The sequence below is a fragment of the Borrelia turicatae 91E135 genome (assembly GCF_000012085.2).
Taxonomy (GTDB): domain Bacteria; phylum Spirochaetota; class Spirochaetia; order Borreliales; family Borreliaceae; genus Borrelia; species Borrelia turicatae.
Genome location: NC_008710.1, coordinates 749,580 through 917,330, shown reverse-complemented (window position 1 = coordinate 917,330; position 167,751 = coordinate 749,580). Strand labels below are relative to the sequence as shown.

The window sequence follows — 167,751 nt, the reverse complement described above, 5'->3', positions numbered from 1 at the left end:
AAATAAGCTAGCATTAACATTATACTCATCAAAAAGTACCTGTTGCATATTACCATAAATTAAAGTGTCATCAAAATCAAATATCAAAGCTATAATCTTTTCTTTTTTACCCATAAACAAAAAATAAATTTAAATTAACATTAACTTGTATTACAATATATATATATATATATAACTATGAATATATTCAATATATTTATATATGGTATTATTTTAACATATATGAATATATTGAATAAAAATGATTATGATAGATATAAGTAGTATAAATCAAATAAAAGATATTTTCTCTAAAGTATTAGATGTAAGTTTAATCAGCATTTTAGTTTATTATATCTATAAAAATGTTATTAATTCTTATTCTGTAAATTTACTCAAAGGAATGATCATCATTACATCCATTGGTATCGTGTCTTATTATTTCAACTTATACACAATAAATTGGCAATATATTTGCTATGTTTTATTAGTAGTTTTTTGTGATTTAATTCTCCTAAGCTCATAGAAAACAAATTTTTCCGTAGCATTGGGTTGCCAGCCAGTCCATTTATCATTTCTAAATAGATAATTTTTTGCATATCTATTCTATAATTGGAACAATAGGCAACCCTCTCTCTGTTATTATTTCTTTCAGATTTTATTAAAACATCTTATCTCTTAATTAAGTCTTGTTCAAGATCAAATTAAGCAATAAGATTATTATATACCTCATTAAAGTATTTATATGAGCTAAAGTATGAAAAATTTTTCTGTAATAAACTCAAAAAAGCTACTAGATCTGCATAAGGCCCGTTCCCTTTATTTACTAAACAGGTTATCCATTCTTCATTTTCAAGTTTCACATTAATATTTAAAATCTTTGACCTAAAGTTTTGGATTACTCAAAGCTACCTCTTAGAGCCTATCTAGTTATCATCGTGCCTCCTACACCATTTATTCCTTCAATAACTTTATTCAGTGATGTAATAATTGCCTCCCTATTTCCTTTAGACTTTACAAATCCAATACTTGCCTCTACTTTAGGCAACATAGACCCTGCTGCAAAATGTCCTTCTCCTATATATCTCTCTAAATCAACAATATTTACCTTGTCAAGTAAAATTTCGTCTTTTTTGCCAAAATTTAATGCTACCTGATCAACAGCAGTAACTATCAATAACTTATCTGCTCCAATATCTTGTCCTAATCTAGATGACGCAAAGTCCTTATCAATTACGCCACTTACTCCTTTAATAATTCCTATGTCATCTCTTATAACAGGAATACCACCTCCTCCACACGCAATCACTATAAATCCTTTGTTCATTAATTCACTTATCTCTCCAATTTCTATAATCTCAATTGGCTTAGGCGATGCTACCACTCGCCTATAACCTCTTCCACTATCTTCTCTTAAAATATATCCCTTACTTTCAAGCTCTTCCGCTCTTACCTTATCATAAAATGGTCCAATAGGTTTACTAGGATTCTTAAAACACTCATCTTCTTTATCTACCAAAACTTGCGTAAGCACTACTACTACTCCCCGTCTAATTCCTCGCTTACACATCTCATTCCGCAGTGCCTGCTCAATATAATACCCTATCATCCCTTGACTCATACCAACACACACATCAAGCGGTGCCAATGGTGTTTCTTTACACATCTCATTCTCTAGCAAAATCCTTCCTACTTGCGGGCCATTACCATGACTGATAATTACTTCATAACCATACTCTATCAAATCTACTATCTCACATACACTGCTCTCTATTCTTGCCAATTGATCACAAAATGTTCCTTCTCCACCTTCTAATGCATTCCCCCCAAGACTTATTACAATTCTTTTACTCATACATACTCCCTCATTTTTTATAAATATACATTTGCCATTATAACTAAAATACATATTACAAATTCAATCACAAATATTGGCATTACAAATTTAAACCAACTACCATAACTAATCCTTGCTATACCCAATACAGCCATTATAACTCCACTTGTTGGGGTTAATAAATTAACTAGACCTGATGCTGTTTGCATACCCAACACAACTGATGACCTTGGCATGTCTAAAAAATCAGCCAATGGTGCCATCATTGACATCGTCAAACTTGCATGTCCTGATGATGAAGGCACAATAAACCCTATACACATCTGTACAAGTTCGTTTAACACTACAAATAGACCTTTAGGTACTCCATATAAAAATTCTGATGCTGCATTTAATATAGTTCCTGTAATCATTCCCTCATCAGCTACTATCATCACTCCTCGAGCCATGCCTATAATAAGCGCTGCTGTCATCATATCTTTAGCTCCCTCTACAAATGTTTCCCACATCTTTAATTCGCTCATTTTACATATAAACGCTGATAAAATTGCTGTACCAAGATATAACATCGTCATCTCTTGCATCCACCAACCAAGCTCCAAAATACTATATATTAAAAATACAATCATCACTCCATATAATACCAATACCATCTTTCGTCTATTTGTAAATTCAGGCATACCATTTTCCTTATCACCCATCTTACCTTTAACAAATAGATTATAATGTTCTTCCCTTTGTTCATACACTATAGACCTCTTAGGATCATTCTTTATCCTAATCGCATATATCAACACATACACTATAGCTACAGACACAGAAACTATATACAAAATAATACGGAAATAAAAACCATCCTTTATTTCAATACCAGCTATAGCTGATGCTATACCTGTAGCAAATGGATTAATAGTAGATGCCATGGTTCCAACACCAGCTCCCAATCCAATAATTGCAACAGCTACAATATTATCATAGCCCAAGGCTATTACTAATGGAATCATAATAAGATAAAATGGAAGTGTCTCTTCATACATACCCGTTGTAGTTCCTCCTATGGAGAAAATAAACATCATAAATGGTATCAAAAGTTTATCCTTATTTCCCATTTTTTTAATTGCTGCAGCTATCCCTGCATCAACCGCACCTGTTCCTAAAATCACTCCATAAGCTCCACCAACAATCAAAACAAATACAATAACTTCAACAGCATGCTCCATTCCTTTAGCCATTGCTGTTAAAATAGTAAAAATACCATCTAAGAATCCCCGAGAAGCCCTTTCTACTGTATGATAAGTCCCCGCCACAACAACTTCTTGTAAATTTCCATTAACTTCCCTCGTTTCCTTAGAAAATTCACCAGCAGGAACTATATAAGTTAATATAGTCATAAACACTATTAAAGAAAATACTATCGTAAAACTACTTGGCATTTTATTCTTCTTAACCATCTTATCTCTCCTAATAAATTTACATTTTTCTAATCTAAATTTATAACTAATTATCCCAAAGTTCCAACCATTACAGCCTTAATAGTATGTAACCTATTCTCAGCCTCATCAAACACAACAGACTGACCACTTTCAAAAACATCATGTGTAACCTCAATACCTTCAAGCCCATATTTATCAAATATTTCATTACCAAGGACCGTATTCAAATCATGAAAAGCTGGTAAACAATGCATAAATATTGCATCTTCCTTTGCCAATTTCATAAGCTTACTATTAACTTGATATGGTCTTAACAGTTTAATTCTCTCATTCCAATTAGTCTCACCCATAGACACCCAAACATCAGTATAAACAATATCAGCATCTTTCACTGCTTCCTCAAGAGAACTAGAAATAGTAATATTACCACCACTCTCAGCGGCTATCAATCTTGTTTTGCTTACCAATTCTGGATCTGGGAAGAGTTCTCTTGGCGCAAATATTCTAAAATCCATCCCCATAATAGCACACCCTTCCATTAAAGAATTAGCAACATTATTTCTACCATCGCCACAAAAGACCATCTTCAAATTTTTTAAACATCCCTTATGTTCTTCAATAGTCATAAAGTCAGCAAGTACTTGTGTTGGATGGGCAACATCTGTTAACCCATTATAAACCGGAACATTAGCATACTTAGCTAAATCCTCAACTGCTTTTTGAGAAAACCCTCTAAATTCAATAGCATCATACATTCTTCCTAATACCCTTGCGGTATCAGCTATCGACTCCTTTTTACCTATCTGACTACCGGTTGGCCCCAAATAAGTAACATGGGCTCCTTGATCATAAGCAGCAACCTCAAACGCACATCTTGTTCTTGTTGAGTCCTTCTCAAAAATTATAGCTATATTTTTTCCTTTAAGTTTTTGTTCTTCAAATCTTGCATACTTAGATTTCTTCAAACTATGAGACAAATCAAGTAAATATCTCACATCTTTTTGAGTAAAATCTAAAAGCCTTAAAAAACTTCTCTTTCGTAAATCGTCTCGTAAATCATACATAAATATTTCCTCCATTAAACTAAATATCTTCCCTTATTAAAGGCATAGACATACATCTAGGGCCTCCTCTTCCTCGTGAAAGCTCACTAGAAGGCATTTTATAAACTTTAATCCCAAATTCCTCAAGCAATCTATTAGTTACATGATTCCTAAAATAAACTATTACTTCTCCAGGTGCTATTGCTAAAGTGTTAGCACCATCATTCCATTGTTCCCTTGCTCCATGAATTAAATCCCCTCCAGCACACTTTATCATATTAACCTTACTCCCAAGATAGAAGCCTAAAATATCCTCCAATTTAGCCTTTTCACTTTTAACTTTAATACTGCCAGAACCCAAATCATAAGTCAAAGCATAAATGGTAAATTTCATATCATCACTAATAAAACTTGTAAAAGTAGTATGATCTATTTGAGTAAAAACCGTATCTAGATGCATATAAGCCCTACTTTGTGGGATTTGAAAAGCTAAAATAGTACTAAAAGATGTTTTTTGTTGAAAAAGTTTGCGCGCTACTTTTTCAACAGATTCAGATTCGGTTCTCTCAGAAATACCAATAGCCAAAACATCACGACTTAGAACTAACTCATCTCCACCTTCCAACGTAGTATCTTCATCCCTAGTATACCATATAGGAACATTGTCTCTATAAATAGGATGGTATTTAAAAATATACTCTGCAAATATTGTTTCCCTACGTCTAACCCTAGTTTGCATCCTATTTATTGTTACACCATGACCAATACTCGCAAAAGGATCCCTCGTAAAGAGTATATTGGGCATAGGATCAACAATTAAAGGATATTCACTGTTTACTAAAAAGTTCAGAGAATCAGATTTATAATTTTTAAGATCATCCCTTGTAACCCCAGCTATCATTTTTGAAATCATGTCATTAACAGACATATTATAAAAATAATCCTTCAAAGCTTGAGTCTTATTCTCAGTTCTGATCCCTGCTTCAAAAATAAATTGTGATATAAATTGATCTTTGACACTATCACACTGAGAAATAGTTTCACTAATTAAATCCTCAATATAGACAACTTCAACTCCATTATTTCTTAAAATATCCGCAAAAGCATTGTGTTCTTGCCTTGCCACTTCAAGATAAGGAATATCATCAAACAATAACCTTTGCATTATTGAAGGAGTCAGATTTTCCAATTCTTCTCCTGGTCTATGTAGCAACACTCTCTTTAAACGACCTATTTCTGAGAATACACTTATTGGTTTTAAATACTGCATAACAAAAACCTCTGTTTTTATAAAAAAGTTTAAAAATTTTTAATTTATTACACTTAGTTAATATATTAAAACTTAAACGACAAAAAATCAACATAATTAAAACCTATAAAAAACAAACAAGCTTAATACTTAACTAAATATGATAAAATATTGATATGCAACATCTTACATATATATTCAATTTAATAAGTCTCTACCTAATATGTTCGTGTTCTTTATTTAGCAAAAGTGATCAAAAAAATTACGGTTCAAATACTATCCTGTTAACCCATCACTATCCACCCAATCATGCCCTCGTAACTAATATGACATATACTACATATCACATACCATCACATCTAATAGACACAATATTAGAGCATACAAGATCTCCCAATTTATTAAAAACATTAGCAATAGACTTAAAAATAAGTCCCCAAAAAATAGAAGAAATACAAAACTATCTACTGGCCTATCAAAGACACCTAAATAATTCACAAGAATGGAAAAAATTTATTGAACAAAGCAATATAAATGGATATTTAATCATTAAAGTTGATACAAGTTTTAGAAAAAAATCTGACGAAATTAAACCAAATTCACTTAATAAAAAGTTTACAGAGCTAACAGAAGCACAAATGTATTTAGACAAGGAAATTTTAGCATCATTAGAACAAATATTTTACGAAAAAAATATGGGATATATACCCATTGAAAACACTAACTCTTTTTTCCCTCAAGACAGCATAACCAATTATGCTGTCAATAAAGATATAATAAACGGAATAGAATACATATCTCCTCACATAATAGCAAATCAATTATTAAAAATTAATGATAAACAATATTTCAAGAGATTCATGCTTCATTTAAAAATTGAAAATAACAAAATAACAGAAATACTGCAAAAACAAACAATTGCTGATGAATACAATAATTCATACTATTCAACAAAATCACAACAAAAACTAAACTCAACAAGTAATTACAAATTAATTCCTAATATAATAGATCCAGAAACAGGAATAGAAATAACACCGCAAAAACTAAGATCCATTTTGTCAAATGGAGACATACTGCTAATAAAACCAAAAATAGATTGGACTGACTTTTTCTATTTTTGGCAACACACAGGAATATTTGACGCTGATAAGTATGACAATACAAAAAAAATTGTATTTAAAGGAGAAGACAGCTTCGATATAAAATCAGTAATCACAAGCAATCAAATCAAATTTGACACAGCATCTGTTCAGGGTTCAGGCTATGAAAAACTCACAACTTATATACAATCAAGGATACTAAAAATATTCTCACCCATAACAGACAAAAGAACTATTCAAAAAGCAATAAATTTTGCTAAAAACAGATATGTTGACAATAATTTTGGATATATGGTTCCCCTATTGTCTTCTAATATGTGGACTGACTCAATTAATCTTGAAGAGATCCACCATAAAACTTATTGTTCATTAGTAGTTGACAGAACATACAGAATAGCTGGTCTTGATGTCTCAAGAAATTATGAAGTATCTGGTGTAGTGACTCCTGGAGAGATAAATGCAGCTGCTTACGATTTTTATATGTCATACACAATATCAGGAATATTTCCCAGTATGTTACCAAAAAGAGTTATCAAACCAACTCTTAGAGAAAAATTTATTGGGTATAATAGAGAAATAAAAGATTCAATAGAAATAAAAAGTTCAAAAGAAAAAAGGTTTGGCAAATCTTGCAATATAATTAATTCTTGGTGCTTAGGGAGTTAATTCAACATGAAAAAATACTACGCATGCATATTAAACGACAAAAATGAAAAAATGATCTTCACATCTTGGGAAGAATGCAAAAACAAAATTATAGGACAAAAAAATAAAATAAAGAGCTTCAAAACAAAAGAAGAAGCAAAAAATTGGCTCTCAAGAGATGGAAAGAACGATATCTACCCAACAGGAATATACTTTGACTCTGGAACTGGAAGAGGCAAAGGAGTAGAAATTAGAGTTGTTAATGAAAAAGGAGTATCCATACTAAACAAAATAATAGATCAAAGTCTAATTAATGATTATAATAATTACTACGTTAAAGATTTTGATGGAATTAGCAACAATTACGGCGAACTTTTAGGATTATATATTGCACTCAAAATAGCATTACAAGAAAACACAAAGAACATATTTGGAGATAGCAAACTAGTAATTGATTATTGGTCTAAAGGATTTTACAATAAAAACTTAAATAAAAATACTATCAAATTAATTCAAAATGTGACCAAATTAAGACATACTTTTGAAGAAAAAGGAGGAACGATATTATTGATATCAGGAGACAATAATATTGCGGATCTTGGCTTCCATAAAAGGTAAAATAATATTTATATAAAGCAAAACACATGCAAACACAAAATATTTTTAAAATATGCATAAGCATACCGATCATAATCTCCTGTACTACAATAAGGTTTAAACAAGAATGTAAAACAAATTTTAAGATAATAAAATCCAATGCCCAATATATTAGTGTAGACAATATTGAGGCAACAGACGAATACATATATATTGAATTCACAAATACAAGTGACGAAATCGTAAAAATAAACTGGCAACATACAAATTTAAATTCCAAAAATATCGTTACAAAAAAAAATGATACTAAACTAATAAATAACCTCAAAATTTATAAAAATAAATATAAAGAATTATTAATTGGACCAAAAACTTCTCAAACATTTAAAATTTATTTATTAGGGCAACCCGAGCAAAACACCAAGCTCGCAATCAATAACTCAAAAACACAAAAGCATATATTTAACAAAATCAAATATCCAGCTACTTTAAAACTGAGCATAACAAAACCTAACATTAATCCAAAACAAACCATTGATATTGTAATATCAAGAATCCCAAAAATCTAAAAAAGTTCAAATCTATAAAAAGAATTATTTTACATAGATAATCAACTAGTACCATTTATTTCTTAGTTTTACGGTTAATTAAAAGTTCATAATTAGTACTTGCATTACTTTCCAACGATGATTTAATAGGTTCAAAGAAATTCCAAGAAATATAAATTGAAAAATTATTTCTCCAAATAGAAGAATACCTACCGCTATTATCCTTTAAAATATCTGGACTTAAACTATACTCCCCGACAAATTGCCAATCATAAAAATTAAATTTAAAGCTTGTACTAATTTTCTTGATTTTAAATAATGAATCCTTTCTATCCTGAATATTAAAGAAATTAAATGACTTAAACAGATCTGCAAACAGATTAACCGTTTCAAGCTCAACCTGTTCCATATATCCTCCAAAATATCTAAAAGTTTTAGTATTAATAGAACGAGTTGAAAAATTCAACTCAAAAAACTTAGTATACCTAAACTTAAAAGTAAACTCAGCCCAAAATTCATTATCAACAAATTTTTGCAAATTCATTTTCCATCCAACATCTGTTCCCAGTCCAATTTTAAATTTTTCATCAAAAAACTTAAAATCATATAAATCTTTTTTATACTGAAAACTTAAAGAATACGGAATAAGCTTAGTTGTGGATCCTACCTTCGCAAAATCGCTAATCAATTTATCATACTTATACTCAAAATCATTTTTCATAGCAAATTCAAATCTAAAATCATAAGCACTAAACTTAAACGAAAGTTCAGATACCCCATTAATCAAAGGATCATAAGCAACCAGAAAGATAAGCTTTAAATAATCTAAATATCTTGGCTCTATCTTATAATACAAAGCAGGATGCATCTCTAAATTCTTATAAGGAGAAATGGGTTTTAAAGGTTTTAAATTAATAGAAGTATTTTTAAAAACAGACTTTTTCTCATCTTCCTTAAATTTCTTATCATATTTAATTCCAATACCTACTTCTTGTAATAAATAAGGAAATTCCATCGCAAACTTAAGCTCAGAAGAAGCATATATATTTTCAAAAGTATTTTTCAGCACACCTGAAAGACTAGTAGTAAAAAATCTATAGTCATAAATCAAGCCAAAATTCAATTCTTGATGCAAAGTTTCAGGACTTTTCAAAAAAACGGAATTGCTCTTGCCATCCAACATTTTAGAATCTCTATCATATTTTTTATCAAATGAATAAAGAGTAATTTTGTTCTCAAACCTAATACTACTCCGAGAAAAAGCAGGATACAGCATAAAAGGCAATAAATTTAAATTAAATTTATTAATAAGTGAATGTTCGCCCTTCTTGTCTTTATCCACCAAATTATAATCTTTGTCTAAGGGATTATACTCTATAGTATTAAGATAAAAAATATCTTCAAAAGTAACAAGCCGATTATAAAAATCAGCATGAAATTTTAAATCTATTTTATTTTTAATCTCAAACAAATAGGTTTTCACATCATATTTAAACTCCTGGGGAGACTTAAATTTAGAATTATCAAAAAATATATTATTTTTAAAATAAGGATTCATGCCCAATCTTATATAAAAAGAATCTTGCTTACTCAGATCATTAGAAACAATTGGTTTGGGAGATAAATAAAAATCTTTGGTTAAATCTTTTTTCTCCTTAAGTTTTTTGGCATTACTTTTATCTTTGTCATCCTCAACATTATCTCCAATATTTTTGACCTTGGGTACCATAATTATTTCTTTAACCTTAGAATCAGAAAGAGAAGTCCAACTGTTATTATAAAGCTCTTTCTGAAAATTTAAATCGATATAAGGCAGATAAATTCTCTCTAAATAAAACCATTTCCTAGTTGGATCTTTAATACTTTTAGGATTTTTACCAAAAATATTCTCATAATTTGCCAATTTAAAAGTAAATCCAAGATTATTTAATCTATAATCAATAAGGGTATTATTATCAAAAGTTTGATTATAAAAAGAAGATAAATTCCAATCAAATGTCCTTATCATCTTTTCTGTTTCTGATGAATCTTTTAGAGGACTTAAAACGGAAAAAAATGTTGCACTCTCTAATCTATCTTTAAAGTCAATCATCACATAAGGATCTGAATAATGCTCAAAAATCAATGAAAAAAGCGCATCACTGATTAAAAATTCAGACTTAGATTTAAGCAAATACCTAAAGGGAACCTCAAATCCAAATATGTCACCCTTATTTATATTATCAAAACTAAAAAGGGAGTAATTGATACTATTACCTTCAAAAGGGCGATAGTCACCAGAAATATTATGCTTATATAGAGTTCTTGTCAAGCCTATGCCAAAACTACCTTCAAAAGTTTTAAAAAGATCTAAAGTCTCACCTAAATTAAAATCAATACCTGAATAAAACCCCAAATTAGAATAAATATCAAAAATCAATTTAACATGGTCTTGATTAACTTTAGAAACAATATCTTCTGCAAAGAAATAAGTTAAATAACCATTTCTAATATAAGATTTTTTATCTGAATTGTATACTGAATGAAAATCAAAATCTAAAAAAGAAACATCATCAATATTAGCAGATTTTTTCCCCAATAAATATACAGTATTAAAAAGAGTAAGTCCTTTCCTTGAAGAATATCCTAAAGATGGATTAAAAAACAAACTATCACCTGGTTTAAAAAAGAATGGAATATAGAATATAGGTACTCTTCCTATATAAAACACAGCATTTAAAATACCAAGGTCCCCAGATGGCAAAATCCATATCTTAGAGGCTCTAATAGAATAATAAGGTTCTGGAATCTTACTAGTTGTAATAAAAGCCTCTTCTAATATGTTTGAATCATTATCCAATCTCCTTAAAACTTTTCCCCCAAATGAAACAATATGGTCAATTAAATTTTTATTCACTTTTTTTTGAACAATTCCATTTTTGAGAAGAAAATTCTGAGAATCAAAATCAATAAATAATTCACCGCCATAAAAATATAACTTCTCATCAGTACTCAAATCAAATTTATATTCGACATTTCCACTAGAAAAAAGCTTTTTGGAATTTTTATTAAAAATAATTTTATCACCCTTAATGTTATGCTTTTTATTATCTTTAACGTCTTCAATAACAAGATTTACTTTCCCTTTAAATATGATAGTTTCATCCCCAGTAATCTCATAAGTAAAATTTTCAAGATTATCTGTACTCTCAATGATTATTTTATATCTACCCACATCGTTGCTATCTTTTGAAAAAAGTTCAGGGGATATACCAAATTTTTCCAAAAGTAATGACTTTATCTTAGAAACATCTTTCTCTTCAATACCTTCTCTTAATGCCCATTTTTTTAAATCTTCATCACTAGAAAATTCAAGTTCTTTCAAATTAGCTTTTTGCATTAAAGTTAGATTTTTTTTATCTTTTAAACTCTTTTTATCATTAACATCTTGAGCAAACAAGATAGAATAATTAAAAATATTTACCAAAAATAATATTACAAAAGAGCTTTTAAAAACATTCCCGTATAGGAACTCTTGCATTTTGAAACCTCTTCAGGAGTTCCAGATACAATAATATTTCCTCCAGATACTCCACCCTCAGGACCTAAGTCTATTATATAATCTGCCTGTTTAATCACATCTAAATTATGTTCTATAAGGACTACAGTATTTCCATTTTGAACAAGCAATTGCAATACCTCTAACAATTTTCTTATATCATCAAAATGCAAACCTGTTGTTGGTTCATCAATAATATAAAAAGTCTTTCCTGTACTCTTTTTGCCAAGCTCAAAAGCCAATTTGATCCGCTGAGCCTCTCCTCCTGAAAGGGTTGTTGATGCTTGACCTAATTTAATATATTCAAGCCCCACTTCTTTTAAAATCTCTAAATAATGATTAACTTTTGGAATATTTTCAAAAAAATTTTTAGCCTCAAGAACACTCATTTCTAAAACATCATAAATATTCTTTCCCTTATACCTAATCTCCAAAGTTTCCTCATTAAATTTTTTTCCCTTGCACAAATCACAGGGAACAAAAACATCAGGCAAAAAATGCATCTGAATATTTAAATATCCATCACCTTGACATTTTTCACAACGCCCACCCTTAACATTAAAAGAAAACCTACCAGCCTTAAATCCTCTTGCTCTAGACTCTGGAAGCTTTGCAAAAAGTTCCCTAATCTCCGTAAAAAATCCAACATAAGTTGCAGGATTTGATCTTGGTGTTTTACCTATTGGTTTTTGATTTACTTGAATAACTTTATCAATTTGCTCATACCCAATGACATCCCCAAAACCATCAAAATAACTTGTATTTGATTTTAACCTACTATCAAGAGCAGGATATAATATCTCATTAAGAAGGGTACTCTTTCCACTACCAGAAACTCCTGTTATTACAGTAAAAACTCCCAAAGGAATACGCACATTAATATTTTTTAAATTATTTTTACTAGCATTTAAGAGTACAATTTCAGCTTTTCCTACTTTACGTCTTATTTTTGGAACTTCTATTTTAAGTTGACCACTTAAATACTTTCCAGTCACACTATAATCATTATTTAAAATATCAGATAAAGATCCCTTAGCAACTATTTCTCCACCATAAATCCCAGCTCCAGGTCCAACATCAATAATATAATCAGCAGTACGCAAAGTCTGCTCATCATGCTCTACAACAATTACCGTATTACCAAGCTCTTTCAAATTAACAAGAGTACTTATTAATTTTTCATTATCCCTTTGATGTAATCCGATACTAGGCTCATCAAGTACATAAAGAACACCAGCAAGAGCCGAGCCTATTTGAGTAGCAAGTCTAATTCGTTGAGCCTCACCCCCTGAAAGAGTTCCAGACATCCTATCTAAATATAAATAAGAAAGTCCAACATCAATCAAAAATTTAAGCCTACTTTTAATTTCTTTTAAAATTTCCCTAGAAATTTTAACATCAAGCTCATCAAGCTCAATCTTATCAAAAAAAGAATAAGAATCTATAACAGAAAGATTACTAAGTTCTTGAATATCTTTGCCGCTCAATTTAACAGACAAAGCCCCAAGACTTAATCGCTTACCTTTGCAAGAATTACAAGTTTTGCGAGACATTAAACCTTCATAAAATAATCTAGCACTCTCAGATTCAGTTGCAAGATAACGCCTCTTTAAAAGAGGAATAAGGCCCTCAAATTCCTTAGAATAATAAAAACCACCTTTTATTTCTTTACTCTCCATTTCTTTAGATTTATAGATAAAATCTATCTTTTCATTGGCGCCATACAAAATCTTTTTAAGAATATCTTCAGAAATATCTTTTATAGGAGTATCTAAACTAAAACCATAATGTTTAGCAAGTCCCTTAAAAATTGATAAAGCCCAAGACGAACTGGGTTTAAAGGTAATAAATGCATCATCATTAAAAGAAAGCTTCACATTAGGACAAATCTTCTCAAAATCAAAATCAAGTGTAATGCCAAGACCCGAACATTCACTACAAGCTCCAAATGGACTATTAAACGAAAAAAGCCTTGGTTCTATGACAGGAAGAGAAAACCCACACAGAGGACAACTATTATGTTCTGTAAAGATTTTATCTATTTTTTCTAAATCATTTTCAATTTCTACACGTAAATATCCATTAGAAATCGATAAAGCAGTCTCAATAGATTCTGAAAGTCTAATTCTTATATTACTACTCAATTTTATTCTGTCTACTATAATTTCAATATTATGTTTCTTATTTTTATCTAAGCTCAAATTAACAGCGTCTTCTATCAAATAATCTTGAGAATCTACTCTTACCCTACTAAACCCTTGATTTAATATCTTTTCAAGCTCTTTTTTATGAGCACCCTTTGCGCCCATAACAACAGGCGCAAATAATATAACTTTAGACCCTTCAGCATAACTTAAAATAGTATTAATCATATTATCTAAAGATTGTTCCTCTATTAAACTTCCATCATTTGGACAATATGGCTTACCAATTTTAGCAAATAGCAATCTATAATAATCATAAATTTCAGTAATTGTACCAACAGTTGACCTTGGATTACTGCTTATTGTCTTCTGCTCAATTGAAATAGCAGGAGAGAGTCCGCCTATATACTCAACATTGGGTTTTTTCATTACTCCCAAAAACTGCCTTGCATAAGATGACACAGACTCCATATATCTTCTCTGCCCTTCTGCAAAAATTGTATCAAAAGCCAAAGAGGACTTACCAGAACCACTCTTTCCAGATATCACTACCAAACTATTCCTTGGAATATCAACATTAACATTTTTTAAATTATGCTCTCTTGCACCTCTGACAGTAATTTTTTCTCTCAAGGTATAAACTCCTCACCTTAAAAATTTTCACCCCTTACTTAACAAGCTCTCTTATTTTATCTCGCAAAAAGATAGCATCCTCAAATCTTTCATCACAAACTGCCTCTTCAAGTTTAAACTTAAGCTTAATGATAAGATCCTTTTTAGATAATTTGTCATCAGAAATAATTTTTCCAATGTCATAATCAACGGTTTCATTTTTTAATTCTTTTTCTAAAATATTTTGTACTTTTTTAATAATAGTCCTTGGAACAATATTATTTTTTTTATTGTATTCAATTTGAATATTCCGTCTTCTATTAGTTTCGTCAATAGCCTCTCTCATTGCACAACTTACGTGATCGTAGTACATTATAACACAACCATTTGAGTTTCTAGCAGCTCTACCAATCATTTGGATCAAAGAAGTAGTAGATCTTAAAAATCCTACTTTATCAGCATCCAGTATGATAACAAGAGAAACCTCAGGAATATCTAAACCTTCCCTTAATAAATTAATGCCCACAATAACATCAATTTCTGATTTTCTAAGAGATGTAATAATATCTACTCTCTCAATAGCATTAAACTCTGCATGCAAATATCTAGCCTTTATATCAAGACTTAATAAATAATCTGTTAAATCTTCAGCCATTTTTTTTGTCAAAGTTGTAATTAAAACCTTTTCATTTAAAGCCACCCTTTTTTGAATTTCATTATAAAGATCTTCCATCTGTCCATCTGAAACTCTAAGAATAATCTCTGGATCAATCAGACCCGTTGGACGTATTATTTGTTCAGCAATAACACTACTTTTTTCGCACTCTTCAAGGCCAGGAGTTGCTGAAACAAAAACAACCTGATTAATCAAAGATTCAAATTCATGATACTTAAGGGGTCTATTTGCAAGTGCTGATGGAAGTCTAAATCCAAAATTTACAAGATTTAATTTTCTTGAATAATCTCCATTATACATTCCTCTAAATTGAGGCAAAGTAACATGGGATTCATCAATAAATAACAAATAATCTTTGGGAAAAAAATCAAAAAGACAGTAAGGTCTATCCATCTCGCTATCACTAAAGTACTTAGAATAATTTTCTATGCCCTGACAAGACCCGGTTTCTCTTAACATTTCAATATCATATTCTACTCTCTGCTTAAGTCTTTCAGCCTCAACAAACTTACCATTTTCTTTAAAAGAATGATATTGTATTTCTAAATCAACTTGTATTTTAGAAAGAGCATCCAATATGTTTTCATAAGGAATAACAAAATAAGACTTAGCAAAAAGAGTAAATTCATCAGTAACTCCCAAAATCTTTTTTGTAAGTGGATTAATCCTGCTTATCCTAACAATCTCATCAAAATCTAAATAAATCTTATATGCAAAATCACCATGCTCATTACTAGGCCATACTTCAATGACATCACCTTTAATAGAAAACTTATCATGTTCAAGATTCATAAGAGTTCTTTCATACTGAAGCTTAACAAAAATATCTGCTATCTCTTTAATAGAAATCTTTTGCCCTACAAAAAAAGCATGGGCAGCATTCTTAAAAAATTCTGGAGAACCTAATGCATAAATCGAAGAAACTGTAGCAACAACAATAACATCTCGCCTCCTAGAAAGAGATGTTACTGTCCTTATCCTCTTTATTTCAATATCTTCATTAATAGTGGCTTCTTTTTCTATATACAAATCTTTTGATGGAACATAAGATTCAGGCTGATAATAATCATAATAAGAAACAAAATACTCAACTGCATTATCTGGAAAAAAATCCTTAAATTCCCTATAAAGCTGTGCAGCTAAAGTTTTATTATGACTAATTATCAAAGCAGGTCTCTCTAAATTTCTAATAATATTAGCGATTGTAAAAGTTTTACCGCTACCTGTAACACCCTTTAAAGTCTGATATTTATTATCAAGTAAAATAGATTCCTCAATTTCTCTAATTGCTTTTGATTGATCACCAGCAGGAGAATAATCAGACCTTAAACAAAATTGCATGAAGACCTCAAAGAAAAAAAATTGTAACTCAAAATATAATAACTAATTCTATACTTAATACTTTATTATTCTATAATTTAATTATAGATTCTCAAATAATAAAATAAAGGAAAATAGTATGAAAAATAATAAACTTAAAAAAAAAGTAGAAAAATACATTCAACTTGAAAAAAACAAATATTTTAAAGATGAAGCAATAAGATTACTTAATGAAAATAATGAGAGAGAACTGTACAATAGATTTTATAAAGATCTAGAATTTGGCACCGCTGGAATGAGAGGCATCATTGGAGCTGGAACATACTATATCAACACCTACAATATTACAAAAGCAAGTCAAGGAATTGCCAATTACATCCTTGAAATCACACAAAATCCTAAAGTTGTAATAAGTTATGATTCAAGATACTTCTCAAAAAATTTTGCATATGACGCTGCAGAAATTTTTGCATCAAATGGCCTTAAAGTTTATATATACAAAAATCTAAGGCCAACACCCCAGTTATCATATACAGTTAGAAAATTAGATTGCGATCTTGGAATAATGATAACAGCAAGTCATAATACAAAAGAATACAATGGATATAAAGTATATTGGAAAGGGGGTGCTCAAATAATACCTCCTCATGATACACGAATAATATCAGAAATCAAAAAAGTATCTAATGTTAAAAATACACTTACAAAAGAAGAAGGTATAAATAAGCAAGCAATAATAGAACTTAATGATGAGATTGATATAGCATACATAGAAAAAATAAATGAAGAATTTCCTGATTTCAATAAAAAAAGCAAAAACACAAATTTAAAAATAGCATATACTCCTTTGCACGGGACAGGAGGAACAATAATAAAGGAGTTATTTAAAGGCAGTAAAGTAGAACTTTTAATTGAACAAAGTCAAATAATCCCTGACCCAGAATTTCCGTCAGTCAATTATCCTAATCCTGAAGAACATACTACCCTGTCCAAAGTAATAGAACTTGCAAAAAGAGAAAACTGTGATATTGCATTTGCAACCGACCCAGATGCTGATAGGATGGGTATAGCCTTTAATGAGGATAAAAAATGGAAAACTCTAAATGGCAATCAAATTGCATGCATTTTAATGAATTACTTATTATCTAGAGAAAAAAATCCTAAAAATGTATTTGTGATAGCTTCTTTCACTACAACACCAATGCTAAATAAGATAGCAAAAAAATATAACTCAACATTATATAGAACATATACAGGATTTAAATGGATAGGGCACTTAATAGATGAGATAAAAACAAAAGAACCAAACAAAAAATTTACTTTTGGATGTGAAGAAAGTTATGGATACTTAATTGGAACTGGAACTAGAGATAAAGACGCATTTTCAGCCATAAAAGGATTTTGCGACTTAATGTTGACATTAAAAAAGAATCAAATAACAATAGGAAAATATCTTCAAGAAATGTACAAAGAGTTTGGATATTATGAAGACTTTATAATTAATAAAAGTTTTCAAGGAAGTAATGGGGACTTTTTAAGAGAAGAATTAATGTCAAATTTTAGGAACGAAATTAAAAAAAATTTTGCAGGAATTAACATAATCAAAAAATTAGACTACAAAAAGTTAACAGAAACCGATATGAATGGCAATGTATATAAAATAACAAAATACAAGCATACTACAAATGCAATAAAATTTTTATTAGAAAACGAAATAGAAATAACCATCAGGCCATCTGGAACAGAGTCAAAAATTAAATTTTATGTATCCATATATTCAAGATACGAACAAAAAAACAATATTTTTGATATAATAAATAGTATAAAAATGGAGATAGAAAAGTATTAATATAGCAGAGAACCTAATAAACCTAGTCGAAGTAGCCGCTAGAGAAGTTGCTAGAAAAAATAAAAATAGAGAAGTTTCAATTTGGCATTTATTAATGTCTATATTAGTTTGTCCAAAAAAATCTGAAATAAAAAAAATAGATACCAAAACTTTAAAAAATATCAAACAAGATACATTATGTGAAATAGAAAAGTTAGAAAAAGTTTTAATTGGTACTAATGAAATTATAATTCCAAAGATAAACAGAGAAATTTTCATTCTTATTGAACAAACAAAAAAAGAGTTTAAGTCTAAACCTTCAATAGGTATAAAAGAGATTTTTTATCAAATCTTAAAAACGAAAAAACTTCTCAAGAAATATAAACTTAATAAGTTAAGCTTCAACTTTAATGAAGAAAATATGATAGCAAGTATAGACAAAATAAGGTTAATTGAAACATACAAAGAATTCGAAGATGAAATAAGACTTACAAATGACTATTTTGAAATTGATAAATACGTTAAAAACTTGACAACACTTGCAAAAGAAAAAAAACTCAATCCTTTAATCGGTCGTGAAAAAGAAATTCAATCACTAATAAACATACTTGAGAGACGAAACAAAAATAGCACAATTTTAATAGGAGAACCTGGTGTTGGCAAAACGGCAATTGTTGAAGGCCTTGCCATCAAAATTGCAAATAAAGAAATAAAGAACCAACTACAAAACAAAGTAATACTACAAATTGACACTTCTGACTTAGTCTCAGGAACAAAATATAGAGGAGAATTCGAAGAAAGATTAAATAACATAATTAAATCCATTAAAAACAATAAAGACATAATAATATTTATAGATGAAATACACACTCTAATAGGAGCTGGAAACTCTGAAGGCTCTATTGACGCAGCAAATATTTTAAAACCCGTTTTGTCTCGCTCTGCAATACAAATAATAGGTGCAACAACTTATGATGAATATAGAAAACATATTTCTAAAGATAAAGCATTTACTAGAAGATTTCAAACAATATCGATCAAAGAACCCGATGAAAAAGAAACTCTCAATATAATCAATAACATAATAAAAAACTTTGAAGATTATCACGGTGTCACTTATGAAAAAGAAGCCATAGAAAATGTTATTAAGATATCATCACAATATCTAATTAACAAAAGATTTCCCGATAAAGCAATTGATCTAATTGATATTGCCGGGGCTCAAAAAAAGCAAAAAGAAACAAATAAAAAAATAATCAATGTAGAAGATATTAAAAGCGCAACAGATGAACTATTAAATATTAAGATAAAATCTAACATCAAAGAAGAAATTGATACGCTTAAAACAGAAGCAAGACACATAAAAGAAAAAATAATTGGGCAAGAATGTGCTATAAATGAAATAATTATAGAAATGGTCAAAACAAAACTCGAAATCAATAATAATACGCAACCTTTAACATCAATATTGCTAATAGGTTCAAGCGGAAGCGGAAAGACAATGATAGCAAAAACAATATCAAGCATCATTATTGAAGATCAAAACTCAATACTAAAGCTAGACATGTCAGACTATAGAGAAGAAACTTCCATATCAAAATTAATAGGAACGAATCCAGGATATACAGGCTATGCTGACGGTGGCATTTTAACAAACAGATTAAAACATAATCCTAGAGCCTTCATTATACTTGAAAATATCGAACATGCTCATAATTCTGTGCTTACTATCATAGAACAAATACTTGAGCACGGAGAACTAATTAGTAGTAAAGAAGACAAAATATCCTTTAAAAACACCATTATTGTTTTAAGTACATCTATTGGTACCAAAACACTACTTGGAAAGGGAAGTATTGGATTTAATAAAACAGACAATAATATAAATATCAAAAACGAAATCAACAATGAGCTTAAAACAAGATTCAAATCATCACTACTAGACAAAATACAAAAAAAAATAATTCTTAATATCTTAAAAGAAGAAGACCTCAGCCTAATTTATAACAACTATTGCAAAGAACTCACTAAAAAATTTAGACTAAAGAATATTCAAATAGAGATTGATGACAATCTTAAAAATCATATAATCAACAAATATTATGACAAAAATTCCGGAGCAAGAAGCATTTTAAATGCAATAAAAGAACAAATAGAAGAAAAAATTATCAATCAAATATTCAAAAATCCCAATATTAATCTAATAAAAATATATTTAGACCAAAATAATATAAAAATTAAACAAAAGGAAATCTTATGTTCAAGAAAGTAGAAAGCAAAGTAAATTTCCCTAAGATAGAAGAGAGAATATTAAAATTTTGGAATGACAATAAAATTTTCGAAAAATCAATACAACAAAGAGAAGGTTGTGAAGAATTTACATTCTATGATGGACCGCCATTTGCAACAGGACTTCCACATTTTGGACACTTCGTTCCAAATACAATTAAAGATATCATTCCAAGATATAAAACAATGAAAGGCAAACAGGTTAAGAGATATTTTGGATGGGATACTCATGGCTTACCCGTAGAATATGAAGTAGAAAAATCCTTAAAAATCTCTGGCAGATACGAAATAGAAAAATATGGAATTGATAAATTTAATGAAGAATGTAGGAAAATAGTTCTTAGATACACAAAAGAATGGCAAAAAACAATTTCAAGATTAGGCAGATGGATCGACTTTGAAAACAATTACAAAACAATGGATACAACCTTCATGGAATCTGTATGGTGGGTATTCCAAACACTTTACAATAAAGGTTTAATTTATGAAAGCTACTATGTACTACCATATTCTCCGAAACTTGCAACTCCTCTCTCAAACTTTGAGGTTAATCTCGGTGAATATAAGGAAATTCATGATCCATCACTAACTATAAAATTTAAAATCAAAGATAAAAATGAATACTTACTCGCATGGACAACAACTCCTTGGACACTACCTACAAATCTTGGAATTGCTGTCGGCAAAGATATAGATTACTCTAAAATATTTGATAAGGAAAAAGATGAAACATTTATAATCGGCACAAAAAGGTTAAATCACTACTATAAAGATGAAAAAGCATATACAGTAATAGAACAATTTAAAGGTGAGTATATTAAAGGAATAGAATATGAACCCATATTTAACTATTTCCTAAACCAACGGGATAAAGGGGCTTTCAAGATTCATACAGCAGAATATGTCACAACTGATGATGGAACCGGAATAGTACATATCGCACCCTTTGGAGAAGAAGACTATAACATACTTAAAAATAATACAAAAACCGACATGATAACACCTATAGATGCCGAGTGCAGATTTACAAACGAAGTAAAAGATTTTGAAGGACTATTTGTTAAAGATGCAGATAATAAAATAATAGAAAAATTAAAATCAATGAACCTTTTATTCAAACGAGAAAACTTTCTACACAGATATCCATTTTGCTACAGAACAAATTCACCTCTAATTTACAGACCCATAAGCTCATGGTTTGTAAATATTGAAGCAATAAAAGAAAAACTCATAAAATCAAATGAGCAAATAAACTGGATGCCCTCACACTTAAAAAAAGGACGATTTGGCAAATGGCTAGAAAATGCACGAGATTGGGCAATAAGCAGAAACAGATTTTGGGGAAATCCAATACCAGTTTGGATATGTTCAAAGACAGGAAACAAAATATGTATAGGATCCAAAGAAGAACTTGAGAGACTTTCAGGACAAAAGGTGAATGACTTACATAAAGATAAAGTTGATAAAATTACTTGGCCCAGTGAATATGGTGGTGTATATGTTCGAACAAGTGAAGTTTTAGACTGCTGGTTTGAATCTGGTTCCATGCCCTACGCAAGTAAGCATTATCCATTTAAAGATAAAGATAACTTCCATAATATTTTCCCTGCTGATTTCATTGCAGAAGGTCTAGACCAAACAAGAGGATGGTTTTATACATTAACAATCCTAGGAACTGCACTTTTTGAAAACACAGCGTTTAAGAATGTAATAGTTAATGGACTAGTATTATCTAGTGATGGAAGAAAAATGTCAAAATCACTTAGAAATTACACAGATCCAATGGAAGTAATAAACACATTTGGAGCTGATGCTCTAAGGCTTTACCTAGTAATGAGTCCCGTGATAAGAGCTGATGATTTAAAGTATAGCGATGACGGGGTTAAAGATGTTTTAAAAAATATTATAATCCCTATCTGGAATGCTTACTCATTTTTCATAACTTATGCAATAATTGACAAATTTGAACCTAATAATAATATAAATCTACACAAAACTAATATCCTTGATAAATGGATAGTTAGCGAAATCGAAAGTCTAAAAAAAATATTAAATGAAGAAATAGATAAATATAATTTAACAAAATCAATAGAAGAACTTCTTGCATTTATCGACAAACTAAATAATTGGTATATCAGAAGATCAAGAAGAAGGTTTTGGAAATCTGAGAATGATAATGATAAAATCGATGCCCATGAAACGCTATATTATGTAATAAAAAACTTAATGTTGATGCTTGCACCATTTATCCCGTTCTTAACAGAAGAAATTTATCAAAATCTAAAGACCAAAGATGAAAAAGAATCAATCCATCTAAACAAATATCCACAAGCAATTGAAAAACTTATTAACATAGATCTTGAAGAAAAAATGAACTTTATAAGAAAAGTTGTTTCAATTGCAAGAGCACTCAGAGCATCACATAATATCAAAATACGGAAACCCATAAGTACAATCTATGTTGTTACCAAGGATCAAAAAGAACAACAAATACTAAATGAAATGAAAGAAATAATACTTGAAGAAATTAACGCAAAAGAAATAAAAATCAAATCCAATGAAGAAGAACTTGTAACTTACAAAGCAAAAGCAAACTTTAGAGAACTTGGAAGTAAACTTGGAGTAAATATGAAAGTAGGATCATTAGAAATAATGAAACTAACAAACGAAGATATATTAAAAATAATAAATGGTAACAAACATATAATTAAAATCAATGAAAATACATATAATATTACGCTAAAAGATATAATCTTAGAAAGACATGAAAGAGAAAATTTAAAAATAATAAATGAAGATTCTGTCACAATTGGATTAGATGCACTAATAACAGAAGAATTATATTTAGAAGGACTCTCAAGAGAACTTATAAGAAAAGTACAAAATTTAAGAAAAGAAAATAATTTCAATGTTAGTGACAGAATAATACTATACATAGATAACAGTGATATATTGAAGAAAATAACAAATCAATTTGAAAGCTATATTAAAACGGAAACCTTAACACTCAAAATAGAAATTAATAAAGAAAAGGCATTAACAAACGTAGAACTTGACGATGCAATATTCATAAAGATAGGTATCAAAAGATGGTCAAACTAATTATCAAAATTTTCATGGCTATCCTTTTTATAGGATGTGAAACTTTAAATTACTGTCCACCTAAGAACAACATCTCTTCAATTATGTTGTTAGACCCATCATCAGACATATACGCTTACATAAATCTATCTAAAAACAGATTCATCTACAATGAACTCAAATTCAAATACAAAATCGGACTTAACACTGTTGGTAACTTATACTTAAGTTACACAAAAGATCCAGAAACTTTCTCAGTAATAATAACAGGAAATTTCCCCAAAAATATCTTTTGGGGAATACAAAATAACTCAAATTTTGAATCCTATGGAAACATATTTATAAAACCAAAATGGAAAATAAAAAATTCAAATATATATATCACTCCCACTAAAAATAAAAAAGGAATTCTAATAAATCAAAAAGAAATAACTCAGGAAAGTGAAAACATACTAACAACAAAATATATTGACATACTTGATCAAAATGAAATATTCTTTTGGATAAAGGATATAGCTAAACTAATGCCAAATAACATAAAGAAAATAAATCGTATTCCCTTCAACAAGGGAATATTCATTGCAAACAGTGAAAATGACCAGGATTATAATTTACAAGCTTACTTACATACTGATAATCCAGCAATACTATCTATTTTATCAAAGAAACTAATACCAATCCTATTAGCAAGCACGACAAAAATAATAATCTCAAGTCCTATAAAAACTAGAATAAAAGATCAAAATACCGTAGAACTTAAATTTAATGTTAACAAGATAAGCATCAAAGAATTTATAACAAGTTTAATACTAACTAAAGACGAAAAATCCCAAGTATCTGAATCAAATAGACCATACTATTAATAAAATAAAAGGCAAAATCAGCATATGCAAATTGTTTATTCAAACTTTACTTTAAAACCCCTTCTTATATTAAAATATTCACTTAATTTGACCTTAAATTCATACAAAACGATAAGCCTTAAGATGAACTTAAATTACCAACAATCAACCTCCCATGATAAGCTTTCGCACCTAGAATAGTATCAATAGCATCAACATTATCCTTACTAACTTTACCTGCAACAACAATTTCTAATTTTTCTCCAGCCATCAATATTAAATCCTGAATGATCATAAGTGAATCTTCCGCTTTAAATCCTCCTCCTGAAGTCAATATTCTATGAACACCAATATCTAAAAGATTAGCCACAGAAGATCTAATATCACAAGTCTCATCAACTGCTTTATGAAAAGTAACTTTTAAAGGGTAAGATAAACTTAGCAAGTCTTTAGTTCTATCTATGTCAATTTCACAATCATCCTTTAAAATTCCAAAAACTACACCTTCCACTCCAAGACTCTTGCAAAGCTCAATATCTTCCTTCATAGCTTGAAATTCTAAATTAGAATACACAAATCCCCCACATCTTGGTCTAATCATTACAACAATAGGAACGTCCAACCTTTCCTTTAAAACTTTTATGGTGCCATAAGAAGGCGTAGTTCCTCCACAAGTCGTATTTTCACAAAGCTCAATTCTATCAGCACCAAGCTTAACAGCATTTAAAGCCTCTAATATATTAAAAACACATGCTTCTCTTATCATCTAAACACTTAAATTACATAACAATTTATTTTCAACAAAATAATGATATAATGCTCCGATTTTACCAGAATCATTATTAAATTTAGTTGTTTCCACTCTAACAAGTTTCTTGATATCATTATTATAAATATGAGCCAATTCTAAAGACCATAAATTTTCTAATTTATCATATATTCTACTTATTAAATCCGATCGTGAACTTATTCCGCCTCCAATTAAGATTTTTTCAGGATTTAAAATAAAAGTTAAATTAAAAATTCCAAATGATAAAGTTTCAAAAAAATGCTCGATTTCATTCCTAGCATGTATATTGCCACTATCGGCAAGCTCAAAAACATATTCTCCAGAAACTTCTTCAAATTTCATTTCCAAACGCTCAGCAACCCTTCTCCTTAAGGCCGCAACAGAAGCCATAGATTCCCATCTACAATTAAAAGGAATATTATTTCCAAGCCCTCTGGTTATCATAAACCCAATTTCACCAGACATAAAAGAATATCCCCTCAAAAGTTTTCCATTCATAAATATTCCAGCACCAATGCCTGTTCCAAGAGTCAACGCAACAAAATCATCAGAATGAATAGCATTACCTTTAAATTTTTCTGCTAAAGCCACACAATTAGCATCATTTTCAATCTCAACATTCACCCCTGTTAAGGCTTCAAGCCTTTCTTTTAAAGGATAATTAGTAAATCCTTTAATAGCATTCACTCTAATTACAATGCCCTTAGGATCAACAAACCCAGGCATGCAAATTGCAACACCTTTAATATTTTCTTCTCTTTTATAAGAATTAATTACATTGACTAAAATACCAACTTGCTCATCAGGAGTAGTACCTGATTTAACTTCATGTTTATCAAGAAAATTACCGCCACTATCTACAAGAGAATATTTAGTATTAGTACCTCCAACATCAATTGAAACATAACGTTCCATACAAATCTCCATATTTTAAAATATTCAGGTAATTATACAATAAAAAATTAAAAACTCTCTATAGTAATCTTAGAAACTGTTGAAATTTTACTTATAACTATCTGGGTCTTAATCTCTTCCTTCAAATAAGAAACATGAGATATTATACCAATTTGACGCCCATCAACACGCTGCAAATCAGAAATCTTTGGAATAACCATTTTTAAAGTATCCTCATCAAGACTCCCAAAGCCCTCATCAAGAAAAAATGCTTCTATTTTAAGATCACTATCTCTTATCATGTCTGAGAGAGCTAGAGAAAGCGATAAAGATACAAGAAACTTCTCACCACCAGATAAAGTTTTAACACTACGAGTCATATTTCCATCTTTTTTGCTTTTAACTAGAAAATTAAAATCTTTACTATTTATATCAATTTCAAGCTCAAAATCAGGCAGAATAATATTTAAATACTTTTTATTTGATATACTTAAAATCTCATCAATCAAAAAACTCTGAACATAATACTTTAAACTAGGAGAAGTAGTAACAACTTTTTTCAAAATTTCCAATTTATCATTACGCTCATTTACACTACTTAATTCATTCTTAATATTCTCTAAATTAATCTCATGTGCATTAAGTTCTGCTTTAAGAACCTGCAAGCTTGAAAAATTTGCCTCATACTTACTAATATCCTTAGAGAGAACCTCAATCTGAGATATAAAATTGGATTTCAACTTTATAAAATGCTCTAAACTATTCTTACTAGGGTTTAAAGAATCAAATGAAAAAATAGGATCCTTAGCACAAAAAACACCTTTAATTGATCTTTTCAAATCAACAAAACTAGAAGTAAACTTAGCAAGTTCATCTTTAAGCTCCATTTTAAAACCTAATATGGTTTGTTTCATAATCTCAATTTGACTCTCAAGTTTAAGTTTTTCATTACTTATATTATCAAGACACAAATTCAATTTAATATGATCATTTTCTATGTCTCTTTTAGACCTTAAAAATTTTTCAAACTCTCTCTCAATTAAAGCAGACTCACTTAGACTTATCTTTAAATTAACATTAAATAATAAATTTTTTATCTTACCTAAATTTTCTTTAATTTCTATTTCCTTTAAAGAAATTTTGGAATTTAAATCATTGAACATTAATTTTAAAGCTGCAATTTCCTTAAGTTTACCTTCAAAAATCAAAATCTTATCCTTATTAGAATAATCTATATATTTTCGAAATAAATTTTGACCAATTCTTTTTAAAATTTCTGCATTATTTTTCTTAAAATTTAAGACACAACCCTCCCATTTAATTTTACTTTCTTTATTATGCAAGATAGCAACTTTAAGAATATCTAACTCAGATTGCAAAACTTGAAGCTTTGAATTCAATTTCAATAGTTCATTTAAACTACTGATTTTTAATTTTTCTTTTCCTTGATATACCTTATATGCATCTTCATGATGTTTAAGATCCTCTATATCTTTCTCAACAGACTGTCTATTGTTATTAAGATGTTCTAAAAAATTTCTATATAAATCAATTTTAATATTTATCTCAATAGCTTGTGATAAACCACTATCATTTGACTTTAACAACAAGTCTAATCCATTTTTATATCTCAATATTAATTCTTCATAAAACCCCTTTAATAACTTTAATGCCTCATAATAAACATACTTATCAAAATCAAATGATATTTTTTCTGAATTAATACTTTTGATTTCGACGTTTTTTCTCTTCTGTTCTACTGATAATTTTTTTCTTTGAGTTTCCAATTGCTTCTCTTTTATAAGTAATCTATCATAAGCTTCCTCATCAAAATTCATCTCACATAAAATAACATTCTCATAATATAATTCTTTTACATAATCAAAATTAAAATTGTCTAAATCCAAATATTTCAATTCTTCTAAGTCCCTTTGAATACTTAAAAGCTCTAACGAGAACCGATTTTTATCATTTAATAGTTCGCTTTGCCTTTGTACAAAATTTTTTAAATCCAAAAAATCATTAGAATTATAAAACTTAAGCTTTTCATCTAATTCTGATTTAATCTTTTTCTGCAAAAAATACTCACGATTTAACTTATTTCTGAACACAACTTTAGAAGATAATTCCAATTTTAAATCATCTATCCTATGTCGAATATCTAAATAATTTTGATTGAACTTTATTATTTTTTCACAAATAACTATCAACTTATAAACATTGTCAAGATTTTCTCTTAAAATTTCTACATTAATTAAATTCAAAGATTCAGTCAATTCATTTATTTTTTTTTTATTAATATTCAGTCTGTTTCTTTCTTCCGTATCTAAAAATACTAATCTTTCTTTATTGAATTTTGTAAGTTCTAATTCTTTCTTTAAAAAAATTTCTATATCATCATACTTTTTTAAATTAAAAATATTGTCAATTATTGCTGTTTTATTTTTTGGCTTTAAAGTTAAAAACTCCTGAAAATTACCTTGAGGCAAAATAACAGTTTGACAAAACTGTTCAAAATCCAACCTACAAAGACTCTTTATATAAGACAAAACATCATCTTTATTCTCAATCAAACTCCCATCACTAAAACAAGTAAGTACCATATTTTTTGGTGTTTCTTTTTGTCTTGTATTAAGTTCAATAAATGACTCATAAACTTTTCCAGAAACAGTGAAAGTAAGTTTAACATAAGCACTATCAAAACCTTTTGAAATTGAATCTGAAATATTTTTATCAAGTCTATAAACTCGTGCATAAAGAGCAAGAGTAATACAATCCAAAATTGTACTCTTGCCAGCTCCAGTATTTCCAGAAATCAAAAAAATTCCCGACTTTTTTAAAACAGAAACATCGAAATTTATCTCATATTCACCTTTATAAGAAGCAATGTTCTTAAATACTAACTTATTTATCCTCATATTCGCCTGCTCTTCCCTTAAGTAATACTTCTTCAAAAAGAGCAATAAGTTCTTCTTCCCTAAATTTATTTCCTCTCCTAAAACCATTCTTAATATCTTTTTTTAATTTTTCCTGGAAAAAATACTTCTCATCCCTACTTAGTACTTCATCTCTACTAAGCAACATTCGTCCTTCTTTTAAGGACTCTTCTTCTGAATCTATGCAATGATAATAAATATCAAATATATTGATTAAACTTGACTTTGCAAAGTCATAAATCTGTTCTTCAAATTCCGCAGCCGCTTTCTCATTAAGCTCGATTTTTAAGTAACACAGATAAGAAATCTCATTCTTAATCTTATGCAAATCACTCATAATCTCATTAAAAGAGCCTTGTAAAAAGTACAATTTACCAAATACAGGAAGTAAAACCTTATTTTGTTCAACTAATTTACTTTCACTAAAAAACAAGACATTCACATATTTTTTAATATCTTCATCAAATGAATACTGAATTGGTGAACCTGAATAAACTACATTATCTTTTAACTTTTTAAAATTATGAATATGTCCAAGTGCAACATAAGAAAAATTATTGCCAAAAACACTCACAGGTAAAATAGGACTATTTCCAATACTACCAACTACACTACTACTAGAAAAAAAAGAATGTGCAATCAATATTCTAGGGATATGAAGATACTGCTCATCAAGGGCCCCAATAACATTTGATATTTGATCTTTATAAGCTTTTTCAAGGTTTTTAAGAAAGACATCGTTATGTAGTTCTATATTTTTACAATCTTGATCCACAATAAGTCTTTCATTAATATAAGGCATGCAGACAATAATAAACTTAATATCACCACGGTCTTCTAAAAACACCACTTGACTAGAAAGTTCATTTCCAGTAACTAAAAAAAAATTAAACTTTGAGAGTATTTTTTTATTAATATTAAAATAAGCTCTTTTATCATGATTTCCAGTAATAACTACACACCATTTACAAGGGGTAAAAGATAATTCGTAAAAAAAATCATTTATTAATTTTTGTTCTTCAAGTCCAGGCCTCTTTGAATCATAAACATCACCAGCAATAAGTAAAAGATCAATTTTTTCATTTTTAATAAATCCCAATAAAAAACTTAAAAACTTCTGTTGCTCACCAATCCTAGAAAAATATCCAATTTTTTTACCAATATGCCAATCAGACGTATGTAAAACTCTATAAGTACTCATAAATACCGCACTATTTTTATTGAAAAATTACAACAATTTATACATTATGTTATATTATATATATATAAGGGTTTTATGCAACAAAGAAAATTAATAATAGTAGAATCACCAACAAAAGCAATAACGATAAAGAAATATCTTGATAACTCATTCTTAGTAGAAGCCTGCATAGGACATATAAGAGATTTGCCAAACAGTGCTAAAGAAATACCTGAAGAGTACAAAAAATTTGAATGGGCAACACTCTCTATAGATCATCAAAATGACTTTAAACCACTCTACATTATCCCAAACAACAAAAAAACAGTAATTGAAAAACTCAAAAACCTCATCAAAGAGAAAGATGAAATCTATCTTGCCACTGACCAAGATAGAGAAGGTGAAACAATAGCATTCCATTTAAAGGAAGTATTACAAATTAAAAATTATAAAAGAATGGTATTTCATGAAATTACAAAAAGCGCAATAATCGATTCACTAAATAATACAAGAGAAATTAATATGAATCTCGTTAATGCCGGGGAGACAAGAAGAATACTAGATAGACTTTATGGATATACTATCTCTCCTCTACTTTGGAAAAAAATTGCTTACGGACTCTCTGCCGGCAGAGTACAATCCGTTGGACTTCAATTAATCATAGAAAAAGAAATGACAAGAATAAATTTTAAGAAAGCCAATTATTATTCCATTACACTTGAATGCAAACACAACAAAAATGATATACAGATTAAAACAATACTTGAAAAGATTAAGAACAAAAATGTAGCTGAAAGCAAAGACTTTGTAAACGATACAGGGGCTTTACACGATCCTGACAAAACAATTGTAATAGACAAAACATTAATGAATATGCTCACAAAGAAGTTAAATAACACAAAAGAGATCGAGGTAATTTCAATTGAAACAAAAGAAATAAAACAAGCTCCTCCTAAACCATTCATCACATCTTCTCTTCAACAAGAAGTAAACAGACGATTAAAAATAGGAACCAAACAAATTATGAATTACGCACAAAAACTGTATGAAAACGGATACATAACTTATATAAGAACAGATTCTTATCACATTGCCAAGACCGCAAGAGAAAAAATAAAAACTATTATAAAACAAAAATATGGTGAAGAATATATAGAAACAAATGACAGATTATATGCCAAAGCTAAAATGGCTCAAGATGCACATGAAGCTATAAGACCTTCTGAACTCTTTACTTCTCCTGAACAAATACAAATAGAAAGCGAAACTGCCAGAGAAATATATAAAATAATATGGGATAGAACTATTGAATCCGTAATGAAAGACGCAAGAAAAAAAATTATTAAAATAACATTGAAGTATGAAAATTTAACCTTTAAAACAAGTTTCACAACAATCATTTTTGATGGCTTTCTAAAAAACAGTAAAGAGCCTTATGAAAACAGTATCATAGATTTTTCCCTCATAAAAGAAGGTGATAAATTTGTAATCTTAGACGTAAATCCAGAAGAGCATGAAACAAAACCCCCACTCAGATATACAGAAGCATCACTTGTACAAAAGCTTGAAAAGGAAGGTATAGGACGTCCTTCAACTTATTCTACTATTATCTCAACACTCTTTGAAAGAGAATATATCTTTAAACACAATAACACACTAATTCCAACAATAAAAGGAGCTGCTGTCATAAATCTATTAAAAAAATATTTCCCAGTACTAATTGAACTAAAATTTACATCCCACATGGAAGAAAACCTAGATAAGATCGCAATAGGCACGCTAGACAAAATAAAATATCTAAATAAATTTTATAATGGAGAAGAAGGTCTTAAGAATACAATAAATAAAATAGAACCCATTATTAGCCCTGAAGAATTTAGAATAGTCTATGAATACACTAATAACGAAAAATTTAGTTATAAAGTTAATCTTGGCAAGTTTGGTCCTTATTTAATTTTTAATGGAAATAATTACGCGATTAATGTAACAACACCATTAGAAAACTTATACAAAGAAGATGAAATAAAAAAAATAATATCAGAAAAAGAAATACAACCCAATATATTAGGAATTGATCCTGAAACAGGACTTAATGTAATATATAAAAACTCAAAATATGGAGGAATTGTCCAACTTGGAGAGGACATTTATGCTCCACAAGAATTCACAAAAACAGGTAAACCCAAAAAACCTAAAATAATAAAAGCTAAAAAAATGTCAACAAAAAACATAGAACATGAAAATATAACCCTAGAACTTGCTCTCAAATTACTCTCACTTCCAAAAATAATTGGCGAATATCCAAAAACTCATGAAAAAATAATCGCTACAACAGGGGTTTTTGGAGATTATATTAAAACTGAAAACAACAGTATAATATGCCCATTAAAAAAAGACATAAAAGCATACGAAATAACACTAGAAGAATCAATTAAACTGTTAGACGCAAAACTAGAAAAAAACGGAATTATTGTAAAAATAATACCACTAGCAAAAAATAAAGTTGGAAATAAAATTTATGTTTACAAACAAAATGATAGATTTTATGCTAAAATTAAGAGGAAAAAGGTTGATTTGCCTACTGATATTGACCTTAATCAAATAGATGCAACTTATATTTTTGGACTAATGTAGGATATGAATGATTTTGAGCTTCCCATTTACAAATATAAAGATGAATTAATTAAAAATCTAAAAACAAACAACGTTTTAATAATAGAGAGTCCAACAGGAAGTGGAAAAACAACACAAATACCAAGGATAATATATGAATCAGGACTAACAAAACTTGGGAAAATTGGTGTAACACAACCAAGAAGAATAGCCACAATATCAATAGCAGAATATATTGCAAAACACATTGGGGTCAAACTTGGAGAAGAGGTGGGCTATAAAATAAGATTTCAAGAAGTCACAAGCTCTAAAACAAAGATAAAATTAATGACAGATGGGGTTTTATTACAAGAACTCAAAAAAGACACCCTACTTTATGAATATGACGTAATAATAATAGATGAGGCTCATGAGAGAAGTTTAAACATAGACTTTATACTAGGACTTATTAAAGATATATTAAACAAAAGAGATGATTTTAAAGTTATCATTTCATCTGCCACAATAAATACACAAGTATTTTCAAAATACTTTAACAACGCTCCAATACTTAGCATAGAAACAATTACTTATCCTGTACAAATAATCTATAATCCACCACTACTCAATACATCAAAATCAATGATATTAAAAATAAAAGAAATAATTAGTGGTATAATCAAAGAAAAAAAAGAAGGTGATATCCTTATATTCCTATCTGGAGAGAAAGAAATAAAAGAAACGATAAAAGAAATTTATGAACTGAATTCCAAACAAGAATTAATAATATTACCTTTATATGGTCGGATGGCAAAAGAAGCACAAGAACAAATATTTATGCCTACACCAAAGAATAAAAGAAAAATTATAGTATCAACAAACATTGCAGAAACTTCAATTACAATTGAAAATATCAAGATAGTAATTGATAGCGGAAAAGTCAAAACAAATAGATTTCAGATGAAAACACACACTTACTCACTTCAAGAAGTACCAATTTCAAAATCATCTGCAACACAAAGAGCAGGAAGAGCAGGAAGACTTGCAAAGGGAACATGTTACAGATTATATAAAAGAGATGAATATCAATTAAGAGACGAATATCAAAAGGAAGAAATATACAGAACAGATCTCTCTGAAGTAATCTTAAGAATGGCGGATATTGGAATTAGAAATTTTACAAAATTTGACTTCATTTCAAAACCATCAATTAAATCCATTCAAACAGCAAGTGACATATTAAAATCCTTAGATGCAATAAATGAAAAAAATGAACTTACGGAAATTGGAAAATATATGATCATATTTCCTCTAATACCAATACATTCAAGGGCTTTAGTTGAAGCAATGATAAACTATCAACAAGCAATATACCCAACCACAATTGGACTATCATTTTTATCCACAAGTGGAATTTTCTTACTACCTCAAAACGAAGAAATAGAAGCCAGACAAGCCCATCTAAAATACAAAAATCCACTAGGTGACTTAATAGGATTTATTAACATATTTGAAGATTATAAAAAAGCCACTAATAAAGAAGCTTTTGCTAAAGAGAATTATTTAGACTTACAAGGTCTTGAAGAAATTACTAATGTACAAAGACAACTTGAAAATATTGTAAGTAGCTTCAACATACCAATAGTACACAAACATGAAATTGATCACGAAGGCTACTTAAAATCCATAATGAGAGGTATGAAAGATTATATTTGCTTTAAAACTTCAAAAAATAAATACAAAACAATAAAAGCCCAAAATATAGTAACCCATCCGGGCTCACTTATTAACACAGATTCTGTAAAATATTTCGTAGCAGGAGAAATAATAGAGACAAGTAAAAGATATGCCAGATCAATTGGGGTACTTAAAAAAGAATGGATCAATGATATTCAATTTGAAGAAAATGAACAAAAAAACACTCAACAAGAAAAGAAAAAATTAAATAACACCCACAAAAACATAGTAAAAAAAGATAAAAAACATTTATTAGAAAATGAAATAACTATTGGGGGAAAGAAATTTAATACTCACAATGAAAATAAAAATCAATTAACAATTAGCTTAAAGGAAGTTCAAGAATTAATTTCAAAAAGATTAAAAAACTCAGAAGAGAAAGCAATAAGAAATGTACTTGCAAAATTAACACATGAAAACTTAATAATATTCAAAAATAAGCAATTAATAGAAATAATGCGTATAGTAAATGGTATGGAATCAGACTGGTCGCTCATTAAAAAATATGAAAGCGCAAATATCAACATTAATGAAATTGATAAGATGCAAAATATTTTAGAATGCACTATGAATTTCATTAAACATCCCAATAAAAAATCGGTTCTTTTCCTATCACTTAGAAATGACTACTCGAACAATTTTTGGCTCAAACCTCAAAAAAGCTTTATCGTAGCAATCGAGGAATCAATGGATAGCATAAAAATCCTGATCGATAATCAAGACAATATTAAAAAACTTGATCCTATTAAAAAAACAGTAAATAAAGTTTATAAAAAACTAAACTTCTTTTTTTAAAAATTCATAAATCACATTTAAGATTGTAAAAATAAACATTAACAAATAAAAAAATAAATAAATTAACGTTATTTAAACTAGAATCATATTTAAAGTTAATATAAACTGTAACTAATAAAAAACATATAAATTAATGGGGGGTAAATATGAATAATTTAATGAAAAATATACAAAATCTAGGAAAAGCTGTACAAACTCCTGCAGCCGTTTTACCAATTGCTGGTCTTTTACTTGGTTTTGGATACCTCATAATAGAAACTACAGAACCTTCTAACATGCTTAGACAAATTGGCAAATTAATGGAACAATCAGGCAGTGCCATTTTTGGGAATTTACCCATACTATTTGCAATCGGAACTGGAATGGGACTATCTAAAAATAATAAAGCAGCCGCAGCACTTGGAGGGGCCGTAGGATACCTAATTTTAAATGCAGGACTATCGACATTTACAATAATGATTAATGGAAAATCAGAACCTGTTAACATGTCCGTTTTGGGGGGTATTATTACAGGTATAAGTTCAGCCATGCTCAGCGATAGAATAGTAAACTATAAAATACCACAATTTTTAGGTTTTTTTTCAGGGCAAAGACTAGTACCAATAGCTAATGGATTATTGTCTGCAATACTTGCTATAATATTTGCTTTCCTATGGGCACCTCTACAAATAACTATTAATCAAATTGGAAACTGGATGATAGAAGCTGGTAATTTAGGAGTATTTGTATTTGGATTCTTAAATAGACTTCTCATAATAACAGGCCTACATCAGCTTTTAAACACTTTAGTATATTTTGTATTCGGAGAATATACCACAAATGACGGCAACATAATCCAAGGAGAAATCACAAGATATTTAAATGGAGATCCAAATGCTGGCGCATTTACATCAGGGATGTATCCAGTAATGCTGTTTGGACTACCAGGTGCTGCTCTTGCAATGTACTTAACATCAAAAAAAGAAAGAAGAAAAGAAGTAGGTGGTATTTTACTCTCTGCATCACTCACCTCATTTTTAACAGGAATTACAGAACCAATAGAATACACATTCATGTTAATAGCACCTTTCCTTTATCTAATACATGCGATCTTAACTGGAATATCATTAGTAATTACTAATATACTTGAAATACGCATAGCATTTTCACTCTCCGCAGGAATAATAGATTACTTCTTAATGTTTCCAAAATCAACAAATGCTTTACTAATACTACCAATAGGACTTGTAATTGGAACTGTATACTTCACCATTTTCATAACACTAATCAAAACATTTAAAATTAAAACACCTGGTCGTGAAGACAATACTAAACAGCAAACAATTTCTAATAATGATTCTAAGCGATCTCAAAACGAAAATTTTGAGAAAATTATTCAAGCTCTCGGAGGAATCGATAATATAACAAATATTGATTCATGTTTTACACGATTAAGAGTAGATGTCAAGTCTTCCTTATTAGTAAATAAAGATTTAATGAACCAGCTTGGAGCTACTGGAACAATCATTACATTAGGAAATCAAGTGCAAGTAATATTCGGTGCAAAATCTGAACAAATTTCAAATTATATAAAATCTAAAACTTAAATCATAAAGAATAAGAAGAAAGAAATAAAATTTTTTCTTCTTATTTTCACTAAAAAAGTGTATAATATCTTAAATAAAATTACATGAACCTAACACAATCTAAAATATTGTTGATCTTGTCATTAATAATTCCTTTTGTTCTAACATATGGTACAGACAAAGAAAATTTGGAAAAATTAAATAAATTATACATGCTATACGACTTAAATAACAATTTACCAAAAGAACTCGAAACAATAAATGCAATCAAGAATCTAAATTCAGAGTACTATTATCTACTTATGGCCAAATATTTACTTAAAATAAAGAAATATGAAGAAGCTAATAATTTTTTAAAAAAAATACAAGAGCCTAAAGATAAAAACATAAAAAACGAAATTTTGTTACTAAAACTTAGAATCAATGAAGAAAACATAAGCAAGGACGAAATCAATGATATCTTAAATGATATCTTACATAAACATAAAGAGTTAGATATTAAAATAATTTATCAATTATATAATATTGCAAGAATAAAAAATGACAAAATTTCTTTAAAGATAAAAAATATAATCTTAAACAACTATCCTAAGAGCATTTATTCTTATAAAATAAAGAGAAATGAATAAAAAATTTTTAAGCGTAATAATATTAATTTTGACAGTAAGCGTCTTATCAGCACAAAAACCACTCAATCCAAAAGACGTGGAAATGAGATATGAAATCATTAAAGGTTCTTTTAAAGAAAGTAATTACGTAATTATCAAGATTAAAAACAAAAATTTAAAGTTCATAATCTCAAAGCCTATTTATGATACAAAAACTAATAATTATTACTTTAATGGCCAAACAACAAGTCAATTTTTACTTTCTAACAAGGTAGATATTGCTATTAACACTAGTCCATATGAGATTAAAGACAATATATTCTACCCTAACGGGTTATACATATATGATAAAAAAATAATCTTCAATGCAAAAAAAAATCAAGGAATAATTATAATCAAGAACAATCAAATAATATTAAATCCCAAGCAAGATGAAATCAAAAATTCTGACTATGGTTTTAGCGGCTTCTTTCCTTTAATCAAAAATGGAAAATACACCAAAAATTTTAAAGAAAATAAACATCCAAGAACAATAATAGGTAGTGATAAAGGAAACAAACACCTATATCTAATAACGGTAGAAGGAAGAGGTGCTAATAATAGCAAAGGGATCTCGTTAAATGAAGCAATAGATCTATCATTAAGTTATGGTATTAACAACTCTATTAATCTAGATGGAGGTGGTTCAAGCACACTTGTAACAAAATCCAACAACTCTGCTTATAAACTTAATGCTACATCTAACCTTTTTGGACAAGAGAGAATAGTCCCTTTTCACTTAGGAATAAAACTGCCTAACTGAGAAATTTCCAACCAATATTAATTCCAATAGTAACCTCCGTTGTGAGAGAAGAAAAATTCTTTACAGCAAGAGAAGTAGGTGAAATTGAAAGCATAAATAAAGGTCTAATATAGAGTCCTTTAACTTCGGGAACGAAAAAATCCGTAGCAAATCCCAAAGACAAAAACACCAAATTTTGTCTCTTAGCACTTAAATCAAGTGTATATTTAATCCCAAGAAGGGGAAATAATGTTCTAACATATTCCTTAAAAACAATCGGATAAATTCCATAAAGCCCAAAAGCAAAATACCTACTATGATGACTAGATAAAAAAGCATCTTTATAAGAGATATCCAAAATAACATAATTAGCATCAAAGAATAAACTTAGATTTACTCCATTATCCACTCTACTATAATTTTTTATAGACTTACTTATATCACTTTTGCTAGTATAATTAGTAAATTGATAAGCAAATCCCCCTCCAAAAGATAATGGATACGCGAATATTAAAGCACTTGAAGGAAAAAATAAAAATAATAAAAAAATATATTTTTTCATTGATAATCCTTACACTTTCTAAAGAAACATTATATTATTATATATAACTGTATATCAAGTAACATATATAATAAAATTATGAAAATAAAATTACTATATTTAATCTCCATAATGTTTTTAACATGCAGCAAAAAATTAGAAACTCCTTTAATAAACGAATTCAACTTACCCAAAAGCAGTATCTTAGGATTTTCAAGAAAAGTAGGAATCATAACAAAAAATTATGCTATTTTAAACAATGTAACTAAAACGGATAATACTAACTATAATTATCTAACAATAATTAGAAAAGACGAAATAGTAAAAATTGAAAAAATAATGCAAAACACAGAACAACATGGAATTAAAGGCAAATGGATACTAGCAACCTACAAAGGAAAAAAAGGGTATATCTTTAGTAAAGACATAAATATAATAGATAATATAATTATTGAATAAACTAAATTAAGTGAACTAATAATATAAAAATGTTAGCTAGCAAAAAACCAACTAACATTTTTATTACTTGTTTTTCTTTTTATGTCTATTCTTTCTTCTCTTTTTTTTTCGCTTATGAGTAGATATTTTTTGTAATTTTCTTTTTCTTCCGCAAGGCACTCCTCATATCTCCTTATTAAACAAAAATTAAATCCAAAATGTCTCTTAAATCATCATCTGGATGAAACCACAAAACATTAGGAATTTTATCAAAAAAAGTCATCTGCCTTTTTACATATAAAAATGAATTTTTAACTATTAGATCTATTATATCATTTAACATAGAATAAGGTCTACTCTTCCACAACAAAAATTCACGATACCCTATTCCTTTAAAAGCCGGTGTTGTCTCATCGTATCCTTTCCCTAATAAACTCTTAATCTCTTCAAGCAATCCACAATCAATCATATTCCCTACCCTAGATATTATTCTAGACCTCATCTCTTCCATAGGCCTTTTCAGACCAATAGCTAAAACATCCTCAATCATCTGACCTTTTTTTAAAAATTGACTAATCGGAATACCTGTTTGATAATAAACTTCAAGCGATCTTCTAATTCTATAAATATCATTTTCACTGATTGACTCATATCTTTCAAAGTCCACTCTCTTAAGTTCCTCTAAGAGATAATCCTTCCCCCTTGTAGTAAAAAGACTATTTACATAAAATCTTATTTCAGAAGAAACAGGCGGTGTGCTGGGCAATCCATATTGTAAATGCTTAAAATAAAAAGCCGACCCACCTACAAATACAGGAAGTTTGTCTTGATCTCTTAAATTCTTTATTATCTTGCTTGCTTCTTTATAAAAAACTCCAAGATTATATTCTTCAATCGGTTCCAAAAAATCCACTAAATGATGTTTTATATGAGACCTCAATTCAACACTAGGCTTACAAGAAGCAATATCAAACTCTTTATAAACTTGAATAGAATCAACATTAATTACTTCAGCTATACCTTTTGGGAAATTGAATAAAATATCACTTTTACCTACAGCCGTAGGACCAAAAATAAAAACTATTTTATTTTTCTTCAATTGAATACGTAAATCGACCTGTTACAATATCATTAAAAGCCTGACTCACTACTCTCTCATCAGAAATAACATGTTCTGCTAAAGAAATTTGATCAATAATCTGATCTGTACGAACTATCACTGCCATAACAAGTTCATAATAATTGCCATCAAAATCTTGTATCTCTTTTAAAGGTATTTTCATTTCTCTAAAACCTCCTTAATTTATTTACTTAATATATAAGCCCCTCTTCTCTATCTCATCCTTTATCAATTCAAAAACTTTATTTGCAGATTTATCAGTTGTATCAACTATAAAATCAGCTACATCTAAATAATTATCAATATCTATATTATATACAGATAAATATCTCTTTGAATCATTAGAATCTCTATTGAAAGTGCTCCTCAAAATATCGGAATACATACCACCTTCTCTGTTTATTATTCTCTCTGCCCGAATTTCTATCTTAGCATAAAGATATATCTTTAAATCGGCATTTTTTGCAAGCCAAATTGCAAGACGAGATGCAAGCACTGTATTATCCTCTTTTGAAAGCTCCAATAATTTACTATCAAGATATTCATCCCAATAATGATCATTTCTACCAATGATTTCTTTCTCATAAAACGTATCAAAGGACATATTCTTCTCTCTAGCAATATCATGAAAAGTATAATTAATAAGCTTTAGACCATAATGCTTTGCAAGCATTCCACTAATAGTTGTATTACCACAACCACTCTTGCTAGAAACAGCTATTCTCATTCAACATTCCTTAGATGTTCTTTTATTTTCTCTAAATTTAATTTCATGTTTAAAACTAAATTTCTAATATCAAGATCAATGGCTTTGTTGCTCATTGTTGTAACCTCTCTATGCATTTCCTGAACAATAAACTCTAAAATCTTGCCACATACTTCATTTTCAAGATTTTGATAAAAACTATCTATATGTGAATATAATCTTACTATTTCCTCATTAATATCTAATCGAATTGACATTTTAGCAGCCTCTTCTGCAATATTAATATCACTAAAATCATCCATTAACTTTAACAAATTTTCCTTAAGATTTAAGAAAAGTTTATTATTTATACTACTCTGAGATCCCTTTAACAATTCTAAATCATTCCGTATTAACATAAGAATTGAAATTATATCTTGTTTAGTATTCTCACCCTCAAAAGTTCTACTTTTATCATAATTTAATAAAGTCTCTTCTAAAACTTCCTTAAAAGCATGATAAATCATTTCTTGATTAACATCACCCTCATCAACAATTAAAGCCCCTCTTAAAGATAAAAAATCACTAAGACTCAATTCATCCTTAATGTTTAAATTACTATGTAATAATCTATCTCTAAGATTAGCAATAGCTTCAATATAATGAGGATTTAAACTAAAATTAATATTGGGAACCATTTCCTTATACCCTACATTTAAAAAAACATTTCCCCTTTTAACATAATTTGAAATTAAATTCCTTATCTCAAGCTCATAAGCATATAAAACTTCAGGTAATTTAAATTTAAATTCTAAAAACCTACCATTATAAGACTTTAAGTTAACACTAAACATATAATTTGAAACAACTCTTTCTAAGTGAAAAAATCCAGTCATACTTTTCATTCAAAATACCCTTACAAAAAATCATGTAAAATAAAATTATTACCAGCTCCCATTGTAACAAATAAATCATTTCTCTTTAATAAACCCTTTATAAAATCAACAGCATCGACTACTTCCTTAAAAAAATAAACATTCTGATTTAAATCTTTAAGAGCCAGAAACAGTTCTTTAGAAAGTTTATTAGGATTAAAATCTTCTCTAACCGAAAGATATATATTATGCAAAATCAACACATCAACATTACTTAAAACTTTAACGAACTCACCAAAAAGAACTTTTGTCCTTGTAAAGGTATGTGGCATAAAATCTAAAATAATACGCCTACCTTTATAAAAAGTCTTCAATCCCAAAAGAGTACTTTCAATTTCCTTTGGATGATGAGCATAATCATCAAGATATATAACTCCATCCTTTTCCATGATAAATTCCATCCTTCTTTTTATGCCCATGTACTCTTTAGCCATCATCTTTATCCGATCATCAAAGCTCCAAACCAATTTTTTATGTTCCTCAAAAAATAACTTTACCGCCAAAAGTGATAATGCAAAATTTAAAACATTATGCATCAAAGGAGACCTTAGTCTAATATCAATACCCCCCAAGAAATCAAACTTTAAAAACTCGTCTATCAACTCAAAACGTTCAATCTTAAAATCAGCTAAAGAATTAAATCCAACACTAAACACTTTAATATCTTTTCTTAAAATTCTATTTTTAATTTTAAGCAAATTAACTTCATCGGCATTTATTATTAATATTCCATTTTTCTTTAAATTATTAATATACTGCAAGAAAACATTCTCAACTGCTTCATAATTTTCAAAAAAATCAACATGCTCATAATCGATATTAGTTAAAACAATCATATTCGGTGAAAAGTGTAAAAAATGATTCCTATACTCACAGGTCTCTGCAATAAATATGTTGCTTTGACCAACAAGACTAGATTTATCTCCAAAATCTTTAACACTAGCACCTAATATTACATTAGGCTGTAATCCCAGACTATTAAACAATAGACCCAAGAATGCTGCTGTAGTAGTTTTGCCATGAGAACCTGCAACTCCAATACTATAATACTTTTTAGAAATCTTTCCAATAAATTCAGGATAAGATAAAATAGGAATGCCAAGTTCACGCGCTTCTAACAAAACAGATAAATTATCCTTATCATAAGCCGGTGAATATATTAAAATATCATATGATTTATTATGAACTTTGAGTGAAAACTCATAAATATTTTCATAATAAGTTATATTATTGCTAATTAATATATCTTCTGTATGAAATTTTAAAGGAACATCGACACCTTCTACAAAATACCCCTTAGCATTAAAAAAACAAGCAAGTGAACAAAGTCCAGAGCCCTTAATGCCTACAAAAAAAATATTACTTAAATTATCCAAGTCAACATTCATCATTCTTTTCCAAATCACCTTTTTGATCATAGAATTTATGTATAATAACATCAATACCAGATATATTAATTACCGTATATTTTAGTACGTTTTCAATAATATAATTTCTAAGCATTTCAGCATCATTAAGTAAATTATTTTCAAGTGGAATATCTAAAAAAAGCTTAAAAGAATAACTGCCCTGATTTTTTTTAATCTTCAAATTATAGACAATATAATTTTCATTATATTCAGAAACACAATGTTCAATAATTTGTCTTACAGCATTTTTGGAAACAGATAAAATGCCACCTTCTTCATGAAAATGAGGCTTTACAATAGAACGAATATAGTTTCTTTTTTTTGATAAAAATCCTTTACTTTTAAAAAAAACTCGTATTGAATCTAATAATAAATTAGGCTTAATAGACGTTATCTCAAAGGCAGCTGCTGGAACAACATGTTCGCCCATTTGTCTTGAAATTCTTGCCTTTTCTATTTCCCTTTTAGTAGAAATATCTGTTATATAAATAATTTTAGAAGAACTAGGCAATAAAAGTCTAGAAGTTATTTTATCTATCATTCGAATACTTGTTCCCAATATTAATATTTTATTGAAATTTTCTCTACGCAAAGCTTCAACAATTTCGTTTCTATGAGCATCATCTTCAAAAATAGAACGTCTTATTGCATCAAACATATTATTCTCGAACTTAGCAGAACTCCCAGCAATAATTTTCATATTTTTTATTAAAACACCATCATCAATTATCAAAGGAATAGAATATTTATCTGCTATCAAATGGGATCTAAAACTTTTTCCAGTACCAGCAACACCCACTAAAGAATAAACCTTAATTTTTACAAACTTATGTTTAATAGCAATTGAAATGCCCTTAACTGTACCTAAGACATTTTTAAATGTGCTCTTATTAAATAAATCCCTTAAAATCATATACACCAAAAATATTACTTATCTGTTTTAAAAAATCTGAACTAGGTTCAACAAAAAATTCATTTCTTAAAAATAATGACTGGTTAAATTTTATCAAAAAAGAATGTAAAAAGTAATTGGTTTTTACAAATTGAGAATCATATTTCTTATCATTAATCAAGGCATGTTTATTAAACGCACATTGTGCTCTTATTTGATGTGTAAATCCTGTCTTAATTGACACCTCCGCAAGTGTTGAAGACTTAGACACTAAAATTGGTTTAATATCAGTTACAGCATTACATTTATCTATATCATTGATAACAAAAGTTTTTCTTGCAATCTTATCTCGATATAAAAAATTTTTATAAGTCAAAGGTTTTGTAATCACACCATCAAGTAAAGCCAGATACTTTTTAATAACAACACCACTACTAAATGCCTGACTTAAAATCCTTGCAGAATTTATATTCTTTGCAAAAATAATAAGTCCTGAGGTATTTCTATCTAATCTATGCACAGCTGAAGGTTTAAAACTAAGAGATCCAAGACTTTCATCTAAAAGATAAGCATTAATCAAAGTATCAAGTGAATATTTATCCCCATGAACCAAAATTCCTCTCCTCTTATTAATTACAAGCAAATCCGCATCCTCATATACTATTCTTTTCTTTATATCTCTTAATATAGCAACCTCATCTTTGACTGTTACCCTGTTTAAACTCAAACCCTGCAGTAAAGGTTTATACAAATAAATTTTATCATCCTTAAAAATTCTATGCGAAAAAGAAACCTTTAAATTATTTAAAAGAACATCTCCATTTCTAATATGCCTGATTATTTTAGATTTAGGGAATTTTAAAAACTTTATCAACACTGCATCAAGTCTTTTACCATCGTCATTCTTTAGAACATCAATAACACTATATTTACCAACATTCCTAACATTTAAAGACAACATACAACTAAATTTTACTACATTTTTGACAAACAAAATTAACTATCAAAAATGAACATACAGAGATAAAAAGCGAAGGAACAATAGGATGAAAATAATAACTACCTAATTCACCATAAAAAATTATGATCAAATAACTTAAAAGTCCAAAAACCTGAGAAATAAAAGCCGATATTTTACTTACAAAATTAAAATAAAGTCCAAAAACAATAATAGAAAAGAATGAAACTTCCAAAGCTCCAATTGCGAAAATATTTAAAAAAAGCAAAAAATCAGGTGGTTTTAAAGATAAAAAAACTATTATTAACATAAAACAAATATTAGAAATAATAATAATTTTATTAATCCCAATATTAGCACTAATATTTTTACTTAATGACAATATTGACTTTACCCAAATCGAAGACAGCAAAAGAAGACCTGAATCTATTGTAGACATTATTGCTGATAAGAGTCCTACAAAAAATAATATAAATATTTTAGGATTTAAAACCTTTAATGCTACATTTAAGATAACTTTATCATTTAGTTCTAATTCAGGAAAAATAATAAGAGAAAAAAAACCTATTAAATGCATAATAACAACTAAAAATCCTATTACAAAAGTAACAATAGGAAGAGAAAATCTAATAGCTTTCACATCTTTAAATGCTATAAAATTATTAACAAATTGTGGTAGCCCCAATACCCCAATTCCTATTAGTATCCAAAAAGAAATTATATATTCAATTTTCAAATCCAAATTTGATGGCAAAAATAGATCATCTCTAAGATTCAACCGAGCCATCTTAAAAAGATTACTAATTCCACCACCCAAATCAACTAACCTTGAAAATAATAGTACAGACGCTATGATCATCAAAATACCTTGTATTAAATCCATATATGCTATCATCTTAAACCCTCCCAAGCAAACATATAAAAAAACAAATAGAGAGAAAAAAATAAGAGCATCAGTATAATTAATTTGAAAAAAAACCTCTAAAAGTTTAGCACCTCCCATAAGCTGAGCTGAGATTAAAAACAAAGAGAAAAAAATTATTATCAAACTACTAACAAAAACTAAAGATCGACTAAGATATCTATATCCAATATAATCAACAATATTTATTGCATTAACTTTTTTAGCTTCCAAATTCAATTTCTCACCAATAATAACAAATGAAATTAAACTTGTAGGAATTTGAATAACTGCTAAAAATATAAAAGACAATCCATATCTATAAACAGCCGAAGGCCCTGAAATAAAACTACTAGCACTAACATAGGTAGAAGCAACAACTAATGACATTACAAAAAAATTTAGCCCCTTATTTGCAAGAAAATAATTATGTAAAAATGACGCTCCTCCCCTTTTTTTTCCAGCAAAGATGCCAAAAACACAATATGAAATCAAAAAGATAAAAAATAAAAAAAACGCTTTAGTCATTCTTAAAAAAAATCACAAAAAAACACACTAATAACAAACTGAAAATAGGAAACAAGATACACGATAGAAAAAACCAAAGAGGAATATTAAATACATCAATAGGAAAGTAAGATAAATAAGCTGATAAAAGCCACCAAATAAACAGAAATAAATATATAATACTTGCAAAAAATACTTTATTTATCAATTAAAAATCCTTTTAAAAATATTAAATATAATTATATTATAATGTATAAAATAAACATGAAGAAACATAAAAATATATTAATCGGTGTATGCGGGGGAATCGCAGCCTATAAGTCAACCTATATTATCTCAAGTCTAGTAAAGATGGGATATAATATCAAAGTTATAATGACAAGAAACGCGACTAAATTTATTACTCCCTTAACATTAGAGACGGTCTCTAAAAATAGAGTGGTTCAAAGCCTATGGAATACAAGCCATGAAGAAGTAGAACACATAAATTTGGCAAGATGGGCAAATTTAATATTAATTATTCCAGCAACATACAACATCATTTCTAAAATTGCATCAGGAATTGCTGATGATACTTTAACTACAGTCATATCTGCAAGTACTGTTCCAACCTATTTTGCAATAGCAATGAACAACATAATGTATCAAAACCCCATTCTAGAAGAAAACATTAAAAAACTAAAAAAATATAATTATAAATTTATTGAACCTGATGAAGGATTCCTGGCATGTTCTTTAAATGCTATTGGACGACTTAAAAATGAAAATGATATTTTAAAAATAATATTAAACGCATTAGATCCAAAATTACCATTAAAAAACAAAAAAATACTAATAACCGCATCCAGAACTGAAGAAGAATTAGATCCAATTCGTTACTTCTCAAATAAATCAACAGGACAAATGGGATTCAGTTTAGGCATTGAGGCACGAAATCTTGGAGCCCATGTAACAATAATTACAGGTCCCAGCAATGAAAAAACACCTTATGGAATAAACGTTATTAGAATAAAAACAGCATCAGAAATGTACAAAGAAGCAATAAACATATACCAAGAATTCGACGTTATAATTGGCGCTGCTGCTGTTGCAGACTTTAGACCCGATAAAATTTATAAGACTAAAATCAAAAAAGATACTATTGAAGACCTTCATATTAAATTTATCAAAAATCCGGACATAATAAAATATATAGGTAAAAACAAAACTAAAAACCAAATTGTTATTGGATTTTGTGCTCAAAAAGATGAAATCTTAATAGAAAAAGCCAAAGAAAAACTAAAAACTAAAAATTTAGACTATATTATTGCAAACGACTTAAAATATTTTGGATCAAGCCTAAACAAAACTTATATAATAGACAAAAATAGTGTTAAAGAACTTCCTGAAATATCAAAAAAAGAAACGGCAACAGAAATTTTAAAAATTTTATATCAATAATTCGTTAAAAGTTTCCTTAAATACTCTGAACGAGTTGTTCTCTTGATCTCTTTAAGCTTACCTGAGAGTAATGCAGATTTATTATAAACAGCGCCCTTAATTGCAAGATTCATTAAATCAACATTTTTACTCTCAATGATCTTAGAATAAAAATTATCAAAATTACCCTTCCTAGCTGCAAGACACATAGCAATATTTGTAAGCAACTTTGAAGGTTTATTAATATTTTCCTTTTCCAAGAGATTTAAAGCGATTAAACCTGCAGAATTTATATCTTTATCCAAAAGATAACTAAACATAGTAAGTTTAAAGTTATTCTCAACACTAAAATCAAGCATTATATTTTGTATCTCTTCATAACCAGACCCCATATCTACTAAAGCTTTACCTGATGCTTCTCGGACTTTTAAAGAAGGATCACTTTTGATCTTATAAATTAATACCTCTTTTGAAGCAATATCGCCATGACTCTTAATAGCCTCAACGGCACTAATCCTAATGTTAGCATCAGAATCTCTTAAAAAATCATGCAAAATCTCTTTTGATTTCAAAGATACATCCCTTGAGAGTGCCTCCACAATGGCAATTTTAATATTATAATTGTTATTATTATTTTGAAGATACAAATCGGCGCTCTCTGTTATTTTTTCAGGCAAAAGATATGATAAAGCCTTAATAGCTGAGGCCTTAATTGATGGATTTTCATAACTATCAACAGAAATTTCATAAAATCTATCTGCATAATCAACAGCATCAGATTTTCCAAGAGCAATGAGTATTGCCGATTTAACTCCATCATTACCAGAATATTTATCATAAACATTCATCATATCTTTTGAGTATTCAGGAGAAGAAAGCTCACCAAGATAATAAGCAGCAGTAGCCACAATATTCCCTTCCTTATTCTCAAGGATATCAATAAGAGTCTTTTTTAAAGAATCCTTACTGCCAAATTCCTTAAGATACAAAATTGCCAAATTAATCAAATTGTTAGGATATCTATTACTCTCATAATTATCAAGAATATAATTAGCAGCATCAACACTGCCTGCATATTTAAGTGATAAAAACAAATCAAGAATTGCTAATTTAAGATCAATATTAAAAGTTTTCTGCAACCTCTTTTCAAGCAACGCATTATATTCACCATCACCTGATTTTTTAAGACTATTAATAATTTCAATAACTTGGGCATCAAGTCCATAAGAAATAGCATCATTTACCCGCTTCACATCTAAGTTAACATTTTTAAGAACAGGATTTTGAGTATCATCTCTCTTTAAATCATTTTCTGTAATATCCTTACCGATCTTATGTTCCTGAGACGCTAAAGGTTTAATTGATAATATTGTCCCTTTAATAGCAAAAATATCAAGCATAATACAAAAGAAAAAAACAAGCTCTAAATACTTCATAAAATCTCCCTACTAATAAACTTAAAAAGTTTATTAACACCAAGTAAATAATAACACAGTATTAAAATAACAATACTAATTACGCCTGCAACACTTAATAAGTAAAAATTACTGAAACTAAATCCTACATCCCATTTAACATTCTTAAAAAGAGTATAAAATAAATATAAGGGAATAAGGGAAATAAATGCCTTAATAAGAGCTACTAAAGACCTAACAAATTCAAGCTTCATCCCCCCCTTAAGTCCAATGAAATAAAAAATAACTACACATAAAGCAAAAGAAATTGATTGTGCAATAGGCAAAATGTCTACCACTTTATAAAATCTAATACCAAAAATTGAGATTGTAATATCAATAGCAGCAAAAAGAAGATTAAAGTAAAGCGGAATTTTTGAGTTACGTATCGAAAAATAATATTTTTGAAACAATCCAAAAATCGAAGAAAATGGTAATCCAATTAAAAAATATTGTAATACGTTAACGGTTCTTTGAGTGTCATATACGGAAAACTTACCTCCTGTAAGCAATAAATTTAGAATAGGACCAGCCCAAATATACATTAAAAATGACATTGGAATCAAAATAAAAATCAAAATATCAATTCCATGATTCAAAATCAAATTTAATCCTTTATTATTGCCTAAAGAAGCATATTCTGCCATCTTAGGAAAAATAACTGTAGAAATAGAGACATAAAAAATTCCAACAGGAAGCTGATAATAAACAATTGCATTACTTAAAATAGAAACACTCCCAATATCCAGGATTGATGCCAAAGCAAATGAAATTTGCTGAGTAGTAATTGCTACTAAAGCTGATATAATCATATGCGCCCATCTTTTTAAAAATCTCAAAAATGAAGAATCATTAAAGTTAAACATTGGTCTATATGTAAGACCAATATAAATACAATTTATCATCTGAACTAAAAATTGCAAAATCCCACCAACAATTACTCCAATAACAGCACTATATATTCCATATTGCTTATAAAATAAATATATGCTTAATATAATGCTAAAAGAGAGCATAACGGGAGAAAAAGATGGAATAAAAAAAAACTTATAAGAATTTAAAACCGATGAAAATATCGATGATAAGCTTATAAGTAACACATAAAGTATTAAGTAGTTAAATATATAACTAGCCAATTCCAAATGACTACCTCTATAAGAAGATACAAAATACATAATTTGTCGAGAAAAAAGAATCATAACAGAAATAAGAAGACTAATACTTATAATATTAAAAGTGATAACTCGTCTGAAAAAATCAATAGCATGTTTACTAGATTTTTTCCTCTCATGAGTGAATTCCGGCATAAAAGCTGAAGTCATTGCACCTTCTGAAATAATCTTCCTTAAATTATTCGGAATATTAAAAACATAATTAAAAATATCTGACTCAAGACTTGCCCCAAAATAGTAAGAAAATACCTTAATTTTAATAAAACCCATTATACGTGAAAAAAAAATCGAAACCATAACAATAACTGTTGAGAGAATATCTTTATTCATCAAAATTACCTTCATCATATTTGCTCAAATAAAGCTTTCTAAATTTTGTAAAATCACCATTCATAATTGCATTGCGAGCCTTTTTAATAAGTCTAAACATATAATGAATGTTATGCTCACTGGCCAACATCACTCCAAGAGTTTCTTCTGATTTGATTAAATGTCTTAAATACCCTCTTGAATACCTTGTACATAAAGTACAAGAACAATCTCGCTCAACAGGACAAGTATCAAAATTAAACTCAGCCCTCTTAATACGCAATATTCCATTATCAGTTAAAAGTGAACCATGCCTAGCAATTCTTGTAGGATTAACACAATCAAAAATATCAATACCATAATATATTGCATCCAATATATAGTGAGGAGTACCAATTCCCATTACATACTTTGGCTTAACCTTAGGTATTAATGAAGAATTATATTCAAGAATTTCTAAGTATTTATCTCGTGGTTCTCCAACAGAAATTCCACCAATTGCGATACCAGGACTATCTAATTCTAAAATCGCCTCGGTACTTCTTTTTCTCAAATCTTTAAAAAAATTACCCTGAGTTATTAAAAATAAAAGACCATCATACCCTTCTTTTCTATTCTCATAAGCACGCAGTGTACGACGAGCCCAAGAGGTTGTAATATTTGTATACAAACTCGCCTCACTGTAATCAATCCCATAAGAACTACAAATATCAAGCGCCATAATAATATCACTCTCAAAAATTTCTTGCATCTTAAATACACTCTCAGGTGTAAAATAGTGCCTAGAACCATCAATATGCGATTTAAAATCTACTCCCTCAGTCTCAATCTTTCTAAAATTAGCTAAAGAAAATACTTGAAATCCTCCAGAATCTGTCAAAAAATTTTTATCCCAGGCTGTAAAATTATGTAAACTTCCATATTTTTTTATCACATCAATACCGGGTCTTAAATAAAGATGATAAGTATTTGCAAGCATGAGATCACATCCCAATTTTTCAAGCACATCATGCTTTAAAGCTTTCATTGCACCCAAAGTACCAACTGGCATGAAACACGGTGTTTCAACCTTCCCATGAGGAAGTTCAAGAACACCAAGTCTTGCATTAGAATTTTTGTCATTTTTAATAATACTAAACATAAAATTTAAAAAAACCTACTACTTACACACAAGATTATAAATGATAAAATTAATAACAATAAACAAAATAGTGGGTAACGAACTTGCAACTGCTATAGGCAAATATCCAAGATCTGCTAAAAAGCTAAAAACCATAATTGACATAACATACACAACTGCAAATGCAATACTATTTAACAAACTCCATATAAAAATATTTTTTTTCAAAGCAAGACTTACAAAACTCACAGTAAAACTAAGAAGTATTAATCTAAATGAAAAAAAGATTCTGCTTAACAAATCAAATAAAGCTTCAGAATAATCTAATTTTTCTCTCCTAAGAGCCTTAATCCAGCTAATAAGCTTTGAAAAATTCAACGTTTTTGACGACAGCATAACTATTTTAATATATTCAGGCTCTAAATTAATAATCCCCCTACCATCAAGAACTTCATGAAATTTTTCTATCACATCTCGTTCGATCTTAGAAAATTCCCTAACACCATAAAGCCTCCATCTGGAATCAATCCACTCAGCCTTACTTATATCATACCTTTTTTTAAAATTATCATTTTGATCTTTTAAAATAATCATCAAGTTAGCAATAGTATCATTCTCGATATCATAATGCTTAATATTGTAAATTTCTCTCGCAAAATCCCTAATGATTATATTTCTATCATTTGCACCTTGATTGCCAACACTATTCTTAAGAAAAGCATCCCTTTTAGCAATAGTATCTATAACCAAATAATTATCAAAAAAAAAGAGCATTACTGAGATAAAAACACTAAGCATAATTATTGATCTTAATATTCTAGAAATAGAAATACCACAACTAAAAAGTCCTATTATTTCGTTTCTCATAGAAAGATTACCAATAAGATTAGAAACGGCAAAAAGAAAAGATAAAGCCAAACCATCTGAAAAACACTTTGGCAAATAAAGATAATAAATATAAACAATATCACTAATACTAAGATTATGATCAAGATAATTAAAAAGATTGGTAAATAAATCGATAAGCACAATTAAGATCACAAAAAGAAAATTCATAAACAAAAAAGTTAATGATATATTATTCACGAAAAGCTTATCTACTTTCATTTCTTTAAAAGTCTCAAAAAAAGTATCAAACCTGCAAAAATTAACATCACATTTGGTAAGACAGTAATAAGAAAAGGATTTGGGGAATACTGAACAGTATAAACTTTTCCACCAATAAACATTACCCAATAGAAAACACAAATAAGAATTGAAATCACAAGTTCAAGAATAATAGAATATTTTTTATTTGAGTACATGCCCATACCAAAAGCCAAAAAGATAAAAAATAAAACAGACAATGGTAAACTAATTTTTTGATAAAATTCCAAACAATAAAGAGCATAACTTCTCTTAACAATTAGATCTTCATAAGGGCTATAATTTAAAATTAAATTATGCATATAACTTAAGTTTTCAAGAACAGATTCTTCATCTAAAAAACTATTCTTATCATACAAATAATTCAAATAAATATTTGAAAAATTTAAATACAAAAGATCTTCCTCTAAATCATTTTTCATATTTAATTCTTTAACTAACTTATCTTGCTTAACAATAAGTTTCATAACATCTCTAATACTCATCTGCGATGGTGCCACATAACTTAATAACCAACTATCACTAAACGTTACTTGATCAATTGAATATTTCATCCGATCAGCATAAAAATAGTCATAAAACCCACTCTCATCCTCTGTTAAGGCAATTGATAAAACATCATTCAAAATAAAATATACCTGATAATTTTCTTTTTGAATATTAAGTTCCCTTGCCATCAATATTCTGTCATAACCTTTAAGTCTAGTATTATCAAAAAAAGTAACATTTTTATACCCCGTTTCAGATTTTTCTCCTGATACAAATATTAAATCTCCATACTGTTTGCTTGAATAAGGCTTTAATATCAAATGAGGTATTTCTTCTTTGATTTCATTAAAAATTTTCAATCTACCAATAGAACCAAGGGGAAGTAAAAAATCATTAGTAATAAACGAAATTAATGCAATAACTACACCTAATTTAAAAAATGGAACTAATAAATTAAAAATAGATATTCCAATTGACCTAAAAGCCAATATTTCATTATTAAGTTTAAATCTATAAATGGTAAGTATTACAGAGAGTAAAGCCGCAAAGGGAGGTGAAAGAGCAATTATCATAGGAAGTGAATATATAACAAAAATAAAAGCCTTTAAAAACGGAACATAGTTTTGAAGAAGTATTCTCATAAAAAAAAGTATTTGGTTTATGAAAAATACAAAGAAAAAAAACAAAAAAGTAATTAAAAAATACTTAAAAAATTCAATAATTATGTAAGATTCATAATTGTTTTTTAATACTCTCATTTACAAAAACCAAACCATTATTTAAAGTCCCAAGTACAACATAATCATTAAAATTTAAAATTTTTACTAAATTTAAACTAATAAGTCCATCACTAGGGCCTAAATAATCCCAACTATCATTTACTGTATCATAAATTAATAAACCATGTTCAAAAGTTGCAAATAATAATTTATTATCCCTAATCTCCATATCAAGAAAATATCCAATGCTAGGATCATTGTTAACATTATATTTTACATATGTATTATTATCTAAACTTAATCTAAAAAGACCTCCTCCATAAGTTCCAACGTAATAACCACCATCATGCTTCTTTATAAAATTAACATTTCTCTCACTCTCTATTTTGCTAAAAAAATTTAAATGTTTAATTTTATTAAAATTAGTTAGATCAATGCTATAAATAGCCTTATCCATTGTTCCTACCAATAACAAATTTTTCCGCTCATCTAAATACAGTGATGAAATCTTATTAGAACCAAGTTTGATATAAGTCCAATCACCTACATCGGAGTAAAACCAGAGTCCAGCATCTAGAGTACCAACAAAAATGCCATCTTTAGCACCCAGTAAAACTTGTATACTATTTAAGTTAACATTTAAAGGTATTTTAACTTTTTTAATAGCCCCTTCCAAATCATCAATATAATAAAGAGCATTATTCCCACCAACGTATATAACTCCTTTATGCTCTGCAAATCCTTTAAGTCCATTTAAAACGATACTTTTTTTATCTTTAATATAAACCTTATATTTATTACTCTTAACATCATATCTTAAAAGACCACCAAATATGTTTGAAACAAAAATATTACTCCCTAAAACAAACATATCAAAAATACTATTATCTAAAAATCCTAAAGCTTCTAGATTTAAATAATTTATTCCAAATTTATTATTCAAGAAATTATAAATTCCTAGATCATAGCCTGACTTAAGAGAAGTTTTATCAATATCCTTTAATGCAGAGATTGCACCCACTTTATCCTTAACAAAATATTTTAATTCAGCAATCCTAAGACTAGCATGAGAATTTTGATAATCTTTTAAAAAATTATCAAAATGATATTCAGCTAGATCATAAGCGCCTATGTTATAATTCATATAACCAAAAAATAAATTGGCTTTAGCAATTAATTCTTTATCATAATTTTTCTCATCAGTCACTATTTTATTTAAGTAGTAACTGGTCATGCCAAAATTTTTTTGGGCATAACTCTCTCTAGCACTTTTAAAATAAGAATTATCCTCTTTTAAAAAAGCATCACTTAAGAAAAAAGATTCATCATCTCTAAGACCCAATAAATGACTTCTTTTATTAAGATCTAACTCATCAATATCAAATTCATCGACATTCAATTTTTGAATATCATCGAGAAAATTAGGAGATAAATCAACATCTTTACTAGTCAAACATGAAAAAAAGAAAAATAAGCTCACGAAAATAAGCTTATTTTTAAAAATATTATTTATATGATCTACAAATCTCATAACATTTACTAATCTCTAACTAATTCAAGTTCAATCTTACCAAACTTATCAATATCAGATATTCTAACCTTAACCATTTGTCCTTCCTCTAATCTTGGAGGACGCATAGCAAATGTATTCCTACTATCTCTACCATATCTAGAATGTCTACCACTGCCATATCTGGAATGCCTCATATCACCATATCTATCATCCCTTGATTTTGGTCGATTACTTAAAAATCCTTCTTTGGTAGGAGTAAGTTCAATAAAGGCCCCAAAACTGTTAATCTTTTTAACAACCCCTTCATAAATCTCACCAATTTTAGGTTCTCTTACAATACTCTCTATCCTTGCCTTAGCTTTTTGCATCTTTAAGCTATCAGTCCCAAAAAGAGTAATTCTACCATCTTGCTCAATTTGCACCCTAACCTCAAACTCATCTGTAATCGCTTTAACTGTCTTACCAGTAGACCCAATAACAAGAGAAATTTTATCAATATCAATTTGTAACTGAATAATCTTAGGAGCATTAACAGATATATCATCTCTTGACCTTGAAATTACAGAATCCATAATAGATAAAATATGCATTCTTCCAATTCGTGCCTGTGCAAGAGCATCTTTCATCAACTGCTTTGTAACATTTGAAATCTTAATATCCATCTGAAAACCAGTAATTCCATTCTTAGTTCCTGCAACCTTAAAGTCCATATCGCCCAAATGATCTTCTTCTCCAAGAATATCACTTAAGATAACATACTTATCCCCCTCACTAACAAGTCCCATAGCTATTCCTGCGACTTGTTCCTTAACAGGAACACCAGCTGCCATTAAAGACATACTCCCAGAACATACTGTAGCCATCGATGAGGATCCATTTGATTCTAATATCTCAGATACTACTCTAATAGTATATGGAAAATCATCTTTCTTAGGTAACATAGCTTCCAGAGACCTTTGAGCTAAATGACCATGCCCAATCTCACGTCTGCCAGTCATAAGTCTACCTGTCTCACCAACAGAAAATGGAGGAAAATTATAATGAAGCATAAAATTAAGACGCTTATCGCCATCAATATCATCCATTATCTGCTCATCAATACTTGTACCTAAAGTCGTTACAGCCAATGCCTGGGTCTCACCCCTTGTAAAAAGAGCAGAACCATGCGTTCTTCTTAAAAGATCAACTTCGGCAACAATATCTCTTATCTGTGTAGGATTACGCCCATCAGTCCTAAGATTATTTTCCAGGATTGATCTCCTAACAATTTCTTGCTCAAAATCATCAAGAGCTTTATAAAAAAGAGTTTCATTCTCTTCATCTACCTGACTTACAGAAGAAAAATGTTCATAGGCTTTTTGCTTAACTAATTTTATAGCCTTATCTCTATTAAGTTTCCCCTTTACAAAACAAGCATCTTTAAGTTCAGAGTAAATAAAATCTTTAAGTTCAGCCTTAAATTCAAATACTCTTTCTTCATAAGCAAGTGGTAATTTTTCTCTCTCACCTACTATAAGTATAAATTCCTTTTGAAGATTACAAATTTGTTTAATATATTCATAAGCTTGATCTATTGCAGCAAGCAACACTTCCTCGCTAACCTCATTAGCACCACCTTCAACCATTGTAATACCATCCAAACTACCCGCAACAACAATATCTAGAATAGAATCTTGTATCTCATCAAAAGAAGGATTTACTATAAACTCACTATTTAAATAAGCTATTCTAACAGCCGCAATGGGACCATTAAACGGAATATCTGACAAAAAAACTGCCGCAAAAGCAGCATTCATCCCAACAATATCAGGGGGATTCATCTGATCTGTAGACAATGTCGTTGGAACAACCTGAATTTCTCTACCAAACCTCTTATCAAAAAGCGGTCTCATAGGTCTATCTATTAATCTAGAAACAAGTACTTCCTTGTCTTTTGGTTTACCTTCTCTTTTAATAAATCCTCCAGGAATTTTTCCAGCAGCATAATATTTTTCATTATATTCAACAGATAAAGGAACAAAATCCAAATTCTCACGAGCTGAATCTGAACAACATACCGTAGCAAGAACAGTAGAACCACCATAAGTAGCAAGAACCGCACCATTTGCTTGCTTAGCCAATAAGCCTGTTTCTAAAATTAAATCTTCCCTTCCTACTTTCAACTTCAAAATTTTTCTCAAAATTAACCCCTTATTACTTTCTAAGTCCAAGTTTAGCTATTAAGGTTCTATAAGCTTCCAAATTTTTCTTCTGATAATATCTTAACAAATTTCTTCTCTGCCCAACCAACTTTAATAAACCTCTCTTAGAGCTATGATCTTTTTTATTGCTCCTTAAATGCTCTGTTAAATACCTTATTCTATCTGTAATTAACGCTATTTGCACTTCAACCGAACCTGTATCATTTGGATTTTTACCAAACTCTGTAATTATTTTTTGTTTTTGTTCTTTACTAATCATAAAAGTGACTCCTATACCATCATAGCAAAGCCTAAAATAGACCTTTTTGCTATAATTAAATCTTCAAAGTAAATTATAATATTTTTTCATTCAAATAACAAAAACAAACCGAAGACTTTTTTACCAAGTTGCATAAAATACCAATCAAATCAATTAAGCTAATTCTCAATCGTGACTTCAGCATACTCAACCCTCTCTTTAAAAGATTTTCTATTTTACTGTTACTTGTAAAAAGTACTGCAATAAAAACTAATAGTCTTATTCTTAAAAAGATTTATACTACTAATTATTTTTCGAAAATCAACTATCAAAAAATAATAACATATTTATATTTATTCAAACCAATGCCACAAACTACTGCTAATATCTCTTCATTGCTAGACTTCAAAATCTTAAACTCACCAACACTAATCATAACATTGATATAAACACCATTCTTGACAAGCTTAATCATACTATTATCAACATAAAATTTTTCAAAAAGCCCTAAAGATTCTAAATTCATTAAAGAATTGCTAGTGAAATCTTCACAAAAACAAGCATTATCTAATCTAAAATCCCCAATCTTAATTCTCTCAAGGCTCTTAACATAAGCATATGACCCTAAAGACAATGCCAAATCTCTTGCTATACTTCTAACATAAGTTCCCTTAGAGCATTTTATTTGTAGCTTTAAAATACGAGAATCAACATTATAATTCAAGATCTGAATATCATATATATTAACTTTCCTAGACTTAAGATTGAAAGACTCTCCACTAAGAGCTAACTTATAAGCTCTTTTTCCTTTAACATGTACTGAAGAAAACTTAGGTGGAATTTGATAAATCTCACCTACTAAAGACTTAATACCAAGGATTAATTCCTCTAAACTTGGAATATAATTTGTAGTATTTACTACTCTACCATTAGGATCAAGAGTATCGGTTTCAATTCCAAACTCAAACTCTGATATATATTCTTTATCTAAAGATATAATATAATTTGAAAGTTTAGTGTATTTGCCAACTAAAACGACCAACAGACCACTTGCAAACTTATCAAGAGTACCTGTATGTCCAACTCGACTTGTAGAAAAATATCTCTTTAAAGGACAGAGGGTATTACAAGACGTTATTCCAATTCTTTTATTTAGTAAAATAATCCCATTCATTTAATTTTATTGTTCTTCACTAAAACTTAAATTTTCAATTATTTTATTAACATAAAAAGCCTTAGAAATAGTATCATCTCTTAAAAAATTCAATTTTGGAGTATTCCTAACTCTAATACGTTTAACAATTTCTCTTTGAATAAATCCCTTAGCATTATTTAATGCTTTAATAGCATTATCAAGTGATGCACCTTCTTTGATAGAACCAATAAATACTTTGGCATTTATTAAATCGTTTGAAATTTCAACTCTCACAACAGTTAAAAATGCATGAACCCTAGGATCTTTAATTCCTTTTGATACTATTAAATTACTAATCTCTTGAACTAATAAACTCTCAAGTTTTGATTTTCTTATCTCTTTTTCCATACATAAAAACAATAAAGCAGATGCTTAAGATTCAAAGCGTCTCTTCACTTTCTTAATCTCAAATGCCTCAATTATATCTCCTTCCCTAATATCAAAATAATTATCAATCATAATTCCACATTCATATTGCGCATTAACTTCTTTAACATCTTCTTTAGCTCGCCTTAATGAAGAAATTTTACCAGAATGCACCTGAAATCCTTCTCTCATAACATTAGTTACGGCATCCCGTTTTATGCATCCTTGTGAAACATAACATCCAGCCACTACTCCAACCTTAGAAATATTAAAAACAGCACGAACTTCAGCAAATCCAATAAATTTTTGTTCAATGTCTGGTTCTAACATGCCTTCAAGAACTGATTTAATATCATTAATTGCATCATAAATTATATTATATTTTCTAATTTCAACTTTTTCTTGATCGGCTAACAATTGTGCTTTTGCTGCAGGGCGTACGTGAAAACCAATAATAATTGCTTCACTTGCTGATGCAAAACTAATATCAGTCTCAGTTATTGCTCCTACTGATGAATGGATAACTTTTACTCTAATTTCATTATTAGTTAATTTTTCAAGAGAATGCTTTAAAGCCTCAACAGAGCCCTGCACATCCGCTTTTAAAATTATCTTAAGTTCCTTAAGTGCTCCATCCTTAATTGAATCATAAAGATTTGATACAGTAACTTTTTTTACATTCTTAGCATCTTCATATTTTTTAAGATCTTGTCTTTTAGAACTAATTAATTTGGATTCTTTTTCTGTCTTTGTAACCTGGAATGGATCACCAGCCTGAGGAATTGATGAAAAACCCAAAACATTAACAGCTTTTGCAGGACCAACGCTCTTAACAGCTACTCCTCTCTCATTAATTAATGCTCTCACCTTACCATGATAGACTCCTCCAACAAAAGAATCTCCTATAGAAAGGGTTCCATCCTCAATTATCACAGAACAAACTACTCCTCTACCTAAGTCAACTCTAGCATCAAGTACTCTACCAATAGCCCTTTTAGTTGGGTTTGCCTTCAATAACATTACTTCAGATTGCAGAATAATCATATCAAGAAGTTCAGTAATACCAATATTTTTAAGAGCCGAAATTGCAACAAAAATTGTACTTCCACCCCAATCTTCAGGAACCAAATCATACTCTGAAAGCTGATGTTTAACTCTATCTAGATTTGAATCTGGCAAATCAATCTTATTGATTGCAACAATAATGGGCACTTCTGCGTCCTTTGCATGATTAATAGCCTCAACAGTCTGCGGCATTACTCCATCCACAGCAGAAACAACAAGCACAACAATATCTGTAACCTGTGCCCCCCGACTCCTCATCATAGTAAAAGCTTCATGTCCTGGAGTATCTAAAAATGTTATTTCATGATCATTATAATTAATAGTATAAGCACCAATATGTTGTGTAATTCCTCCAAACTCTGTTTGATTTATATCAATATTTTGCAACACTGATAGAAGTTTGGTTTTTCCATGATCAACATGTCCCATTATTGTAATAATAGGGGGTTTTGCAACCCTCTTGCTCTCATCATCTTCTTCTGCTTCGATAACTGTTTCATCATAGATTGACACAACATTAACTTTAGAGCCATATTCTTCAACCAAAATAGTAGCAGTATCAGAATCAATCTTCTCATTAATAGTTACCATTACACCTAAAGTCATTAACTTAGCAATTAAATCTGAGGATTTTAAATTCATTTTCCTTGCAAGTTCAGCAACAGTAATAGTTCCCATAATATCAATTGACTTAGGAATTGGATTTGCTAGATTTTCTTTCTTCTTTTTTTGAAGCTGCTCAAACACTTTTTGTTCTATTGTTTTGCTCTCAATTTCTTCCTTTTTCCTCTTGTAACCTTTTTGACTTTCTTGTTGCTGCTTCTTCTTCTCACCAAGTTTCCTATTAAGACCCTTATTATCAGAATCAGAAGGTGAAATTGCAACACTAGAGATAACCTTAGTTCTTATTACTCGTCTAAATGTCTGAGGACTACTACTACCATGAGTATTAGTTCTATTGAAATATCCTCTATTACCTTGTTGCTGGCTACTAGTATTATCCTTATCTACATTTAAAGAAGAAGTCCTAACTCCCCTATCTTTACCGCCATAAGAATATCCTCTATTATCTCTATTATAAGCATTGTTCCTATTGAAATAGCCCCTATTACCTTGTTGCTGGCTACTAGTATTACCCTTATCTACATTTAAAGAAGAAGTCCTAACTCCCTTATCTTTACCGCCATAAGAATATCCTCTATTATCTCTATTATAAGCATTGTTCCTATTGAAATAGCCCCTATTACCTTGTTGCTGGCTAGTAGTATTATCCTTATCTACATTTAAAGAAGAAGTCCTAACTCCCCTATCTTTATTGCCATAAGAATATCCTCTATTAGAATCCTGATTTCCTCTTGAATTTGAGAGGTCCACAAAATTATCTTTGGATTTATTCAAACTTTTATCAGTATGGGCTACAACCTTTACTACTTTCTTTCGTAATTTAACAACTTTAATTTTTTTTTCATCTTCACTGCGATCATCATCAATATTTTCTGACAAACTATTACTCCTCTTCAAATTCAAAGCTAAGCCCTATCTTACAACCTGGACAAAAAGTCATATTTTCATTAATAACAGCCCCACACTCAGGACAAAGCAACTCTTCTTCATCTTTCATACCTTCAATAGATCCATCATCATTAGAAATTATTACCATCCCTTCCTTTAGTATCTTATTTATTTCTTCTTGCTTTTCATAACCTATTCCCAACTCAAAAAGCTTTTCCTCACTAGCATCCAAAAAACTATCAATATCATCAAAACCTGCTTCAACCAATTTATCAACAATATCATTATCAAGAATTTTAAGCTCACTAATTTTATTTATTTCCTCAAATTCATCTTCCTGAACATTATCCTGAATAATTTTATCAAACATTTCAAAAGTCTCTTGTTTAAACTCTCCACTTGCTTTCATTTCAGCAAATTGACTACTAGTTTTAACATCAATTGCCCAATCAAGCAGTCTATTTGCAAGTCTAACATTCTGTCCCATTTTACCTATTGCAAGCGAGAGCTGTTCATCGCTAACAACCACCAAAGCTTTATGCAAATCCTCATCAACAATATATACATTATCTATTTTAGCAGGGGTTAAGGCATCTCTAATAAATTCTTTAATATCCTTAGAATAAGGAATAATATCTATTTTTTCACCTTCAAGTTCCTTAATTATTGATTGAATCCTAACACCTTTTTGCCCAATACAAGGACCTACAGGATCAATCTCTTCTTTCTCAGAATAAACAGCAACCTTAGTTCTATAACCTGGATCTCTTACTATCTTATGAATCTTAATAAGACCTTCCTCAATCTCAGGAATCTCAAGAGTAAGAAGTTCCTCAATAAATTTAGGATGAGTCCTTGATAAGACTACCTCTATTCCATTTTTTCCCTTCTTTACACTGTAAACAAGAACTCGAACTTTATCATTAAGCCCATAAACTTCCCTTGGAGATTGATATTTCTTAGGAATAACACCATCTGTACTCCCAAGATTCACATAAAGATCTCCATTCCTATTTTGCTGAACATACCCAATAACAATTTTATGCAATTTGTGTTTAAATTCTAAATAAAGTTCATTATCTTCGATTCCCTGCAAATCGCTCTTAGTTCTCTGCTTAGCAACTTGAATTGAAAGCCTATCAAAAATCTTTGGATCAATCTCAATATATGCATATCCATCTTCCATGACTTCAAATTCTTGAGAATCGTCTTTCAATATTTCAAGTATATCGTCTTGAACTTCCTCTACAATCTTTTTTTTAGAATAAACTATCAAATCCCCAGTATCCTCATCAAACTTAATTAAAGCATTCTCACTCGTTCCAAAATACTTCTTATAAGCTATCATTATAGATTCCCTAACCGTCTTTCGAATAGCATCTATGCTCATTCCTCGCTCATTAGCAATATTGGCAATCATTTGACCAGTGCCCTTTATCATATCCAAGACTCCTTCACGATAATTTAGCCTTCTTAACATCACTATAAAGAATTCTTATCTCTTTAGTATCTGTTTTAAAAATAAAACCGTCTGCCTCTGCTTTTAAGATAAGACCTTCTTCAAAATCATTATCTAACATTAACTTAATCTTCCTGCCCTCAAAAATTTTAAACTCTCTATCACTCTTAATTTTCCTATTTATCCCAGGCGTAGAGATTTCTAAACTAAAATTATATTTAAGAACCACTTCTAAACTCAATAAAATCATTTTATGTAAATCACAAAGAGTATCAACTCCAAAATCATTACCCTTATAAAGAACTATTTGAATTCTCCCTTCATCTCTTTTCTTGAAAGTGTTAATTTCTATAATTTCAATTCCTAATTGATCTGTTACATTCTTTATTAAATTGTAAACTTCACTATTATCAATAATTTTAACCAATCATATTCCTAAAAAGAATAAGGCTCTCTTAAAAGAACCTTATTAAATAAAATAATCAATACAACCTAAGAATAACATTAACGACAATAAATGTCAAGAAAACAATAATCAACTAAACTCTCGCAATTGATAGTTTTATTACACTTAAAGCCCCATGTCTTATAAGAATATCTTTACAAAAAGTCATAGATGCTCCTGTTGTTACAATATCATCAATAAGTACAACCCTTTTAAACTTAATATTCCTATACCTCAACTTTAATTTAACTTTATTCTCCAAATTACTATGCCTTAAATCTCCACGCAATAGCTTTTGACTTTTGCCTAATCTTCGCTTAAAAACATTAATATAATTTATTTCACTATGACTTAACAAATTTCCAATATATTCCATGTGATCAAAACCATAAAAAATTTTTCTTTTAAAACTACAAGGAATACTAACAACAAGGTCAAAATCAATACTCATCAAAAAATGTAAAATCCCATTTGCAAAAAACCGACCAAGCAATCTTTGTCCATCTCTCTTGTAAGTAAGAACCAAGTTCTTATATTCATTTTTATAGTCAAAAAAATACCAAACATCATCTCTCAACTTAACATCGAAATGAAAAAACTCAATACAATCCTTGCAAAGAGCATTTAAGTAAACATAATCTTTATGACAACAAGAACAAAAGGGAAGAAATATGCTTTTTAAAACACCCCAATTCCACACTTATATGCCCCTATGTCTTAGTCTTTAAAATTATTTCACTTAGTAAATTCATTGCTTGAAAAGGAGTAATATTATTGACATCTATTTTAGAAATAAAATTTTTAAGTTCTAAGTAATCATTAAGTTCTAACTCATAACTTAAATCTTCTTTCATTGCTTCTTCACCATCATTAATAACCAAAGTGGCTGAAGTAAAAAATTCCGGCACATACAAATGCTCTCGACTAGTCAAACTTTTAAGAATAACATTAGCCCTCTCAATAACTTTTAAAGGTATTCCTGCTATGCGAGCAACATAAATCCCATAAGAATTAAGAGAAGGTTTTTCTTCAACCTCTCTTAAAAAAATAAGTTCATCACCTTGTCTTTCAATTTTCATTGAAAGATTAACAAAAGAATCATGCTTAATAGCTGAAAGCTCATGAAAATGAGTTGCAAATAAACTTCTAGCTTGAATATGTTCTAAAATATATTCAACAATTGAATACGCAATAGCAAGTCCATCATTAGTACTAGTACCCCTCCCAACTTCATCCATAATTATCAAGCTATTCTGAGTTGCATTTCTTAAAATATTAGCCGTTTCATTCATCTCTACTAAAAATGTAGACTCACCTTTGGAAATATTATCACTTGCCCCGATTCGACAAAAAATCTTATCTGTAATTCCTATGATGGCCTGATTAGCAGGCACAAAAGAACCAATATGTCCCATTAAAACAACTAAAGCAGTCTGACGTAAATAAGTTGATTTGCCTGCCATATTAGGACCAGTAATTAAACAAAAATACTTATCATTGTCAATTTTTACAGAATTTTTAGTAAAAGCCTCAACTCCCTTCATATAATGCTCAACAACAGGATGTCTAGAACACTCAAGAATAATTTCTTTATTGTTAGTTAGAGTGGGTCTTACATATTCATTTTTTTTAGCCAAATACGCAAAATCAGAGACTACATCAACATACGCAAAAAAATTAGCAATTTTTTTAATAACCACACTATGCTTAACAATTTTTGAAGCTATGTCATCAAACACTTCTTGCTCAAGAGCCAATAAATTATCCTCAGCATCATTAATATCCCTTTCAAGTTCAATAAGTTTGTTAGTTTTATATCTCTTAACAGAATTTAAAGTCTGACTTTCTATAAAATGAGATGGAACTTGTCCATAATAACTCTTTGTAACCTCAAAAAACAAACCTCGAACATTAATTCTCCTAATTTTAAGGCTACTAATTTTGCTAAAATTCCTCTCAAAATTAAGATAATCATCAACATACTTGCTTGCATTATTTTTAATCTCTCTTAAACGATCAATCTCAAAATTATACCCATGTTGAATAAGCTCATCTGGCTCCTTTGAAATGGAACAATCAATTAAAGAATAAATTTCTCTTATATTATTTTCATCATTAACATCAAATATCCAATAACTAAAAGAATGTTCATTAAGAAGCCTTTTTGCTAAAAAAAATGCTGTCAAAGATTCCTTAATCAATAAAAAATCTTTTTTAACATATTTTTTCATTTGAAGTCTTGAGATTATTCTCTCAATATCCCAAACATTACTAAGAATATCTCTCAATTTCATACTTAAGTTAATATTATTGTTTAAAAATTCTACATGATCTAATCTATTGTTAATTGCAACAATATCTAAAAGCGGATTTAATATATATTCTCTTAAAAGTCTCTTCCCCATGGGAGTTTTACAATCATTTAATACTGAATAAAGAGAATAGCAGGATGTTAAATCATTATTGTTTTTAACAAGTTCAAGGTTTATTTGAGTAACATCATCAAGAAACATATATTCAGAATCATTATTAATATGAATTGTGTCAATATTAATTAATAAATTTTTCAAGTTATTCTTTATATAATCTATTATTAAAAAAGATGAAACATAATAAGGCTCATCCTCTTTAAACCCAAGAGCACTCAAACTAAGAACATTAAAATGCTCTTTTAGTGATTTCATGGCAATCTCTTTGTCAAAATGCCAATGGGGAATCTTATTAACTAAAAATCGATCAAGAGCAAGTTTTTCTAAATATTCATAATAAAAATCCTCTGAAACTATTATTTCCTTTGGAGAATACTTCTCAATATCCCGTCTCAACTTTTCTAAAAAATTTCCCTCATAAAGGATTATTCCAAGTCTAGATGTCGACAAATCTATATAAGAAAATGAATAATAATCCTTATAATCACTAATAGCTATCAAATAATTATTAATATCATCTTGCAAAAAATCTTCATCGATAACAACTCCAGGACTTATAACTTCAACAACTTCTCTTTCTAAAGGCCCTTTAGGATCAGTTTGCAATCCTTGCTCACAAATTGCAACCTTTTTATCAAGCAAAATCAATTTTTTTATATAATCTTTACTTGTATGACAAGGCACTCCACACATAGGAACATTTTCTCTTTTAGTCAAAGTTAATCCTAAAAGCTTGCTTCCCTCAAGAGCATCATCAAAAAACATTTCATAAAAACTACCTACTCTAAAAAACAGAATAGCATCTTTATGTTTATCTTTAATATTCAAATATTGCCTCATCATCGGCGTAACATCTTTTCTCATATAAGCAATACTAAAATTATAATTGATATTATTAAAACTTTACAATATACTTAAAACTATCAAAAAGAATTAACAATGGAAAAAGATACTTCTCAAAGCAATGTCTTTTATGTATGTAAAGACGATTTTGTTTTCATAAAATTAATTAACAGACTTACTGCATTATATTCTGTCAATTTTAAAACATTTATCAAAAATATATTCATAAATAATAACGATAAAATCAACAAATTATACATAGATTTATCGGAAACAAAATATTTAGATTCAACTTTTATGGGAGTACTAATATACATTGATAATAAGAGCAATGAACACAAAAAAACCTTTAAAATAATAAACTCTAGCAAAGAAGCACTTAAAAATTTACAATCTCTTGGTCTTGAAAAAATATTAAAAATAGAAAATAGAGAAGAAAAATTACAAAAAAGTGACATGAAAGAGTATTTTTGTTTCAGTGCACATAAAAATACAATATTTAAATCAATGTTAAAATCACATATTTTACTCTCAAGCCTCAATAAAGACAACAAAAAAGAATTCTGCACCCTAATTAGAAGACTAAAAAAAGAAAACAACAATTAAAAAGCAATTTTAGTAATATACTACTGTTCACTCAAATACTTAATAATATCATCTGTTATATCAACTGTACTATTATAATAAAGAATATATGGATTATCTTTTTTCATAACCAAAGAAATACCATTAGTCTCTGCAATATATTGAATACCATTAAGTATTTTGCCCCAAAGTAATCCATCACTATTTAAACTGTTTATATTAATCTGTTTCTGTTGCTCAAGATTACTCTTAGCCAAGCTCTTAAGCTTCTTAAGTTCATCAATCTTCAAGTTATATTGATTACCATACAATTTAGCACTCTCTAAATCATGAACACTAACAGATTCATCATATATTTTCCTCAAATCTTTAATCTCAGAATTCAAGATATCTATTTTTTCTTGATAATGATTTTTCAATTGCTCAAGATTAGACTTTAATTGCGGACTTAAAAACTCAATTACAACCTTCTCAAAATCTACAATACCCACTTTTGTAACATTAACTGAAAAAAGATTTAATGGAAAAAAACATGCAAACAAAAACACTATAAAAGCCATAAAAATCCTCCCTACAAAAAGCTAACTAAATTATATCAGTATCTCATATCAATGGCTAAGAAAAATTTAAATCCTCCAAAATAATTATAATATCTATTAACACCTTCATTATTAAAATGAAATGGATAAGCTATTACAAAAGACAAAGGCATTTGAGGTAATACACTTCTAATTCCAAAACCCCAACTAAAAATAAAATTACTCAAAGGAACAAACAAAGAATTTTCTTGACCTTCTAGAGAATATGAAGCCATATCTAAAAACAAAACATCCCAAACCAAAATATTCTTAATCAAAGGCATTGATAACTGAAGAGTATTTACAAACGAACTATAAATATTACTCAAAGTGCCCCATCCTCTTGCAATCATAAAGTTTTCACTAATAACTATAAGGTGATGTGGTTGAACTTCTATCTCAAAACCATTCCCAAGTGGTGGTAAAATATTTGAATAAACACTCCGCAAAGTTAAAATTAAATCAAAAAATGGGGTGAAAACATCCTGATAGCCTAAAAGAGAGAAATATCTCTCAAAAGTTGTTGTGGATTTTGAAAAATGACTCTGTCCAAACAAAAATCCACCAAAAAGATCAAATTGCTGCTTAAGCAAAAAACCATTATTAGATAAAGACTGAGAATTTCTTGTATCCCATGCAACGCTAATACCAAAAGAATTTTCAAATCTAATAGTATTATAATTATCCCTCAAATAATAATTTGAAGGTCTGTTAACATTATCATCATAATACACATATTTCAAGGCAGTTTGTGCAGTTCCAACAACTGATTGCTTTCCAAGATAATTAGAAAAAGTATAACCAGTAAACCCACTAATACTAAATTTCGCTAAAGAATAATTCATAACATTAAAATCCGAAAAATTTTTAGAATTATTATATGCTTCCCAACTTACAAAAGGATCTGGAACTTCTTTCTTATCCGTAAATATAGGTCCATTAATATCCTGATACGCTGTATTTATAGAATGTGAAAAATCAAAAAATCCTCCAATAGTCCATCTAGTCTGCATAAACCAATTATCTTCAAACATTAACCTAAAACTTTGCTCTGAAAAAGCAAGATTAAGCCTTGCGGAAAGAGAATACCCTTCACCTAAAAAATTAGATTGCTCCCACTGTCCAAAAACTGAAAATGGAAGCCAAGAATTACTCACCGCACCAAAATTCATACCAAATCTAAAACTTGCTGTCTCTCGCTCTTCAACAACAAAATTTATCTTCATTAAACCCTCAATATCACTTGGAACAACATCGGGTACAACATTTCCAAAATAGCCAAGTCTTTGTAAATTAAGCATTCCCATCCGAAGATTTTCCAAACTAAAAATATCACCCTCAATTAGCGGAATTTCTCTAAGAATTACATGAGAAGCTGTTTTTTTATTACCTGAAACAGTAATAGATTCAATATGTGCTTTCTCTTTTTCTAATATCTTAATAGAATAATCGACAAATTCATCTCTTATCGTCCGAGAAGGCACAATCTCTGTAAAGATATAACCATCGGAATAATACTTTTCCCTAATTTTTGCAAAATCTTGCTCAAATCTTGAATCATCAAAAATATCTCCTTCCTTAAAAGTAATCAAGGATTGCAATTCTTCTAATTTAAAAACTAAATTACCAGTAATTTCAAATTTACCAAATTTAAAAACATTACCCTCTGAAATAAAATATTTTAAGAAAACTTCTCTTTCCAATTTTTTAGCATCACTGGGAATTCGTATATCTACAATGCTATCTACAACTTTTGCATTAATATATCCATTATTCTTATAATAAGACTCAAGTTTCACTTTATCTTTATCAACATTTGATTTTAAATACTTACCATCAAAAAATAAAGATGCGGGTTTTGATACTAAATATTTTCTAAGAATACGACTCTTAAAGTTCAAATTTCCCTCAAAAGAAACCTCTTTAACAACATACTTAGGACCAGCATTAATTTTAAACACAATATCTACTAAACTATTTTTCTCTTTAATATCAAATTCAACAGTAACATCAAGATATCCAGCATCTTTGTACATTTCTTCAAATTTAAGAACACTTTTTTTAATTTTTGCAAGATTTAAAGCCTCTTTTGCATTAACATTTGATTTATCACGCAGTTCACTATTCCAAAAAACTCCACTATCATCAATAAAAGTAACAGTCTGTATTAAGGATTTTTCCTTCACAAAAAATGTAATTACAAGTTTATCATTTTCTACTCTAAACTCAGGTCTAATAAGTCCCTCAAAATAATCAAGAGCATAAAGGTCAACTTGCAATCTATCAAAAAGTTCATCAGAATAAGCTTGTCCCAAATAAACATTTAAAATAGAGCCAAAGTCATTTTCTCTTATATTCTTAAGCCCATTAAAATCAATACTTTTTATCACCTTACCCTTATAGTTCTCTTGAGAATACACTAAATTAAATACAAAAAAGAACAAAAAGATTCTAAATAACTTCACCCCACATCCCTCACATAACTCAGTATTTAAATTTCCAAAAAATAGATATTTGATTTCCTATTCCGTGACCATATTTCATAAAATTATAATCAAAAATATAATCAACAAAGAAAAACGGTGAATCAAGTTCAAGACCAAAATTAATACTAAAATTTAAATTCTGAGACAATGGTGTTACTTCCTCTTTTAAAAATCCAAATCCCGCCTTAGCAAAAACACCATCAATAATATATTTACCCACTTTAACATTTGTTTTATCAAGAACACCTGCAAAAGTTGTTGTACTACCCAAGATACCAATAGCGTTCCTTAATATATCTGTTTTTATACTCAATAGGTCTAATTTTAATACAGAACGTATATAATCTTCAATAGGTTGTACTATCAGATCAACAAGAATATCACTAGCTAACCCAAGTGCCATTTCAGCTGTATTTGTGCCCGCCGATTGTAGCCCATGTTCACCCCCAATTATTGCACTTGATAAAAGATATTTGATCTCTTGCTCCGTTCGCACAGGATAAGATGAAAAACTAAGATTCCACAAACTCAAAGGACCATCTATGCTCATTGTTATTAACAAATTTTCATTACCATCTTTAATCACATTTGTAGCCTCTGCCTTGACCCACGGATCAAATTTGTTCTTATTTTCATTAAAAGATATATATGACCCTCCTCTGAAAACAAATTGTTTATTATGATAATTGAAAGAACCACTTGCAACATTTAAATCTCCCTTAAGGATAAAATCATCCGTTTTAGTATCAGATTTAACCTCAAGTTTATTCCCTCTTGCAATAATAGCATTCAAGAAGGAAATTTTATTATCTGGCCAATGAAAAGCAACATTACTATCAAAATTAATTTTAAGATCTGTAACAACATCTAACCCCTTAGAGCTAACATCAGATGCTCCAACTTTTTTTGATCTCTTATAAGGATCTATTAATAGATCGACAATCGAATTTTCAAGTAAATAAATCCAAGCATTTGAAACATTTAGCTCTCCTCTAAACATAATCTCTTCAGAATTACCTTCAATAAAAAAATCACCTGAAGCATGTCCAACAAAATTTATAGTTACTTTATCAAATTTAATAGGTACTCCAGAGCTACCAGAAACACCAATATCTATCTTATAATAATCAACAATACTATCACTTAAAAAGTTTAGATTCAGATGTGCAGCGACATTGACATCAGAATAATAGTCTAAATTAAATTTGTTCTCAATAATTATATTATTATCTTTAATAATAACTGGTACATTAATTAATTCTAAAATTCTACTCTTTCCATATTGTCTAGACATTTTTAAATATTCACTGCTTACTAAACCATGTACTACTTCAAACTCTCCATTAAGATTTGGATTATATAAATCACCATCAACATCCAACCTGCCAATCACATTAAGATCATACAGAACAAAATGATCTTTAATATTAAAAAAAGTTTTTGAACCTAATAAATCTTTTGTAATTAACTTTGAGTCAAATTTAATATCTTGAATATTACTAGTAATTTTATCCCCAAAAATGTTACCTGAGGCAACAAAACTAAAAGGCAAATAATCATTTAACCTAATATCAAAATTACCATCATTATATTCATATAAACAACTAAAAAGATCATATTCAATTGATGACATGATAAATCTTTCAGGGTTACTTTTAAATTCAATTGTAAGATCAGAAAGATCTTTGTCTTTATATCTTAAACCTCTTAAAGCAATCTCTCCATCAGTTTCACTCTTTAAAATACCAAATTCTTCCTCTGTTTTATTTTCAAATTTTTGAAAACTCGCATTCACACTTGAAGAAAAAAGCTTGCTATTAACATTCAAATTAGAAATCCCAATAGAATTCTTAATATCATATCTAAAATTACCTGTCAGAATTTCTCTTTCATTCTGACTCGCCTTTATATTATAAATATTAAGATTATTATCAACCAATCCCAAATTCAAAGAGCAATATGTAGGAACACCTACTAAAGACAGGTCATTTGTTTCAAGATACGCACTAAGAGAATAATTAAATAAATCACTATCTTTAAAACTCAATATAAAGTTACCATTAATATTTCCATTTAAGAACGAAAAGAATTTTAAATTATTGAAATTGAATCCCTGAAATCTACCAACAAAATAACTGCCATCTTCATTAGAATCAACACCAAAAAAATAACGCTCTGAATTTACATGCGAAAACAAGTTCAAATTACCACTAAGTTTATCATTTAAATTAAAATGTCCTTGCCCTTGTAAATTTGAAACCCCATTTATAAATCTAATATTTGAAAGACTAACTTGTTTATCTTTATATAAACCTTCAAAGCTAAAATTAAAATTATAAGCAGGATTACCAGCAATCTTACCTAATTTAAACTTAGTAATTTTGACATTTAAATCATCATTCATTCTTTGGTAATTTCCTAAAGAATTAACATTTAACAAAATCTCAGAATCTCCATTATAAAGACAAAAATCATTAATATCAAAAAAATAAACTATAGACGAATCAGAATAAGTTAAACTGACTTTCGACCTAGGTGACAATTTCAAGTTGGCATACCTATCTTTAAAATTCAACTCAAAATACAAAGGATAATTTCTATTCAAATAATTAAACTCGGTATTTATCTTAAAACTATCATCAAACAACTGTATCAAAAAATTAGAATTTACATTATAATCCCCATTACTATAATTAAAGTAATTTACCGTATAAATATTCTTCTCTCCACTTGCATTAAACATTAAATTAAAATCATCTAATTTTGATAAGACAACAAAATTAAGACTATTCAACTTACTTTTAGTATAATCAACGGTATTTAAATCAAAATCTGAAGTCAAATTTAAATACTTACCCGACAAAAAATATTCAGGAATAACTTTAGTAATAAAAGTTTCTGGAAGAACATCTTTCAAAAAAAGCATAGGAAACTCTTTAACACCTAAATTAAGATTAAAATTTTCCTTATTAAAATCACCCTTTAATGAAATTTCAGAATTATTGTTAGCAAAACTTAATAAATAATTAACATAGATACGATCCTGAGCAAAACTCGTTTTCATATTCAAATCTCGAATTTTAAGCCTGCCAACCCTAAAATCATCAGATTTTACGCAAAATTTTTGATTTCTTTTACTAAAATTTAAATGCCCATTAATATCCTTAAAATTAAAAATCTTTGCAGACCTAAAATCAAGCCTTCCTATTGGTACTAAATCTTTTAAAGAATAATAGCCCTTATAACCAATAAATCCTCTCTTAAGTTTTACAAAAGCATTTTGTACATCTACAACTGCTTCATTCCCTTTAATTTGGACTTTTAATCCCTGAATCTCCTTATTTACCATATTAGCATTTGAAGATGAATTTAATAAAAATGCATACCGTAAATCTTTATCTTTAAAATCATAAGAAAATGCTAATTGACCATTTAAATTCGTATCAAGGTAATCCTTATAATCACTCAAATTTTCATTAAAGCTTATCCAATTTACAAGATTTACATCAAAGAACAAAGCATCCAATCTTAAAAATTTTTTATTAAAATCATATTTTAAATTAAAATCCAAATTCTCTCGGAGAATATTAAAAATTTCAATATTTCCCTTAGAATAATTTATTTGAAAGCCTTGCTCAAGCAAATCAAAATAACTTGTATGTAATTTTAAAAAACTAAAGTTAATATATCCATCTTCAAGCTCTTTTTTAAACTTACCTTCAAAATAAAAAGTCGAATCAAGAATATTTTTATGACTAACATTGGGATTTAAAACTGCAAGAGAACTAAAATCAACAATAAAACTAAATAAAAAATCATCGTCAATAGTCTTTAATGCAAAACTCTTAATCTGAAATTTCAGAAACTTATCAGAAGATAGTTTAAAATTCATATTAATATCTTCTAAATGCATATGAAGACTATCAAAAAAATTAAACATTTTACCAAATATTGCATGATTAGTACTATCATCATCTAATTTCAATGTACGAGAATGTGCACTCTGGGGGTCAAGAAATTTAAAATCATTTAAATCAAAATTTAAAGTACTTCCCCTTACAAAAATATCTAAAATAATGTTCTTATCTCCTAATAAGAGTTTAAACAAATCCAAATTGACTTTAACAGTATTCATCAATATTGTATCTTTATCATTTAAGCTCAACTCCAGATTATCTATTTTTATTGAAGATAAAAAATAAGGAGCAATTTTATCATATTTGATTTTAAAGCCTGTTTTCGATTCAAGGTAATTCATAATAAAAAATCTAGCAGAATAAACTTGGGCTTGAATAAATAAAATAAAGATTACAAGAATTGATACAAAAACTATCATTGAAAAAATAAAAGATAGAGCAATCTTATTTCTTATAAAAAACAAATTCATATATATATTTATATATATTATATAATACTTAAGTAAGTATCTAATTACTCAAAACATTTAAGGGGACAATTTTTGTGAATAAAATCCTAAAAAATTTCTATTGCATAGAAGGAATCGATGGAAGTGGAAAAACAAGTATAATTCAAAAACTACAAAAACTCTGTAATAACAAACTTAAATATTATTTTACAAAAGAACCATCACAAGGAGTCATTGGAGAATTCATAAGACAGCAACTAACTAATTTTAAAAATCCCTTAAGAAAGGTATCACTAGCATACTTGTATGTAGCAGACAGATATGAACATTTATACAACACAAAGAATGGAATAATAGAAATATTAAATAAAGGTAAAACAAAAGTAATAACCGACAGATATTTATTTTCATCTATAGCATATCAAGGGGAATTGGGATATAAACTAAACAAAGACTTCCCACTTCCTGAAAAACTTTTCTTCATAAAAACAGATCCCGGTATTGCATACAAACGCATTCAAGAAAACAGAATACAAGCTGATCTCTTTGAGTTTGAAGCAGCAAAATTTAAAGAAATTAACTCTAGATATACAGAAATGCTCAAAATTTTTGACGACCTAATTGATATTGTATACATTGAAAACTCAAATGAAGAAGACCTAGAAACAAGTACAAGAAAAATTTTTGATTTAATAAAATTTTAATATAATTAAAACAAAGGCAAGGATACAGAGCATGTTCCATAAAAATTTTTTCATATTATGTCTAATAATATTTTCAATTCTACTCATAACCAATATAAATGCATCATCAAAATTTTTCTATGCTGAACAATGGTATATCATTTTCAACGAACAAATGAAAAAAAATCCCAATAGCTATAAAAGAAATATATTTTTTTTACAAAATGCATTAAAATATCCATTTGGAAATCCAAATTATTCCTTATCAAAAGTAGAAACACGAGAAGAATGGAATAAATATAAACTTCTCTTTAAAATGCATGTAAATTTACTTCTTGTTAAGCAACATCTGTATTTAGGCGATTTATTTGACACAAGACATACATATTTTTATAAAACCCCAAAAAAGAAGGGGATTCTTGAAAACTTAAATAAGTCTACAAATTTTTATAAAATAGCTGCTGAATACTATACAGAAGCTTTAAAGTATCACAAACAATTGCAAAAATATAAATTTACTAAAATGCAAAGCGATGGAATAACAAACTGGGAAGATGAATATCATAGAATTGAGACCAAAGAACTTAACTACTATGATATAATTAAAAGAGAATTAACACGTATTGAACAAACAAAGAAATTCTTTCAAAAAAGACCAAATTATTATTAATATTTTTCTAAAAAATCCACTGATACTCTTTTGAAACAATTACTTTTTGAATATAGTCCTTACTAAGAGAAAATTTATCAATAAGCTCTTTAAGATCTCCCTTACTAAGAATATTACATTCCAATGACAGTGTAATTAAAGCTCTTTCTGCTAAAAAAGGCAATCCTAACAAATTCTCTAAAACTGCAATATCACATTTTCCTCTAGATTCAATCAAAAGAGAATTTTCAAAATTTGAATTCCTCACATTACTGCTCAAATCCATTATTTCTCTCTCAAACAATTTTCTATCACCTTGCGTATACAACAATGCAAAAGGTTTAAGAATGGTAAAAAAATACTCCCTACCAACAAGATAATGATGCCTAGAACATCTTGTAGCATAATTTGGATAAATAGCAGACTCAACAATCTCATCACCACCAACAATTAACAAAGGATCAAAATAAGGTGCAGCTATTTCTTCTCCCTTGTAAAAATAATATCTGTATGTTAAAAAAGATTCATCCATACAATTAACATGCTCACAATAAGCACCAAGACGACAAATCTTATCTGAATATTCTATTAAGAGTTTAGCAGTATTATTAAATATTTCTTTCCTAAAATTATAAAGTAAAGTAGGAAGTATAAATAATACATTTGAATCTAATGCGATTTTATTTAAAATAAAAACCAAGCGTTCATCGTAAAAACAAGTTTCATCAATAATAAAAGTTCCATATTCAGGATTATCATCTATTAATTGGCCTACATCAAAAGAATCACCTGCAAAATCAACTCCATCAATCCTATCACTTCCACCGCCTCTATAAGGAATAACATTTTTAGGATAATCTTTAAACCTTTTCTTATCAAGAATATTTCTAATAAAAAATATATTGGCTCTGTTTCTACGTCCCTTGGTAATGGGATCTAACACTTTAGAAGATTTATTCTTGATAATAAGAGAATCTTTATAAATTTTAGCAGCATATTCTGTCTTACCACTACCCATAGGACCAATTATAAGCATTAAATTTAAATTAGCTTTAAAATCAAAATGACTAATAGACACAATATCATCTAGTTTGGATTTAGTATCTCCACTAACTAAATTAAAATAAAAGCTCATAAAAATAAACTCCAAACACGTTAAAGATTTTTTATACAAATACAAGAGAATCAAAAGGAATAACAAGTTGTAAAGGAGCTCCTAAATACCCTGAAAACAGTCTTTTAACATAAAGCAATAAGACAAACACTCTCTTATCCTTAATATAATTAGAAGCATAAACAAAAATTTCATCATTATCCCTAAAATTAAGTTCATCACCAAGACCATTTGCAAAGACCTTAGCAACTCTATATTCCCTTCCAGAAACTAAACTCAAATTCAAACCCAAAAAAGCTCCCATCAAATTCTTAAAAGAATCACCCTCTATAATACTCTCAATAATATTGTCCGGCCGGTCTTGTGGATACAAATAACTCTCATACTCTTTATTATCTCTTCTATACTTAAATTTAACCATAGATTTTTTTTGCAAAATATAATATTGAAGATCTCTTAAGCTATTAAATTTCAAAGAATCAACACTAAGAATAGAATCCCCACTCCTTAAGCCCCCAATATCTGCAGGAGAATTAGGAGCTACATATGATATCTCTAAATCTTTCAAACTTTCAGAAAAAGTAAATCCCAACCACTTATTTCTTAAAATTCCACCTCCATACATAAATGGTAAAACCTTTAAAACCCATTTTGAAGGTATAACGAAATTAAGACCTTGAGAATGTAAAATTCCAGCAAATGTAAGTCCAACTAACTCACCACTTTCATTTACCACAGGTCCACCGGAATTTCCCTGATTAATGGCAGCATCAATTTGATAAGAATCGCCAACAGATAATAAATTTCTATTCTGCCCAGAAATTATTCCTGATGTAATAGTTTTCTCAAAACCCATAGGAGAACCCATGGCATAAATTCTATCTCCAATATTAATATTCGAAGAATAATGCAAATTAAATTGATGCTCTAATTTAAAAGATACCTTAATTAAAGCAAGATCCATTTCCTTTGAATAAGAAATGACTGTTGCGGGGAGTTTTTCACCCTTGCCTCTTGGAAGTCTTACATAAAGATTGGAAATCCCATTATAATTATTATCAACTTGAGAACTAATTACATGATAATTGGTCAAAGCATATCCTTTAAGACTATCAACAACAAAAGCAGAGCCTAATGCAATATTTGGCAACCTATGACCGTTTAAAATTTTAGTACCCATATCCACCCAAACTGTTAAAACAGCCGTATCAAGCAAAACATTTCTCAGAGGAGATTTTTCATTAATAACAAAATCTTGCAAAGAATCAAAAGTATTATCCAATGAATAATATTTTGCAAAGAAACTCGCAAGCATTGGGTCCTTGCGTTTTACACTCTCAAGATGCTTTAAAATTAATTGTTCTCTACTCTCAGCAAGCATCATACCAAACAAATTTAAAGTTTCAAGCTTAAAGAGTGCTTTATCATAATTTCCTTCCTTACAAAATTTAATATATTCATTTTGAATCCCGGTTAAAGCTTTATTTCTTAAGCCTAGAATACCTTGATCCATTTCAAAACCATTATTTCTTAGATTATAATAACTTGAAAGAGCAATCTCAAAATTATTATCTTCAATATGTTTATTTATGCTTTTAGATGGTATATAATAAATTTGTTTGTCATCTATGTCTTTTATTGTGTTGCATGAAAAAATTAACATAAAAATAATAAAAATTTTTCTATGCATCAATAACTCTCAAAAGCTAATTAATGTTATGATAGACATCAAAACTATCATCTAAAATAACTTTCTTAACTTTCAAAACTCCTTTATCATAAATTTCAATATAATTGAATTTCTCAGACCCATTAATTTTTCTATAAATTGAAACCAAATTCCCAGAAGAGTAATTCTTCACTTCAATAATATCAGAATTATTAAAAGTTTTTTTCTCTATTAAATTTTTTTGAATATCTAAAACAGAAACTCGTTTTGGATTTAAACTTAACATACTGGGAAGAAAAATTTCTGGAACATTAGCTATTAAAAACTCATTAATACCTACATAATCAAAGTTGTAATTAAAATAATTATCAAAAATTTCATACCGAAAAGAATCTAAAGCAAAAGTATATACATGTTTTTTATCTGAATAATCAATCTCAATCATATTGACATAAGGATAAACAGAATAATTAACCTTATAACCAAGCAAAGCATTTTCATAACGAACAGGGACTTTATCTTTGAAATAAACTTTATTAAAATACTTTTCACCTAAGTTTAAATCCATAGAATAGTCCACTATTTTTGAAAAAAAACTTACCAAAACTCCATTCTCAAATACTGCGGCATTATTTTTGTCATCTACAAAATACATACCGGTCAAATCCTTATAATGACTTAAAAATTCATCTCGTATACTAGGATCTCTTAAGAGATCATAAAACATTTTATATTCACCTATCATTTTTGGAGGGGCTTTTTTAAAAAACATATAAGCTTCATCAGGTGTCAAGAGTCTATATTTAAGCAAATACGTACTCTGAAGACCGTTTAATTTTTCGCTCTTATTTTTTAAAAAAGTAAATAAAGCAACAGAATTAACCTCATTTAATGTTGTATTTCTAAAAATAAAATCAATATTATCACTACTAAAAAAAGAATCTTCTTTTAATTTAAGTTTACCAAAAAGACTTGGAAAAAATTTATCTTCTTTTAAAAACCATTTAAAAAACCTCAAATCATCACTATACATAGCAAAAGAGTCGGCTAACACTTTACTAAAACTTCCCTTAAAATCCCCAAGTTTACTGGAAGCTTCAAGTCTCATGTAAATCAAGTCTTTATCACTTTGCAGATCCCCATACAACTTATCATAAATAGTAATAATTTCCCTGTTTTTATCAATATCCTCATTTTGACGTAGAATCAATGAAAAATATTGATAATACAAATCTCTAGGCTTTACAAACGTAAAATTATTAATATCTATTGCTGATCTCAACAAATAAATTTTATCCAACAGAGAAATATCATTTCTCAATGAAAGTTCATAAAGAGAATCTGAGTTTCTTAAATTAAACTCAAGAGAACCATAAAGCATATCAAGCCCCCTTTGAGTACCATCAAAATCTTTAGCCTCAATAAAAAGAATGTCTGATATATCTTTGTCTCTATGATTTAAACTAGCATTTAAATCATTCAAGCTTACTAAAAAGAAAAACAGAAACATAATTTTCAAGATAACCATAAGACCCCTTCAAAATTTTATTTACCCATTGACTGTCTCCAGTTTAGACTCTCTTAAACTTTTCTCATGCTCACTCTCAACAATTTCAAATCCTAAAAGCTCTCTTACTTCATTATCTGTCAAAGTTTCTCTTGCAACCAAAGCTTCTGCAAGCTTAACTAACTGATCTTTATGGTTCATCAAAATATCTGAAGCTTCTTTTAAACATCCTTCAAGAATCCTCTTAACTTCCCTGTCTACTCTATCAGCAGTATGCTCAGAATATGCTCTTGACTTAGAAAATTCTTTTGGAAGAAAAATTGGAGCTTCATCATCCACTAAAAATATTGGACCTACATCTTCCCCCATACCCCATTCTGTAACCATTTTTTTTGCCAAATTAGTAGCTTGCATCAAATCATTTTGCACACCAGCTGTAGTAAAACCCAAATTAATCTGCTCACTAGCATAACCACCATAACATATCTTAATCTTATCAAGAATCTGATTTTTATTTATTGAAAGCCTATCCTCCTTAGGAAGAGAAAAAGCAACTCCAAGAGCTCTACCTCTAGGAATAATAGTAACCTTATGTAAAGGATCAGCATATTCAAGATAATAATGAAGCAATGCATGTCCTGCTTCATGATAAGCTGTTTCAAGTTTCTGTCTATCAGTAATAGTCATAGACTTTTTAGCAACACCCATTAATATTTTATCCCTAGCTTCTTCCAAATCATGCATAAGAATCTCAGATTGATCATTCCTTGCAGCAATTAAAGCACCCTCATTAATCAAATTTGCAAGATCAGCACCACTAACACCAGGAGTAGCTCTTGCTATTACATGCAAATCAATTTCTTTTGAAAGTTTAGTCTTTTGAGCATGTATATTCAGTATTGCTTCTCTCTCCTTAATATCAGGAAGCGTCACGGTTACTTGCCTGTCAAACCTCCCAGGTCTAAGCAAAGCAGAATCAAGAACGTCAGGCCTATTTGTTGCTGCCATCACAATTACATTAGTATATGTCCCAAAACCATCCATCTCGACTAATAACTGATTAAGAGTTTGTTCTCTCTCATCATGACCACCACCAAGGCCAGCTCCACGACTTCTTCCAACAGCATCAAGTTCATCAATAAAAATTATGCAAGGAGCATTTTTTCTTGCATTGTCAAACAAATCTCTAACACGACTTGCTCCAACCCCTACAAACATCTCAACAAAATCAGAACCTGACATATGAAAAAAATTTACACCCGCTTCACCTGCAACTGCTTTGGCAAGCAAGGTCTTTCCTGTCCCAGGGGATCCTACTAAAAGAACACCTTTTGGAATCCTTGCACCTATCTTTTCAAATTTCTTAGGGTTTTTAAGAAATTCAACTACTTCCCTAAGTTCCTGCTTAGCTTCTTCTTGCCCAGCAACATCTTTAAAGGTAACTTTATTCTTTCCTGCCTCATACTTTTGAGCATTGCTCTTTCCAAATGAAAAAACCTTGCCTCCACCACCCTGAGTTTGACGAAATATAAAGAAAAAGAAAATAAAAAATAATATCCATGGCAAAGTTTGAAGAATAACACCAATTAAAGATGACTGACTCTTTCCAGAACTTACCTCAACTCTCTTTGCTTTAAGCTCAGAAAGCAGATTGATATCAAAATAAGGAATACTAGTAGAGAAATAAGATTTTCCTAAATTTGAATTTTTGACAATAAATTGAATTTGACTTTTATCAATTATTATAGCTGATTCAATTAAACCACTATCTAAATAAGTTTGAAATGTACTATAAGGCACGTTTTTATAATTTTCTCCGCCACGTATAAAATAAGACATGAATATTGCTAAAACTAAAAAGACTATAACAAGAACCAAAATCCAATTCTTATTTTTCTTTTTGTTATTAGATTTACCATTATTATTCAAATTATTATTGTTAATATTCATTCCTTTAAAAATCCTCCGAACAAAGATATATTAATTTTTTTAAGAATACTCTTATCACTCCACATTAAGTTTAAAGTATTTAAATCAATAATGCCAATTACCTTATCATCTAACACTAACAACATTAAATAAAGTGGATTATATCTTACAAACTTAGAAAAGAACTTCTTTGATTGTAACTTACTTTTAAAAAATCTATGCCTAAACTCATAAGAACAACATCTCAATGTTAGTATAGAATTATCTTCACACTCCAAATATTCTAACAAAATCTTACCTAAAGATAAACTATGATATTCATTAAGTCTTAAGAAAAAATCAAAAGGCTCATGCATCTCTTCAGATTTTCTAAAGATAAGGTTAATCTTATCTTGACGTTTTTCCAAAAAAAAATCATTGGTTTTAAGTAATATTTTACTTTTTTTATTAACAAGATTTACCCTAAAAATCTCACCTAAAGTGCCATATGACAAATTTGACACAATGCCTTCTGAATTTAAAATCTTAAAAATACTCCTAAAAACCAAATACTTTGGCAGCCTGAAAAAAGTCATAGCATCAAAAGAATAATAATAATTACCCTTACTAGGAGGAAGATAATCTTCTTTATCAAAATAATCTACAAGCTCACCTGAAAAATCAGATATTCTTTTCAAACCCCTTTCATATCCCTTAAAAATCTTCTTAATAACTGGCATAAGATTATTTCTAATTCTATTTCTTAAATACAAATCTTCACGGTTAGTACTATCAACAGAATAAACAATATTATTCAAAGAAAGAAATTTTTCAATATCCTCTCTTGATACCTCAATTAAAGGTCTAATAATATTGCCATTGATAACTGGAATACCAGACAATCCATCCAAAAACGAGCCTTGAAAAAATCTCATTACCAAAGTTTCAAATTGATCATTTTGATTATGAGCAAGAGCAATATAACTTGCCCCATTTTCTATAAAAGATTCTAACAAAGCATCATAGCGATATTTTCTAGCCAACTCCTCAACTGACATACCAAGCTGCCTAGACTTTCTCTTTATATCAACACTACATCTCTTTATTTGAAAAGTAATACTATAAAAATTACAAAACTTTTTTATATGTTCTATTTCCAGATTTTGCTCGAAATCTGATCTTATATAATGCGCAAAATAAAGTGCAACAATATTATTATTTAAATATTCCTTTAAACTCAATAACAAGGTAGTAGAATCTGCCCCCCCAGAAAAAGCAACGATTACTTTTTCTTTGGTTAAAGAATTTTTAAAGTAAAAACTTTCTATTTTTGTTAAAATATTATTCCAAAACATCAAAAACTACTAGAATTAATAGTCGCAATTTTATTCTCAAAATTACACTCATCAATACTTAATATCTCTTCACTTAAAAAATTAAATACATTTTTAATACGCTTAAGCTCACTATCGCTAAACTTTGCAAGAACAAAATCTCTAAGACTAGATTCATTATTATTTCCAACTCCAATATAAAGTCTACTATATTTAGTACTTCCAAGGCTCCCAGAAATAGAACGAAGTCCATTATGCGTAGAAGTACCCCCTACCTTTCTAAGTTTACACTTTCCCAAAGGTAAATCAACATTATCAACTACAATCAACAGATTAGTCATTTTCATATAAAATCTAGCAAAAACAGAAGGAAAAATATTACCACTCAAATTCATATAAGTTAAAGGTTTAATTAAAACTATCCGTTTATTCTCAAAATTAAAATCAGAGTATTCATAATTTTTTACCTTTTTCAAAGAGAGACCATGCTTTACAACCAATTTATCTATAAGCCCAAAACCAACATTATGTCTAGTATGAAAAAAATTAGACCCGGGATTACCCAGGCCAACTATTAACAAATCCATATTTTTTTATTTTACAAGCAAAATAGACAAATTTTCATCCTCTTCAGCAAGTTTCACATTCTCAGGAAGTACAATATCCTTAAAAGTTATTTGATGTCCCTTCTTAACAGGCGTTAAATCTACTTCAACAAATTCTGGCAAATCTAAAGGCAATGCCTTAACTTTGATTTTAGTCCGAAGCACACTTAAAGTACCACCTTCCTTAACACCAATAGAAGCCCCTACAAATTTAATTGCAATATATCTTTCAATATCTCTATTCCTATCAACCTCATAAAAATCAACATGATAAATAAGTCCCTTAGTAATATTTTCGCTCACATCCTTAATAAAAACACATCTCTCGACTTTTCCGTCACTTAAAATTAAAACAGTATTATCTGTAAATTTTGCAAATCTCTTATTAAATTCATTACTTGCAATTTTGATATGCAGGACATCACTTTCTTTTCCATACACAACAGCTGGTATCTCAGATTTTGCGCGTATTCTACGAGCACACAAAGAACCAAAATTTAATCGACTTTCATATTTTAAAATCCTACTACTATCCACAATGCAACTCCTAACCTAATATAAAATACTGGGACGGAAGGATTCGAACCCTCGAATGCCTGGACCAAAACCAGGTGACTTACCACTTGTCCACGTCCCAAATACTTAATTATCCATAAGTCAAAAGGATACAAAATACAATACACTTTGTCAATAATATTTATTAGCCTAATTCAAGTTCAAGACTTGAAGGATTTTCCTTCACATATTCTTTAAAAATAGCACTTTGCAAAATCTCTCTAAAATTTTGATTAATAGGATGTACAATGTCTTTATACTCTCCGACCTTAGTTCTTCTATTAGGCATAACAATAAAAACACCTTTTTGCCCCCTAATAACCCTGATATTATGCAAAACTAAACAATCATCAAAAGTAACTGTCACATATGCCAATAGCTTCGAACCGGGATTTTTATTATCAACTCTCCTAATTCTTACGTCTGTAATATTCACTCCTAGGCCTCCCTAAAATACATGTTTTAAATCTAGAATATTTTTAATTTTTTGTAAATAATTCTTGCGATATTTTTATTTTTTTTAATTAAATAACTCTCAAGGATAAATAATTTTTCCCTGATCCCATATCTTTTCAAGTTCATAATATTCTCTGGCCTTTTCACTCATTAAATGTACAACTAACCCTTCACATGAAATAATTGTCCAATCATGAACAAAACCTTTACCCTGAATACAATAATTAAAATCCTTTTCCTTAAAAAATGTTATTAATCTTTCGGCATACAAAGCTTCCATTTGCTTAAATGATGAACATGAAACAATAATAAAAAAATCAGCCCAATTACAAACAGAACCAACATTAATACCTAAAACATCAATTCCGCCAAAATCAGATATAATCTTACATAATTTCTTAACATCATCTATTTTTAACATATCTTCCATCAAAATCATCTCCCAAAATGATTATTACATCAGGACTCATATCAGGCACATCAAGTCCTAAAGTATCTACACGAAACTCAGAAATTGGTTTAATGTTTCTTGCTCCAATTACATCCCCAACCTTAATGGCGATCTCTAAATTATCTGAATTATTTATTATCAAAGTATGAGAATAATTATGCCTATCTGCATTACCAAACCTTACAACCTTAAATTTTAAAGATTTAAAAATATCCGCCGCATTCCTTGCAAGTCCAGCAGTCTTAGTGCCATTTAAAACAATAACTTTAATCACCTCTTCATTTCTAGTTTCACCCATTAAATCTCTATTTAAATTTTCTATCGATTCCTTAAGAACCGCTCCCCCATAATAAGGAAAAACAACTTTTATTAAATTATCATTATTATCCTTAAATGTTTCCTCTTGCCCTTTAATATTGATAAAAATAAATTTCTCATTATTTATTTTATAATTAGCAAGAATATATTTAAACACAGTTTCAGAAAGATCCGTATCTAACATGAAATACATTTTAGAAAAATAATCATACTCTTCTTTAAAATCAGAAAATTGTGTCAAGATTTTCTTAAAAAATTCCTTAAAAAACTCAAATCTTTCATCGTAAGAAGAAATATCTCTGAAATAACTTAAATAATCATAAGATTTATCCCCATCAAAAACAGAATTACCAGAAGGTATTAATATAGGACGTACTAAACTGTATATTTTAACAGGATTTTTAACAAGAAGACGAACTCCACCAATATAGTCAACAAATTTCACAAAATTACTCTTTTTAAAACAAATATAATAATCGGGTTCATGATTCAACTGTCTAGATACTTTAGACAAAAATTCATTAAAGCTATTCTTTTTATATAAATCTTCAAACCAAGATACATTTCCCTTTAAATCCTCATAACCTGTATAAACAGGAATATCTAAAAATCCAACATTTCCTGTTTTTATATTAATAAAAATCTCTTGCATACTTAAAAGATTGTCATTATCATCTTCTATAAGAAATAAAAAACTAATATTACTCTTAGTATTCAATTCAAAATATATTTGCTCTCTTTTAGAACTATCAACAAAAAAAATCACAATACCAAGAACTATTAAAATAATTAAAACTAAAAAAAATAATTCTTTTCTCAATTATTTACCTTTAACATATAAATTATTACTCTTAATATATTGCAAAACATCAAAGGGAAGCAAATAATCGACAGGTAATCCTTGCTCAATTCTACTTCTAATTTCTGAAGAAGAAATAGAAAATATTCTATTATCAATATAGGTATGTTTAAACCGACTAACTAATCTTTCACTGTAAATTCTGTGAACCACCACAAGATTAACAGAGTCGATTATTTTTTCTGGATTTTTCCATGAATCAAAACTCTCAAAAAGATCATCTCCAATTACCAAATAAATATCATCATGAACATATTTATTCCTAATACAAGCAATGGTATCAACAGTATAAGTTATTCCGCCATTTATAATATCGCATTCATCGATAAACATATTATTTTCATGTTGTACGGCCAACTTAAGCATCGCAATTCTATCTTTAACACTAATATTTTCAACACACTTATGAACAGGTTTATGAGTAGGAATGAATAGTATTTTATCAACATTTAAAAAATGCTCTATCTCTTTTGCTAAAAACATATGCCCAACATGAACAGGATTATAAGTACCACCCAATATTGCTATTCGCATAAATCTCCCATGTTATACATTTAATTTACTACATTAATTAATGTCTGAACAATATTAATTTTGAACTTCTAAAAAAACAATAACTTTAAATCCTCGATAAAGCAAAAAGTTCATTAACAAGCTCATCTATTCCCCTATTATCATAAATAGAAATTCCTAAAACTTTTTCGCCATCCAAAGCTCTTTTTAACTGATTAAAATTTTCAATAGCACCTTCTAAATCAAGTTTATTAGCAACAATTATTCTCTTCTTACTTGAAAGGCCAACATCATACACACTAAGCTCATTAACAAGAATGCTATAAGTACTCATAAAGTCATTACTGGCAACATCAATCAAAAAGACCAAAATTTTGGTCTTTGAAATATGTCTTAAAAATTCAAAACCAAGACCCATCCCTCGACTTGCACCCTCAATTATCCCAGGCACATCAGCAATTACCAAATCCTCATAAGAGGACTTCAAAACACCAAGATGCGGAACTTTAGTAGTAAAAGGATAATTTCCAACCTTTGACCTTGAAGCAGTTATCGTAGAAATAAGAGAAGATTTACCTGCATTAGGCAGCCCAACAAGTCCAATATCAGCTATCAATACTAATTCAAGACGTAAATCCAAAGTAGTACCAGATTCTCCAGGTTGAGCAAACCTTGGTGTCCGTTTTGTAGAACTTTTAAAATTTACATTTCCAAGGCCACCTCTTCCACCCTTTAAAGCAATAACTTCATCATCAAAGTTCTGAAGCTCAAACAACATAGAATCAGTAAAAACATCATAAACACGGGTATTGGGGGGAACAAAAATAACTAAATCTTCACCAGAAGCCCCACTTTTCCTAGAACCCATCCCAGGCTTACCATTATTAGCAGCAAGCTTTTGACCATTTTTATAAAAAGATAAGGTTTTAAGATCTGGCTTAACCTTAAAGACTACATTTCCACCCCGACCTCCATCACCACCATCAGGACCTCCTTTGGCTTTAAATCTTTCACGCAAAAAAGAAACACATCCTGCACCCCCACTACCTGAAGACACAGTTATGTTTAAAGAATCCTTAAATGTATGCAAATCAACCTCAACTATAACAATATTAAATAATATTTATATATTTTCGGCCCTTAGAAGTTTTAAACTCTACTACACCATCCTTTAATGCAAATATTGTATGATCTCTGCCAAGTCCAGAATTTTTGCCTTTATGAAATTTTGTACCTCTTTGACGTACAATTATTTCTCCAGATCTCACAAATTGCCCACCACTTCTCTTAACACCAAGCCTCTTAGATATAGAATCTCTTCCATTCTTAGAACTACCACCACTTTTACTTGTTGCCACTAGTTTCCTCCAAAATCAATTTAATATCACAAGGATATTCAAAGCACAAATCCTTTACACCTTGTATTAAAAATTTACTATAATAAAAAAGATTCTGTCTATCCAAATCTTCAAAAAAAGCCTCAAATTCTAAACAACCTCTTAAAGAATTGTCCACAGTAAAATCTTCTTTCTCACAATCAAGAACACTTAAAAAAGTCCTTAAAATAAAAGAAAAGGAAGAACAAACTATATTAATATGATTATTCCCTTTAGCATGTCCATTGGCTAAAATATAAATAATTATATCATTACGGGTCTTTATTAAAACATTAATCACTAACTAACAACTATATCATCAACCAAAACATAAGAATAGGATTGACGATGGCCGACCTTTCGCTCACTTGACTTTCTTCTTCTATATCTGTAAGAGATAACTTTTTTATCTTTTTTATTTTCTATATAAGTACATTTTACACAAGAACCTAAAACATAAGGTTTTCCTATCTTTACATCTCCATCCTTGTTTACAAGCATTACACTGCTAAATTCTATTTTATCACCTTCACTAGCTCTAATTTTATCTATCTTTAACATCTCTCCCATAATAGCCTTGTACTGCTTACCCTTTATTTCCAACAACGCATACATCACAATCACCTCTCAATGTTCAGCTAAGTATTATAAATTTAATGAACTTTAAAGTCAATTATTTAAGCTCAATTAACTTATTTAATCTCTCTCAATTAATAACACAAATTATTTATTAAATAACTATCAAAAATACTTAACAAGAGAATTCAAACTATATTCCCGTAAAGCATCTTTACCATTCATACTCACAAGTTCAATAAAACAAAAGATATCAGATACCACCCCACCCGACTTTTTAAGCAACATAGCGGCTGCTTTCAAAGTGCCTCCGGTAGCTAAAATATCATCAACTAACAAAATATTTGAATGTTGTTTAACATCATCTTTATGTATTTCAATACTGCTAAATCCATATTCAAGATTATATTCCTCTCTTAAGACTTGCCTTGGAAGTTTACCTTCTTTTCGAATTAACAAAAGAGGCAATCCCATTTTTAAAGCCAAAGGCGCACCAATAAGATAACCTCTTGATTCAATAGCAGCAATGTAATCGATGTTTCTTGATAAATAAAAAGCATGTGCATCTTCAATTAAAGATTTATATGCTTCTGCTTTGAGTAAAACATTAGTAATATCATAAAAAAGTATACCTTCCTTTGGAAAGTTAGGTACTTTCATAATAAACTTATCATAATATTCCGTTTTATCTTTCATTAAGATTTCCCACAAAAAATTAAATATTTATTCTTTTATTTTTCCGCTACAGGGGGGTTTGGCACTATGCCTTCTACATCTAATTTTGGAATCTCATCTTCATTAGCTCTTGTCCAAATCTTACTTCTACCAAAAATCCATACCTTACCCTTGGTAATAAGATTACCCGTTTTTGGATCTACCCTCATTTCAGAAGTATAAATTTTACCATTCTTAGGATCAATAATCTTACCCTTATCCCACTTGCCAGAAGACTTAATATATTTAAGCCCCCACATAAAATCAAGACCTTCGGTACTTAAATGTTCAAAACCTACAACCCTATAACCAGAAGGATCATTAATATCATGCACCTTCCCATCTTTTATTACATTTAAAATTCTACCATAGACTTTATCATTATACTTATAAACATAAATTACAGAATTTTTAACATTCGTAGTACCATCATATCCAACCCAATATCCTAAAACCTCACTACCGTCTTTTTTATTGTCTGTTTTTTCAGACTCTGCAAATGCAAAAAACGAAAAATAAAATAAAAGAATAATTCTCAATACATTCTTATCCATATAAACTCCTAAAATTAACATCTGAGCCAACAATTTAAATAGATCATGACAAAGAAAGATTATACATTTATTTCATACTTTTTGCAAAAGGAATAATTTACTTACATAATTTAAATTACTCAATACAAATTGATAGTTCAATCTTAGAAAATCAAAATACACAAAACAATAAAGAAATCAAAATTGATATATACTAATTTTAGTGATAATATATAGTATATATCGATGATAAATAATGAGGTTTTATGTGGTAAGAGGTATTTATACTGCTGCCAGCGGAATGATGGCACAAAGACACAGATTAGATGTTATTGCGAATAATTTAGCAAATATTGACCTTACGGGATACAAAAAAGATTTATCTGTTCAAAAGGCATTTCCCGAAATGTTAATTAGGCGAATTAATGATGATGGTCTTTACAAATTTCCCAAAGGATACCTGGAGACAGCACCTGTTATTGGCAAGCTTGGTACAGGAGTTGAAGAAAATGAAATCTATACTTCTTTTGAACAAGGACCACTAAAAATAACTGGGAATCCTCTTGACTTAGCATTAACTGATGAGGGCTTTTTTGTTGTTCAAACACCAGAAGGAGAGAGATATACAAGAAACGGTTCTTTCATACTCGGAGCAGAAGGCATACTTATGACAAAAGATGGATATCCTGTAATTGGAGAGAAGGGATACATATATCTAAAAGATAATAACTTTAAAATAACAGCTCAAGGACAAATATTTCATAATTCAACATTTGAAAGAAATCCCAAAAAACTTGTAAGTGAATATGAAAATTCATGGGAAAACTATGAACTCCTTGACAACTTAAAGATTGTAAATTTTGAAAAAACAAGATTTCTACAAAAACAAGGAAGTTCACTCTGGAATAGTACAGAAATATCTGGACAAGCTAGAAATATCGAAATAAATTCAAGACCTAAAATTGAAACTGGTACTTTAGAAGGCTCAAATGTAAATGCCATCAATGAAATGGTATCAATGATTACAGTTAACAGGGCCTATGAAGCAAATCAAAAAACAATACAAACCGAGGATTCACTTCTTGGTAAATTAATTAACGAAATTGGAAAATTTTAAGGGGATTAGCTTATGATGAGAGCACTCTGGACAGCAGCCAGCGGAATGAAAGCACAACAATATAACGTGGATACAATTGCCAATAATCTTTCAAATGTAAACACTACAGGATTTAAAAAAATAAGAGCCGAATTTGAAGATCTAATATATCAAACACAAAAAAGAGCAGGTACTCCTGCAACTGAGGATACAGTAAGTCCCCTTGGCAATCAAGTTGGACACGGAACAAAAGTATCAGCAACACACAGAATCTTTGAACAAGGCAATCTGCAAGCCACTAATTTGAAAACTGATGTTGCAATTGAAGGTGATGGATTTTACAAGATTCTCTTACCAGACGGCACTTACGGATACACCAGAGATGGTTCATTCAAAATCGACGCAAACGGAGATCTTGTAACAAGTCAAGGATACAAATTATTGCCTGAAATATCCTTTCCTGAAGAATATATAAAAGATTCTATTATAATATCTCAAGAAGGAATAATATCTGTAAAAGTTGATGGAAGCCCTGATCCAATTGAACTTGGTCAAATGGAAATTGCAAGATTTGTAAACCCAGCAGGTCTCAATGCAATTGGAAACAATATATTTAAAGAAACCATTGGTTCTGGAGAAGAAATATCAGGAACACCAGGAAGTAGTGGAATGGGTAGGCTAAGACAAGGCATCCTTGAAATGTCAAACGTATCAATTGCAGAAGAAATGGTAACAATGATCGTTGCGCAAAGAGCTTATGAGATAAACTCAAAAGCAATTCAAACCTCAGATAATATGCTAGGAATTGCAAACAACTTAAAAAGGTAGTGAAAACACTCAAAAATAAATTTATATTCTATCTATTTACAATAAATTTATCACAAATAATGCCTTATGATACCTGTTTTACAATATCTCCTAGTAAAACATATTTTTTCTCAAAAGAATACTCAAAAATGTGCAATGATAATAACTTATCACAAATTTACATAAGCCCACATCTTAAGCAAAAGCAAATAATATTTGAAATGATTAGCCATATCACAAAGAATCTAGCAAGCAAAAACATTTACATATTACAATTCAGTTTTGATGAATCAGAGATCAATATAGAAGATAAATTTTCCACCGATATAAAATTTAAGGCAATAAAAAGTATATCATATAAAAATATACCAATACAAAAAACTTTGGTTTATTATACAAAAAAATTTGAAGACTATAAGAAACATAATAAAGTAAATATGTATATTGACATAATAGAACCAATCGTATTTGCAAAAACAGATTTAAAGACGGGCCAAAGCTTAAATGAATATAATGTTTATTTTAAATATCAAATAAACACAACTAAAAACAACGAAACGCTAAGCCTAAACGAATTAAACCAAAGTAACTATATGGTATTACAAGATATAATCAAAAATGAAGAGCTTAGGCTAAATAAAATACAAAAACAACAATAATACCATATTCAAACATATAAATTCCCAATTCTGTTATTAGCTTTACTAATCGATTATAATGACAAAAAAATTATAGGAAATTTTCTCTTTATTTTATAATTAAGCTTTAAATTGTCAAGTAAACCCAAAGAAAAAATGAATAAACTAAAAGCAATTGCAATAATATTAAAATAAAGGTAAACTATATTGCCATACAAAAGGAACAAAATCATGAAACTATTGATAATGCTAACCATCTTAAACTTAAAAATAGTCCTAAGCTCATTCGCACAAGAAAATCAACCTTTAAAAAATTTTGCTAATGAAAATAGCACTATAAATCAAATAAGTGAGCAAATAAAATTAAAAAATATCGCTGAAATTAAATCTACAGGTTCATATACGTTAACAGGAATTGGAATAGTAGCAGGCCTTGCTGATAAAGGAGATTCTCTAAAGAGAAAAGACATTTTAAATAAGGCTTTAAATAAAATTGGCATAAATGAAATAGATCTAACAAACATAGGAAGCAAAAACATCGCATTAGTAAGCACAACAGTCAAAATAAATGGAAACATAATTAAAGGTGTAAATCACAATGTTTACATAGCATCAATGCTAGATTCAAAAGACTTAACAAATGGTATACTTTTAAGAACAGAACTGAAAGATAAAGAAGGGAAAGTACTAGCAACAGCCTCAGGTCCAATAATAACTAACGAAAAATCAAAAGGTACAGGATATATACTAAACGGAGCAACAATACATGAGAATAAAAACTATACAAATTACAATATAATTCTTAAAAAAGAGGATTATATCTTAGCAGATTCAATAAGTAAAAAACTAACAAGTAAAAACATAAAAAATAATATAAAATCAGGAAATATCATAGAAATTGAGATCAACGAAATTGGATTGCTAGGCGAAATTGAAGAAATAGAAATAAAAACTATGCCTAAAGTTCTAATAAGTGAACAAAACAAAATCATTATAGCAAGTACAAATGCAGAAATAGGACCCCTTATATTTTTAATTGAAAGAAACGGGGAAAACTTATTTAGTAACAGAAGCAATGAAAAAATAAAAATAGAAATACAAAAGATGAAAATAAATGAATTTATATCAAAAAATTCAAATATGCTTAGCAATGAAGAATTAATAAAAGTAATTAAGGCAGCTAAAAAAATTAATAAATTACATGGGGAATTAATTCTGGAGGAATAGATATGACAAGTAAAATCAATTTACAATGCTTAGAAACAAAAAATCAAACAAAACAGGTAAAAATTCTAAAAGACAAAATAGAAAAAACAAATCAGCACAAAAATGACAACAAACTCTATGAAGCTGCACTAGAATTTGAGTCAATCTTTATAAATCAAATGCTCAAGAGCATGAAAAATTCTTTAAAAAAAGAAAATAATCTAATTAATGGGGGTCAAACAGAAGAAATTTTTGAAGATATGCTCTATTCAGAAAGAGCAAAACAAATAGCCAAATCTAAAAGTTTTAGACTTGCTGATTTAATTTATAACCAAATAGCAGAAGTAAATAACTTTAGAAAATAGTTCATATTTAATAAAAAATATTAATTATTTTCTAAGTTGGCATGATTTTTGCATCACATCAAAAAGAGAGAGGAATGTTGATACGCAAATTTCAAAAATGGGAGAAGTATTGTGAATATATTTAGCAATGAAGATTTAAACATATACTTAAAATCCGTAAGAGAACACAGACTGATAACTCACGAAGAAGAAATTGAACTTGCAAAACAAATTAAACTAGGAGACCTGAAAGCCAAAAACAAAATGATAAATGCCAATTTACGTCTCGTCTTAAAAATAATTAAAAGATATGCTGGCAAAGGATTAAAAGTTGAAGACTTAATACAAGAAGGAAATCTAGGTTTAATTAGAGCAGCTGAAAAATATGATCCAAGTAAGAACACCAAATTTTCAACTTACGCCTCATTTTGGATTAAACAATCGCTTCAAAGAGCATTAAATACCAAAACCAGACTTGTAAAGGTACCATACAGAAAAGAAAATTTAATACTCCAAATAAATAAATATCTCATGGAAGAAGAAAAATCACCAAAAAAAGAAGACATAATGGAAAGATTTAACTTAACAACTGCTCAATATATAAAAATCATTCCCTATCTTGAAAAAGAATATTCCCTTGATAAAAAGATCGAAGGTTCAGAAAATTCTACGCTACTAAACCTCTATGAAGACAATTCTTTTAATCCTGAGAGTACCCTTGAACAAAATTCAACATTAAAACATCTCAATCACATACTAGAGACCAAACTAAATGAAAAGGAAAGATACATCATAATAAAAAGATATAACTTAGACAACAGTGATAAAAAAAGCACCTTAAAAGACATTTCCAATGAACTTGGAATCTCCTCAGAAACCGTTAGACAAATTGAAAAAAGAGTACTAAAAAAACTCAAAGAAGAACTTTATCAATAAACGTTGACTTAATACCAGATTTTGATATAATGAGAAGCTACTGGACATGAGTATTCACAATGTTTCTATTTTTCTAAAGAAACATAAATTAAAAATCACAATATCATTTGTTATTATTACATCTTTTGTCTCAATAATCATGCTATTTTCTAGCCTTGTATATATAAAATCAAATGCAAAAAAATTCAATCTAAACTTTAAGAACAAATTAGCAAAAATTAAAAAAGAAAATTTAATAAAAATACAAAAAAATTTAAAACCTACATTTTATCTCATAATTGATGATGTTGGCTATGACGAATTTATGTTAGACGAATTTATAAAAATTGACTTAAACATCAATTTTTCAATTATTCCCTTTTTACCAAAATCAATGGATTTTTATAACAAACTAGCAAGTAAAAATAAAATTATAATGATTCATTTACCAATGCAATCAAAATATAAAAATTCAATAGAAAAATTTCACATAAACATTAACGATAATGAATTTGCAATACGAACAAAAATTGAAAAAACATTTCAAACATACTCCAATGCAAAGATCATGAATAATCATATGGGAAGTCTTATTACTGCAAATGAAAATATAATGCAAATTATTCTAATCAAACTTAAAGAAGAAAATAGATACTTTTTCGATAGCCTAACTACGCAAAAAAGCATATCCGCAAAAATTGGTAAAAAAATTGGGATTATAGTAGAGCAAAGAGACATATTTCTTGATAACAAAGATAACGAAAAAGCCGTAATTAAAGCACTTGAGAGAGCAAAACAAATAGCTAGAACAAAAGGAATTGTTAAAGTAATAGGACATATTTGGTCAAAAAATACTCTTAAAATACTCAAACAAGAAGCAGTAAACCTAAATAAAGAATTTGAATTTAAAAATTTAATCAACCTTTATAAAAGAGAGGAAAACAATGAGAGTGCTTGGAATAGAGACTTCATGCGATGATTGCTGTGCAGCTATAGTAGAAGATGGTGTTAAGATTTTAAGTAATATCAAGCTTAGTCAAAAAGAACACAAAAAATATTATGGTGTAGTTCCAGAGATTGCCTCAAGGCTACACACGGAATTTATCATGTCTGTTTGTCAACAGGCCATAACAAATGCTCAAATACATGCATCAGAAATTGATTTAATAGCAGTCACATCTAAACCTGGTCTTATTGGCTCCTTAATTGTTGGTGTAAACTTTGCTAAAGGTTTATCAATTGCCCTCAAAAAGCCTCTAATTTGCATTGACCATATTTTAGGTCATCTTTATGCTCCTCTAATGATTAAAAAGATAGAATATCCATTTCTATCTTTAATATTAAGTGGAGGACACACAATACTTGCAAAACAAAATAACTTCGATGACATTGAAATACTTGGACGAACGCTTGACGATGCTTGTGGAGAAGCATTTGACAAGGTAGCAAAATACTATAAAATGGGATTCCCAGGTGGGCCAAACATAGAAAAATTAGCCAAAAACGGTAACCAATATGCATTTAATTTTCCAATTACAATTTTTGACAAAAAAGAAAATAGGTATGATTTTTCATATTCAGGCCTCAAAACAGCATGTATACATCAACTTGAAAAGTTTAAAGACAAAAATGAAAACATAACAAAAAATAATATTGCTGCAAGCTTCCAAAGAGTAGCTTTTGAAAATTTAATTATTCCAATTAAAAGAGCAATAAAGGATACCAATATAAAAAAATTAATAATATCTGGAGGAGTTGCAAGCAATCTTTATTTAAGAGAAAAGATCAAAAACCTTGAAATAGAAACATACTATCCCCCAATCGACCTTTGCACAGATAACGGAGCAATGATTGCAGGGATTGGTTACCTTATGTATTTAAAATACGGGGCAAGTCCAATTGAAATTGATGCAAATTCAAGAATAGAAAACTATAAACATACAAAAGGAAAGACAGTATGAAACGAGTATTAGCCATGCATGACATTTCAACTATAGGTAGAGCATCACTTACAATATGCATACCAGTCATATCATCATTTAATATGCAAGTTTGTCCATTTGTAACTGCAGTTCTCTCAGCAACAACAGATTACAAAGAATTTGAAATAATAGATTTAACAAATAAATTAAAAAAGTTTATTTTATCTTGGAAAAATCAAAATGAAAACTTTGACATATTCTATAGTGGATTTCTTGGAAGCAACACCCAGCAAAAAATAATAAAAAATATGTTCAAACTACTCAATTTTGAAAAAATAATAATTGATCCTGTATTTGCAGACAATGGTGTACTCTACCCTACTTTTGATGAAAAAATAGTGAATGGATTTAGAAGCCTAATAAAACATGCAAACATCATAACACCTAATATCACAGAATTGAAAATGTTAGCTAAAACGGAAAAGATAAACAATAAGGATGAAATAATAAAAGCAATATTAAATCTTGAAATAAACGGAATAATCGTAGTTACAAGTGTAGAAAAGGAAAATCTTATAGGAAATGTTGTTTATAACACGCACACAAAAGAATATTCAGAAATCTTTTTAGAAAAACTAGAACAAAACTTCGGTGGAACAGGGGATTTATTTGCAAGTCTACTAATAGGATATCTGGAAAAATCGGAGATAGAATATGCTTTAGAAAAAGCAACTAAAGTAATTCACTCAATAATCAAATTTTCTATTGAAAATAATACTATTAAAAATAAAGGTATTCAAATTGAGCAATTTTTAAAAAATATTTTCTAACCTATTTTAATATAAGATTCTCTCTTAGCAGAGTCAAAACGTGGGTTTAGAGACAAACATAATTTGATATAAATGGACTACTGACATTTTTTTAAATTCAATAAAATTTAGAATAGTCACTGTAAAAGTAAAAAAATGTATAATATTTGCATTAAAATGCATTGTTAAATTACAATGTATATAAAAGAGGTATATGAAAGCTAAGAAAAGAATATTTTTTACAGGGGGAGGTACAGGGGGGCATGTTTTCCCAGGAATAGCAATAATTTCAAAATTAAGAGAACTTGATACAAATATCGAATTTTTTTGGTTAGGACAAAAAGACTCAATGGAAGACAAGATCATAAAAGAGCACGCGTATATCAAATTTATCGCAATTCCATCAGGAAAACTTAGAAGATATTTTTCACTGCAAAATTTTACTGACTTTTTTAAGGTCATATTTGGAATAATCAAAAGCTTTTTCATAATAAAAAAGTATAAACCCCAAATTATATACGCAACTGGCGGTTTTGTATCAAGTCCACCAATTATTGCAGCAAGTTTACTTAAGGTAAAAAGCATAACCCACGAAATGGATCTTGATCCTGGGCTTGCAACAAAAATCAATTCAAAATTTGCAAACAAAATACATATCAGCTTTAAAGAAAGCACAAAATATTTTAAAAACAAAAATGTCTTATATACAGGCTCACCAATCAGAAAAGAATTCTCAAATCCAAATCCAAATATAATAAAAAATTTAACTCAAGATACAAAAAAACCCATAATTAGCATACTTGGAGGCTCTCTTGGAGCAGAAATTCTAAATAAATTAACACTCAATATCAAAAACAAAATTGATGCATATTTTATCCATCAATGTGGAAGGAATCTAGATGCAACTAGAGAAAATAATTATTTAAGAAGTCAATTTTTTAATGCAGAAGAAATGGCAAGCATAATAAAATTTTCAAATATAATAATAAGCAGAGCAGGATCAGGTGCTATTAAAGAATTTGCCAATGCTGGTGCATGCGTAATATTTATTCCATTTGTAAAAGGCTCAAGAGGGGATCAAATCAGAAATGCAAAACTATTAGAAGAACAAAATGCGTGTTTCAAAATAGATGAAGAGAATTTAAGTGAAAGCAAAATCATAAATATCATAAAAGAGATCCTAGAAAATAAAGAAAAGTCCAATATACTAAGAAATAATATAAAAGAATTTCACAATCAAGACTCATCAAACCTAATAGCTAATCTATTGTTAAAAGAATTTGGGAAAATAAATGCTGGTTAACGATCCTTTCAAAATAACTGGTATAGTAGACATACTAATAATAATAATTTTTATATCACTAGGATTTAGAGGATTTTTACGGGGGTTCATCAAAGAAATTGCTGGATTTGTTGAAATTTTTACTTTAATATTTTTGATCTACAATAAAACCAATGATTTTAAAATATTAATATCACCTATTCTCGATTTATCATATGTTCAAGCACTACTAGTATTTTTTTTAATAATACACATAGGATTTTTAATCTTACAAGCATTAATCGAATCAATAATAAATCATCTTAAGTTATTATTTTTCAACAGGTTACTTGGACTAATACTTGGTTTATTTGAAGCCTTTGGAATAATTGCAATTGTAGTATATATAATATACTCTCAACAACTCTTTAATCCCAGCTACTTCTTAGAAGAAAGCAAATTGCTTAAATATCTAAATCCTAGCATAAACTATTTGTTTAAAATATCAAAAACACAGTAAAGAGAATCACATGGAAAGCTTATCCGAAATAACTTACGAAATAATTAAGGAGTATGAAAAAGGAAGCCTACCAAATGCAATACTTTTTTGGGGAGAGAGATTTTCTTCTAAAAAAACAACTGCAATTGAACTTGCAAAAAGAATCTTAAATACACAAACTTTAACAAACCCAAATTTAATAATTTTTTCAAATCTTAATATAATAGAGGCAAAGGCATATCTTAATGTAAACTCAAATAAAGTTATAAATAAATATCTAGAATATGTTAAGAATATCATTTTTACTAAATACAATTTCAGCAGTGATAAAAACCTTAAAAAAATAGAAACAGACGTCAATTTTATTAATAATACCTATTACAAAAACGAATATAATGAGACAATCACAAAAGAACTTATTAAAAAAATTGAGGAAATAATTAAAAACATAAACTTTAACATTACCATTAATGATGTTAGAAAAATTAAATCCTGGGTATTATCAGAGAAGCATAAGATAAAGGTAATTTACATTAATGAAATTGAAAATCTAAATTTTAATGTCTATAATGCACTACTAAAAATACTAGAAGAACCACCTTTAAACATTTATTTTATTTTAGCTACAAGAAACAAAAACAAGATTCCAAAAACAATCCTTTCAAGACTAAGACTATACAAATTCAGAAAGGAAAATAGAGATTTTGAGATCAAACAATTCAAAGCAATCTTTAATAAAAATGATGAACTAACAACAGAAGAATATTTCGACTCATTTCATAGTGAAGAACACACAAAATTAAAAGAAGAAGTCAAGCGAATTTTAAATATAATAAAAGAAAAACAGGGTATATTTAATCTTGACACATTTAATTTCCTAAAAGATGAAAATATATTTAAATTATTTTTACAAGAACTTACAAACCAACTTAGACATGAATTTTTAAGCCAAAATTTAGACACTAATACATATCTGAAAAGATTAGAATATCTAAAATACATCTCAAAATACAGTCCATACAACCAGAACAAAAAATTAATAATCGAAAATTTAATGCTAAATTACGAGGATTAATGAGCAAATTTTTAAAGAAAACCTTGACCAAATTAAATAAATTATCAAGTGATCAAAAACTTAAATTTATTCAAGATATCTATAAAAAAATAGAAATATACGATGGCATTTTTGCATCCATTAATGAAGGGATCCTAGTTCTTGATAAACTTAATAACATAATTTACCTAAACAAAATGCTATTTCAAATTTTAGTTATAAGTCCTAAATACAAACTAGAAACCCTTAAAGATATTCAAATTCCAACTCTAACAAACTTAATAGAAGAACTAGTAACAAACGAAGATAAAATAATAGGATTTGAGGTACAAATTTCAACAAACATATACATTAAAATATCATTTATGCCATACGTCAGAGATCAAAAGCTTGAAGGAAATATTATTTTAATTGAAGATATTAAAGATAAAAAACATAAAGAAGAACTTTTTAGAAGAGCTGAGGCTTTAGCTGCTTTTACAAGACATGCAAGAAATATTGCTCATGAGATTAAAAATCCGCTAGGAGCAATTGACATAAACTTACAACTACTCAAAAAAGAAATAGATAGACAAAGTATCAAAAGCACAAAAGCAAATAATTACTTCAAAATAATAAAAGAAGAAATAAATAGAATGGATAAAACTGTAACAGATTTTTTATTAACAGTGAGACCAATAAAAATAGTACCAGAAAAAAGAAATATTACTGACGTTATAAAAAGTGTCTATAACCTATTAAATCCAGAATTAAACAATAAAGATATTAAATTCCTACTCAATCTAAAAAAAGTAAGCCCTGCATTAATTGACGAAAAACTCATACGGCAAGTAATAATCAATATAGTAAAAAATGCAGAAGAAGCACTACTTGAATCAAATAAAAAGACAAAAAAAATAGAAATTTCTATTCACGAAAATACAGAAAAAATATACATTGGTATTAAAGATAATGGACATGGAATAAAAAATGAAACAAAAGATGATATATTCAAACCTCAATTTAGCACAAAAGAAAGTGGAAGTGGCATAGGACTAACTATTTCTTATAAAATAATTAAAGAACATGGGGGTGAAATTTTTGTGGAAAGTAAAGAGACAAAGGGAACATCTTTTACAATTACACTTCCAAAATTAAATACAGGCAAAATTCTAATTGAAGGATGTTTAGAGAATGAGTAAACTACTGGTAGCAGATGATGAAAAAAATATACGAGAAGGAATAGCAACTTATCTAGAAGAGGAAGGTTATTTTGTATTTACTGCTAGTGATGGAAAAGAAGCACTTGAAACAATTAAAAATGAAAAGATCGATGCTATAATATCTGATCTTAGAATGCCCCAAATATCAGGAGAAGAACTACTTAAAATAGTAAAAGATAAAAACCCAAATATTCCCTTCATTATTCTTACAGCTCATGGAACTGTCGATTCAGCAGTCGATGCTATGCGAGAAGGTGCTTATGATTTTTTAACAAAACCTGTTGATCTTGAAAGACTGTTACTCATAATAAAGCGAGCCTTAAATGGTAAAAATGACAAAAGGCATGAAAACATATCCCAAGATAATGTCATAATTCGAAAAGATTTAAATTATTATGAACGTATATTTGGAAAATCACTTATAATGCAAAAAACTCTAGAACTTGTAAAAAAAATCGCAAAATCAAAAGCATCTGTCTTAATAACTGGAGAGAGTGGAGTTGGAAAAGAAGTAATAGCAGATGCCATATTTGACTTATCAAATAGAAATGACAAACCCTTCATCAAAGTCAATTGCGCTGCACTCTCTGAGAGCACACTTGAGAGTGAACTCTTTGGACATGAAAAAGGAGCATTCACAGGTGCAATATCTCAAAAAAAAGGCAGATTCGAATTAGCAGATAAAGGAACGATATTTTTAGACGAAATAGTAGAAACATCACCTGAAGTTCAAGTAAAACTACTAAGAGTGCTTCAAAATAGAACATTCGAACGAGTAGGTGGAGAAACTACTATGCAAGTTGATATTAGATTATTAACAGCAACAAACAAAAATATTGAAGAAGAAATTAAAAAAGGAAGGTTTAGAGAAGACTTGTTTTATAGGCTTAACATAATAAATATCAATATTCCTCCCTTAAGAGAGAGAAAAGACGACATACCAAAGTTAACAAAAATACTAATTAAAGATGTTGCAAGTGAAAATAATAGAGAAGAGAAAAGTCTCTCCAATGATGCGCTAAAAGCCCTTTATGCATATGATTGGCCAGGAAATATTAGAGAACTCAAAAATGTACTAGAGAGCGCCTTAATATTATCTAAAGAAAAGCAAATTGTAAAAGATGATTTACCTCCCAAAATTAGAAATAACACAAACCAAATAGTTAAAATTATACTACCAATAGGTATAAGCTTAAAAGAAGCAGAAAAAGAAATCATTAAACAAACACTTTTACACTCTAAGAATAATAAAAGCAAATGTGCCGAAATACTTAAAATAGGAAGAAAAACCTTACACAATAAAATAACAGAGTATGATATAGATTCAATAAAGCACAATTAATTAATAATTAGTATAAAAAATATACATTATGACAATATATACATCAAATTAAAATAATTTTAAACAAAGTATGGCAAAAAACTATATCCTTATATTTAAAATCGACCTATCACATACTGATAAAATAAATATCTATCTACTTCAAAATCTTAATAGGATTCACAGGTGCATCTTTTTTCAATATTTCAAAATGCAAATGGGGACCTGTTGAACGACCAGTTCGACCTACCCTACCAATAATATCCCCTGTTCTTAAAACATCTCCTTTCCTTACAATATAAGAACTAAGATGGCCATAAAGGGATTTAATATTGTTTTTATGTTCAACCACAACAAAATTGCCATAAATATCATTATAGTCAACTACAACTACAACACCATAAGATGAGCAAAAAACCAAAGAATTCATTGGAACTGCAAGATCTATACCTCTATGAAAATCTTTAATACCAGTAAACGGATCTGCTCTAAATCCAAAATCAGAGCTAATAATAAAGCTCTTTAAAGGCAAAATAAAATCAGAATTTAAAAAGAAAAGCATTTCTGTACTTGAGAGGTAACTTAACTCTGGTTGTATCAAAGAATCAAAAAAATAAAACTCACAAATCTTATTATTTTGTCTAACCTTTATCTTTTCTGCTTTTGTTAAATCCCTTGTTGCTAAAAGTAAACTATTAAATCTATGTTCCTTATTATCAATAATAAAAATGCCTTTTTTACTAGGAATTAAGATCTCTTCTCCTGCCTTTAGAAAAGGAGAATCTAATAAATTAATTGTTGAAATGCTAGTTTGCCAACCATTTACTTTATTTGCAATCTTAAAAAAAGTATCACCTTCTTTAACTTTATATGAATAAATAAATAAAGGAATTTGTACTCTTTTATTATATTTAGCAATTTTTGACTTAAGATCATAAAAAATAGGATCTTTATTTGAAAAATTCTTTATCACAGGATAAGAATAGGCACAATCAAACTGCAAAAAGAAAAAGACAAATTCTAATAAAAGAGCAAATTTACTCAAAGATAAACTCCACTTAATATATGGGGTTAATATAATAAAAATTTAAAAAAAAGGAAATAATAAATAAACTTGTAAATAAATAAAAACTATATTAAACTAATCTTAATTATGAAATTAAATGAATATCAAATAAAGGCTAAACAAACTGCTAAATATAAAAATAAAAAGGAAGAACTAATTTTAACAACCCTTGGGCTTGCTGGCGAGACAGGTGAAGTTGTAGAAAAAATAAAAAAACTAGGTCGTGATAAAGAATATATCCTTGATGATGAATATTTATTGGCAATTAAGAAAGAACTTGGTGATGTGTTATGGTACATTTCAAATTTAAGTAATAATCTTGGAATAACACTTGAAGATGTTGCTATTACAAATTTAGAAAAATTAAAAAAAAGACATGAAAACGGCACAATTAATGGCGAAGGCGATGAAAGATAAAAGACATTAAGTTATACGTTTAAATATATAAGAAATAATGATAAGCATTTATATAAAAGGTTTACTAATTGGTATTGCAAGCATAATACCAGGAGTTTCAGGGGGTACTCTAGCCTTAATGCTAGGGATCTACTACAATATAATAAATTCATCTGCAAATTTAATAAAATTAAAAAAGGTAAAAGAAAATACAATTTTTCTTGGAATATTATCACTTGGCATATTAACTTCAACAACCATACTTGCAAAAATATTTAAAAGCTATATTTTAGATGGAGCAATAAGAGAAACATACTTAAATGTGTTTTTTATAGGATTAATCACAGGAAGCATATTCACATTAAAAAAAGAAATAGATATAAAAACAAAAATTAACAAGCATAAAGAAAGTACAAAATATTTATTATTTTTAATTGGATTGCTCACTATAATATATTTATTGATATTAAAAACTTACGATATATCACTAAACATATCAGCATATCAAGATAAAAGCTCGATTAAATATTACTTACTCATTGCCAGCTCAGGAATAATAGGTGGCAGTGCAATGATTCTACCGGGCCTTTCAGGTTCACTCATATTGTTAAGCCTTGGAACTTATAAAGAAATTATCAACATCATTTCACAACTCAATATAAAACTATGCATAATATTTGGAATATCCACAATAATAGGAACAGGAACTACAATACTAATAATAAAAAAAACAATAAACAAGCATATTGTAAAATTTCTCTACTTATCTACAGGTTTAATCTTGGGATCAATCATAAATATGCTATTTATTATAACAAAACTCAACGTACAACCTAATTTAATGCTTAATCTATCTTTAAGTAGCCTATTTATCACAGGAATCTATATAAATAAACTACTTAAGGATAGATTAAACAATTTGAAAACTTTAAATACCGAAAACCGGACTTGAACCGGTACGGAGTTTCCTCCTCAGGATTTTAAGTCCTGTGTGTCTACCATTTCCACCATTTCGGCATCGCTAGTAATGATATAATAATGCAATAATGATGTCAAGAACTAAATAGCTTTCCAAAATTTATTTAATCAAAATACTTTTTGGAAAGCTATTTATATAAAAATCATCATATAAATAACTTAAAACAACATAAATCAAAGAACGAAGGGATATTTGAGCTGAAAAATTAGAATAAACTCGATCATCAATGGTATTAATTATATGCAAAGGATTAATTGAATTATAAATCAAACTAAAATAACCATTCCTAATAATGATATCTAACATACCAAACTCACGCTTACCCAAAATAAAAAGTAAATTTTCATACCTATAATTTAAATAGGTTATCTGATCATCAAGAATAAAAATATCTAAATTATTAGCTATTTCTTCATCAAAATTAAAAACAACAATCCCATAATGATGATCTTTAAACATAAAATCAACAACCACACCTAACCTGCACTCATAAAGTCCTTCGATAAAATCTAAAATTTGAATCTTAATCTTTTCTTTAGCAAGAATACCAATAGAAGAGCTATTATTTTGCCTAATAAAATAGGCATTTTTAAAACTTCCAAATGAAACTCTGTTATTAACTAGATCCAACTCCTCTTTATTACCTAAATTTTTAATAATGACTAAATCAAAATCTGACAAAAACATATTATAAGCAATATCTACTAATGTATCCAAAGAAGTAAAATTCTTTGAAAAACTAGTAATACCAAATTCCAAAATGCTAAAGTTTCTCCTTGGAAAGCTACAAGATAATACTAAAAGACTAAGAAATAAATTCTTCAAGCTCAAGTCTAGTTGTAACAATTTTAAAGACAAGACCATATTTCATTGCAGATTCACTACCTAACCAAAAATCTCTATCGGTATCTTTTTCAACCTTATCAAGTTCCTGACCCGTCTCTTTTGCAATAATATCATTAAGTTCACTCTTAACTTTATTAAGTTCATTTGTATAAATTTCAATATCTGTAGCAACCCCTTTAAAACCACTTAAAGGTTGATGCAATAAATATCTCGCATGAGGCAAAGAAAATCTACTCTTTGAATCTGCAGCCAAAAAAATTAAAGCACCAGCACTTGCCACAAGTCCAACTCCAATTGTAAAAACTTTAGGCTTTACAAAACGTATCATGTTAAAAATAGCAAACCCAGCATCAATATCACCACCTTCCGAGTCAATATAAACAAATATCGGTTTATTACAATCCGATGCTTCTAAAAATAATATTCTTTCCTGAAATAACTTAGAAGTATCTTTATTAATCTCGCCTGTAATAACTATTGATCTACTCTTTAATGCAAACTCCAATGATTGCTGTATTTCTGTTTGCATCTTCATATCTTTAAAATCCATAAACTTACCTTTTCAACAAATATAATGTGATATATATTATTGATATATATTATAATTAAAAACAAAAGGTTTTTAAATGTCCACATCAAAATAAGAAAGACACACCACTAAAGATGACCAATATTTGAAAAAAAACAAGCTGAAATTTTTAATAATGAAAGGTTTGGGAATAAATTACAAATAAATTGCTTACTCAAAAGTAATTCTTTAAAATTACAAAGAAAACAGAACTAAAAAAAAGGAATATTTAAATGGAATATGAATTTGCAGTCATTGGTGGTGGCATTGCTGGGAGTACTCTAACTTATGAAATACTTCAAAGAAAAAAAAGTGTGATTCTCTTTGACAATGGAGCTGAGAAAGCAACAACCGTAGCAGGAGGGCTTATTAACCCTATTATGGGAAGAAAAATGAACATTGCTTGGAGAGAACCTGAAATTTTCACATTTGCGATTCAATACTACAAAGAAATGGAAAAAAATATTAACTGTGATTTCTTAAAAGAAAATCCCATTTTTAGACCATTTACCACAAAAACACAAAAAGACGAACTGATTTCAAAAATCAAAAGTGATGAGAATATAAAAGACTTCATCATGGAAATAAAAAATGGAAAAATACACGATTTTTCCAATGACAATGATGGGGGCATACTAATAAAGGGTGCAATAATGAACACAAATTTATATATACAAACCCTTAAAAAGTACTTTATAAAGTATAACGCATACATAGAAGCAGAAATCAATGAAGATGAAATTAAAACAAATGACAAATCTTTTATAATCAATGAATTTAAATTCAAAAAATTAATATTGACAAGAGGATACAAAGAAAAAATTGCAAGGCTTTTTTCATATCTTCCATTTAAACTAGCAAAAGGAGAAATACTTATAATAGAAATGCAAGGATTAAATCTTAAAGAAATTTATAATAGGCATGTATCCTTAATACCTCTACAAGATAACAAGTTTTACCTTGGCGGAACTTACGAATGGAAAACGTTAGATACAAGCACAAATGAATGGGCAAAAAAAGAATTAATAAACAAGCTTAAAAAGATTACAAACCTAAATTACAAAGTAATACAACACAAAGCGCACATTAGACCCTCTACACTTGACCGAGAACCCTTTCTTGGTGAACATCCAAAATACAAAAACATATTTATATTAAATGGATTTGGAACAAGGGGAATATCAATGGCAGCATATTTATCTAAAAAGATTTTAGATTATATTGAAAACAAGTCTAATCTTCCAACTCATTATGATATTAAAAGATATGAAAATTTATATAATTCCTTAAAATAGACAAAATATCCTACAACTTCATCTTCTCTAAATTTTTATTTCAATAAATAATTTTCACTTGAAATATTTCTAAATTTACAAAAAAATAATATAATATCCAAGTGTACGAAAAATTAAAATCTAATAATCAAAATAATATTTACCTACCCTTTATCAAGACAGAGATTCTACATAAAATATCAAGGAGCATGTATTATTAAATTAAAAAATAATTTTAAAAAAATAAAAGGTACCAATATAAATTCCATGCTCACTTTCAAAACCAGTTTTGGAACGTATCTTTACACATTGCTAACAAAAAAAATTTGGGAGATTATTTTTGAACTTTAATATCAATATTCTTGGCACAGGAGGAACAAGACCACTACACAATAGATACTTAACTTCTGTTTTAATAGAATACCATGGAGAAAGCTTTCTCTTTGACTGCGGAGAAGCTACTCAAATGTCTCTTAGAAAACAAAAAATATCATGGCAAAAAATAAAAATGATTTGTATTACACATTTACATGCCGATCACATCACAGGTTTACTTGGAATAGTAATGTTGATGGCACAAAGTGGCAATACAAGGAAAGAACCTTTAACCATCATTGGACCTATTGGCATCAAAAAATATCTAGAAACAAATATAGAACTTTTACGAGTACATAAAAATTATGACATAATATACAAAGAAATAATAATCAATAAAACAGAATCAATTTTATATGAAGATAAAAAGAAAAGAATAGAATATATAAAACTTAAACATTCAATAGACTGTGTCGGATATCTATTTATAGAAAAAAATAAGCCTGGAAAATTTGATACCCAAAAGGCAGAAAGTTTAAACATACCAAAAGGACCTATTAGAAAAAAATTACAGGAAGGACATGAAGTAATACTTAATGAAAAAAAAATATTACCTTCTGACATACTAGGAGAGCCTCAAAAAGGCCTAAAATTTGCATATATTACAGACACGGCTTACTCTGAAGAACTAAGCACACATATCAAAAACTTCAATCTAGTAATTATTGAGAGTACATTCAAAAACGAATTAAAAGAGGAGGCTAAAAAAAAATTACACTTAACAGCAAAATTAGCAGCAAAAATTACAAAAAAAGCAAAGGTACATCAAACAGGACTGATCCATTTTAGTGAAAGATATACACTAAATAAAGATCTATTCGAGTTACTAGACGAAGCAAAACAAGAATATCCAAATGGAGAGATATTTTTAACAAAAGATGGAATGAGACTTAAAGCAAATAAAGATAAATTTATTATAAAATAATAGTACTTAAGGAGACATCATATGATAAATGCAAAGAATATCACTAAAACATATGGCTCATTTACAGCTCTCTTTAATGTTAGCTTCAAAGTTAACGAAGGAGAGGTTCTTGGAATACTTGGTCCAAATGGAGCAGGAAAATCGACATTAATCAAAATTCTAACATCATTTCATTATCCAAATAAGGGCAATGTAAAAATCTTTGGAAAAGATATTACAGAAAATTCAAAAGAAATATTGCAAAATGTAGGTTACATACCTGAAAAACTGGCTCTTTATCCCGAATTATCTGTTAAAGAGTATTTAAATTTTATATCAGAAATTAAAGGTGTTAAAAATCCAAAAAAAGAAATAGATAAGGCAATAGGTATTTTTAAGCTTGAAGGTGTCCAAAACAAACTAATATCTGCACTATCAAAAGGATTTAAGCAAAGAGTAGGCATAGCTGGTGCTATAATCAATAATCCCAAACTTGTAATACTTGATGAACCTACAAATGGGCTTGATCCAAACCAAATTATAGAATTTAAAGAATTTTTAAAAGAGCTTACAAAAACTAGTACAATACTGTTTTCCTCTCACATTTTAAGCGAAGTTGAATCAATTTGTAAAAGAATAATTATTATTAATAATGGAGAAATTATTGCTGATGATACTAAGGAAAATATAGTTAAAAACAGACTTAAAGAAACTGAGCTAGATCTAATTATTTATAAAGATTCTGGAACAACAAAAGAACATTTCAGTAATAATGACATATTTACCTCAATTAAAGTAAAAGAGTATGAGACAGAAATAAATGTTTCATTAAGACTTGCACCTGATAAAACTGAAAAAGAACTTTTTAATTATGTTGTAAGTAAAGGAATGATAATAAAAGCAATGATTCCAAAACATGAAAGTTTAGAAAAAATATTTAGTAAACTAACAAAGGAGAAAAAACAATGAAAATAGATCTAAGACAATCCCTAGCTTTGTCAAAAAAAGAATTAAAAGTTTTATTTGGCACACTAACTGCATATGTTGTAATGTTATTTTTCCTAATATTTGTAAATTTTTCTTTTATTTTCTTATCAGGATTTTTTATTAAAGACAATGCATCATTAATGTCTTATTTCTCATCAATGCCTATCATTTTAATGTTAGTGCTTCCAGCTCTTAGTATGGGGGTATTCTCAGAAGAGCATAAAACAGGAAGCATTGAATTACTTTATGCACTACCAATCAGTCCACAAGAGATAGTACTTGGCAAATTTATCACACTTAAGATATTCACATTAATACTTTTTGCTCTCACACTACCACTAACAATAATGACAATTTTTATGGGCGAATTTGACCTTGGTATAATATTTCTTCAATATTTAGGAATAATCCTTTATTCTTACTCAGTGCTTAGCATGGGGGTATTTATATCATCTATTACTAGAAGTCAAATAGTATCTTACATACTAAGTGTATTTATCTTAATCATAATAGTCTTTTCAGGAAAGTTAGTAATGATATTTGGAAAAGACAATATATTTGGACAAATACTCAACTTTATCTCAATTACTAATCATTTTAGTTACTTTAATATGGGAATATTAAACTTATCAGACTTTATCTACTTCATTATATTTTCAGTTACATTTTTGATGTTAAGTTCATATAGCATAAGATTAAAAAAATGGAGATAATTATTTTATGAAAAATAAACATAAAGAGATTCTAAATTTAACTTTAAATCTTACAATAATATTTTTGCTCTTTTGCAACATATCTATTTTTATTTTTAAAATAGATTTTACTAAAAACAGAGCTTTTACAATTTCTAAAGTTACAAAAGATTTGATTTCAAATGCAAATGAAAACATATATATTACTTACTATAATTCTGCAAGTCTCGGAAATTATTTTGCATTTCCAGAACAAATAAAAAACTTTCTAACAAGCTTTGCCGATTCTTCAAGCGGAAAAGTAATTTATAGAGAAATAGATGCAGACAAATTAACCACTCCTTTAGAACAAATTGGAATTCCATCCCAACAAATCGATCTAAGAGAAATCAATCAACTTTCAATACTCAAAATATATTCAGGAATTGAAATAATTTATGAAGGCAAACGTGAGGTACTCCCAATAGTAACAGAAATTAGCAACTTAGAATATGATCTTGCAAGCAGCCTGGATAAGCTAATAAATAATACAAAAAAAGTATTAGGACTTATGTTTGGAGATGCCAAATTAAAAGCAACACACAAAAATTTCATAGAAATAATGCAGAAAGCTTTCAAAACCGAAGTTAAAGAAATAAACCCCAATAATGAAGCACTAAAAGACATAAATGGATTATTTATAATTGGCTCTAAAGAAATAAATGGGGAAACCTTGAGAAAGATTGACGAATTTATTGTCAATAACGGAAGAGTTTTACTTACTACAAGTAAGATTGATTATAATCCTCAAAGCCCATATACCACAACTTCAATCAAATCCGAACTTTTTAATCTAATTGAAAGCTACGGCATCAAATATAATGATAATATTATACTTGATAAAAGAGCACCAAGTCTTTTTTTAGGGGGCAATTTTCAAACTTACTACCCATGGATCTTGATTGATAAAAGTAATATCATAGATCCCGGTAATCCCTTACTTAAAAATTTCTATGATGCCATAATTCCTTGGAGTAATTCAATAGATCTGATAGAAGCTAAAGACAATAGCGATATAAAATATTTACCCCTATTTACAAGCTCTAAAGAATCTTGGCAAGTTAATGATGAAGAAGTTGCAAGCATAGCTATGCATTCATTTAACGTTCCAAAAACCTTTAACAAAGAAGATAAGCAAAAAATTCTTGGATATTCGATTGAAGGACAAATTAAAAGTTTCTATAAAGATAAAAAATCTGAAAATTCAAAAATAATTTTATTAGGTTCAAGCATGATATTTAGTGATTATATGTATAATGGTTCGCCCTCAAACTTTGAACTTGCCGGAAGAATTTCTGATTACTTGATGCAAAAGGAAGCATTTTTTAGCATTAAATCAAGAGAAGTACGTTCAAAACTAAAATTTATAAATTCATCAAAAGAAATGTTAAATGCAAAATTTTCATTAATAATCATAAATTTAATTATATTGCCTATAGCAATAATAATATTTGGACTTATTAGATTTACCAAAAAAAGAAGAATCAACTAATCAAGGAGAGTTTATGGAAAATAAAAAAATGTTGCTAGGAATGAAAGAAAACATAAAAATAGTAATAATTGTAATATTAATATCCTCATTTTTGTTAGGAATAATATTCTCCAATCAAAATCAAGTTGCAAGGCTTCTAGAAGAAAAGTTTTTTGCAGTCGATTTCAATCAAACTGCAAAAATCGAGACAGAACTTGACGGAATAATTACAAAATCGGGAAAAGGTTGGGAACTTCAATATAACGACATAAAACTTCCAACTGATGACAAAAAAGTCAACTCTATGATCCAAGATCTAGAAAAACTTCAAAAAAATCAACTTGTAAGTAGAGATCCAAAAAAACATAAAGAACTAGGAATAAAAGAAAATCCAGATTTTAAATTCTTCGACGATAAAAATAATTTGCTAACAGAAATATTTATTGGAAATTCAGACGAAGGGGATTCAAGATTATCTTACATAAAAAGCAGTGATTCAAACGTATATTTAACAAACAATATCTTCTTATCTTACAAAGGCAACTCTTACAATACATTCGCAAATACTAAACTTTTTGATGAACAAAACACAAAAATAGAACGTTTATCTCTTAAAGTATTAAATAAGCCAAAAAAAACTGAAGAAGATACAATACACAATGATTATAATATATCTATTCAAGACGGTCTTTACTTTTTCAATAAAGAAGTATTACGCAAAGAAAAGCTCTTACAAATGATCCAAGAATTCACAACAGATGGTCTTGAAATAGATAAAACCAAAATTAACGACTATGATCTCCAATATAATATTGAAATACAATGGAATAACAAAGGTGTTAATAATATTGATGTTTATTTCAATAAAGATGAAAAAAACAAAGACATCCTACTAAAAAAAGATAATGATGTATATTACCATATCACTAACAAGTGGACTTTCTTCGACATATTCAACTTAGAGAAAAAGATAAAAATCAAAGATAATGATCCTAATGAAGCTAATCTAAAAGATAACAACGAGCATCATGATCCCCATCATTAATATCTCGATATATGCAATATAAAACAAAAACAGAAAAACAAAAATAAGCAAGAGATATTACAAAGAGATAAAAATGTAAAATGTAGAGTATCCTGCTCTTTGGCAGGATATTATAATATACAACTAAACTAACAAGAGCATTATTCAATTCAAAATTAACTTTAATTTTCTTTACAAAAACACTATTTGTAAGAAAAGTCGGTTCTAATTTATCAGTCAGTTTATAAATTGAATCATCTTTTGATTTATAAATCAACATTCCATTAACCGATGAGAGTAAATAATAAGAATTAACCAAATCATTATCAAATAAAGTTTTATCGAAATAATTTTCTAAATCTAAATCCCTAAAAAAATTTATATTATATGATTTTACATCATCTATTAAATCATCAAAATCAAAATCAATCTGATTTAAAAATTCATTAATGAAATAAAAAAAAGTTAAAAATAAAAATAAAACTGAAGCAACAAAAAACAAAAAATAATATCTAATTAAATAAATAGCCCTACTCTCTTACTAGTAAACGCTTAATTTTTTGTAAAATCTCATATTCTTTTTTAATTTTAAAACTATTACCCTTAGGACTAGAATCAAGATCGCTTTCCAATTTACTAATAAAACTAACTAATGCAACCCGTTCTTCATCACTCAACTTAATCTTACTCAAATACTCATTGTCATTAAACTTATTTATTATAGTCTCAACATCAGAAAAACTAAAATCGGAAGCATAATTATCATCTCTGATCTCTTGCCTCTTTAAAGAATATGAATCCAATGCTTCATCCTGCTCCAACTTTTCTTCCAAATCACTTACCTCAGCATCATAAAGATTTTCTTCTTCAAAATCTTCAATACAACATTGCAAGTCTACACAATTTAAATCTGCCTTTAACACATCTTCAAAATTATCAAGCTTTTTTAAACCAGAAGAAATATTATCAATTTCTTGATTGTGTCTCACAACACCATTATCAACAACAGCCTCTCTTTTACACAAAGATGCATCATCACTCAAATTTACATCCACACTATCAATTGTATGAACAGCAATATCATTAAAATTACTTAATTCTTCATCTCCTTCCTTAAATTTTTCGCTATTTAAATCTTCTAAGCTTTTGTCTAAATATTCAATTTTATTTAAACTATCACCCAAAGAATAATCTTGATCTCTCAAATTATCTTGCTCATAAGATGAAACATTCTCTTCCCCTACACTTTCTATATTGGAAAGTTCTTCATCAAGGACAAAATTACCTAAATGAGCACTATTTTTTACCTCCAAGTCAACATTAACAGAACTTTGATCAACTATAGGTTCTCTTAAAATTTTATCATCTCCATCTAAGTTTGTCACCAAATCCTGAACCTTACTATCATCTCTATTAACAACATTAGCTAAACCAAGAGAAGAAGACTCACTCAACGAATCATTATCCTGGGATGTAGTAAAATCAATACCCACAGGCTCTATATCTTCTTTATCTTTTTTATTAGATAACGAATCAACAACATTATGAGTATTACTCTCTGCGTTCGAAGACAAAGTATGATCGATATTCACACTACTAGATTCATCTCTAAGAGCTTTGTCAAAAGAAATACCTATATCTGCATCATTATCTGATTTATTGCTACTACTAAAACTTCTTTTGTTATCCCTTGAAATTTCATTAAGCCCTTCAAGCAGAGCATCTAGCTCTTCTTGATCAAGTGAAACATTTGGTAAATTATTTTCTTTTCTTACTAATTCACCAAACTCATTATCTTTAACATTAGTCTCATTCTGAAAATTCGTAAGATTCATTGTTTTCAAATTAGAATTATCAACTTCCTCAAGAGCACTCAAACTACGCCCAAGTATTTCGTCTTCAACCCTTGAAATACGACCTTCAACTTTTTTTAAATAATCAACTAACTCACCATGTCTTTGTTTTAAAGAATAATCAAGTTTTAATAATTTTTCATCTAAAAGATCTTTAATCTCCTCAGAAGGCAGAGAAATAATTTTACCATTAACTGAGTGCTGTAAAAACGCACCATCCATATCGAAATCAACTTCTCTAGGGCCCTCCTTGATAAAAAAAGAATTTTTATGATTTGTCATATTAAAAAGTTCTTCTCCAAATCTATTCAAACAAAGATTATACAAACCTATAGTCAACGACCATATACTTGTAAATATAATATATTAAAGATATAATTACAAGGTAATATGTCTTTAACAAAAAAAATTATGCTATCTATTTATACAGGAGTAATAAGTTATTTCATGATTACACCAATCTTTGGAGAAACAGGGATTATTAATTACAACAAATTAAATAGTAATCTAATTTTAATGAAAAACCATACTGAAAAATTAAAAGAAATACAAAAAAACTTAACAACAAAGTATATTAACTTGCAAATATCTAAACCAACAATTCTAAAAGAAGCTAGTAAATTAGGATATTATCCCAAAAATTCCATAATCATAAAGAATCTTGATGAAGATGAAAATTACTATCAAGGCAATTTCTTAAATATCAAACACACATCAGAAAACAAAAACATAGGCAAAAATTTTTACTTAATATCAATAGTAATTTCACTGATATTTTACTTTTTATTAAGTTATCTAGACAAAATAAAATTCTTAAATAAAATAAGATAAAAGGAGATAGAGTTACAGCTGCATTTATTCTAAAAAATATATTATATATGTTGCTTAATGCTATTATATCAACATTTTTTTGCATATCACTGCTAAACATATTTTCGAATAATAATAATTCAAACATCCCATTTATACAAAAGAACATATTTAAAGATTATTTGGAATACATTGGAATACTTAAGAGCATCGAAAGCTATAAATTAATATACGACTTTGACCCAAATATTCCCCTAAGCAAAGATCATTTTGTTAAACATATTGTAAATAACTTATACATAGTTTATGAAACAAAGTATAAAGGAATAATATGGGGAACACCTCACAATTCCCCTCTTACAAACGGTAAATCGCCAATAAGCACAATTTTTAGCAAAATGAAAAACACATTAAAAATATCAATACCAGGTATCGTGCTGTCTTATGTTATATCCATTTTTTTTATTATCATTTGGACTTTATTTATAAAAAATAAAATTTTAAATAATATTTTAGAATATATAATGTTATTCTTGCATTCACTACCAAGAAATCTGACTGTAATATTAATCGTTTCTCTACTCTACTATCTAAAAGTAAATCCAAAAAATTTAATAATAGGTGGATTTGCATGGTTTTTTTCATTTTTCATATTTAATGCTGTCATTTTTAAACAATCCCTAGACAAAAATTTATCCGAATTTTATATAATATCTGCAAAATCAAGGGGAATAAAAATTTTTAAAATAATAACAGTCCATGCATTAATTCCCTCTTTAGTTCCATTAATTACCAATCTTAGACCTACTCTCGCAACAGCTTTCTTTGGTTCATCTTTCATTGAAATAATGTTTGGAATTGATGGAATTGGGGCTCTAACAATTAATGCAATAAAAAATAATGATTATATTGTCTACAGAGATTTGCTATTCGTTGGTGTATTTATTATGCTCATACCAAATTTAATAACAGATATTGTAACATATAATATTAATCCTTATAAGGACGTATTAGAATAATGTATAAATTCAAAAAACTATATGTTATAGCATTAGGAATCTTCATCTCATTTTTAATGATAACTCCTAAGTTAATTAATGAGGGTTCAAAATTTGCAATATACAAAAAAGATCCAAATAAAACATACATTCAGACAATAAACAAACTACCTCAAACACCAACAGCCTCACATCCTCTAGGAACGGATAAAATGGGCAGAGATATATTGGCAAGACTAATACTTGCCACTAGAAACTCTATTTTACTTGCTTTTAGTTATGCAGCAATTTCTGCAATAATTGGAATTTTTATAGGAATAATAATAGGAAACTTAAAATTTAAAACTTGTTTGATAATTTCAAAACCAATAGAAGCACTACAAACAATACCATTTTCTTACATATTAATGCTAATTTTTTACTACTTTGCAAAACAAAAAAATTATAACATATTGGAAGTTTCATTTACTTTAGCCTTAATACACGGATGGATCAAATTTTCATTCATAACAAGAAATAACACACTACTAATTAAAAACCTTGATTATGTGCATGCAAGCAAGATTATGGGTGCAAATCAATTTAGAATAATCATACATCACATATTTCCAGAAGTTTTAGCATCAATATCATCAATAATTCCCCTACAAATCTCAAAAAGTCTAACTACCTTTGAAGTAATAAATTTTTTACAACACAAAGATAAAAGCTCCTATCCAAGCCTTGGGGAACTTTTAGGATATATAGAAATGGGAAGGGAATACTTTTGGATATGGGCAAAACCCCTAATCATATTACTCATCATTAACATTATACTAACATCAATAAGTTTAAAACTTAAAAAACATATGAAATATTTTATTTCATCATAAAACTATAATCAAACAAGTCTTGGTGAAAATTTCTCTAAAAAACAATTCTTGCAAGTCTTACTACGTGAAGTACAAATATCTCTCCCATGCTTATTAATAGCCATAGAAAATTTATATTGCTTATCATAAGGTATTTTACTCTTTAAATCTAATTCAATTTTTAAAGGTGTTCTTTCAAATGTAATTCCATGTCTGATAACAACCCTACTAAAATGAGTATCTACAATTATAGCCGGCTTATCATAAACAACTCCAAGAATAACATTAGCGGTTTTCCTACCTACTCCTGGCAAAGACACAAGATCAAAAATATTATTTGGAATAATACCTTTAAAACTTTCTAAAACCATTTGTGCACAGTTTATAATATTCTTAGATTTATTTGAATAAAATCCTAATTTATAAATTAAGTTTTCAACATTTATCAAATCAGCATTCGCCAAACTCTCAAAATCCCCATATCTTTTAAAAAGCTCAGGTGCAATCTTATTGACCATATTATCAGTTGTCCTTGCACTCAAAATTACCATTATCAAAAGCTCATAACTATTTCTGAAATTTAAAAAAGGTTTAACATCTGGATATCTGGATAGAGTTTCATCTACAATTAAATCAATATCAAGCATAAAATAATTATAAAACATCCACAATTTTAACAAAATATAAAGTAATAATATTTTTATTGACAAGAGGTTTTTAACATGATATACTCAATTTTAGGCTCAAAAGCGCTAATAGCTCAACTGGACAGAGCAACAGACTTCTAATCTGTAGGTTTTAGGTTCGAGTCCTAATTGGCGCGTAACTTTTTCGGGACATGGCCTAGCGGCTAAGGCACCTGCTTTGGGAGCAGGGGATCGTGAGTTCGAATCTCACTGTCCCGACTGTTTCTATAATAATATAAAGGAAGAACAAAATTTTGTTCTTCCTTTCTCAATTACTTAAACAATGTTTAATCAAAAAAATAATTCAAGATACTCTTTTTAAAGTATTTAGATCCAAAATAATAATCTTTTTAGATGCATCTTGCAAATAAACATGCCCTGCATTAACAGTAAAACTTGTAAATGGCAAAACTTCATCCTCTGATAAAATAAACTCACTCAAATCCCTTGAAGAAAATTTTGCTAATTTCCAAACATTATTATCCTTAACAACTACCAAAATCATTTTTGAATCAACAAAAAGAGAAGAATCTCTACTTAACTCAAAGTCTGCTTCAGATTCAACTTTTAAATTTTTTGACTTATTAAGCAACTGAAGCTTTGCAATACCTGAACAAAGTTTTATAGCTACAAAATCATCTTCTCTCTCATAAATTCCATACCTTCTAATACCATACTGAAAAGTTTTCTTATCCAATTGGTCTTTATCTGAGTCAATTAACCTAAGAACTCCTAAATTCGTATTGGGATTTAAAACCTCTAAAAACACAGGTTTATGATTTTTATTTTCATTTTCAAGAGACAATTTATCCACAACTTTTTGTTGACCCAACTGATCTTTAGAATTTAAAGACTTATTGGACAAGGGATTAGATCGATTATTTGAAACACTAGAAGTACTCTTAGGAGTACCAGCAGTAGCTTGCTTAAGTTGTTTTTTCAAATCTTCAGCTGACTCCAATTTTTTATCTTTTGCCGATGAGCTTACTTCCCCGGATTTTGGCAAATTCCTATCTTTTTTAACTATATTTCTTTGTTTACCTAATTTTTTCTGTGACTTATTAAGCCCTTCTGTCTTATCCTTTAAAACATTCCTCTCGACTATCTTATCATCATTAATTTGATTCTCAATACCTGTCTTTTCAACATCATCAGTAGCCTTCTCAAGTTGCTTTTTCAACTCTTCAGCTGACTTTAATCTTTCATCTTTTTTTGATGAACTTACTTCCCCGGGTTTTGGCAAATCCTTATCTTTAACCGCCTCTCTTTCAATTATCTTATCATCAATCTGCCTCTTAATTTCTTCCTTCTCAGCATCATCAGTAACCTTATCAAATTGTTCTTTCAAATCTTCAATAGTTTCAGTTAATTGCAATTTTTCATCTACTTTTGGCGAAATTATGTCTCCAGGCTTTGGCAAATTCTTATCTTTGTTCTCCTTATCAATACTTTCTTGTATTTTATCTTTCACTATATCCCTTTGCCTATCCAATCTTTCCTGAGAACTATCTAATTTTTTCTGTGACTTATTAAGCCCTTCTGTCTTATCCTTTAAAATATTCCTCTCGACTATTTTATCATCAATTTGCTTCTTAATACCTGTCTTTTCAACATCATCAGTAGCCTTCTCAAGTTGCTCCCTTAAATTATCAATAGTCTCGGTTAATTCATCATCAATGCTTCTCAAAGTAACAGACTCAATATCAATCTTCTCCTGATCAACATCACGAATTTCATCCTGCACATCGGTTAAATCTCTTGCAAAGTCAGTACCAACTTCTTCATTTTCACTTAAAAGAGATATTACCACCTTCTCTGTAACTATTTTGTCAAGATCAACATCTGATTCAATGTTGCCTGATAAAATATTTCTCTTAAGAGGAATAAAAATATGAGTCTTCCCAGCCCATTGGCTATAAACTCTTGAGAGTCCTACATTATGCTTACTTAAATCTTTAAGGGCAGGCTGAATATAAGAATCACTATAATAGTCCAAATCACCTCGGTAAGTAGCATTATATATTGTAATAGCTTTAGCAAGTAATTCTGCACTCTCTTTACTGTAACTAAAACCTTCCATTAAATACCCTATGAGTATTTTTCTAAGATTTAAAATACTATCAAGAGAAGATCTCTCACCAATAATAAAAACATCTGAACTACTCTTTTCATCCTCACTGTCAATATACCTATTAACATAATATTTATTGTAATAATTAGATTTGTTATTGATTAAATTCCTAGCTAAAAACTCACCAATACCTATTATTTGCTGATAAGTATCTGTAGAATCATAAGGACCCCGATAATTAACAAATTCAAGATCCATATTAACAAAATCTTTCAACTTTTTCTTATCAACTTCTCTAGCATGAAAAGTAAAAACATTTAAAAAGATGAATAAAAAAATAAAAAGTACCCGTATTCTTTTCATAATAAAATTCTCCCATAGTCAATTATAAACCCTATTATTAACTAAATCAGCATAAATTAAACATCAATTCTAACACACTATAATAAGATGTATTTAACAAATGATAACATAAAACTAGCAACAAAATGAATCAAAGCGCTACAATAATTTCATTAACGCACTGATTAATTTTGTCAGAAAAATTTTGTCGCTTTATAAATTTCAAAAGAGTTAAATATTTATTTCTATACTTTTTAAGATTATCCTCTGTAGAATTCAAAATTATCTTGCGCAAGCTTAGAAGAACTGCATAAGCTATCTCTAAACTGCCCTGATAATTCAATATTACATACTGAATATAATTATACACAAGTTCATCTTGCCCATAATAATATTCAAACTTAGCAATACTTTTAACCAATTGAATTACATTGCTAATATCCTTTTCTTCAATCGCCATATTAATAAAATTCTTAACTGAAGCTGCATCATCAACATATATGAAATACCTATAAAGTCGCCCTCTTTGAGCTATTCTATCAATTCCATTTTTTGGAGCAAGCCAATTATTAATAGCTTTTTTATATAAATTCAAATATTTTTTAGGAAAACTACCATATTTAATTACCAGAGAATCTAGAGTACCTAAAAAAGTATCATAAACCCTCCTATTGTAGGGAGAATTCAACATTTCATCAAGAGCCAAATAAATATCTTCATGATCTATTAAATATTTTTCGATAAAATCTATCCTATTTTGATGATACCTATTACCTAATGTATGATTCCAAACAATAACATCAAGCTCATCTTTATATTCATAATAGTAAGCAGTCAATATCCAATTAAGCCCACCAGTAGCAATTATTCCAACATTAGCTACAAGCCCTGATATTTCCTTCATACCATCATATCTATCAACCGGGTTGAAATATTCATCAAGAGCTAAAACACCATTTGATTTCATAACAATAAAAAGATTTTTGTTATCATAAAGCACAGCTTCCTTAAGTTTTAAAGACAAATTTTTAGAAAACATAAGTTCAAAGTTTTTACTTAAATTAAAAAAAAACCCATTATCGGACACTGCAACATATTCTCCATTAAACTTTTCAAATAAAAAATTAATAGGATAGTTCAAATTAATAGAATTTAACATATCACCAAAATCACTATCATATACAACTACATCTCCAGATTGATATCCAATAATTATCTCATTATTAGTACTTATCATTAATACATTGGGAAAAGACATAAGAGAAGCACTCCATATTTTCTCTCCCTCAGGATTAAAAGCAAACATTCTATAATTTTCATTTGCAATATAAAAATTACCATTTTCAAGAACAACAGAAGAAGTCACTGCCTTTCCTTCTATATTCACCTCAAAAATTTTCTGACCATCACCAAGTCTTAAAGCAATAACTCTCTTATCAGCCTGAGGAATTAAAATATAACCGTTCCCCATTGAAGGAGCTTTTATAGGAGAAGCATCTAAACTATATCTCCATATAAGCTTTCCTCTTCTAATCTTTTGAACTTCATTACGTCCTGTAATAACATAATATCCACTACCAAAATCCTTTAAGAGGAAGGGATACGGTACTCGATCTAACCTATAAGAATATTTTTTATCTAAAGACATAGTATAAGTTATCAACCACCTATCCTTTGTTAACACCGTAATAGTATTACGTAACTCATCAAGAATAGGACTTCCTAAAATCTGCCCTGTTAAAGCTTTCTGGAAATAAAGGTTAACATTTGCTGCAAGGGAAAAACAAGCACCTAAAAATATAAAAATACAAATATTTAACTTCAAAACCATAAACATCCTGTAATGGTTAAACATATAACTAAAGTTTCAAGCTGGCATGTCCTTCATAAAACTTATCCCTTAACTCCTTAACTTTAGGATCATCAATATACTCTGAAAAAGTCATAAAACGATCAATTATACCATTAGGCGTAAATTCAATAATCCTATTAGCAACGGTATCAATAAATTGATGGTCATGAGACGTAAATAATACAACTCCTTTAAAATCTCGAAGACCGGTATTTAAAGATGTAATTGCTTCAAGATCTAAATGATTGGTCGGTTGATCTAATAACAATACATTAGCTCCACTAAGCATTATCTTTGAAAGCATACACCTTACCTTTTCACCCCCTGAAAGGATATTAACTTTTTTTAAAGCCTCATCTTGACTAAAAAGCATTCGTCCCAAAAATCCTCTAATATAAGTTTCATCCTGATCCTTTGAATACTTCCTTAGCCAATCCACCAAACTTAAATCCACACTAAAATATTTTTCATTATCCTTCTTAAAGTACGCAAAATTAACAGTAGCACCCCATTCATAATGCCCCTTATAATCTCTATCTTCATTGGTAATTACATCAAAAAGAAAACTTGCTGAGATTGGACTGCCTAAAAAAACAATCTTTTGCCCAGGTTCTACAACAATGCTAAACTTGTTTAAAATATATTGTCCTTCAAATTCCTTAGTCAGATTTTTAATTGTAATAACATTTTTTCCAAGCTCTCTCTCACTCTTAAAGTTAACATAAGGAAATTTCCTTGAAGATGGTTTTAGATCTTCAACTTTAATCTTATCAATTAACTTCTTTCTTGAAGTTGCTTGTCTAGATTTTGATGCATTACTTGAAAACCTTTGAATAAAGGTCTTAAGTTCTGCTATTTTCTCTTCAGATCTTTTCTTAGCATCTTTTAGTTGCTTATTAAGAATTTGACTGGTTTCATACCAAAAATCATAGTTACCAAAATAAACTTGAACTTTTCCATAATCAATATCAACAATATGAGTACAAACTTGATTTAAAAAGTGCCTATCATGTGACACAACAATAACTGTATTTTCAAAATTAATCAAAAATTCTTCTAGCCACTTAATCGATTGAATATCAAGATTATTAGTAGGTTCATCAAGAAGTAATATATCAGGCTCTCCAAACAGAGCTTGCGCTAAGAGTACCCTTACTTTCAAAGCCCCCTCAATATCTCTCATTAAACTAGAATGAACCGACTCATCTATGCCTAGCCCTTTAAGAAGTACCGCAGCATTAGACTCAGCCTCATAACCTCCAAGTTCGGCAAATTCAGCTTCAAGTTCTCCAGCCCTAATTCCATCTTCATCGCTAAAGTCAGGCTTTTCATAAATTTCATCTTTTTCTCTTTGAACAGCATAAAGCTTCTTGTGACCCATGATCACAGTATCAATAACCCTAAAATCATCATAAGCAAACTGATTTTGCTCAAGCACAGCCATTCTTTGATTTTTTGCAATTGACACTTCACCTTTGCTAGGTTCAATCGTTCCACCTAAAACTTTCAAAAACGTACTCTTACCCGCACCATTAGCTCCAATGATCCCATAACAATTTCCAGAAGAAAACTTAATATTAACATCTTTAAATAAAATTCTCTCTCCAAATGCAACTTCTAAATTACTTACTGTTATCAAAGTATTTTTCCACCTAAATTTGACATTTTATTAAAAGAATTATCTTTAAAATTAGATGAAGTTTCAAGTATTATCTAAATATATTGACTTAATACCTCAATTTTTCGTATATTTATATTATCAAATTAAGGAGATGTTTGAAAATGAAAAATATTAAACCTTTAGCTGATAGAGTTTTAATAAAAATAAAAGAAGCCGAAAGTAAAACAATTTCAGGACTATATATACCAGAAAATGCAAAAGAAAAAACAAACATTGGAACAGTTATAGCTATTGGCTCTAACAAGGAAGACATTACTGTTAAAGTCGGAGATACAGTGCTTTATGAAAAGTATGCTGGAGCTGCTGTCAAGATTGAAGACAAGGAACACTTAATTCTAAAAGCAAAAGAGATAATAGCTATTATAGAAGAATAAAAGAACAGAGAAACTAAACTTAAGTTTTAGTTTCTCTTAAAAAAGGCAAAACCTTAAAATGAACGGTTTACATCCTATTATCCTAGTCAAACAAATCACATTCAGGTTGATATATGACAATAACAATGTTACTTTTAAAAGTAGTAACTTTTTTTAAAGTGAATTTTTATAAATGAGTAAATCACAGAGCGGTTTACTCATTTGTTATTTTACTCATGAATAAATTAATATTTAAAGATAAAACTATATATTCAAGTAAATTTGAAGATATTTATTATAATCCACAATACGGACTTGAAGAGAGTATTTATGTATTCATCAAAGGCTGTGAACTAGATATAGACTTAGCAGCACTACAAAGTGCAACAATTGCAGAATTAGGATTTGGAACTGGTCTTAATTTCATAGCACTTTTAAAATATTTAAAAGAAAATAACCTAAAAACAAAAATTAATTATTACTCAATTGAAAAATTTCCACTGAAAAAGGAACAAATCAAAAAAGTATCACAATCTTTTAGCAAAGATATAAGTTATTTTAAGACATTGCTTAAAAAATATCCTAACACCCCAACAAAGAACATAAAGTACAAAATAACAAACAATATTAATTTAAAAATCTTAGTTGGAGAAGCTAGGGAAAAGCTTAAAGAACTACCAAAATACATAGACTACTGGTTTTTAGATGGGTTTAGTCCAAGCAAAAATCCCAAAATGTGGAATAAGGAAATATTCACCATAATTGCAAAAAAGAGCAAAATTGGAGCAAAACTTTCAACATTTTCTGCAGCAAGAATTGTAAAAGATGGACTAAAACTCGCTAATTTTAATTACTCTAGAATAAAAGGATTTAACAATAAAAAACATATGATAAAAGCACAAAAGAAACAATAAGAAGGCAAAATGTAAATTTTAAAAACACATTTTATAATTATAAACAAAAACTGTTTCAATAAACTAAATACTAAAAATACTGACCGTAAACGCAACGTAATTACAAGTAACATCACAATTCAAAAAGTCATCATTATTTTTTTAAATTATGAATATAATTGTTAATTTTTGCAATGAAAGAATCAAATTCTTCTAATTTTGACTTCTCAAGATCAATAATCTCCCCAGGAGCATTTGACAAGAAGTCTTGATTTTGAAGCTTTGCCAAAACTAAATGCTTAAGTCTCTCATATTTCTCTAGTTGTTTACCAAGCTTTACAAGCTCTTTATCAATATCTATTAGACTCTTAATATCTGCAAAACTCTCAAAATTAACATTAGGAACCCCTATCATACCAACATAATTTTCATTGTAAAAGATACAATCAAAGTTAATCAGTTTCTTTGCAATATGCTCATGCTCCTTAAAATATCTCTCGTATTTAAAAGTATCACCAAATCGCAAAGCAACATTAATCTTAATATTAGGAACTATACTAAATTCACTCCTAAGAGTTCTAATTGACACAATAAATTCTTTCAATAAATTAAACCGATAATACTCTTCCTTAAAATCTCTTTGACTAACATACTCAGGATACTTTTCTAAAGCTAATACATCTTGCAAAGACGTAAGCTTAGAATAAATCTCTTCGGTAATAAAAGGTATAAAGGGATGCATAATGAGTAAAGATTCTTTCAAGAAAAATATCAGTTTAGAAATAGTCATATTTTGAAGATTAATATCATCACTATTTAAATTAATTTTACTAATTTCAATGTACCAATCACAAAAATCATTCCAAAAAAATTCATATACTGCTTTAGTAGCCTCATTATACTTATAATTTTTAAAAGCCCAATCTATAACGGCAACAGTTGAATTTAAACTCGTAAGTAACCATTTATCGATATCATCTAACTCAAAATTGTCTAATATTAGCCTACCTTCTAAATTTGATAAAATAAATTTAGACGCATTAAATACTTTATTTAAAAACTTAGCTCCAAACATAAAATCTTTAGTGTCAATATTCAAATCCTGACCTTGCACAGATAAAAATGCAAGAGTAAAACGTAAAGCATCACTTCCATACTGATCGATAATTTCAAGAGGATCTATGCCATTCCCTAAAGATTTTGACATTTTTCTACCCTTTTTATCTCTTAAAAGGGGTGTTATATATATATCTTTAAAAGGAACTTGTCCTGTAAACTCAAGTCCTGCCATTACCATTCTTGCTACCCAGAAAAATATTATGTCATAAGCGGTAACCAAAGTATTTGTAGGATAATAATTTTTAAAATCAAGAGTAACTTTTGGCCAGCCAAGAGAAGAAAATGGCCATAACCAAGAAGAAAACCAAGTATCAAGTACATCTGGATCTCTAAAGAAACTTCTGCCCTTATTCTCTTCACTTAGAGAAGGATCAAATTCACTAACAATAATCTCTCCTGTTTTAACATCATACCAGGCAGGAATTCTGTGTCCCCAAACCAACTGTCTAGATATACACCAATCTCTAATATTTAATAACCAATGTTTATATGTATTTTCCCATTTTTTAGGATAAAATCTAATCTCATCGTTTATTAAAGCTTGTAAAGCAGCATCAGCTAATGGTTTCATTCTCACGAACCATTGATTTGATAAATAAGGCTCAATGATCTCTCCAGATCTATGACAATGCCCAACCTGATGTTTATGATTCTTAACATCTATTAAAAATCCTCTGTCTCTTAAATCTCTTTCTATCTTGTCTCTTGCAACACTAACACTTAAACCTTGATACTCAATTGGAACACTTTCATTAAGTTTTGCATCCTTAGTTAAAATATTTATCTTAGCAAGATCATGCCTTTTTGCAATTTCAAAGTCATTAGGATCATGGGCAGGTGTTATCTTTAAAGCACCACTACCAAATTCCATATCAACATAACTATCTGCTATTATTTTAACCTTTCTATTTGCAATAGGAATTGTAACGTCTCTACCAATCAAAGATTTATACCGATCATCGTTAGGATTAACAGCAACAGCCATATCTCCAAACATTGTTTCAGGTCGAGTGGTTGCAACTTCAATAAAATTACCATCATCTAATAAATACTTAATAAAATAAATCTTCCCAATAACCTCTCTGTACTCAACTTCTTCATCACTAACAACACTTCCAGACCCAGGATCAAGGTTGACAAGATATTCTCCCTTATAAATAAATCCCTTATTATATAAATCAATAAAAGCCTTATTAACAGCCTGACAAAGCCCAGCATCAAGAGTAAATCTCTCTCTGGAATGATCATAGGAAGCCCCGAGCCTTTTTATTTGATTAACAATTATTTCTCTATGTTTATCCTTTAATTTAAAAATTTCTTCAACAAATTCTTCACGACTAAAATCATCCTTACTTTTTCCAAGCTCTCCAAGCTGTTTTTCAAAAACCGCTTGAGTTGCAATTCCAGCATGATCTGTCCCAAAAAGCCAAAGAGTATTAGCTCCCTGCATTCTCTTGTAACGAACAAGAATATCTTGCAAAGTAAAATTAAGGGCATGTCCCATATGAAGAATGCCTGTAACATTTGGCGGCGGTGCTACTATACTAAATTTAGGCTCAATCCCATCATTAGGAATAAATACCCCATTATCTAGCCATTTCTTATAAATTCTATCTTCAAAAACCTTAGGATTATAATTTTTTGAAAGCTCATCACTCATTACTTAAGATTATCTCCTATAATATCCATTCGACTTAGATTTTTAAAAAGCTCCTCATAATTACTTGAATTCATAATATTATGAAAATACTCGCTACATCTTTCATCTTCATTAAAATAAATTTTAAAGTACTTCTTAAGTTTATTAAAATCCTTAGTAAGACTCCAAGTAGAATGAAAATCTGTTATATGCAATTTTAATATATTTAATCTAAAATTTAAATTATTACTCAAAAAGTTAGGCAAACCTTTTCTAAATAAGTTTAAATTTCTAAAAATTCCACGACCAAACATTACTCCATCAATAGAATGTTTCTCTACAATCTGATGAGCTTGCTCTAAACTCAAAATATCTCCATTACCAATAATTAATGCAGAAGGATTGATTTGATCCCTCAGATTAACAAGTTTATCAAACACAGAAATATCTATAGACCCTTCACTTTGATTAATAGCAAGCCTGGGATGCACGGTCAACATATCAATACCTAACTTAAGTAAAAACCCCAACCAATCTTCAACCTCAGAATAGAAAAAACCATGTCTTGTTTTAACACTAAGAGACAATCCAAATTTTAAACACGCCTCTTTACTTGCCATAATTATTTCACGAGCCAAGGATTTATTATTAATCAAAGCAGAACAAACTCCCTTTTTAACTATTTTCTTCTTAGGACAGCCCATATTAAGATCAATGCCCCAAAATCCCAAATTACTTAAGATTTCTATTGCTTTAAAAAATTCATCAGGCTCATTGCCCCAAATTTGAGCAATCAAAGGTCTATTCAGTTCATCATTTTTTGTCAAAATATGTTGCATTGACTGCTTTGATTTATTTAAAAGCCCTTTTACAGAAATAAATTCGGTAAAATAAATATCAGGACCATCCTTTCCATTGCCTATCAAATGAATCAAATTTCTAAAAACAGTATCTGTAACATCTTCCATTGGAGCCAAAATCATAATTGGACGACTCATATTGCTTAAAAAATTCATAAAATAAATATATAATAAGACAACACCATGGTAAAGAAGTGCACAAAATGAATTTTAAAGAAACTAATATACCTTGCAAAAGAATAAAAAAATTCTCAATATCAACTTCAGATGGATTTAAGAATATATTAAAAATTAACAAAGGCATAATAATTCTTTTCTATATCAATTTTCACTATTACAAAAATGTTCAAATTGCAATAAACAATCACATAAACTTTATGGAAAAATCCCTTGAATAGAAACAATAATGATAATTTGGAGCAATATTTCAAGAAATGAGCTCAATTTATAACAACTCAAAATTAAATAATTTCACAAATAATATTTATAAAAATATTTTTAAAGAATCAATAAAAAGGATACTTAGTAAAATTGAACTTAATTGAATATATATTCAAAAAAGCAGAGTTAAACATCAAAGGCTTTGTAAAAAGAAATACACAATTAAAGATGATCGAAAAAATAAGCAAAGCCCTTGAAAATGAAAATTTTTTAGTTATTGAAGCACCCACAGGAACTGGAAAAAGTTTTGCATACTTAATTGCTGCTATTGACTTCATTCAAAAAACACAAGAAAAAATAATAATCTCAACAGCATCTATTAACCTTCAGGAACAATTAATAAAAAAAGATATCGAATCTCTAGAAAAAATCATTCCTTTTAAAATGAAGTTTGGAATAATTAAAGGAATGAAAAACTATCTCTGCCTTCGCCGGCTTAAAGAATTTGAAAGGAATCTTTTAACATATACATTTAATAAAAAAAATTTACAAACATTAATCTACTGGTCACAAAATACACAAACAGGTGATAAAGACGAACTTAATTTTATTGACGAGCAAATCTGGGAAGAAGTATCGGCAAGCCCTGAGACATGTTCAGGTATTACCTGTCCTGATGACAATAAATGTTTTTTTAAAAAGGCAAGAAAACAAATATTAGAATGTGATATTATCATAACCAATCATCATTTACTTCTAAATGATCTCTACATAAAAAATGAAATATTAACAGAAAAAGAAAATTATGAAAACGGTTCTGAAAAAAATGATGATGAGATTAATTTAATATTGCCTAATACAAAAAATATAATAATTGATGAAGCTCATTACCTAGAAGAAGCTGCAAGAACATTATTTAGCAGAAGTTTTTCAAGAATTGGAATAAAAAAAATTTTTACCAAAATAGATAAAATAATAAAAAAACAGAACATAAATAATAAATATAAAAAAAATTTTGAAACTTCAACAATGCGATGCTTTGAAAATATTGAATATATAATACAAACACAAAAAGATTTTCCATCAATTTATAGAGTTACTAATGATACACATAAAACAAATTTTTATATAAGAATTAAAACACATTTACAAAATGTCATATATAACTTAGGAAATTACAAAGAAACCATAACATCTTTAACACAAGAGATAGAAAATAAAACAGCAAAAATAGAACTAAACAGACTAATTAAAAATATAGAATATAAAGAATCATTAATTAAAATTTTAATCTCTGAAAATCAATATGACAATCTTTGTTTTTGGATAGAAAATAAAAAAAATGTGCTTATATTTAAAATATCAGAGATTTATTTAGGCCCTGGTCTAAATAAAATTATGTATAAACGAGTAAAAAGGATAATTTTCACATCAGCTACTCTAATGACAAATCAATCATTTTCATATTTTTTAAATCAAACAGGATTGAACTTAAGTGATCAAAATATCAAAATAGAAAAGTTGCCATATTCTTTTCCTTACAGGCAAAGATCAATACTTACCGTTATATCAGATATTGAATACCCTAATAAAGAAGAAAAATTTTTAAATCAGTCAACACAGTATATTAAAGAACTTGTAATGTTAAACAAAGGCGGTACCTTAATTCTTTTAACCTCACTTAAAAGCCTAGAATATATAAGCAAAAACATTAAAGACTTTTTATTTACAAATGATATAAACCTCTTCATACAAGGGAAATTGCCAAAACATGAATTAATAAATTCTTTCAAAGAATCACAAAAAAAAAGCGTACTCATAGGAATAAAAAATTTTTGGGAAGGAATTGATATTAAAGGGGATAAATTAACAATGGTAATAATTCCCAAACTGCCATTTCAAACTCCTTCTGATCCAATTTTAATAGCAAAAAACGAATTGGCTACAAAATCGAATAAAAATTTTTTCACACAAGAAACACTGCCACAAGCAATAATGAAATTCAAACAAGGATTCGGAAGATTAATTAGAGATCCAAAAGACTATGGGATCATAGTATGTTTTGATAAAAGACTTGTTGAAAAAAATTACGGTACATTATTCCTACAATCCTTACCTAATATCAAAACTTATTACTCAAACTTTGAAAATATCAAACACATAATAGACACATTCTTTAAAAAGATAGATCAAAATACTAATCCATAGAAATACTATCTCCTGGAATTTTAGTCTTTCTTACCAAAATATCCCTATAGCCTGTAGATTTAATAAGTTCAACATTTTTATGAATATCATCAGCATAAGTAGGAATGAACACTGTAAAAAAAGGTCCATGAGAATTCACTAAAACATTAAGCCCAACTTTTTGAAGTATTCTATAAGCTCTTTGAGCATAATCTTTAGTCTTATAAGAACCAACTTGTATATAAAAATCTGGTTCTTTAGTCGAATTATCTAAAATTTTTTCTGCAACCTCAGAATGATCTTTATCTAAGTCAGCATTACTGTTTAATTTTGAACCTGAAACAACTGAATCATCCTTAGAAAAATCTTCAGTATTAACAGTTTTTTTAGCTTCCTGCGTCACAACTTTATTTTCATCCAATTGTTCCAATATCTCAATTTTTACAGGAGCAACACCTATTCCTAGAAAATCTAACTTTTCAGCAGCAGATTTTGATAAATCAATTATTCTATCCTTCCTAAAAGGACCCCTATCATTAATTCTTACAACAACTGTCCTATTATTAAGTAAATTAGTAACTCTTACAATAGTATTAAATGGAAGTTCCTTGTGAGCAGCCGTAAGAGCTGTCATATCAAATTTTTCACCATTAGCAGTAGATTTGCCATGAAAAGCCTCGCCATACCATGAAGCAAGTCCAACAGTAGCACTGTTTAATTGAGTAAAAGCAAAAAACAAAAATAAGAACCCAAATCTAATATCCATAAGATTAAATAAATTTACCATGACATGTATTATATCATATTGCATATTACAATAAAAAGCTTAAAACCTATAACATAAAATCAACAAGTTAATCTAAATTGTTTATTTGCAATTTTTTTGCTTTAATAAATAAGTAAGTAAAATTAATAGGAAATGACATTAATGAAAACAGAGATCATAGAACAACTCGAGATAAAAAAAGCAGCAAAACTGATAAGAGCAGGAGAATTAGTAGTATTTCCTACAGAAACAGTATATGGCATTGGGGCTAATGCATACAATGACGATGCAATACGAATGATCTTTTTAGTAAAGAGGCGTCCTATCACAAACCCTTTAATAGTACATGTTGAATCAATAGAAAAAATAAAAGAACTTGTAGAATATATACCAAAAAGTGCACTGATTCTAATGCAAAAATTCACCCCAGGCCCTCTAACATTTATACTAAAAAATGCGGGTAAAATATCTAACTTCATAAGCGGGGGACTTGACAGCATAGCAGTAAGAATACCATCAGAACCTGTAGCCCTCAAGTTAATAAAGATGAGCGGAGTTCCAATAGCAGCCCCATCAGCAAACTTATCAAGACGTCCCAGTGCCACTAATTTTGAAATGGCAATCAGGGAACTTGATGGTCTAGTTAAGGGAATTATCAAAAAAAATGAAGAATCAAAAATTGGTATAGAATCAACCGTTATAGGATTTGACTCTAAAGGAAATATATCAATACTAAGACCAGGTTCAATCACAAAAGAGATGATAGAAAAAGAACTTAAAGGAAAATTTAGAGTAGAATACTCAGTAGGAAAAGAAATGCTATCTAAATCACCTGGAAACTTACTAGAACATTACAAACCACGCATACCTGTTTATCTATTTAAGCAAAAAGATAATATAAGGCAGTATGCATCAAGGCAAGATACAAAAGTGCTCATCATGAAAGCTACTCTTAATTCATATTGGTTTAACAAATCTTGGAATATGAATAATATCTGTGTTTTTAATACATTAGAAGAATATGCAAAAAATATCTACAAAGTATTTGTAGAATCTGAGAAAACATACAAACAAATACTTGCTGAATTTGTAGATAACAGTCAACTTGGATACTCAATTAATAATAGACTTAAGAAAGCAAGTCTTAATAAATTTATTCCCTAAAAGCAATACAACATAAGTTAAAATTCACTACTCAATAGTCCCAAATATTTAAGGGCAAGAGGATCACTCGAATCATATTCAAGAACTATCTCAAAATACTCTCTAGCCTCTTTCCTACGTTCCATCTTTAGATAAAGAATTCCAAGATTTGAAACAATTTTGATATTATCAGGTTCAAGCTTCAAAGCTCTAAGTAAATATTTAAGACCATCATCAAACTTAAGGAGTTCCATAAAACAGATTGCAAGCTCGTTCATAGCATCGACATTCTTAGAATCAAGAGATAATACCTTAAGAAAAGCGTCTTTTGCCTCAGAGTAAAAACCCTTTCTTCTATATCCCCAGCCAAGCAAGAACCAAGCATTCCAAGAATCTTGATGATATTCTAAAAGTTTAACAAGTTTAGAAATAGCCTCATCTTCCTTCGATAAAATTATCAGATCATATATTCTCTCAAGATTTAAAGCTAAACTTTTATGAACTCCTATGGCATTTAATACGTCACTTACCTTATTTTTTAATCTTAAATTATTAGAAATTTTTAAATAATGCTTAAGTAACTCTTGAGCCCTGTCCAATTTGTATTGCTTAACAAAAAAAAAGCCAGCATTTGCAAACACATTTTCATTTGGACTCTCAAATTCTAAAAGTTTTTCATAAATCTCTAAAGCATTTTGATTACTAGTCATAGCATTCATGTTTTGATCAACCCTTAAAAAGTTTTCAGCCATCTTCTCATACAATAATGCCAAATTAAAAAGAAGAACTTCATTTTCATTATCAATACCTTTTAATGCCAAAAAAATCTCAAGAGCCAAATTATAATCTCCCTCATCAACCTTAGTAAGTCCAACATGAATAAGCGTATTGACAATATTAGGATTTAAAGCTAAGAGAAGCTTTTTATAATAAGAAAAATTCACATTATCTTGATCATAAGCCGAAATCTTAAGAATCGCAGACATAACAGCCTCAAAATTAAGTTCATCTTGAGAAAAATGCTTAACATCATCAACCTCAACGGGTAAAAGTACCTTAGGATCAAATATAAAATCTTTAATTTGACTTGTAAAATCTTCTGGAAGAGAAATATAAACAATATTTTTAAGCATAAATCCTCTAATTAAAATAATCATGAATTAACATAGTATAGTCAAGGGGAATCTTTTCCTCGCAGAATGCAATACCTAAAGCTAAAACCTTCCCATTAGGAGTTTGAATAACACTCAAATTTTTTGCCTTGCCCACAATAGAAACTCCCTTGTCTGCAATATCAAAACTTAAAGTTAAATCAGCATTACTTTCATCCATTCCCTCATAATCAAAAGAAGATATTAAAAGTGCACCTCCATAAGAGAGGTCTTTAATCAAGCATTTATGCTTAACACCCTTAACTTCAATAAAAGCTTTATCAGAACTAAGATTAAGCTTTCTAAGCGAATCTTTATCAATAATAATACGCTCATGTATTCTTTGATTCTGTCCAAGCTTTAAATCAAGCAGTTTGCCAATCTTAACTGCAACCTCTTCTGGCATAGGAGATAAAAAATCTAAAGTCAGCAAATTATACTCCTTCTCTTGAACAGAACAAGAAGATGTATTTACCAACTTCACAACTAAAGAGGGAATAAAAAAAGAATCATCTCCAACATTATCAAAACTCTTAAACTGAATATTGCCTGAATTTCCATTTTGTGCTAAAACAGGTAAAACTTTATCTTCTTGCAAAATAATCTTAATAGCATTCATAGAAATAGAATAAATTACACCATAGGCCAAATAATTACCAACTCTAATTTCAACAGAATTTTTAATATTAAGGAAACTGTTGATTTCAGTGCTCATCTTAATTTCTTTACCTCTATATTTAGCTTCATAATCTTTTATTTTCCTAGACAAAAACATAAACCTCTCCTTTAAAATCTAACAAACATGTTAAAATCGACATTCAGGAACTTTAAAGTAATAACATTCAAAATTTTTAAGTTATGCATACACTTTAAAATAATTTTATCCCAAAATATTAGATACAACCAATAGTTAATAACTTATTCAACATATCTACGAAAATCACATTAATATCCAAATAAAATCAAAATGTAAAATCAATTGTATAAACAAAAACAGCAAAAAAAGCCTTAACAAAAGATAAGCCACCCTTACTTTAATCCATATTCTCATTTCTTGCCAATTTGCATTACAGAATCCATATAGTATATATAAGAAGGAATTATAACAATAATTTCACATTAATAACAACTCATGTAAATATACTAATTTTAACATATTTATAGTATAATTATATTGGAAGGATATAACTTGAAAAATCTTAACTTTAGTAAAAAAGCTAACTTACTCATTTATATAACATATTTTACTATTAGTTTCTCTATTATCTTACTATCAATTGCAATAGTTGAGACTGTAAACATTCAAAGAGACAAAAATTTTGGCGACGTAAATCCTGCCATACCTTCAAAGCTTTTTGATACAAATGGCAGAATAATAACACAATTTATATCCGACGAGAATAGAGAATTACTCTCTTTAAGAGAAATACCTAATAACTTAATAAGTACACTTTTAATACGCGAAGATCTTAGTTTTTTCTTTCACAGAGGCTTCTCACTCATGGGAATCCTCAGAGCTGCTTTTAATATTGCTATTGGAAGATACTTTTCAGGAGGAAGTACTTTAACACAACAATTGGCAAAACTCCTTTACACCAATCAAGCAAGACGATCAATCTTAAGAAAGCTAAATGAAATTTGGTGGGCCATACAACTTGAAAAGAAACTATCAAAATATGAAATACTTGAAAAATATTTAAATAAAGTGTATTTTGGAAACGGAAATTACGGAGTAGTAGCAGCATCAAAATTCTTTTTCAATAAAAGCGTAAAAGATATTAACACTGCAGAAGCGGTTTTAATGATTATACAACTACCAAACGCAAAACTCTATTCACCATTTTACAATCCAGAATTCGCTAAAAAAATACAAAAGGCAGTATTGCATCAAGTAGTATCTAATGGAATTATAAGTACTGAACTAGCTGAGAGAGAGTTTAATGAATACTGGAAAAACTACGATTGGACTCGTATGGCAGACACATCAGCTATCTCTGATAAAGAAGATCATGCACCTTATTTCTCAGAATACATAAGGCAAAGAATAATTAAACATCTTCCATCCGGAGCAAACATATACAAAGACGGGTACTCAATATACACAACACTTGATCTTGATGCACAAAAGTATGCAGATGAAATTACACAAGAAATGATCATAAAAACAAGAAAAATGTATAATTCTACTAAATCATCTGAGACGCTGGTAATTAACTCAGAAATAGTTCCCATAATTGACACAATATCTGATCTATTTGGAATAAGAAGCACTAGAGTAAATGGAAGACAATACAAAAAATTAAGAACAAGAAAATTTTACGAAGACAATATTGATTTAATTGCAAGTTTCGCAGCAATATTAGGCATTGACAAAATAGACAAAGCAACAAAAGAATACACAATAAACAATAAAACAAATCCAAACTTCATTGTACAACCAGAAGGCGCATTCATAGCACTAGATACCACAACAGGAGCAATAAAAGCAATGGTTGGGGGAAGCGGATATAGAAAAGGAAGCGAATTTAATAGAGCAACCCAAGCAAAAATACAACCTGGAAGTGCATTTAAAGCCTTATACTTTTCAGCAGCTATTGATCTTAAAAAAATCACAGCTGCAACAATGTTTTCAGACTCTCCAGTAGCATTTTTCAATCAAGAAGGAGAAGTCTATGCACCTGAAAACTACGGAGGAAAATGGAGAGGCAATGTACTAACACGTAAAGTACTAGCTTTATCACTAAATATTCCTTCTCTTAGAATACTCGATACATTAGGATTTGAAAACGCAATTAAATATTCTGCTAAATTATTAGGAATAAAAGATCAAAATGAAATAAACAAAACATTTCCTAAAGTATATCCTCTTGCACTCGGTGTCATATCAACATCTCCAATACAAATGGCAAGAGCATTCGCAATTTTGGGCAATAATGGCAAAGAAGTGGAACCATATGGAATTAAATATATTGAAGATAGAAATGGAAAAGTAATAGCAAATGTAGAATCCGAAACACTAACAGCAATTAAAAACAAAGGAGCCAATGCACAAATAGTATCTCCTCAAACTGCCTATATTATGACAGACATGATGAAATCAACAATTCAATATGGCACCTTAGCAAATCAAAGACATACAAATCTTAAAGACTTTAAATCTGACATTGCAGGAAAATCAGGAACTACTCAAAACTGGGCTGATGGATGGGCAATAGGATACTCACCCTATATAACAACGGCTTTATGGGTTGGTTTTGATAAAAAGGGATATTCATTAGGAATTGCTGGAACAGGTACAGGACTTGCCGGTCCTAGTTGGGGAAAATTTATGGCAGAATACCATAAAAATTTACCTAGAAAAGTTTTCATAAGACCTAAAGGCATAATTAATGTACAAGTACAATCAGAAACAGGACTATTACCAGAAGGGGTACCTAACGAAACAACAATAAATGAAATATTCATTGCAGGAACTCAGCCATTTGAAAAGTCAAAATACTATGAAAATAAATCTGAATTTTTAAATAAAATGGAATTTAATGTTTATGGAATCGATAAAATCGATGACAACAATGAGTTAAACATTGAGGTTAATGAATTTGAATATCTTATAGATGATTTTAATCCATTAAATAAAATAGACAACAAAACAGAACTTGAAAATGATATCAATGAAACTAATAATAGTAGTTTGGATAATAGTTTAGAAAATGAACATAATCAAGAAAACGTGAATCATGACATACCAGATATAAATCTAGATAATAACATCAACAATACAAAGACAAATGATAATGATGACAACATTAATATAGATGATACTAATATAGACAAAAAAGACAAAGGAAACAATGAAGAAAGTAAAGCGAATCCTCTCATTGATGAAAATGAACAAATTGACGAAAATGGGCACAAAGATGTAAATGGAGAAAATATTCAATTGGATTAATAAAAATGTTAATAGATTTAGAACAAATAAAAATAAAAAAACGAATCAGACAAAATATAGGAGACACCTCAACTCTTAAAGAAAGCATTAAAAAACATGGTTTAATCTACCCAATAATAATAGATAAAAACAAAAATCTAGTAGCGGGTTTTAGAAGATATCAGGTATTAAAAGAACTTGGATATAAAGAAGTCGATGTCAAGGTAATTCCCACAGAAGATAAAAAAATTTTACTTGAAATTGAACTTGATGAGAATAATGCCAGAAAATCATTTACAAAAAGTGAATCAGAGTCAGGAGAAGAACAATTAAAATATTATTCAGAAAAAAACATAATAATCAGGTTTTTAAAATTTATAATACTTAAAATAAAAAAAATACTAAAAAGAAAAAAACAAAATAAAACTTAAATATATAAGAACTATTGGAGGAGGCTTCATGCTTAAGTATATAAACCTTAATAAACTTAAAAATTTTCAAGAATTAAGACAAACCAATCCCGAAGAACTAAAAAAGACTTTAAGTGAGGATAGAATAAAAAAATATGACATCAAAATAGAAGGACATCAAGTACATTATAACTATGCTACAAAACAAATTAACGAAACTCACTTAAACATATTTCAAAATTTAAGCGATGAAGCAAATTTAATAGAAAAATATAAAGAAATCATCGATGGAAAACATATTAATATCAGCGAAAATAGAAAAGTTCTGCACCATTTGACAAGAAAGCAACTTGGAACAGAAGTCATAGAAAATAATGAAAATATGAGGGAATTTTTTGAAAGAGAACTTAAAAGAATTTTTGAATTTGCAAAACAAGTTCAAAATGGATCGATTAAGAGCACAAGTGGAAAAGTCTTTAAAAATGTGGTACAAATCGGAATTGGCGGTTCAAGTCTTGGTCCAAAAGCACTATATACTGCGATCAAAAATTACGCTAAGCAGAAAAATTTACACATGATGAAAGCCTATTTTATTTCAAATGTTGATCCAGATGAGACAGAAGAAGTATTAAGTGAAATAGACCTTCAAGAAACCTTATTTATTATAGTATCAAAAAGCGGAAACACACTAGAGACAGCAGCTAATATGCAATTTTTAATTAAAAAATTAGAAAATAATGGTATCAAAGAATACCAAAAACAAATCATAATCATTACATCAAAGGGAAGTATGCTAGCACTTGAACAGGGATATCTTGAATACTTCTTTATGCACGATTCAATTGGTGGAAGATTTTCACCAACATCAGCTGTTGGACTTACCTTAATTACACTTTGCTTCACAGAAAACGTTACAAAAGAAATATTAAAAGGAGCTTGTGAGGTTGACAAAAAAGCATTAAATAAAAACGTAAGAGAAAATGCACCTCTCTTAGCAGCACTAATTAGTGTATATGAGAGTAATATTCTTAACTACAGTAGCAACTGCATTATTGCATATTCAAAAGCAATGGAAAATTTTTATCTTCATCTGCAGCAACTTGAAATGGAAAGCAATGGGAAAAGTGTAAACAGATTTGGAGAAAAAATTGATTATAAAACAGTAAGAATAATTTGGGGAGGAATTGGAACGGATGTTCAACATTCATTCTTTCAAATGCTTCATCAAGGAACAGATATAGTTCCAATGGATCTAATAGGTTTTAGTGAATCTCAACTAAAACAGGATAGCACCCTAGAGGGAACATCAAACAATGATAAGTTAAAAGCAAATCTAATAGCCCAAATAATTGCATTCTCTTATGGCAAAAAAGATACAAACAAAAATAAAAACTTTGAAGGTGAGCGACCTTCTGCATTAATATATTCAAAAGAACTTACACCTTATACAGTAGGTGCAATACTATCCCACTACGAGAACAAAGTAATGTTTGAAGGATTCTTACTAAATATAAATTCATTCGACCAAGAAGGAGTTCAACTTGGGAAAGTCATTGCGACTAAGATTTTAAAGGACAATAACTTAAAAGATGAAATAATAAAATCCTATGATAGACTACTTCAAGAATAAAAAAGTAACAAAACTAATTCAAAAATTTATGATTAAAATCATGCTCATTACATTAAAATTTATAAATCAGAGGCAAAAAAAATGAACACAACAATAATATATACACTACTAAATATCACAATCATGTTTACATTAATAGGACTTCTATATTTTCTACACAAAAAACACATCTCATTTACAAAAAGACTACTAGTAGCCTTAGGATTAGGAATAGCCTTTGGGATAACTATGAAACATTGTTATGAATCAGAATCAATAATACTAAAAGAAACTATTGAGTGGATTAATATCCTAGGCATAGGATATATAAGACTCATTAAAATGATGGTAATACCACTTATACTTGTTTCAATAATATCTGCAATAGTAAAACTAACAAATAGCCAAGATATTTGGAAAATGAGCTTATCCGTAATACTTATGCTTATATTTACAGCAGGAATTGCTGCAATAATTGGAATTGGTACCTCTCTCTTCTTTAATTTAACAGCAGAAGGACTCCAATCTGGAGTAGATGAAATTACACAAGGAAAAAAACTAAATCAAGGTCTTGAACGCCTACAAAAAACTCCAATTACACAAAAATTATCAGAACTGATCCCTGAGAATATATTTGCAGATATGGCAGGAACAAGATCAAACTCAACAATTGGAATAGTAATATTTGCTGCCTTAGTAGGAATCGTTGCTCTTAAAGTTGCAAAAAAAAAACCAGAATCAATAGAATTTTTTAAACAAATAATATCCACAGCACAAGATTTGACCTCTGGAATGATAATTTTAATTTTAAAATCAACACCTTATGCCATATTAGCAATGATTACAAAAATATCGGCAACAAGTGATATTTCAAGCATAATGAAACTTGGAAAATTTGCACTTGCTTCATATATTGCCATTGGCATTACAATTTTAATGCACATGACACTAATTGCACTTAATAGGCTAAATCCAATTATCTTCATTAAAAAAGCATGGCCGGTTTTGACATTTGCATTCATATCTCGTTCTAGCGCAGCAACAATACCTGTTAATGTAGAAGTACAAACCAAACAATTAGGAGTCAGTGAGGGAACTGCAAACCTTGCAAGTGCATTTGGGGTATCCATTGGACAAAATGGTTGTGCAGCACTCCATCCTGCAATGTTAGCAATAATGATTGCTCCTACCCAAGGAATAAACCCAACAGATCCTTTATTCTTACTCCAACTTATAGGAATAATAATAATAACCTCATTTGGAGCAGCTGGAGCTGGAGGAGGCGCAACAATAGCTTCTTTAATGGTTCTCTCATCAATGAACCTACCCGTTGAACTTGTTGGACTTGTAATATCTATTGAACCTTTAATTGACATGGGTAGAACATCTGTCAATGTCAGCGGTTCAATGGTTGCAGGAATAATAACAGCCAAGAACCTTAATCAATTAGACAGAAATATTTATAATAATCAAAATGAAATAGAAAAATAAGGAATTTTTATGAAAATAATAATTATTGGAGGAACTGCTGCAGGAACTAGTGCTGCTGCAAAAGCAAAACGAACAAATAAAGAATTAAACATCACCATTTATGAGAAAACAAATACTACATCTTTTGGAGCTTGTGGATTACCATATTTCATTGGAGGATTTTTTGATGAACCAAACAACATGATAGCCAGAACACCTGATGAATTTGAACAAAATGGAATATCAGTATTCACTGAACATGAGGTTATGAGAGTAGATATCAAAAATAATACCCTTCAAGTAAAAAACCTTCAAACAAAACAGATATTCAATGATACTTATGATAAATTAATGATTGCAACTGGGGGCAATCCCATCATCCCACCAATTAGCAACATCCAACTAAGTAACTTTTATACTCTAAGAAATATGCAAGATGGAAAAGAAATAAAAAAACTTTTTAAGAAGAAAGATATAAAAGACATAGTAATAATTGGAGCTGGATATATTGGAATTGAAATGGTAGAAGCTGCTAAAGCTTTAGAAAAAAATGTAAGAATAATTCAACTAGATAAACGAATACTAACCGAATCGTTTGACAGAGAAATTACTAATATCATGGAAGAAGAATTAATAAAAAACAATGTTCTACTCCACACAGATGAATTTGCAAAAAGCTTAATAGGAAAAGAAAAAGTTAAGGGAATCATTACAAATAAATCCGAATATAAAGCGGATCTTGTAATTCTTTCCACCGGTATCAAACCTGCTACTGAATTCTTAGAAGGTCAACTTGAGACCCTAAAAAATGGTGCAATCATTGTCAATGAATATGGAGAAACCAGCGTAAAAAACATTTTTTCTGCTGGGGATTGCGCCACAATTTATAATCTTGTAAGTAAAAAAAATGATTATATCCCCCTTGCAACAACAGCTAACAAACTAGGAAAAGTAATTGGTGAAAATCTAGCAGGAAGACACGTTGCTTTTAAAGGAACACTAGGCTCTGCATCAATTAAAGTCTTATCGCTTGAAGCAGCCAGGGCTGGTCTTACAGAAGAAACTGCTTTAAAGCTTGGAATTAAATATAAAACAGTATTTATAAAAGACAAAAACCATACAAATTATTACCCAAATCAAGAAGATTTGTATATTAAACTGATATACAATGAAGAAACAAAAGAAATCATTGGGGCACAAACAATTGGCAAAAATGGAGCTGCAATAAGAATGCATGCATTATCCTTAGCGATCTATTCAAAACTTACAACAAATGAAATTGGAATGATGGATTTTGCATATTCTCCACCATTCTCAAAAACTTGGGATGCATTAAATGTTGCAGGCAATGCAGCAAAATAAATCATAAGAACACTTTTATTTCTCGTTCTTCATACTAAATGGCTGACCGGTACTTGCAAGAACATCCCTCCAGAAAGAACCATTTATATTGACTTTATTTCTGGCAATTACTGCCATTTTTATTGGAATATGTACAAATTTTGTACTCCACAAGCTAATTAATAATTTTGTCTTACCTGCCATAGCAGCATGAACAGCATTGGAACCAAGACGAGCACAATAAAGAGAATCACTAGCATTAGCTGGAGAACTTCTCACAAGATAACTAGGATCAATATACTTAAGATTAATTGAAATATTTTTGGACTTAAAATACGTATTAATCTTATCTTTAATATAAAGTCCAATATCTTCATAAAGCAAGTTACCAGAATCGTCTTTTTTACGACTACTAGGATCAAAATACTTTTGTCCTGCGCCCTCTGCTATTAATATTACTGCATGGGGCATCTCATCCAAATTCTCTTTTGCCAAAAGTCGTCTTTCAAGATGTTCAAGAAGCCCATTAGGCCCCTCAATATCAAAATCTAGTTCTGGAATCAGACAAAAATTAACATCATTAGAAGATAAAGCGGTATGAGCAGCAATAAACCCAGAATCTCTACCCATAACTTTAACAAGACCAATTCCATTATAAGCACTATTTGCCTCAAAGTGAGCACCAGCAACTGCAGCAACTGATTGCTCTACAGCTGTTTCAAATCCAAAAGATTTTTGAACAAACATAAAATCATTATCTATTGTCTTTGGAATACCTACAACAGCAATCTTCAAATTTCTCCTCTCTATTTCCTCAGCAATTAGAACAGAACCTTTTTGTGTTCCATCTCCACCGATATTAAAGAGCATATTAATGCCCATTCTCTCCAAAGTATCAACTATTTCAACAGGTTTAATTCCTCCTCTTGATGAACCAAGTATTGTACCACCAAGTTGATTAATATCATCTACTACATCAGGATTTAGCTCAACAAAACTTAAATTAGAATCTGGCAAAAGTCCCTGATATCCGAATTTAACTCCATAAATATTATGCACTCCATATACTTTCCATAAAGTTCTAACAATGGAACGAATAACATCATTAAAACCTGGACAAAGACCTCCACAAGTAGTAATTGCCGCTTTAACATGCTTTGGAATAAAATAAATTTTATGTCTAGGTCCGGCTTTTTCTAAAAAAATATTCTCATATTGATCCCAAGCCTCGTCATTTTTATAAACATTAAATCTAATCTTATTAGCCTCACCAGTAAAATGAATATGACTCTCATCAGCATAAAAATTAATCAAAGGATTATCTTGCTTACATTCTCCTAAATTTTCTATTTTAAAATCTAAATTCTTATTCCTAAGTCTATGCATTAAGTTGCTCCTCCATAACTAAGTATTATTATAATTCAATTAATTCCTAATAAATTGACTTTGATCCTTAATCATATCGTATATATCATCATAAATATAAGGTGAACCTTCAACAGGAGACTTAATCAAATTACCTGCAATAAACTCAAAATATTTATTGAGCTTTGAATTTTTATCAAAATCAATAAATGGAATTCTATTATTAACAGATTCTCTAAAACTCTTTGCAAACGGAATAAAACCAATAAATTCTACTGGTATATTAATATTATTTTTAACAACATTGATTAAATTTTCACACATAGCTATTTCTTCGCTAGATTCTATCCTATTTAGTACAACTCTAGGATAAAAACTGTTCATCATCTTTTTTATCTTAAGTGATGAACTTAAAGATATGACTTCAATTCCTGTAACTAAATCTTTAAACTTAACGTTTGTACCTTCTATTTTATTTTTAAAAAAATTACTAATATATTCACGTTCAGCACTCTTTGGGGGAAACCCCAGATATAAAAGCCGATACAGTGCATTTTTCAAAAAAGAATAAGCGTTAAGTATGGAAGGGGTTTCTGGAACAGTAACGATTATACCACTGTAAGCTGATAAATAAAAATCCACTGTATTATAAGATGTACCTGAACCTAAATCTATAAAAACAAAATCAGCAACAAGATCTCTTTGAATCGAGTCTATTATTCTTTTTTTAATAGAAAAAGGAATATTGGCTGTTCCCGTATAAAGAGCATCTCCTGGAATCAGATAAAGCTTTTTATAAGGTGTTTTAATAATTAAACTTGAAAAATCTTTTTCACGCTTATTAATAAAGGAACCTATTCCAACACCAGTATTCTTAACCCCTAAACATGTATGCAGATTAGACCCACCAAGGTCAAGATCAACAAGTATTACAGTTTTACCTAAACATGCAAGTTTATAACCAATATTAGCAACAAAAGATGTTTTTCCAACACCTCCCTTTCCACTTGCAACAGGAATAATCTTAGTCATCTCAAAATCCTATTAATCGTTTTTCCTATCTTTACTAAACTTTTTCATGAAATTAAAAAACCTTAAAAATCCTAATTTTTTGGAATTTTCCGTGTAAGAAGCATCCTCTGATTTAGAAACTGATATTAAGTCTTTAATCAAATCCTTATTATTTGTAAAATTCTCAATTTTATCAGGCTTCCCACAAATTACAATTTTATCATCCTTTAAGAAAAAATAATCACCATCTACAAACTCATACCTAGAATTGCTTAAATTTCTAACAGCAATAACAGTAATGCCCTTCTCCCTTCTCAAGTCAGCCTCAAGAAGAGTTTTTCCTACATACTCTTTAGGAATAATAGTCTCAGCAACAATGATATCATGACCAACAATACTGTACGTTGAAAGATTAGGCGATACTAATAGTGGGGTTAACCTTCTTGCAGCATCCTTACTTGGAAATATAATTTTTGTAGCACCAAGAGTTTTTAATATCTCAGCATCATCCCTATCTTCAGTTTTAACACATATCTCTTTAACACCTAAAAGATTACAATAATGAGTAACAAGAGCACTCTTCCCAAGATCATTATCAAAATCAATAATAACAGCATCAGTATCTACAGGTATAACTTTTTTTAAAGTATTTTTAGTAAATTGGTCTAAAATAAAGCTTTCTGTAGAAATAACATCATATTCCTCAACCAATTCCTTTGAAGTATCAACAATAATAATTTGGCAATCAAGTTTACTTAAATTTTCAAGAACATGAATCCCTAAATTGCTAAGACCAATAATAACAAACGTTTTCACTCTTTCCTAACCCACTAAAATGTCTTGTCTTGGCCTTGTAAATTCTTCAAAACGAGATCTTCGTGAAACAAAAATTGCCATAGAAAAAAGTCCTATCCGACCTGCAAACATAGTAAAAATTATAATTACTTTACCTAAAAATGACAAATCCTGTGTAACACCAACTGACAAACCAACAGTACCAAAGGCAGAAAAAACTTCATATCCCAAATCAATAACTCTCCACTTTCCACCACTCTCAGCAGCAAGAAGAACAAAAAATGAAAAACACAAAATAAACACAGCCCTTACAAAAAATAAAAGTGCAAATCTTATGCTATCAATTGAAACTTTATAAGAACCAATAATATAACCATTACCATCTTGTGATTTTATTACCGCAAGAATAATTAAAAAAAAGGTAGTAATCTTAATTCCACCAGCAGTTGAACCTGGAGCACCACCAATGAACATGAATGGCAACGAAAGCATTTGGGTTCTACTTGTGATAAGAGCATTGTCAAGATAATTAAAACCAGCGGTCCTTGTGCTTATTGAATAAAATATTGAATTAAATATGAGAGTTCCAAGTGAATAACCTTCCTTAAGTTTATGCATTTCTGAGAAAAAAAATAAAATTGTACCTAAAATAATCAAAAAGAAACTCAGTAAAAAAACAATTTTAGCATGAAGAGACAACTTTTTCCGATATTTAATAGTATTCGTAATATCACGATATACCATAAACCCAAGTCCTCCACAAATAATCAAAATAGCAATAACAACTATTGCCTCAGGAACATCACGCCAAGCATAAATACTCTCAGAATGCATAGAAAATCCTGCATTACAAAAAGCTGAAATCGTTGTAAATAAAGCTTCAAGCAATGAAATATTAACACCTCGAAGTCTAAAACACACTAATATTAACAATACTCCAATTAATTCAATTAAAAAAGTTACAAAAAGTATACTTTTCAAAATCTTGACGGGATTATACTCAATATTTGAAAGAGAATATTGTTTAATTATCCGAGCATCGGTTAAATTCAACTTACGCTTAGGAATAAGCAAATAAAAAGTAGCAATTGTTATAAAACCAAGCCCCCCAAATTGAATCAATAACATTATAATGATAAACCCAAAAGTAGAAAAATTTTCCATCTTAACAGTAACAAGACCCGTAATACTAACAGCAGATACAGATGTAAACAAAACATCTATGTACTCTAATTTTTTCTCACCATTCCAAGCAATAGGCAATGACAACAATAGAGAGCCTAGGAACATAATCAAAATAAAATAACTGAAAAGAAAAAACCTATCACTAAACTCAAATTTCAACATAAACAAATAAAATATAACAAAATATATAAGTTATCATCATCAAAATTACAGGCCATTGAAATATTACCATAATTTTATTATTTTTAATACATGTTTGAAATTGAATTGAAAGCTTTTATTCCCAAAAATAAACTTAAAGAAATTTTAAAGTTGGCCAATCAAAAATTCAAATTTATCAAAGAAGAAATCAAAGATGATACTTATTACTGTAACACAGAAAAAATAATTAGAATAAGAAAATTTAACACTTTAGAAAAGATTGTAACCTTTAAAATTAAATCTTTAGAAAATGACATAGAAATAAACAAGGAAATCGAATTTAAAGTAGACCAAGTCAACAATTTTATATCTTTTCTAGAAGAAATGAATTTTAAATTTTTATACAAAAAAATCAAAAAAAGTCTAATTTATAAAAAAGAAAATTTAAACATAGAAATTAATGAAATTGAAAATCTTGGTTTTTTTTTAGAAATCGAAAAAATAATCTATGATAAGAATGAATTAAGTTTTGCCAAGACAGAAATTTACAAAACAATAAAAGAATTCAAATTACAAAATAATATTGAAAAAAAATCCTATTTTGAACTAATACTAGCTAATCAATCTAAAGTATAAAATCTTAAAATCTAAACTCAGATATGACAATATAAATCCTTTATCCTGATATTTTGCAAACTGGGGCTTACAAACAGATTTTTGAAAAATTTCAGATTCATTAAAAAAATACCAAGTATTATCATCAAAATAAATAAGCCTGATATCATTACCATCTTCAAAAGTTAAAAACAAATCATTCCTATAACTTAAAATATCACTAGTGACTCCATCAATCTTAATATTTGGACTTATATTTTGCCACTTATCATATTGCAATGTAAATACACTCACAACAGGTCTATCCTTTGTTATATAACTTAAAACAACTTGGTCAGATTTAGAATTAGAAATAATTTTGACAGAATTTGCTACATTTGCAGACTGAATATTTGCATTTCCCCAAGTTTTACCACTATCAATAATAAACTCAGAATTAACATAATTATTTACCTTATAATTATAAAAAATCCCCAGAAAAGGCTCAGAAATAATACCAATACTTGAAACATCATCAACATTGGCATTGCCTTTAGACATATAAGAATCCATGACACTATTCCAAATATTACTATATCCTTTATTTGCAACAAAGTTTACTTTATATTCACTACCAATTTTCCTTAAATAAGCTACATACAAATTATCTCTCTTATCAATGCCAATATTTACCAAAAATCCAATATTATCCCTAAATTTAGGACTAATATCAATCCACTTTCGACTATTAAATTTCTTGACTATAAGTTCGCTAGAAAAATCACTGGTATTCTTAGTCGTAAATACAACATATAATTCTCCTTTAGAATTAATTGCAAAATCAAAACACGCAATATCAGTAATATTATCATTAACAGCAGTACTTATATCAAACCAACCAATATTCTCAATAAATGAAGAAACCTTAATATCATCATTACCTTCTATCTGATAAGCAAGATAAATACTGCGATTATAAGTCCTTAAAATATATCTTTTAAGCTTCAAGCCTAATTGAAAGTTTGGCAAATCTTTTAATAAAAAAGTTTTATCTTTTTTCTTTATACCAGATATTTTAGCTTTTAAAGAGCTATCACTTATTATCGATAAATCTAAATCAGTAAGGATAAAATCAATATTTACATTCTCAGATGTGACATAGATCACAGCATAAAGAATATCTTTATTCAATTTAAGCTTGACATCTTTTTTTCTTATCTTATCTGTTATATATTTTTTATTAAAAATATCATATACCATATAGACAAAATCTGAATCTGAAGAAACATCAAAAGTTAAGATATAGTTAGAAGACTTGCTAACCTTTAGATAAACACTTCCCTTTCCACTTTCACTTGAAATACTTAAAGGCTTAACTTCCGTTAACATTTGCTTTAACTGAGCATGAGAATAAAAACCAATTAGTAACCAAATAAATATTAATAATACATTACTTCTCATACTTGCTAAGATACAAAAATATCACAACATAATCAATTAATGATATGATAGTTAGAAAGGCAGACATAGCATATATCATTCCAACAATAAAAGAAAAATTAAAATCTAGATTTAAAATTGAACTAATAAAATTCTCAATCAATGTAGTAATTCTCAACTTGTTTAAACTATAAAAAAAAAGACTAGCAAATGTTGCAATAGCATAAAATAACGACTTTATTTTACCCAAAAATTTAGCTTGTTGAACTATATCAAACTGAATAATTAAATTCCTAACAACACCAACAGAAAGTTCACGGTATATAAATATCATAAAAAAATAATATGGTGTAATCCCTTTATAAAAGAAAAAGGCAAAATATGTTAAATGTTGCAACACATCTGCATAAGGATCTAAAATCTTACCTACATTACTAACTAAATTATATTTTCTAGCAATATATCCATCAATAACATCTGTTATTTCATTAAAAATAATTAAAAACCAAATCAGAATTAAAAATAAATAAGAATTCCAAAGATCTTCAAGACATAATATAAATAAGATAACAAAAGATAATATAATTCTAAAAAAAGTTATTTTATTCGGACTCATTATAATTTCGCTATTCAAACTATAAAATCTCCTTATTAGAAACCTTTAATTTCACAAATTCAAGTGCTTCTTTCAGCTCAAGTCCATTAATCTGCTCATTTGTCCTGGTTCTAATCGAAATCTTTCCCTCTACTACCTCTTTTTCTCCCACAATAAACATATAAGGAACTTTTTGGGATTGATATTGTCTAATCTTTGCATTCATTCTCATATTGCAATCATTATCAAGTTTTATTCTAATTCCTTCCTTTTTAAAACGAGACAATACCTCCAACGCATACTCTTCTACAATATTGTTTACAGGAATAATTACAACTTGAAGAGGTGCCAACCATACAGGAAATGCACCACCATAATGTTCTACCAAAATTCCAAAAAACCTTTCAATAGAACCAAGAAGAGCCCTATGAATCATAAAAGGTTGCCTCTCCTTACCATCTTCTGCTGTATAAGTCATTTTAAATCTCGCAGGAAGATTAAAATCAAATTGAATTGTACTCATTTGCCATTCTCTCCCAAGAGAATCTATTATTTTAAGATCAATCTTAGGTCCATAAAAAGCCCCACCTCCCTCATCAATATCATAATCAATACCTAAATTAATCAAAGCTTCTTTTAAGACTTTTACAGACATTATCCAATCATCCTCATCCCCTACAGATTTTTCTGGCTTTGTCGAGAGATATGCTTTTAAAGCAGTAAATCCAAATTTATTCCACATATAAAGAGCAAATCTTAAAACCTCTTGGACCTCAAACTTAACTTGATCATAAGTACATATAATGTGTGCATCATCTTGAGTAAATCCTCTAACACGCATAGTACCATGAAGAGCACCTACCTTTTCATAACGATACACCGTACCAAGTTCAGCCCACCTAAACGGCAAATCTCTATAAGAATGCCTACCGGTATTATAAATAGCAATATGAAATGGACAATTCATAGGCTTAACATAATAATTACTCTTATCCATCTCCATTTTCTCAAACATGCTTTCTTTATAAAAATCTAAATGCCCAGAAGTTTCCCAAAGCCAAGATTTGCCAACATGAGGCGTAAAAAGTATGTCATAACCATTCTTAAAATGCTCCTCTCTCCAAAAATCTTCTATTAAAGCTCTTATTCTAGCACCACTTGGATGAAAAAATATAAGACCAGGTCCTATTTCTTCATGAACAGAAAACAAATCAAGTTCTCGACCAAGTTTTCTATGATCTCGCCTTTTTATCTCTTCTCGCAATTTAAGATATGCTTTTAAATCCTTTTCATTGTTCCATAAAGTCCCATAAATACGAGTAAGCATCTTATTTTTCTCATCACCACGCCAATAAGCACCTGCAATACTAATTAACTTAAATGCCTTTGGATCAATTTTTCCCATATTATCAATATGGGGGCCTTTACAAAGGTCAGTAAAATTATGACTTTTATATATTGAAATCTCATCTGCAATATCAAGCTCGTGAATTAAATCAATCTTATAAGGTTCATCTTTGAAAAGCATTAAAGCCTGTTCTTTAGTTATCACTTCCTTTACAAAAGAACTCCCTGTCTTTAGAATCTCTCTCATCTTTTGTTCTATTAACAAAAGATCATCTTCTATAATATGTTTTTCAAAATCAAAATCATAATAAAACCCATCTTTAATCGGGGGACCTATAGCAATCTTAGTATTTGGAAATAACTCAATTACAGCTTCTGCCATAACATGCGCAATCGAATGTCTTTTTTTATAAAGAACATCCTCTTTATCTAATTTCTCACTCATAATAACACCTTACAAACTCTAAGATTCTAAATTATAATATCATAATAAATTTAAGCACTAACCACAGTTATAGATAAACAATAAATCTTCTCAATACAATATACAAAAAAATTTAGTAAAAAAACAGACAAAACAAAAAATGCAATAAAATTTTCTAATCCATAGTGACTATAGACTCAATATTAAAATAAAGAGCCATAGCCAAAAAGAAAGTAATAGTAGATGAACCACCATAAGATAAAAAAGGCAAAGGAATACCTGTAATTGGCAAGAGCCCTAAAGACATACCAATATTAAAAGAGGTATGAAAAAACAAAAGACCCAATACACCAGCAAGTACCAAAGACATATATCTATCTTTACTTTTATTCATTATTATTAAAATCCTAAAAAAAATAAGAAAAAATAATATCAAAACTACACTAACTCCTAAAAAGCCAAATTCTTCAGCAAGAATTGAAAAAATAAAATCTGTACTCTGAGATGGAACATAATTTGCATGAGTGTAAGGACCTTTTAAAAATCCCTTACCGAACATACCTCCAGAACCAATAGCAATTTTTACTTGATTTAAATTCCAACCAGCCCCTTTAAGATCAATATTTGGATCTAAAAAAACCAAAAATCTTTTAATTTGGTAAGGTTTCATGAACTTTGACAAAAATTTAGAAAAAAAAGCCGCAATTAGTAAAATTGAACTCATAAATAATATATAAAAATAAATAAGTCTAATACTGAAATTATACTTTGAAACAAAAAAACCTATAGCAGAAGACAAAAACACCAAAATTAATACTAAAAAAGCTAATTGAAAATAAAAATTATTAGAAAAAATCAAATACAATATATTTCCCATATCTGCCTTGTATTCATACCAAACAGGCAATACCACAAAAAAAAATGAAAAAAATCCCGTTAATGCAAAATACAAAATATAGTGTATATCTATACCAGCAAAAAAGGAAATAAATATAAACATATTCAAGTAAACTACAGCAGTACCAAAATCAGGCTGTAAAAACACAAATAAAATAACAGGAACAATTAAAATAAAAGCAAAAATAAAAACAAAAAAATTATGATATTCATTCCTACTACTATAGAACTTAGCAAGGGTCAAAATACTAATAATCTTACCAAACTCTGAAGGTTGTCCACCTAATTTCCAAATTCCAATCCAAGATCTAGCTCCATTAACAGTAACACCAAAAATCGCAGTAAAAACCAAAGAAGCAACCAATAAAAAATATAAAGGATAAATCATGCCATGTATAATCTTAAGATCATATTTCCCTATTATAAAAATTACACAAAATCCACCAAGAACCCATACAATTTGTTTGATATATTCAATCTTCATCAAAGAACCATTAGAAGTATAATCACTAGAATATATAAGCAAGACTCCAATAAAAGATATCATTACCAAACTAAATAATGTTAAACTATCATAACTTTTTCTAAAAACAGCCATTTACTTTACCTAATATACCATGGTCTATACTCTTTAAGAATATCCTCATAACTCTGATTAGCAAAAATCCCTTGCATCATTAAATCTACAGATTTAGCAGACCACATATTATCTGTATTACTTCTTCCTTCAACCAAACTAAAAATAACAACTTGTTCACTAGGTGAAGCATTATAAGGAGCAAGAGCAACAAAAGAACTATTCTCAAGTCCAGTAACACCAGTTTGACCTGTACCGGTCTTTCCTCCAACCTCAACAGCCTTTGTAAGAACTGAATTTCTAGCAGTACCATAAGTTATAACATTTCTCATATATTTTTTCAAAAACTTAAAAGTATTTTGACTAATAATATCTGTTTTCTTAAGGACTTCGGGAACATTTTCAAGAATAACTTCATTAGTACTCCCATTTAAAATCCTATTAACAATTCTTGGTTTATAAATAACACCTTCATTTGCAATCATAGCTATCATATTGGCAATCTGCATAGGGGTAGCATTTAAAAACCCTTGACCTATTGAAAAATTGACAGTATCGCCACCTACCCAAGGTTGATTAAAAAATTTTTCCTTCCACTCAGGACTTGGAATAAGTCCTGAAACCTCATTTGGCAAATCAATCCCGGTTTTTTCACCAAATCCATACTCTTTTGCATACTTAAAAATTTTCTCAACACCAAGATACTTAAGTCCCAATATATAAAAATAAACATTACATGAATGAGCAACAGCATGTTCCAAATCGACATAACCATGACCACCTCGTTGCCAACAATGAAACACTCTATTGCCTACTCTAAAATATCCCGGACAATAAATTTTTCTAGCCCTATCAAGGACCTTTTCTTCTAATAACGCTGTGGTCAAAACCAATTTAAAAACAGATGCAGGGGGATAAACTGATTGTATTGCCCTATTTAGAAAAGAATAATCTTCTTTAGAATACTTATTATAAACATCATTCATTGAATAATAAGGATAATTATGCAGTGCTAACACACCACCTGTTGAAGGTTTTAACACTACCACAGTTCCATACCTTTTACCTAAAGTGTTCTTAGCAAGCAGTTGAATATCCTTATTAATATTTAAAACAATATTATTACCAGGCGTCATATGCTCTATAATAGAACCACTATCCATTTTTCTTTCTCTAGAATCTACCCTATATTTAATTAAACCTTCCTTCCCTCTGATATAACTATCATAAATTTGTTCAATGCCTAATTTTCCTATTGTAGAATTATTATCATACCCTTTAACATTATAAAAAGAACGAAGTTCCCTTTGATTAATCCTACCAACATACCCAATAGGATGAGAACAAGAATCATCTACTAAATAATTCCTTTTAAAAGAATATGTCCATAAAAATGCAGGATAATAACTTCTCTTCTCAGCAACTCTAAACAACATTTCTGGACTAAGTTCAACTATTTCTACATCCTTCAAATATCCTCTAGGAGCCTCAATTTTAGAGAGAATAAGTTCTCTTTCAATACCTAAAATACTTGATAAAAAATCTAACATCTCGTCCCTATCCTCAAGAGACATGCCATAATATTGTTCCAAACTAACCTTTAAAACAAATGCTGTAAGATTATTTGCAAGAACATTAAAGTTTGAATCTAAAATTTCACCCCGTGAAGCCTTGATTTTTTCAACTCTAGATAAAAGAACTGTTGCTTCTCTATCATAAAACAAGTGTTTTCCAATCTGCATTTTAAATAAAGTAAAAAGATAAGAAAAAAAAACGAAAAATAGAAGCAACAGGCCAAACATATATCGACCCTTCAAAATAACCTTCATTTTAATATTCCTCTTTAATAGTATAAAGATTTCTCGTACAATAATTTAAAATTGGATACAAAAAATTTAAAAACACTATATTTATAACAATATTAAAATCAAATATCGAATAATTGAATCCTTTAAGATCAATAAAATCTGCAAAAGTCATTGCTACAAACCAAATAACAAATTTTGAAAAAATAAAAAATATTGTTATACTAAACATGCTCTTTGGAACAATCAATTTAACTTTTTCAAGAAGATAAAATATCAAAACATAACTAAAAACAAAAAATCCAAGTGGCAAACCATTGAAATATTCCATAATAAAACCATGTAAAATACTTGAAATTAAACCTATATTAAAAACAAAGTTTAGAGAATTAAAAATTAAAATAATTAAAAATATATCTATTGAAAAAGAAAAATTAATATCACAATAATATTGAAAAACTTGTCCTAAAAATATACTAACGATATAATAGAGTATAAAAGATATCACTTTTCTATCCTCTGATTACCCTTAATTAAAAAAACATATTCTAACTTATCTAAAACTATGACAGGTTCTATTTTAATACTTAAAAGAGAGTTATATTCAAGAACATCAAAATGAGTAATTTTTCCTATATAAATTCCACTAGGATAATCACTAAATCCAGCAGTAACAACTGAGTCTCCAATCTTTAAAGTATTTTCGGCTAATTTATTAACATAATTCATCTCAAGAACTTCACCATATCCCTTACCCTCAACTAGACCAATGAATTTGCTATTTTGAATTCTTGCAGAGACAAAATTTTCATAACTGGTTAAAGGCAAAACTCTCGCAGTATCCGCATAAACCTTAACAACTTTGCCAACAAGACCACTAAACCCATCTTGATAAGCAACAGCTATCATATCTTTTTGCACACCATCATTATAGCCTTTATTAATAGCCATTAAAGATGAAACATTTGCATAGTTTAAGTAAATTATTTCAGCTGAAATAAAATCATTAGAATGTACCGAATAAAATCCAAGCTGTTCTTTAAGCCTGGCATTTTCCTGTCTTAACACTTGCACATTCTGAATTACTATTTCAAGTTGCTGTATTCTTTTCTTATAAGCTTCTATTGTCTCACCATAATCTTTATATTCATTTATCGCCTTAAAAATACTAGAAATAAAATTAAAAAACTCATGCACATTTCGTTGAATATATGAATTTAAAGTAAAAATAAAAAAATCGTCTCTTTTATTAATCTTAGAAGCACTTGAATCATAGAGCATAAGAATGATAGCAAATATTAATACACTAAGTACCTTAATAAAATTCTTGAAATTAACAAGAAACTTCATATCTATTCATTAATAAAACTATATATATTTTTACTAATATCTATTCTATTAGCATAATCATAAAATAAACCAGCCCCAACAGCTACAGATAAAAGAGGATTATCTGCAACGTAAACTGGAACTCCCGTCTCTTTTGATAAAAGCCTACTGAGTCCTTTAAGAAGAGCTCCACCTCCCGTCAATATGATTCCACGCTCAACAATATCTGTTGCAAGCTCTGGGGGAGTTGCTCCAAGCGTTCTTTTAACCTCATCAACAACAATACCTATAGGTTCTTGCAAAGATTCTCGGACTTCCATAGAATCAATAATTTGCTTTCTAGGAAGACCCGTAACAGCATCTGTTCCTTTAATATCTATTGTCTCTACCTTCAAATTATGAGTATCTGGATAAACATTACCTATCTTAATTTTCAATTTTTCTGCTGTTTGTTGCCCAATAATAATGTTATGAGCATTTCTCATATACTTGATGATACTCTCATCAAACTCATCCCCACCCGTTCTAATAGCTCTACTTACCACCATACCACCAAGAGAAATCACCGATATTTCAGTAGTTCCCCCTCCAATATCACACACCATATGACCTGTTGGTTCAAAAATGGGAATATCAGAGCCAATAGCAGCTGCAAGAGATTCTTCAATAACCTTAACTTCACGAGCACCAGCATTCATTGCACTCTCTTTTACAGCTCTTCTCTCAACTTCCGTAATGCAAGTTGGTACTCCTATTACCATTCTAGGCTTAAAAAACAATTTTTTCCGAGAAAAAATTTGGCTTATAAAATATTTAATCATTTTCTCTGTATTTTCAATGTCAGCAATAACACCATCACGAAGAGGTCTTACGGCCTTAATATTTTCCGGTGTTTTCCAAAGCATCTTCTTTGCATTGCGCCCAACAGCTACAACCCTATTATTTTTATTAACGTCAATAGCAACTACCGAAGGCTCACTCATCACCACACCATAATCTTTAATGTAAACTAAAGTGTTGCATGTACCAAGATCAATACCAATATCTATCAAAAAAGATTTAAAAAAATTCAAATCAAGCTCCCCCTAAAAATCCTCTAAGCTAATTTTAAGTCTCTCCCTTGCTTCTTCTAAATAAGGATTAATGCTTAACGCTTCTCTCCAATATTTTCTAGCCTTAGGATAATCTTTATCTCTTTTTCTATATATGTCTCCTATTTTAACATAAACATTAGGATTTAAACTATTAATTTTCAAGACTTTATCATAGCAATTTAAAGCATCCTCATAGGCCTCTCTCTCCAAATAGATATCTCCGTACAATAAATATACCTTTTGCATTAAATTATCATCACTTTTTTCATTTTTTAATGATTTATTCTCTTCCTGTAAAAATTTATTTATATATTCAACACTTTTATCAATATTGCCTGTCTTATAATTTACATATGCCAAACTCCAAAGCACAAGATCAGATTTATTCTCTTTATAAGCTTTTTCAAAAAACTTTAAGCTAGAATTATAGTCTTTTAAAATCTGATAAGAATATCCCAGATATTCAAAAATATCCTCCTTTACACTCATAAAGTCAAAACTACTTGAATATAAAGCTTTACTTAAATACTTAACAGAAAGATCACTATAATACTCACCCTTATGAGAATAAGCTTTACCCAAAATATAATAAAGCGAATTCATAGGGACATCATCATTAATTGACATTAAGAACCGTAATCTTTCTATTGAATTGTCTAAAAATTGATTTTTTAAGTAACTATCATTCAACATTAATGAATAATAAAAATATGAAAACCCAAGAAGCAAATTTAGATTAAAATCAAATTTATTTTCTTTAAGACCATTTTCAGCATAATCTATTATTTCTTTATATTCTCTATTATCCCAAAGAACAAGTAAATTTACCTCAGTAGGACCTGCCTTTAAATAAGAATTGGAAAAAGTCTTAAAATAAGATAAAACATAAAAAATAAAGAATAAAAGTGACAAACTTATAATCAAATAAAAAGTACATTTTAGATAATTGATTCCCATAAAAACTCTCTACAAAAAATAGAAGTTGACATCCATAAGCCGAGTTCTGTATTATGTCATCATCTATCTTGCTTTTCCATCACTGGAAAAATCATGCAATCTACCCACAAGCATACCCTCAAGAGCTAAGGAAGCTTGCTTACTTGATTTTGCTCCTAATGAGGTTTATCTTGACCTTATTTATCACTAAATAAGCGGTGAGCTCTTACCTCACCTTTTCACCCTTACCCTAAGGCGGTAATTTTCTGTGACACTCTCTTAAGTTTCAAACTCCTAGGCATTACCTAGCATCATGCTCTTATTGGAGCTCGGACTTTCCTCTTAACATACTTCAACATAGCATATTAAGCGATGACTGGATATCAACTTATTAAAATAAAATACAAAATTAAAAACCTTATTCTATAAGATCTGCTAAACCACCAGGAACCATTTCTAAACCAACTTCAAATTTATCTTGATAATAGAGTATTCTACTACAATAAGGACAAAATTTAACATCATCGGGTTCACGCCTCACCTTATTTGCAAACTCAACAGGAAGTATCATATGACAACCTTTACAAACATTTTCAATCAAAGGCACAACCCCATTGGATTTATTTCTAATAATTCTTTGAAATTTAAACAAAAAGTCCTCGTCCATTCGAAAAGCATATTTTTCCTCTTCACCTTTTATAGAATCAAGCTTTTTTATAATCTCTAAAAGCTCATTTTCAAGATCATTACTCTCAGTAGCATACATATCCTGCTCAACTTCAAGTCTACTCTTAACATCTGCTATTTCCCTATCTACTTTTGTCTTAAGTCCAGTAATATGTGTCATTTTTTTTCTAATAGCAACTTCATCATCTATAATAGTCTGCAATTCTTTCTCAAGAGCCTCATATTCCCTCTGAGTTTTAATGCTATCAATTTTCTCTTCTGCCTTGCCCTTCCTTACATTAATGTCTTGAATATCTAATTTCAAAGATGAATCTTCTTTTTGATATTCTTTAAATTTGAACTGCAATTCAGCAAGAGCTTCAATAAGTCCATCAATTTGAGCCTTTTTAGTTTGCAAATATTTAGGAATATTTTTTTGCCTTTCCTCAAGCTCAAACTTAGCTTTATATATGCCTTCAAGATTCTTTAATACATCAATATTACTTTCCATAAAGCCTCCTATTCAATTTAAATCTTCTAAATAATCTTTAAGTTTTTGGGTTTTCTTAGGATTTTTAAGTCGCCTTAAAGCCTTAGACTCAATCTGTCTAATTCTCTCTCTTGTAACATTAAAATGCAGTCCAACTTCTTCCAGAGTTAAAGAATATCCATCTTCAAGACCAAATCTCATCTTAACAACTTCCTGCTCTCTTTCTGGAAGAGTTCCAAGAACTGCTCTTATTTGATCTTGCAATACCACAAAAGAAGTGTGTTTTGCTGGATTTTTTATAGCCTTATCTTCAATAAAATCACTAAGAACAGAATCTTCTTCTTCTCCAATTGGTGTTTCAAGTGAAACGGGCTCTCTTGAAACATTCTTTACAGTCTTTACTTTTTTAAGATCCCACCCAAGTCTAGATGACAACTCCTCGTCTGTTGGATCTTTACCTAACACTTGAACCAAATATCTTGTTTCTCTATTCAACCTATTTATCTGCTCAATCATATGAACAGGAACACGAATGGTACGCGCCTGATCTGAGATTGATCTTGTTATTGCTTGACGAATCCACCATGTAGCATAAGTAGAAAACTTAAAGCCTCGCTTATACTCAAATTTTTCAACCGCCTTAATTAAACCAATATTGCCCTCTTGAACAAGATCAAAGAAATGTAACCCTCTATTAGCATACTTTTTAGCAATACTTACCACAAGTCTTAAGTTAGCCTTAATTAACTGATCTTTTGCATGCTGCATCATCTGCTTGCCCTTAAGGATTTCCTCCGACATGCTTATTATCTTATCCATTGGATATTCATAATACATCTCAATTCTCTCAAGCTCTTTTTGAGCAAGTTGAGCTTCTGTAATTTGCTCTTTAATTAGATCTTCTCGAATATTTAAAGATTTTTCTATCCTCTCCCGTCTCTCAGGAATAGCTAAGTCTCTCCCCAAAATTCTCAGATTGCGTACCTTATCTATCTTTAATCTATCCAATATGGACTTTTGTTGCCTCTTCAAATCCTTTATTTTACTAGCAGAATCAATGTAATCATCTGAAAAAATACGCAACTCTTCTTGATATAAAGGTACCGACTTAAGCATTTCTTTTATATGAAGTCTCTCACTAGTAATACTCTCTTCAAAAATATCTTCCCCAAGCTCATATAAGCTATGTTTTCTTTCAATATATTTTATTAAACGATCCTGAAATGGTTTCAATGAAGCTTTATAAAAAGAAGTGATCCTTTTTTTTTTGTTATAATAATCGAAATTATTATCTTTTTCTCTTTCCTTTTCTTTCTTAAAAAACTCTTCTTTATCTACTCTTGAATAAATAGCATTAACTAAATTATAATAATTCTCTATGACCAGTCCTTCATTTTTAAGAATATTCTCAATTATGCTCTCACCAGAATCCATCTGTTTTGCAAGTTCAACCTCTTGATTCCCAGTCAATAAAAATTCTTTCCCTATTTCCTTTAAGTAAAGCCTTATAGGATCTTCAGAATTACTATCTTTTAATAAACCACTCTTAATATATCCTGAACTAAAATCTTCTTTGTCCAAAACCTCATCATCAAATTCATCCAATTTATCATCAATTTCATCATCACTCTGAATAGAATCGTCTAACATCATACACTGACTATCAAGTTTATCTGCTTCATCAAATTCATCAATATCACAAATATCTGACTCCATCTTTTCATTAACCAAGCTTATTCCCTCATTCTCAAGGACTCCATAAATATAATCAATATTGTCAGGATCCAACATATCTCCTGATAAAAAGGTAGATAAATCCTCAAAAGTAATTGCCTTTTTGTCTCCCAAATGACTCAAGATGGCCTTTATTATTTTTGAATTCTTCTTCTTAAAAATCTGCAAGTCTTTATTTTCTACACTATTCATTCAAATATATCCTCAGGTTTTCTCTCTGCATATTTAAAAACATCAATTCCCTTATTTGGGCCTTAGCATCTATTGAAACATTATCCTTGCTCATATCTTTAAATACTAAAATTCGATTCTCCACTTTCCTTTTTTTAATTGCAAACAAAATTTGTTTAACCATCTCATCATCCACTTCAAACTCTACTCGTAGCATATTCTCAAAAAAAACTTCGCTAACGCTATACTTATTATCTTTTAGCAATTCTTTTAAATTAAGCAATGAAAAACTTTCATTATTCTCAAATAGGTATTCAAAGCACATAAAAATTTTTTTTACATCAACATCATACAAGTCACTATCACTAATATTACGCCTTATTATAGTAAAATAATTAAAGTCTTTCAATAAGGCAACTAATAAATATCTCTCATAGGTATTTATCTCATAAGAATATGCATTCCTCTTATAACTCGCAATTGCACTCCTCTCTCTCATACTATAATAATCTTCTCTTAAGGTTTCTAACTTAATACCCATCTTACTCTCAAGCTTTTTTAAAAGAAGATCCCTTTGCGTATTAGTACTTGACAAACTTATCAAATTTATAAACATGCCAACCATACTATTTAAATCTGTTGTTTTACTTAAATCATATTTACCTGAATATTTTTCCAAAAGATACTCAAAAGCATCACAGCCATCGTTAATCATATCCTTTAAGACAAAAGCACCTTTATTCTTTAAAACATCTGCAGGATCAACTCCATACTTCATTCTAATTACACTTACATCAATATCAAACGGTAAACAAATCTGATAAGCCTTAAAGGTAGCTAAAAGCCCAGCAGCATCATCATCAAAACACATGATTATTTTATTTGCATATCTCTTAATTAAAGCAAAATGCTCCCTTGAAAAAGAAGTACCAAGTGTAGAAACGGCAATTTTTACACCCGCTGTAAAAAAGGAAAGAACATCTATATACCCTTCTGTTAAGATTACAGATTTACTTTCTTTAATTACAGAAAAGCCTTCATAAAATCCATAAAGCAATTCTCTCTTTTTAAAAACCTCTGTTTCACTTAAATTAATATATTTAGGCCCATTATTTCTACCTAAATATCTACCTCCAAATCCTACTACATTTCCTTTAAAATCTCTGATTGGAAAAATCAATCTTCCAGATAAAATTGAAAATATTCCCTTCCTTTTTGAAAACAAACCACTTTTACTCAAAATTTCATCAGAATATCCTTTTGAAATCAAAAAATTATAAAAATTAAACTTACCTGGAATATCGAATCGCAAATAACCAATATTAAATAAATCAATAACATCTTTAGATATCCCTCTCATTTGCAAAATATAATTTAAAACTTTTTGATTATTATTTAAAAAAAATTCAAAAGTCTTAATCAACTTAGCATTTAAATCATATATTTTTGAAATTATTGATTTATCCTGAGTTTTATTCTTAACTACAGTGGTTTTCTTAATATCATCATATACAATACCTATCCTACTGCACAAAGACTTAACAGCACCATTATAATCAAGTTTTTCAATATCCATCAAAAATTTGATAACATCTCCGCCCTTCCTACATCCAAAACAATAAAAAAGTCCCTGAGCAGGAGTTATAGAAAAAGAAGGGGTCCTTTCAGCATGAAAAGGACAAAGCCCCTTATAAGATGATCCTGATTTAACTAATCTAACACGTTCACTTATTAAAGCTACAATATCTACTCTCTGTTTAATTAAATCTATAACCTTAGCATACTCCATACTTACTTAATCCTTAGTAATAAAATTACGAATATAACTATTAACAGCTAAGAGATGATCATTATAAGCTGAAGAAAATTTATGAGTTCCAACTTTAGGATCTTTTATAACAAAAAATAAATACTCTGTGTTAGCTGGAAAAAACGCGGCCTTTAAAGATACAATCCCAGCGTTAGAAATTGGACCTGGGGGATAACCTTTATTAATATAGGTATTATATGCAGAAGTAATCTCTAAATCTGAAAAATAAATTCTTGTAGGATGAGTTTTTCTTAACTCTTCGGTAATAATATATTCAATTGTAGCACAAGATTGTAATGCCATATTAGACTTTATCCTATTATAAAAAACAGATGCCATTACTGGCGCTTCACTCTTAACTCGATACTCACGCTCAACAATAGAAGCAACGATCACTTTATTATAAAACTCTCCACTAGAATAAGATTTATGCTCTATCCCAATAGAACCAAGTTTGCTAAAAAAATTACCAACAAAAATTCGAATTATTTCCTTCATATCCATACCCTTATAAAATTTATAAGTATCTGGAAATAAAAACCCTTCAAGAGAATCATAACTAAGTCCAAGGTCATTGATAAATTTAACATCATTTATTAAATCAACAAAACTTTGCGCATCACTAATAATGCCTGATTCAGAAAGCTTCAAAGCTATTCTTCTACCAGTATACCCCTCCGGGATGGTGATATTAATAGGAAGTATAGGTCTGCCTTTCAAAAATTCTCTATATACATCAAAAGTTGAACAATGACCATTGATTAAATATTTGCCTTCCCTAAAATTTTTATCACTACCAAAAAGATAGGAAATAGCTATCAATAATTTGTCAGATCTGATCAACCCTTTTTTCTTAAGTTCCCAAGCAATTTTTTTTACTCCCCATCCCTTTTGAACTTCAAACTCATATATTAAATCAGATTTAAAAGGAGAAGAATTTAAAAAATACAAAAAAAATGCTAAGAAAGAAAAAATAACAAATAACACAAAAAGGGAAATGAAAAATTTTTTTATTGTCATAAAAACTTAAAATCTCTTTTTAAAAAAAGAAAATCACGCCTTCATGCTCTCAATTAAATAAGAAACAACAAAGCACATTATCCCTGAAAAACATAACTTACAAATATTAATTAAAATTTTATTATAATAAATGCGAAAATATTTAAAAAACACAACATTAAAACTATATCTCAAATAATCAAACAAAAAAAATTAAACCTCACAAAATACCTGGTTAAATTTCAATTTCAAATTGGGGAGGGTGGGATTCGAACCCACGTAGGCAATGCCAACAGATTT

General features: G+C 28.9%; 139 protein-coding genes, 5 tRNA genes, 1 other RNA gene and 1 pseudogene (1 of these 146 cut by a window edge). 55 read left to right on the top strand and 91 right to left on the bottom strand.

What is annotated here, in order from left to right; genetic code table 11:
- Positions 1-247 precede the first annotated feature (247 nt).
- Positions 248-466, top strand: a pseudogene (locus BT0_RS04325) (TIGR00159 family protein); the annotation flags it as partial.
- Positions 467-901: 435 nt separating this feature from the next.
- Here BT0_RS04325 and arcC read toward each other — a convergent pair.
- Genes arcC through arcA form a run of 4 tightly spaced genes read right to left on the bottom strand, consistent with a single transcriptional unit; the run spans position 902 to position 5,562 of the window.
- Positions 902-1,834: a carbamate kinase gene (gene arcC, locus BT0_RS04320; protein ID WP_041178597.1), complete on the bottom strand. Its 933-nt coding sequence runs from the start codon at positions 1,832-1,834 to the stop codon at positions 902-904.
- Between the two features lie 17 nt (positions 1,835-1,851).
- Entirely contained in the window at positions 1,852-3,267 is a 1,416-nt protein-coding gene (locus BT0_RS04315) for a YfcC family protein (RefSeq protein WP_011772779.1), read from the bottom strand.
- A 50-nt stretch (positions 3,268-3,317) separates the two neighbouring features.
- Positions 3,318-4,313 carry an ornithine carbamoyltransferase gene (gene argF, locus BT0_RS04310; protein WP_041178543.1) on the bottom strand — a complete coding sequence of 332 codons (996 nt, stop codon included), beginning with the start codon at positions 4,311-4,313 and terminating at the stop codon, positions 3,318-3,320.
- A 19-nt stretch (positions 4,314-4,332) separates the two neighbouring features.
- Entirely contained in the window at positions 4,333-5,562 is a 1,230-nt protein-coding gene (gene arcA / locus BT0_RS04305) for an arginine deiminase (protein ID WP_011772777.1), read from the bottom strand.
- A 155-nt stretch (positions 5,563-5,717) separates the two neighbouring features.
- Between arcA and BT0_RS04300 the strand changes: the two genes are divergently transcribed.
- Genes BT0_RS04300 through BT0_RS04290 form a run of 3 tightly spaced genes read left to right on the top strand, consistent with a single transcriptional unit; the run spans position 5,718 to position 8,455 of the window.
- Positions 5,718-7,310: a hypothetical protein gene (locus tag BT0_RS04300; protein ID WP_011772776.1), complete on the top strand. Its 1,593-nt coding sequence runs from the start codon at positions 5,718-5,720 to the stop codon at positions 7,308-7,310.
- A gap of 6 nt (positions 7,311-7,316) precedes the next feature.
- On the top strand, positions 7,317-7,907 hold the full coding sequence (locus BT0_RS04295; RefSeq protein WP_011772775.1) for a ribonuclease H family protein: 591 nt from the start codon (positions 7,317-7,319) through the stop codon (positions 7,905-7,907).
- A 26-nt stretch (positions 7,908-7,933) separates the two neighbouring features.
- Entirely contained in the window at positions 7,934-8,455 is a 522-nt protein-coding gene (locus BT0_RS04290) for a hypothetical protein (protein ID WP_011772774.1), read from the top strand.
- 55 nt (positions 8,456-8,510) lie between these two features.
- Here the strand turns inward: BT0_RS04290 and BT0_RS04285 are convergent, their stop codons facing one another.
- From BT0_RS04285 to uvrB, 3 genes are read right to left on the bottom strand one after another with little or no spacing between them, the layout of a single operon-like run.
- Entirely contained in the window at positions 8,511-11,954 is a 3,444-nt protein-coding gene (locus BT0_RS04285; RefSeq protein WP_011772773.1) for an LPS-assembly protein LptD, read from the bottom strand.
- The gene (uvrA, locus tag BT0_RS04280) at positions 11,909-14,749 is read right to left on the bottom strand and encodes an excinuclease ABC subunit UvrA (protein ID WP_011772772.1); all 2,841 of its coding nucleotides are present in this window, start codon (positions 14,747-14,749) and stop codon (positions 11,909-11,911) included. The genes BT0_RS04285 and uvrA overlap by 46 nt, the downstream gene beginning before the upstream one ends.
- 34 nt (positions 14,750-14,783) lie before the next feature.
- Entirely contained in the window at positions 14,784-16,745 is a 1,962-nt protein-coding gene (gene uvrB / locus BT0_RS04275) for an excinuclease ABC subunit UvrB (protein ID WP_011772771.1), read from the bottom strand.
- A gap of 118 nt (positions 16,746-16,863) precedes the next feature.
- On the opposite strand from uvrB, the gene BT0_RS04270 reads away from it, so the two are divergent.
- From BT0_RS04270 to BT0_RS04255, 4 genes are all read left to right on the top strand, one after another.
- Complete coding sequence (locus BT0_RS04270; RefSeq protein ID WP_011772770.1) at positions 16,864-18,573, top strand: phospho-sugar mutase; 1,710 nt, start codon at positions 16,864-16,866, stop codon at positions 18,571-18,573.
- A 94-nt stretch (positions 18,574-18,667) separates the two neighbouring features.
- The gene (locus tag BT0_RS04265; protein WP_011772769.1) at positions 18,668-20,824 is read left to right on the top strand and encodes an AAA family ATPase; all 2,157 of its coding nucleotides are present in this window, start codon (positions 18,668-18,670) and stop codon (positions 20,822-20,824) included.
- Positions 20,809-23,943: an isoleucine--tRNA ligase gene (ileS, locus tag BT0_RS04260; protein ID WP_011772768.1), complete on the top strand. Its 3,135-nt coding sequence runs from the start codon at positions 20,809-20,811 to the stop codon at positions 23,941-23,943. The genes BT0_RS04265 and ileS overlap by 16 nt, the downstream gene beginning before the upstream one ends.
- Positions 23,931-24,785, top strand: a complete 855-nt coding sequence (locus tag BT0_RS04255; protein ID WP_011772767.1) for a hypothetical protein — start codon at positions 23,931-23,933, stop codon at positions 24,783-24,785. Before ileS ends, BT0_RS04255 begins: the two co-directional genes overlap by 13 nt.
- Before the next feature lie 118 nt (positions 24,786-24,903).
- Here the strand turns inward: BT0_RS04255 and BT0_RS04250 are convergent, their stop codons facing one another.
- Genes BT0_RS04250 through sbcD form a run of 4 tightly spaced genes read right to left on the bottom strand, consistent with a single transcriptional unit; the run spans position 24,904 to position 30,585 of the window.
- The gene (locus BT0_RS04250) at positions 24,904-25,530 is read right to left on the bottom strand and encodes a copper homeostasis protein CutC (protein ID WP_011772766.1); all 627 of its coding nucleotides are present in this window, start codon (positions 25,528-25,530) and stop codon (positions 24,904-24,906) included.
- A complete protein-coding gene (locus BT0_RS04245) occupies positions 25,531-26,469 on the bottom strand; it encodes an ROK family protein (protein WP_041178541.1) in 939 nt (312 codons plus the stop codon).
- Between the two features lie 47 nt (positions 26,470-26,516).
- The gene (locus BT0_RS04240) at positions 26,517-29,366 is read right to left on the bottom strand and encodes an SbcC/MukB-like Walker B domain-containing protein (RefSeq protein ID WP_041178540.1); all 2,850 of its coding nucleotides are present in this window, start codon (positions 29,364-29,366) and stop codon (positions 26,517-26,519) included.
- On the bottom strand, positions 29,353-30,585 hold the full coding sequence (sbcD, locus tag BT0_RS04235) for an exonuclease subunit SbcD (RefSeq protein ID WP_011772763.1): 1,233 nt from the start codon (positions 30,583-30,585) through the stop codon (positions 29,353-29,355). The genes BT0_RS04240 and sbcD overlap by 14 nt, the downstream gene beginning before the upstream one ends.
- Positions 30,586-30,660: 75 nt before the next feature.
- Between sbcD and topA the strand changes: the two genes are divergently transcribed.
- From topA to BT0_RS04210, 5 genes are all read left to right on the top strand, one after another.
- Positions 30,661-33,198, top strand: a complete 2,538-nt coding sequence (topA, locus tag BT0_RS04230; RefSeq protein WP_011772762.1) for a type I DNA topoisomerase — start codon at positions 30,661-30,663, stop codon at positions 33,196-33,198.
- Between the two features lie 3 nt (positions 33,199-33,201).
- Complete coding sequence (locus BT0_RS04225) at positions 33,202-35,688, top strand: ATP-dependent RNA helicase (protein WP_011772761.1); 2,487 nt, start codon at positions 33,202-33,204, stop codon at positions 35,686-35,688.
- Positions 35,689-35,834: 146 nt separating this feature from the next.
- Positions 35,835-37,274: a PTS transporter subunit EIIC gene (locus tag BT0_RS04220; protein WP_011772760.1), complete on the top strand. Its 1,440-nt coding sequence runs from the start codon at positions 35,835-35,837 to the stop codon at positions 37,272-37,274.
- Positions 37,275-37,357: 83 nt separating this feature from the next.
- Entirely contained in the window at positions 37,358-37,882 is a 525-nt protein-coding gene (locus BT0_RS04215) for a hypothetical protein (protein ID WP_011772759.1), read from the top strand.
- 133 nt (positions 37,883-38,015) lie between these two features.
- Complete coding sequence (locus BT0_RS04210) at positions 38,016-38,663, top strand: phosphodiester glycosidase family protein (RefSeq protein WP_418214859.1); 648 nt, start codon at positions 38,016-38,018, stop codon at positions 38,661-38,663.
- Here BT0_RS04210 and BT0_RS04205 read toward each other — a convergent pair.
- Positions 38,656-39,204, bottom strand: coding sequence for a TDE1717 family outer membrane beta-barrel protein (locus BT0_RS04205; RefSeq protein WP_011772757.1), 549 nt, complete (start codon positions 39,202-39,204; stop codon positions 38,656-38,658). The two genes, BT0_RS04210 and BT0_RS04205, sit on opposite strands and share 8 nt — an antisense overlap.
- 78 nt (positions 39,205-39,282) lie before the next feature.
- On the opposite strand from BT0_RS04205, the gene BT0_RS04200 reads away from it, so the two are divergent.
- Positions 39,283-39,642, top strand: coding sequence for a hypothetical protein (locus BT0_RS04200; RefSeq protein ID WP_011772756.1), 360 nt, complete (start codon positions 39,283-39,285; stop codon positions 39,640-39,642).
- 175 nt (positions 39,643-39,817) lie between these two features.
- Here BT0_RS04200 and miaA read toward each other — a convergent pair whose 3' ends face one another.
- The 9 genes from miaA to BT0_RS04155 are packed head-to-tail and all read right to left on the bottom strand — an operon-like array spanning position 39,818 to position 47,236.
- Complete coding sequence (gene miaA, locus BT0_RS04195) at positions 39,818-40,720, bottom strand: tRNA (adenosine(37)-N6)-dimethylallyltransferase MiaA (RefSeq protein ID WP_011772755.1); 903 nt, start codon at positions 40,718-40,720, stop codon at positions 39,818-39,820.
- The gene (locus BT0_RS04190; protein ID WP_011772754.1) at positions 40,707-40,904 is read right to left on the bottom strand and encodes a DNA-directed RNA polymerase subunit omega; all 198 of its coding nucleotides are present in this window, start codon (positions 40,902-40,904) and stop codon (positions 40,707-40,709) included. Before BT0_RS04190 ends, miaA begins: the two co-directional genes overlap by 14 nt.
- Positions 40,905-40,928: 24 nt before the next feature.
- Complete coding sequence (gene cmk, locus BT0_RS04185; RefSeq protein ID WP_011772753.1) at positions 40,929-41,468, bottom strand: (d)CMP kinase; 540 nt, start codon at positions 41,466-41,468, stop codon at positions 40,929-40,931.
- Positions 41,465-42,331, bottom strand: coding sequence for a YicC/YloC family endoribonuclease (locus tag BT0_RS04180; protein WP_011772752.1), 867 nt, complete (start codon positions 42,329-42,331; stop codon positions 41,465-41,467). The genes cmk and BT0_RS04180 overlap by 4 nt, the downstream gene beginning before the upstream one ends.
- A gap of 11 nt (positions 42,332-42,342) precedes the next feature.
- Positions 42,343-43,749 (bottom strand): UDP-N-acetylmuramate--L-alanine ligase, encoded by a 1,407-nt coding sequence (gene murC, locus BT0_RS04175; RefSeq protein ID WP_041178596.1) that lies wholly within the window; start codon positions 43,747-43,749, stop codon positions 42,343-42,345.
- On the bottom strand, positions 43,739-44,683 hold the full coding sequence (locus BT0_RS04170) for a hypothetical protein (protein WP_041178539.1): 945 nt from the start codon (positions 44,681-44,683) through the stop codon (positions 43,739-43,741). Before BT0_RS04170 ends, murC begins: the two co-directional genes overlap by 11 nt.
- Positions 44,661-45,623 (bottom strand): RluA family pseudouridine synthase, encoded by a 963-nt coding sequence (locus BT0_RS04165; RefSeq protein ID WP_041178595.1) that lies wholly within the window; start codon positions 45,621-45,623, stop codon positions 44,661-44,663. Before BT0_RS04165 ends, BT0_RS04170 begins: the two co-directional genes overlap by 23 nt.
- A 4-nt stretch (positions 45,624-45,627) precedes the next feature.
- Positions 45,628-47,049, bottom strand: a complete 1,422-nt coding sequence (gene panF / locus BT0_RS04160) for a sodium/pantothenate symporter (protein WP_011772748.1) — start codon at positions 47,047-47,049, stop codon at positions 45,628-45,630.
- Positions 47,042-47,236: a DUF997 family protein gene (locus BT0_RS04155; RefSeq protein WP_011772746.1), complete on the bottom strand. Its 195-nt coding sequence runs from the start codon at positions 47,234-47,236 to the stop codon at positions 47,042-47,044. The genes panF and BT0_RS04155 overlap by 8 nt, the downstream gene beginning before the upstream one ends.
- 56 nt (positions 47,237-47,292) lie before the next feature.
- Between BT0_RS04155 and coaBC the strand changes: the two genes are divergently transcribed.
- Positions 47,293-48,468, top strand: coding sequence for a bifunctional phosphopantothenoylcysteine decarboxylase/phosphopantothenate--cysteine ligase CoaBC (gene coaBC, locus BT0_RS04150; RefSeq protein ID WP_041178594.1), 1,176 nt, complete (start codon positions 47,293-47,295; stop codon positions 48,466-48,468).
- Here the strand turns inward: coaBC and BT0_RS04145 are convergent.
- The 15 genes from BT0_RS04145 to mutS form a co-directional block, all read right to left on the bottom strand.
- The gene (locus tag BT0_RS04145) at positions 48,462-49,883 is read right to left on the bottom strand and encodes a HEAT repeat domain-containing protein (protein WP_011772745.1); all 1,422 of its coding nucleotides are present in this window, start codon (positions 49,881-49,883) and stop codon (positions 48,462-48,464) included. The genes coaBC and BT0_RS04145 overlap by 7 nt on opposite strands.
- Positions 49,880-51,403 carry a murein biosynthesis integral membrane protein MurJ gene (gene murJ, locus BT0_RS04140; RefSeq protein ID WP_041178538.1) on the bottom strand — a complete coding sequence of 508 codons (1,524 nt, stop codon included), beginning with the start codon at positions 51,401-51,403 and terminating at the stop codon, positions 49,880-49,882. The genes BT0_RS04145 and murJ overlap by 4 nt, the downstream gene beginning before the upstream one ends.
- A complete protein-coding gene (gene tgt / locus BT0_RS04135; RefSeq protein WP_011772743.1) occupies positions 51,396-52,523 on the bottom strand; it encodes a tRNA guanosine(34) transglycosylase Tgt in 1,128 nt (375 codons plus the stop codon). The genes murJ and tgt overlap by 8 nt, the downstream gene beginning before the upstream one ends.
- Positions 52,524-52,541: 18 nt before the next feature.
- The gene (locus BT0_RS04130; RefSeq protein WP_011772742.1) at positions 52,542-53,609 is read right to left on the bottom strand and encodes an LptF/LptG family permease; all 1,068 of its coding nucleotides are present in this window, start codon (positions 53,607-53,609) and stop codon (positions 52,542-52,544) included.
- A complete protein-coding gene (locus BT0_RS04125) occupies positions 53,606-54,895 on the bottom strand; it encodes an LptF/LptG family permease (protein ID WP_011772741.1) in 1,290 nt (429 codons plus the stop codon). Before BT0_RS04125 ends, BT0_RS04130 begins: the two co-directional genes overlap by 4 nt.
- Positions 54,870-56,387 (bottom strand): hypothetical protein, encoded by a 1,518-nt coding sequence (locus BT0_RS04120; protein ID WP_011772740.1) that lies wholly within the window; start codon positions 56,385-56,387, stop codon positions 54,870-54,872. Before BT0_RS04120 ends, BT0_RS04125 begins: the two co-directional genes overlap by 26 nt.
- 8 nt (positions 56,388-56,395) lie before the next feature.
- Positions 56,396-58,549: a polyribonucleotide nucleotidyltransferase gene (gene pnp / locus BT0_RS04115; protein WP_041178593.1), complete on the bottom strand. Its 2,154-nt coding sequence runs from the start codon at positions 58,547-58,549 to the stop codon at positions 56,396-56,398.
- A gap of 13 nt (positions 58,550-58,562) precedes the next feature.
- Positions 58,563-58,829, bottom strand: coding sequence for a 30S ribosomal protein S15 (rpsO, locus tag BT0_RS04110; protein ID WP_011772738.1), 267 nt, complete (start codon positions 58,827-58,829; stop codon positions 58,563-58,565).
- Between the two features lie 307 nt (positions 58,830-59,136).
- Positions 59,137-59,982 carry a tRNA pseudouridine(55) synthase TruB gene (truB, locus tag BT0_RS04105; RefSeq protein ID WP_011772737.1) on the bottom strand — a complete coding sequence of 282 codons (846 nt, stop codon included), beginning with the start codon at positions 59,980-59,982 and terminating at the stop codon, positions 59,137-59,139.
- A 6-nt stretch (positions 59,983-59,988) separates the two neighbouring features.
- Positions 59,989-60,351 (bottom strand): 30S ribosome-binding factor RbfA, encoded by a 363-nt coding sequence (rbfA, locus tag BT0_RS04100; RefSeq protein WP_041178592.1) that lies wholly within the window; start codon positions 60,349-60,351, stop codon positions 59,989-59,991.
- 24 nt (positions 60,352-60,375) lie between these two features.
- Positions 60,376-62,937 (bottom strand): translation initiation factor IF-2, encoded by a 2,562-nt coding sequence (gene infB, locus BT0_RS04095; RefSeq protein WP_041178537.1) that lies wholly within the window; start codon positions 62,935-62,937, stop codon positions 60,376-60,378.
- A gap of 4 nt (positions 62,938-62,941) precedes the next feature.
- Positions 62,942-64,387: a transcription termination factor NusA gene (gene nusA / locus BT0_RS04090; RefSeq protein WP_041178591.1), complete on the bottom strand. Its 1,446-nt coding sequence runs from the start codon at positions 64,385-64,387 to the stop codon at positions 62,942-62,944.
- 13 nt (positions 64,388-64,400) lie between these two features.
- Entirely contained in the window at positions 64,401-64,832 is a 432-nt protein-coding gene (gene rimP / locus BT0_RS04085; protein ID WP_011772733.1) for a ribosome maturation factor RimP, read from the bottom strand.
- 112 nt (positions 64,833-64,944) lie between these two features.
- Complete coding sequence (locus BT0_RS04080) at positions 64,945-65,550, bottom strand: amidophosphoribosyltransferase (protein ID WP_011772732.1); 606 nt, start codon at positions 65,548-65,550, stop codon at positions 64,945-64,947.
- 10 nt (positions 65,551-65,560) lie between these two features.
- Positions 65,561-68,143, bottom strand: a complete 2,583-nt coding sequence (mutS, locus tag BT0_RS04075) for a DNA mismatch repair protein MutS (RefSeq protein WP_011772731.1) — start codon at positions 68,141-68,143, stop codon at positions 65,561-65,563.
- A 75-nt stretch (positions 68,144-68,218) separates the two neighbouring features.
- Between mutS and BT0_RS04070 the strand changes: the two genes are divergently transcribed.
- Positions 68,219-68,728 (top strand): STAS domain-containing protein, encoded by a 510-nt coding sequence (locus tag BT0_RS04070; protein ID WP_011772730.1) that lies wholly within the window; start codon positions 68,219-68,221, stop codon positions 68,726-68,728.
- Between the two features lie 20 nt (positions 68,729-68,748).
- Here the strand turns inward: BT0_RS04070 and BT0_RS04065 are convergent, their stop codons facing one another.
- Genes BT0_RS04065 through BT0_RS04055 form a run of 3 tightly spaced genes read right to left on the bottom strand, consistent with a single transcriptional unit; the run spans position 68,749 to position 76,158 of the window.
- Complete coding sequence (locus BT0_RS04065) at positions 68,749-69,267, bottom strand: OmpH family outer membrane protein (protein ID WP_011772729.1); 519 nt, start codon at positions 69,265-69,267, stop codon at positions 68,749-68,751.
- A gap of 35 nt (positions 69,268-69,302) precedes the next feature.
- Positions 69,303-71,750, bottom strand: a complete 2,448-nt coding sequence (bamA, locus tag BT0_RS04060; RefSeq protein ID WP_011772728.1) for an outer membrane protein assembly factor BamA — start codon at positions 71,748-71,750, stop codon at positions 69,303-69,305.
- A 19-nt stretch (positions 71,751-71,769) separates the two neighbouring features.
- The gene (locus BT0_RS04055) at positions 71,770-76,158 is read right to left on the bottom strand and encodes a translocation/assembly module TamB domain-containing protein (RefSeq protein ID WP_011772727.1); all 4,389 of its coding nucleotides are present in this window, start codon (positions 76,156-76,158) and stop codon (positions 71,770-71,772) included.
- Positions 76,159-76,232: 74 nt separating this feature from the next.
- Here BT0_RS04055 and tmk point away from each other — a divergent pair, with 74 nt between their 5' ends.
- Both tmk and BT0_RS04045 read left to right on the top strand, forming a co-directional pair.
- A complete protein-coding gene (gene tmk, locus BT0_RS04050; protein WP_011772726.1) occupies positions 76,233-76,841 on the top strand; it encodes a dTMP kinase in 609 nt (202 codons plus the stop codon).
- Between the two features lie 31 nt (positions 76,842-76,872).
- Positions 76,873-77,490, top strand: coding sequence for a hypothetical protein (locus BT0_RS04045; RefSeq protein WP_011772725.1), 618 nt, complete (start codon positions 76,873-76,875; stop codon positions 77,488-77,490).
- A gap of 7 nt (positions 77,491-77,497) precedes the next feature.
- Here the strand turns inward: BT0_RS04045 and BT0_RS04040 are convergent, their stop codons facing one another.
- From BT0_RS04040 to BT0_RS03955, 18 genes are all read right to left on the bottom strand, one after another.
- Complete coding sequence (locus BT0_RS04040) at positions 77,498-78,604, bottom strand: thymidine kinase (protein WP_041178590.1); 1,107 nt, start codon at positions 78,602-78,604, stop codon at positions 77,498-77,500.
- 31 nt (positions 78,605-78,635) lie between these two features.
- Positions 78,636-80,273 (bottom strand): S1C family serine protease, encoded by a 1,638-nt coding sequence (locus BT0_RS04035; protein ID WP_236842852.1) that lies wholly within the window; start codon positions 80,271-80,273, stop codon positions 78,636-78,638.
- Between the two features lie 16 nt (positions 80,274-80,289).
- The gene (locus tag BT0_RS04030) at positions 80,290-81,780 is read right to left on the bottom strand and encodes a hypothetical protein (protein WP_011772722.1); all 1,491 of its coding nucleotides are present in this window, start codon (positions 81,778-81,780) and stop codon (positions 80,290-80,292) included.
- A 21-nt stretch (positions 81,781-81,801) separates the two neighbouring features.
- Complete coding sequence (gene ftsH, locus BT0_RS04025; protein WP_011772721.1) at positions 81,802-83,709, bottom strand: ATP-dependent zinc metalloprotease FtsH; 1,908 nt, start codon at positions 83,707-83,709, stop codon at positions 81,802-81,804.
- Positions 83,706-85,022 (bottom strand): tRNA lysidine(34) synthetase TilS, encoded by a 1,317-nt coding sequence (gene tilS / locus BT0_RS04020; protein WP_041178536.1) that lies wholly within the window; start codon positions 85,020-85,022, stop codon positions 83,706-83,708. The genes ftsH and tilS overlap by 4 nt, the downstream gene beginning before the upstream one ends.
- Complete coding sequence (gene pth, locus BT0_RS04015; RefSeq protein WP_011772719.1) at positions 85,022-85,588, bottom strand: aminoacyl-tRNA hydrolase; 567 nt, start codon at positions 85,586-85,588, stop codon at positions 85,022-85,024. The genes tilS and pth overlap by 1 nt, the downstream gene beginning before the upstream one ends.
- 6 nt (positions 85,589-85,594) lie before the next feature.
- On the bottom strand, positions 85,595-86,143 hold the full coding sequence (locus BT0_RS04010) for a 50S ribosomal protein L25/general stress protein Ctc (RefSeq protein WP_011772718.1): 549 nt from the start codon (positions 86,141-86,143) through the stop codon (positions 85,595-85,597).
- Between the two features lie 28 nt (positions 86,144-86,171).
- Positions 86,172-86,243: transfer RNA gene (locus tag BT0_RS04005), tRNA-Gln, on the bottom strand.
- 63 nt (positions 86,244-86,306) lie between these two features.
- Positions 86,307-86,597: a septation regulator SpoVG gene (spoVG, locus tag BT0_RS04000; RefSeq protein WP_011772717.1), complete on the bottom strand. Its 291-nt coding sequence runs from the start codon at positions 86,595-86,597 to the stop codon at positions 86,307-86,309.
- Positions 86,598-86,696: 99 nt separating this feature from the next.
- Positions 86,697-87,047, bottom strand: a complete 351-nt coding sequence (gene rsfS, locus BT0_RS03995; RefSeq protein ID WP_041178535.1) for a ribosome silencing factor — start codon at positions 87,045-87,047, stop codon at positions 86,697-86,699.
- On the bottom strand, positions 87,022-88,206 hold the full coding sequence (locus BT0_RS03990) for an LCP family protein (protein WP_011772715.1): 1,185 nt from the start codon (positions 88,204-88,206) through the stop codon (positions 87,022-87,024). The genes rsfS and BT0_RS03990 overlap by 26 nt, the downstream gene beginning before the upstream one ends.
- Positions 88,207-88,779, bottom strand: a complete 573-nt coding sequence (gene nadD, locus BT0_RS03985) for a nicotinate (nicotinamide) nucleotide adenylyltransferase (protein WP_011772714.1) — start codon at positions 88,777-88,779, stop codon at positions 88,207-88,209. It lies immediately after the preceding gene.
- 85 nt (positions 88,780-88,864) lie between these two features.
- Positions 88,865-89,848, bottom strand: a complete 984-nt coding sequence (gene obgE / locus BT0_RS03980; RefSeq protein WP_011772713.1) for a GTPase ObgE — start codon at positions 89,846-89,848, stop codon at positions 88,865-88,867.
- Between the two features lie 22 nt (positions 89,849-89,870).
- Positions 89,871-90,116 (bottom strand): 50S ribosomal protein L27, encoded by a 246-nt coding sequence (gene rpmA / locus BT0_RS03975; RefSeq protein WP_011772712.1) that lies wholly within the window; start codon positions 90,114-90,116, stop codon positions 89,871-89,873.
- Positions 90,103-90,435, bottom strand: coding sequence for a ribosomal-processing cysteine protease Prp (locus BT0_RS03970; RefSeq protein WP_011772711.1), 333 nt, complete (start codon positions 90,433-90,435; stop codon positions 90,103-90,105). Before BT0_RS03970 ends, rpmA begins: the two co-directional genes overlap by 14 nt.
- Positions 90,435-90,749, bottom strand: a complete 315-nt coding sequence (gene rplU, locus BT0_RS03965) for a 50S ribosomal protein L21 (protein WP_041178534.1) — start codon at positions 90,747-90,749, stop codon at positions 90,435-90,437. The genes BT0_RS03970 and rplU overlap by 1 nt, the downstream gene beginning before the upstream one ends.
- A gap of 126 nt (positions 90,750-90,875) precedes the next feature.
- Positions 90,876-91,406, bottom strand: coding sequence for an adenine phosphoribosyltransferase (locus BT0_RS03960; RefSeq protein ID WP_041178533.1), 531 nt, complete (start codon positions 91,404-91,406; stop codon positions 90,876-90,878).
- Between the two features lie 35 nt (positions 91,407-91,441).
- Complete coding sequence (locus BT0_RS03955; RefSeq protein ID WP_041178532.1) at positions 91,442-91,978, bottom strand: DUF2147 domain-containing protein; 537 nt, start codon at positions 91,976-91,978, stop codon at positions 91,442-91,444.
- A 247-nt stretch (positions 91,979-92,225) separates the two neighbouring features.
- Here BT0_RS03955 and flgF point away from each other — a divergent pair, with 247 nt between their 5' ends.
- The 14 genes from flgF to BT0_RS03885 all read left to right on the top strand — a co-directional run bounded on the left by flgF (position 92,226) and on the right by BT0_RS03885 (position 105,052).
- On the top strand, positions 92,226-93,074 hold the full coding sequence (gene flgF / locus BT0_RS03950) for a flagellar basal-body rod protein FlgF (protein ID WP_041178531.1): 849 nt from the start codon (positions 92,226-92,228) through the stop codon (positions 93,072-93,074).
- A gap of 12 nt (positions 93,075-93,086) precedes the next feature.
- Positions 93,087-93,881 carry a flagellar basal-body rod protein FlgG gene (gene flgG, locus BT0_RS03945; RefSeq protein WP_011772706.1) on the top strand — a complete coding sequence of 265 codons (795 nt, stop codon included), beginning with the start codon at positions 93,087-93,089 and terminating at the stop codon, positions 93,879-93,881.
- Positions 93,881-94,519 (top strand): hypothetical protein, encoded by a 639-nt coding sequence (locus BT0_RS03940; protein WP_011772705.1) that lies wholly within the window; start codon positions 93,881-93,883, stop codon positions 94,517-94,519. Before flgG ends, BT0_RS03940 begins: the two co-directional genes overlap by 1 nt.
- A 210-nt stretch (positions 94,520-94,729) precedes the next feature.
- Positions 94,730-95,725: a flagellar basal body P-ring protein FlgI gene (locus tag BT0_RS03935; RefSeq protein WP_049752274.1), complete on the top strand. Its 996-nt coding sequence runs from the start codon at positions 94,730-94,732 to the stop codon at positions 95,723-95,725.
- A 2-nt stretch (positions 95,726-95,727) separates the two neighbouring features.
- Complete coding sequence (locus BT0_RS03930) at positions 95,728-96,069, top strand: rod-binding protein (RefSeq protein ID WP_011772703.1); 342 nt, start codon at positions 95,728-95,730, stop codon at positions 96,067-96,069.
- A 111-nt stretch (positions 96,070-96,180) separates the two neighbouring features.
- On the top strand, positions 96,181-96,984 hold the full coding sequence (locus BT0_RS03925) for a sigma-70 family RNA polymerase sigma factor (protein WP_011772702.1): 804 nt from the start codon (positions 96,181-96,183) through the stop codon (positions 96,982-96,984).
- Between the two features lie 46 nt (positions 96,985-97,030).
- On the top strand, positions 97,031-97,942 hold the full coding sequence (locus tag BT0_RS03920) for a divergent polysaccharide deacetylase family protein (protein ID WP_011772701.1): 912 nt from the start codon (positions 97,031-97,033) through the stop codon (positions 97,940-97,942).
- Positions 97,908-98,924: a tRNA (adenosine(37)-N6)-threonylcarbamoyltransferase complex transferase subunit TsaD gene (gene tsaD / locus BT0_RS03915; RefSeq protein WP_011772700.1), complete on the top strand. Its 1,017-nt coding sequence runs from the start codon at positions 97,908-97,910 to the stop codon at positions 98,922-98,924. The genes BT0_RS03920 and tsaD overlap by 35 nt, the downstream gene beginning before the upstream one ends.
- Positions 98,921-99,715, top strand: a complete 795-nt coding sequence (locus BT0_RS03910; RefSeq protein WP_011772699.1) for a PfkB family carbohydrate kinase — start codon at positions 98,921-98,923, stop codon at positions 99,713-99,715. The genes tsaD and BT0_RS03910 overlap by 4 nt, the downstream gene beginning before the upstream one ends.
- Positions 99,716-99,908: 193 nt before the next feature.
- Complete coding sequence (gene murG / locus BT0_RS03905; RefSeq protein WP_011772698.1) at positions 99,909-100,997, top strand: undecaprenyldiphospho-muramoylpentapeptide beta-N-acetylglucosaminyltransferase; 1,089 nt, start codon at positions 99,909-99,911, stop codon at positions 100,995-100,997.
- Positions 100,987-101,475, top strand: a complete 489-nt coding sequence (locus BT0_RS03900) for a CvpA family protein (RefSeq protein ID WP_011772697.1) — start codon at positions 100,987-100,989, stop codon at positions 101,473-101,475. Before murG ends, BT0_RS03900 begins: the two co-directional genes overlap by 11 nt.
- A gap of 10 nt (positions 101,476-101,485) precedes the next feature.
- On the top strand, positions 101,486-102,529 hold the full coding sequence (locus tag BT0_RS03895; RefSeq protein WP_011772696.1) for a hypothetical protein: 1,044 nt from the start codon (positions 101,486-101,488) through the stop codon (positions 102,527-102,529).
- Positions 102,529-103,689, top strand: a complete 1,161-nt coding sequence (locus tag BT0_RS03890) for a two-component system sensor histidine kinase NtrB (RefSeq protein WP_011772695.1) — start codon at positions 102,529-102,531, stop codon at positions 103,687-103,689. The genes BT0_RS03895 and BT0_RS03890 overlap by 1 nt, the downstream gene beginning before the upstream one ends.
- Complete coding sequence (locus tag BT0_RS03885; protein ID WP_011772694.1) at positions 103,682-105,052, top strand: sigma-54-dependent transcriptional regulator; 1,371 nt, start codon at positions 103,682-103,684, stop codon at positions 105,050-105,052. Before BT0_RS03890 ends, BT0_RS03885 begins: the two co-directional genes overlap by 8 nt.
- A gap of 136 nt (positions 105,053-105,188) precedes the next feature.
- Here BT0_RS03885 and BT0_RS03880 read toward each other — a convergent pair whose 3' ends face one another.
- Positions 105,189-106,076 carry a LysM peptidoglycan-binding domain-containing M23 family metallopeptidase gene (locus BT0_RS03880; RefSeq protein ID WP_011772693.1) on the bottom strand — a complete coding sequence of 296 codons (888 nt, stop codon included), beginning with the start codon at positions 106,074-106,076 and terminating at the stop codon, positions 105,189-105,191.
- A 108-nt stretch (positions 106,077-106,184) separates the two neighbouring features.
- Here BT0_RS03880 and BT0_RS03875 point away from each other — a divergent pair, with 108 nt between their 5' ends.
- Positions 106,185-106,514, top strand: a complete 330-nt coding sequence (locus BT0_RS03875; RefSeq protein ID WP_011772692.1) for a nucleoside triphosphate pyrophosphohydrolase family protein — start codon at positions 106,185-106,187, stop codon at positions 106,512-106,514.
- 37 nt (positions 106,515-106,551) lie between these two features.
- A complete protein-coding gene (locus tag BT0_RS03870; RefSeq protein WP_011772781.1) occupies positions 106,552-107,445 on the top strand; it encodes an undecaprenyl phosphate translocase family protein in 894 nt (297 codons plus the stop codon).
- Here the strand turns inward: BT0_RS03870 and BT0_RS03865 are convergent.
- The 3 genes from BT0_RS03865 to BT0_RS03855 form a co-directional block, all read right to left on the bottom strand.
- Positions 107,427-107,510: transfer RNA gene (locus BT0_RS03865), tRNA-Leu, on the bottom strand. The genes BT0_RS03870 and BT0_RS03865 overlap by 19 nt on opposite strands.
- 61 nt (positions 107,511-107,571) lie before the next feature.
- Positions 107,572-108,231 (bottom strand): hypothetical protein, encoded by a 660-nt coding sequence (locus BT0_RS03860; RefSeq protein ID WP_041178530.1) that lies wholly within the window; start codon positions 108,229-108,231, stop codon positions 107,572-107,574.
- 46 nt (positions 108,232-108,277) lie between these two features.
- Entirely contained in the window at positions 108,278-108,868 is a 591-nt protein-coding gene (locus BT0_RS03855) for an ATP-dependent Clp protease proteolytic subunit (RefSeq protein WP_011772690.1), read from the bottom strand.
- A 251-nt stretch (positions 108,869-109,119) separates the two neighbouring features.
- Between BT0_RS03855 and BT0_RS03850 the strand changes: the two genes are divergently transcribed.
- The 6 genes from BT0_RS03850 (at position 109,120) to BT0_RS03825 (ending at position 115,673) form a co-directional block, all read left to right on the top strand.
- Entirely contained in the window at positions 109,120-110,181 is a 1,062-nt protein-coding gene (locus BT0_RS03850; RefSeq protein WP_011772689.1) for an NAD(P)/FAD-dependent oxidoreductase, read from the top strand.
- Positions 110,182-110,500: 319 nt separating this feature from the next.
- Complete coding sequence (locus BT0_RS03845) at positions 110,501-111,460, top strand: ribonuclease Z (RefSeq protein WP_011772688.1); 960 nt, start codon at positions 110,501-110,503, stop codon at positions 111,458-111,460.
- Between the two features lie 21 nt (positions 111,461-111,481).
- Positions 111,482-112,408 carry an ABC transporter ATP-binding protein gene (locus BT0_RS03840; RefSeq protein ID WP_011772687.1) on the top strand — a complete coding sequence of 309 codons (927 nt, stop codon included), beginning with the start codon at positions 111,482-111,484 and terminating at the stop codon, positions 112,406-112,408.
- Entirely contained in the window at positions 112,405-113,139 is a 735-nt protein-coding gene (locus tag BT0_RS03835; protein ID WP_011772686.1) for an ABC transporter permease, read from the top strand. The genes BT0_RS03840 and BT0_RS03835 overlap by 4 nt, the downstream gene beginning before the upstream one ends.
- A 7-nt stretch (positions 113,140-113,146) precedes the next feature.
- Complete coding sequence (locus BT0_RS03830; RefSeq protein WP_011772685.1) at positions 113,147-114,649, top strand: Gldg family protein; 1,503 nt, start codon at positions 113,147-113,149, stop codon at positions 114,647-114,649.
- A 13-nt stretch (positions 114,650-114,662) separates the two neighbouring features.
- On the top strand, positions 114,663-115,673 hold the full coding sequence (locus tag BT0_RS03825) for a DUF4340 domain-containing protein (RefSeq protein WP_041178588.1): 1,011 nt from the start codon (positions 114,663-114,665) through the stop codon (positions 115,671-115,673).
- Here the strand turns inward: BT0_RS03825 and BT0_RS03820 are convergent.
- Positions 115,630-116,154: a hypothetical protein gene (locus tag BT0_RS03820; protein ID WP_041178529.1), complete on the bottom strand. Its 525-nt coding sequence runs from the start codon at positions 116,152-116,154 to the stop codon at positions 115,630-115,632. The two genes, BT0_RS03825 and BT0_RS03820, sit on opposite strands and share 44 nt — an antisense overlap.
- 28 nt (positions 116,155-116,182) lie before the next feature.
- Positions 116,183-117,787 carry a hypothetical protein gene (locus tag BT0_RS03815; RefSeq protein ID WP_041178528.1) on the bottom strand — a complete coding sequence of 535 codons (1,605 nt, stop codon included), beginning with the start codon at positions 117,785-117,787 and terminating at the stop codon, positions 116,183-116,185.
- Between the two features lie 108 nt (positions 117,788-117,895).
- Between BT0_RS03815 and BT0_RS03810 the strand changes: the two genes are divergently transcribed.
- Genes BT0_RS03810 through BT0_RS03800 form a run of 3 tightly spaced genes read left to right on the top strand, consistent with a single transcriptional unit; the run spans position 117,896 to position 120,185 of the window.
- Positions 117,896-118,336, top strand: coding sequence for a septum formation initiator family protein (locus BT0_RS03810; RefSeq protein ID WP_011772682.1), 441 nt, complete (start codon positions 117,896-117,898; stop codon positions 118,334-118,336).
- Between the two features lie 47 nt (positions 118,337-118,383).
- The gene (locus BT0_RS03805; protein ID WP_011772681.1) at positions 118,384-119,334 is read left to right on the top strand and encodes an ABC transporter permease subunit; all 951 of its coding nucleotides are present in this window, start codon (positions 118,384-118,386) and stop codon (positions 119,332-119,334) included.
- Positions 119,334-120,185 (top strand): ABC transporter permease subunit, encoded by an 852-nt coding sequence (locus BT0_RS03800; RefSeq protein WP_011772680.1) that lies wholly within the window; start codon positions 119,334-119,336, stop codon positions 120,183-120,185. The genes BT0_RS03805 and BT0_RS03800 overlap by 1 nt, the downstream gene beginning before the upstream one ends.
- An 8-nt stretch (positions 120,186-120,193) precedes the next feature.
- Here BT0_RS03800 and BT0_RS03795 read toward each other — a convergent pair whose 3' ends face one another.
- Positions 120,194-120,829 carry an endonuclease III domain-containing protein gene (locus BT0_RS03795; protein WP_041178587.1) on the bottom strand — a complete coding sequence of 212 codons (636 nt, stop codon included), beginning with the start codon at positions 120,827-120,829 and terminating at the stop codon, positions 120,194-120,196.
- A gap of 84 nt (positions 120,830-120,913) precedes the next feature.
- On the opposite strand from BT0_RS03795, the gene BT0_RS03790 reads away from it, so the two are divergent.
- Positions 120,914-120,987: transfer RNA gene (locus tag BT0_RS03790), tRNA-Arg, on the top strand.
- 9 nt (positions 120,988-120,996) lie between these two features.
- Positions 120,997-121,069 (top strand) — tRNA-Pro (locus tag BT0_RS03785).
- An 85-nt stretch (positions 121,070-121,154) separates the two neighbouring features.
- On the opposite strand, the gene BT0_RS03780 is transcribed toward BT0_RS03785, so the two are convergent.
- The 3 genes from BT0_RS03780 to BT0_RS03770 form a co-directional block, all read right to left on the bottom strand.
- Positions 121,155-123,284: a P83/100 family protein gene (locus BT0_RS03780; RefSeq protein WP_011772678.1), complete on the bottom strand. Its 2,130-nt coding sequence runs from the start codon at positions 123,282-123,284 to the stop codon at positions 121,155-121,157.
- A 130-nt stretch (positions 123,285-123,414) separates the two neighbouring features.
- Complete coding sequence (locus BT0_RS03775) at positions 123,415-125,094, bottom strand: PQQ-binding-like beta-propeller repeat protein (protein WP_236842851.1); 1,680 nt, start codon at positions 125,092-125,094, stop codon at positions 123,415-123,417.
- A gap of 28 nt (positions 125,095-125,122) precedes the next feature.
- Positions 125,123-126,754 (bottom strand): ABC-F family ATP-binding cassette domain-containing protein, encoded by a 1,632-nt coding sequence (locus tag BT0_RS03770; RefSeq protein WP_011772676.1) that lies wholly within the window; start codon positions 126,752-126,754, stop codon positions 125,123-125,125.
- A 143-nt stretch (positions 126,755-126,897) separates the two neighbouring features.
- Here BT0_RS03770 and groES point away from each other — a divergent pair, with 143 nt between their 5' ends.
- Both groES and mnmD read left to right on the top strand, forming a co-directional pair.
- Positions 126,898-127,170: a co-chaperone GroES gene (gene groES / locus BT0_RS03765; protein WP_041178527.1), complete on the top strand. Its 273-nt coding sequence runs from the start codon at positions 126,898-126,900 to the stop codon at positions 127,168-127,170.
- A 215-nt stretch (positions 127,171-127,385) separates the two neighbouring features.
- Positions 127,386-128,063 carry a tRNA (5-methylaminomethyl-2-thiouridine)(34)-methyltransferase MnmD gene (gene mnmD / locus BT0_RS03760; protein ID WP_011772674.1) on the top strand — a complete coding sequence of 226 codons (678 nt, stop codon included), beginning with the start codon at positions 127,386-127,388 and terminating at the stop codon, positions 128,061-128,063.
- A gap of 133 nt (positions 128,064-128,196) precedes the next feature.
- On the opposite strand, the gene valS is transcribed toward mnmD, so the two are convergent.
- Both valS and BT0_RS03750 read right to left on the bottom strand, forming a co-directional pair.
- Positions 128,197-130,821 carry a valine--tRNA ligase gene (valS, locus tag BT0_RS03755; protein WP_011772673.1) on the bottom strand — a complete coding sequence of 875 codons (2,625 nt, stop codon included), beginning with the start codon at positions 130,819-130,821 and terminating at the stop codon, positions 128,197-128,199.
- Positions 130,821-131,816, bottom strand: coding sequence for a tRNA dihydrouridine synthase (locus tag BT0_RS03750; protein WP_011772672.1), 996 nt, complete (start codon positions 131,814-131,816; stop codon positions 130,821-130,823). Before BT0_RS03750 ends, valS begins: the two co-directional genes overlap by 1 nt.
- A 375-nt stretch (positions 131,817-132,191) precedes the next feature.
- Here BT0_RS03750 and BT0_RS03740 point away from each other — a divergent pair, with 375 nt between their 5' ends.
- Entirely contained in the window at positions 132,192-134,249 is a 2,058-nt protein-coding gene (locus tag BT0_RS03740; RefSeq protein ID WP_011772671.1) for an ATP-dependent DNA helicase, read from the top strand.
- Here the strand turns inward: BT0_RS03740 and BT0_RS03735 are convergent.
- Complete coding sequence (locus tag BT0_RS03735) at positions 134,239-135,015, bottom strand: septal ring lytic transglycosylase RlpA family protein (RefSeq protein WP_041178585.1); 777 nt, start codon at positions 135,013-135,015, stop codon at positions 134,239-134,241. The two genes, BT0_RS03740 and BT0_RS03735, sit on opposite strands and share 11 nt — an antisense overlap.
- Before the next feature lie 141 nt (positions 135,016-135,156).
- Here BT0_RS03735 and BT0_RS03730 point away from each other — a divergent pair, with 141 nt between their 5' ends.
- Complete coding sequence (locus tag BT0_RS03730; RefSeq protein ID WP_025375716.1) at positions 135,157-136,158, top strand: L-threonylcarbamoyladenylate synthase; 1,002 nt, start codon at positions 135,157-135,159, stop codon at positions 136,156-136,158.
- Positions 136,159-136,175: 17 nt separating this feature from the next.
- Here BT0_RS03730 and BT0_RS03725 read toward each other — a convergent pair whose 3' ends face one another.
- Both BT0_RS03725 and plzA read right to left on the bottom strand, forming a co-directional pair.
- Positions 136,176-137,270: a tetratricopeptide repeat protein gene (locus tag BT0_RS03725; RefSeq protein WP_236842849.1), complete on the bottom strand. Its 1,095-nt coding sequence runs from the start codon at positions 137,268-137,270 to the stop codon at positions 136,176-136,178.
- Positions 137,271-137,277: 7 nt separating this feature from the next.
- Positions 137,278-138,063: a c-di-GMP-binding receptor PlzA gene (plzA, locus tag BT0_RS03720; RefSeq protein ID WP_011772667.1), complete on the bottom strand. Its 786-nt coding sequence runs from the start codon at positions 138,061-138,063 to the stop codon at positions 137,278-137,280.
- A gap of 414 nt (positions 138,064-138,477) precedes the next feature.
- Between plzA and BT0_RS03715 the strand changes: the two genes are divergently transcribed.
- The 5 genes from BT0_RS03715 (at position 138,478) to BT0_RS03695 (ending at position 146,067) form a co-directional block, all read left to right on the top strand.
- Positions 138,478-141,237, top strand: coding sequence for a penicillin-binding protein 1A (locus tag BT0_RS03715; protein ID WP_041178525.1), 2,760 nt, complete (start codon positions 138,478-138,480; stop codon positions 141,235-141,237).
- A 5-nt stretch (positions 141,238-141,242) separates the two neighbouring features.
- Entirely contained in the window at positions 141,243-141,647 is a 405-nt protein-coding gene (locus BT0_RS03710) for a ParB N-terminal domain-containing protein (RefSeq protein ID WP_011772665.1), read from the top strand.
- A gap of 28 nt (positions 141,648-141,675) precedes the next feature.
- Complete coding sequence (locus tag BT0_RS03705) at positions 141,676-143,256, top strand: glucose-6-phosphate isomerase (RefSeq protein ID WP_011772664.1); 1,581 nt, start codon at positions 141,676-141,678, stop codon at positions 143,254-143,256.
- 81 nt (positions 143,257-143,337) lie between these two features.
- Positions 143,338-144,726: an L-cystine transporter gene (locus BT0_RS03700; protein WP_011772663.1), complete on the top strand. Its 1,389-nt coding sequence runs from the start codon at positions 143,338-143,340 to the stop codon at positions 144,724-144,726.
- A gap of 9 nt (positions 144,727-144,735) precedes the next feature.
- Positions 144,736-146,067 carry a CoA-disulfide reductase gene (locus BT0_RS03695; RefSeq protein ID WP_011772662.1) on the top strand — a complete coding sequence of 444 codons (1,332 nt, stop codon included), beginning with the start codon at positions 144,736-144,738 and terminating at the stop codon, positions 146,065-146,067.
- A gap of 15 nt (positions 146,068-146,082) precedes the next feature.
- Here the strand turns inward: BT0_RS03695 and BT0_RS03690 are convergent, their stop codons facing one another.
- Genes BT0_RS03690 through BT0_RS03675 form a run of 4 tightly spaced genes read right to left on the bottom strand, consistent with a single transcriptional unit; the run spans position 146,083 to position 150,564 of the window.
- Positions 146,083-147,432, bottom strand: coding sequence for an ATP-dependent 6-phosphofructokinase (locus BT0_RS03690; RefSeq protein ID WP_011772661.1), 1,350 nt, complete (start codon positions 147,430-147,432; stop codon positions 146,083-146,085).
- 39 nt (positions 147,433-147,471) lie between these two features.
- The gene (locus BT0_RS03685; RefSeq protein ID WP_011772660.1) at positions 147,472-148,443 is read right to left on the bottom strand and encodes a P-loop NTPase; all 972 of its coding nucleotides are present in this window, start codon (positions 148,441-148,443) and stop codon (positions 147,472-147,474) included.
- Between the two features lie 12 nt (positions 148,444-148,455).
- The gene (locus BT0_RS03680) at positions 148,456-149,238 is read right to left on the bottom strand and encodes a potassium channel family protein (RefSeq protein ID WP_011772659.1); all 783 of its coding nucleotides are present in this window, start codon (positions 149,236-149,238) and stop codon (positions 148,456-148,458) included.
- A 6-nt stretch (positions 149,239-149,244) separates the two neighbouring features.
- Entirely contained in the window at positions 149,245-150,564 is a 1,320-nt protein-coding gene (locus BT0_RS03675; protein ID WP_041178524.1) for a TrkH family potassium uptake protein, read from the bottom strand.
- 90 nt (positions 150,565-150,654) lie between these two features.
- Here BT0_RS03675 and cyaB point away from each other — a divergent pair, with 90 nt between their 5' ends.
- Complete coding sequence (gene cyaB / locus BT0_RS03670) at positions 150,655-151,179, top strand: class IV adenylate cyclase (RefSeq protein WP_011772657.1); 525 nt, start codon at positions 150,655-150,657, stop codon at positions 151,177-151,179.
- On the opposite strand, the gene BT0_RS03665 is transcribed toward cyaB, so the two are convergent.
- The 15 genes from BT0_RS03665 to BT0_RS03595 form a co-directional block, all read right to left on the bottom strand.
- On the bottom strand, positions 151,156-152,598 hold the full coding sequence (locus tag BT0_RS03665) for a hypothetical protein (protein ID WP_011772656.1): 1,443 nt from the start codon (positions 152,596-152,598) through the stop codon (positions 151,156-151,158). The two genes, cyaB and BT0_RS03665, sit on opposite strands and share 24 nt — an antisense overlap.
- Positions 152,588-153,211, bottom strand: coding sequence for a CDP-diacylglycerol--glycerol-3-phosphate 3-phosphatidyltransferase (pgsA, locus tag BT0_RS03660; protein WP_011772655.1), 624 nt, complete (start codon positions 153,209-153,211; stop codon positions 152,588-152,590). Before pgsA ends, BT0_RS03665 begins: the two co-directional genes overlap by 11 nt.
- A gap of 1 nt (position 153,212) precedes the next feature.
- Positions 153,213-154,964: a threonine--tRNA ligase gene (thrS, locus tag BT0_RS03655; protein ID WP_011772654.1), complete on the bottom strand. Its 1,752-nt coding sequence runs from the start codon at positions 154,962-154,964 to the stop codon at positions 153,213-153,215.
- 154 nt (positions 154,965-155,118) lie between these two features.
- The gene (rodA, locus tag BT0_RS03650) at positions 155,119-156,438 is read right to left on the bottom strand and encodes a rod shape-determining protein RodA (RefSeq protein ID WP_011772653.1); all 1,320 of its coding nucleotides are present in this window, start codon (positions 156,436-156,438) and stop codon (positions 155,119-155,121) included.
- Between the two features lie 5 nt (positions 156,439-156,443).
- On the bottom strand, positions 156,444-158,246 hold the full coding sequence (mrdA, locus tag BT0_RS03645) for a penicillin-binding protein 2 (protein ID WP_011772652.1): 1,803 nt from the start codon (positions 158,244-158,246) through the stop codon (positions 156,444-156,446).
- Between the two features lies 1 nt (position 158,247).
- Entirely contained in the window at positions 158,248-158,730 is a 483-nt protein-coding gene (locus tag BT0_RS03640) for a hypothetical protein (RefSeq protein ID WP_011772651.1), read from the bottom strand.
- A complete protein-coding gene (gene mreC, locus BT0_RS03635; protein ID WP_011772650.1) occupies positions 158,727-159,572 on the bottom strand; it encodes a rod shape-determining protein MreC in 846 nt (281 codons plus the stop codon). Before mreC ends, BT0_RS03640 begins: the two co-directional genes overlap by 4 nt.
- Positions 159,573-159,574: 2 nt before the next feature.
- Positions 159,575-160,624 (bottom strand): rod shape-determining protein, encoded by a 1,050-nt coding sequence (locus BT0_RS03630; protein ID WP_011772649.1) that lies wholly within the window; start codon positions 160,622-160,624, stop codon positions 159,575-159,577.
- 12 nt (positions 160,625-160,636) lie between these two features.
- Positions 160,637-161,602: a tetratricopeptide repeat protein gene (locus tag BT0_RS03625; RefSeq protein WP_011772648.1), complete on the bottom strand. Its 966-nt coding sequence runs from the start codon at positions 161,600-161,602 to the stop codon at positions 160,637-160,639.
- A 19-nt stretch (positions 161,603-161,621) separates the two neighbouring features.
- An RNA gene (gene rnpB / locus BT0_RS03620) (RNase P RNA component class A) lies at positions 161,622-161,970 on the bottom strand.
- Between the two features lie 29 nt (positions 161,971-161,999).
- Complete coding sequence (locus tag BT0_RS03615) at positions 162,000-162,758, bottom strand: zinc ribbon domain-containing protein (RefSeq protein ID WP_011772647.1); 759 nt, start codon at positions 162,756-162,758, stop codon at positions 162,000-162,002.
- A gap of 12 nt (positions 162,759-162,770) precedes the next feature.
- On the bottom strand, positions 162,771-164,663 hold the full coding sequence (rpoD, locus tag BT0_RS03610) for an RNA polymerase sigma factor RpoD (protein WP_011772646.1): 1,893 nt from the start codon (positions 164,661-164,663) through the stop codon (positions 162,771-162,773).
- A complete protein-coding gene (gene dnaG / locus BT0_RS03605; RefSeq protein WP_011772645.1) occupies positions 164,656-166,431 on the bottom strand; it encodes a DNA primase in 1,776 nt (591 codons plus the stop codon). The genes rpoD and dnaG overlap by 8 nt, the downstream gene beginning before the upstream one ends.
- Positions 166,432-166,437: 6 nt before the next feature.
- Positions 166,438-167,472 carry an endolytic transglycosylase MltG gene (gene mltG / locus BT0_RS03600; RefSeq protein ID WP_011772644.1) on the bottom strand — a complete coding sequence of 345 codons (1,035 nt, stop codon included), beginning with the start codon at positions 167,470-167,472 and terminating at the stop codon, positions 166,438-166,440.
- 233 nt (positions 167,473-167,705) lie between these two features.
- Positions 167,706-167,751 (bottom strand) — tRNA-Tyr (locus tag BT0_RS03595); it runs 36 nt beyond the window's last position.

Coding starts and splice junctions, on each gene's coding strand:
- murG (WP_011772698.1), top strand. CDS start 99,909: ATGAAAGCTAAGAAAAGAATATTTTTTACAGGGGGAGGTACAGGGGGG.
- mutS (WP_011772731.1), bottom strand. CDS start 68,143: ATGAGAAAAGATGTTACGCCGATGATGAGGCAATATTTGAATATTAAA.
- BT0_RS03665 (WP_011772656.1), bottom strand. CDS start 152,598: ATGAGAAGTAATGTATTATTAATATTTATTTGGTTACTAATTGGTTTT.
- BT0_RS03675 (WP_041178524.1), bottom strand. CDS start 150,564: ATGTTGAAATTTGAGTTTAGTGATAGGTTTTTTCTTTTCAGTTATTTT.
- BT0_RS03960 (WP_041178533.1), bottom strand. CDS start 91,406: ATGAAAGATAAAACGGAATATTATGATAAGTTTATTATGAAAGTACCT.
- ftsH (WP_011772721.1), bottom strand. CDS start 83,709: ATGAATATTAACAATAATAATTTGAATAATAATGGTAAATCTAATAAC.
- BT0_RS03930 (WP_011772703.1), top strand. CDS start 95,728: ATGACAAGTAAAATCAATTTACAATGCTTAGAAACAAAAAATCAAACA.
- flgG (WP_011772706.1), top strand. CDS start 93,087: ATGATGAGAGCACTCTGGACAGCAGCCAGCGGAATGAAAGCACAACAA.
- uvrB (WP_011772771.1), bottom strand. CDS start 16,745: ATGCAATTTTGTTTAAGGTCTGATTATTCTCCTGCTGGTGATCAATCA.
- murC (WP_041178596.1), bottom strand. CDS start 43,749: ATGAATGTTGACTTGGATAATTTAAGTAATATTTTTTTTGTAGGCATT.
- dnaG (WP_011772645.1), bottom strand. CDS start 166,431: ATGGAGTATGCTAAGGTTATAGATTTAATTAAACAGAGAGTAGATATT.
- murJ (WP_041178538.1), bottom strand. CDS start 51,403: ATGAATAAAGATATTCTCTCAACAGTTATTGTTATGGTTTCGATTTTT.
- BT0_RS04270 (WP_011772770.1), top strand. CDS start 16,864: ATGAAAAATAATAAACTTAAAAAAAAAGTAGAAAAATACATTCAACTT.
- BT0_RS03920 (WP_011772701.1), top strand. CDS start 97,031: ATGAGTATTCACAATGTTTCTATTTTTCTAAAGAAACATAAATTAAAA.
- rodA (WP_011772653.1), bottom strand. CDS start 156,438: ATGGCTGTTTTTAGAAAAAGTTATGATAGTTTAACATTATTTAGTTTG.
- BT0_RS03815 (WP_041178528.1), bottom strand. CDS start 117,787: ATGACAAATCATAAAAATTCTTTTTTTATCAAGGAGGGCCCTAGAGAA.
- mltG (WP_011772644.1), bottom strand. CDS start 167,472: ATGACAATAAAAAAATTTTTCATTTCCCTTTTTGTGTTATTTGTTATT.
- argF (WP_041178543.1), bottom strand. CDS start 4,313: ATGTATGATTTACGAGACGATTTACGAAAGAGAAGTTTTTTAAGGCTT.
- BT0_RS03875 (WP_011772692.1), top strand. CDS start 106,185: ATGAAATTAAATGAATATCAAATAAAGGCTAAACAAACTGCTAAATAT.
- BT0_RS03695 (WP_011772662.1), top strand. CDS start 144,736: ATGAAAATAATAATTATTGGAGGAACTGCTGCAGGAACTAGTGCTGCT.
- BT0_RS03910 (WP_011772699.1), top strand. CDS start 98,921: ATGAAACGAGTATTAGCCATGCATGACATTTCAACTATAGGTAGAGCA.
- BT0_RS03705 (WP_011772664.1), top strand. CDS start 141,676: ATGCTTAAGTATATAAACCTTAATAAACTTAAAAATTTTCAAGAATTA.
- rplU (WP_041178534.1), bottom strand. CDS start 90,749: ATGTATGCGTTGTTGGAAATAAAGGGTAAGCAGTACAAGGCTATTATG.
- BT0_RS04065 (WP_011772729.1), bottom strand. CDS start 69,267: ATGGCTTTTATAGTGTTTTTGTTTGCATGTTTTTTTCCATTAAATCTT.
- BT0_RS03685 (WP_011772660.1), bottom strand. CDS start 148,443: ATGACTAAGATTATTCCTGTTGCAAGTGGAAAGGGAGGTGTTGGAAAA.
- BT0_RS04120 (WP_011772740.1), bottom strand. CDS start 56,387: ATGAGATTTGTAGATCATATAAATAATATTTTTAAAAATAAGCTTATT.
- BT0_RS03625 (WP_011772648.1), bottom strand. CDS start 161,602: ATGGGAATCAATTATCTAAAATGTACTTTTTATTTGATTATAAGTTTG.
- BT0_RS04030 (WP_011772722.1), bottom strand. CDS start 81,780: ATGGTTATCTTGAAAATTATGTTTCTGTTTTTCTTTTTAGTAAGCTTG.
- BT0_RS04295 (WP_011772775.1), top strand. CDS start 7,317: ATGAAAAAATACTACGCATGCATATTAAACGACAAAAATGAAAAAATG.
- rpsO (WP_011772738.1), bottom strand. CDS start 58,829: ATGATTAGTAAAGAACAAAAACAAAAAATAATTACAGAGTTTGGTAAA.
- truB (WP_011772737.1), bottom strand. CDS start 59,982: ATGAATGGGATTATTTTACTAAATAAAAGAATTGGAATAACGTCTTGT.
- BT0_RS04265 (WP_011772769.1), top strand. CDS start 18,668: ATGTCTATATTAGTTTGTCCAAAAAAATCTGAAATAAAAAAAATAGAT.
- BT0_RS03800 (WP_011772680.1), top strand. CDS start 119,334: ATGTATAAATTCAAAAAACTATATGTTATAGCATTAGGAATCTTCATC.
- BT0_RS04245 (WP_041178541.1), bottom strand. CDS start 26,469: ATGGAACGTTATGTTTCAATTGATGTTGGAGGTACTAATACTAAATAT.
- valS (WP_011772673.1), bottom strand. CDS start 130,821: ATGAGTGATGAGCTTTCAAAAAATTATAATCCTAAGGTTTTTGAAGAT.
- BT0_RS04045 (WP_011772725.1), top strand. CDS start 76,873: ATGTTCCATAAAAATTTTTTCATATTATGTCTAATAATATTTTCAATT.
- mnmD (WP_011772674.1), top strand. CDS start 127,386: ATGAATAAATTAATATTTAAAGATAAAACTATATATTCAAGTAAATTT.
- BT0_RS04215 (WP_011772759.1), top strand. CDS start 37,358: ATGAACCTAACACAATCTAAAATATTGTTGATCTTGTCATTAATAATT.
- BT0_RS03955 (WP_041178532.1), bottom strand. CDS start 91,978: ATGGATAAGAATGTATTGAGAATTATTCTTTTATTTTATTTTTCGTTT.
- BT0_RS04190 (WP_011772754.1), bottom strand. CDS start 40,904: ATGAAAATACCTTTAAAAGAGATACAAGATTTTGATGGCAATTATTAT.
- mrdA (WP_011772652.1), bottom strand. CDS start 158,246: ATGAAGGTTATTTTGAAGGGTCGATATATGTTTGGCCTGTTGCTTCTA.
- BT0_RS03735 (WP_041178585.1), bottom strand. CDS start 135,015: ATGGTAAATTTATTTAATCTTATGGATATTAGATTTGGGTTCTTATTT.
- BT0_RS03895 (WP_011772696.1), top strand. CDS start 101,486: ATGGAAAGCTTATCCGAAATAACTTACGAAATAATTAAGGAGTATGAA.
- BT0_RS03885 (WP_011772694.1), top strand. CDS start 103,682: ATGAGTAAACTACTGGTAGCAGATGATGAAAAAAATATACGAGAAGGA.
- BT0_RS04040 (WP_041178590.1), bottom strand. CDS start 78,604: ATGAGCTTTTATTTTAATTTAGTTAGTGGAGATACTAAATCCAAACTA.
- BT0_RS03700 (WP_011772663.1), top strand. CDS start 143,338: ATGAACACAACAATAATATATACACTACTAAATATCACAATCATGTTT.
- BT0_RS04035 (WP_236842852.1), bottom strand. CDS start 80,273: ATGCATAGAAAAATTTTTATTATTTTTATGTTAATTTTTTCATGCAAC.
- BT0_RS03615 (WP_011772647.1), bottom strand. CDS start 162,758: ATGGAAAGTAATATTGATGTATTAAAGAATCTTGAAGGCATATATAAA.
- nusA (WP_041178591.1), bottom strand. CDS start 64,387: ATGATAAAGGGCACTGGTCAAATGATTGCCAATATTGCTAATGAGCGA.
- tgt (WP_011772743.1), bottom strand. CDS start 52,523: ATGTTTAGTATTATTAAAAATGACAAAAATTCTAATGCAAGACTTGGT.
- BT0_RS04250 (WP_011772766.1), bottom strand. CDS start 25,530: ATGATAAGAGAAGCATGTGTTTTTAATATATTAGAGGCTTTAAATGCT.
- plzA (WP_011772667.1), bottom strand. CDS start 138,063: ATGTTTTTGTCTAGGAAAATAAAAGATTATGAAGCTAAATATAGAGGT.
- coaBC (WP_041178594.1), top strand. CDS start 47,293: ATGAAGAAACATAAAAATATATTAATCGGTGTATGCGGGGGAATCGCA.
- sbcD (WP_011772763.1), bottom strand. CDS start 30,585: ATGAGTACTTATAGAGTTTTACATACGTCTGATTGGCATATTGGTAAA.
- BT0_RS04225 (WP_011772761.1), top strand. CDS start 33,202: ATGAATGATTTTGAGCTTCCCATTTACAAATATAAAGATGAATTAATT.
- arcC (WP_041178597.1), bottom strand. CDS start 1,834: ATGAGTAAAAGAATTGTAATAAGTCTTGGGGGGAATGCATTAGAAGGT.
- BT0_RS04290 (WP_011772774.1), top strand. CDS start 7,934: ATGCAAACACAAAATATTTTTAAAATATGCATAAGCATACCGATCATA.
- BT0_RS04145 (WP_011772745.1), bottom strand. CDS start 49,883: ATGAAGTATTTAGAGCTTGTTTTTTTCTTTTGTATTATGCTTGATATT.
- BT0_RS03835 (WP_011772686.1), top strand. CDS start 112,405: ATGAAAATAGATCTAAGACAATCCCTAGCTTTGTCAAAAAAAGAATTA.
- BT0_RS03840 (WP_011772687.1), top strand. CDS start 111,482: ATGATAAATGCAAAGAATATCACTAAAACATATGGCTCATTTACAGCT.
- rbfA (WP_041178592.1), bottom strand. CDS start 60,351: ATGGAAAAAGAGATAAGAAAATCAAAACTTGAGAGTTTATTAGTTCAA.
- rsfS (WP_041178535.1), bottom strand. CDS start 87,047: ATGGAAGATATGTTAAAAATAGATGATGTTAAGAAATTATGTAAGATT.
- tilS (WP_041178536.1), bottom strand. CDS start 85,022: ATGTTTTGGAATAATATTTTAACAAAAATAGAAAGTTTTTACTTTAAA.
- cmk (WP_011772753.1), bottom strand. CDS start 41,468: ATGAGAATAGCTGTTTCTAGCAAGAGTGGTTGTGGTAATACAACTATT.
- BT0_RS03730 (WP_025375716.1), top strand. CDS start 135,157: ATGAAAACAGAGATCATAGAACAACTCGAGATAAAAAAAGCAGCAAAA.
- BT0_RS04055 (WP_011772727.1), bottom strand. CDS start 76,158: ATGAATTTGTTTTTTATAAGAAATAAGATTGCTCTATCTTTTATTTTT.
- BT0_RS04300 (WP_011772776.1), top strand. CDS start 5,718: ATGCAACATCTTACATATATATTCAATTTAATAAGTCTCTACCTAATA.
- BT0_RS03935 (WP_049752274.1), top strand. CDS start 94,730: ATGAAACTATTGATAATGCTAACCATCTTAAACTTAAAAATAGTCCTA.
- BT0_RS03775 (WP_236842851.1), bottom strand. CDS start 125,094: ATGGTTTTGAAGTTAAATATTTGTATTTTTATATTTTTAGGTGCTTGT.
- BT0_RS04180 (WP_011772752.1), bottom strand. CDS start 42,331: ATGAAAAGTATGACTGGATTTTTTCACTTAGAAAGAGTTGTTTCAAAT.
- BT0_RS04200 (WP_011772756.1), top strand. CDS start 39,283: ATGAAAATAAAATTACTATATTTAATCTCCATAATGTTTTTAACATGC.
- ileS (WP_011772768.1), top strand. CDS start 20,809: ATGTTCAAGAAAGTAGAAAGCAAAGTAAATTTCCCTAAGATAGAAGAG.
- pth (WP_011772719.1), bottom strand. CDS start 85,588: ATGGATTTGTTAATAGTTGGCCTGGGTAATCCCGGGTCTAATTTTTTT.
- BT0_RS03750 (WP_011772672.1), bottom strand. CDS start 131,816: ATGAATTTTTTAAGCAATATGAGTCGTCCAATTATGATTTTGGCTCCA.
- BT0_RS04130 (WP_011772742.1), bottom strand. CDS start 53,609: ATGAAAGTAGATAAGCTTTTCGTGAATAATATATCATTAACTTTTTTG.
- BT0_RS03780 (WP_011772678.1), bottom strand. CDS start 123,284: ATGAAAAGAATACGGGTACTTTTTATTTTTTTATTCATCTTTTTAAAT.
- BT0_RS03690 (WP_011772661.1), bottom strand. CDS start 147,432: ATGCATAGACTTAGGAATAAGAATTTAGATTTTAAAATAGAAAATTTA.
- thrS (WP_011772654.1), bottom strand. CDS start 154,964: ATGAGTGAGAAATTAGATAAAGAGGATGTTCTTTATAAAAAAAGACAT.
- BT0_RS03710 (WP_011772665.1), top strand. CDS start 141,243: ATGTTAATAGATTTAGAACAAATAAAAATAAAAAAACGAATCAGACAA.
- arcA (WP_011772777.1), bottom strand. CDS start 5,562: ATGCAGTATTTAAAACCAATAAGTGTATTCTCAGAAATAGGTCGTTTA.
- BT0_RS04255 (WP_011772767.1), top strand. CDS start 23,931: ATGGTCAAACTAATTATCAAAATTTTCATGGCTATCCTTTTTATAGGA.
- BT0_RS03795 (WP_041178587.1), bottom strand. CDS start 120,829: ATGTTTTATAATTATTTTATGCTTGATATTGATTTAATTGTAGATGAA.
- BT0_RS04205 (WP_011772757.1), bottom strand. CDS start 39,204: ATGAAAAAATATATTTTTTTATTATTTTTATTTTTTCCTTCAAGTGCT.
- tsaD (WP_011772700.1), top strand. CDS start 97,908: ATGAGAGTGCTTGGAATAGAGACTTCATGCGATGATTGCTGTGCAGCT.
- BT0_RS03725 (WP_236842849.1), bottom strand. CDS start 137,270: ATGCTTAAAAATATTGTTTATATTTCTCTTCCAGAAGATTTTACAAGT.
- BT0_RS03810 (WP_011772682.1), top strand. CDS start 117,896: ATGTCTTTAACAAAAAAAATTATGCTATCTATTTATACAGGAGTAATA.
- mreC (WP_011772650.1), bottom strand. CDS start 159,572: ATGAAGTTTCTTGTTAATTTCAAGAATTTTATTAAGGTACTTAGTGTA.
- BT0_RS03805 (WP_011772681.1), top strand. CDS start 118,384: ATGTTGCTTAATGCTATTATATCAACATTTTTTTGCATATCACTGCTA.
- BT0_RS04220 (WP_011772760.1), top strand. CDS start 35,835: ATGAATAATTTAATGAAAAATATACAAAATCTAGGAAAAGCTGTACAA.
- BT0_RS03855 (WP_011772690.1), bottom strand. CDS start 108,868: ATGGATTTTAAAGATATGAAGATGCAAACAGAAATACAGCAATCATTG.
- BT0_RS04240 (WP_041178540.1), bottom strand. CDS start 29,366: ATGAGGATAAATAAGTTAGTATTTAAGAACATTGCTTCTTATAAAGGT.
- cyaB (WP_011772657.1), top strand. CDS start 150,655: ATGTTTGAAATTGAATTGAAAGCTTTTATTCCCAAAAATAAACTTAAA.
- BT0_RS03870 (WP_011772781.1), top strand. CDS start 106,552: ATGATAAGCATTTATATAAAAGGTTTACTAATTGGTATTGCAAGCATA.
- rpoD (WP_011772646.1), bottom strand. CDS start 164,663: ATGAATAGTGTAGAAAATAAAGACTTGCAGATTTTTAAGAAGAAGAAT.
- BT0_RS04170 (WP_041178539.1), bottom strand. CDS start 44,683: ATGATTTTAAGGGATTTATTTAATAAGAGCACATTTAAAAATGTCTTA.
- topA (WP_011772762.1), top strand. CDS start 30,661: ATGCAACAAAGAAAATTAATAATAGTAGAATCACCAACAAAAGCAATA.
- groES (WP_041178527.1), top strand. CDS start 126,898: ATGAAAAATATTAAACCTTTAGCTGATAGAGTTTTAATAAAAATAAAA.
- BT0_RS03850 (WP_011772689.1), top strand. CDS start 109,120: ATGGAATATGAATTTGCAGTCATTGGTGGTGGCATTGCTGGGAGTACT.
- BT0_RS04070 (WP_011772730.1), top strand. CDS start 68,219: ATGGAAAAAGATACTTCTCAAAGCAATGTCTTTTATGTATGTAAAGAC.
- BT0_RS03830 (WP_011772685.1), top strand. CDS start 113,147: ATGAAAAATAAACATAAAGAGATTCTAAATTTAACTTTAAATCTTACA.
- BT0_RS03825 (WP_041178588.1), top strand. CDS start 114,663: ATGGAAAATAAAAAAATGTTGCTAGGAATGAAAGAAAACATAAAAATA.
- BT0_RS04165 (WP_041178595.1), bottom strand. CDS start 45,623: ATGTTGTCTTTAAATGTTAGGAATGTTGGTAAATATAGTGTTATTGAT.
- BT0_RS04125 (WP_011772741.1), bottom strand. CDS start 54,895: ATGAGAGTATTAAAAAACAATTATGAATCTTACATAATTATTGAATTT.
- nadD (WP_011772714.1), bottom strand. CDS start 88,779: ATGCGAATAGCAATATTGGGTGGTACTTATAATCCTGTTCATGTTGGG.
- BT0_RS03890 (WP_011772695.1), top strand. CDS start 102,529: ATGAGCAAATTTTTAAAGAAAACCTTGACCAAATTAAATAAATTATCA.
- BT0_RS04285 (WP_011772773.1), bottom strand. CDS start 11,954: ATGCAAGAGTTCCTATACGGGAATGTTTTTAAAAGCTCTTTTGTAATA.
- BT0_RS04315 (WP_011772779.1), bottom strand. CDS start 3,267: ATGGTTAAGAAGAATAAAATGCCAAGTAGTTTTACGATAGTATTTTCT.
- panF (WP_011772748.1), bottom strand. CDS start 47,049: ATGACTAAAGCGTTTTTTTTATTTTTTATCTTTTTGATTTCATATTGT.
- BT0_RS03900 (WP_011772697.1), top strand. CDS start 100,987: ATGCTGGTTAACGATCCTTTCAAAATAACTGGTATAGTAGACATACTA.